The organism is Ramlibacter sp. G4-7, assembly GCF_057784995.1.
Genome location: NZ_JBYNTT010000002.1, coordinates 223,089 through 418,761 on the forward strand (window position 1 = coordinate 223,089; position 195,673 = coordinate 418,761).

Genomic DNA, 195,673 nt, shown 5'->3' on the forward strand with positions numbered 1-195,673 from the left:
AGCAGCGGCGGCGCAGCGGCCTCCGCGGCCCGCTGCTCGCCCTGGCCGCCGAGGACCGCCGTGTTGTTGCGATGGGATTCGCCGCAGCCCGCGACCGCCGCCGCCAGCAGCAGCACGGCCAGGCACGCCCCGGGCTTCATGGAATCCGTCGGGATCAGCCGCTCTTGCGCTTGGCGGCCGGTTTCGCCGTGGCCCTGGCGGTCCCCGTGCTCTTGCGCGCGGCGGCCTTCTTCAGCGGCACGGCGTCATCGTTGGCTGCGGCGTCGCGGCGCGGCGCTGCCTTCTTCGCCGCCGGTGCCGCAGCGGCCGCATTGCCCTTGAGGCTGCGGCGCAGCAACTCCGTGAGGTCGATGACTTCCGCGGTGGCGGGCGTGTCCTCGCCCGGCAGCGGCGTGGCCGCGCGCAGTTCGCCTTCCTTGGCCTTGCGCTCCACCAGGGCCATCAGCTTCTCGCGGAACTCGTCGTGGAACAGGTCCGGCTGCCAGTCGCCCGCCATCGCCTCCACCAGCTGTTCGGCCATCTTCAGTTCGGCCGCGCTGACCGTCGTGTCCTCGCCAGGCCATGCCAGGCCTGCCGTGTCGCGCACCTCGTCGGACCAGCGCAGCAGGTTCAGCACCAGCCCGTTGCCCTGGGGCACCAGCATGGCCAGGTGCTGCTTGGTGGAGATCACCACCTTGGCGATGCCCACCTTGCCGGTGCGCGTGAGCGTCTCGCGCAACAGCGCGAACGGCTTCTGCCCGCCCTTGGCCGCGGGGCTGACGTAGTAGGGCTTGTTGAAGAAGACGCTGGGGATCTGCTCGCGGTCGACGAAGGTCTCGATGTCGATGGTCTGCGTGGAACGCGGCATGGCCGCCTTGATCTCGTCGGGCGTGAGCACCACGAACTGGTCCTTCTCCACCTCGAAGCCCTTGACGATCTCCTCGCGCACCATGCCCTCGCCGGTGGCCTTGTTGACCTGCTTGTTGCCGACGCGGGTCATCGACGACTTGTCGAGGAGGTTGAACTTCATGCGGCTCTCGGCCGTCGCGGAGTGCAGCGTCACCGGGATGTGCACCAGGCCGAAGCTGATGGCGCCTTTCCAGAGCGTGCGGGAGCTGGTGGGTGCGGGCATGCGAAATCCTGTGTCTGCAGCCCATCCACGGTAGGGGAGGTGCCGCGCCGTCCCTGTAGGACGGCGCAGGCGAAGGGTGCAGGGCGCTTCGTGCCCCGCAGGCTGGGTCAGCCGCCCTTGTGCGGGCGCTTGCCCGGGTTCTTCTTGCTGCGCGTGGCGACGCCGCGCTCGAGGCTGACCTTCTGGCCCGTGCCCTGCTTCTTGACGCTCAGGCCCTCGGCGAGCTTGGGGGCGGGGGTGCGCTTGCGGTCGGCCTCGGTGACGATCTTGTTGCCCATGGGGCTGCTTCCTTCGGAAATAACGTGGTTGTCAGGGCTACGGACAATACACCATCCCGCCAAGCTGGCTGCAGAGGCCCCCGGGACCCATGAGGTTGGGGGGCACGTGGCGCAGGTGCGTGCCGTCGTTGGTCCAGCAACCGGTGCCGTCGCACATGGCGGGCAGGGGCAGGCGATCGACCGCCACGGGCGGCGGCGGCGCCGCGGGCATGGGCAGCGCCACGCCCGGCGCGGGCGCCACTTCGATCTGCGGCGGCGCGACGGCGATGGGGGCCTGCACGACGCGCCCGGGGCGGCTGGGTCCGCTGCCCATTCCCAGGCAGGTCGCCGCGGCGGCACTGCGCAGCGCCTCGACGCGCGCGGGCGCTTCGCCGGCGGCGCGCGCGGACTGCAGTCCCGCGACGGCGGCCCCGCAGGCGGGCGACTTCAGCGGATCGTCCTGCGCGCACAACGGCAGGGCCGCGGCGGACAGCAGCAAGGCACAGGCAGTGTTCAGGGCACGCATCGCGGGCTTGTCCGACAGCCGGGGCAGCCGGCCGGGACTTAAGTTTGCACCATGAAGTCCCGCGACACACGTACCCGCAACGCGCACCTGGGCGAGCGCCCGACCTCCTCCGTTCCCGCCACACCCGACCATGGCGAGAACTCGGCGAGCACGATCGTGGAAGCGCCGCAGCTGAAAAAGAAGAAGGGGCCGCTGGATCCGCACGACTTTCCCGATGGCGGCGGCAGCGGCGGCGCCGAGGCCTTCCGCCGCGATCGCGCCAAGCCCTAGCGCGAACGGGACCCTTCTCCCGGGCCGGGCGCTTCCTTGTCCTTGAGGAAACCGGCCTGGTTCTCGCCCTTGCCGGGCCGCGCCTCGTCCTGCAAAGCCTCGTCCAGCGGAAGATCGGAATCGTCGGCGACGGGGCCGCCTTCGCGGTTGCGGCGTGCGCGTTCCTCCCCGTCGGGCGCGTGCACGTCGCCGCTGGCCTTGGTCCTGCCGTCCGGATGGGGCATGTCGTTTCCTCCTGTGCGATGGAGCCAATCTAAGCCCGGCGAGCGCCGGCCTTCTGTAGGATCGTGCCGCCCATGAAAATCGCCACCTTCAACGTCAACGGCGTGAAGACACGCCTGCCGCATCTCCTGCGCTGGCTCGAGCGCGAGCAGCCGGACGTGGCCTGCCTGCAGGAGCTCAAGGCGCTCGACGAGGGCTTCCCCGTGCAGGAGATCCGCGCTGCGGGCTACCAGGCGCTGTGGAAGGGCCAGCGTTCCTGGAACGGCGTGGCGATCCTCGCGCGCGAAAGCGCACCCGTGGAAGTTCGCCGCGCCTTGCCGGGCGACGGGGAGGACGAGCAGAGCCGCTACCTCGAGGCGGCGGTGGACGGCGTCATCGTCGGCTGCCTCTACCTGCCCAACGGCAATCCGCAGCCCGGGCCCAAGTTCGACTACAAGCTCGCCTGGTTCGAGCGCCTGATCGCGCACGCGAAGTCGCTCGTGGACTCGGAGCATCCGGTGGTGCTGTGCGGCGACTTCAACGTGGTGCCGACGGACTTCGACATCTACAACCCGAAGTCCTGGCGCAAGGACGCGCTGCTGCAACCGGAAAGCCGTGCCTGCTGGGAACGCCTGCTGGCGCAAGGGTGGACGGATGCCATCCGCAGCCTGCACCCCGATGCCCCGATCTACACCTTCTGGGACTACTTCCGGCAGCACTGGCAACGCAACTCCGGCCTGCGCATCGACCACCTGCTGTTGAACCACCGGCTCGCACCGGCGCTGCGCGCCGCGGGCGTGGACACCTGGGTGCGCGGCGAGGAAAAGGCCAGCGACCATGCGCCGGCCTGGATCGAACTGGACCTCGATGCCGCGAAGAGCCCCGCCAGGGCGGCAAAACGCAAGCCTAGGCAAAAATCCTAGCAACCCGGCCGTTTTCCCCTACCAGGCCCGTGCGCACCGCATGGTTTCATCCCGTTACGTCGACGGGAATAATGATGCACCCAGTCCAGGAACGCGCCCTGCTGCTCGAGGCCCTCTCGGACAAGGTGCTGCACCAGTTGCCGCCGGCGATCTGGAAGGGCCTGTTCCTCGGGGAGGAACGCGGGAGCATCCGCTTCGAGCAGCGCCACCTCACGCTGGTGCACGCGGAGCTGGTGGGCGCCGACCCCGCGAGTGCCGTGCTGTTTCACCGGTCCGTGCAGGCCCTCAACAGTTGCCACAACGGCCGGCTGGACCCTTACCAGGACAACGCCGCGCTCGTCACCTTCGAGAACCCCGGTGCCGCGGTGCGCATGGCCATCGCGTTGCAGCGCTCGACCGCGCACGGTGGGCTGTGCATCGGCGTGGTGAGCGGCGTCTGCACGCTCGCCTACTTCCGCGTGCAGGGGCGGCTGTGGTGCACGCCGCTGGGCGACCAGCCGGAGCGCGCGGCGGCGGTCGCCGCCACGGCCAGCGGCGGTGGCATCGTCATCTCGCCGGAAACCTACGGACCCCACGAAGGCCGCCTGGGCCTGCATGCGGACGCGGACGCGCCGGACTTCGAGGATTCGGAACTCGACCTGTCGACGCTCGCCCTGGCGCCCGGGCGCGAAGCCGTCGACATTCCCTGCTAGCCGGAAAAGCCGCCCTCGGCGAGGAAGCGCTCTTCCTCCCCTGAGCTCGCGCGGCCCAGCAGCGCGTTGCGGTGCGGGAAGCGGCCGAAGCGCGCGACGATGTCGCGGTGGTGCCGCGCGAAGCGCAGGTGCTCGCCGCCGAGTTCCTGGTTCAGCGCGACGCAGCGCTCCAGGTCCCGCACGTCCTCCGAATGCATGAACGGGAGGTAGAAGAAAGGGCGCAACGCGGGATCCACCCGCAGGTCGTGGCCGGCGGCGATGGCGGCGTCGGCGGCCTTGCGCGCTTGCGCGTCGGTGGCATACACGCGCGGGCTGCCGCGAAAGGCATTGCGCGGAAACTGGTCCAGCAGCAGCACGAGCGCCAGCGCGCCTTGCGCCGTGGCGCCCCACTGCGACAAGCTGCCTGCGGCCGCTGCTTCATGCGCAGCAAGGAAGCGCTCGCGGAAGAGGGCATCGAAGCCGTCGTCGCGCTTGAACCAGCGGCCGGGACCGGCCTCGCGCCAGAAGCGCACCACGGCCTGCGGATCGTGCTCGTCGTTCATGGCGCGAGCTTAGGCGAAACGGCAAAAGCAAAGGCGGGGCCATGCCCCGCCTGCCGTGGGTGAGGTCCGCTCAACGCTGGCGCTGCTGGTCCTGCTTCTGCGGGTCCTGCTGGCCGCCGCTTTGCTGCCCGCCGCTTTGCTGGCCACCGCCTGGCTGGCGCTGCTGGTCCTGCTGCGAGCCCTGGCGATCCTGCTGCTGGTCCTGCTGCCGCTGGCCGCCACCGCTGCTGCCGCTGTCCATGCCGGAGCCACCGCTGCTGCCGCTGCCCATGCCCGAGCCACCCTGCTGCTGCCGCTGGTCCTGCTGCCGCTGCTGGTCCTGCTGGCGCTGCTGCTGCTGCTTGTCCTGGTCCTGCTGGTTTTGCTGGTTCTGCTGGTCCTGTTGGCGGTTCTGGTCTTGCCCTTGTGCCATCGTTGCTCTCCTTGGAAGTTGCAGGGCCGGCGGACGGCCGGTCCAGAACCAATGTAAGAACGGGCGCGCGCCGCGCACGTCGGACAGGGGCCTAGCCCGTGTAGGAGGGCGCCCGTCGCGTCACCGCTCAGCCTTGCTTGTCCCGCCGGAGTTGCTCGGCCAGGGCGCGCGCCTCGTCTCCCTCCGGGATGGGCCTGCCGCTGTCTCTCCACTGCACAGCCGCCTTGAAGCCTTCGGCCTGCGCATAGCGGCGGAACCACATGCCCTCGGGGTTGTGGCGCGTGATCCCGTCGAACACGGTGGCGAGGCTCTGCGCCTGCTCCAGCCCCATGGTGAGCAGCACCTGGTTGACGACGAGCTTGTGCATGGCGAGGTGGCTGCGGGGGACGCCGGCGATGCGCTGCGCCAGCGCGAGCGTGGCCGCGTCCAGCGCCGCGGCGGCCACGGCTTCGTTGGCCAGCCCCCATTCGGCGGCGGTGCGGCCGTCGATGGTGTCGCCGGTGAACATCATCTGCTTGGCGCGCGTGGGCCCCAGCCGGTAGGTCCACATGGCGGTCGTCGGGCAGCCCCACACCCGCGTGGGCATGTAGCCGATGCGCGCATCCTCGGCGATGACCAGCAGGTCGCAGCACAGTGCGATGTCGCTGCCGCCGGCCACCGCATGGCCGTGCACCTTGGCGATCGTGGGCTTGGGACTGCGCCACAGCGCCATGAAGTCCTCCGTGTTGCGCTTCATGTAGCCGTAGTCGACCATCGGGTCCCAGGGGTTGCGCTCCTGCTGGCAAGGGTGGTCCGCCTCGCCCTGGCCGAACACCGACAGGTCGTAGCCGCCGCAAAAGCCCTTGCCGGCTCCCTCGACGATGATGACGTGCACCTCGTCCTCGGCGTTCGCCCACTCGACCGCGGCGCGGATCTCGCGCGGCATCTCCTCGTTGATGGCATTGAGGCGACCGGGGCGGTCGAGAACCAGCCGCGCGATGCGGGGATGGTCCGGGTCCTGTTCGATGCGCAAGGTGCTGTAGCTGGGCATGCGTCCTCCACGGTGGGCTGCCAGTTTAGAAGCTGCGCCCGTGGCGTCCTACAGGGTGCTGGCCCCCCTCCTTGCAGCGCGCGGGCGCTGCCGCGCCTAGATTCACGGCATGAGCACGAACACGAGCATCGGCGCCGAGGGCGACCGCGGGGGCAACGAGGACCACGGCAACGCCGACGGTTGCGGCAACAAGACGCTGGGGCAGACATCCACGCAACAGCCGCCCGCGGGCGCCGAGGTGCTGGACGAAGCAGGCGCGCAGGTGCCGGCCGGTGTGCCCGGTGCGCGGCCGCGTCCCGGCGTCGCCAAGGGCGCGGAGTCCTATCCCGACGGCCCGAACGTCGAGTCCAGTCCCTGGGAACTGGACGCCGCGCGCGGCAAGCTGCCCCGGGAGCGCTGAGCGCTTCTGGACGCGGGGCGGGCCGGCGCATAGAGTGGCGCCCGCACCGCAACAGGAGCTAGCGTGGCCACTGCCCAGCCGCTTCCGGACCGCGTTCCGGTCCTCATCGCCGGCGGCGGGCCCGTCGGCCTGACGCTGGCCGCCTTGCTGGCGCGCCAGGGCGTGCGCAGCGTGGTGCTGGAAGCCGACGAAGGCTATTGCACCGGCAGCCGCGCCATCTGCATCTCGCGCCGCTCGCAGGAGATCCTCTGGTCGGCCGGCGCCGGCCAGGCGCTCGCGGCCAGGGCCTTGCCCTGGACCGGCGGGCGCAGCTACTGGCGCGACCGCGAGGTGCTGCACTTCGAGATGCCCAGCGAGCCCACGCAGCGCTTCGCGCCCATGGTCAACATCCAGCAGTACCACGTGGAAGCCTTCGTGCACCAGGCGCTGCAGACGGTGCCGCAGCTCGTGCAGGTCGCGTGGTCGACACGCCTGAGCGGCGTGCAGACGCAAGCCGAAGGGGTCGTGGTCGAAGCGCACGGGCCGTCCGGCCGGCAGCAGCTGCGCGCCGACTACCTGGTGGCCTGCGACGGCGGCCGCAGCACCGTGCGCGAGCAGCTCGGCCTGGCGTTCGAGGGCACGCAGTACGAGGGGCGCTACGTCATCGTCGACATCGTGCAGGAGACGCGTCGCCCGGTGGAGCGGCTGGCCTGGTTCGACCCGCCGTCCAATCCGGGCTCCACGCTGCTGATGCACCGCCAGCCCGACTCGGTCTGGCGCATCGACTACCAGCTGCGCGACGGCGAGGATGCGGCCGAGGCGCTCAAGCCCGGCAACATCCTGCCGCGGGTGCAGAGCCACCTTGCCATGATCGGCGAGGACGCGCCGTGGCAACTGCTCTGGGCCTCGATGTACAACGCCAAGTGCCTCACCTTGCCCTCGTACCGGCACGGGCGCGTGCTGCTGGCCGGCGACGCGGCGCACCTGGTGCCGATCTTCGGCGTGCGCGGCCTGAACTCCGGCCTGGACGATGCGGCCAACCTGGCGTGGAAGCTCGCGCTGGTGCTGGAAGGCGGCGCCCAGGACACGCTGCTGGACACCTATTCCTCCGAGCGCGTGCATGCGGCGCGCGAGAACATCGCCTACGGTTCCAAGAGCACCGAATTCATGGCCCCGCCGGACTTCGCCTTCCGCCTCCTGCGCGAGGCGACGCTGCGCCTGGCGCTGGACGAACCCGCGGTGCGTTCGCTGATCAACCCGCGGCAGGTGGCGCCTGTCGCCTACGCCGATTCGCCGCTGAACGCGCCGGAGCAGGGTGCGTGGGCCTCCGCGCAGGCTGCGCCGGGCCAGCCCGCGCCGGAGGCGCTCGTGCGCGGCCCGGGGGGCGAGATCCACCTGACGCAGTGCTTCGGCACGGACTTCACCTGCCTGGTGTTCAGCGACGGGGCCGCCCCGCACGCGCTCGCGGACCTCGCGGCCAGGGGGGTCGCCGTCCTGGAGATCGCAACCGGGGCCGATGGGCACGGCCAGGCGCGCAACCGTTACGGCCTGCCGGGCGGGAAGGCCACGGGACTGGTGCTCGTGCGGCCGGACGGCTACGTGATGGGCCGCTGGCGCGGACTGGACCCGGCTCCCGTGCTGGGCTGCCTGCGGGAAAAGGGGATCGAACCATGACCGAAGCCGAACTGGATCGCATCTACACCGCCTTGTGCCAGGCGCTGGGCGATGTCGGGCAGGAGCACGCCGAGCTCCTGCTCGCGATGGTGGCGCTGGGCCTGATGGCGAAGGCGCCGGACGCCCAGGAGGTGCTCGCCCTGGTGGCCCGCTCGCGCCAGCGCTGCCTGGAAGGCTGAGGCAGCAATACCCATGGAAGGGCACGGATGGGTGCGAGTCCCTAAAATGGCGGGTTGCCCGAAACACGCATGAACGCTCCCGTCGACGTCTCCTTCTTCGCGCGCGCCGCCAAGCCGATCACCAGCTACCGCAAGTACTGGGCGCATCGCTTCGGCCCCGCTCCCTTCCTGCCGATGAGCCGGAAGGAGATGGACGCGCTCGGCTGGGACAGCTGCGACGTGATCCTGGTGACCGGCGACGCGTACGTGGACCACCCGAGCTTCGGCATGGCGGTGATCGGCCGCACGCTGGAAGCGCAGGGCTTCCGCGTGGGCATCATCTCCCAGCCGGACTGGCACAGCGCCGAAGCCTTCAAGGCGCTGGGCAAGCCCAACCTGTTCTGGGGCGTGACCGCCGGCAACATGGACTCCATGATCAACCGCTACACGGCGGACCGGAAAGTGCGCAGCGACGATGCGTACACGCCCGGGGACGTGGCGGGCAAGCGACCGGACCGCGCCGCGATCGTGTACAGCCAGCGCTGCCGCGAGGCCTTCAAGGACGTGCCCGTCATCCTGGGCGGCATCGAAGGAAGCCTGCGCCGCATCGCGCACTACGACTACTGGTCGGAGAAGGTGCGGCACAGCATCGTGCTGGATGCCAAGTGCGACCTGCTGCTCTATGGCAACGCCGAGCGCGCGATCATCGAGGTCGCTCACCGGCTGGCGGCCCGCGAGCCGGTCGAGAACATCACGGACGTGCGCGGCACCGCCTTCGTGCGCCGCTCCACGCCGCCAGGCTGGATGGAGGTCGACTCCACCAGCGTCGACGCGCCCGGCCGCGTCGAGGACCACGTCAACCCCTACATGACCATCGCCGAGCAGGCGAAGGCCCAGGGCGGGACCTGCGCGAAGGAAGAGGGCGGCGCCGCGCCGGTGCAAGGCAGCGTGCAGGCCCTGCAGTTCATGCCCAACCCGCGCGTGAAGCTCAATCGCGACCGCACCGTCATCCGCCTGCCTTCCTACGAAGCGGTGAAGTCGGATGCCGTCCTGTACGCCCACGCCAGCCGCGTGCTGCACCTGGAGACCAACCCGGGCAACGCGCGCGCCCTGGTGCAGGCGCACGCCGAACGCGACGTGTGGCTCACGGCGCCGCCCATCCCGCTGACGACGGCGGAGATGGACCACGTATTCGGGCTGCCGTACGCGCGCGCGCCGCACCCCTCCTACGGCAAGGCGAAGATCCCGGCCTGGGAGATGATCCGCTTCAGCGTGAACATCATGCGCGGCTGCTTCGGCGGCTGCACCTTCTGCTCCATCACCGAGCACGAGGGCCGCATCATCCAGAGCCGCAGCGAGGACTCCATCATCCGCGAGGTGGAGGAGATCCGCGACAAGGTCGAGGGCTTCACCGGCGTCGTCTCCGACCTCGGCGGCCCGACGGCCAACATGTACCGCATCGGCTGCAAGACGCCCGAGATCGAGGCGGCCTGCCGCAAGCCCAGCTGCGTCTACCCGGGCATCTGCCAGAACCTGAACACCGACCACGGCCCGCTGATCCAGATCTACCGGCGCGCGCGCGCGCTCAAGGGCATCAAGAAGATCCTGATCGGCTCGGGCCTGCGCTACGACCTCGCGGTGCAGTCGCCCGAGTACGTCAAGGAGCTGGTGCAGCACCACGTGGGCGGCTACCTGAAGATCGCCCCCGAGCACACCGAGCAGGGGCCGCTGTCGAAGATGATGAAGCCGGGCGTGGGCAGCTACGACCGCTTCAAGCAGATGTTCGACAAGTTCTCGAAGGAAGCGGGCAAGGAGCAGTACCTCATCCCGTACTTCATCGCCGCGCACCCCGGCACGAGCGACGAGGACATGATGAACCTGGCGATCTGGCTCAAGCGCAACGGCTTCCGTGCCGACCAGGTGCAGGCCTTCTACCCGAGCCCGATGGCCACGGCCACGGCCATGTACCACTCCGGCAAGAACACGCTGCGCAAGGTGACGCGCGACAGCGAGACGGTGGACATCGTGCGCGGCGAGCGCCGCCGGCGCCTGCACAAGGGCTTCCTGCGCTACCACGACCCGAACAACTGGCCGATGCTGCGCGACGCGCTCAAGGCCATGGGGCGCGCGGACCTGATCGGCAACGGCAAGCACCACCTCGTGCCGACCTACCAGCCGATCACGGACGGCACCTACGCGAGCCCTCGGCGCAAGAATTCGACGGGTCCCGTCAAGGGCCGGCTGCTCACGCAGCACACGGGCCTGCCGCCGCGCAAGACGAAGTAAGCGGGATGTCATTGCGGGCCCGCCCCGCAATCCCTGATCCCTGGGGCGCCCGGACAGGCGCCTCATGGCTGCCGGATCACACGCGGCATGGCATGGCCGGGTGTCACGCCATCGTGTGCAGCGGCAGGTCCTTCTCGACCGCCAGCCGGTCCAGCGCCGCCCGCGTCTGCGAAGCGAAGAACGCCGCCACCGCATCGTGCGTCCGCGGCGCGAACATCGTCTTCACGTCGCTGCCTTCCACGCCGGCCGCAGCACACAGCGCCGCGGCGAAATGCGGCTCCAGGGCCGCCACGGCCACGCGTCCATCCTTGCACGGGTACACGCGGTAGCCGGCGTGGGCGCCGCCCACGGAGCCGCTGGCTTGCGTCAGCCCCCAGCGCCGCGGCAAGGCGAGATACCCCGCCGCGTCCGCCAGGGCCACCTCCAGGTACAAGCCTTCCGGATGCGGGTCGCCGCCGCCCGCGTAACGCTCGTGCTTGCGCAGCGCGGCCTGCAGCACCGCTTCGGAGGCCATCAGCGAGCCGCCCATGTCGGCGTAGAGCGTGGCCGGCAGCTCCAGCCCCGGCACCAGGCCGTTGTCGGCGAGGTAGGTCAGGTCGTGGCCAGGCTCCTCGGCCCGCGCACCGGGCGCCCCGACGATCGCGACCTGGCTCAAGGCCGGATAGCGCGCATGCAGCGGCTTCCATCCAAGCCCGAGCTTCTCGAGCGCGGACGGCCGGAACGATGTCAGCAGGATGTCCGTGCGTGCGAGTTCGCGGTGCACCGCCTCCTGTCCCTGCGCAGTCTTCAGGTCCGCCTGCAGCACCTTCACGCCTTCGTGCAGCTGCGCGTAGGCCGCAGGGTTGTAGTGCCCCATGGGATCGCCCGACGGCGGCTCGAGCTTGGTGCAGCTGGCACCCATGCGCCGGCAGCGCATCAAGGCGGCGGGGCCGGGCAGGTTCAGCGCGAGGCTCAGGATGCGGATGCCGTGCAGGGGAGCGTGGGAGCGCGTCATGGCGACAAGGCTAGCAGAGCTAGGGAGGCCGCCGCTGGGGTACTTACCGATGCTGCGCCGGGCGTGTCTGGCTACCCTCCCGCCCATGCCGCAGTCCGGCATCCCTACCCAGGAGATACAACGATGAAGTTCAAGCGCACCCTCGCAGCGCTGCTGGCCCTAGGCGCGGCAGCGGTCGCCCAGGCGCAGGGCAACTGGCCCACCAAGCCCATCACGCTCGTCGTGCCCTTCGCCGCCGGCGGTCCCACCGACGTCGTGGCCCGCACGCTGGGCGCGGCCATGACCAAGTCGCTCGGCCAGACCGTGGTCGTCGAGAACAAGCTCGGTGCCGGCGGCACGGTGGCCGCGGCCTATGTCGCGAAGGCGCAGCCGGACGGCTACACCTTCTTCATCCACCACAACGGCATGGCGACGGCGCCCGCGCTGTACCGCAAGCTCTCCTTCGACCCGCTCAAGGACTTCGAGTTCGTGAGCCAGGCCGTGGAGGTGCCGATGACGCTGCTGGCGCGCAAGGACTTCCCCGCCAGCACCTTTCCCGAGATGGTCAGCTACATCCGCGCCAACAAGGACAAGATCAACCTGGCCAACGCGGGCCTGGGCGCGGTGTCGCAGCTGTGCGGCATGATGTTCCAGCGCGCCATCGGCGTGCAGTTGACCGAAGTCCCCTTCCAGGGCACGGCCCCCGCCATGAACGCGCTGCTCGGTGGCCAGGTCGACGTGCTGTGCGACCAGACCACGCAGACCGTGCCGCAGATCAAGGCCGGCAGCGTCAAGCTCTATGGCGTCACGACCAGGAACCGCGTGAAGGTGCTGCCGAACGCGCCGACGCTGGCCGAGCAGGGCCTCAAGGACTTCGAGGTCGTCGTGTGGCACGGCATCTACGCGCCCAAGGGCACGCCCAAGGCCATCGTCGACCGCATGAACGCCGCCGTGCGCACCGCGCTCAAGGACCCGGACGTGGTCAAGCGCATGGACGACCTCGGCGCCGAGATCGTGCCGGACAACACCAACACCCCCGAGGCGCTGCACGGCTGGCTGAAGTCCGAGATCGACAAGTGGGGCCCGGTGATCAGGGCGGGCGGCAAGTTCGCGGATTGATGCACCGTTCCAGCCAAGGACGAAGGGCCGCGATGCGGCCCTTTTTTCATTCCCCTGGCCCGGGCTCCAGCGGCGGGGGACGAGGTTACAGCGGCAGCCCCACGTAGTTCTCCGCCAGGGCGGTCGACGCCGCCCGCGAGTTCACCAGGTAGTCCAGTTCCGCCTCCTGCACGCGCTGGCCGAAGCCCTCGGTGTCCGGGAAGCGGTGCATCAGGTTGGTCAGCCACCAGGAGAAGCGCTCCGCCTTCCAGATGCGGCGCAGGCAGCGCTGCGAGTAGGTGTCTATGCCCGCCGCGCTGCGTTCCCGGAAGTGCTCGATCAACGCACCCGCGAGGTACTTCACGTCGGTGGCGGCCAGGTTCAGGCCTTTCGCGCCCGTGGGCGGGACGATGTGCCCGGCGTCGCCGGCCAGGAATAGCCGCCCGAAGCGCAGCGGCTCGGCGACGAAGCTGCGCAGCGGCGCGATGCTCTTCTCGATGCTGGGCCCGGTGACGATCTTGCGCGCCAGCTCGGGGTCGAGCCGGCGGCGCAGCTCGTCCCAGAAACGCTGGTCGCTCCAGTCCTCCACCTTGTCGTCGAGCGGGCACTGCACGTAGTAGCGGCTGCGCGTCAGGCTGCGCATGGAGCACAGGGAAAAGCCGCGGTCGCTGTTGCCGTAGACGATGGCGTGCGGGGACACGGGCGGCGTGTCCGACAGCACGCCCAGCCAGCCGAAGGGGTACACCCGTTCGAACTCCCTGACCTGGTCCTTGACCGTGGCCCGGCTCACGCCGTGGTAGCCGTCGCAGCCCGCGATGAAGTCGCAGCGCAGCTCGTGCTCCTGGCCGTCCTTCTGGTAGCGGAGCAGGGGCGCATCGCCGTCGAGTCCGTGCAGGCTGACGTTGGCCGCCTGGTACACGGTCTGCAGCCCTTCGGCAGCGCGCGCCTCCATGAGGTCGCGCGTCAGCTCCGTCTGGCCATAGGCGGTCACCACCTTGCCGCCGGTGAGGCCGTGCACGTCGATCGGATGGCGGCTGCCGGCGAACACCAGTTCGATCGTGTGGTGCACGATGCCTTCGTGCTGCACCCGCTCGCCCACGCCGGCTTCCTTGAGCAGGTCGACGGTGACCTGCTCGAGGATGCCGGCCCGGATGCGGCCCAGCACGTACTCGCCGCTCTGCCGTTCCACGATCACGTTGGCGATGCCTGCCTTGTGCAGCAGCTGCCCGAGCAGCAGGCCGGCGGGGCCGGCGCCGATGATGGCGACCTGGGTACGGGTGCTCATGGTTGTCTCCTGATGGCCGCCAGCTTAGGCCCGGGCGCCGCCGGCGAACAGGGGAGGGTGCGCGGTCCTGTGCGATGATTGCGCAGCTTGCGCGATGATCGCGCAGCAAACCCTCCCATGACGATCGCGCACGCGGACTACATCGCCGGCATGGCCAAGGGCCTGGCCGTGCTGGAGAGCTTCGACACCCAGCGCCAGCGGCTCAACGCGACGCTGGCCGCCGAGCGCGCGGGCCTGACCCGCGCGGCCGCGCGCCGGCACCTGCTGACGCTGGCGCACCTGGGCTATGTCGAGACCGACGGCAGCTGGTTCTGGCTGGCGCCGAAGGTGCTGCGCTTCTCCGGCAGTTACCTGGCCAGCGCCCGGCTGCCGCGCGCCGTGCAGCCCACCTTGAACCGGCTGGCGGCCCTCACGGGGGAATCCTTTTCGGCCGTCGTGCTGGACGGCGAGCATGTGGTGATCGTCGCGCGCAGCGGCTCGGCGCTGCTGGCCTATGGCCTGCACCTGGGGGCGCGCCTGCCGGCCCACGCCACGTCGACGGGACGGGTGCTGCTGGCCGCCAAGGGCCGCGGCGAGTTCGCCGCATGGATGAAAGGCCGCGAACTGCCTCGCCTGACGGGCCACACCGTGGCCGACCCGCGTTCCTTTCGCGCCCTGATCGACGAGGTCAGGCGGCAGGACTTCTGCGTGGCCAGCGAAGAGCACGAGCTGGGCGTGCATGCGCTCGCCGTGCCGCTGCGGGACATGGATGGCCGCACGGTGGCGGCGCTCAACGTCGTGTCGACCCGGCAACGGCTGGAGCCTGGCGCGCTGCGCAAGGACTTGCTGCCCCTGCTGCAGGACGCCGCGGGCGAGCTGCGGCCGCTTCTTTAGAGTGATCCGGCCATAAACAAACAACGACATATTCGTTGTGCACCTAAGGCAGGGTCCCCACAATCCCCTGTTCCCATCAAGAAGGAGAAGGCCATGACCTTGCGACTCGGCGACATCGCCCCCGATTTCGTCCAGGATTCCACCGCCGGCACCATCAGGTTCCACGAGTGGGCCGGCGATTCCTGGGTGGTCCTGTTCTCCCATCCCGCGGACTTCACGCCGGTGTGCACCACCGAACTGGGCAAGACGGCCGCCCTGTCGGGCGAGTTCGGCAAGCGCGGCGTCAAGCCGATCGCCGTGAGCGTCGACCCCGTGGAGTCGCACCACAGCTGGGTGAAGGACATCAACGAGACCCAGAACACGACGGTCAACTTCCCCATCCTCGCCGATGCGGACCGCAAGGTCGCGACGCTCTACGACATGATCCACCCGAACGCGCTGGCCAACGCCACCGTGCGCAGCGTGTTCATCATCGACCCCAAGAAGGTGATCCGCACGACGCTGACCTACCCCGCGTCCACGGGCCGCAACTTCGACGAGATCCTGCGCGTCATCGATTCCCTGCAGCTGACCGACAGCCACAAGGTCGCGACGCCGGCCAACTGGAAGCAGGGCGACGACGTGGTGATCGTGCCCAGCATCACGGATCCCAAGGAGCTGGCCGAGCGCTTCCCCAAGGGTTTCCAGGCCGTTCGCCCCTACCTGCGCCTCACGCCGCAGCCAAACAAATAAAATCGCGGATTCACAGCAAGGACGGGGCCTTAGGCCCCGTTTGCATCTCATGACCACCTCCAAGATCAAGATCCTCCTCGCCTCGCTCGCGCTGGCGGCCAGCGGCGCGGCCTCCGCGCAGCAAACCCTGCTGAACGTCTCCTACGACGTGGCGCGCGAGTTCTACAAGGACATCAATGCGGCCTTCGTGCCCTGGTACAAGAAGACCGCGGGCAAGGACGTCAAGATCGAGCAGTCGCACGCCGGCTCCAGCGCGCAGGCGCGTGCCGTGGCCGACGGGCTGGACGCCGACGTGGTGACCATGAACACCACCACGGACGTCGAATTCCTCGCCGACAAGGGCATCGTGGCCAAGGACTGGGCCAAGCGCTTCCCGCACGACGCGGCGCCGACCACGTCCACCATGCTGTTCCTGGTGCGCAACGGCAACCCCAAGGGCATCAAGGACTGGGACGACCTGGTCAAGCCGGGCGTGCAGGTCGTGGTGGTGAACCCCAAGACCGGCGGCAACGGGCGCTACGCCTACCTGGCTGCCTGGGGCTACGTGAAGAAGAAGGGCGGCACCGACGCCCAGGCCGCGGACTTCGTCGGCAAGTTGTACAAGAACGTGCCGGTGCTGGCCCGCGGTGGCCGCGACGCCACCAGCGCCTTCCTGCAGCGCAACACCGGCGACGTGCTCATTACCTTCGAATCGGAGGTCGAGTCGGTCAACCAGGAGTTCGGCGCCAACAAGGTGGACGTGGTGTATCCCTCCATGAGCATCATCGCGCAGAACCCGGTGGCCGTCGTGGAGCGCACGGTCGCCAAGAAGGGCACGGCTGACCTCGCCAAGGCCTACCTGAACTTCCTGTACTCGGAAGAAGGCCAGGAGATCGCGGCCAAGCACTACATCCGGCCCACCAACGAGGCCGTCCTGAAGAAGTACCCCAAGTTCAAGCAGATCAAGCTGTTCTCGGTGCAGGAGCTGTACGGCTCCCTGGCCGAGGCGCAGAAGGTGCACTTCAACGACGGCGGCCAGTTCGACAAGATCTACACCGTCAAGTAAGGACGACATGAGTGGCGCACTCGCGGCGCCGCTGCCGGGCACGGCGGCGGCGCCTTCTTCTTCGCGCGGCGGCGGCAGGAAGGTCCTTCCGGGGTTCCACCTGACCCTGGGCTACACGGTCCTGTACCTGTCCCTGATCGTGCTGATCCCGCTGGCGGCGCTGGTCTTCAAGACCTTCACGCTGTCCTGGGACCAGTTCTGGGCCGCCGTCGCATCGCCCCGCGTCCTCGCCTCCTACCGCCTCACCTTCGGCGCGTCCTTCATCGCCGCCTGCGTGAACGTGGTGTTCGGGCTGCTGGTCGCCTGGGTGCTGGTGCGCTACTCCTTTCCGGGCAAGCGCATCGTCGATGCGCTGGTGGACCTGCCGTTCGCGCTGCCGACGGCGGTGGCCGGCATCTCGCTGACCGCGCTGCTGGCCGGCAACGGCTGGATCGGCCAGTACCTGGAGCCGCTGGGCATCAAGCTGGCGTTCAACCCCAACGGCGTCGTGATCGCGCTGATCTTCATCGGGCTGCCTTTCGTGGTGCGCACGGTGCAGCCGGTGCTGGAGGAAAACGAGAAGGAGCTGGAAGAGGCCGCGATGTGCCTGGGCGCCACGCGCTGGCAGACCTTCCGCAAGGTGATCTTCCCGGCGATCGCGCCGGCCCTGGTCACCGGCTTTGCCATGGCTTTCGCGCGTGCCGTGGGCGAGTACGGCTCGGTGATCTTCATCGCCGGCAACATGCCTATGGTCTCGGAGATCACCCCGCTGATCATCATCGGCAAGCTGGAGCAGTACGACTACGCCGGCGCCACGGCCGTCGCCACGGTCATGCTGGTCATCTCCTTCCTGCTGCTGCTGGTGATCAACGCGCTGCAGACCTGGCAGCGCCGCCGCTCGGGAGGCCAGTGACGATGCACACGAAGTCATTTCTCACCGTCTCCCGCTCGCGGCAGAGGGCCGGGGTGAGGGCCTGATGGCGACCGACCTCACGCGCAAGCGCGTCACCACCACCGAACCGGCCTGGGTGCGCAACACCCTGATCGGACTGGCCCTCGTGTTCCTGCTGCTGTTCCTGGTGATGCCGCTCGCGGCGGTCTTCACCGAGGCCTTGCGCAAGGGCCTGGGCGCCTATCTCGAGGCGCTGAAGGAGCCCGACGCCTGGTCGGCGATCCGCCTGACGCTGATCACCGCCGCCATCGCGGTGCCGCTGAACCTCGTGTTCGGCGTCTGCGCGGCCTGGGCCATCGCCAAGTTCGACTTCCGCGGCAAGTCCTTCCTGACCACGCTGGTGGACCTGCCGTTCTCGGTGTCGCCGGTGGTGTCCGGCCTGATCTACGTGCTGGTCTTCGGCGCGCAGGGCTGGTTCGGGCCCTGGCTCGCCGAGCACAACGTGAAGATCATCTTCGCCGTGCCCGGCATCGTGCTGGCGACCATCTTCGTCACCTTCCCCTTCATCGCGCGCGAGCTGATCCCGCTGATGCAGGCGCAAGGCACCGACGAGGAGCAGGCCGCGATCGTGCTCGGCGCGACGGGCTGGCAGACCTTCTGGCGCGTGACCCTGCCCAACATCAAGTGGGGCCTGATCTACGGCGTGATCCTGTGCAACGCGCGCGCCATGGGCGAGTTCGGCGCCGTGTCGGTGGTGTCCGGCCACATCCGGGGGCAGACCAACACGATGCCGCTGCACGTGGAGATCCTCTACAACGAATACCAGTCGGTCGCGGCGTTCGCCGTGGCGTCGCTGCTGGCCTTGCTGGCCCTGGTCACCCTGGTGATCAAGTCCGCGGCCGAATGGCAGCAGGAACGTGAGATGAAGGCGGCGTCCGAGCTGCCGCCGGAGCGCCCCCTGGGCCTCCAAGGAAAGGCAAGCGCATGAGCATAGAGATCCGCGACGTCAGCAAGAACTTCGGCAGTTTCCGCGCGCTGAACGACGTCTCCCTGAACATCGATTCCGGCGAGCTGGTCGCCCTGCTGGGCCCGTCCGGCTGCGGCAAGACCACGCTGCTGCGCATCATCGCGGGGCTGGAAACCGCCGACGCCGGCAGCATCCTGTTCGCCGGCGAGGACACCACGGACGTGCACGTGCGCGAGCGCCAGGTGGGTTTCGTGTTCCAGCACTACGCGCTGTTCCGGCACATGACGGTGTTCGAGAACGTGGCCTTCGGCCTGCGCGTGAAGCCGCGCTCGCAGCGGCCGACCGAAGCGCAGATCAAGCAGAAGGTGCACGAGCTCCTGGGGCTGGTGCAGCTGGACTGGCTGGCCGACCGCTTCCCCTCGCAGCTCTCGGGCGGCCAGCGCCAGCGCATCGCGCTGGCCCGCGCGCTGGCGGTCGAACCCAAGGTGCTGCTGCTGGACGAGCCCTTCGGCGCGCTGGACGCGAAGGTGCGCAAGGAGCTGCGCCGCTGGCTGCGCCGCCTGCACGACGACCTGCACGTGACCTCCATCTTCGTCACGCACGACCAGGAGGAAGCGCTGGAAGTCGCGGACCGCGTCGTCCTGATGAACGCCGGCAACATCGAGCAGGTGGGCTCGCCGCAGGACGTCTGGGACCACCCGGCCAGCCCCTTCGTCTACGGCTTCCTGGGCGATGTGAACCTGTTCCACGGCCGCGCCCATGAAGGCGAGGTGCACTTCGAAGGCATGCAGATCGATTCGCCCGAGCTCGCGGGGGCGCAGAACGCCCGCGCCTCGGCCTACGTGCGGCCGCACGACCTGGAGGTGCGGCGCTGGGCGCCCGGCGCCACCGGCATCGTCGTCAAGCTCTCGCGCGCCATCGTCGTGGGTCCCGTGGCCCGGCTGGAACTTCAGCCGGTCGACGGCACCAAACAGGCGGACAATCGGGTGGGAACGGACTCGCTGATCGAGGCGCAGATCCCCGCCCAGCAGTTCCGGGAGATGGGCGTGCGCGAGGGCGACACGCTGGTGGCGACACCGCGGCAGGCCCGCGTGTTTCTGGAGAGCGGTGCCGGCATCTGAGGGCGCCGGCAGGGGCGAAAGGACGGAGAGGGAATGAGGAATCTGGACTGGTTCGATGCGGCGCCCCGGCGCGTGCTGGCCCTGGTGGCGCTGGCCTGCGTGGCCATGCTCGCCTTCGGGCTCTACCTGCAGCACGTCGTGGGGCTGGAGCCTTGCCCCATGTGCATCGTGCAGCGCTATGCACTGGTGCTGGTGGCCGTCGTCGCGGGCCTCACGGCGGCCTTCAAGTCGCGCGGTGCGCTGCTGGCGGGGGCAGGGCTGATGACGCTCTTCGCCGGCTTCGGCGCCTTCGTCGCGGCCCGCCAGAGCTGGCTGCAGTGGTACCCGCCGGAGACCGCGTCCTGCGGCCGGGACTTCTACGGGATGATCGAGACCTTCCCGCTCAAGCGCGCGATCCCCCTGATCTTCCGCGGCAGCGGCGACTGCACCAAGATCGACTGGACCTTCCTGGGTGGCTCGATCGCCAACTGGTCCTTCCTGTGCTTCGTCGCGCTGGCGCTGGTGGGCGCCGTGCTGTTCGCGCGCCAGCTGCGCCCGCGCGCCAGCGGCGGCGTCAGCGCGCCGATGGCGGCTTAGGCGCTGTCACCCCGGATGTCGTCCCGGGCTCGACCCGGGACCCATGCGGCGCCCGATCCCGCGCCCGAGGGATTGCGGCTCAGGCCGCCCGTGACGTTTTCACAGCCCCGTCGGATACGTCTCCGCCGTTTCCCCGGCGTGCCACGCCGGTTCCGGGACCAGCGGTTGCAGCGCCCGCGTCTGGTCGATGTGGATCATCGCGTCGAACTGCGCGGGCAGGCGCGTGTGGAAGTAGTGGCTGGCACGTTCCGACTGCGGCAGGTAGATCACGCCGATCGCGCGCTGCAGCAGCTTGTCCTTCAGCAGTTCGCCCAGCGCCGCGTTGCCCTTCAGCGGCAGCCAGAAGCGTTCCTCTCCGGCCTCGTGGAAGAGGGCTTCGCAGCTTCCCGGCAGGCCGGGGCGCACCTGCATGCGCTCGCCCGCCCCATCCCATTCCGAGGCGGCCGTGACGGTCCCCGCATGCGTGCTGAAGCCCACCAGCATCGCCTGCTCGCCCCAGCGCTCGCGCGCGAGCTGGCCCACGTTCCACTCGCCCATGTCGCCCATCTCGGTGGCGCTGGCGTCGCCCAGGTGCGAGTTGTGCGCCCACACCGCCATGCGCGCCTGGCCCGCGAGGCCGTCGATGCGCTTTTCCAGCGCCTGCAGCGTCTCCACCATGTGGCTGTCGCGCAGGTTCCAGGACGACACCCGCCGGTGGAACATGGTGCGGTAGTACTCCTCCGCGTTGCGGACCAGCCTGGCGTTCTGCTGTGCGTGGAACAGGTCCGCGCGCTCCTCGGTCGAGGCCGCGATCAGTTCCGCGGTGCGCCGGTTCATTTCGCGCAGCTGCTGGATCACCTCGTCCTCGCAGCTCGATTGCATGCCGAAGCTCGCCGCGTAGCCATAGGCCTGGCTGTCCCCGCCGAAGTGGTCGAAGCAGGCGTAGCGGCTGCGCGCGCGCTGCGCCGCCTCGGGATCGTGGCGGTCCAGGTAGTCCAGGACGGCCCGCATGGAGCCGTAGAGGCTGTACAGGTCCATGCCGTAGAAGCCCGCCTGCCGCGAAGGCGCGCGGTCGCGGTTGTGCTCGCGCAGCCATTCGACGAAATCGCGCACCACCGTGTTGCGCCACATCCAGGTGGGAAAGCGCTCGAAACCGGAGAGCGCCTCTTCGGCGCTGCGGTCGTCCGAGCGCCAGCGCACGTAGCGGTTGACGCGCCAGGCGTCCGGCCAGTCGGCCTCGACCACCACCGCGTTGAAGCCGTGGTCGCGGATCAGGCCTTGCGTGAGCAAGGCGCGCTCGGCGTAGAACTCGTGGCTGCCGTGGGTGGCTTCGCCCAGCAGCGCCAGCCTGGCGCCGGCGAGCCGGGACATGAGCAGCGCGTCGCCGGCCGCGGCGGCCGGCAGGGCGCGCAGGTGCGGGCGCAGCTGCTCCAGCAAGCGTCCCGCCCGGGTGGAAAACGCATTGGCCATGCTCGAAGGTAGAGCGCCGGCGCAGGACGCAGTGTCGGCGTGCGGCGCCGCCGGTGTAGGACCGGTGGCTCAGCGGGCCGCGAAGCAGCAGCTCAGGCGAGCTTCTTGACGAAGACCAGGCTCTTGCGGTCCCAGTTGTACTTGCGCTTGCGCGCCTCCGGCAGCCAGTCGGGGTCGACCTGGACGAAGCCGCGCTTGAGGAACCAGTGCATGGTGCGCGTGGTGAGCACGAAGATGCTCTCCAGGCCCATCGCGCGGGCGCGCTGCTCCACGCGCCGCAGGATCTTCTCGCCGTCGCCCTGGCCCTGGCTTTGCGGCGAGACCGTCAGCGCCGCCATCTCGCCGGTGCGCGCCTCGGGATAAGGGTAGAGCGCGGCGCAGGCGAAGATCACGCCGTCGTGTTCGACGATGGTGTAGTTGGCGATGTCGCGCTCGATCTCGGTGCGGTCGCGCTTGACCAGCGTGCCGTCCTTCTCGAAGGGTTCGATCAGCTGCAGGATGCCGCCCACGTCGTCGGCCGTCGCCTCGCGCAGTTCCTCCAGCTTCTCGTCCACCACCATGGTGCCGATGCCGTCGTGGACGTAGACCTCCAGCAGCAGCGAGCCGTCCACCGCGAAGGGGATGATGTGGCTGCGCTCCACGCCGGCCTTGCAGGCCTTCACGCAGTGCTGCAGGTAGAAGCCCGTATCCGTGGGGTTGCTCGCCGGCGGCAGGCTGGCGAGCAGTTGTTCGGCCGCCGCCAGCGGCAGCTCGGTGTCGATCGGGTTGTCCTCGCCCTCGGCTTCCAGCGGCTTGGTGCGCACGCCGGGGATCTCGGTCAGGAAGATCAGCTTGTCCGCCTGCAGCGCGATCGCGACGCTGGTGGTGACCTCTTCCATCGTCAGGTTGAAGGCCTCGCCGGTGGGCGAGAAACCGAAGGGCGACAGCAGCACCATGGCGCCCAGGTCGATCGTGCGGCGGATGCCGGCCGCGTCCACCTTGCGCACCAGCCCGGAGTGCTGGAAGTCGACGCCATCCACGACGCCGACCGGCCGGGCCGTGATGAAGTTGCCGGAGATCACGCGCACGGTGGAGCCGGCCATGGGCGTGTTCGGCAGGCCCTGGCTGAAGGCGGCTTCGATCTCGTAGCGCAGCTGGCCGGCGGCTTCCTGGGCGCTGTCCAGCGCCACTTCGTCGGTGATGCGCATGCCGTGCGAGTAGCGGGCGGCATGGCCCTTGGCCTTGAGCTGCTCGTTGACCTGCGGCCGGAAGCCGTGCACCAGGACCACCTTGACGCCCATGCTTTGGATCAGCGCGATGTCCTGGGCGATGTGCGGCAGCTTGCCCGCGGCGATCGCCTCGCCCGCCATGCCCACCACGAAGGTCTTGCCCCGGTGCATGTGGATGTAGGGCGCCACCGAGCGGAACCAGGGCACGAAGGTGAAGTTGAAGATGGCGGACATCGGCGGTGAGGACTCGGCGCGACAGTGTAAGGGAACCCCTTGGGGAGGCCCTTGCCGTTTGCGCTATCGTGCACGCCATGGATCCGATCGCCGCCGGCTTCTGGGGGGCCTTCTTCGGCACGGCGACCCTCATGCTCGGCATCTCCCTGGCTGCCTTCCTGCGCCTGCAGCGCCGCGTCGCGCTGACGGCGGGCCTGTCCGCGCTCGTCTCCGCCCTGTTCGTCGCGGCCTACCTGGGCTGCCTGCCGCTGCAGCCCGCGGTCGAAGCGCGCGTGCTCGCGCACCTGGCGCTGCTGGTGGCGAGCGTGCTGTCGCTGATGCTGCTGGCCCTGCTCGGACTGCTGCGCCAGCCGGGCGTCGCGCGCCGCGCCGGCATCGGCCTGGCCGTGCTGGACGCGGCGGCGCTCGGAACCGGCTGGGCCTTGCCGGCGCAGCAGGCGCTGGTCCTCAGTTCGGTGCTCGCTTTCGCGCTGGGCTGCTTCATGCTGGGCGTCGCCATGCGCAGCGCGCGGCGCGGCGACCGCCTGGCATGGGCGACGGTGGGCGGCATCTCGGTCATGCTGGTGTCGCTGGCGGGCCTGAGCTGGATCGCCGTGGACCGCGAGGTCGCCTGGCCGGTCCATGCGCTCAGCGCCCTGGCCGGCATGGGGTACCTGGCCGTCATGGCGGCCGCGCTCTGGATGCGCTATTCCTACTTGCTGGAGCTGTCGGAGGTGATGGCGCACGGCCCCAGCTACGACCCGGTCACGCGCATGCGCTCGCACAGCGAGACCGGCCAGCTGGTGGGCGACGTGTTCTTCCACCGCGAGGCCGAGGCGCGTCCGGTCGGCGTGCTGGCGGTGTGCATCGCCAACCTGTATGCGCTGGAAAACCTGCATGGCCGCGCGGCCTTCAACCACGCGCTGTTCATCTGCGCCGGCCGCCTGCGCCGCTGCGTGCCGCAGACGGTGGAGATGGGGCGCCTGGGCGAGGACGGCTTCCTGCTGCTCACGCGCAGCATGGAAGACATGCGCGCCCTGGACCAGCTCGCGCGCGAGCTGCGCGAGCGCCTGGCGCGGCCGGTGTCCCTGAGCATCAGCCGCGAGCCCGGGCGCATCGACGGGCGCGGCACGGGCTGGGCGGCGGACGTCGGCATCGGCGTGCTTTCCACCAGCACGCAGGTGCGGCCGGCGCAGGCGGTGGCCACGGTGCGCGCGATGGCGCGCACGGCCTGGAGCTACGGCAGCCGCATCGCCTTCTTCGACCCGCAGCAAGGGCAGATCGCGGAACTGCTGCCGACGCAGCCCTCGGCGCTGTCGATCTCCTAGCGCCCAAAGCAACACCCGTGTGGCGCCCGCTGGCGCCCTTTGCTATCGTCCCCCGCATGGACAACGTCGCGGCGGCGTTCTGGGGCGCCTTCTTCTGCACGGCGACGCTGATGCTGGTGATCTCGCTGGCCGCCTTCCTGCGTTCGCAGCGGCGCGTTGCGCTCATGGCGGCCCTGACCTCCCTGTTCTCTGCGGCCTTCGTGGTGGCCTACCTCGGGTGGCTGCCGCTGCAAGAGCCGGTGGAGGCGAGGGTGCTCGCGCACGTGGCCGTGCTCACCGCGGTGACGCTCGCCCTCATGCTGATGTCCACGCTGGGCATGCTGCGGCAGGCGGCGCTCGGTCGCCGCGCCGTGGCGGCGCTGCTGGGTGCGGGAGCACTGGTGCTGCTGGCGGGCTGGCTGCTGGAGCCGGCGCAGGCGCTGGCGCTCAGTTCCGTGGCCACCTTTGCCGTCGGCGCCGCGATGCTGGTGGTCGCCGCCCGCGGGGCCATCCGGGGCGACCGCGCCGGCTGGATGGCGGTGGCCGGCCTCGTCTTCATGCTGGTCGCCATCGCGGGCCTGGGGTGGATCGCACTGACCCGCACCACCGCCTGGCCGGTGCATGCGCTGAGCGCCAGCGCCGGCGTGGCCTACCTGTGCGTGATCGCGGCAGTGCTGTGGGCCCGCTATTCCTACCTGCTGGAGCTGTCGGAAGTGCTGGCCCACGGGCCCAGCTACGACCCGGTCACGCGCATGCGCTCGCACACCGAAACCGGCCAGATGGTCGGCGACGTGTTCTTCCAGCGCAATGCGGAGGCCCGGCCCATCGGGGTGCTGGCGGTCTGCGTGGCCAACCTGTATGCCCTGGAGAACCTGCACGGGCGCGCCGCCTTCAACCACGCCCTGTTCGTGTGCGCCGGGCGGCTGCGCCGCGTGGTGCCGCAGAACGTGGAAATGGGCCGTCTGGGCGAGGACGGTTTCCTGCTGCTGGTGCCCCATGCGCCCGACGTGCAGCGGCTGGCTCAGCTGGCCGTGCAGATCCGCGACCGGCTGGCCCGGCCGCTGGCCCTGAGCACCACGCGCGAGCCGGCCGGCCTGGAGCAGGCCGCGACGACCTGGGGCGCCGACGTCGGCATCGGCGTGCTGTGCACGAACACCCAGGTGCGCCCCTCGCAGGCGGTGGCGACCGCCCGCGCCATGGCGCGCACCGCCTGGAGCTACGGCAGCCGGCTGGCGTTCTTCGACCCGCAGGCAGGCCAGATCGCCGAGCTCGATACCCGGTCGCCGGGCTGGGTCGCCCACGCCTCGGCCGCAGCCTGAGCGCGAGGGGCGGATAATCACGGGCTTTTTCCCGTGCCGTCTTGCCTGCCCCGCTGAACATCACCTTTCCCGAGAACCTTCCGGTCTCCGCCCGGCGCGAGGAGATCATGGCCGCGATGGCCGCGCACCAGGTGGTGATCGTCTGCGGCGAAACCGGTTCCGGGAAGACCACGCAACTGCCCAAGATCGCCCTGGCCATGGGGCGGGGCAGGCGCAATGCCGCGGACGGCAAGGGCCGCCTGATCGGGCACACGCAGCCGCGCCGCATCGCGGCGTCCAGCGTGGCCAAGCGCATCGCGCAGGAACTGGACACGCCCCTGGGCGAGGTGGTGGGCTTCAAGGTCCGCTTCCAGGACCGGCTGCAGCGCGACGCCTCGGTCAAGCTGATGACCGACGGCATCCTGCTGGCCGAAACGCAGTCCGACCCGCTGCTCAACGCCTACGACACGATCATCATCGACGAGGCCCACGAGCGCAGCCTCAACATCGACTTCCTGCTGGGCTACCTGCGCCAGCTGCTGCCGCGCCGGCCCGACCTGAAGATCGTGGTGACCTCGGCGACCATCGACGCCGAGCGCTTCGCGCAGCACTTCGCATCGGCGAAAGGGCCGGCGCCGGTCCTGTACGTGTCGGGGCGCATGTTCCCGGTGGAACAGCGCTGGCACCCGTTCGAGGAATCGCGCGAGTTCGACCTGAACGACGCCATCGCGGAGGCGGTCGACGAGCTCTGGCGCGGCAACGCGCCGGGCGACATCCTGGTGTTCCTGCCCGGCGAGCGCGAGATCCGCGAGGCCGCCGACCACCTGCGCAAGCACCTGGCGCACGACGTGCTCACGCGCAGCGCCGAAGTGATCCCGCTGTTCGCGCGCCTGTCGCAGGCGGAGCAGGACCGGGTGTTCGACAGCCACGCCGGGCGGCGCATCGTGCTTGCCACCAACGTGGCCGAGACCTCGCTCACGGTGCCGGGCATCCGCTACGTGATCGACACGGGCACCGCGCGGGTCAAGCGCTACAGTTTCCGCAGCAAGGTGGAGCAGCTGCTGGTGGAGCCGGTGAGCCAGGCGGCGGCCAACCAGCGCGCGGGCCGCTGCGGCCGGGTGGCCAACGGCATCTGCATCCGCCTGTACGACGAGAAGGACTTCGCGGGCCGGCCGCGCTTCACGGACCCCGAGATCCTGCGCTCGTCGCTGGCCGGCGTGATCCTGCGCATGAAGTCCCTGCGCCTGGGCGTGGTGGAGGACTTCCCCTTCATCGACCCGCCTTCGCGCCGTGCGATCTCGGACGGCTACCAGCTGCTGAACGAACTGGGCGCGGTGGACGACGCCAACGAGCTCACGCCCATGGGCGCCGAACTGGCCCGCCTGCCGCTGGACCCGCGCGTGGGCCGCATCATCCTGGAGGCGCGCCAGCGCGGGGCGCTGCAGGAAGTGCTGGTCATCGCCTCGGCCCTGTCGCTGCAGGACGTGCGCGACCGGCCGATGGAGCTGCAGGCGCAGGCCGACCAGCAGCACGCCAAGTTCGACGACGAGAAAAGCGAGTTCTCCGGCTACCTGCGCCTGTGGCAGTGGCTGGAAGAGTCGCGCGGCGGCCATGGCACGGACCATCGGCTGTCCAACCGGCAGTACGAGCAGCTGCTGCGGCAGAACTTCATCAACGTGCGCCGGGTGCGGGAGTGGCGCGACGTGCACAGCCAGCTGCTCACGGTGGTCACCGAGCACAAGTGGCGGCTGAACGACCAACCCGCCAGCTACGAGCAACTGCACAAGGCGATGCTCTCCGGCCTGCTGGGCAACATCGGCTTCAAGCCGGAGGACGCCGGTGCCAGCACGGGGCAGGGTGGCGACGCCTATCTCGGCGCCCGCGGGATCAAGTTCTACCGCCATCCCGGCGCGCACCTGAAAAAGCGCCCGGGCCGCTGGGTGGTGTGCGCCGAACTGGTCGAGACGACGCGCCTGTTCGGCCGCGGCATCGCCAACATCGAGCCGCAGTGGGTGGAGGAGGTCGCCGGGCATCTGCTCAAGAAGCAGCTGCTGGACCCGCACTGGGAGAAGAAGGCGGCCGAAGTCGTGGCCCTGGAGCGGGCGACCCTGTACGGGCTGGTGATCTACAGCGGCCGCCGCGTGCCCTTCGCCCGCGCCGACCTGCAGGGCGCGCGCGAGATCTTCCTGCGCGAAGGCATGGTCGCCGGCGAGTGGGAGACGCGCCTGCCCTTCCTGGCGGCCAACCAGAAGCTGGTGCGGCAAGTCGAGGAGCTGGAACACAAGTCGCGCCGGCAGGACGTGCTGGTCGACGAGGAGCTGATCTACGCCTTCTACGACCAGCAGGTGCCGCGCGACGTGTACAGCGGGGCGAGCTTCGAGCGCTGGTACGCCGAGGCCAGCCGCGCCCGGCCGAACCTGCTCAAGCTCACGCGCGAGGAGCTGATGCGGCACGAGGCGGCGGGCATCACCAGCAATGCCTTCCCCAAGACCGTGAAGCTCGGCGGCGTGGACTGCAGCGCGACCTACCTGCACGAACCGGGCGACCCGCGCGACGGGCTGACCGTGAGCGTGCCGCTGTTCGTGCTCAACCAGGTGAGCGAGGACCGGACGGAGTGGCTGGTGCCGGGCATGCTGAAGGACAAGGTGCAGGCCTTGCTCAAAAGCCTGCCGCAGCGGCCGCGTTCGCGCTTCGTGCCCTTGCCGGAATCGGCCGCGCGCATCGCGGAGCTCTTCTCCCAGCCGGAGCGCTACGCCAACGGCGCCCTCACGGACGCCCTGCTGAAGCTGGTGCGCGAGGAGACCAGCCTGGACGTGAAGCGGACCGACTTCAAGCTGGACATGGTGCCCGCGCACCTGTTCATGAACATCCGCGTCGTGGACGAACACGGGCGGCAGCTCGGGATGGGGCGCAACCTGGGGGCGCTGAAGGCGGAACTGGGGGCGAAGGCGCGGGGTGCGTTCCAGGCGCTGGCCGGAATGAAGGTGCCCGCTTCTCTTACCCCCGTCGAGGGCGGGCAGGGTGGGGGCGCTGCGGCGCTGGCCAGAGACGGGGCGCGCCCCCGTCCCAGCCTGGCCCCGGAGGCGGGCGCAGCGCAAGCCGAACAGAAATACACCGCGTGGACCTTCGGCGAACTGCCGGAGCTGATGGAAATCCGCAAGGGGGGCACCAGCCTGGTCGGCTTCCCGGCGCTGATCGACAAGGGCGATGCGGTGACCATCGAGGTCTTCGACGAGCCGGACGTGGCCGCGGCCAGGCACCGCGGCGGCCTGCGCCGCCTGTTCGCGCTGCAGCTGCGCGAGGCGCTCAAGTACCTCGAGAAGAACCTGCCCGAGCTGCAGAAGATGGCGGTGGCCTTCATGCCGCTGGGCACGCTGGAGGAGCTGCGCGAGCAGATCCTCGAAGTGGCGCTGGACCGCGCTTTCCTGCTCGATCCGCTGCCGGCCAACGCCGCCGACTTCCAGCGCCGCCTCGACGAGGGCCGGGGCCGCCTCACGCTCATTGCCAACGAGGTGGCGCGGCTGGCGGCCACCATCCTGGCCGACCACGCCACTGCGGCCCGCAAGATCAAGGACACGAAGAACCAGCCGGAGGCCACGGCGGACGCCTTGCAGCAGCTGCAGCGGCTGGTTCCCAAGCGCTTTCTCGCCGCCACCCCCTGGCCGCGGCTGCAGCACCTGCCCCGCTACCTGAAGGGCATCGTGCTGCGGCTGGACAAGCTGCGCGCGGACCCCGCGCGCGACGCCGCCCGCGTGGCCGAACTGCGGCCGCAGGAACAGCGCTACTGGCGCCTCGTTGCCGAGCGCAAGGGCCAGGTCGACGAGCGGATGGAGGACTTCCGCTGGCTGCTGGAGGAGCTGCGGATCAGTTTCTTCGCGCAGGAGCTGCGCACGCCGCAGCCGGTCAGCGTGAAGCGGCTGGACAAGGTGTGGTCCCAGCTCAACGCCTGACGGCTGGGGCCTTTCGGCCGACACCCGCGTTGCAGTTCCACGGCCGGGGACCTGGGTTCACGGTACAAACCCCCGATAGGCAGCCGGCTCGGCAGCGGCTACCGTGATGCAGCAAACGGAGGTTCGCATGGATCGAAGGAATTTCCTGGAGTCGTGCACCGCCGGCGCCGCCTGCGTCTCCGCCGCGGCCGGTTTTCCCGCCTGGGCGGCCGACGCCAAGCCCAAGGCGTACGCACGGACCCTGCTGGTGGACGAGCGAGGCGACCCCTTGCGTGCGTCCTCGCTCAAGCCCGAGACCAACTACGTCTTCCTGTACCCCTTCGAAGCCACGCCGGTGTTCCTGCTGGACCTGGGCAAGGCGGTAGCGGGGACGACCGTGAGCACGCAGGACCGCAACTCCTACAGCTGGCCGGGCGGGGTGGGCCCCAGGCGCAGCATCGTCGCGTTTTCGGCGATCTGCGCCCACCAGCTGGTCTATCCGACGCGGGAAGTGAGCTTCATCAGCTTTCGCAAGAAGCGCGCGCAGCGCGGCGTGCAGGACGGGCTGATCCACTGCTGCGCGGAGCACAGCCAGTACGACCCGGCGCGCGGCGCCGAGGTCCTCTCCGGGCCGGCCAGGCAGCCGCTGTGCGCCGTGCTGCTGCAGCACGACCCGGCGGCCGACACCCTGACCGCCTATGCCACCCTGGGGGTGGAACTGTTCGACGAGTTCTTCCGCAAGTACGAGCTGAAACTGAGCCTCGACGTGGGCCCGAAAGCGCGCAACCCCGTCATGGCGCAGGCCGTGGTGCGGGAACTGGACAAGTACTGCAAGAACCCGGTCCAGTGCTGAAGCCATCGCCCTGAAAAGTCGCAAGCGACTTTTCAGAGGGAGCGCAGCGCCCCCGGTTCAGAGTTTCGCCAGCCGCTCCAGCGCGGTGCGCAGCGTCTCGTCCTTCTTGGCGAAGCAGAAGCGCACCACCCGCTGGTCGAAACCGTCCCCGTAGAACGCCGACAAGGGGATGGCGGCGACGCCGATCTCGCTGGTGAGCCACTTGCAGAATTCGGCTTCCTGCAGGTCGCTGACCTGCGAGATGTCCACGCACTGGAAGTAGGTGCCTTCGCTGGGCAGCAGCTTGAAGCGCGTCCGCGCCAGGCCGGCGCGGAACAGGTCCCGCTTGTGGGCATAGAACGCAGGCAGCTGCAGGTAAGGCTGCGGCGAAGCCATGTAGCTCGTGAGGCCGTACTGCATCGGCGTGTTCACGGTGAACACGTTGAACTGGTGCACCTTGCGGAATTCCGCGCTCAGGGCGGCCGGCGCGGCCACGTAGCCCACCTTCCAGCCGGTCACGTGGTAGGTCTTGCCGAAGCTGGAGACAATGAGCGAGCGTGCCGCCAGCCCCGGAAAGCGCGCCGCGCTCTGGTGCAGCTGCCCGTCGTACACCATGTGCTCGTAGACCTCGTCGCTGATGACGAACACGTCCGTGGGCGCCAGCAGCTCCTGCAGCTGCAGCATCTCTGCGCGCGTCCAGACCGTGCCGCTGGGGTTGTGCGGCGAGTTGACCAGGATGGCGCGGGTGCGCGGCGACAGTGCGGCGGCGATCTTCGGGAAGTCCGGCCGGAACGTCCCCGGCACCAGCGGCACGCGCACGACCTTGCCGCCGGCCAGCTCGATGTTGGGCACGTAGCTGTCGTAGCAGGGCTCCAGCACGATCACCTCGTCGCCCGGCTTCACCAGCGCGAGCACCGCGGTGATGATGGCTTGCGTGGCCCCGGCGGTCACGGTGATCTCGGACGCCGGGTCGTACTTGCGGCCGTAGATCGCTTCCACCTTGGCCGCGATGGCTTCGCGCAGCGGCGCGATGCCGGTCATGGGCGGGTACTGGTTCAGGCCCTTGCGCATGGCCTCGGTCACCGCGTCCAGCAGCGCGGGGTCGCAGTCGAAATCGGGGAAGCCCTGTCCGAGGTTCACCGCACCCTTTTCCGAGGCCAGTGCGGACATCACCGTGAAGATGGTGGTGCCCATGGTGGGGAATTTGGTGACGATCGGGGGTGTGCGTTCGTTGCTCATGGACATCACATTTCGTAATCGTTGCCGTGGCCGCTCATGGCCTTCGCGATGAGGTTGCGATCCAGTCGGTCGGACAGGAGTTCGGCGAAGCGGTAGACGAAGGTGCGCAGATACGCGCCGCGCTTGAACGCCACGCGCGCCAGGTTCTGCCCCAGCAGGTGGCCGAGGGGCCGCACGGCCAGGTCGCTGTTGCCGTTGAGGGGGTCTTCGCGCACGGCCATCTCCGCCACGATGCCGATGCCCAGCCCGAGGCGCACGTAGGTCTTGATCACGTCGGAGTCGATCGCCTCCAGCGCGATGCGCGGCTGCAGCTTCTTCTGGGCGAAGGCCGTGTCGATGCGGGTGCGGCCGGTGAAGGACGGGTGGTAGGTGACCAGCGGCTCGGACGCGAGGTCCTCCAGCGTGATGCGCTCCTTCTTGGCCAGCGGATGCGCCAGCGGCAGCACCAGCACGTGCTGCCACTCGTAGCAGGGCAGGGTCACCAGGTCCGGGTAGTCGGACAGCGATTCGGTCGCCATGCCGATCTCGGCGACCTCGTCCAGCACCATGCGCGCCACCTGGTCGGGCGAGCCCTGGTGCAGGCTGACGGACACCTTGGGATAGGCCTCGCGCAGCTTGGCCACCGGCACCGGCAGCACGTAGCGCGCCTGCGTGTGGGTCGTGGCGATCGACAGCGTGCCGCTGTCCTGCGCACTGAACTGCTCGCCGATGCGCTTGAGGTTGCCCACCTCGCGCATGATGAGTTCTATGCTCTTGAGGACGTGCTGGCCGGGTTCGGTGACACGCTTGAGGCGCTTGCCGTGGCGCGCGAAGATCTCCACGCCAAGCTCGTCTTCGAGTTCGATGATGGCCTTGGACACGCCGGGCTGGGACGTATGCAGGGCCTTGGCCGCTTCCGTGAGGTTGAGATTGCGCCGCACCGCTTCCTGCACGAAGCGAAACTGATGCAGGTTCATGCTGAATTTCTTCTAAGAGAGAAATTCATTATGCCCGCTCGCCTTATTCCAATGCAATCTGTGCGAGCAGGTCCAGCACCCGGACGTCTTCCCCGACGGGCTTCTGCAACCTGAACACCACGTACGGGTGCGCGCTGCGCAGGCCGTCCACCAGCGCCGGCAGGTCCTCGCGCGCATGGCGGCCGGTGCCCAGGAACATCGGCACGACCGTGATCTCCTGGGCACCGGCGGTGACCAGCTCCGCGGCAGCGGCGGGCAGGCTGGGTGCGTCGAGTTCCAGGTACGCACAGCGCACCGGCGTCTCCGGCTTCAGCGTGCGCAGGCGCGTCGCCACGGTTTCCATCGGCAGGCGCCACAGCGGGTCGCGCGAACCGTGGCCGAACAGGATGATGGCGCGGTCCATGGCTAGCGCCTCAACACGAGCCAGCCGAAGGCGCCCAGCGACATCAGGGTGTAGAGGAAGCCGGGCGCCCCGGCCGCCACCCAGGGTTGCCAGTTCTGCAGGTTGCCGATGTAGCCGAACACGTTGTTCAGGAGGAAGAAGCTGATGCCGATCAGCACGCCGCCGAACACGTAGCTGGTGATCCCTCCCGAGCGGAAGTGCAGGTAGGCGAAGGGCAGGGCGAGCACCACCATCACCAGGCAGGACAGGGGATAGAACACCTTGCGCCAGAACTCGATCTCGTAACGCTGCGAGGTCTGCGAATTGGCGGCGAGGTGCCGGATGTACTGGAACAGGTCGATGGTGCTCATGCGGTCCGGCTTGAGCAGCGCCACGGACACCATCTCCTGCGTGATCTCGGTCGGCCAGCGCAGGGTCGGCAGCTTCAGGCGCTCCACCCTGGTGGCCCCGCCCTCGGTCGCGAACTCGGTGCGGTCGACGTCGCGCAGCACCCAGGCACCATCGGCAAAGCTGGCCGTCGGCGCTTGCGTGAGGGAGACCAGGAAGCCGCGCGAATCCGCCTCGAAGATGCGTACCCGCTCCATGCCGCCTTGCGGCGTGAGGCGAAAGACGTTGACATTGTACGAGAGATAGCGTTGCCGCTCCTTGAGCCAGGCCCCGGTCGTGCCGACCGACAGGCCGCCGCTCATGCGCGCCTTGAGCAGCTGCGCGGTGCGGTCGGACAGGGGCGCCAGGTAGTCGCCCGTGGCGAAGGTCAGGATTGTGAAGCCCAGTCCGAGCAGGAGCAGCATGCGCATGGCTCGCCAGGGGCCGAGGCCGCTGGTGCGCAGGATCGTGTACTCCGAGCTCTGGGCGAAGCGCGCCATCACGAAGATGGTGCCGATCAGCACCGCGATCGGCAGCAGCTCGTACAGATGGCTGGGCATGCTCAGTGCCACGAAGACCAGCGCCTGCGTCAGGCGATAGGCCTGCACGCCGCGGCCGACGTTGCCCAGCTCGTCGACGAAATCGAAGAAGAAGAACAGCGCGAGGAAGCCGATGCTCACGAAGGCGACGGCGGAGAGGACCTCGGCGTAGATGAGGCGGCGGATGGTTTTCACGCCGGTTCCCGCCGGAAACGTTGCAGCAGCGGGCGCACGGCCCAGTTGTTGTGCTGCTTGGCGAGCCAGAGCGACGCCAGCAGGAAGGTGCCGCCGTGCACGAGGAGCAGGAAGCCCAGGAAGGGCACGCGTTCGGCGGCGATCCAGCCCTGGCCCAGGTTCAGCAGGTTGTAGTACACGATGAAGGCGAACAGCGCGAACACGAGGTTGCCGCTGCGCCCGACACGCGGGTTGACGCTGGAGACGGTGATGGCCAGCAGCACGAAGTTCAGGCCCGCCAGCGCCAGGCCGACGCGCCAGGCGAGCTCCGCGAGGTTGTTGGGTGTGGGGTTGCGCAGCAGGAAGAGGCTGGAGCGGGTCTTCGCCGGGCTGTCCTCGCCCGGCACCAGCGCGTTGTCGCGCACCCGGGTGCCATGCTCCTCGAACTCGATGATGCGCAGGCCCTCGCCCTTGAGCGAATTCTCCAGCCGCTGCCCGTTGGACAGCAGCACGTACTGGTCGTCATCGATGAATTCGACGCGGCCGCTGCGCGCCGAAGTGACCGTCTCCTTGTCCTTCTCCGTGGTCGAAATGAAGATGTTCTTGCCGGACTTGTTGTCCGGCGTGTCCTTGTCCAGGAAGAACACGCGGCGGCCGCTGGCCGATTCCTGGAACTGGCCGGGAGCCACGCGCTCGAGGTCGCCCCGGCGGCCGTAGCGGTCCTTGAGCTCCTGCGCCTGCTGGTTCGCCCAGGGCCACACCGCCAGCGCCATCAGGGCGGTGACCAGCAGCACCGGCCAGGCGAAAGCGAACAGGGGACGCACCAGCGAGGACAGGCCGCGCCCGGCGCTGAACCAGATCACCATCTCGCTGTCGCGGTACATGCGCGAGAGCGTGCCGACGATGGCGATGAACAGCGACAGCGTGAAGATGGTGGGCAGGTAACCCAGCACGACATAGCCCATCACCATCATCACTTCCTCGGGGTTCACGCTGCCGCGGCTGGCGAGGCTGAGCGTGCGGATCAGCGTCATCGTCATGACGATGGTGACCAGGACCACGAGGGAGGCCCCGAAACTGCGGGCCAGCTCCTTGCGTACTGTTGAATGGAATAACATCTGCGGCTTGGCGCGCGCCCCGGGGCGCGCTGGAGAACAACAAGGATTATGGACTTCGAACTCAAGACCCTCGACCTCGCGGGTGCGGCCAACGAGAAGGCCGACGTGCTGCTGGTCCTGGTGACGGAATCCTTTCAGGCCGGCAAGGACCCGCTGTCGCGGCTGGCCGCGGCCGCCCTGCAGGCGCGCGACCTGGAGCCCAAGCCGGGCAAGCTGCTGCACGCCTACCGGGCCGAAGGCGTCGCTGCCGCCCGCGTGATCTTCGCCGGGGCCGGTGACGGATCCGGCAAGCGGGTGCAGGCCGCGGTGCAGGCCGTCGCCGGCGTGCTGCGGTCGTCGGCCGCCAGGAAGCTCGCCATCCTGCTGCCCGCCGGCAGCGGTGACGACGCCGTGCGGGCCGCCGTGTGCGGCACCGCGGAGAGCAGCTATGTCTACGTCGCCACCAAGTCCAAGCCGGAAGGCCGCGAACTGAAGAAGGTCGTGGTCGGCGTGGCCGATGCGGCTGCCAGCAGGCAGGCCTTCCAGCGCGCCCGCGCGGCGGCGGTCGGCATCGAGTTCGCCCGGGAGCTGGGCAACCTGCCGCCCAACTACGCCACGCCCACGCGGCTGGGCGAAGAGGCGGGCAAGCTGGCCAGGACGCACGGCCTGCAGGTCGAGGTGCTCGGTCCCAAGGAGATCGCGCGCATCGGCATGGGCTCCTTCCTGAGCGTGGCCAAGGGCTCGGCCGAGCCGGCGCGCTTCATCACGCTGCGCTACGAAGGCGCCGGCAAGGGCCAGGCGCCCATCGTTCTGGTGGGCAAGGGCATCACCTTCGACACGGGCGGAATCTCGATCAAGCCGTCGGCCGAGATGGACGAGATGAAGTTCGACATGGGCGGCGCGGCGAGCGTGCTGGGCACCTTCCGCGCCCTGGCGGAGCTCAAGCCGAAGCTGAACGTGATCGGCCTGATCCCCAGCTGCGAGAACATGCCGGACGGCAGCGCCTACAAGCCGGGCGACATCCTCACCAGCCTCTCCGGCCAGACGATCGAAGTGCTGAACACGGACGCCGAAGGCCGGCTGATCCTGTGCGATGCGCTGACCTACGCCGAGCGCTTCAAGCCGCGCGCGGTGATCGACATCGCCACGCTCACGGGCGCCTGCGTGGTCGCACTGGGCAACGTCCGCAGCGGCCTGTTCGCCACCGATGACGACCTCGCGCAACAGCTGCTCGCTGCCGGCGACGCAGCGCTAGACCCTTGCTGGCGCCTGCCGCTGGACGACGAGTACGCCGAGGGCCTGAAGACCAATTTCGCCGACGTCGCGAACGTCGCCGGCCGCGCCGGCGGTGCCGTCGTGGCGGCCAAGTTCCTGCAGCGCTTCGCCCAGAACTATCCCTGGGCGCACCTGGACATCGCCGGCACCGCCTGGAAGGGCGGGGCGGCCAAGGGCTCCACCGGCCGCCCCGTCGGCCTGTTGCTCGAATACCTGTTGGCCGAGGAAGGCACGGCCGTGCCGCGCGCGGCCGAAGGCCGGTCCGCCGTGACGGCCAGGGGCAAGGGCAAGGGCAAGCCCAAGGGCGGGCGCAGCCGCGCGGCGGCCTGAGCCCGGCGCGCATGACCGAGGTCACGTTCCACTTCAACGTGCAGGACAAGCTGGCCTACGCGTGCCGGCTGCTGCGCAAGGCGACCGGCGCGGGGTTCCGCGTGGTGGTCACCGGCCAGCCCGAGCAGCTGCGCGGCCTCGATGTGGAGCTGTGGACCTTCTCGCCGCTGGAGTTCATCCCGCACTGCCATGCGGCATCGGCCGAGCCGCAGGTGCTCGCCGCCTCGCCCGTGGTGCTGGCCGATTCCCCGCGCGGCACGCCGCACGAGCAGGTGCTGGTGAACCTGGGAGGCCGCGTGCCGGAAGGCTTCGAGCGCTTCGAGCGCCTGAACGAGCTGGTGTCCACCGACGAGGAAGACCGCCTGCAGGCGCGCAGCCGCTGGAAGCACTATGCGGACCGCGGCTACGCCATCAAGCGCCACGACGTCGCGACGAAGGAGGGCAGCTGATGGCCAGCAACCGCCCGCCGCCGCGTTTCGTGCCGACGCTGACCGAAGTGGTGCAATCCGGTCCCGCGCCGCTGGGCCCCTCGGTGGTGCCGCCGCTGGACCAGCTCGCCGAGCGCGTGCTGCGCCGCGTGGACCTCGTGCTCGAACGGCGCTTGCGCGAGGAGATCGCCTCCGTCGTGCTCGAACAGACCGCCGCACTCGCGCCGCTGTTGCGCGAGCGGGTGGAGGACCTCGTGCGCGAAGTGGTGTCGCAAGCTGTCGCCGAGGAGATGCAGTCGCGTCAACGCAGCGGCGGCAGCAACGTTTGAGGTCTGCGCGCACGGCACTGCATCGAACGCGTCGTTCGTTGACGTCCTAACCCTAAAGCTTTCCCTATGGTTCGGGCCCGGAAATTGCGATAACGTGCCGCCCGTTGAGTTAATAAAACGGACCTCAACCCATCACCCTAATCGGAGGTTTCCCTATGCAATTCAAGCTGAAATTGACGGCTGCCATGGCCATCGCGGCGGTGTGCGGCCTCGCCGCTGCCCAGGACCAGGTCGTCAAGATCGGTCACGTCGCCCCGCTGTCCGGCCCGCAGGCCCACTACGGCAAGGACAACGAGAACGGCGTCCGCATGGCCATCGAGGACCTGAACGCCCAGGGCGTCACCATCGGCGGCAAGAAGGTGAAGTTCGAGATCCAGGCGGAAGACGATGCCGCCGACCCGAAGCAGGGCACCGCCGCGGCGCAGAAGCTGTGCGACGCCAAGGTCGCCGGCGTGGTCGGCCACCTGAACTCCGGCACCACCATCCCCGCGTCCAAGGTCTACCATGACTGCGGCATCGCGCACGTCACCGGTGCCGCGACGAACCCGGCGCTGACCAAGCCCGGCTACGACACCACCTACCGCATCATCGCGAACGACAACGCCCTGGGCTCCGCCCTGGCGCTGTACGCCGCCGACAAGCTGAAGCTGAAGAAGGTTGCGATCATCGACGACCGCACCGCCTACGGCCAGGGCGTCGCCGAAGTGTTCAAGAAGACCGCCGTGTCCAAGGGCATGCAGGTCGTCGACGAGCAGTTCACCAACGACAAGGCCACCGACTTCATGGCCATTCTGACCGCCATCAAGGCCAAGAACCCCGATGCGGTGTTCTACGGCGGCATGGACCCGCAAGCCGGCCCGATGCTGCGCCAGATGGAGCAGCTGGGCATGACCAAGGTCAAGTACTTCGGCGGCGACGGCATCTGCACCTCCGAGATCGCCAAGCTGTCCGCGGGCGCCAAGACGCTGGGCAACGTGATCTGCGCGGAAGGCGGCGCTTCGATCGCCAAGATGCCCGGTGGCACGGCGTGGAAGGACAAGTACGACAAGAAGTACCCGGGCCAGTTCCAGGTCTACAGCCCGTACACCTACGACGCCACCTTCGTGCTGGTCGACGCCATGAAGCGCGCCAACTCGATCGACCCGAAGAAGTACATCCCGATGCTGAAGAAGGCGAACTACAAGGGCGTCACCGCCAACATCGCCTTCGAGCCGAACGGCGAGCTGAAGAACGCCGCGACCACGCTGTACAACTACGTGGACGGCAAGAAGACGCCGCTGTGAGCTGCTGATCCGCGGTAACTCCGTGTATCCGAAAGAGCCGCCTCCGGGCGGCTTTTTCGTGCGCTATGCATTGGTCCAAAAGCGTTGCGGGCGCGCTTCGGCCATGTAGGTACTGCGGAGCTTTTCCTGTGGGACCCTTCCTACAGGCCACGCCGGCATTGGGTTTGCGGGGCACGGAGGGTTCCTGTCGTGTTGAAGGCTTGTTGCGAAGACAGTACCCTCCCAAGCTCTGTTTGACATGTCAACAGATGCTTACGAATGGGGAATCACATGGACGTTCTGGCGAAGCCGCCTGCTGCCGAGCATCGCGACGGGGATTTGAAGCTGGTGCTGAAGGCCTTGTCGGCCTTCCGACGCGGCGAGCAAGGGGTGACGCTGCCCACCGAATGGGATGGGCTGTACGGCAAGATCGCGGCCGAATTCAACGAGCTGTCCTCGCAGACGGCGCGGACCCATACCCGGCTCAAGTCGGTGGCGGCAGCGCCGCACAGCGGCTCCAAGGCGGGCCGCCGGGTGGCGGACGACAAGCTCACCGGCTTCTGGCAGGAGAACGTCGCCGCCGTCAACGGCGTGCTGGACGAAGTGGAACTGGTCAACGAGCGGACCAAGACGCTGCTGGCCAGCATCACCGAAGTGAAGAAGGGCAATGCGCGCGCGGAGCTGCCGCACGACTGGACCGGCCTGTTCGGCAAGGTCGCGGACGCCTTCAACGACGTGGTGGCGCAGAACGTGCGCATGTCGCAGGAGCTCGCGCGGCTGTCGCGGGTCGTCGGCAAGGAAGGCAAGCTCAAGGAGCGCGCCTCCATGCCGAGCAGCGACGGTTTCTGGCGCGACTCGGCCGAATCCATCAACTCGCTCATCTCCGACCTCGTGCACCCCACGTCGGAAGTGGCACGGGTGATCGGTGCCGTGGCGCAGGGCGACCTGTCCAAGTCCATGGCCCTGGAGGCCGACGGCCGCGCGCTGGAAGGCGAATTCCTGCGCACCGCCATGACCATCAACAAGATGGTGCAGCAGCTCGGGACCTTCTCCGCCGAAGTGACGCGCGTGGCGCGCGAGGTGGGTACGGAAGGCAAGCTGGGCGGCCAGGCGGAAGTGCAGGGCGTGGCCGGGACCTGGAAGGACCTGACGGACTCGGTGAACTCCATGGCCGGCAACCTGACGGCGCAGGTGCGCAACATCGCGGAGGTGACCAAGGCGGTGGCCGCCGGTGACCTGTCCAAGAAGATCACCGTGGACGTGAAGGGTGAGATCCTGGAGCTGAAGAACACCATCAACACGATGGTGGATCAGCTCCGATCGTTCGCCTCGGAAGTGACCCGCGTGGCGCGGGAAGTGGGCACCGAAGGCAAGCTGGGTGGTCAGGCGGACGTGCAAGGCGTGGCCGGGACCTGGAAAGACCTGACCGAGTCGGTGAACTTCATGGCCGGCAACCTGACCTCGCAGGTGCGCAACATCGCCGACGTGACCAAGGCGGTGGCCGCCGGTGACCTGTCCAAGAAGATCACCGTGGACGTGAAGGGTGAGATTCTCGAACTGAAGAACACCATCAACACGATGGTGGACCAGCTGCGAAGCTTCGCCTCGGAAGTGACGCGGGTGGCCCGTGAAGTGGGCACCGAAGGCAAGCTGGGGGGCCAGGCGGACGTGCAGGGCGTGGCCGGCACCTGGAAGGACCTGACGGACTCGGTGAACTCCATGGCCGGCAACCTGACGGCACAGGTGCGCAACATCGCGGACGTGACCAAGGCCGTGGCCGCCGGTGACCTGTCCAAGAAGATCACCGTGGACGTGAAGGGTGAGATCCTGGAGCTGAAGAACACCATCAACACGATGGTGGACCAGCTCCGATCCTTCGCTTCGGAAGTGACGCGGGTGGCGCGGGAAGTGGGTACCGAAGGCAAGCTGGGGGGCCAGGCCGACGTGCAGGGCGTGGCCGGCACCTGGAAGGACCTGACCGACTCGGTGAACTCCATGGCGGGCAACCTGACGGCGCAGGTGCGCAACATCGCCGAGGTGACGACCGCCGTGGCGGCGGGCGACCTGTCCAAGAAGATCACCGTGGAGGTGAAGGGCGAAATCCTCGAGCTGAAGAACACCATCAACATCATGGTGGACCAGCTCTCCTCCTTCGCCTCGGAAGTGACCCGCGTGGCGCGGGAAGTGGGCACCGAAGGCAAGCTGGGTGGCCAGGCCGACGTGCAGGGCGTGGCCGGCACCTGGAAGGACCTGACCGAGTCCGTGAACTTCATGGCCGGCAACCTGACCTCGCAGGTGCGCAACATCGCCGACGTGACCAAGGCGGTGGCCGCCGGTGACCTGTCCAAGAAGATCACCGTGGACGTCAAGGGTGAGATCCTGGAGCTGAAGAACACCATCAACACGATGGTGGACCAGCTCTCCTCCTTCGCCTCCGAAGTGACGCGGGTGGCCCGCGAAGTGGGCACCGAAGGCAAGCTGGGTGGCCAGGCGGACGTGCAAGGCGTGGCCGGCACCTGGAAGGACCTGACGGACTCGGTGAACTCCATGGCCGGCAACCTGACGGCACAGGTGCGCAACATCGCCGACGTGACCAAGGCCGTGGCCGCGGGTGACCTGTCCAAGAAGATCACCGTGGACGTGAAGGGTGAGATCCTGGAACTGAAGAACACCATCAACACGATGGTGGATCAGCTGCGAAGCTTCGCTTCGGAAGTGACGCGGGTGGCGCGGGAGGTGGGGACCGAGGGCAAGCTGGGCGGCCAGGCGGAAGTGCAGGGCGTCGCGGGCACCTGGAAGGACCTCACGGACAACGTGAACTCGATGGCCGGCAACCTGACGGCGCAGGTGCGCAACATCGCCGACGTGACCAAGGCGGTGGCGGCCGGCGACCTCTCCAAGAAGATCACCGTGGACGTGAAGGGTGAGATTCTCGAACTGAAGAACACCATCAACACCATGGTGGACCAGCTGCGAAGCTTCGCTTCGGAAGTGACGCGGGTGGCGCGGGAAGTGGGCACCGAAGGCAAGCTGGGGGGCCAGGCCGACGTGCAGGGCGTGGCCGGCACCTGGAAGGACCTGACGGACTCGGTGAACTCGATGGCCGGCAACCTGACGGCGCAGGTGCGCAACATCGCGGAAGTGACGACCGCCGTGGCCGCGGGCGACCTGTCCAAGAAGATCACTGTGGACGTGAAGGGTGAGATCCTGGAGCTGAAGAACACCATCAACACGATGGTGGACCAGCTGCGAAGCTTCGCCTCGGAAGTGACGCGGGTGGCGCGCGAAGTGGGCACCGAAGGCAAGCTGGGCGGCCAGGCCTACGTGCAGGGCGTGGCCGGCACCTGGAAGGACCTCACGGACAACGTGAACTTCATGGCCGGCAACCTGACCTCGCAGGTGCGCAACATCGCCGACGTGACCAAGGCGGTGGCCGCCGGCGACCTGTCCAAGAAGATCACCGTGGACGTGAAGGGCGAGATCTCGGAACTGAAGATCACCATCAACACGATGGTGGACCAGCTCTCCTCCTTCGCCTCCGAAGTGACGCGGGTGGCGCGCGAAGTGGGCACCGAAGGCAAGCTGGGCGGCCAGGCCTACGTGCAAGGCGTGGCCGGCACCTGGAAGGACCTCACGGACAACGTGAACTTCATGGCCGGCAACCTGACCTCGCAGGTGCGCGGTATCGCCAAGGTGGTGACCGCGGTGGCCAACGGCGACCTCGAACAGAAGCTGACCGTGGAAGCCAAGGGCGAGATCGCCTCGCTGGCCGACACGATCAACTCCATGACCGACACGCTCGCGACCTTCGCCGACCAGGTGACGACCGTCGCCCGTGAAGTGGGCGTGGAAGGCAAGCTGGGCGGCCAGGCCAAGGTGCCGGGCGCCGCGGGCACCTGGAAGGGCCTGACGGAGAACGTGAACCAGCTCGCCGCCAACCTGACCACCCAGGTGCGCGCGATCGCCGAAGTGGCGACCGCCGTGACCCAGGGTGACCTGACGCGCTCCATCACCGTGGAAGCCCAGGGCGAGGTGGCCGCGCTGAAGGACACGATCAACGAGATGATCCGCAACCTGCGCGACACCACGCAGGTGAACACGGAGCAGGACTGGCTCAAGACCAACCTGGCCAAGTTCTCGCGCATGCTGCAGGGCCAGCGCGACCTGGTCGCGGTGGGCCACCTGATCCTGTCCGAGCTGGCGCCCGTGGTGGGCGCGCAGCAGGCCGAGTTCTACGTGCTGCGCTACAACCAGGAGCAGCCCAAGCTGCGCCTGATGGCGTCGTACGCCTCGGACGGCCACGGCGCCTACGGCAAGGAAGTCGACCTGGGGCAGGGCCTCGTCGGCCAGTCGGCCTTCGACAAGAAGAAGATCATGCTGACCTCCAGCTTCCCGGACACGCTCAGGATCGTGTCCGGCCTGACGGAGTCGACGCCGCTGAACGTGCTGGTGCTGCCGATCATCTTCGAAGGCCAGGTGCGCGGCGTCATCGAGCTGGCCTCGGTGGAGCGCTTCAACCCGACCCACCAGGCCTTCCTGGACCAGCTGACGGAATCGATCGGCATCGTGATCAACACGATCGAGGCCAACATGCGGACGGAGGACCTGCTGGCGCAGTCCCAGTCGCTCGCCCAGGAGCTCCAGTCGCGCCAGGAAGAACTGCAGCAGACCAACGAGGAACTGCAGGAGAAGGCCCGCCTGCTGGCCCACCAGAACCAGGAGGTGGAGCGCAAGAACGCGGAAGTGGAACAGGCCCGGCAGGAGCTGGAGAACAAGGCCAAGCAGCTGGCCCTGACCTCCAAGTACAAGTCCGAGTTCCTGGCCAACATGTCGCACGAGCTGCGCACGCCGCTGAACTCGCTGCTGATCCTGTCCGACCAGCTGTGCAAGAACCCGGAAGGCAACCTCACGCCCAAGCAGGTGGAGTTCGCCAAGACGATCCACTCCTCCGGCAACGACCTGCTGATGCTGATCAACGACATCCTGGACCTGTCCAAGATCGAGTCCGGCACGGTGGTCGTGGACGTCAACGACCTGCGGCTGTCGGACCTGCAGCTGTACGTGGAGCGGACCTTCCGCCACGTCGCCGAGGCCAAGAACGTGGACTTCAGCGTCCGCAGCGGCCTCAACCTGCCGCCCTCCATGGTCACGGACGCCAAGCGCCTGCAGCAGATCCTGAAGAACCTGCTGTCCAACGCCTTCAAGTTCACCCACCAGGGCCACGTGGCGCTGACCATCGAGGAGGTCTTCGGCGGCTGGGCGACGGACAACGAGGACCTCAACCGCGCCCAGCAGGTGATCGCCTTCTCCGTGTCGGACACCGGCATCGGCATCTCGCCGGACAAGCAGCAGATCATCTTCGAGGCCTTCCAGCAGGCCGACGGCTCCACCAGCCGCAAGTACGGCGGCACGGGGCTGGGCCTGGCGATCTCGCGCGAGCTGTCCAAACTGCTGGGCGGCGAGATCCGCCTGACCTCGGCGCCGGGGCAGGGCTCCACCTTCACGCTGTACCTGCCGCTGGTCTACATGGCCACGCGCACCGCGCGCCGCGTGAGCACGGATTACCGCTCCGAGCCCACGCTCGCGCCGCAGGCCAGGCGCCTGCCGTCGCCGCCGCAGACCGGCGCCGCCGTGGCCGAACAGGTCACGGATATCGCCATCGAGGCGCCGGCGGAGAGCGAGGAGGCGCTGGCCGCGGACAACGTGGCCAACGACGACCGCGACAGCATCCACTCGGGCGACCAGGTGCTGCTGATCGTGGAGAACGACCTGGCCTTCGCCCGTTTCCTGCTCGATGCCGCGCGGGCCAAGGGCTTCAAGGGCTTGGTGAGCCCGACCGGGGCGGGGGCCTTGACGCTGGCCAACCAGCACAAGCCTTCGGCCGTGACGCTCGACATGCACCTGCCGGACATGGCCGGCTGGCGCGTGCTGGACCGGGTCAAGCACGACCTGGCCCTGCGCCACGTGCCGGTGTGCGTGATCTCCACCGACGACAGCAAGGACCGGGCCTTCAAGTCCGGCGCGCTGGCCTTCCTGGAAAAGCCGATCCGGTCCAAGGAGGTGCTGGACGGCATGCTGGACAAGCTGCACGCCTACGTCTCGCGGCAGGAGCGCAGCCTGCTGCTGGCCGTGGACGACCAGGTCGCCCGCAACGAGCTGCTCGCGCAGCTCGAAGGCGAGCAGGTCGACGTGACGGTGGTCGCTTCGGGGGCCCAGCTGCAACAGGCGCTGGAAGACGGCAAGTTCGACGCCGTGGTGCTGGAAGACGGCTTCGGCGGGCTGGACCCGCGCGACTATCGCCGGCAGATCGCGGGGCAGGCCGACATCGGCCCGGTGCCGCTGGTGCTCTACCGCGGCGAGGGCGGGGCACGCCACGCCTGGCACTCGGACGAGGGGATCACCGTGCAGGAAGTGCACGGCGGCGCCCGCCTGTTCGACGCCGCGCTGATCGCGCTGCACCGCAGCCTGGCGCGCCTGCCGGAGGAAAAGCGCAACGTCATCGACATGGTCTACGACACCGCCAAGCCGCTGGCCGGCAAGCGGGTGCTGATCGTGGACGACGACATGCGCAACATCTTCGCCCTGGCCACGGTGCTGGAAGAGCACGGCATGGACATCGTCTGGGCCGACAATGGCCGCGAGGCGATCAACCGGGTGGCCAACGACCCGGGAATCCAGGTCGTTCTGATGGACATCATGATGCCGGAGATGGACGGCATGGCGACGATGAAGGAGATCCGCAAGCTCCCGCAGGGCCGGAATCTGCCTATGATCGCCGTCACGGCCAAGGCCATGAAGGGGGACCGCGAGAAGTGCATCGAGGCAGGCGCCTGGGACTACCTGGCCAAGCCGGTGAACACGCCGGACCTGCTTGCGGTGCTGCGCGCATGGCTGCAGCAGTAAGGAGAGTTCATTGACGACCAGCACTGCGAGAACGCAGGAGGCTGCCGAGAAGGTCAACATCCTCGTGGTGGATGACCTGCCGGAAAAGCACGTCGTCTTCCGGACGATCCTGGACGAGCTGGACCAGAACATCGTCAGCGCCCGGTCCGGGCAGGAGGCGCTGAAGAACATCCTCGAGATGGAGTTCGCGGTCATCCTGCTGGACGTCAACATGCCGGACATCGACGGCCTGGAGACGGCGAGCCTGATCCGGCAGTACAAGAAGTCCGCGCAGACGCCCATCGTCTTCATCACGGCCTACGTCGACGAGCTCCAGGCCCGGCGCGGCTACGCCCTCGGTGCCGTGGACTACATCCCCTCGCCGGTGGTGCCGGAGGTGCTGCGCTCCAAGGTGCGGGTGTTCGTCGAGCTGTTCCGCATGAACCGCCAGCTGCAGAAGCAGGCCGTCCAGCGCGAGGAACTGGCGCGCTCGGAAGCCGCGCGGGCGGCAGCGGAAGACGCGATCCATCGGGCGGACTTCCTGGCCGAGGCCAGCCGCACGCTGTCCCGTTCGCTGAACCTGGACGACACGATCGCCGCGGTGCTTCAGCTGTGCGTGCCCATGCTGGCGGAACGGGCCGTCCTCGGCATCCCGGACGAGGAGGGCGGGGTGCGCCGGCTGGAGATGCACCCGGCGCCCCGCGCCGACGACGACGAGGTGTTCACGCCCGAATTGCGCGAGGCGGCCGACCAGGTGATCCGCACGCGCCAGTTCAACCTGTGGCAGAAGGACGGCCGGGTGGCCGCCATCTGCCCGCTGCTGGCCGGCGACGAGATCCGCGGCGCCCTGGCGCTGCTGGGGCCGTCCAGCCAGTTCGACTCGACGCGTATCGCGCTCCTGCGCGAATTCACCAGCCGCGCCTCCATCGCCATGGAGAACGCCCGCCTGTATTCCGCGGTGCAGGAGGCGGACCGGCGCAAGAACGAGTTCCTGGCCATGCTGGCCCACGAGCTGCGCAACCCGCTGGCGCCGATCCGCAACGCGGTCCACATCCTGGGCGGCGCGGCGGAACTGCCACCCAAGCTGGCCTGGGCGCGCGACGTCATCGGCCGCCAGGCCGACCACATGGCGCGGCTGATCGACGACCTGCTGGATGTCTCGCGCATCGTGCAGGGCAAGGTGACGGTCAAGCCCGAGAAGCTGCAGCTGTCCACGCTGATCGAGCGCTCGGTGGAGGCGAGCGCGCCCCGGCTGGGCGCGCGGGAGCAGGTGCTGGACGTGGTGCTGCCCAAGGAAGGCATCGAGCTGGAAGGCGACTCGGTGCGCCTGTCGCAGGTGCTGTCCAACCTGATCAACAACGCCAGCAAGTTCTCGCCGACGCGCAGCCGCATCCGGCTGGAGGCGGACTACCGGGACGGGGAACTGCACATCGCGGTCAAGGACCAGGGCGCGGGCATCGCGCCGGAGTTCCTGCCGCACATGTTCGAGCTGTTCGCGCAGGCGGACCAGTCGCTGGACCGCTCGCAGGGCGGCCTGGGCATCGGCCTGACCCTGGTCAAGCACCTCGTGGAACTGCACGGCGGCCGGGTCTGGGCGGCCAGCGAAGGCCTGGGCAAAGGGGCAGAGGTGAACCTGACGCTGCCCGCGCAGGTGGGGTCCGAAGTGGCGGAGCCGCTGCCGGCCGTTGCCGCGCGCAGCGGCACGGCGCCGGCCGGCGCAGCGCGCATCCTCGTGGTCGACGACCTGCAGGCCTCGGCCGAGACCCTGCTGACGCTGCTGGAGATGGAAGGCTTCGAGGTGCGCATGGCGCACGACGGGCAGGAGGCCCTGTCCGTCGCCCGCGAGTTCAAGCCGAACGTGGTGCTGCTCGATATCGGCCTGCCCGGCATGAACGGCTTCGAAGTGGCGCACGGGCTGCGCAGCCAGGAAGAATCGCGCGATGCCCTGCTGATCGCGCTGACCGGCTATGGCGAAGCCGAAAGCCGCATGCGCTCGGCCCAGGCCGGTTTCGACTTCCACATGGTCAAGCCGGCCGACGTGAACCTGCTGCTGTCGATGCTGGCCAATCCCCAGGAAGCGCGCAAAGCCGTCGCCACCGCGTGAGCTACAATCGCACGCTTGCTGGAGAGGTGGATGAGCGGTTTAAGTCGCACGCCTGGAAAGCGTGTGAGGGTTAATAGCCCTCCGCGGGTTCGAATCCCGCCCTCTCCGCCAGCATGAAAAAGACAAAACCCGCTTCGGCGGGTTTTCGTTTTTCTGGCGCGGTGAGGACGCGAAGAGGACCCGCGGGTTCGCTCATCCCGAGCCGGGCTGCCAGTTCAGGCGGTAGTTGAAGCTGATGCTGACGCGCGGCGTGTCACCGAGGTTCGGCTCGACGCCGTGGTACAGCCAGCTCGGAAACACGAGCATGCCGCCGGCGTGCGGCCGGTAGCTGACCTGCCGGATGGTCCAGGGCTGGAACTCCGTCACCGGGCAGGCCACCGTGTTCGCGCCCGGCCGGGGATCCTGGAAGAAGATGTTGCCGCTGTTGTCGCCCGCGCTCACGTAGTAGGCGCCGCTGAGGAAGGAGTTCGGGTGGCAGTGCAGGGCGCCCGAGGCCAGTTTCCCGTTCACCATGGCCCAGCAGGTGGCCAGTTCCACCGTCGCCTGCCGGGTGTCGAGCTTGTACGTGCGGGTCACCTCCCCCACGTTGCGCTCCAGGACCTCGACGAACTCCTTCATCTCGGGCCGCAGGTGCAGCTTGTCGCCGCTGTGCCATCCCAATACGGAGGAGCGGCCGATGCCGCCCGGGTCGCGGCTGCGCTCGGCCAGGATGAAGTGCAGCAGTTGCTCGTTCAGGGCCTCGCTGCCGGCGACGTTGAAGCGCCAGATCGAGGTGGGAAACCAGTCGATGCGCTCGCCCGCCGCGGCCGCCCCGCCCGGCGCGGGCTGTCTGGAGCCGTCACGCGTGTCCATCGGGACATGGTATCGGCCCGCAACCGATACAGCTCCTTGTCGAATGTTTGGCAGGGATGCCCCTGCGGATGCCTTCCGGCCACTCGGGCGCCACGGTTGTGCATGGAACACAACAGTGACCAACTGTCCAGAATGACTGTCCACTGACTTGGACAGTTGCTTAGACAGATATCTAGACAGATCAACTCATTGCATTAGGCAGTCTACCTATGGAAAACCTCAGCCACGGCCGTGCTCTAGACAGTTCAACACGTGTAAATTCAACAACTTGCATGGCACTTAGGGTTTGTCTGTGTATCTAACCTAAGACAGATGTAAGGCCATATGTTTGACGGTCCAGTTGAGTAACTGTACAGTCCGTCTGAACAGTCTACAGACGAGGCACTCGTTGCTCACCAGCAAAGAGATCATCGAGAGGACCGGCATCTCACGTGCCACTCTCAACAACTACATCGCCAGCGGCCTCGTGCCGCGGCCCCAGGTCCTGCCGCCGGGACCGGAGCACGGCGCTGCGCCTCGCATCGGCTTCTTCCCAGACGACACGATCGCCCGTGTCCAGGAGATCCAGCGCCTGAAGTCGCAGGGCTGGAGCATCGCCCGCATCGGCGAGCACCTGTCGGCCCATCCGCCCGCTGCCGCTCCGGCATCGGCCACCGGCGCGGCCCCCATGCCCGTCACGCCCGTGGCCGCGGCCATTGCCGCCTCCGCACGGGGGGAATCCGGTGCGGCGCTGGCCCTGAGCCTGCCGGCCGGCCCGCTCGGCCACCCCGCCTACCTGGTGAACGACGCCTTTCGCATCACCTGGGCGAACGAAGAGACCCGCTCCGATGCCCGTTCGCCGCTGGCGCAGCGCGCCGGCGTGCAAGGGACCAGCATCTTCAGCCAGCTGCTGTCGGTGGACGCCGCCAGGGGAGGCGACGCGATGCTGCGCTTTCACCTGCAGGTGGCGCGCGCCCGCGGGGCCACCGCCGGCGCCTTGTTCCAGGACCTGGCGCCGGACGAAGCAGCCCGCCTGCAGCGCCTGTACGACGAGCCGCGCCGGGGCGACACGGGCTTGCTGATGCAGGCCGGCATCCCGGCCGGCAACGGCCTGCCGGCGCGCACCGTCTACGCCGTGCAGTTCCGCGAAGGCGTGCTGTTCGCCTATGCAGCGCAGGACGACTACGGCTCCGTGGCCGTGCCGGTGCCGGCCCAGAAGCCCGCCGCCGCGCCCCTGGTCACGCCCGTGACGGTGCTCGTGAGCACCCTGGACGACGCGAGCGGCCTGTGGGTCCGGCTCACCGCCCAGGAGTACTTCGAGCTCCTCAACGAGATCTGGGCCGAGCTCGATCGCGTCTTCCGCAAGCACAAGGGCCGCGCCGGCCCGCAGGGCGGCGAGGTGCTGGTCTGCTATTTCCTCCCGCAGGAAGGCGGCAGCCACCTGTGGAATGCGCTCGCCGCCGCGCAGCAGGCCCGCGAGGCCATGCGCCAGGTGTCCGGGCGCTGGCAGGCGCGCAAGGGCTGGGAGCTCGAGCTGGCGATGAACGTCGGCATCGACGAAGGACAGGAATGGATGGGCGTCGTGGGAGCGACAGGGGAGGGAGCACTCCGCGTGGTCGGCGATACGGCCGACCACGCGGAGCAGCTTTCCCGGGTCAGCCGCGCCGGCGCGATCCTCGTGACGCGCAGCCTGCTGGGCAAGCTGCCCACCGAACAACGCCAGCGCCTGAAGTTCGGCGTGCCCCGGCTCGAGGGCACCCGCACGGAGGCGCCGCTTCTCTTCACGTTTGCGCGACTCGCCGACATCGCCGCCCCCCAGGCGGTGCCGGCCCGCGTGGCCGACCTTGCGGCGGCCGAATTGCTCGACTTGCACCCCCTCAACGGCAACACCCGCCCCCAAGAAGGCTGATCGGAAAGGATTTCCCCATGCGCTGGTTCAAGACCAAAGACCTCAGGAGCAGCATCTACGCGATGTTGAGCGTCAGCACGCGTGCGTCGCACGCCGAAGACGTGGCGACCATGGACCAGATCCGCGAGGCCATGCTGGCTCTCGCATCCGAGGATGCGACCGAGCGGGCCGCCGGACTGGTGCGCCGCATCCGCTACGCGACCGACCTGCAGGCGCTGTGGTTCATGCGCGGGGAAGTGATGCAGTTGCTGGCGCGCGAGCAGGGCGAAGCCATCGCGCGGGAGAAGGTCGACGAGCTCAGCTCGCTGTTCTCCGACCTGCTGCCCAGCGGACTGCGCTCGCGCCCGAGCCCGCTGAACGCCAGCTACCGCAACTCGCGCCCGCCGGAGGACTACCGGGCGTCGCGCCCCCACTCGGACGAGAGCTGAGAGGAGGGGGTGGGGGCAGGGGCCACCGTGCTGCCGGCCGGCGCGCGCGTCCCCTTGATCATTTGCATCGCCGAGGCGATGAGGCCGGAAACCTCGCTCATGTTCGCCGGGATGACGAGGGTCGTCGTCGAATCCTCGGCCACCTTGCCGAAGGCGTCCACCGCGCGCTCGGCCACCTTCAGTTGCACTGCCTGCTCGCCGCCCGGCTGGCGGATGGCGTCGGCAACCTTGCGGATCGCGTCCGCGTTGGCCTCTGCCACGGCGATGATCGCCGCCGCCTCGCCTTGGGCCTTGTTGATCTCGGCCTGCTTCTCGCCTTCGGAACGCGCAATGAACGCCTCGCGCTCGCCGGTGGCGATGTTGATCTGCTCCTGGCGCCGGCCTTCGGAGGCGGCGATCAGGGCGCGCTTTTCCCGTTCGGCCGTGATCTGCCGCTGCATGGCGTGCAGGATCTCCTTGGGCGGCGTCAGGTCCTTGATCTCGTAGCGCAGCACCTTCACGCCCCAGTTCAGGGCGGCCTCGTCGATGGCCTGCACCACCTGCGCGTTGATGATGTCGCGCTCCTCGAAGGTCTTGTCCAGCTCCAGCTTGCCGATCACGCTGCGCAGGGATGTCTGAGCAAGCTGGGTGACGGCAACGATGTAATTAGAACTTCCGTAGCTGGCTCTCGTCGGATCAGTAACCTGAAAGTACAAGATTCCATCCACTTGAAGTTGCGTATTGTCGCGGGTGATGCAGACTTGGCTGGGCACGTCCAGCGGGATCTCCTTCAGGCTGTGCTTGTAGGCGACGCGGTCGATGAAGGGGATGATGATGTTCAGGCCGGGCGTGAGCGTCCCGTGGTACTTGCCCAGGCGCTCCACCACCCAGGCGTTCTGCTGCGGGACGACCTTCACCCCCTGGATGACGAAGATCACGACGATCACCGCGAGGACGGCTGCGAATTCCATTGTTCTTTTCTCCTTCTCAGATCTTTTCGAGCACGAGGCGGCTGCCGTCGACATTGCGCACCCGGTGCAGCCCCGGGCCTTGCGCCGTGCCGCCCGCCGGCACCGCGGTCCAGACGCTGCCGCGGTAGCGCACGGATGCGGTCTGGTCGGCGGTCCAGGCATCCACGTGCACGTGCTCGCCGGCGTCGAAGTCCAGGTTGGTGCCGGGCATGCCGTCGGCCAAGCGGCGGCGCCGCACGAAGTGCCACCCGGCCATGGCCGCGACACCGACGATGGCGGCGAAGACCAGCTGGGTGGGGCGGGCCATGCCGGCATGGGCGGCGAGCGCGCCGGCGACCATGCCGATGCCCAGCATCAGCAGGTAGAAGGTCCCCGTCAGCAGTTCCACGGCCACGGCCGCGCCGGCCAGCAGCCACCACAGTGTCCAGTCAGCCATAAGTCCCCTTTGGCCGGATTGTGGGCGAAATCGGCGCCGGCGCACTTGCGCGCGCTGCGGATTTCATACACTTCGCCCCTGTTTGCCTTTTTCGCGCCTGGACCGTCCCCCAATGAAGTTCCGCTTCCCCATCGTCATCATCGACGAAGACTACCGCTCGGAGAACACCTCCGGTCTCGGCATCCGCGCCCTGGCGCAGGCGATCGAGGCCGAGGGCTTCGAGGTGCTGGGCGTCACCAGCTACGGCGACCTGTCGCAGTTCGCGCAGCAGCAAAGCCGTGCCAGCGCCTTCATCCTGTCGATCGACGACGAGGAGTTCACGGCCGGCCCCGACCTCGACCCGGCGGTGCTGAACCTGCGCAACTTCATCGTCGAAGTCCGCCGCCGCAACGCGGAGGTGCCTCTCTATATCTATGGGGAGACCAAGACCTCCCAGCACCTGCCCAACGACATCCTGCGGGAACTCCACGGCTTCATCCACGCCTACGAGGACACGCCGGAGTTCATGGCGCGCCACATCATCCGGGAAGCGCGCAGCTACCTGGAAGGCATCCAGCCCCCCTTCTTCAAGGCGCTGCTCGATTACGCCGAGGACGGCTCCTATTCCTGGCACTGCCCCGGCCACTCCGGCGGCGTCGCCTTCCTCAAGAGCCCGGTGGGGCAGATGTTCCACCAGTTCTTCGGCGAGAACATGCTGCGCGCGGACGTGTGCAACGCGGTGGACGAACTCGGCCAGCTCCTGGACCACACCGGGCCGGTCGCGGCCAGCGAGCGCAACGCCGCCCGCATCTTCAACGCCGACCACTGCTTCTTCGTCACCAACGGCACCAGCACGTCCAACAAGATGGTCTGGCACCACCAGGTGGCCCCCGGCGACGTGGTGGTGGTGGACCGCAACTGCCACAAGTCGATCCTGCACTCGATCATCATGACCGGGGCCATCCCCGTGTTCCTGAAGCCGACCCGCAACCACTTCGGCATCATCGGCCCGATCCCGCAAAGCGAGTTCTCGCCGGAGGCGATCAAGGCCAAGATCAAGGCCAACCCGCTCCTGAAGGGCGTGGACCCGGAGAAGGTCAAGCCGCGCATCCTGACGCTGACGCAGTCCACCTACGACGGTGTCCTGTACAACACCGAGACCATCAAGAACCTCCTGGACGGCTACGTCGACGCGCTGCACTTCGACGAGGCCTGGCTGCCGCACGCGGCCTTCCACCCGTTCTACGGCAGCTTCCACGCGATGGGGCGCAAGCGGGAGCGGACGACCAAGTCGGTGGTCTACGCGACCCAGTCCATCCACAAGCTGCTGGCCGGCATCAGCCAGGCCAGCCACGTGCTGGTGCAGGACGCCAAGGAACGCAAGCTGGACCGCCACCTGTTCAACGAGGCGTTCCTGATGCACACCTCGACCAGCCCGCAGTACGCGATCATCGCCAGCTGCGACGTGGCGGCCGCCATGATGGAGCCTCCCGGCGGCACGGCGCTGGTGGAAGAGTCGATCGCCGAAGCCCTGGACTTCCGCCGCGCCATGCGCAAGGTGGACCAGGAGTACGGCAAGGACTGGTGGTTCAAGGTCTGGGGGCCGGACAAGCTGGTGGAGCACGGCATAGGCCGGGCCGACGACTGGATCATCAAGGGCGAGGCGCGCACGGCCAAGTGGCACGGCTTCGGCAACCTGGCCGAAGGCTTCAACATGCTGGACCCGATCAAGTCCACCATCGTGACGCCCGGGCTGGACCTGAACGGCAAGTTCGCCAAGACCGGCATCCCGGCGGCCATCGTCACCAAGTTCCTGGCCGAACACGGCGTGATCGTGGAGAAGACCGGCCTGTACAGCTTCTTCATCATGTTCACCATCGGCATCACCAAGGGCCGCTGGAACACCATGCTGACGGCGCTGCAGCAGTTCAAGGACGACTACGCCAAGAACCAGCCGATGTGGCGCATCCTGCCGGAGTTCTGCCAGCAGTACCCGCGCTACGAGCGCATGGGCCTGGCGGACCTGTGCCAGTACGTGCACGAGCTGTATGCCAAGTACGACATCGCCAAGCTCTCGACGGACATCTACCTGAGCGAGCTGCAGCCGGCCATGAAACCGAGCGACGCCTTCGCCCACATCGCGCACCGCAAGACCGAGCGCGTGGAGATCGACCAGCTCGAAGGCCGCGTGACCACGGCGCTGATCACGCCGTACCCGCCGGGGATCCCGCTGCTCATCCCGGGCGAGGTCTTCAACAAGCGGATCGTGGAGTACCTGAAGTTCGCCCGCGCCTTCAACCAGGAGTGCCCCGGCTTCGAAACCGACATCCACGGCCTGGTCGCGGAGGAAGGCCCGGACGGCAAGCTGCGCTACTACGCCGACTGCGTGCAGGAGAACGGCGGCAGCGGGAAATAGGGGGCGGAAACCATGTCATCCCGGGCTTGCCCGGGATCCATGAGCCGCTCGATCAGCCGTCCATCGATTGCGGGTCAAGCCCCGCAAGGACATCGGCTGGCCGCTCAGTCCGCCGCCAGCGCCGTGTGGCTGAAGCCGCCGTCCACGTAGGTGATCTCCGCGGTCACCCCGCCGGCGAGGTCGCTGAGCAGGAAGGCGGCGACGTTGCCCACGTCGTCGACCGTCACGTTGCGGCGGATCGGGGCGATCTCTTCGACCACCTTCAGCAGCTTGCCGAAGTCCTTGATGCCGCTGGCCGCCAAGGTCTTGATGGGGCCCGCGCTGATGCCGTTGACCCGGATGCCCTTGGGCCCCAGCGAGCCGGCGAGGTAGCGCACGGACGCTTCCAGCGAGGCCTTGGCCAGGCCCATCGTGTTGTAGTTCGGGACGATGCGCAGGGCGCCCAGGTAGGTCAGCGTCAGCAGCGCGGACTTGTCGTTCAGGTAAGGCAGGGCGGCCTTGGCCATCGCGGGAAAGCTGAAGGCGCTGATGTCGTGCGCCACCTTGAAGGCCTCGCGCGACAGGCCTTCCAGGAAGTCGCCGGCGATCGCCTCGCGCGGGGCGAAGCCTATGCTGTGCACGAAGCCGTCGAACTTCGGCCAGGTGGCCGCCAGGTCCTGGAACAGCCTGGCGATCTGCGCGTCGTCGCCCACGTCGCAGTCGAACACCAGCTTCGAGTTGAACTCGGCCGCGAATTCGGTGATCCGATCCTTGAAGCGCTCGCCCACGTAGCTGAAGGCGAGTTCCGCGCCCTGCGCGTGGCACGCCCGGGCGATGCCGTAGGCGATGGACCGGTTCGACAGCACGCCGGTGATCAACAATTTCTTGCCCTGTAGGAATCCCATGGCCTTCTCGTCTGGAAAATGTCGGCAGAATTGTCGCATGCGAGGTTTGCCTCTACTGCTGGCCACCGCCTTCCTGAGCCCGGCCGCCTGGGCCGCTCACGGCTATGCGCTGTGGGGCGACCTGAAGTACCCCGCGGGCTTTGCCAATTTCAGCTACGTGAACCCGCAGGCGCCCAAGGGCGGCGAGCTGCGGCTGGTGAGCAACCTGCGGGTGTCCACCTTCGACAAGTACAACCCGTTCACGATCAAGGGCAACGCGCCGGCTTACCTGTCGGCGCTCATGTTCGACAGCCTGCTGGCCGGCGCCCAGGACGAGGTGGGCTCGGGCTACGGCCTGCTCGCCGAGGACGTGGAGGTGGCGGCGGACGGCCTGGCTGCGACCTTCCGCCTGCGCCCGCAGGCGCGCTTCCACAACGGCGAGCCGGTGCTCGCCGCGGACGTCAAGCACACCTTCGACACCTTGCTGGGGCCCTACACCTCGCCCGCCTACAAGACGGCGCTGGAGGACCTGGCGGGGCTGGACGTGGTGGACGAACGCACGGTGCGCTTCCGCTTCAAGCGGCCCAACCGCGAGCTGCCGCTGACCGTGGGCGGCTTTCCCATCTTCAGCCGCAAGTGGGGCATGGAAAACGGCAAGGCCAAGCGCTTCGACGAGGTGGTCATGGACGTGCCGATCGGCAGCGGCCCCTACAAGGTGGGGCCGGTGCGCTTCGGCAAGGACATCACCTACGTGCGCGACCCGAACTACTGGGCGCGCGAGCTGAACGTGCGCCGCGGCACGGCGAACTTCGACCGCATCACGGTCAAGATCTACAAGGACAACACCGCACGGCTGGAGGCGCTCAAGGCCGGCGAGTTCGACCTGATGCGCTTCTTCTCCGCCGGCGACTGGGCGCGGCGGGTGGACGGCAAGAAGTTCAAGACCGGCGAGCTGGTCAAGGGGGAGTTCAGGCACCGGCTGCCGGCGGGCTTTCAGAGCTACGTTCTGAACACCCGCAATCCCAAGCTCCAGGACCCGCGCGTGCGCCAGGCCCTGGGCCTGGCCGTCGACTACGAGTGGATGAACCGGCAGATGTTCTACAACTCGTACCAGCGGGTGAAGGGCCTGTTCATGAACACGGACTGCGCCGCCAGCGGCACGCCGTCCGCCGAGGAACTTGCCATCCTGGCGCCCTGGCGCGGCAAGATTCCGGAGGCGGCGTTCGGCCCGATGTACGAACCCCCGCGGACCGACCAGGGACGCACGCTGCGCGACAACCTGCGCCAGGCGCGCGAGTTGCTGAAGCAGGCGGGCTGGGAGGTCAAGGACGGCGCCTTGCGCAACGCGAAGGGCGAGGCGATGGTGCTCGAGTACCTCGATAGCAACGAGGGCGGCGCCCGCACGGTGTCGCCCTGGGCCCGCAACCTGGAGAAGCTGGGCATCACCCTGAACTTCCGGCCGGTGGACTTCGCGCTGTACCAGCAGCGCCTGCAGAAGTTCCAGTTCGAGATCACCACCATCGCCTACCAGGGCACCCACACGCCCGGCCAGGAGTACGTGGACATCTTCGGCAGCAAGGCCGCCGACACCGAGGACTCCGGCAACCTCACCGGCACCAAGAACCCGGCGGTCGACGACATACTGCAGAAGATGACCGGCGCGCGGACCAAGGCGGAACTGCTGCCGGCCTGCCGCTCGCTCGAGCGGGTGATCGCCCATTCGCACGTCCTCATCCCGCAGTGGACCGCGGGCACGCACCGCATCGCCTACAACGCCTGGCGCCTGCAGCCCACCGCCACCATGCCGATCTACACCCAGGGCGAGGGCTGGGCGATCGACACCTGGTGGGCCAGGCAGGGAGGGCCCCTCTAGGCATGGCTGCGTACATCCTCAAGCGCCTGCTGCTCATGCTGCCCACGCTGCTGGGCGTGCTGCTGGTGACCTTCGTCGTGACCCAGTTCGTGCCGGGCGGCCCGGTGGAGCAGTACCTGGCCGAGGCGCGCGCGGGCACGGGCGGCGAGGGCGGGGCCTTCGCCTACCGCGGCAACCAGGGCGTCGACCCCAAGCGCATCGCCCAGATCAAGGCCCTGTACGGTTTCGACAAGCCGCCGCACGAGCGCTTCGTGCAGATGCTGGGGCAGTACGCCCGCTTCGACCTCGGGCGCAGCTTCTTCCAGAACAAGGACGTGTGGTCGCTGATCGTGGAGAAGCTGCCGGTGTCCGTCAGCCTGGGCCTGTGGACCTTCTTCATCAGTTACCTGATCGCCGTGCCGCTCGGCGTGGCCAAGGCGGTGCGGGCCGGATCGCGCTTCGACCTGGCGACCACGCTGCTGGTGCTGGTGGGCTATGCGATCCCCGGCTTCGTGCTCGGGGTGGCCATGCTGGTGATCTTCGGCGGCCAGCTGCAATGGTTTCCCTTGCGCGGCCTGACCTCGGGCAACTGGGAGGAGCTGTCGGTGGGCGGCAAGGTGGTCGACTACCTCTGGCACATCACCTTGCCGGTCACCGCCATGGTGGTGGGCAGTTTCGCGGTCACCACCATGCTGACCAAGAACTCCTTCCTGGAGGAGATCCGCAAGCAATACGTGCTCACCGCGCGCGCCAAGGGCCTGGACGAGCGCCGGGTGCTGTGGAAGCACGTGTTCCGCAATGCGCTGATGCCCATCATCGCCGGCTTCCCGGCCGCCTTCCTGGGCGCCTTCTTCACCGGCTCGCTGCTGATCGAGACCCTGTTCTCGCTCGACGGCCTGGGCCTCCTGAGCTACGAGAGCGTGATCCGGCGCGACTACCCGGTGGTGCTGGGCACGCTGTACCTCTTTACCTTGATCGGCCTGCTGACCAAGTTGATCAGCGACCTCATGTACGTCTGGGTGGACCCGCGTGTCAAGTTCGACTAGCCGCGACCTGATGGCCGAGCCGACGGCGGTCGGCCAGACCGAAGCCGGGTCCGCGGCGGCGGCGCCCGCGGCGATCGCCCTCCCGGTGCACGTCACGCCGCGCGTGCGGGCCTGGCGCCGGTTCCGGCGCAACAAGCTGGGCCTGTGGAGCCTGGTGCTCTTCACCACGCTGGTCGTCCTGAGCCTGTTCGCCGAAGTGCTCTCCAACGACCGGCCGCTGGTGGTGCGCTACGAGGGCCAGTTCTACTTCCCGATGGTGAACTCCTATCCGGAGACGACTTTCGGCGGCGACTTCCAGACCGAGACGGACTACCTCGACCCCTTCATCCGGCAGCAATTGACCAAGGGCGGCAACTGGGCGCTGTACGCACCGAACCCCTACGGCGCCAAGACGCTGAACTACTTCGCCAAGGAGCCCAATCCGTCCCGGCCCACGCGCGACAACCTGCTGGGCACCGACGACCGCGGCCGCGACATGCTGGCGCAACTCATTTACGGCTTCCGCCTCTCGGTGCTGTTCGCGCTGGCGCTGACCGTGCTCGGCGTGGTGATCGGCGTCGTCACCGGCGCGATCCAGGGCTTCTTCGCCGGCCGCACCGACCTCGCGTTCCAGCGCTTCATCGAGATCTGGGACTCCATGCCGGAGCTGTACCTGCTGATCATCTTCAGCGCCATCTTCGCGCCCAGCGTGGCGCTGCTGCTGATCCTGCTGTCGCTCTTCGGCTGGATGGGGCTGTCGCAGTACGTGCGGGCGGAGTTCCTGCGCAACCGGCAGATGGACTACGTGCGCGCCGCCAAGGCGCTGGGCGTGGGCAACGGCCGGATCATGTGGAAGCACATCCTGCCCAACAGCATGACCCCGGTGATCACCTTCCTGCCGTTCCGCATGAGCGCCTCCATCCTGGCCCTGACCTCGCTCGACTTCCTGGGCCTGGGGGTGCCGCCGGGCACCCCGTCGCTCGGAGAACTGCTCTCGCAGGGCAAGAACAACATCGACGCCTGGTGGATCTCGCTGTCCACCTTCGCGGTGCTGGTGATCACGCTGCTGCTGCTGACGTTCATGGGCGACGCGTTGCGCGACGCGCTGGATCCGCGGAAGGCGGATTCATGAGCCATGCGCAGCACCGTTCTCACCCTCTCCCCCTGGGAGAGGGCCGGGGTGAGGGCACGCGATGAACCAGCAGCAAACCCCCGTGCCGCCGCTGCTGGAAGTCAAGGACCTGCACGTCGCCTTCGGCGGCAAGGAAGTCGTGCGCGGCGTGGATTTCTCCATCGCCCCGGGCGAGAAGCTGGCGCTGGTCGGCGAGTCGGGCTCGGGCAAGACGGTGACGGCCCTGAGCCTGGTGCGCCTGGTGCACAACGCGCGCATCACCGGCTCGGCGCGCCTGGCGCCGGCGAAACCCGGCGAGCAGCCCGTCGAACTCCTGCAGGCCTCCGAGCGCCAGCTCCTGGGCATCCGCGGCGACGACATCGCGATGATCTTCCAGGAGCCGATGACGGCCTTGAACCCGGTGTACACCGTGGGCGACCAGATCGCGGAGGTGCTCCAGCTCAAGCAGGGCCTGAGCGCCAGGCAGGCCTGGGACGCGGCCGTCGAGGCGCTGGCGGCGACCGGCATTCCCGAGCCGGCGCGGCGCGCGGCGACCTACCCGCACCAGCTCTCGGGCGGCCAGCGCCAGCGCGCCATGATCGCCATGGCGCTCGCCTGCCGGCCGCGGCTGCTGCTGGCCGACGAGCCGACCACGGCGCTGGATGTCACTCTGCGCCAGCAGATCCTGGAACTGCTCGCCGACCTGCAGCGCCAGACCGGGATGGCGGTGCTGCTGATCACGCACGACCTGAACCTGGTGCGGCGCTTCGCCGACCGCGTGGCGGTCATGGAAGGCGGCCACCTGGTGGAGCAGGGCACGGTCGGCGGCGTGTTCGCGCAGCCGCAGCATCCTTACACCCGCAAGCTGATCGAAAGCCGGCCCACGCGCGACGTGCAGGACCCGCAGCCCGGCGCCGCGCCGCTGATGCGGGCCGATGCGCTGCGCGTGAGCTACCCCGTCCCCATCCCCGGCGTCAAGGGCTGGTTCCGCAAGGGCGCCTTCGTGGCGGTGCAGGGCGCGAAGTTCGCAGTCCCCACCGGCGGCACGCTGGGCATCGTGGGCGAATCGGGCTCGGGCAAGTCGACGATGGCACTGGCCGCGCTGGGCCTGATCCCGCACGAGGGCGCGCTGGAGGTGGTCGGCCAGCACTGGGGGCCGGACAGTGCCCGCAACCGCGGCATCCGCCGGCTGGTGCAGGTGGTGTTCCAGGACCCGTTCTCCTCGCTCTCGCCGCGCATGACGGTGGAAGAGATCGTCGGCGAAGGCCTGCTGGTGCACGAACCGGCGCTGCCGGAGCAGCAGCGGCGCGAGCGCGTCTACCGCGTGCTGGAGGAGGTGGGCCTGACGGAGGCCCAGTTCCCCGGCCTGCTGGGACGCTACCCGCATGAGTTTTCCGGCGGCCAGCGCCAGCGCCTGGCGATCGCCCGGGCGCTGATCGTGGAGCCGCAGTTGCTGGTGCTGGACGAACCCACCAGCGCGCTGGACGTGACGATCCAGAAGCAGGTCCTGAAGCTGCTGCAGCGGCTGCAGCGCGAACGCGGCCTGTCCTACCTGCTGATCACGCACGACGTGGACGTGATCTGGGCCATGGCCCACGAGGTGCTGGTGATGAAGGACGGCCAGGTGCTGGAGGCCGGGACGGTGCAGGAGGTCCTGCGCAACCCGCGCAATCCGTACACGCAGACCCTGGTGGCCGCGGCCGCTTAAAGCGCCATCCAGATGCCGGCGGCGCCGGCGAGGATCAGGCTCGCCGCCCAGGCCAGGTCCAGGTTGAACCAGGCGCGGCGCAGGAACTGCAGCCCGAGGTAGCGGTACACGGCCCAGGCCATCGCCAGGCCCGCCAGCCCCATCGCGAGCGTGTGCACCGCGGCGATCAGCAAGGCGGTGGCCAGGTCCGAGCGCGCCAGGGCCTGTTCGACGCGCGCATGCGCATCCGCCTGCGACGGCCCGCACAGTCCCAGCATGAAGGGCACCAGCATCAGCCCCGCGCCGTGCGCGGTCGCCATCAGGAAGGACCACCAGGCGAGCCGGCTGGGCGGGATGCGGGCGAGCGAGCGCGGATGGCGCCGCCACAGCAGGCGGGCGAGGCCGAACAGCAGCACGAGGGTGGCCGCGGCCACGCGGATGACGGTGCTCCACTGCACCAGCCAGCCGAGCAGGGCGACGGGCACCAGCACCACCGCCATGGCGGCGAAATGGCCGCCGCCCAGGGGCAGCAGCGTGCGGAAGACGGCGGCGGAGCGCCGCTCCGTCAGGCCGTTGGCCACCGCCAGCGGCCAGCCCATCGCCGGACTCAGCCCGTGGTACAGGCCGAGTCCGACGACCGTGAGCCAGAGCGCCGCCGCGCCGCTCAAGCCGAGGGGTAGCAGAAGGAGTCGGTGGAGCAGTCGCCGCCCTGCAGCCGCACCTGGTGCGCGCCGTAGTCCGGCCCGAAGTCCACGAAGAACTCCTTGTCCAGCGTGAAGCTCCCGTTGGCATTGCACATGGCCTGCACGCCCGCGATGCCGTCCGGATAGAACTGCGTGTCCCAGCTGCTGTACAGGGAGTTGGTGAAGTACACCCGCTTGGCGTCGCGGCTGATCTCGATCATCTGCGGTCCGCCGGCGAAGGGCTTGCCGTTGGCGTGCGGCGCATGCTGCACGATCCCGCCCACGCGCACGCTGCCGGTCTGCCTGGGCTCCATCGGGTCGCTCACGTCGTAGCGGCGCAGCTCGCCGGTGCCCCAGCAGGCGACGTACAGGTGCTTGTCGTCCAGCGACAGGTCGATGTCGCTCACCAGCGGCGGCACGGCGCCGAAGCCCTTGAGCAGCGGCGGCAGGGCGTCGGCCTTGGCCGGCTCGGGCGGGATGGTGATGGTCTTGCGCGCCTGGAATTTCCCGTTTTCGCGGTACCAGGTCCAGATCGACGCTTCCAGGTTGGTCGTGTCGACGACCACGCCGAGGAAGCCGTATTCACGCGAGGGGTCGTGGGCCGGACGCAGTTCCAGCGCCATCTGGTGGTTGGCGCCCAGGTCGATCGTCTGCACGTGCTTGCGGTCCCGCAGGTCCCAGAAGTGCAGCGCATGGCCGTACTTGTTGCCCAGCAGGTCCTCGGGAACGATGCCGTTCTCGAACTGCGGCGGCAGCGCCCATTCGCTGGACACCATGTAGTCGCGCGGCAGGTTCCACCAGAAATCGTAGTGCAGCTTCTGCAGGCCGCGGTCGATCTCCCAGCGCCCCAGCACCTCGAAGGTCTGGCAGTCCATGATGAAGATGCCGGGCGGGCCTTGCGTGCCGTCGGGGCCGGCGCCGCCGAGCGTGCTCACGTAGATGCCTTCGGGCCCGCAGTGCACGGTGTGGGGCCGCGAGTAGCCCGTCTTGCGCAGGATCTCCTCCGGCTCGATCGTCTTGATGAGCTTGGGCTGCGCCGGGTCCGGCTGCGTGTCGAAGATGTACATGCGCGAGGACCGCATGCCCGGCACCACCAGGTAGCGCCGCTGCAGGAAGGCATGGCCGGTCAGGGGCGAGAGCGCCGAGCTGCAGGCGTTCCAGCCGAAGTGGTGCAGCTCGTCGCCCTTGTTCGGCAGCGCCACCTTCGTGAGCACCTGGCCGTATTTCTTGGAGGCGGGGTCGAGGTCGACCACGGCGATCGCATCCGGCCGCGAGCGATCCGGCGAGAGCAGGGCGGTGTAGCACAGGTGTTCAGGCTCGGCCTCCATCGCCAGCCGGGGCGAGGGATGGAAGGTCGGGTCCGGGCGCAGGGTTTCCATCATGGCGGCTCCTCGGACAGTGGGACTCGGATACTGGACGCTTCGCGCCCGGAGTCAAGCCCGCCGCGTGGCGCAAGGAGGGGGCCGCAGGGCTTGAAAAAGTCGCGCCCACTGCCAGTTGCAGGTGCTGCCCCGGACCCTGATCCAGTGCGCGCGAAGTGTGCGTAGCCTTGCAGCACCAGGCTTTCCTCGTTACAATACTGGTCTCACGACCAAACGGGCGGGTACTTACCGCCCGTTTTTTTTGGCTGATCGACTTTACGCACTTGGCTCTGCAGGACATCGTCGCGCAAACCGTGGCCGGACTCGGCTACGAACTGGTGGAACTGGAGCGTTCCGCCGGGGGGACTTTGCGCGTGACCATCGACTTTCCCTGGGAACCGGGGGAGGAGAAGGCGGTGAACGTGGAGGACTGCGAGCGCGTGACGCGTCAGCTGCAGTACACGCTGGAAGTCGAGGAAGTCGACTACAAGCGCCTCGAGGTGTCGTCGCCGGGCATCGATCGTCCGTTGCGCAACGAGAAGGACTTCGAGCGCTACGTGGGCGAGGTGGTCGACGTCACGCTGAAGGCGCCCATGGGTGCCGCCGCGGCCGGCCAGGTCGCCGCCAACCGACGCAAGTTCCGGGGCACCCTGGAGCAGGCGCCTGACGGAGCAGGCTGGCAGCTGGCGTGGAGCGACGAGCCGCCGCCGGTTCCCGGCAAGAAGGTCTCGAAGAAGAAGAAGGAACCCGTCGCCCTGCAGGTGCTGGGTTTCACGCTGGACGAGCTGAAGGAGGCGCGTCTGGCACCGATTGTTGATTTCAAGGGGCGCAAGCGCGCCGGGGTTCAGGAGCAAGGGAAATGAATCGCGAACTGTTGATGCTGGTGGACGCCATCTCGCGCGAGAAGAACGTCGAGCGCGACGTGGTCTTCGGCGCCGTCGAAGCCGCCCTTGCCCAGGCCACCAAGAAGCTGTACCAGGGCGAGGTCGACATCCGTGTCGCCGTCGACCGTGACACGGGCAACTACGAGACCTTCCGCCGCTGGCTGGTCGTGCCCGACGAACAGGGCCTGCAGAACCCGGACGCCGAGGAACTGCTGATGGACGCCAGGGAGCGCGTGGGCGACGTGGAGACCGGCGAGCACATCGAGGAAGGCATCGAATCGCTGCCGATCGGCCGCATCGGCGCCATGGCCGCCAAGCAGGTGATCCTGCAGAAGATCCGCGACGCCGAGCGCGAGATGCTGCTCAACGACTTCATGTCGCGCGGCGACAAGATCTTCGTGGGCACCGTCAAGCGCATGGACAAGGGCGACATCATCGTCGAGAGCGGCCGCGTGGAAGGGCGCCTCCGACGGGGCGAGATGATCCCCAAGGAAAACCTGCGCAACGGCGACCGCGTGCGCGCCATGATCATGGAGGTGGACCTGACGCTGCGCGGCGCGCCCATCATCCTGTCGCGCGCGGCACCCGAATTCATGATCGAGCTGTTCCGCCAGGAAGTGCCCGAGATCGAGCAGGGCCTGCTGGAGATCAAGAGCTGCGCGCGCGACGCCGGTTCGCGCGCCAAGATCGCCGTGGTCTCGCACGACAAGCGCGTCGACCCCATCGGCACCTGCGTCGGCGTGCGCGGTTCGCGCGTCAACGCCGTGACCAATGAACTGGCCGGCGAGCGCGTGGACATCGTGCTGTGGTCCGAAGACCCGGCGCAGTTCGTGATCGGCGCGCTGGCGCCCGCCAACGTCAGCTCCATCGTGGTGGACGAGGAGAAGCACGCCATGGACGTGGTGGTCGACGAGGAGAACCTCGCCATCGCCATCGGCCGCGGCGGCCAGAACGTGCGCCTGGCTTCCGAGCTCACGGGCTGGAAGATCAACATCATGGACGCCAACGAGTCGGCGCAGAAGCAGGCCGAGGAGCAGAGCGGCATCCGCCAGCTGTTCATGGAAAAACTGGACGTCGACGAGGAAATCGCCGACATCCTGATCGTCGAGGGCTTCACCAGCCTGGAGGAAGTGGCGTACGTGCCGATCTCCGAGATGCTGGAGATCGAATCCTTCGACGAGGACACGGTCAACGAATTGCGCGCCCGCGCCAAGGATGCGCTGCTGACCATGGAAATCGCACGCGAGGAAAGCGTCGAGGAAGTCTCGCAGGACCTGCGCGACCTCGACGGGCTGAACCCGCAACTCATTGCCAAGCTCGCCGACCACGGCGTGCACACCCGGGACGACCTGGCCGACCTGGCCGTGGACGAGCTCACCGATATCACCGGCCAGTCCGCCGAAGAGGCCAGGACCCTGATCATGAAGGCGCGCGAGCACTGGTTCACCAACCAGCCTGCTGCGGCGGCCCATGAGTAAAGGGAGGGGGACGAACAGAACATGTCTAGTACCACCGTCGCCGAGTTCGCGAACGAACTCAAGAAATCGACCGATACGCTGCTGGAACAGCTCCGCAGCGCCGGCGTCTCCAAGTCGGCTCCCACCGACTCCCTGACCGACGCCGACAAGCAGAAGCTCCTGGGCTACCTCCAGGCGAGCCATGGCACCGCCACGCCCGAACGCAAGAAGATCACCCTGGTGAAGAAGTCCACCAGCGAGATCAAGCAGGCGGACTCCAGCGGCAAGGCACGCACCATCCAGGTGGAAGTGCGCAAGAAGCGCACCTTCATCAAGCGGGACGAGGGCAGCGACACCGCCGTCGTCGAGGCGCCGGAAACGGCGCACTCGCCCGCTGCCGGCGGCGCCGACGAAACCGAACTGGCCCGCCGCGAGGAAGAAGCGCGCCGCCAGGCCGAACTGATCCGCCGCCAGGAAGAAGAACTGGCCGCCAAGCGCCGCGAGCGCGAGGAGCAGGAAGCCCGCCAGCGCGCCGCCGAGGAAGCCAATGCCGCGGCCGAACGCGAGCGGGAGCGCGAGCGCGAAGCCGAGGTGCGCGCCGAGGCCTATTCGAACGCCCGGGCTGGCGCCACCGCCGCCCGCGCCGCCGAAGCGGAGGCCGCGCAGGCCGTCGCCAAGGCGCAAACCGAGGCGCGCGAGCGCGCCGCTGCCGAAGCGCGCGAGAAGGCCGCTGCCGAATCGAAGGCCCGCGCCGACGAGGAAGCGCTGCGTGCGCGCGACCTGCAGGACCGCCGCCGCAAGGCCGAGGCCGAGGCCGCCGCGATCCGCTCGATGATGAGCGCGCCCAAGAAGGTGATGGTCGCCAAGGCGCCGGAGAAGCCGGTGGCCAAGGCGCCGGAACCCGCCAAGCCGGGCGTCAAGGGCACGCTGCACAAGCCGCCGGCGCAGCCTGGCCGTCCGGCCGCCCCCGGAGCCGCACCCGCGCCCGCGGGCCCGGGCGCCGGCAAGGAAGTGAAGTCCGCCAAGCTGTCGTCCAGTTGGGCGAACGATCCGGCCAAGAAGAAGGAAATCAAGACCCGCGGCGACTCGTCCGGCGGCGTCGGCCGCAATTCGTGGCGCGGCGGCCCCCGTGGCGGCCGCAGGGACCACCGCGACCGCGACGATCGCCAGACCGCCTCCGCACCGACGGAGCAGCGCATCCTCGAGGTGCACGTGCCCGAGACCATCACGGTCTCCGAGCTCGCGCACAAGATGGCCATCAAGGCCTCCGAGGTGATCAAGGCCCTGATGAAGATGGGCCAGCTGGTGACCATCAACCAGTCGCTGGACCAGGACACGGCCATGATCGTGGTCGAGGAAATGGGCCACAAGGCGCTCACCGCCGCCCTGGACGACCCGGAAGCCTTCACCGAGGAAGACACCGCGGCGCAGACGGCGGAATCGCTGCCGCGCGCGCCGGTCGTGACCGTCATGGGCCACGTCGACCACGGCAAGACCTCTCTGCTGGACTACATCCGCCGCGCCAAGGTGGCAGCGGGCGAAGCCGGCGGCATCACGCAGCACATCGGCGCCTACCACGTCGAAACGCCGCGCGGCGTCATCTCCTTCCTGGACACCCCGGGCCACGAGGCGTTCACCGCCATGCGTGCCCGCGGCGCCCAGGCGACCGACATCGTGATCCTGGTGGTGGCCGCGGACGACGGCGTCATGCCGCAGACCCGCGAAGCCATCAAGCACGCGAAGGCGGCGGGCGTGCCCATCGTCGTGGCGATCAACAAGATCGACAAGCCCGACTCCAACACCGACCGCGTGCGGCAGGAACTGGTGGTCGAGGAAGTGGTGCCGGAAGAATACGGCGGCGAATCGCCGTTCGTGCCGGTGTCCGCCAAGACCGGCCAGGGCGTGGACGAGCTGCTGGAGCAGGTGCTGCTGCAGGCCGAGGTGCTGGAACTGAAGGCGCCGGTGGATGCGATGGCCAAGGGCCTGGTGATCGAAGCGCAGTTGGACAAGGGCCGCGGCCCCGTGGCCACGGTGCTGGTGCAGTCCGGCACGCTGAAGGTCGGCGACGTCGTGCTGGCCGGCCAGACCTTCGGCCGGGTGCGCGCCATGCTGGACGAGAACGGCAAGAGCATCAAGTCCGCGGGTCCCTCCATTCCGGTGGAGATCCAGGGCCTGACCGAGGTGCCGCAGGCCGGCGACGAGTTCATGGTGATGACCGACGAGCGCCGTGCGCGCGAGATCGCGACCTACCGCGCGGGCAAGTTCCGCAACACCAAGCTGGCCAAGCAGCAGGCGGCGAAGCTCGAGAACATGTTCGCGGACATCGGTGCGGGCGAGGTCAAGACCGTGCCCATCATCGTCAAGGCGGACGTGCAGGGCTCGCAGGAAGCGCTGGCGCAGTCGCTGCAGAAGCTGTCCAACGATGAGGTCAAGGTGCAGATGGTGTATGCCGCCGTGGGCGGCATCAGCGAGTCGGACGTCAACCTGGCGATCGCCTCCAAGGCCATCATCATCGGCTTCAACGTGCGCGCCGACGCGGGTGCGCGCAAGCTGGCCGAAGGCAACGGGGTCGAGCTGCGCTACTACAACATCATCTACGACGCGGTCGACGAGCTGAAGGCGGCGATGTCCGGGATGCTGGCGCCGGAGAAGCGGGAAGAAGTCATCGGCTCGGCCGAGATCCGCACGGTGTTCGTGGCGTCCAAGATCGGCACGGTCGCGGGCTGCTACGTCACCTCGGGCACGGTCACCCGCAGCGCGCACTTCCGCCTGCTGCGCGACAACGTGGTGATCTACACCGGCGAACTCGAGTCGCTCAAGCGGATGAAGGACGACGTGCGCGAGGTCAAGGAAGGCTTCGAGTGCGGCATCAAGCTGAAGAACTACAACGACATCAAGGAAGGCGACCAGCTCGAATTCTTCGAAGTCAAGGAGATCGCTCGTACCCTGTAAGAGCGAACACCTTCACCGCAGGGGCGCGCAGTACGCAGGGCAAGAGGAGGTCATTCGATGATCGCTCTGCCTTGCTTTGCGAACCCTGCGCCGCTGTGGTGAACTGAATCCCTATGCCCAAGAAATCGACCAAGCCGAATCGCTCCTTCCAGATCGCGGACCAGATCCAGCGCGACCTGACGGAGCTGATCGCCCGCGAGTTGAAGGACCCGCGGGTGGGCATGGTCACGGTCAGTGCGGTGGAGGTCACGGCCGACTACGCGCATGCCAAGGTGTTCTTCAGCATCCTCGTCGGGGACCCGCAGGAAACCGAGGACGCGCTGAACCAGGCGGCCGGCTTCCTGCGCAACCACCTGTTCAAGCGGCTGCACATCCACACGGTGCCCACGCTGCACTTCCATTTCGACCGCACCACCGAGCGCGCGGCCGACATGAACGCCTTGATCGCCAAGGCGGTTTCTTCCCGGTCGAAGGACGACTAGCCCGTGAACGCGCCACGCACCAGGGTGCAGCGGCGCCCTGTGCATGGGGTGTTGCTGCTCGACAAACCGCTGGGACTCTCCAGCAACGACGCACTGCAGAAGGCCAAGTGGCTGCTGCGGGCGGAAAAGGCCGGCCATACCGGCACGCTGGACCCCATGGCCACCGGCGTGCTGCCGCTGTGCTTCGGCGCCGCGACCAAGTTCAGCCAGTTGCACCTGGAGGCCGACAAGGCCTACGAGGCGCTGGCGCAGCTGGGTGTGCGCACCGCCTCCGGCGACAGCGAGGGCGAGGTCACCGAGCGGCGCGAGGTGCCGGCAATCACGCCCGAACGGCTCGCCCAAGTGCAGGCGCAGTTCATCGGCGGCATCGTGCAGGTGCCGCCCATGCACAGCGCCCTGAAGAAGGACGGCAAGCCGCTGTACGAGTACGCCCGGGCCGGCGTCGAGGTGGAGCGCGAGGCGCGCCAGCTGCGCGTCCTCGAGTTGCGCCTGGAACTGCTGGAGCCCGCGCTGCTGAAGATCGTGGCCAAGGTCAGCAAGGGGACTTACATCCGCACCCTGGGCGAGGACATCGGCGCCGCCCTCGGCTGCGGCGCCCACCTGCGCTCCCTGCGAAGAATTGCCACCGGGCCCTTCGATCTTTCGCAATGCCTGACGCTCGCGGAACTCGAGGCGCTGCCGGAGTCTGACCGTGTTGGCCGGCTGCTGCCGGTGCAGGCCCTGCTGCCCGGCCACGTGCCGGTCACGCTGGGCGCGGAAGACGCGGCGCGCTTTCTCAGCGGGCTGCGCAGGCGCGGCGGCTGGCGCGACGCCGAACAGATCGCAGTCTTCGGGGAGGCTCCGCGCGCGCTCCTCGGCACCGCTCACGCAAAGGCGGGGGAACTGATTCCCTCCCGCCTGTTGAGCCCCATCGAAATCCAGCAAATCCTCGGCGTGGCCGAGCCAGAGAACGTATGACGCAAATCCGAAACATCGCCATCATCGCCCACGTCGACCATGGCAAGACGACCATGGTGGACCAGCTGCTGCGCCAGTCCGGCACCTTCGCCGAGCACGAGAAGGTGCAGGACACCGTGATGGACAACAACGCCATCGAACGCGAGCGGGGCATCACCATCCTGGCCAAGAACTGCGCCGTGAGCTGGAAGGGCACGCACATCAACATCGTCGACACCCCCGGACACGCGGACTTCGGCGGCGAAGTCGAACGCGCGCTGTCCATGGTCGACGGCGTGGTGCTGCTGATCGATGCCCAGGAAGGGCCGATGCCCCAGACCCGCTTCGTGACCAAGAAGGCGCTCGCGCTGGGCTTGCGTCCGATCCTGGTCGTGAACAAGGTCGACAAGCCGGGTGCCAATCCGGACAAGGTGGTCAACGCGGCCTTCGACCTGTTCGACAAGCTCGGCGCGACCAACGAACAACTGGACTTCCCCGTGGTCTACGCCTCCGGCATCAACGGCTGGTCGTCCATGACCGAGGGTGCGCCGGGCGAGCAGTGGGGCCCGGACATGTCGGCCCTGTTCGACACCATCCTGGCGCACGTGCCCCAGCACGAAGGCGACCCGGAAGCGCCGTTGCAGCTGCAAATTTCCGCGCTGGACTATTCCAGCTTCGTCGGCCGCATCGGCGTCGGCCGGGTCAACACCGGCACCATCCGTCCCATGATGGAAGTGATGGTGATGGAAGGGCCGGACGGCAAGGCGGTGCGGGGCAAGGTCAACCAGGTGCTCACCTTCGAAGGCCTCACGCGTGTGCAGGTCAAGGAGGCCGGCCCCGGCGACATCGTGCTGATCAACGGCATCGAGGACCTCGGGATCGGCGTGACGGTGACCGACCCGGTGAACCCGGCGCCGCTGCCGATGCTGAAGATCGACGAGCCCACGCTGACGATGAACTTCTGCGTCAACACCAGCCCGCTGGCCGGCCGCGAAGGCAAGTACGTCACCAGCCGCCAGATCTGGGACCGCCTGCAGAAGGAACTGCAGTCCAACGTCGCCCTGCGCGTTGCCGAGACCGACGAGGAAGGCGTGTTCGAGGTCATGGGCCGCGGCGAACTGCACCTGACCATCCTGGTGGAGAACATGCGCCGGGAAGGCTACGAGCTGGCCGTGTCCAAGCCGCGCGTAGTCTTCAAGAACGTCGGCGGCGAGCGCCACGAGCCGATCGAGCTGGTGACGGCCGACATCGAGGAACAGCACCAGGGCGGCGTGATGCAGGCCCTGGGCGAGCGCAAGGGCGAGCTGGTCAACATGGAGCCGGACGGCCGCGGCCGCGTGCGCCTGGAGTACCGCATCCCGGCCCGCGGCCTGATCGGCTTCTCCAACGAGTTCATGAACCTGACCCGCGGCTCGGGCCTGATCTCGAACATCTTCGACGGCTACGAGCCGCACAAGGGCGAGATCGGCGGCCGCAAGAACGGCGTGCTGATCTCCATGGACGACGGCGAGATCTTCACCTACGCGCTGGGCAAGCTGGACGACCGCGGCCGCATGTTCGTCAAGGCGAACGACCCGGTGTACGAGGGCATGATCGTCGGCGTGCACAACCGCGACAACGACCTGGTGGTGAACGCCACCCGCACCAAGCAGCTGACCAACTTCCGCGTCTCCGGCAAGGAAGACGCGATCAAGGTCACGCCGCCGATCGACCTCACGCTGGAATACGGCGTGGAGTTCATCGAGGACGACGAACTGGTGGAGATCACCCCCAAGTCCATCCGCCTGCGCAAGCGCCACCTCAAGGAGCACGAGCGCAAGCGTGCGCTGCGGGAAGCGGCTTAAGATCCGAAGCGGGCGCCAGGCCCGCTTTTTTTCGCCCACAAGAACAATGAGACCGACCCACACCCAGGCCGTCTTCCTCATGGTGGCGGTGACCCTCATGTGGTCCATCGCCGGCGTGATCACGCGCCAGCTCGAACACGCGCGCAGCTTCGAGGTGACCTTCTGGCGCAGCTTCTTCACGGTGCTGTCGCTGCTGGTGATCCTGCCGTTCTTCCAGGGCAGGGTGGTGTTCGCCAAGATCCGCCGCGGCGGCGCTGCCCTGTGGCTCTCGGGCCTGTGCTGGGCCGTCATGTTCACCGCCTTCATGGTGGCGCTGACGCTCACCAGCGTGGCCAACGTGCTAGTCACGATGGCGATCGGCCCCTTCCTCACCGCACTGCTGGCGCGCGTCTTCATCGGGCATCGCATCCCGGTTCGCACCTGGCTGGCCATCCTGGTGGCCGGCGCGGGGATTGCCTGGATGTACGGCGCGCAGCTCGAAGGCGGGCAGCTCACCGGCACGCTGGTGGCGCTGCTGGTGCCGCTCGCCAGCGGCGTGAACTGGACGATCTCGCAGCGCGCCCACGCCCACGGCGAGGAGGTCGACCTGGTCCCGGCCGTGCTGGTGGGCGCGGCCGTTTCCGCGCTGGTGACGCTGCCGCTGGCCATGCCCTTGCGCGCCTCGATGCACGACGTCGGCCTGCTGGCGTTGCTGGGCCTGGTGCAGCTGGCGATCCCGTGCGCGCTGGCCGTGGTCTGTGCGCGCGTGCTCAAGGCGCCCGAGATCGCGCTGCTGGCGCTGCTGGAGGTGATCTTCGGCATCGTGCTGGCCTGGGTCGGCGCCGACGAAGTGCCGGGCGAAGCCGTGCTCGCCGGCGGTGCCCTGGTCATCGGGGCGCTGCTCGCGAACACACTGGTGGGCTGGCGGCAACGGGCTTGAGCGCCGCCCGGCCCACGAAGGTCGCGCAAGCGCTGCATGCCGCCACGCGGGGAAGCCGCTGCGCGCACCGCTGGGGTCCACTTCGACGGCCCCAACCTACGGGTGAGGGGCGTGAGGTGTAGGCTGGCGGTGCGAAGCAACCCCAGCGATGCGCGCAGCGTTTCCTACAGCTGCTTGTAGACCGCGTCGGCCAGCGCCAGCAGCCCCTGGCGCGGAAGCTTGCCGGACAGGGCGTAGCCGAAGCCCTGGTCCACCCAGTAGAAGGTCGACACGCTGCCCTCGGTGGCATAGCGGAACGCGGTTTCCTCCATGCCGCGCTGCTTGGCGCCGTCGACGGAGCCGATATAGAGCGTGATGCGTTCGCCGGCGGCGTTCTGGAACATGAACTGCGCGCGCGCGCCGCCGGTGTCGCCGGGCAACAGCCGCCCGCCCACGAGCTCGTAGCCGTTGGCCGACAGGTTGGGCACCTTCAGCGGCCGGTTCAGCCGCTTGGACAGCCACTGCACCAGGTGCTGCTGCTGCGCCGCCTCCACTTCCACGGGGTGCCGGACCTCGGGCATGTACACCACGTGCGCGACGGCGGCCTGGTGCGCGAAAGTCATCGTGGGCCGCAGGTTGCCGGCGCCGTAGCCGTTGGTCTGCCACTGCACGTGCCCGGCCCAGCCGAGCGCGAAGGCGAGCAGCACCGAAGCGGCCATGCCGCCCCAGCGCTGCCACTGCGAGAAGCGCGTGCTGCGTTGCTGCAGCCTCTCGGCCACGTGCAGCAGGTGCTCGGGGACCGGTTCGTCCCGGACCTGGGTGTGGAGCGCGCGCAGGGCCTCGCGCTGGATGCGCCAGGCGCGCACGCGCTCCGCCGCCTCGGCATCGGCGGCCAGGCGGCTCTTGACCGCGGCACGCCCGGCAGAGTCGAGGCGGCCGTCGACGTAGGCGTGCAGTTCGGCCTCGCCGGGCAGCAGTTGGGTGTCTTCCTTCATGTTCATCACTTCAATCGGCGCAGGGCCGGCGCGGACGGCGTGGCGGGCATGGGTTTGCCTTCCATCAGGTCGCGCAACCGGGCTCTCGCCCGCGACAGGCGCGACATCACGGTGCCTATGGGCACCCCCGTGATGCGCGCGGCTTCCTCGTATCCCAGGTCCTGCAACGTCACCAGCAGCAGCACCTCGCGTTGTTCCACCGGCAGGCGCAGCAGGCAGCGCTGCAGGTCCAGCGCCTGGTCCGGCACGCCGGCCGGTGCCTGGAGTTCATTCGCCACGTCGTCCACGTCCACACGGTGGGCGGCCTGCTGGCGCACGGCGCGCCGCGCCCCGTCCACGAACAGGTTGTGCATCAGCGTGAACAGCCACGCCCGCAGGTCGCTGCCCGCGGCCCACAACTGCCAGCGCTGGCAGGCGCGCTCCAGCGTGTCCTGCACCAGGTCGTCCGCCGCCCACGCGTCGCCGGTGAGCGAACGTGCATAGCGGCGCAGGTCCGGGATGTGCCCGACGAGGCTGGTGGTGGCGGAGGACGGCATGCCGCAAGCCTACCCGAGCTCCGTGAAACGCGATACAGGGGCGTCGGGCCAGCCCTGGCGAATCAGCAGGTCGAGTTCCGCCAGGGATTCCCGTGCCCCGGACTCGCCGCGGGTCGTGGCCAGGGCCTGCATCAGGGGCGAGCGCAGGAACCACAGCGCCTGCAGGTCGTCCGCCCGTTCGATCGCGCCCATCAGGCGGGCGGTGGTGGCGCCGGGCACTTCCTGCACCCGTTCGCGCATCGCCTGCCGCACATCCTCCAGCGGCGAGGCCGTCAGCAACGGAGCCGACTCCAGGAAGCGCGGACGCGCCCAGCGCGCGAACGACCATGCCAGCTTCATCGGTCAGGGGCGGGCGAGGCGCCATGCGTTGTTGACGCCGTCGCCGGTGCGGTCGCCGGGCTTGCTGTCGCGGGCCCAGTAGTAGACGGGCTTGCCACGGTAGGCCCACTGGCGGCTGCCGTCGTCGCGCACCACGATTGCCCAGTCGCCGCTGGACGTGTCGCTGGCGCTGGCCATCAGCGGCGGCCACGCGGTCGCGCACTGGCCATTGCACACCGATTTGCCGGCGCCCATGGTGTCGCGGTCGAAGGTGTAGAGCGTCATGCCGTTCGGGCCGACGAACACGCCGTCGGCCACCGTGGCCGGCGCGCGCGACCAGGGCATGGAGGAGCACGCCACCAGCAGGGCGGCGCCTGCGAGGGAGGCGAGGCGGATGGACGAGGGCATGGCGTTCTCCGTTGGAATGGCTTTGACGGATGAACGTGCCCCGGGCCCGGTTTATTCCGGCCGGGCTGGCCGGCGGGGGATCAGCGGTGCCGTTCCTTCATGGCGCGCTCCACCTCGCGCTTGCCTTCGCGGTCCTTGATGGTGTGCCGCTTGTCGTGCGTGGCCTTGCCCTTGGCCAGCGCGATTTCGACCTTGACCTTGCCCGCCTTCCAGTAAAGCTGGATCGGGACCAGGGTGTGGCCCTTCTGTTCCACCTTGCCGATGAGGCGCCGGATCTCGTCCTTGTGCATCAGCAGCTTGCGGGTGCGGGCGGCCTCCGGGTTCACGTGGGTGGAGGCCGTCTTCAGCGGGTCGATGTGGCAACCGATGAGGAACAGCTCGCCGTCGCGGATCACCACGTAGCCCTCGGTGATCCGCGCCTTGCCCTCGCGGGCGGCCTTGACTTCCCAGCCTTGCAGGACCAGGCCGGCCTCGTGCCGCTCCTCGAAGAAGTAGTCGAAGGCGGCTTTCTTGTTGTCCGCGATGCGGGAGGGAGTTTCTTTCTTTTGCGCCATGGAAGGGTCTGGCCCAGAAAAGAGGCGGCAGCGACCTTTTCGGAGATCGCTGACAGATGGGGCCGGCAACGGCTCTCTACAATGCCCGCGCGGGTCCGCATTCTCCTATGAAAACCGTCCACAAAAGCGTCCTCATCTGGTACAGCGCCGAGGAGATGTACGCGCTCGTCACCGACGTGGCGAAGTACTGCGAGTTCCTGCCCTGGTGCGACCGCTCCAAGGTCATCGCACTGGAGCCGGACGGCATGAAGGCGGAGGTGGGGATCAGCTTCTCGGGCATCCACCAGACTTTCACCACGCGCAATACGCACGTGCCCGGGCGCGAGGTGCGCATGAAGCTGGTCGACGGCCCGTTCTCCAACCTCGATGGCTGCTGGAAATTCCAGGCGCTGGGCCAGGACCAGCGCGCCTGCAAGGTCTCGCTGGAGCTGCAGTACGCCTTCAAGAACGCCGCGCTGGCGGCGCTCGTGGGCCCCGTGTTCGACCGCATCGCCGGCAACCTGGTCGACGCCTTCGTCAAGCGCGCCGAGCAGGTCTACGGCTGAAGCCATGCCCTGCGTGACCGTGCTCTATTCGCCGGCGCCGCGCCAGGTGCTGGAGTGGACCGTGCAACTGCCCGAAGGGGCCACCGTGCGCGACGCGGTGCTGGCGAGCGGCTGGCGCGCGGCCGCCCCGGCAGGGGAAGTGCCGGAGGTCGGCATCTGGGGCCGTCGCTGCGCGGCGCAGCAGCCCGTGCGGGAAGGGGACCGGGTGGAGGTGTACCGGGCCCTGAAGGTGGACCCGAAAGTGGCGCGGCGCGAGCGCTTCCGCAAGCAGGGCGCGCGCGCCGCCGGCCTGTTCGCGCAGCGGCGGCCGGGAGCGAAACCGGGTTACTGACGCGGCGGGCAGTCGCGGGCGATCACGGCTTCGAGCATCCGCGTCTCCTTGGCGCGCGCCTCGTCGTCCAGGATTTCACGCTCGCCCTTGTCGTTCACGCGCGCGAGGCGGATGCCGGAGTCGTAGTTCGCCTTGGAGGACTTCGCCTTGCTGCAGTTCTCGCTGCGCGCCTGGGCGAGCTTTTGCTCCTCGGCCTTCTTCTTCTCGGCCTCGGCGGCCTCGACCTGCTTCTTGCGCTCTTCCAGCGCCTTGTCCTTGCCGGCCACCTTGGGCAGCGCGGGCGCGTTGTCGCCGACCGGCGCGGCCACCGGCGCCGCGGCCTGCGTGGCAGCGGACTCGGTGGCAGCCGCGGGCATCATGCCCCTGGGACCCTTGAGGATCTTCTCCGCGGGCACTTCGGCCGGCGGCGCCTGGTCGCTGAAGACCTTGTGTCCGCTCTTGTCCACCCACTGCCATTGCGCGGCGGCGGCCAGGGGCAGGGTGCAGGCGAGGGCGAGCAGGGCGAGTCGGGCAGCTTTCATGGTTTCAGTTTAGCTCGGCGGCCTGCGGCGGACCTGGTGCGAATCCCTGTCCGTGGCGCCGTTGCCCCAGCCGTCCTGTGCGAAATTGCACGCGGGTACAATCCTTTTTTTGGAGCCTCAAGAATGCGTTTGCTCGGAAAAGCGCTCACCTTCGACGACGTGTTGCTGGTGCCGGCGTTCTCCCAGGTCCTGCCCAAGGACACCTCCCTCGCAACCCAGCTCTCGCGCAACATCCAGCTGAACCTCCCGCTCGTGTCCGCCGCCATGGACACGGTGACCGAGGCGCGCCTGGCGATCGCCATCGCGCAGGAAGGCGGGATGGGCATCGTGCACAAGAACCTCACGCCGCAGCAGCAGGCCGCCGAAGTCGCGCGCGTCAAGCGCTACGAGTCCGGCGTGCTGCGCGATCCCGTGGTGATCACCCCGCAGCACACGGTGCGCCAGGTCATCGCCATGCAGGAGCAGCTGGGCATCTCGGGCTTCCCGGTGCTCGATGGCGGCAAGGTCGTCGGCATCGTCACCGGCCGCGACCTGCGCTTCGAGACCCGCTACGAAGTGCCGGTCAGCCAGATCATGACGCCGCGCGACAAGCTGATCACGGTGAAGGAGGGCACCAGCCCCGCCGAGGCCAAGGCGCTGTTGAACAAGCACCGGCTGGAGCGCCTGCTGGTGCTCAACGACGCTTCGGAGCTCAAGGGCCTGATCACCGTCAAGGACATCACCAAGCAGACCAGTTTCCCCAATGCCGCGCGCGACGCGTCCGGCCGCCTGCGCGTCGGCGCCGCGGTGGGCGTGGGCGAGGGCACCGAGGAACGCGTGGAGGCGCTGGTCAAGGCCGGCGTCGACGCCATCGTGGTCGACACGGCGCACGGGCACAGCAAGGGCGTGATCGACCGCGTGCGCTGGGTCAAGCAGAACTATCCGCAGGTCGAAGTGATCGGCGGCAACATCGCCACCGGCGCGGCCGCGAAGGCCCTGGTCGAGGCAGGCGCGGACGCGGTCAAGGTCGGCATCGGCCCGGGCTCCATCTGCACCACGCGCATCGTGGCCGGCGTGGGCGTGCCGCAGATCACGGCGATCGACAACGTCGCCACCGCCCTGGCCGGCAGCGGCGTGCCGCTGATCGCGGACGGCGGCATCCGCTACTCGGGCGACATCGCCAAGGCCATCGCCGCCGGCGCGAGCACCGTGATGATGGGCGGCATGTTCGCCGGCACCGAGGAAGCACCGGGCGAGATCGTGCTGTACCAGGGCCGCAGCTACAAGAGCTACCGCGGCATGGGCTCCATCGGCGCGATGCAGCAGGGCAGCGCCGACCGCTACTTCCAGGAGTCCACCACCGGCAACCCCAACGCCGACAAGCTGGTGCCCGAAGGCATCGAGGGCCGCGTGCCGTACAAGGGTTCGCTCATCTCCATCGTCTTCCAGATGGCGGGCGGGGTGCGGGCCGCCATGGGCTACTGCGGGTGCGCCAGCATCGAGGAAATGCGCTCGAAGGCCGAATTCGTCCAGATCACCGCCGCCGGCATGCGCGAGAGCCACGTGCACGACGTGCAGATCACCAAGGAAGCGCCGAACTACCGCGCCGACTGACCCCCGCTCACCCCCTTAAAAGGGCCAGAATTTTCTGGCCCTTTTTTCTTCTCCGGGCTAAAATATGGCCAGTTCATATTCCAGTCGGGCCATAAATTGCAGACTGTTCCCATCCACCAAGCCAAGAGCCAGCTCTCCGAACTCATCCGTGCCGTGGAGCAGGGCGAGGAGGTCGTGCTCACGCGCCACGGCAAGCGCGTCATCCGCCTCATCAAGGAGCCGGAAAGCGAGCAGCCCAGCATCGAAGGCCGGCGCCAGGCGATCCTGGCGGAACTCGAAGCCTTGCGTGCGAAGGTGGGGCGAGGCGAGCCGGCCTTCCAGGAACTCTGGGAAGAGCACAAGCGCGAGCGCGATGCGCGCGGTGACGCCTGGACCGACGAACCCAAGGTGCCCCGTGCTGGTCGTTGACGCATCCGCCTTTGCCAGCTGGGCGTTTCCCGACGAGGCCGGCGACAAGGTGTCGCAGGCGCTGATCCGGGTGATGACCGAGGAGGAGAGCGCCACCAGCGCCGCCATCTTCCCGCTGGAGGCCCTGCATGCTGCGGGCCGTGCACTCGCGCGCGGGCGCTTCACCCCCAGCGCGCACCAGCACGTGCTGCGCCTGTTGAGCCGGCTGCCGGTGGCGCTCGCGCCGCTGCGCGTGTCGCCGCTGGAGTTCTGGAACTGGTCGCAGTCGCTGGAACTCACCCCTTACGACGCGGCCTACCTGAAGGTCGCGGTGGACCTGAAGGCGCCGCTGGTCACCATGGACCGCGCGCTGCAACGCGCCTGCCTCCAGCTCGAACATCCCCTGATCACCGACCTGGCCTGATCCTCATGCAACACGACAAGATCCTCATCCTCGACTTCGGCTCGCAGGTCACGCAACTGATCGCCCGCCGCGTGCGCGAGGCGCACGTGCTTTCCGAAGTCCACCCTTGCGACGTGTCGGACGAGTGGGTGCGCCAGTACGCGGCCGACGGCAGCCTCAAGGGCGTGATCCTCTCCGGCAGCCATGCCAGCGTCTACGAGGAGTCCACGGACAAGGCACCGCAGGCCGTGTTCGAACTGGGCGTGCCGGTGCTGGGCATCTGCTACGGCATGCAGACCATGGCGCAGCAGCTCGGTGGCAAGGTGGAGCCCGGGCACAAGCGCGAGTTCGGTTTCGCCGCCGTGCGCGCGCGCGGCCACACCGAGCTGCTGCGCGACATCGCCGACTTCACCACGGCCGAAGGCCACGGCATGTTGAACGTCTGGATGTCGCACGGCGACAAGGTCGTCGAGATGCCCCCCGGCTTCAAGCTGATGGCCTCCACCGAGAGCTGCCCGATCGCCGGCATGGCGGACGAGGCGCGGCGCTTCTATGCCGTGCAGTTCCACCCCGAGGTCACCCACACCGTGCAGGGCCGCGCGCTGCTGGAGCGCTTCGTGCTGGGCATCTGCCGGGCGCGTCCGGACTGGGTGATGCGCGACCACGTCGCCGAAGCCGTGGAAGCGATCCGCAGGCAGGTCGGCGACGAGGAAGTGATCCTGGGCCTGTCCGGCGGCGTCGACTCCTCGGTGGCCGCGGCGCTGATCCACCGCGCCATCGGCGACCAGCTCACCTGCGTCTTCGTCGACCACGGCCTGCTGCGGCTGGACGAAGGCGACATGGTGATGGACATGTTCGCCGGCAAGCTGCACGCGAAGGTGGTGCGCGTCGACGCCAGCGAGCTCTTCCTGGGAAAGCTCGCGGGCGTGAGCGAACCGGAACAGAAGCGCAAGATCATCGGCGGGCTGTTCGTCGACGTCTTCAAGGCCGAAGCGGCGAAGATCAAGCAGACGCACCAGCGCCACGTGGCCTGGCTGGCCCAGGGCACCATCTATCCCGACGTGATCGAGTCCGGCGGCGCCAAGAGCAAGAAGGCCGTGACCATCAAGAGCCACCACAACGTCGGCGGGCTGCCGGAGCAACTGGGCCTGAAGCTGCTGGAGCCGCTGCGCGACCTGTTCAAGGACGAAGTGCGCGAGCTCGGCGTGGCCCTGGGCCTGCCGCCGGAGATGGTCTACCGCCATCCTTTCCCCGGGCCGGGCCTGGGCGTGCGCATCCTGGGCGAGGTGAAGAAGGAGTATGCGGACCTGCTGCGGCGGGCCGACGCCATCTTCATCCAGGAGCTGCGCAACTTCCGCGACGAGCCCACCGGCAAGACCTGGTACGAGCTCACCAGCCAGGCCTTCACCGTGTTCCTGCCGGTCAAGAGCGTGGGCGTGATGGGCGACGGCCGCACGTACGACTACGTGGTGGCGCTGCGTGCGGTGCAGACCAGCGACTTCATGACCGCCGACTGGGCGGAGCTGCCTTACGCGCTGCTCAAGAAGGTCTCCAGCCGCATCATCAACGAGGTGCGCGGCATCAACCGCGTGACCTACGACGTGAGCAGCAAGCCGCCCGCCACGATCGAGTGGGAGTGAAGACGGGATGCGCACCAACCTGAGCGTGCCGTACGCGGAAAAGGACGAAGCCAAGGCGCTGGGCGCCCGCTGGGATCCGGCGCGCAAGTGCTGGTACGTCCAGGACGCGCGCGACCTGGCGCCCTTCGCACGCTGGCTGGCGCCAGAGGGGGGCACCGCGCCGACAGGCGCTGCCGCGAAAGTTCCGCGCACCGGGCCTGCGCAGCCGCCGGCCCATTGCGGATGCGACGTGCGGCCCTGGGAGCCCTGCGTCCACACGCCATCGGGGCGCTGAAGCGCCGCCTGCGGGGTACGCGGCACAATGCGCCCATGTACCAGCCGCCCCAGTTCCGCTCGCAGGACCCCGCCATCGCGGCGCAGCTGATGCGCGCGTATCCCTTCGCCAGCCTGGTCTCCACGGACGACGGCGGGTTTCCCTTCGTCTCCCACCTGCCGCTGCACCTGGAGGAGGCCGACGGCCGCTTCATGCTCTGGGGCCATTGTGCGAAGCCCAACCCGCACTGGCGCTACCTGCAGGCGCGGCCCGAGGCGCTGGTCACCTTCCTCGGCCCCCACGCGTACCTCTCGCCGCAGGTCTATCCGGACCGCTCCCGCGTCCCGAGCTGGAACTACCTGGCCGTGCACTGCAAGGTCCGCGCGCAGCTGGTGGAGGACGGCGAGGGCAAGGATGGCCTCCTGAAGAAGCTCATTGGCGACCACGAGCCCTCATACGTGCAACAGTGGCGTGACCTCGGCGCCGAGTACCAGCAGAAGATGCTGGCCGGCATCGTCGGCTTCCGGCTCGACGTGGTGGAATGGGCGTGCAAGCTCAAGCTCAACCAGCACCGGCCGGAGGCGCACGCGAAGATGCGCTCGGAATACGCGGCCGGCGGCGAGCAGGAGCGCGCACTCGGCGCCTGGATGGCGCGGCTGGGGATGGAGGGCAAGCAATGAGGGCTGTGTTCAGTATCGTGGGGTTGCTGGTCGTGCTGGCGATCGTCGGCGTGCTGGTGAAGAAGCAGGTGAGCGCGGGCGTGGCGCCCACGGCCAGCGGCGCACCGGCCGCGGCGACGCCGCAGCAGCAGGTGCAGCAGTTCCAGAAGGCTGCGGAAAGCGCCATGCAGCAGGCGCGTCCCATGCCCGAAGAGCCCAAGTGACCGGGGCCGCCGAGCGCGACGCGCACTTCATGCGCGAGGCGCTCGCGCAGGCGCAGCGCGCGCTGGCGGCCGGCGAGGTGCCGGTCGGCGCCGTGATCGTGCACGGGGACCGCGTCGTGGGCCGCGGCCACAACGCGCCCGTGGGCAGCCACGATCCCACGGCGCACGCCGAGATCCGCGCGCTGCGCGAGGCGGCCCAGGCCCTGGGCAACTACCGCCTCGACGGCTGTGAGCTGTTCGTGACCCTGGAGCCCTGCGCCATGTGCAGCGGCGCCATGCTCCACGCCCGGCTCGCCCGCGTCGTGTACGGGGCGGCCGACCCCAAGACCGGCGCCGCGGGCTCTACCCTGGACCTGTTCGCGCAGGGGCGCCTGAACCACCAGACCGCGATCGCAGGCGGCGTTCTCGGCGCCGAATGCGGTGCGCTGCTCACCGAGTTCTTCCGCCGCCGCCGGCAGGAGACGCGGGCGAAGGCCCAACCCCTGCGCGACGACGCGCTCCGTACGCCGGAGGAGCGCTTCCGTGGCCTGCCGGACTACCCGTGGGCGCCGCACTACGTGAACGACCTGCCGTCGCTGGCCGGCTTGCGCATGCACTACCTGGACGAGGGTCCGCGCGAGGCACCGGTGACCTGGCTGTGCCTGCATGGCAACCCGGCCTGGAGCTATCTGTACCGCCGCATGGTGCCCGTCTTCCTCGCGGACCGCGGCCGCGTGGTCGCCCCCGACCTGGTCGGCTTCGGCAAGAGCGACAAGCCCAAGCGCGAAAGCGCGCACGGCTTCGAATGGCACCGGCAGGTGCTGCTCGAGTTCGTGGAGCGCCTGGACCTGCGCGGCATCGTCCTGGTGGTGCAGGACTGGGGCGGGCTGCTCGGGCTCACGCTGCCGATGGAAGACCCGGCGCGCTACCGCGGCCTGCTGGTGATGAACACGGCGCTCGGAACCGGCGACGCGCCGCTGCCCCCTGGTTTCCTTGCCTGGCGCGAGATGTGCGCGAAGAACCCGGACTTCGGTGTCGGGCGGCTGTTCGCGCGCGGCAACCCGCACCTGCGGCCGCAGGAGTGTGCCGCATACGACGCACCGTTCCCGGACGCCGGCCACCGCGCGGCGCTGCGCGCCTTTCCTGCCATGGTGCCCGACCATCCCGAAGCCGACGGCGCCGCCGTCTCGCGGCAGGCGCGCAACTTCCTCGCCACGCGCTGGGAAGGCCGCACGATGATGGCGATCGGCGCGCAGGACCCGGTGCTCGGCGTGCCCGTGATGCAGGCGCTGCGCGCGCAGATCCGCAACTGTCCTGAGCCCTTGCTGCTGCCGCACGCCGGCCACTTCGTGCAGGAGCACGGCGAGCAGATCGCCCGCTCGGCGGTGGGATACTTCCGGGCGTGACGCAACGCATCTACATCTTTTCCCCCTCGAGCGCCGTGCGCAACAAGGCCGCCGTGCGGCGCGGCATCGCGCGCCTGAAGGCACTCGGACACGAGGTCGAACTCGACCCGTCCGTGTTCTCCACGCACATGCGCTTCGCCGGGGACGACGCCACGCGCCTGGGCGCCATCGAGCGTGCCACCGCCAGCGGCGCCGACATCGCCATCATCACCCGCGGAGGCTACGGCCTGACGCGCCTGCTGCCCGCCATCCCGTACAAGAAGGTCGCCAAGGCGATCGACCGGGGCATGAAATTCGTCGGCCTGAGCGATTTCACCGCCTTCCAGAACGCGGTGCTGGTCGAAACGGGCCGCGTGACCTGGTCGGGGCCGGCCGTGGGCGAGGACTTCGGCGTCGAGGCCGAACCCGACGAGATCATGCAGGCCTGCTTCGAGGACCTCGCGAGCGGGCAGGGCGAGGGAGCGGGCTGGCAGTTGCCGGCCGCCGAGGGCTTCGCGCGTCCGATGCAGGCCAAGGGGGTGCTGTGGGGCGGCAACCTGGCGATCGTCTCCGCGCTCGCCGGCACGCCCTGGCTTCCCCAGGTCAAGGGCGGCATCCTGTTCCTGGAGGATGTGCACGAGCATCCCTACCGCGTCGAGCGCATGCTGACGCAGCTCCTGTACACCGGCGTGCTGCAGAAGCAGAAGGCGATCGTGCTCGGACACTTCACCAACTGGGTGCCGGTGCCGCACGACAAGGGCTTCAAGCTCAAGACGGTGATCGACTGGCTGCGCACGCAGGTCAAGGCTCCCGTCCTGACCGGGCTGCCCTTCGGCCACGTGCCGACCAAGGTGTGCCTGCCGGTCGGTGCCGAGGTGACGCTCGCCGCGGAAGGGCGCGACGCCCTGCTGTTCTGGGGCCACGCGCACGCGCACTGAGGCATGAAAAAAGCGCGGCGATGCCGCGCTGGTCGTCGGGCGCCGGAGGCCCTCAGTTCATCAGGGGGCTGGGGCGCGAGGTCAGGCTGCCGGGAAGCAGGCCCTGGAACATGCGCGTCACGCGCTGCACCTGCTGGCGGGCCCCCATCTCACCGTGCACGGTCGCCAGGGTGGCGAGCAGGTCGCCGCGCAGGTACCAGAGCGCCTGGACGTCGCTGGCATAGCGCACCCGGCGCGTCACGTTGGCGAATTGCCGGCCGCCGGCTTGCGTGAGCAGCGCCAGCATCGCTTCGCGGATGTCCTCGGTGCCCGAATCGAGCACGGACTCGCTCGGATCCAGGGGGTTGCCCAGGAGGCCATAGATGCTTTGCCGCAGAGTGCCTTTGAACCAGCGCATGTTGTTCCCACCGACTTGTATTGGCCTGTGACCGGTCCTGCCAAAGGTATGCCGGGCGGCCGGGGCTGACAAGCCTGGCAAGGTGACGGACTTCACGGAAGGCCGCCGGGCAAGGCGACCTATTCGTAACCGAAGGTCAACAATACGACCTAAGCGTGCGTTTGCCTGGCGGGTGTCGGCTCAGGCCGGCGGCGGGTCGCTGCGGACGGCCAGGACGGGCACCGGCGCCATGCGCAGAACCTGCTCCGCCCCGCTTCCCAGCAGGACCCGGCTCACACCGCGGCGACCGTGGGTGCCGACGACCACCAGGTCGGCCTCCCAGGACCGCGCCTCCGCCGCGATGTCTTCGCCGATGCGCGCCCCCGGGGCGTCCAGCAACTTCGTGTCCGCGGGCACGCCGGCGGCCCGGGCGATCTCCAGGGCGTCGGCCAGCACCTTGGCGGCCCCCTTCTTGCCGACATCCAGCAAGTCCACCACCGGCCCGTAGCCGGTGCTGATGAAAGCCATCGGATCGAGCACGTGCACCAGCCGCACGCGGCCGCCGCCCTCGCGCGCCAGCTGCAAGCCGGCGACCAGGGCCTTGTTCGAGGTGTCGCTGCCGTCCACCGGCACGAGGATGCGCTTGTACATGGCTTGCCTTCCGTTCGCATTGAGATCCCCCATGGTGGGACGACGCAGCGCGCGACCGCTTGATGCGGATCAAGCCAGGCGGCTAGGACGATTCCTAGGGACCCTAGTCCCGCGCGCCGCGGCGATTCGGACTCCTCCGAGCCAGCGATTCAGCCGGCTCCGATGTCGCGAATCCGGCCGGATGCCCATAGTGCAGGCATGACCCCGAACGGCTGCATCAAGGTGTTCCTCGCCGACGATTCGCTGCAGATCCGCGAGCGCGTCAACGCGCTGCTCGGGGCGGCCGACATCGCCATCGTGGGCGAGGCCGCCACGCCGGAGAGCTGCATCGCCGGCATCCTGCGTTGCCACCCCGACGTCGTCGTGCTGGACGTGCAGCTGGAAGGCGGCAGCGGATTGCAGGTGCTCAAGGCCGTGCGCCTGGCGGACCCGCAGGTCGCCTTCGTCGTCTTCAGCAACAACTCCGCCCCGGCCTACCGCAAGCGCTACCTGGGCGAGGGCGCCGTGAGCTTCCTGGACAAGAGCACCGAATTCGACCAGCTGGCCCGTGCCGTGGAAACGGCAGGGCGGCACGCGGTCCATTGAACAAGCCAGAAGGAGGGAACATGACCACCGCCACCGCTTCCGTCGCCACCATCCACTTCATCGACCGGGCGCACGCCGGCGACGCCGCCTGCACGCCGGCGCCGCTGGTGACGCAGTGCTCCAGCTGCCACCTGAAGGACCTGTGCCTGCCCTGCGGCCTGACGGGCAGCGACGTCGAGCGGCTGGACGGCCTGAGGTTCGCGCGCCGCCGGATCAAGGAGGGCCAGGCGCTGTACCACGAGGGCGACCGTTTCCAGTGCATGTACGCGGTGCGCAGCGGCACCTTCAAGTCCACCCTGAACCTGAAGGACGGGCGCGAGCAGGTCACCGGCTTCCAGATGGCCGGCGAGCTGCTCGGGTTCGATGGCCTGGCCTCGGGCAAGCACGCCAGCAGCGCCGTGGCGCTGGAGGATGCCGAGATCTGCGCGATCCCCTACGCCCACCTGAGCGAACTGGCCGCCACCAGCGTCGACCTGCAGCACGTGATCTCCCGTCTCATGAGCCGCGAGATCGTGCGCGAGCACAGCCTGATGATGCTGCTCGGGTCGATGAACGCCGAAGAGCGCCTGGCCGCCTTCCTCCTCAACATCTCGCAACGGATGAAGGCCCGCGGCTACTCCGCGAGCGAATTCCACCTGCGCATGTCGCGGGCGGAGATCGGCAGCTACCTGGGCATGAAACTGGAGACCGTCAGCCGCACTTTCTCCGCCTTCGCCCAGCAGCGCCTGCTGGAAGTGGACAAGAAGCACGTGCGGATCACGGACCTGGCGGGCCTGCAGCGCGCGTTCGACCTGCGTGTCCAGTGATCGGGGCGGCCCCCTGGATGGCGCGGCACGGCGTAAGCTGTGCCGGTGCGCGCGCGGCCTTGCGCGCCACTCCTGCGAAGGAGGCCTGCCATGGCCACTGAAATTCCCGACCTGACCTGGCTCGACCCGCTGCGCCGCATCGGCCAGGATGAACTCGCGCTGATCTGCAGCATGAGCACGGCGCAGCTGGACGAACTGGTGGAATACGGCTCGCTGGTGCCGGCGATGGGGGGGCCCGGCAGCCGGGAGTACAGTGCTGCCTGCGTGCCCCCGCTGCTCGAGGCGGCGCGCCTGCACTCCCATTACGACCTGGACCTGTTCACCGTCAGCCTGCTCCTGGGCTATCTGCAGCGCATCGCGCAGCTGGAGCATCAATTGCGCGCGCTCAACGTGCACGTCCCGCACCCGCACACCCTGCCGCGTGAGGGGCCTACGCCCTGGCGCGAGCCGCACGCCTGACGCGCGCGTTTCAGGCGGACAGCTGCCCGCGGAGGGCTTCGGCCAGCAGCGGGGCCACCGCGATGGCATTGGTCGCGTGCGGCACCGTGTCGCAGCTGGCAATGCGCGCGATGCCGGCGCGGTGCAGCATGTCGACCCCCGGGGGATCGAGCAAGGCATGCACGCCCACGCACCAGGGCCGGGCCCAGCCCGCCTCCCGCAGCACCTTCGCCGCGGTCGCCATGGTGTGGCCGCTGGAGATGATGTCGTCCACCAGCACCGGGGTGCGACCGTCGTGCGCGGCGCCTTCGGGCAGCGTCACCTGCACGTCCCGGTCGCCGCGGCGGACCTTGCTCATGACGACGTGCGGCGCGCCCAGCCGGCGCGCCACGTCCGCGACCCACTGCTCGCTCTCGCTGTCGGGGCCGACCAGGATCGGCCGCTCCACTTCGCGCCGCACCCAGGCGGCGATCGCCGGCGCCGCGGCGACCACGCGGGTGGGAATCGTGTAGATCGCGTCCAGGCTGGGCAGGCGGTGCAGGTGCGGGTCGATGGTGAGCAGGAAATCGACCGTCGAGGACAGCAGTCGCGCGTAGCTGCGCGAGGTGATCGCCTCGCCCGCCCGGAAACGCTCGTCCTGCCGCATGTAGGGTAGGTAGGGCGCCACCAGGCCCAGCTCGCGCGCGCCCAGCTCCCGTGCGGCGTCGGCGGCGAACAGCAGCGGCAGCGTCTTGTCATCGGGCCGATCGAGGTGCGCCACCAGCAGCACGCGGCGGCCGTCGACGCCGGTGCGCAGCCGCACGACACCTTCGCCGTCGGGGAAGCGGTGCAGCTCGAGCGTGCTGGCGCCGCAATGCAGTTGCTGCGCGAGTGTTTCGGCCAGCCTTTCCGCGCCGGGCAGGGCCAGGATGATGGTGTCCATGCGTCGTCTCCGCGCGCCACCCTGGGTGGGCGGCGCCGCAGGCGCAAGGTTACGCCAGTTCGCGGAAGCGACCGGGGGCGCGGCCGAAGTCTGCAAGCACAAGCCGGGAAGCCTGCCTCGGCAGGCGGGGAATTGCGTTTTCACACGTCGCCTTCGCGCGCAGCGCCTATCGTTGCGTGATGAACAAGAAACCCTGGATGGCGCTGCTCGCGCTCGCCCTGTCGCTTCCCTTGCTTGCGCACTCCGCGGGCGCGCTCGGACCCGCCGCGCTGCAGGGCCGCCATGCCGCGCTGGCCCCGGAACTGGCGAGCAACGCCTTCGGCGGCCCGCTGGTGCTCAAGTCGGAGCAGGCCTCGCGCCGCGTCGACGGCGAGGTGTATGCGATCCTCGATCACCCGTTCCCCAAGGTCGCGGCCGCGCTGTCGGACCCGGGCCAGTGGTGCGAGATCCTGATCCTGCACCTGAACACCAAGTACTGCCGGCGCGTGCAGGAGCAGGCCGGCACGACCCTGGACGTGCGCATCGGCAAGAAGGACCCGCAGTCCCTCGAGTCCGCCTCGCGCCTGGCCTTCAGCTGGCGCCCCCCGGTCGTGAAGCCGGACTATGTCGCCGCGACGCTGGAGTCCGGCGACGGACCCTACGACACGCGGGACTACCGGCTGCTGGCCGAGGCGGTGCCGCTGGACTCCAATCGCACCTTCCTGCACATGGGCTATGCGCTCAGCCATGGCCTGGCCAGCGAGCTCGCCATCAAGGTGTATCTGGGCACCACGGGGCGGGACAAGGTGGGCTTCACGCGCCTGGATGCGTCGCGGTCGGATGACGACGCCTTCGTCGGCGGCATGCGGGGCGTCGTGGAGCGCAACACCATGCGCTACTACCTCGCCATCGATGCCTACCTGGATTCGCTGGCGGCGCCGCCGCAGCAGCAGCTCGAGCGGCGGCTGCAGGCCTGGTTCGAGGCGACCGAAAAGTACCCGCGCCAGCTGCACGAAGTCGAACGCGACGCCTACCTGCGCATGAAGCGCGGCGAGGTGGAGCGGCAGGCCGCGGCGCGCTGAGCGTCAGCGCCTGGGCGCGGGCCGCTCGTGCGCGGCCTGGCAGCCGGTGCAGAAGGCGGTGGCCGGCAGCGCCCGCAGGCGGCGCTCGTCGATGCGGTCGCCGCAATCCGCGCATTCCCCGTAGGTGCCGGCGTCCACCCGCCGCAGGGCGGCCGCGATCTGTTCGAGTTCGTCGGCCGCGTGGGCGCGCGTCACCTCGTCGACCACGGCCCGCGTGTCCTGCGCTGCCATGTCCTTGAAGTCGGTCACCTCGCCGGGGGCGTCCAGCGTGATGCCGGCGACGGCGGCCGCTTGCAGCAGCCCCTGCAGCTCGCTTGCCCGCTCGCGCAGACGCGCCGCGAATTGCTGGACCAGCAGGGGAGAGGAGGCGCTCGGGTTCATGGCGGGGCCCGGAGGACGATGCCGTTCATTTTGGTCCGTCGACGGGCGGCCGCCTTGATCTGGAGCAAACGGCTGCGTCTGCAAGCCGCCGTCCATCGTCGTGCCAGCGACGTTACACGGACCAGCACGGCGCCTTATCGCTGAGTGCCCGATGCAGCAACTTTCGTGTGCCCGCAAGCTCGGCGCGGTAAGAGGCCGTAAAGGCGCCGGCAGGGGCTGGGAAGCCACGCGTCGATCCCAAAAATGGGAGGCACGGACGGCGAGATGGTCTTGCCGCCGCGACCCGATCCAGTACACACGGAGGTGAATCATGAAAGTGAAATCCATGGCGGCCGTTCTCGGCCTCGGCGCAGTCCTTGCGACCGGCGCGTTCGCGCAGCAGTCCGGCCTCGTCAACGTCGATGTTCACAATGTCGCGAACAACATCGCCAAGAACATCAACGTGGACGTGAGCCAGATCCCGGTCACGGTGCAGGTCCCGATCGGCATCGCTGCCACCGTCTGCGGCGTGGGCGCGAACGTCCTCGGGCAGCAACGTAACAGCGGCACCGCGGCCTGCACGGCGAGCAGCACCTCGAGCGCCCTCGACCAACTGGTGCAACGACAGCTCAAGGGAGGCACGCAAGGCTGACCGCAGCCTCGCGCTTATCGACAAGGCCGCTCCACGAGCGGCCTTCGTGCGCGTCGGGGGAAGTTCAGCTGCGATCCGTCTCCCGCACGTCGCCGTCCTTGGCCATGGCGCGCTCGCCCATGCGCGGCATGCGGCCCGCCGCCGTGCTGCGGTTGGAGCTCCTGCGATCGGCGCGCCAGGGATCGTTCGTCGCCGCCGCCGACGCCTCTTCTTGCGTGTGGACGGCGACGCCTTTGAGGTACACCATCTTCCCGCCCAACCAACCGGACACCAGCAGCAGGGCGATCCCGACCAGCGACAGGCCCAGCGCCATGCCGGGCGAGGCGGAATCGCTCGCGCGCGTCCACGCATTCACCACGTAGAGCGTCACCACGACCAGGTTGATCGCCATGTGCGTCAGGACTGGATAGAGGTCCAGTCTGCGCCGGCCGTGGACCCGGCCGGGTAGGACGGAAGCCGACGAAGACTGGCTTGCCGACGGATGGGAAGCGGCCGGGAACGCCGGCCGGAGTCGCGGCGTCCATACCCTCGCAACCCACAAAGGAGTTCCCCATGCGCGCGCGCATCCTCGCAGCCGGGCTGATCGCCGGCTTCACCGCCTTCGGCCTGCATGCCCAGACCGGCCCCAGCGATCCGCAGATCGCCCACATCGTGGTCACGGCCAACCAGGTCGACATCGACGCCGGCAAGCTGGCCGAGAAGAAAGCTTCGTCCAGGGACGTGCGCGCGTTCGGCAAGCAGATGGTCACCGACCACACCGCGGTCAACAAGTCGGCCACCGCCCTGGTGAAGAAGCTGAAGGTCAAGCCCGAGGGCAACGACACGAGCGCGAGCCTGAAGAAGGGCGGCGATGCGAATGTCGCGAAGCTGAAGAAGCTCAAGGGCAAGGAATTCGACAAGGCCTACGTCGACCAGGAGGTCACCTACCACCAGGCCGTGATCGACGCGGTGGACAAGACGCTGCTGCCGTCGGCGAAGAACGACGAGCTCAAGGCGCTGATCGAGAAGGTGCGGCCGGCCCTGGTGCAGCACCTCGAGCACGCCAAGCAGCTGCAGGCGCAACTGAAATGAGAAGAGCCGTCGTTGGCATCGCCGCCGCCGCCTGCCTCCTGCCGGGGCTGGCGGCGGCCGGCACCCGCGTGGTGACCATCGAGGGGATGGCCTTCCAGCCCGCCGAACTCACGGTCCAGCCGGGCGACAAGGTGGTCTGGCAGAACAAGGACGTGGTGCCGCACACGGCGACCGCCAAGGGCGCCTTCGACTCCGGCGCCATTGCTCCGGGCAAGAGCTGGACCTGGACGGCCCGCGGCAAGGGCTCGCACGGCTATGTCTGCATCTACCATCCGGGCATGAAGGCAACGGTGAAGCTGCCATGAACGTCGCCCCGAAGATCGCCACGGCACCGGCGGACGAGGAACTGCTGCCGCGCCTGCGCGCGGGCGACCCCGCCGCCTTCGAGCTGCTGATGCGCCGCCACAACCGGCGCCTGTACCGCATGGCCCGCTCGCTGCTGGGCGACGCCGGCGACGCGGAGGATGCGGTGCAGGAGGCCTACATCGCGGGCTTCCGCTCGCTTGCGGACTTCCGCGGCGAGGCGTCGCTGGCCACCTGGCTGTCACGCATCGTCGTCAACGAGTGCATGACGCGGCTGCGCAGGCAGGCCCGGCGCGACAACATCGTTCCCATCGTGGCGGTGGATGCCTTGCCGCTGGAGGAGGGCGAAGCGATGCAGAACCAGGAAGACAACTCCGCCCGGCCGGAGCCGCCGGACCGGCTGCTGTGGCGGGCCGAAATGCGGGCGCTGCTGGAACGCCGCATCGACCAGCTGCCTGGCCCGTTCCGGGTCGTCTTCGTGATGCGCGCCGTGGAGGAACTGAGCGTGGAGGAAACGGCCCAGGCGCTGCGCATCCCCGAGGCGACGGTGCGCAGCCGCCTGTTCCGCGCGCGCAGCCTGCTGCGCGAGGCGATCGCGCAGGACCTGGACCTGGCCCAGGGCGACGTCTTCGATTTCGACGGCGAGCGCTGCGACCGCATCGTGGCGCAGACGCTGCGCGCGATCACCTGAGATCAGGCCCGCTGCAGCGTCAGCGGGATGGTCGCGGCGGCGCGCGCGCGCAGCTGCCCGCAGCCGCCGTCCACGTCCTGCCCGGCGGAGTGCCGCAGCTTGGTGAGGATGCCGCGGCGGTGCAAGGTGCGCGCGATCTCGGCGGCCCGCTCCCAGGACGGACGGCGGAAGTCCAGGCCTTCCACCTTGTTGAACGGGATCATGTTCAGCACGCCGTACTTGCCCGAGAGCAGCTGCACGATGCCTTCGATCTCGTCCTCGCCGTCGTTGACGCCCTCCAGCAAGGTCCACTGGTACTGGATCGGATAGCCGGTCGCACGCGCATAGCGCTCGCCCGCGTCGACCAGTTCCGCGGGCGTCATGCGCGGAGCCCGCGGAAGCAATTGATCGCGCAGCTCCTTCTTCGTCGTGTGCAGCGAGAGGGCCAGCGCGGGCTTGACGGGGCAGGCGGGCAGGCGCTCGAACACGCGCGGGTCGCCCACGGTGGAGAACACCAGGTTCTTGTGGCCGATGTTGCCCGCGGTTCCCAGCAGCTCGATCGCTTCGAGCACGTTGTCGAGGTTGTGCGCCGGCTCGCCCATGCCCATGAAGACGACCTTCTTCACGGCGCGGCGCTTGCGCGCCAGTGCCACCTGCGCGACCATCTCCGCGCTTCCCAGCTGCCGGATCAGGCCGTCGCGTCCCGTCATGCAGAACACGCACTTGACTGCGCAGCCCACCTGCGAGGAGATGCACAGGCCGTCGCGGGGCAGCAGCACGCTTTCGACCGTCTGGCCGTCGCCGAGCTGCACGAGCAGGCGTTCGGAGCCGTCCTGCGCGGGATGGGCGGAGTGCAGGCGCGCGAGACCGGCGAGGTCCTGCTCGATGGAGGGCAGGGCGGCCAGCAGGGAAGAGGGCAGGAAGTGCTCCGGCCGGCGCTTGCCCCCGGACTGCGGCAGGGCGTTGGCCCACAGGCGCAGCACGCGGTAGGCATGGCTGGGCCCGGCGCCCGCGGCGCGCAGCCGTTCGCGCAGCTGCGAAACCTGCATCAGGACGGGTTGAGTTCGCGCGCCAGCTTCACGAAGAAGTCCAGGCTCGCGGGATTGGCCATCGCGTCCGGACTCGCGACCTTTTGCGGCGCGGCGCCGAGCAGGAGCTTGCGCACGGGCACTTCCATCTTCTTGCCCGTGAGCGTGCGCGGCACCTCGGCGACGGCATACGCCTCGTTGGGCACGTGGCGGGCCGACGCCTTGGTCCGGATCTGGTCGAAGATCTTCTTCTTCAGCGCCTCGTCCAGCACGTGGCCGGGCTGCAGCACGACGAAGAGCGCGAGGAAGGAGGGCCGCCCGAGGTATTCGAGGTCCACCACCAGGCTGTCGCGCACCTCGGGCAGTTCCTCGACGACACGGTAGATCTCCGCCGTGCCCATGCGGATGCCGAAGCGGTTGATCGTGCTGTCGGAACGGCCGTAGATGACCGCGGTGCCGCGCTGCGTGAAGCGGATCCAGTCGCCATGCCGCCAGACACCCGGGAAGGTCTCGAAGTAACTCTCGCGGTAGCGCTGTCCTTGCGGGTCGTTCCAGAAGAACAGGGGCATGGACGGCATGGGCTGGGTGACCACCAGTTCACCGACCTCCTCGACGACCGGCTTGCCGGCCTCGTCGAAGGCATAGGCCGCGACACCGAGTTCGCGGCACTGGATCTCTCCCGCCGTGACCGGCAGCGAGGGTGCGCAGGCCACGAAGCCCGAGGCGATGTCGGTGCCGCCGCTGATGGAGGCAAGCCACAGGTCCGGCTTCACCGCGTCGTACACCCAGAGGTAAGCGTCGATGGGCAGCGGCGACCCGGTGGAGTTGATCGCCCGCAGCTGGTCGAAGCGCGCGAACTCGCGCGGCCGCACGCCCTCCTTCATGCAGTTGACCAGTAAGGCCGCGCCGCAGCCGAGGAGGGTGACGCCCTGCTGGTCGACAAAGCGCCACAGCGCCTGCGCGTCGGGCCAGGCGGGGTTGCCGTCGTACAGGACCACCGATGCGCCCATGAGCAGCGCGCCCACCTGCAGGTTCCAGACGATCCAGCCGGTGCTGCCCAGGAACATCATGCGGTCGCCGGGCCGCACGTCGTGCTGCAGCGCCATGGTCTTCAGGTGCGTGAGCACGATGCCGCCGTGCCCGTGGACCATGGCCTTGGGCAGCCCGGTGGTCCCCGAGGAATAGACGATCCACAAGGGGTGATCGAACGGCAGGCGCTCGAAGCGCAGTTCGGCCGGCGTGCCGATCGCGTCCTGCCAGTCGATGCGATCACGCCAGGTGGCCGGACGCTGGGTCGCCAGCGGACCGGGCACGTGGATCACGTGCTGGACACCCGGCAACTCGCGCAGGAGCTGCGTCACCACTGCTTCGCGGTCGTGCGTCTTGCCGTTGTAGCGGTAGCTGTCGGAGGCCAGCAGCAGCCGGGGTTCGATCTGCTTGAGGCGATCCAGCACCACGGACGGGCCCATGTCCGTCGCGCAACTGGACCAGACCGCGCCCAGGCTGGCGCAGGCCAGGAAGGCAACGACGGTTTCCGGCTGGTTCGGCAAGTAGGCCGCGACGCGGTCGCCGGCCCGGATGCCCAGGGACCGCAATTTCGCGGCGAGCGCGCCGACCTGGTCCTGCAGCGCCTGCCAGGAGACTTCGCGCACGCCGGCTTCGTCGCGCGCCACGATCGCCGGCCTGGACTGCGTGGCATTGCGAAAGACGTGTTCGGCGTAGTTCAGCCGCGCGTTCGGGAACCACTGCGCACCGGGCATCGCGCGTGCGGCGAGCACGGGCTCGGGCGAGCCATCCGCCTGCACGGCAAAGAAGTCCCAGACCGTGCGCCAGAAGGTGTCGAGTTCGGCGACCGACCATTGCCACAGCGATTCGTAGCCATCGAAGCGCAGGCCACGTTGCTGCGCGAGCCAGCGCTGGTAGTCGGCCAGGCGGGAAGCAGCGACGCGGTCGGCGGAGGGCGTCCACAGGACTTCGCCTTCCTGGACGGCCGTACGCTCGGTCTCTTGTTGATTTGACATAATACGCATCGTATCAGTGTGGCGGGTGGTTACGGCGAGCCCCCAAGCACTGCAATTCCTTGTAAAAACCCGGTCGCTGGTCTCGTATGGTCATCCGACCGCCACAAGGGAGATTCCCATGCTGCTGCCCACCCGACTTTCCATCGTCGTCCTCTTCGCGGTCCTCGCAGGCTGTGCTTCGCAGTCGACCGCCCCGGCCGGTCCGCCCGGCAAGCATCTGGTCTACCGCGACAGCAGCGGCAACGCCATCCGCGAGTTCGAGTATCCGGACGACGCGTTCTGCCGCCGCGTCGAGGCGCTGGCCGGCCGCGCCGCGCGCTGCCAGGCCGAACCGGCCGCAGGCCTGCAGGCTCGCGCCACGCTGCGCTACAACCCGCCCGGCGTCCTGGTCCAGGGCCGCTATGCCGACATGGCGCGCTGCCGCGCCGACACCAGCACCATGTCCGCGGGGGTCGAGCTGATCAACGCCTGCAGCGGCCAATGAGCCTCCCGCGCGGCCCGCGAGCCGCATGAAGTTCCCAGGGCAAGTGCCTGTCACCACTTGCCTTTTGGCTGCCGATCGCGGATCGCCGCGGCGATAAGCTGGGCCGCGTCCGGCCGGTTGGCGCGCTGGGCGAAGTCCACGGCGGACATGCCCAGCTCGTTGCGCATCATCGGGTCCGCCCCGGCTTCCAGCAGCAGCCGCACGGCCGGGGTCGAGCCGTACATGGCCGCCATCATCAGCGGCGTCGACTTGTTGGGCGACTGCGCGTCGATGAAGGCGTGCTCTTCCAGCAGCATCAGCATGATCTCCAGGTGGCCGCCCGTGGCCGCGTAGTGCAGCGGCGCCCAACCCGGCTTGTTGACGTCCGCGTCGCGGGCGATCAGCTTGCGCACCAGCTCCTTGTGGCCCTTCAGGGCCGCCAGCATCAGCGGGCTTTCGTCCTTGGCGTTGCGCCACTCCACCTTGGTCTTGGGCCAGTCGACCAGGGCGTCCGCGGCTTTCAGCGCGCCTTCCTGCAGGGCGATGAACAGGCCGGGACGGCCCGACGGATCGATCGTGTTGGGATCGAAACCGCGCCGCAGCAGCTCGTTGATCTGCCTGGCGTCGTCGCGCTTGACGGCCTGGAAGAAGTCCTCGTACGAGCCTGCATGTGCGATGGAAAGTGCAAGCGCCAGAAGGTGATAGAAGGCGAACTTCAGGTGCTTTCTCATGATTTGACCCCACTGAACAGCGTCTCGAAATTGCGGCTGGTGAGCGCGCCGACGGCCTCCGCGCTCAGGCCGCGCAACTCGCCGATCTGGCGCGCGACATGGGGCACGTACGACGGGTTGTTCACCTTGCCGCGGTAGGGCACCGGCGCGAGGTAAGGGCTGTCGGTCTCGATCAGCATCCGGTCCAGGGGCACGAACCTGGCCACCTCGCGCAGGTCGGCCGCGCTCTTGAACGTGAGGATGCCGGAAAAGGAGATGTGGAAGCCCAGGTCCAGCGCCGCCCGCGCGACCTCCATGGTCTCGGTGAAGCAGTGGAAGACGCCGCCGGCCGCGCCCGCGGAGCCGTCCTCGCCCTCCTCCTTCAGGATCGCCACCGTGTCCTCCGAGGCCGAGCGCGTGTGGATGATCAGCGGCTTGCGGCAGGCCTGGGCCGCGCGGATGTGCACGCGAAAGCGTTCGCGCTGCCACTCCATGTCGGCCACCGTGCGGCCGCCCTTGCGGCCTTCCATGTCGTAGTAGTCCAGGCCGGTCTCGCCGATGCCCACCACCTTGGGGCGTGCCGCCAGTTGCAGCAAGGTCTCCACCGAGGGCTCGGCCAGGTTCTCGGTGTCCGGGTGCACGCCCGCCGAAGCCCAGAAATTGTCGTAGCCCATCGCCAGCGCATGGACGTCCTCGAACTCCTCCAGCGTCGTGCAGATGCACAGGGCCCGGTCGACCTGCGCCTCGGCCATGGCCTGGCGGATTTGCGGCAGCTGGGACTGGAGCTCGGGGAAGCTGAGGTGGCAGTGGGAGTCGACGAACATGGCGGCAAAAGCAGGCGCGCCGCGCGGCGGAGCCGGGCGGCGCTGCTGGAAACCCCGATTCTAGGGAATCAGATGGTCTGCGTCGGGCGCTCGGAAGCGAGGTGGCCGCCGAGGATCTCCTCGATCTTCACCTTCAGCAGCTTGGACTTGTCGTCCGAAGGGAACCGCACGCCCACGCCCTGGGTGCGGTTGGCCGCGGCGCGCGCCGGCGTGACCCAGGCGACCTTGCCGGCCACGGGGTAGCGCTGCGGGTCGTCCGGCAGCGACAGCAGCACGTACACGTCGTCGCCGAGCTTGTAGTCGCGCGTCGTCGGGATGAACACGCCGCCGTCCGCGAACAGCGGGATGTACGCGGCATAGAGCGCCGCCTTTTCCTTGATCGCGAGCTGGATGACGCTCGGACGCGGGGTGGCGCCGGCGAGGACGGGAGCGGGTGTGGTGGCCATGGTCAGGCTTTCGAGTGTAGAGCTGCCCTCGCCTGCGCCACAAGGTCTTCCAGCATCAGTCCGGCGTTGAAAGGATGGTCGACCGTGCGGGATGTCGCGGCCAGGCTGCGCCACCACGCCGTCAGGGCCGGCAGCGAAGCGGCCGCAGGCAGGTCGTTCGCCTCGAAAAAGCGTGGTTGCGCCCCGGAACGCAGCGCCAGCAGGTCGTGGCACAGTTTCTGGAAGGCCTCCACCACCTGCGGCGGACCCCAGTTCGCCAGCGGCCCGATGTCGCCCCGAACCAACGCCTTGGGCCATTGCGACCAGGTGCGGGCATCCAGTCCGGCCGCGTGCAGGCGCAAGGCGTCTTCCGGCCGGCCGCCGGAGGCCTTCAGCAAGCCGGGTGCGGCGGCGGGGGCGACGCCCTGCTGCTGCAGCCAGGCCACCGCTTCGTCCGCCTCCGGCCATGCAAGCGTGTGGCCCAGGCAGCGGCTGCGGATGGTGGGCAGCAGCTGGTGCGCCGCCTCGGTCGCCAGCACGAAGCGCACGTCGCCCGGCGGCTCCTCCAGGGTCTTGAGCAGCGCGTTGGCCGTCACCTGGTTCATGCGTTCGGCCGGATAGACCATCACCACCTTGCCGCGGCCGCGGCCGCTGGTGCGCTGCGCGAATTCGAGCGCGTCGCGCATGGCGTCCACGCGGATCTCGCGGCTTGGCTTGCGCTTCTTGTCGTCGATGTCGGCCTGGGCCTTCTCGCCCAGCGGCCAGCCCAGCTCCAGCATCACGGTCTCGGGCATGAGCACCGCGAGGTCGGTGTGCGAGCGCACCTCCACCTGGTGGCAGCTGTCGCAGTGGCCGCAGGCGCCATCGGCCGTGGGCCGGTCGCACAGCCAGGCCTGGGCGAGCGCGAGGGCCAGCTTGTACTGTCCAAGTCCGGACGGCCCGTGCAGCAGCCACGCATGACCGCGCTGTGCCAGCAGCTGGCGCAGCTGCGCCTGGATCCAGGGCGCGTTCACAGCACCCCCCTCTTCCGCAATCCCTCTTCCACGTCCTTCCAGACGGACTCGCGCGGCTGGTCGGCCGCCACGCGCAGGAAGCGCCCGGGATCGGCCTGCGCGCGCGCGGCGTAGCCCGCGGCGACCCGCTCGAAGAAGGCCTGCGGCTGTGCCTCGAACTTGTCCGGCACCCGGGCGCCGGCCAGGCGCTGGGCCGCCACGGCGGCGGGCAGGTCGAACCAGACGGTCACATCGGGCTGGCGGATGCGCGGCGCTGCCAGCAGCGGCACCGACTGCACCCAGCGCTCCAGCGTGCCGAGCACCTCCAGGTCGAAGCCGCGGCCCGCGCCCTGGTAGGCGAAGGTGGCGTCGGTGAAGCGGTCGCACAGCACGGCATCGCCGCGGGCGAGCGCCGGCTCGATCACCTGCTGCAGGTGGTCGCGGCGGGCGGCGAACATCACCAGGGCTTCGGTGAGCGGGTCCATCGGCTCCTTGAGGGCCAGCGCGCGCAGCTTCTCCGCCAGCGGCGTGCCACCGGGTTCGCGCGTGAGCACCACCGTGCGTCCCTTCGCGCGCAGCGCCTGCGCCAGCGCCTCGATGTGCGTCGACTTGCCCGCGCCGTCGATGCCTTCGAAGCTGATGAACAGCCCGCTCATTGCCCGCGCTGGTACTTGTTGACCGCCCGGTTGTGCTCGTCGAGCGAGGCGCTGAAATGGCTGCTGCCGTCGCCCCGGGCCACGAAATAGAGGAAGTTGCCGGCGGCCGGCTGCACCGCCGCCAGCAGCGAAGCCTTGCCCGGCATGGCGATCGGCGTGGGCGGCAGGCCCGGGCGCAGGTAGGTGTTGTAGGGCGAGTCGGTCTGCAGGTCCACCTTGCGCAGGTTGCCGTCGAAGCGCTCGCCCAGGCCGTAGATGACGGTCGGGTCGGTCTGCAGCGGCATGCCCACGCGCAGCCGGTTCTGGAACACGGCGGCGATCAGCGTGCGGTCGGCGGCCTTGCCCGTTTCCTTCTCCACGATGCTGGCGAGGACCAGCGCCTCCTCCGGCGTCTTCAGGATCGATCGCTGGCTGCGATGCGTCCAGGCGTCGGCCAGGCGCTTGTCCATGGCACGCAGCGCGCGCTGCAGCACCTTCACGTCGCTGGAGCCCCTGGAATAGGTGTACGTGTCCGGGAAGAAGCGGCCTTCGGGCGCCACGCCGGGACGGCCCAGAGTCTTCATCAGGTCGGCGTCGCTCAGCTGCGCGGTGTCCGGGCGCAGCTGGTCGGCCTTGGCAAGCGCGGCGCGCACCTGCCGCCAGTTCCAGCCTTCCACCAGCGTGACGGCGCGCAGCGACTCCTCGCCGCGCGCGAGCTTGTCCAGCAGCCGCTGCGGGGTGATGCCGCGCTCCAGCTCGTAGCTGCCGGCCTTGATCTTGTGGGCCTGGCCCGAGAGGCGGAACCAGGCGAACAGCAGCCGCGGGTCGACGGCCACGCCGGCGTCGCGCACCGCCTGCGCCACGCCGCGGGGCAGCGTGCCCGGCTCGATCGACAGGTCGACCGAAGGGCTGTTCGCGGGCAGCGGCAGTGGATGCTGCAGCCACCACCAGCCGGCCGCGCCGGCGCCGAGGGCGGCGAGCAGGGCCAGCAGAAAGACGGTTCTGAAAAAGCGGCGCACGTCCCTGCTTCGTCCTTGGTATGTCCGGGCCATGATAATTCAGGCCATGTCGCATCCCTTCCACGGTGTCGCTTCCCTGCCCCACCTCGGCGTCATCCGCGCCCAGGGCGAGGAGGCGGCCAAGTTCCTGCACGGCCAGCTGACCCAGGATTTCGCCCTGCTCGGGCCGGGCGAGGCCCGGCTGGCCGCCTTCTGCAACGCCAAGGGCCGCATGCTGGCCAGCTTCGTGGCCTTCAAGCGCGCCGACGACGAGATCCTGCTGGTATGCAGCCGCGACGTGCTGCCGGCCACGCTCAAGCGCCTGTCCATGTTCGTGCTGCGGGCCAAGGCGAAGCTCAGCGACGCCAGTACGGAGTTCGCCCTGCACGGCATCGCGGGAGAACCGGCCGGCAGCGCGCCCTGGTCGCTCACGCGCGAAGGCGAGGCCGTGCGCGTCCAGCTCTATCCGGCCGATGGCCGGTCGCGCGCCTTGTGGGTCGCGCCGGCAGGCACGCCCGCACCGTCCGGTCCCGCGCTGGATCCGGCCTCGTGGCTGTGGGGCGAGGTGCGCAGCGGCATCGCGCGCATCACTGCGCCCGTGGTCGAAGCCTTCGTGCCGCAGATGCTCAATTACGAATCGGTGGGCGGCGTGAACTTCAAGAAGGGCTGCTATCCCGGCCAGGAAGTGGTGGCGCGCAGCCAGTTCCGCGGCACGCTCAAGCGCCGCGCCTTCATCGTGCATGCGGATGCGGAGCTCGCGGCCGGCCAGGAAGTGTTCCAGGCGGCCGATGCGGAGCAACCCGTGGGCCTGGTCGCGCTGGCGGCACCGGCGCCGAATGGCGGCTGGGATGCGATCGTCTCGCTGCAGGTGTCGGCGGCCGAAGCCGGCGACCTGCATGCGCAGCGCGCCGAGGGCCCCGCGCTCACCCTGCTGCCCCTGCCCTACCTGCTGCTCGCGGACGTCTGAAGGCGTTCGCGATAGCTCGCGGGCACCAGTTGCAGCAGTTGCGGCCGCTCGGCGGGCGAAGCCGTCGTGATGCCGAGGCGAAAGGCCGCCAGCGCCTTGTCCGCATCGCCGGAGGCCTGCAGGTGCAGCAGGCCCAGTTCGACCAATCCGCGCGCGCGGCTCTCCGGCCAGTCGCGCATGCGCCGCTGCAGCATCGCCTGCGCCAGCGCAAGGTCGCCCGCGCGCAAGGCCAGCACGTAGCACGTGTTCACCAGGTCGTAGTCGAAGACGCCCTCGGCCAGCGTCGCCTGCGCGCGTTGCAGCGCCAGCGGCTCCTGTCCTGAGCGCGCCAGCAGGAGCACTTCGAGGGAACGCACCGACGCGGCGCGCGGCTGCACCGCCCGTGCGCGCTCCAGGGCCGCCATGGCCTCGTCGTGCCGGCCCAGCATGTCGTACCCGCGCGCCACGTTCGTGAGCAGCGCCACCACCTGCGGGCGCGAAGCCAGCACGCTTTGCCACACCCAGATCGCATCGGCCCAGTCGCCCCAGCGCGCCATTTCGTCACCGACGATGGGCGTGACCTTGCGGTAGTGCGGATGGAGGGCGACGCCTTCCTGCACGAGGCGCAGCACCTGCGCCCTGGCGGGCGCCAGGCGCGGGTCCTGCGGATGGCCGGACGCCGTGATGCCCATCGCCAGCCGTGCCGCGCCCACCAGCTTGCTTTCCGCGCGGACGGCCTGCACGGTGACATGGCTCGCAAGCACGAGGCCTGCCGCGCAGGCGAATGCGGCCCCGGACGCGATCGCCGGCGACCAGCGCAGCGGGCGGGCGAGCCAGCGCGAAACCGGCGCGAGCCGCGCCTGCGACGCCGCAAGCCCGCCGACGCAGACCGCGAACAGCAGGCCTGTCGCGGCCAGCCGCCAGGGAAAGCCGATGGTGCTGACCACCATCAAGGCCAGCAGGCTCGCCAGGAAAACGACGCGTGCCGGCCGTTCCGCTTCGGCCTCGTCGCCCTGATCGCGCCAGGTCCGCCACGCCGCGTGCAGCAGCCACCCGGCCAGGAGGAGCAGGAAGATCCAGCCGGCAAGGCCGTACTCGGCCACCAGCTGCAGGAACTCGTTGTGCACGTAGTAGTCGGTCTCGACCTGCGCGCCTTCGGACTGGTAAGGCGGCACCGCGCTTTCCCACGCACCCGCGCCCACGCCCGCCAGCGGCCGGGCCTGGATCATGCGCAGCGTGTCGCGCCACATCACCATGCGGATGTTCAGCGAGTGGTCCGAGGGCCCGATGGACTGCGCGCGGTGCAGGCCACGCGAGATCGCGGTCACCCCATGGCCCTCTTCCACGATCGCGCTGTTGCCGCTGGGGATGCTCCCGAGCAGGAGCACGGTTCCCAGCAGAACGCCAAGCGCCGCGGCCCGCCATCGCAGCGGCCACCGTGCGCACTGCAGCTGGCCGCGGCAGCGCCAGCCCGCAAGCGGCAGGACGAGCACCACAAGCAGCCACATGGCGATCAGCGCCCCGCGGGCGCCGGTCATGAGCAGGGCGCTCAGGACGAAGCCGGTGCTGGCCGCCAGCACCACGGCCGCGCGCAAGCTGCGCGCCTGTGCGAGCAGCAGCGCCGCGAACGGCAGGGTGCAGACGGCGAACTCCGCGAAGAAGTTGCGGTTGACGAAGGTGGAGGCCGGCTGCGGCCCTTGCGGGAAGAGCGACAAGGCGCCCCAGAACTGCCAGGCGGTCCAGACCGACGCCAGCACGGCGCCCCCGTGCACGCACCAGGCGAGCACCACGAGCCGGTCGCGGGTGAAGGTGTTCAGCGCGAGCCACGCCGCCAGCGCGAACAGGAACCAGCGCACGGCCTCCACGCCGGCCAGGTAGGTGTGCGACCAGGCCATGCTTGCCAGCGCGTAGGCGCACAGCAGCAAGGGCAGCCACAGCACGGCGTGCCAGCGAAGCGCTGCCTGCCGCGTACGCTGCTGCCAGGCGAAAGCCAGCGCGGCGGACAGCACGGCGAAGGCGACGATCGCCGACTTCAGCGTGTCCTGCAGCAGCTCCTCGCTCGTCGCGCCGAGCGCGGGCGCGAGCAGCAACGCCAGCGAGAGGAGCCAGGCCGGCGCGCGCATCGCCCCTCAGTGCCCCAGCGGCAAGGGGCTGGTCATCGTGATGTGCGGAATGCCGGCTTCCTCGTAGGGCTCGCCCTGGTCCGCGAAGCCCAGGCGCGCGTAGAAGTCGCGCGCGGTGCGCTGCGCATGCAGCTCGATGCCGCGGTCGCCGCGGCGCTGCGCCTCGCCAGCCAGCGCCCGCAGCACCTGCTCGCCATGGCCGCAGCCGCGCAGTACCCGGTGCACCGCCATGCGCCCGATCTTCGCCATGCCCTGCGTTGCCGGCAGCAGGCGCCCCGTGGCGACCGGCTGGCCGAGGCGGTTGTAGGCGACGGCATGCACGGCGCCCGCATCCTCCTCGTCCCACTCCAGCTCCGCCGGGATGCGCTGTTCGCGCACGAACACCTCGGTGCGGATGGCGCTCGCATCCTTGCCCAGCTCGGCCCAGCTGCCGGTCTTCACCTGCAGCGCGGGCTCCCCCGCCTCGAAGCCCAGGAGCAGGTCGCGCAGCGCCCGCGGTACCGGGCGCGAGGTCTGCGTCGCAGGATCGGCGAACACATAGACCAGCTCGCAGGTGATCAGCAGCTCCTCGCCGCGGAAGATCGCGCCCAGGAACTGCATGGAGGAATTGCCGATGCGCGCGCACTTGAGGCCGACGTCCAGCCGGTCGTCCATGCGGGCGGAGGCGTGGAACTCCACGGTCGCCTTCTTCACGTAGAGGTCGCCCTGCAGCAGGTGCATGGCTTCCTCGTAAGGCAGGGCCAGAACGCGCCAGTAGTCCGCCACCGCCGTGTCGAAGTACATCAGGTAGTGGGCATTGAAGACGATCTTCTGCATGTCCACTTCGGCCCAGCGGACGCGCAGCTTGTGGAAGAACCGGAATTCGTTTCTGTTCATGCCTGCCATGCGTGTTGCAGGGCCGCCGCGGCATCCGCGTGGGCTTGCCGGGCTTCCGGCAGCGCGCGGCCCATCTTGATGAATTCGTGCGTGACGCCGCGGTAGATCTCCAGGTCCACCACGACCCCGGCTGCGCGCAGTTTATCCGCGTAGTGCAGGCCGTCGTCGCACAGGGGGTCGCATTCGGCCAGGCCGAACCAGGCCGGCGCGACGCCTTCCACGTCCGGCGCGTTCAGGGGGGCGAAGCGCCAGTCCTCGCGATCCTCGTCGGCGATGTACTGGGCGAAAAAGTATTCGATGTGCGCCTGCTCCAGCACCAGACCTTCGTGGTAGCGGCGGTGCGAGGGCGCCTCCTGGCGGGCGGCGCATCCGGGGTAGAACAGCAGTTGCAGGGACACCGGCAGGTCGGCGTCGCGCGCCAGCATGGCGCAGACCGTCGCGAGCGTGCCGCCGGCGCTGTCGCCGCCAAGGGCGAAGCGGGAGCCGTCCAGGCCGAGGGCCGCCGCTTCCCGCGCGACCCACTGCGTGGCGTCCCATGCATCGTCCACCGCGACCGGAAAGCGGTGTTCGGGCGCGAGCCGGTAGCCCACCGACACGACGGCGCAGCCGCCGTCGCGCGCCAGCACGCGGCACAAGGTGTCGTGGCTGGCGATGCTGCCGATGGTGAAGCCGCCGCCATGGAAGTAGACGAGCACGGGCAGCCTGGCGTCCGACGGGGCGTAAAGCCGCGCCGGGATGCCCTGGCCGTCGCGCGTGGGGATCCGCAGGTCCTGCACGCGGGCGAGCTGCGGGCGGGAAACCTCGAGCACCCCCGCACCGGCCTCGTACGCCGCGCGGGCCTGGACGGGCGGCAGCCGGTACAGCGGCGTGTGGCCGGCCCGCGCCATGCGCTCCAGCACCGAACGCATGGCCGGTGTCAGTTCGGGAAACTGCGGAAGGTATTGCACTCTGGAAAGCGCGCGGCGCGCGGCCGGCGGATTAAAGTCGGGCTCCGCATCGTAAGGGACGAACCCATGGCCTTCATCTACTACGTCACCCAGATCCAGTTCGACTTCGGCGCCATCCGGCTGCTCAGGCAGGAGTGCGAGCGCGTCGGCATCACCAGGCCCTTGGTGGTGACCGACGCCGGCGTGCGCGCCGCCGGCGTGCTGCAGAAGGCGCTGGATGCGCTGGAAGGCCTGCCGCACGCCGTCTTCGACCAGACGCCGTCCAACCCGACGGAAGCCGCCGTGCGCGCCGCCGCGGCCCTCTACCGGGCGGAAAACTGCGACGGCCTGATCGCGGTGGGCGGCGGCTCGGCCATCGACTGCGCCAAGGGCGTGGCCATTGCCGCGACCCACGAGGGTCCCCTCACCCGCTACGCGACCATCGAGGGCGGCTCGCCGCGCATCACGGACCAGGTCGCTCCGCTGATCGCCGTGCCGACCACCAGCGGGACCGGCAGCGAAGTGGCCCGCGGCGCGATCATCATCGTGGACGACCACCGCAAGCTGGGCTTCCATTCCTGGCACCTGGTGCCGAAGACGGCGATCTGCGATCCCGAGCTCACCATGGGCCTGCCGCCGAAGCTCACGGCCGCCACCGGCATGGACGCCATCGCGCACTGCATGGAGACCTTCATGTCCGCGGCCTTCAATCCGCCGGCGGACGGCATCGCGCTGGACGGCCTGGAGCGCGGCTGGGCGCACATCGAGCGCGCCACGCGCGACGGCAGCGACCGCGAGGCGCGCCTGAACCTGATGAGCGCGTCCATGCAGGGCGCCATGGCGTTCCAGAAGGGGCTGGGCTGCGTCCACTCCCTCAGCCACAGCCTGGGGGGCGTCGATCCCCGCCTGCACCACGGGACGCTCAATGCGATGTTCCTGCCGGCCGTCGTGCGCTTCAACGCGCAGGCCCCGTCCGTGCAGAAGGACCGCCGCCTCGACCGCATGGCGCGCGCCATGGGCCTGAAGTCGGGCAACGACATTCCCGAGGCCATCCGCGACATGAACGTGCGCCTGGGCCTGCCGTCCGGCCTGGCGGCGATGGGCGTGGAGCGCTTCCAGTTCGACGAGATCATCAAGGGCGCGTTCGCCGACCACTGCCACAAGACCAACCCGCGCGAGGCGAGCCGGGAGGACTACGTGCAGATGCTGGAGGCGTCGCTGTAGCGTTGCCAACGCCGGAGGTGGCTTTTGCCCACCGCTACAGCGCCTCCACGCGCCCCGCCTCCGGCTTCTCCAGCCACGCCGCAAATTCATCCGCCAGCTGCCGGCTCGCGCTGGCGGCCGCCGTCCAGTCCCGGATGCGCGCCTGCAGGTCCTGCCCATAGCGCGTGAAGTCCGTGCGGTCGGGCAGTTTCGCGTTGGGCAAGGTCCGCACCCATTCGGGGTCCGGCGCCAGCACGATCATGCGGTCCAGGAAAGCCGTGGCACGGTGGCGCCACTTCAAGGCCTTGTCCAGCCATCCCGGCACGACGGCCTTCTGGAAATGCGGGTACAGCACCAGGCCTGCTCCCGGGCCGCAGTCGTACTTCAGGTGCAGGTGGTAGTCGGTGATGCCGCCGTCCCAATAGGCGCCGCGCGGCGCCCCGGGGATGTCGTGCACCGCCTGCAGCACGAACGGAATGGAGCAGCTGGCCTGCAGCGCCGGCTGGAAGTTCGCCTGCGTCAGGAGCACCTGCCGCGTCGGGAAATCGCCCGTGCCGAACGGCAGCGGGCACGGCGCGCCCTGCTGCGGCGCGGAGAACACCACGCGCTCCAGCCACGCCCCCATGGCCTTGCGGTGCAGGGTGTTGCTGACGAAGGCCCCCAGGTAGCCGAGCGGCGTGGCGATGCGGTGCTCGCGCCGCAGCACATGGCGGCCGCGCGCGGTGACGATGTGCAGGCGGAAGCGCGGATGCGTGAGCACCTCCTCGATGCGCCCGCCGTAAAAGGCTTCCAGGCCCTCGCTGAAGCGCTGCGACACGTGCGCCGCCGTCGGCGTGCGGCGCCCCGGCGGCAGCGCGTAGTCCTGCGCGATGTAGTCGCGCTCCAGGCGCTCGAAGGCCGGCAGCGCGTCGCGCAGGCAGGCCGTCGCCATGCGCCAGGCACCGATCGATGCGCCGACAAGGTGGATGGGGTGGTCCGTGCCGGGCAGCCACTGGCCGAAGAGGAAGCGGTCCAGCGGGCCGAGCACCAGGCCCTTCGGTCCGCCCGCGGCGGCGGGCACCACGCCGACGTCGGTGGCACGCAGCCCGTTGTGCTCGATGTGATCGCGCGCGGCGGGACCGGCGTAGATGCGCAAGGCTCGCATCGCCGCGATTCTACGGAGCGGACGGGACGGGCTCAGCCCAGCGCGATGGCGATCGCGCCCATGCCCGCGAGCAGGTAGGCCGCCGCCCAGGCCAGCCAGCCCACGCGCAGCCGGGGCTGCTTGTGCGGCAGCGGTTCGTGCTCATTGCGCAGCAGCCGCTGCAGCCCCTGGCCGGAATCGAACAGCGGCGACACGGCCAGCCCTTCCGGGGGCCGGTCGATCAGCTGCGTGCTGTCGGAGGCCAGCGTCGACGCATACGGATCCGACGAGGACTGCCAGGAGGACCCGGCGGCGGCGCGGCCGCGGCCGGCGACCGCACGGCACTGCGCGAGGTCGCGGGCCATTTCGTTCGCGTCCTGGTAGCGCTCGTTCGGGTTCTTCTGCATCGCCCGCGCGATCACCATCTCCACGGACGGGGGCACGTCGGGGCGCAACTCGGCCAGGGGCGGCGGCGCCGAGCGCATGATGGCGTTCAGCAGCGCGCCCAGGTTCTCGGCGCCGAAGGCAGGCTGGCCCGCCAGCATCTCGTACAGCAGCACGCCCAGCGAGAACACGTCGCTGCGGTGGTCCACCGGATGGCCGCCCACCTGCTCGGGCGACATGTACTTGGGCGAGCCCATCATCGTGCCGCTCTGCGTGCGCAGGTCCGAGGACTTCATGCGGGCGATGCCGAAGTCCATGATCTTCGCGTGCAGTTCCGGCAGCAGCATGATGTTGCCCGGCTTCACGTCGCGGTGGACCACGCCGCGCGCATGCGCCGCCGCCAGCGCCGATGCGACCTGCGCCGCGATGTCCAGCGCCTCGTCCAGCGGCATGGGGCCCGCCTGCATGCGGTCCTTGAGTTCGGTGCCTTCCAGCACCTCCATGGCGATGTACAGCCAGTCGCCCTCGCGGCCGAGGTCGTGGATGGTGATGATGCCCGGGTGGTTCAGGCCGCCCGCGGCCTTGGCCTCCTGGATGAAGCGGGCCTCGAGGTTGCGGCGCTCGGCGGAGTTGCCCTCCTCGGGCAGCAGGAGGGTCTTGACGGCGACCTGGCGCTGCAGCGACTCGTCTTCGGCCAGGTAGACCACGCCCATCGCGCCGCGTCCGAGCTCGCGCACGACGCGGTAGCGGCCGAGGTGGGTGAAGGGGGGCGGGCTCACGGGCAAGGCGTCACCACCACTTGTACTTGTCGATCATGCGGTCCAGCTTCTCGCCTGGGCTGGGCTGGCGCTGCGGCGGCACCGCCCTGGCCTTGCGCGGCGGCGGCGGCGGCGGCGGGGGGAACACGTGCTTCAGCTCCATGAGCTCGCCGGGCTTGAGCTGCACCTCCGCCTTCATCGGAGCCGACTTGCCGTTGCGCACCTCGATCACGTGCGCCCCCGGCTCCAGGGAGATGCGCACCAGGGGCGGCGCGTTGCCGCGTGCTTCGCCGTCGACGAACACTTCGCCGGCGGGCTTGATGTCCAGGACCAGCAGCGCGGGGCGGTGCTGCTCCTCGTAGTACTCGCGCACCTGCCGACCCGCCAGACCCGCCGTCAACAGCAAGGCGACGCCCAGGCTGCCGACGATGCTGCGGCGCACCGCGCGCCGCCGTGCCGGCAGCGGGTCGAACACGAACAGCGCGTGCGCGCGCAGGCGCTCGTCGACGAAGTCGCCGGCGGCGCGCAGCATCTGCGCCTCGCGTGGCGCGTGTTGCGCCAGGGCGTCGCGGAAGGACTGGGAGGCCACCACCGGGTGCTCGCCGACGAAGCCGGCCAAGGCCGCGGCCGTGTCGACGCCGTCGCCCTGCACGCGGGCTTCGCCCAGCGACTCGCCGGTGGCGCGCACCGGGCCGTGGTGGAGGCCGATGCCGAGAGCTTCGTCCTTGGTGTGCTGCGCGGCCAGGCGGGCCGCGCGCAAGGCAAGCGCGGGATCGCCCTCGCCGACCACGGCCAGGCCGTCGGGGGCCTCCAGCACCACCCGCCGGTCCTCGGCCCAGACCGCCAGGGCCGCACGCACGGTGGCGGCCAGGTCGGTGCGACGGCGCGACTGCGCGCTCGGAAGCTCGTCTCCCCAACCCCGCATGCGCAGGAACAGCACGCTGGCCGGCACCGGAATCGGTGCGGACTCGGTCGTCATCCGCCCAGGCAGCTGTGGAACATGTGGACTATTGTGGCCCGGCAAGGCCGGGCTGCCTACAGGCTATTTCCGCAAGCCCTGGAGTTTGGCGAAAGCACCCTGCATCGCGGTGCCCACGGGGGGGTTGTTTGTTGCGCGTTGGCCTCGTTGGGCGCCTTCGAAGCGGTTTTCCCGCAGTCCGTCGCGGCGCGCCACCGGGGCGCCCAGCTTCATCGTGAGGCTGATGCGCTTGCGCACGGGGTCCACTTCCAGGACTTTCACCTTCACGATGTCGCCTGTTTTCACCACCTCGCGGGCATCGTTCACGAATTTGTGGGACAGCTGGCTCACGTGCACCAGGCCGTCCTGGTGCACGCCCAGGTCCACGAAGGCGCCGAAGGCCGCGACGTTGCTCACCGTGCCTTCCAGCTCCATGCCGGGCTGCAGATCCTTGATGTCGTCCACGCCCTCGTTGAAGCGGGCCACCTTGAAGTCCGGACGCGGGTCGCGCCCGGGCTTTTCCAGCTCGCCCAGGATGTCCCTGACCGTGATGACGCCGAATTTCTCGTTGGCGAACAGCTCCGGCTTCAGCGTCTTGAGCATCTCGGCACGGCCCATGATCTCCTGCACCGGCTTTTTCGCCGCTTCCAGGATCTTCTCGACCACCGGATAGGTCTCCGGGTGCACCCCGGTCATGTCCAGCGGGTTGTCGCCGCCGCGGATGCGCAGGAAGCCCGCGCTCTGCTCGAAGGTCTTGGGGCCCAGGCCGCTGACCTGCAGCAACTGCTGGCGGCTGCGGAAGGCGCCGTTCGCCTCGCGCCAGCTCACGACGGCCTTGGCCACCGAAGGCGAGAGACCCGAGACGCGCGACAGCAGCGGCGCGCTGGCCGTGTTGAGGTCCACGCCCACGGCGTTGACGCAGTCCTCCACCACCGCACCCAGCGTGCGGGCCAGCTCGCTCTGGTTCACGTCGTGCTGGTACTGGCCCACGCCGATGGACTTGGGCTCGATCTTCACCAGTTCGGCCAGCGGGTCCTGCAGGCGGCGCGCGATGGAGGCCGCGCCGCGCAGGCTGACGTCCACGTCGGGCATCTCCTGGGAGGCGTATTCGCTGGCGGAGTAGACCGAGGCGCCCGCCTCGCTCACCACCACGCGCTGGATCTCCTCGCCCAGCCCCTTGACCAGGTCGGCGGCGAGCTTGTCCGTCTCGCGGCTGGCCGTGCCGTTGCCGATGGCGATCAGGTTCACGCCGTGCTTCTTGCACAGCAGCGCCAGGGTATGCAGGGCGCCGGCCCAGTCACGCCGCGGCTCGTGCGGATACACGGTGGACGTGTCGACCAGCTTGCCGGTGGCGTCCACCACGGCCACCTTCACGCCCGTGCGGATGCCCGGGTCCAGGCCCATCACGACGCGCGGACCGGCCGGTGCGGCCAGCAGCAGGTCGCGCAGGTTCTCGGCGAACACCTTGATGGCCACCTTCTCGGCGTCCTCGCGCAGGCGCGAGAACAGGTCGCGCTCGGTCGACAGCGACAGCTTCACGCGCCAGGTCCAGGCCACGCACTTGCGCAGCAGGTCGTCGGCGGCGCGCTTCTGGTGGCTCCATCCCAGGTGCAGGGCGATCCTGCCTTCGGCCAGCGAGGGCTGGCCCGGCTCGGGCTCCACCGGCAGCACCAGCTTGACCTCCAGGATGTCCTGCGCCCGGCCGCGGAACACGGCCAGCGCGCGGTGCGAAGGCACGCGGCCGATGGGCTCGTCGTAGTCGAAGTAGTCGCGGAACTTGGCGACGTCCGGGTTGTTCTCGTCCTTGCCCGCGGCCAGCTTGGATTTCAGCAGCCCTTCCGTCCACAGCCACTCGCGCAGGGCCTGCACCAGCACGGCGTCCTCGGCCCAGCGCTCGGACAGCAGGTCGCGCACGCCGTCCAGCACCGCCGGCACGGTCGTGAAGTCCTCGCCGCCCTCGCCCTTTTCCTTCTTCACGAAAACCAGCGCTTCGGCGGCGGGGTCGCGCTTGGGGTCGGCCCACAGCAGCTCGGCCAGCGGCTCGAGCCCGGCCTCCCGCGCGATCTGGCCCTTGGTGCGGCGCCTGGGCTTGTAAGGCAGGTACAGGTCTTCCAGTTCCTGCTTGGTCGGCGCCGCATCGATGGCGGCGCGCAGCGCCGGCGTCAGCTTGCCCTGCTCGTCGATGCTCTTGAGCACGGCCTCGCGCCGCTCCTCCAGCTCGCGCAGGTAGGCCAGGCGCGCTTCCAGCTCGCGCAGGTGGTTGTCGTCCAGGCCGCCGGTGGCTTCCTTGCGGTAACGGGCGATGAAGGGGACGGTGGCGCCACCGTCGAGGAGTTCGACGGCCGTCCGGACCTGGTCCTCCCGGACGCGGAGTTCGGCAGCGATCTGCCGCAGGATTTTTTGCACGATGTAACTGCCGGGATTCACTCTCGAAGCGCGTCAGTTTGCCACACGCATCGCACAGCCTTTCAAGGCCTCGGCTGACAGTTGCGCCCTGTCCACGGAAGAGAATCGTCTGCACCACTCCAAGGAGAAATTCCCATGCGCACACGCACCACGCTGCTGGTCGTGGCGATCCTGCTGGTCGCCGGCTTCGCCGCCCTGAACTGGTCGGAGATCGTCCGTCCCACGCCCTTGTCCTTCGGCCTGATGGTGATGGACGCCCCGCTCGGGCTGATCCTGCTGGCCATGCTGGGCCTCACGCTCGTCCTGTTCCTGGCCGCTTCCGCCGCCATGCGCACGCAGTCGCTGTTGGACTACCGCACGCACCAGAAGACGCTGGAAGCCCAGCGCGACCTGGCCGACAAGGCGGAAGCTTCGCGCTTCACCGACCTGCGCCAGCACCTGGACACGCACCTGAAGGAAATGCGCGAGCGCGATGCGATCGCCACCAGCGAGTTCGACAAGGCCATGCTGCAGAGCCGCCGCGAGGTGCAGACGCAGATGGAGCAGATGAACCGCATGCTCTCGGCGCGCCTGAACGAGATGGAGCAGCGCCTGGCCGGCCGCGCGGCCATGCCCATGCCGCCCGTGCGCAACGACGTGGTGCCGCCGGTGCGCAGCGACGTCGTGCCGCCCGTGCAGGATCCCGCCATCGCCGCGCGCGACGCGCAGCTGCGCGAGCAGCGCCTGCGCGACGAGGAACGCCTGCGTGACCAGCAGATTCGCGAAGAGCGCGACCTGCGCCAGGAAGAGCGGGTTGCCGCGGCGGACAAGCGCGCGGAGTCCGGCTGGCGCAAATGGTTCTGAGCGCCTAAGGTGGCTCCTGGGACGGTCCTTGTGCCGTCCAGGAAGCCGCCATGCCGCCCCGCGCCGCCCTCCTCCTCGTCGCCGCCTGCCAGGCCCAGGCGGGCTTTGCGTCGGGCTGCCGCGTGCAGTCTCCCGCCAGTCGCACGCCTGTCGTCGAGCTGTACACCTCCGAAGGCTGCAGTTCCTGCCCGCCGGCGGACCGCTGGCTGTCGGGCCTCAAGGAGGCGGCGGCAGCCGGCCGTGTCGTCGTGCAGGGCTTCCACGTGAGCTATTGGGATTCCCTGGGCTGGATCGATCGCCTCGCGTCCCCTGCGCACAACGACCGGCAGCGCGAGCTCGCCGCGCGCGAGGGGATGCGCAACGTGTACACGCCGCAGCTGGTGCGCGACGGCCGCGACGCCCGCGACTACGGCGTCGTGCCGGCCGGCAGCGAGCCTGCCGGCGCGGTGATCCGCCTGGAGCGCCAGGAAGGCCAAGCCGTGGCGGAAGTCACGCCGCGGCTGCCAGGCGCGCGCTGGGCAGCTTATTGGACGGTCACGGAGCACGGCCATGCGAGCAGGGTTCGCTCGGGCGAGAACGCCGGTGAATTCCTGCAGCACGACTTCGTGGTCCGCCAGTTCGAGCCGGCCGGCACGCACCAAGGAACGCACCGCCTCACGCTGCGGCCCTTGCCGGCGCAGCCGGGGCACCCGCAGCAGGTCAACCTGGTCGTGTACGACCCGGCCACGGGCATGCCGCTGCAGGGTGTGAGCGTGCAGTGCGCGGGCGCCTAGTCGAACAGGCCCGGTTCGCCGCCCAGGCGCGCCCGCTCGATCTCCAGCAGCCGCAGCTTGGTGAGCGCCCCGCCCTCGGCGGAGAAGCCGCCCGGGCGGCCGCCCGCGGCGAGCACGCGGTGGCAGGGCACCACCGGCGCGAAGGGGTTGTGGCCCAGGGCCTGGCCCACCGCGCGCGCGGCGCCGGGCTCGCCCACGCGCCGCGCCACTTCACCGTAGGTGAGGATTTCCCCGGGCGCAATGGCGCGGGCGACGGCGTACACGCGCTGGTGAAAAGGCGGCACCGCTTCCATGTCCAGCGGCAGATCGGCCAGGTCGTCCGGTGCGCCTTGCAACGCCGCCCCGATCCGCGCGATGGCCGCGCGCACGAATGCCGGCGGCTGCCCTTCGGCGATCTCCCCGGTGGCGCGCAGCAGGCGCCGCTTCGTGCCTTCGGCGGTGGCTTCCGGCAATTGCACCGCCGCCAGCGCACGGTCCGTCCATGCGATGCCGCACGGGCCGATCGCCGTGTCGAACAGGCAGAAGCCCAGCGCGCGGGCCATGGCGGCCTCAGGTGGCGGCCAGCGCGCGCAGCACGTAGCCCACGCGCGGGAAATGCACGTGCACGACGCCGGCGCGCGCGTCTTCGCGCCGCAGGCTGTAGTGCGTGCGCGTGGCGGCGATCAGTTCGCCCTCGGTGGCCTCGGTGCCGAAGGACTCCGGCGTGATGCTCACGCGGCTGCCCAGCGCGATGCCGTGGTCGTCCTGGAAGGCGCTGTCGATCAGCAGGTTGGCGCCGGCCGCCGCCGGTTCCGCCGCCTGCGCGATGGCGATCGCATCGGCCGGGGTGAGCCTGGTCATCGCGCCATGGCCGATCGCTTCCATGCGGTTGGCCCACTCGCCCACCGAAGGGGTGGCATTGAGGACGTCGGCCAGCACCGGGACCTGGTTGCGGGTGTACCAGATGCCGTGGTACGCGGCGAAATCCGCCACGCAGGGCTCGACGCCGAACAGGAAGTCGTGCTCGTCGACCATGTTGGCGATGCGGCGCAGGTAGGAGCGGTAGGCGGAAGTCGCGTCCCCGGGCCGCAGGCGCACGAGGTTGGCCGACATCGCCTTGCGGTCTTCGGAAAAGGCCTTGGCGGTCTCCGGCGGCGCCTTGGCGAACACGTGCGCGGCGCCGCGCGGCTGCAGGTTGTAGCCCATGGCCGCCCAGAACAGGCTGGAGTCGGCCCACTGCGCGAAGACGCGGCACACGCCCTTGAGGTGCGGCGGATACAGCGAGGGCTCGGGGCGCACGTGCTCCAGCACGTCGCAGATCAGGGCCGTGTCGCAATAGATGTCGGCGCCGACCTGCAGCACCGGGGTGCGGCGGTAGCCGCCCGTGAGCGCCACCACGTCCGGCTTGGGCAGGATGGGCGGCACGAGCACCGACTTCCACGGCAGCTTCTTGTAGCCCAGGATCAGGCGCATCTTCTCCGAGAACGGCGAGCTGGCGTAGTGGTGCAGGATCAGGTCGTTCATGTCGTTCGTGCTCAGTGCGGCATGGCGCGCTGCAGGATGGTGTCGAAATCGGTGCGGGACGACAGGGTGCCGAAGGCCTGGCCCCAGTCGCCGCCCAGGCGCGAGGCGCAGAAGGCCGCGAACACCGAAGGGGGCGCCGACTGGTGCAGCAGCGCGGCCTGGACGGCGAGCGCCACGTCCTGCGCCAGCCGGCGGGCTTCCACTTCCGTGGCCATTTCCTCCACGCGCGCGGGCAGGCCGGCCGCCAGCCGGTCCAGCGCGGCATGCGCGCCCCGGGCCGGCGCCAGCTCCTGCGCCAGCGCGGCGGCCGCGTCGGCCTTGCGCAACGCGCGCAGCAGGTCCAGCGCCATGATGTTGCCGGCGCCTTCCCAGATCGAGTTGAGCGGCATCTCGCGGTAGATGCGGGCCATGATGCCCTGCCCGCCCTCCTCCACGTAGCCGTTGCCGCCCAGGCACTCCATCGCCTCCTGGGCGAAGTGGCTGCCGCGCTTGCAGATCCAGAACTTGGCCACGGGCGTGAGCAGGCGCGCCATCGCGGCCTCGTGGGCGTCGCCGCGGCGGTCGAAGGCGCGCGCCAGGCGCAGCGCCAGGGCGGTGGCCGCTTCGCTTTCCAGCGCGAGGTCCGCCAGCACGTTGCGCATCAGCGGCTGCTCGAGGAGGCGCTTGCCGAAGGCCATGCGCTGTCCGGTGTGGTTCAGCGCCAGCGAGAGCGCGTGGCGCATCAGGCCGCTGGTGCCCAACGCGCAGTCCAGCCGCGTCATCGTGCCCATTTCGAGGATCTGCGGCACGCCGCGCCCCTCCTCGCCCACCAGCCAGGCGGTGGCCTCGTGGAACTCCACCTCGGAGCTCGCATTGGCCTTGTTGCCCAGCTTGTCCTTCAGGCGCTGGATGCGGATCGCGTTGCGGCTGCCGTCCGGCAGCACGCGCGGCAGGAACAGGCAGCTCAGGCCCGAGCCCGTCTGCGCCAGGACCAGGAAGGCGTCGCACATGGGCGCCGAGAAGAACCACTTGTGGCCGGTCACGGCGTAGCGCGCACCCCAGTCGTCGTTGCCGCGCGGCTCCGCGCGCGTCGTGTTGGCGCGCACGTCCGAGCCGCCCTGCTTCTCGGTCATGCCCATGCCCATGGTCACGCCCGCCTTCTGGCTGACGGGCAGCAGCCGCGGGTCGTACCTGCGGCTGGTGAGCTTCGGCGCCCAGTCGCGGAACACGCCGGCGTTGCCGCGCAGCGCGGGCGTCACCGCGTACGTCATGGAGATGGGGCACAGGATGGAGGGCTCCAGCTCGGTGAAGAGCATGAAGCCGGCGGCGCGCAGGACATGGGGTGACGCACCCCCTGCGCCTCCGCCCGGGCCGTGCCCCGAAGAGGCCGGGAGGGAAGAAAGCCAGGGCGTGCCGTGCAGGCCGGCTGCCACCGCGGCCGACATCAGCGCGTGGTAGCTGGGATGGAATTCGACCTCGTCGATGCGGCGGCCGAAGCGGTCGTGCGTGCGCAGCTCCGGCGTGTGCGTGTTCGCAAGGCGCGCATGCTGCTGCATGGCGGCGCTGCCCACGAGGGCGCCCAGCTCCTGCAAGGGGGCGGTGTCCAGGTCGGGCGCATGCAAGCGCAGCGCGTCGCGCAGCGGCCGGTTCGTGGCGAACAGGTTGGTGTCGACCAGCGGCTCGGGCTGGTTGAAGACTTCGTGCGTGAGCTCGGGCATGGCACCTCCCAGCGGGGTGCGCCTAGTATGGCGCACCTCGGGCGCAGGCCAGGCCTGCTCAGACCAGCTTGACCAGCTGCTTGCCGAAGTTCCTGCCTTTGAGCATGCCCAGGAAGGCATCGGGCGCGGCAGCCAGACCTTGGGCCACCGACTCGCGCGGGCGCAGATTGCCGGAGGCCACCAGCGATCCCAGTTCCTGCAGGGCCTGCGGCCAGACCTCCATGTGCTCGCTGACGATGAAGCCCTGCACCAGCAGGCGGTTGGTCAGGAGCAGCTGCGGATAGGCCATCGGAATGGGCTTGCCGTCGTAGCCGGCGATCATCCCGCACAGGGCGATGCGGCCGAAGGCGTTCATGCGCAGCATCACGGCGTCCATCACCATGCCGCCGACGTTCTCGAAGTAGCCGTCGACGCCCGCCGGGCACGCTTCCTTGACGGCCTTCGACAGCGAGTGCGCGTCCTGGTGCGGCCGGTAGTCGACGCAGGCGTCGAAGCCCAGCTCCTCGGTGACGTAGCGGCACTTGTCGGGACCGCCGGCAATGCCGACGGCGCGGCAGCCCCGGGCCTTGGCGAGCGCGCCGAACGCGCTGCCCACGGCGCCGCTGGCGGCGCTCACCACCAGCGTCTGGCCGGCCTTGGGCTGGAGGATGCCGTTGAGGCCATACCACGCCGTCACGCCCGGCATGCCCACGGCGCCCAGGTAATAGGACAGCGGCACGTGCGTGGTGTCCACCTTGCGCAGCGCACCCGGCTGGTCGGCGGCGACCACGGCGTACTCCTGCCAGCCGCCCATGCCCACCACCTTGTCGCCGACGGCGTACTTCGGGCTGCGGCTCTCGACCACCTCGCCCACGGTGCCGCCCTGCATCACCTGGCCCAGCGGCTGCGGCGCCGCATAGCTCTTGGCGTCGTTCATGCGTCCGCGCATGTAGGGATCGAGGCTGAGGAAATGGTTGCGCACCAGCACCTCGCCGTCCTTGAGCGCCGGCGTGTCCGCCTCGACCAGCTTGAAGTTGCTGGCCGCGGCTTCGCCTTGCGGGCGGTTGTCCAGCAGGATCTGCTTGTTCTTCGGCATGGTGGCCTCCTGTCTCAGTCGGTGGAGATGGTATTGGCCGGCGCGCCCGGCGCCGGCTGCTTGACGTACTTGAAGGTGCCGGTGGCGTGCGCGCACGCGTTGCCGGCCTCGTCGAAGACGGTGCCTTCGGTGAAGGCCATGGATTTCGTGCGGTGCATCAGCCGGCCCTTGCCGGTCAGCAGCCCCTCGCACGGCCGCATGAAGGTGGTCTTCATCTCGATGGTGACGACGCCGACCTGCGGGTCCACGCTGCGCGCCGCGGTCGCCATGGTCACGTCCAGCAGCGTCATGATCGCGCCGCCGTGGGTGACCAGGAACGAGTTCAGGTGCTCGCGCTTCGGCAGGTACTTCAGTTCCGAACGTCCGCCTTCCATGACCACCAGATCGAAGCCGAGGTGGTCGACGAAGGGGATCTCGACGCCGAAAAGCTTGGGAGTCGCCACGCGTTCAGCCTCCGGTGATCATGGACACGCCGCCATCCACGGCGAGCCACTGGCCGGTGATGTGCTTGCCGGCGTCGGAGGCGAACAGCAGCGCCGTGCCCTTGAGGTCCTCGTCGTCGCCCAGCCGGCGCAGCGGCGCGTGGGCAGCGAGCTTGTCCTCGCCCAGGCGCTCCAGCAGGCCCTTGGTCATCTTGCTCGGGAAGAAGCCAGGGCAGATCGCATTGACGTTGATGCCGTACTTGCCCCATTCGCCGGCCAGGGCCTGCGTGAAGGTGATCACCGCGCCCTTGGAGGTGTTGTAGGCCAGCGTGCTCATCTCCGCCGGGTTGCCGCCCAGGCCCGCGATGGAAGCGATGTTGATGATGCGGCCGGACTGGCGCGGGATCATGCTGCGCTTGCCCACCTGCTGCGCCAGCAGGAAGTAGCCGCGGATGTTGAGGTTCATCACCTTGTCCCAGGCCTCGACCGGGTGGTCCTCCGCCGGCGCGCCCCAGGCCGCCCCCGCGTTGTTGACCAGGATGTCGATCGCGCCCATGCGTTCCAGCGTCTGGTCGACCAGCTTGCGGATGTCGTCCTCGCGCGCGCAGTCCGCGGCGATCCAGCGCGCGTCGATGCCGGCCGCCTGCAGGTCGCCGGTCGCCTCTTCCAGGTCTTCGGCCTTGCGCGAGCTGAGCATGATGCGCGCGCCGGCCTCGCCGAGCGCGTGCGCGAGCTGCAGGCCGAGGCCGCGCGAGCCGCCGGTGACGAGGGCGGTCTTGCCCTTGAGGTCGAACAGTTGCTGGATGGTTCGGGTCATGCGGTCTCCGGGTTCAGAAAGCCTCTTCGGGCATGGTGGCGCAGGTGGGGTCGCGCGTTTCCACCACGCGCAGCCAGGCGGCAATCCTGGGCAGCTCGTAGCGGAAGAAGTAGCGGGCCGCGCGCAGGCGGCCCTCTGCAGCCGCATCCGCGGGGTGCACGGGAAGCGAAGCCACCACGTCCAGCCAGGTCCAGGCGATCACCAGGTGTCCGAAAGCCTGCATGTAGGGTACCGCGTTCGCGAGGGCGTCGGCCGGGTTGCCCGTGGCCCAGGCGGCCTTGGTGGCGGCGCCGACCTTCTGCAGCGCCTGGCCGAGCGCGTTGGCCTCGTCGGCCAGGTGCGGCTGCTGGATCGCCCGCTCGATGGTGGCGTTGATGCGGCCGGCCAGCAGCATCAGGCCTTTGCCGCCTTCCATGACCACCTTGCGTCCCAGCAGGTCGGCCGCCTGGATGCCGTGGGTGCCTTCGTGGATCATGTTCAGGCGGTTGTCGCGCCAGTACTGCTCCACCGGGAAGTCGCGCGTGTAGCCATAGCCGCCGTGCACCTGGATCGCCAGCGAGTTGGCCTCCAGGCAGAACTCGCTGGGCCAGCTCTTGGCCACCGGCGTCAGCACCTCCAGCAGCAGCCGTGCTTCCTCGGCGGCCTCGGGCGTGCCGGTGTGCTGCTCGTCGACCAGGCGCGCGCACTGCAGCAGCAGCGCCAGCGCGCCTTCGCAGTACGACTTCTGCGCCAGCAGCATGCGCTTGATGTCGGCGTGCTCGATGATGCGCACCTGCGGCTGCGCGGCGTCCTTGCCCGCGGGTCCGACCGGGCGCCCCTGGGGGCGGTTCTTCGCGTAGTCGAGCGATGCGTAGAAGCCCGCGAGTCCAAGCGCCGTGGCCGCCAGGCCGATGCCGATGCGCGCCTCGTTCATCATGTGGAACATGCAGCGCAGGCCTTCGCCCGGCTTGCCCACGAGATAGCCGACGGCGCCGGCAGCGCCCCGCACCGGGTACTTGCCTTCGCCGAAATTGAGCAGCGTGTTGGTCGTGCCGCGCCAGCCCAGCTTGTGGTTCAGGCCCGCCAGTGCCACGTCATTGCGCTCGCCGGTGAGCCGGCCCTCGGTGTCCACCATCTTCTTGGGCACGATGAACAGCGAGATGCCGCGCGTGCCCGGCACCAGCTTGCCGTCCGGACCGGGGATCTTCGCCAGCACCAGGTGCACGATGTTCTCCGCCAGCTCGTGTTCGCCGGCGGAAATCCACATCTTGTTGCCCTTGAGGCGGTAGCGCGGGCCCAGGGGGTCGCTCTCGAAATCGGGGCCGTCGGGCGTGGCGCGCGTGGCGACGTCCGACAAGGAGGAACCTGCTTGCGGCTCCGACAGTGCCATGGTGCCGGAGAAGCGGCCGCTGAACTCGTTGCGCGCGAACACGGCCTTCTGCAGCTCGGTGCCGTGCACCAGCAGCAGGTTGGCGTTGCCCTTGGTGAGCAGGCCGCCGCCTATGCTGACCGAGGCCATCGCGAAGAAGGTCCCCGCCGCGGCCTCGACGGTGTACGGCAGCTGCATGCCGCCCTCTTCGTAATCCTGCGCGGCGCTGAGCATGCCGGAGCCCACGTAAGCATCGTGGGCGTCGTGCGTGGCCTGGGGCAGGATCACCTTCTCCCCGTCGAAGCGCGGCTCCTCGGTGTCCACCAGCCGGTTGAAGGGCGCGTACTTCTCGCGCGCGATGCGCTCGCAGGTGTCCAGCACCGCATCGAAGGTTTCCCGCGAGTGCTCGGCAAACCTGTCGCGCTCGTTCAGACGATCGGCATGCAGCCAGTCGTACAACAGGAAATCGAGGGTGGGTCGGAGGGCGGACATGCGAATACCTTCACGCAGCGGCGCGGAGGACGCGAAGACTCGCAGAGAAACTTCCTGTGGCGTCCTCTGTGGCCGTCTGCGCCTTTGCGCCGCTGCGGTGTCAATGCCTTTCAGAGAACCTCGAACACCCCCGCCGCGCCCATGCCGCCGCCGATGCACATGGTCACCACGACCTTCTTGGCGCCACGGCGCTTGCCTTCGATGAGGGCGTGGCCGGTCAGGCGCTGGCCGGAGACGCCATAGGGGTGGCCGACGGCGATGGCGCCGCCGTTGACGTTCAGCTGGTCGGCGGGGATACCCAGCTTGTCGCGGCAGTACAGGACCTGCACCGCGAAGGCCTCGTTGAGTTCCCACAGGTCGATGTCGTTCACCGTCAGGCCCAGGCGCTTGAGCACCTTGGGCACGGCGAACACCGGGCCGATGCCCATCTCGTCGGGCTCGCAGCCCGCCACCGCGAAACCGAGGAAGCGGCCCAGGGGCTTGAGGTTGTTGCGGCTGGCGTACTCCTCGCTCACCACGACGCAGGCGCCGGCGCCGTCGGAGAACTGGCTGGCGTTGCCGGCGGTGATCACGCCGCCGGGCAGCGCCGGCCGGATGCCGGAGATGTTTTCCTTGGTGGTGCCGGGGCGCAGGCCCTCGTCCTGGGAGACGGTGACTTCCTTGGTGATCAGTCCCATCACCGCGTCGGCCACGCCGGCCTTGACCGTGATCGGGGCGATCTCGTCCTTGAACTTGCCCGCCTGCTGCGCCGCGACCGCCTTCTGCTGGCTGGCCGCGCCGTATTCGTCCATGCGGTCGCGCGAGATCTCGTAGCGCTTGGCGACCTGTTCCGCCGTCTGCAGCATCGACCAGTAGATCTCCGGCTTCTTGCGGTCCAGCGACGGGTCGCGCAGCATGTGCTGGTTCATTTCCTGCTGCACGCAGGAGATGCTCTCGACGCCGCCGGCGACGTAGACGTCGCCTTCGCCCGCCACGATGCGTTGCGACGCCAGGGCGATGGTCTGCAGGCCCGAGGAGCAGAAGCGGTTGACGGTGAGGCCCGAGACCGTGACAGGGCAGTCGGCCATCAGCGCGATCTGGCGCGCGATGTTGGCGCCGGTGGCGCCTTCGGGGTTGGCGCAGCCCATGATGACGTCCTCCACCGCGTCTGGGGACACACCGGCGCGCTGCAGCGCGTGCTTGACGGCGTGGCCGCCCAGCGTGGCGCCGTGCGTCATGTTGAACGCGCCCTTCCAGCTCTTGGCGAGGGGCGTGCGGGCGGTGGAGACGATGACGGCCTTGGTCATGGTGGATTGCCTTTCAGGAAGGGGGTCGTGTCAGGGGGCCGGCGCGTTCAGGTTGCGCAGCAGCTGGTGGTAGAAGCGCACGAGCTCGCCGAGGTTGGCCACGGCCAGGCGCTCGTTGGTGCCGTGCAGCGCGCGCAGGTCCTCGGGCTTCACGCGCACGGGGGAAAAGCGGTAGATGTTGCCGGTCAGGCCGGTGAAATGGTGCGAGTCGGAACCGGCCACGTACAGCGCGGGCGTCACCACCGTGTCGGGGAACAGCGAGCGCAGCGTGCGGTTGAGCACCTGGTAGGACGGCGCGCTGGTCGGCGAGACGCCGGTGGGGTCGACGGCGCCGGGCAGCTCGCCGATCTCGAAGTCGGGGCCGACCTTGGCGCGCACGTGCTGCAGCACGGTCTGCCGCGTTTCGCCCGGCATGATGCGGAAATTGACGGTGGCCTCGGCCTGGCCGGGGATCACGTTGTCCTTGTTGCCCGCCTGCACGATGGTCAGCGCCGTGGTGGTGCGCAGCATCGCGTTGGTGCTGCCGGCCTTTTCCAGCTGCGGCTGCACCAGCGGCCCGAACAGCCACAGGTTGGACAGGGCCACCCGCTGGAAGCCCGACATCTCCGGCGCCAGGGTCTCGAACATCTCGCGTGCCACGCCTTGCAGGCGCGCGGGCAGTTGCTCCTCGTCGAGCCGGCGCAGCGCCGCGCTCATCTTCGAGATCGCCGTCTGCCCGGGAGGCGGCGGCGCCGAGGCGTGGCCGGGCGTCCCCCTGGCCTTGAGCACGACCGAGATGTAGCCCTTCTCCGCGATGCCGACCAGGGCGGTGGGCTGCGTGACGCCGGGCATCATGCCTTCGGCGATGAACAGGCCCTCGTCGATGACGAAGTCCAGCTTGATGCCGCGGGACTCGAGCAGTTTCGCGATGGCCAGCGCCCCGCGCAGGCCGCTGACCTCCTCGTCGGCGCCGGCGACCAGGTACACGGTCTGGCGCGGCTGGAAGCCCGCCTCCAGCAGGGTCTCCACCGCCTGCATCTGGGCGACCAGGTTGCCCTTGTCGTCCCAGGCACCGCGGCCCCAGACGTAGCCGTCCCTGATCACGCCGCCGAAGGGCGGCGACTGCCACTTCGTCTCGGTGCCCGGCTCGATCGGCACCACGTCCTGGTGCGCCATGAGGGCGATCGGCTTGGCCGCCGGTTCGCTGCCCTTCCAGGTGTAGAGCAGGCTCAGGCCGCCGACGGTTTCGCGTTGCAGGCTGGCGTGCAGCCTGGGGAAGCGCTGCTCCAGGTAGGCGTGCAGCTTGCGGAACTCCGCCGCGTTCAGTTCGGGATCCGTCAGGCTGGAGACGGTCTGGAAGCGCAGGGCCCCCGCGAGCTTCTCCGCCACGACCATGTCGTCGACGGCGAGAACCGCGGCGGGCGGCACCTGCAGCTGGCGCGAGCCCTGCCGCCAGGTGTTCACGGCCACGGCGCCGGCCAGCAGCAGCACCGCGAGGACCACGAGCAGCAGGACGCGCTTGATCATCGGCGCCCTCAACCGTTGAAGCCCTTGCCTTCCTGCGCCAGCTTCAGCAGCAGGGGAGCGGGTTCCCAGAACCTGGCGTCGTCACGCGGGTTCTGCTGGAAGCGCTTCATCGCCTGCGCCACGTTGAACAGGCCGACCTGGTCCGCGTACAGCATGGGGCCGCCGCGGTGGATGGGGAAGCCGTAGCCCGTGATGTAGACCATGTCCACGTCGCTGGCGCGGGCGGCGATGCCCTCTTCCACGATGCGGGCGCCCTCGTTGACCAGCGCGTACACCAGGCGCTGCACGATCTCGTCGTCGGAGATCCTGCGCGGCTCGATGCCGAGTGACTTGCGGTGCTCCGCGACCATGTCCTCGACCAGCTTGGACGGGATCGCGTCGCGCTTGCCCTGCTGGTAGTCGTACCAGCCGGCGCCCGTCTTCTGGCCGAAGCGGCCCAACTCGCACAGCTTGTCGGCGGTGCGGCTGTAAAGCATGTTGGGACGCTCCTGCGCGCGGCGCTTGCGGATCGCCCAGCCGATGTCGTTGCCCGCCAGGTCGCCCATGCGGAAGGGCCCCATGGCGAAGCCGAAGCGCTCGATGGCCTTGTCCACCTGCTGCGGCGTGGCGCCTTCGTCCAGCAGGAAGCCGGCCTGGCGGCTGTACTGCTCGATCATGCGGTTGCCGATGAAGCCGTCGGTGACGCCGGAGACCACCGCGGTCTTCTTGATCTTCTTGGCCAGCGCCATGACGGTGGCGAGCACGTCCTTGCCCGTCTTCTCGCCGCGCACCACCTCCAGCAGCTTCATCACGTTCGCGGGGCTGAAGAAGTGCAGGCCGACCACGTCCTGGGGCCGCTTGGTGAAGGCGGCGATCTTGTTCAGGTCCAGCGTGGAGGTGTTGGAGGCGAGGATCGCGCCCTTCTTCATCACCTCGTCGAGCTTCGTGAAGACCTGCTGCTTGACGCCCATGTCCTCGAACACGGCCTCGATCACCAGGTCGGCGTCCTTGATCTCGTCGTAGGAGAGCGAGGTCTTGAGCAGGGACATGCGCTGCTCCAGCTTGTCCTGCTTGAGCTTGCCCTTGGCGACCTGCACCTCGTAGTTCTTGCGCATGACCCCCGTGCCGCGGTCCAGCATCTCCTGCTTCATCTCCAGCATGGTCACCGGGATGCCCGCGTTGAGGAAGTTCATGGCGATGCCGCCGCCCATGGTGCCGGCGCCGATCACGGCCACCTTCTCGATCTTGCGCTGCGGCGTGTCGTCCGGAACGTCGGCGATCTTGGAGGCCGCACGCTCGGCCATGAACAGGTGGCGCAGCGCGCGCGATTCCGGCGTGAACATCAGCGCCGTGAAGATCTCGCGCTCGTAGGCCATGCCCTCGTCGAAGCGCTTCTTGGTCGAAGCCTCGACGGCGTCGACGCACTTGGCGGGCGCCGGGAAGTTCTTGGCCATGCCCTTGACCATGTTGCGGGCGAACTGGAAGTAGGCGTCGCCCATCGGGTGCTTCGAAGGGAGGTTGCGCACCAGCGGCAGCGGCCGCGTCGCCGCGACCGAGCGGGCGAAGGCGATCGCCTCCTCCTGCAGCGACTCGGGCGATGCCGCCATCTTGTCGAACAGTTTCTGGCCGGGGATCTGCGCCAGCATCTCGCTCTTGACCGGCTCGCCGCTGACGATCATGTTCAGGGCCACTTCGACCCCCAGCACGCGCGGCAGGCGCATGGTGCCGCCGGCGCCCGGGATCAGGCCCAGCTTCACCTCGGGCAGGGCGATGTTGGCGCCGGGCGCGGCGATGCGGTAGTGGCAGCCCAGGGACAGCTCCAGCCCGCCGCCCATGGCCACCGAATGGATCGCCGCGACGATGGGCTTGGCCGAGTTCTCGCAGGCGAGGATGACCGACAGCAGGTTCGGGTCCTGCGTGGCCTTCATGCTGCCGAATTCCTTGATGTCCGCGCCGCCCGAGAAAGCCCGGCCGGCGCCGGTCAGCACGATGGCCTTGACGGCGGGGTCCGCGTTCGCCTTCTCGAGGCCCTGCGTGATCGCGACACGGGTGGCGTAACCCAGGCCGTTGACGGGCGGGTTGTTCATCGTGATCACGGCGACGTCGCCATGCACCTTGTATTCAGCCGTCATGCGGAAATCTCCAGTGGGTGGTGTAGGTGGAGCGGACAAGAAAAGAACGGTCGTTCGCTTTTGCGCGATTCTAGGGTGGGAAGCGCCTCGCGGCCGCGACCGATGTCACGACCGGGACAAAACGGCCAAGGTCTATCACAAGCGGCCGCGCAACTCCAGCGCGACCGCAGGCCTTTCAGACCTCCAGCCACTCCTTGCGGATGTAAGCGTCGGCGCGCAGCGTGTCCGGCGTGCCGTGGAAGACGATGCTCCCATGCCCCATGACCAGCGCGCGGTCCGAGATGGCCATGGCGATCGTGAGTTTCTGCTCGATCAGCAGCACCGACACGCCGCGGGTCTTGAGGGTCTTGAGGTATTCGCCCACCAGTTCCACGATCTTGGGAGCCAGGCCTTCGGTGGGCTCGTCGATGATGATCAGGTCGGGGTCGCCCATGAGCGTGCGGCACAGGGTCAGCATCTGCTGCTCGCCGCCCGAGAGGACGCCGGCTTCGGTGTGCTGGCGCTCCTTGAGCCGCGGGAACATGCCGTACATGTCGTCGAAGCTCCAGCGCCCCTTCTGCTTGGCGCTCTTCTGCCCGAGCATCAGGTTCTGGTGCACCGTGAGCTTGGGAAAGATGTCCCGGTTTTCCGGCACGTAGCCCAGCCCCAGGTGGGCGATCTCGTAGGGCTTGCGGCCCTGGATCTCGCCGCCCTTCCAGCGCACGCTGCCGGTGCTTTCGACCATGCCCATGATGGCCTTGGCGGTCGTCGAGCGGCCGGAGCCGTTGCGCCCCAGCAGCGCCACGATCTCGCCCTCGCCCACATCGAACTGCACCCCGTGCAGCACGTGGCTCTTGCCGTAGTAGGCGTGCAGGTTGTCGATCTTCAGCATGTTCAGTGGCCTCCCGCCTGCTGGTCGGCGACGACCGAGCCGAGGTAGGCCTCCTGCACGCGGCGGTTGGCGCGCACGCGCTCCGGCGTGTCGTAGGCGATGATCTCCCCGTACACGACCACCGCGATCTTGTCGGCCAGGCCGAACACCACGCCCATGTCGTGCTCCACGGTCAGCAGCGTCTTGCCCACGGTCACTTCCTTGATCAGCGCGATGAAGCGGCGGGTCTCCTCGCGGCTCATGCCCGCCGTGGGCTCGTCCAGCAGGATCACGCTGGCGCCGCCGGCGATGGTGATGCCCACCTCCAGCGCGCGCTGCTCGGCGTACGTCAGGTTCACGGCGAGGACGTCGCGCTTCTTGTGCAGCCGGATGCGCTCCATGAGCTCCTCGGCGCGCTCGTTCGCGTCCGTGAGGTCGGCCAGGAACTTCAGGAAGGTGTACTTGTAGCCCAGGCTCCACAGCACGCCGCAGCGCAGGTTCTCGAACACCGACAGCTTGGGGAAGATGTTGGTGATCTGGAAGCTGCGCGACAGCCCAAGCCGGTTGATCTCGAAAGGCTTCTTGCCGTCGATGCGCTGGCCATGCAGCAGCACCTGGCCGCTGGTGGGCGCGAAGCGGCCGCTGACCAGGTTGAACAGCGTCGACTTGCCGGCGCCGTTGGGGCCGATCACCGCGACGCGTTCGCCCGGCGCGATCTGCAGGCTGCAGCCGCGGATGATCTCCGTGCGGCCGAAACTCTTGCGCACGTCCTTGAGTTCCAGCGCGGGGGTGGTGCCGGTCACAGCGCTTCCCTCCGCTTGACTTCCTTCTCGATGAACTCCTGGATCTCGCCCCACTGGCGCAGGAACTCGCGCCGGGCCAGTTCGAACATGCCCAGGCCCGTGGCCATGACGAAGGCGGCGCCGAACCAGCTGTTGACGCCGTGGGCGTCCAGCGGGATGCCCAGGAAGTGCAGCCTGGGCCCGAGCGCGGCATTGAGCTTCAGGTGGTACACCATCTCGATCATCGCCCCCGCCCCGATCAGCGCGACCAGCGCCGTCACGGCCAGGGCCAGGTAACTGACCCAGATCTCCTTCAGGCGGCCGAAGGAGGCGACCCGCAGGTTCATCATGATCAGGCTGGCGATGCCGCCGGGGGCGTACATCACCATGAACAGGAACACCAGCCCGAGGTACAGCAGCCAGGCCTTGGTGAACTCCGACAGCAGCACGAAGGCCAGCACCATGAGCACGCCGCCGATGATCGGGCCGAAGAAGAAGGTGGCGCCGCCCAGGAACGTGAACAGCAGGTAGGCGCCCGAACGCGAGCCGCTCACGACCTCGGAGGTCACGATCTCGAAGTTCAGCGCCGCCAGCCCGCCGGAGATGCCCGCGAAGAAGGCCGCGATGATGAACACGAGGTAGCGCACCATCTGCGTGTCGTAGCCGACGAATTCCACGCGCTCGGGGTTGTCGCGCACCGCGTTGATGATCCGTCCCAGCGGCGTGCGCGTGAAGGCGAACATCGCCGCCGTGCAGACGAAGGTGTAGACCGCGATCAGGTAGTACAGCTGGATCTGCGGGCCGAAGGTGATGCCCAGCGGCTTGGGCCCGGTCACGCGGTTGCCGGAGATGCCGCCCTCGCCGCCGAAGAACTCGGGGAACATCAGCGAAGAGGCCCACACCAGCTCGCCGATGCCCAGCGTGATCATGGCGAAGGGCGTGGCCGCCTTCTTGGTGGTCACGTAGCCGAAGACGACGGCGAACAGCGCGGAGGCGAGTCCGCCGGCCATGGGGACGAGGCTCACCGGGATCGGCCACGCACCCTTGGCCACCAGGTTGAGCGTGTGGATCGCGAGGAAGGCGCCCATGCCCGAATACACCGCATGGCCGAAGCTGAGCATGCCGCCCTGCCCGAGCAGCATGTTGTACGAGAGGCAGACGATGATCGCGATGCCCATCTGGCTGAGCATGGTGTGCGCCAGGCTGGTCGTGAACACCATGGGCGCCACCAGCAGCAGCAGCGCGAAGGCGCTCCAGACCACCCAGCGGCCCACGTTGTACGGCTTGAACTGGTAGTAGTCCTTGCCGCTGCGCCGCGCCGGCACCCGCGCGGGCGCCGTCGCCGGCAGGTCCATGGGCACGCCGGTGCGGCGGTTCTCGCGTTCGGCCTCGGAGCCCGCTTCGATGTCGGACAAGGTGCTCATGTCAGCCCTCCCGGGTGCCAAGGAGGCCCTTGGGGCGGAAGATCAGGATCAGCACCAGGAACACGTAGGGCAGGATCGGCGCGATCTGGCTGATCTTGAGCTTCCACAGCGTGTAGCCCGGGCTCGCAGGCGTGATCGCCATCCCCAGGGTCTGGAAGGCGCCCATGAGGGATGCGTCCACGCCCACGGCAAAGGTCTGGATGACGCCGATCAGCAGCGAAGCCACGAAGGCGCCCGCCAGCGAGCCCATGCCGCCCACGACCACCACGACGAAGATCACCGAGCCGACCGTCGCCGCCATGCCGGGTTCGGTGACGAAGGCGTTGCCGCCGATCACGCCCGCCAGCGCGGCCAGCGCGCAGCCGCCGCCGAACACCAGCATGAACACGCGCGGCACGTTGTGGCCCAGCGCCTCCACCGTGTCCGGATGCGTGAGCGCGGCCTGGATCACCAGCCCGATGCGCGTGCGCGTGAGCAGCAGCCAGATCGCCACCAGCATCAGCAGCGCGATCAGCATCATGAAGGCGCGGTACATGGGGAACTGCGTGCCGTAGATGGTGAACAGCGGCCCGTCCAGGATCGCCGGGACCCGGTAGTCCACGGAGCTGGTGCCCCAGACCAGCTGCACCATCTCCAGGATGATGAAGGACAGGCCGAACGTGATCAGCAGTTCCGGCACGTGGCCGAACTTGTGCACGCGCCGCAGCGCGTACTTCTCGAAGGCCGCGCCGATCAGCGCCACGAGCAGCGGCGAGAGCAGCAGGGCGGGGAAGAAGCCGACCAGCTGGCTGACCATGTACCCGAAGTACGCGCCCAGCATGTAGAAGCTCGCATGGGCGAAATTGAGCACGCCCATCATGCTGAAGATCAGCGTGAGGCCCGAGCTGAGCATGAACAGCAGCAGCCCGTAGCTGATGCCGTTCAGCAGCGAGATGGTGAAGAACTCCATTCGCGTCGTTTCCGTTCTGGTGGTCGCCGTGCCGCATTCTGCCGGCAGCGGCACGCAAAAAAAAGCCGGGACGCTGGCGGCCCCGGCTGCTGGCGTCGCCTGCGCGTCAACCCGCCGGACGCTTCATCTGGCAGCTGGTCGGCGTGCTGGACACGTACGGGTCCATCTGCTTGATCGGCACGAAGGTGTAGCCGGTCTTCTCCACGCTGTACTCGCCCTTCTTGGCCTTCTGCCACTTGGTGATGTACATGGTCTGCTGCAGCTGGTGGTCCGAGGCGCGCATGGTCACGTCGCCGGCGAAGCTCTTGACCGTCAGGCCTTCCAGCGCGCGGGCGACGGACAAGGGGTTGGTGCTCTTGGCCTTGGCCATCGCGCCGGCCAGCAGGTTGATGCCGTTGTAGGTGGCGTAGGTGTAGTAGTCGTCGTCGAACTTCTTGTTGAAGTCGGTCGCGATCTGGCCCAGCTCGCCGGTGTGGTTGGCATGGCCGTAGGCCACCACGTAGACCTCGCTGTCGCCGCCGGCGGCCAGCGCCGTCGGCGTGCCCGTGACACCGGCATAGTAGGTGTACATCGGGATCTTCAGGCCGGCGTCGTTCATGGCCTTGACCAGCAGCGTGAGGTCCTGGCCCCAGTTGCCGGTGAGCACGCTGTCGGCGCCGGACTGCTTGATCTTGGCGACGTAGGGCGCGAAGTCCTTGACCTGGCCGATGGGGTGCAGGTCCTCGCCGGCGATCTGCACGTCGGGGCGCTTGCGGGCGATGGCTTCCTTGAAGTACTTGGCGACCTGCTGGCCGTGCGAGTAGTTCTGGCCGATGACGTAGACCTTCTTGACCTTGGGCTGCTCCTTCATGAAGGAGGTCAGCGCCTCCATCTTCATGGAGGTGTCGGCGTCCAGGCGGAAATGCCAGAAGTCGCATTTCTCGTTGGTCATCGACGGGTCGACCGCGGCATAGTTGAGGTACACGACCTCCTTGCCGGGGTTGCGTTCGTTGTACTTGGAGACCGCGTCCTCCAGCGCCAGGCCCGCGCCCGAGCCGTTGCCCTGGGTGATGTAGCGGAAGCCCTGGTCGATGGCGGCCTTGAGCGTGTTCAGGCTTTCCTGCGGCGAGCCCTTGTTGTCGAAGCCGACCACCTCGAACTTCACGCCGGCGGGGTTGCGCGTGGACAGCTTCTCGGCGGCGAACTGCCAGCTCTTCAACTGGTTCTGGCCGACGTTCGCGAAGGGCCCCGACAGCGGGTCCATGAACGCGATCTTCACCGTCTCGCCCTTCTGCGCGAAGGCACCGCCGGACGCGGCGAGCACCGCGGCGGCGGCGACGATCCTGAACGTGAACTTCATTGCTGTCTCCTGTGGTGTGCAACGACAGCGCGCAGGGTACAAGTATTGGTGCAGCGCAACGCTCAGGGATTGCCCCTAAGCGCCCCTGCAGGTATCACGCAGGCGACAGCCCCCCGCCGGGAGGGGCTGTCACGCCGAGGGCAGCCGATAGTCCTTGAGCTGCTCGCGCAGCCGCGTCTTGAGCATCTTGCCCGTCGCGCCCAGCGGGATGCTGTCGACGAACACGACGTCGTCCGGCACCTGCCACTTGGCGATCTTGCCGTCGAAGAACGCCAGCAGCTCCTCGCGGCCCACGTCCATGCCGGGCTTCTTCACCACGGCGACGATCGGCCGCTCGTCCCACTTGGGGTGCTTCATGCCCACGCAGGCGGCCATCTGCACCGCCGGGTGCGCCATGGCGATGTTCTCGATGTCGATGGAGCTGATCCACTCGCCGCCGGACTTGATCACGTCCTTGCTGCGGTCGGTGATCTGCATGTAGCCGTCGGCATCGATGGTCGCGACATCCCCGGTCGGGAACCAGCCGTCGACCAGGGGGTCGCCGCCCTCGCCCTTGAAGTACTCGCGCACGATCCAGGGGCCTTTGACGAGCAGGTCGCCGTAGGTCTTGCCGTCCCAGGGCTGCTCGCCGCCGTCCTCGCCGACGATCTTCATGTCCACCCCGAAGATGGCGCGGCCCTGCTTGAGGCGGATCTTCATCTGGTCCGCCGCGGGCAGCGCGAGGTGCTTGTTCTTCAGCGTGCACAGCGTGCCCAGCGGGCTCATCTCCGTCATGCCCCAGGCGTGCAGCACGTCGACGCCGTGCTCCTCGCGGAAGGCGTCGATCATGGCGGGCGGGCAGGCGGAGCCGCCGATCACGGTGCGCTTGAGCGCGGAGAAGCGCAGGCCGTTCTGCTTCATGTGGCCCAGGAGCATCTGCCACACCGTCGGCACGCCGGCCGCGAAGGTCACCTTCTCCTGTTCCACCAGTTCGTAGACCGACTTGCCGTCGAGCGCGGCGCCGGGGAACACCAGCTTGCAGCCGGTGAGCGCGGCGGAGTACGGGATGCCCCAGGCGTTGACGTGGAACATCGGCACCACCGGCAGCACGGCGTCGCGCGCCGACAGCGCCATCACGTCCGGCAGCGCCGCGGCGTAGGCGTGCAGGATGGTGGAGCGGTGGCTGTACAGGGCCGCCTTGGGGTTGCCCGTCGTGCCGCTCGTGTAGCACATGCTCGAGGCGGAGTTCTCGTCGAAGGAGGGCCAGCGGTAGCCGGTGGGCCGCGCGCCTATCCAGGCTTCATAGCTCACGAGGCCGGGGATGCCGCTGTCCTTGGGCAGCTTGTCCGCGTCGCACAGCGCGACGTACTGCCGGATCGTGGGGCACTTCGCATGCACCGCCTGCACCAGCGGCAGGAAGCTCAGGTCGAAGCACAGGACCTGGTCCTCCGCGTGGTTGGCGATCCAGGCGATCTGCTCCGGGTGCAGGCGCGGGTTGATCGTGTGCAGCACGCGGCCCGAGCCGCTCACGCCGAAGTACAGCTCCAGGTGGCGGTAGCCGTTCCAGGCGAGCGTGGCCACCCGGTCGGAAAACAGCAGCTGCATCGCATCGAGCGCCTGCGCCACCTGGCACGCGCGGCGCGCGACGTCGCTCCAGCGGTAGCGGTGGATGTCGCCCTCGACCCGGCGCGAGACGATCTCGCCGTCGCCGTGGTGGCGGTCCGCGTGCTCGATCAGGGAAGAAATCAGCAGCGGTTGGTTCTGCATCAGGCCCAGCATCGTTGTTCTCCTCGGAATGGGTCAGGAATCCGAGGGCGATGCTAAACCGGGACGGGCGCGATTCAGCTCGGGGACGACCCCATCGGCTGGAAGTACAGGGTGGCCATGGTGCCCTCGCCCTGGGCGGAGTGCACCTCGATCGCACCGCTGATGGCCTGCATGACGCGCTGGCAGAACATCAGGCCCATGCCGCTGCCGCCCGAGGCCGCGCGGGTGGTCACCGGCTCCTTGGTCAGCTTGGCCAGCACCTCGGGCGGAATGCCGGGACCGTTGTCGCGCACGCGGATCCAGGCGCGGCGGCCCTGCGGCTGGTCCGCCGCCGAATCCACCTCCAGCCACAGGCGCGGCTCGGGCCGGCCACGCAGGGCGATCAGGGCGTTCTTGGTCAGCGTGCACAGCACCAGGTACAGCAGGTCGCGCCGCCCCGGCAGGCGGAAGTCGTGCCGCACGTCCAGCGCGACGCAGCCGCGCTCCCGGTCCTCGAAGGGGAATTCGTCCAGCAGCGCCTCCACCAGGCTGCTGGCCGTGATCGACTGCGGCACGGCATCGGGATAGGCGTCGCGCGCGGACTGCACGAAGGTGGACACCAGGGACTGGCAGTACAAGGCCCGGCGCTCGGCGCGCTCCAGCGCCGTCACGAGTTCGCCCGGATACTCCTCGCTGAACTGCGCCACGCCCGCGGGCGCGTCGGCGCCGGGCGGCAGGTAGCGGCCGGCCACCGAGCCCACGTAGCCGCGCACGGTCGCCAGCGGCGTGTTGAGTTCGTGCGCGAGGAACCCGAGCGCCTCGCGCAGGGCGGCCACGCGGCCTTCGTTCACCACCCGTTCCACCGCCTGGGCGCGGTACACGGAAAGCGCTTCGCGCAGCGCCTCGCGCGTCGTTTCGCCGTCCAGGGGCTTTTCCAGGATGCGCAGGACCTTGCCCTGGTTGACGGCGGCGATCGCGACGTCCTTCTCGGCGTAGGCGGTCGCCAGCAGCCGGATCACGTGGCGGAAGTCGCGCTGCACGGCGCGCAGCAGCTTCATGCCGTCCTGCTGGGGCATGCGGTAGTCGGTCACCAGCACGCCGAACTCGCCGCTGCGGTCGCCCAGGATCTGCAGCGCCTCGTCGGCGCTGCCGGCGGTCACCACGGTGAATTCATCCCCGAACTCCAGCGCGAACCATTTGCGCGACTTCGGTTCGTCGTCGACGAAGAGGATGGACGGGTGGTCTCCGGAAAGCTCGTACTGCATGGTCCTCAGGAAGGCGTGCCGGAACGCGTTTGCTGGGCACAGTATGCGCGCAGGGCCTCCTCCGTCCGCCGCGCCAGCGTGCGCAGCTGCGGCAGCCATTCCTGTCCCTTGGGCCACTGGCCCTCTTCCAGCAGCGGCACGTAGAGCTTGCGCACGTGCTGGTACAGCGCCTGCGCACCCGCCTCGCCGCTCATGCCCAGCAGCGAGTGCAGCGCGTCGATGCTGCCCTGCACGTCGGCGCCGTCCACGTTCTCCTGGAGCGTGACGACCAGGCGCTCCATCTCGGGCAGGTAGTCGTTGAGCAGCTCGTCCAGCATGCCCAGGCGCCGGTAGCTCTCCAGGCGCTGCAGGTTCAGCAGGTTTTCGCTGCCGGCCACCGGCTGCGGGTCGGCCATCGGCTTGGCGGGCTCGGCCGGCCCGATGCCACCGATGATCAGGCGCGCCAGCGTGTCGTAGAGCACCGCGGCATCGACGGGCTTGACCAGGAAGCCGTTCATGCCGGCCGCCGTCGCCGCCGTCACGGCGGGTTCGTCGGAGCGCGCGGTCATCGCCACGATGGGGATGCCGGCCCAGGGCTCGTTGGAACTGCGGATCGCGCGCGCCGTCTCCAGGCCGTCCATGCCCGGCATGTGCAGGTCGACGATGACGGCATGGATGCCGTCCTGCGCGTGCAGCTGCTCCATCACCGCACCGCCGTGCTCGACCTCGATGACGATGGCAGCCGCGTTGCGCAGGTAGGCGGCGATGGCCTTGCGGTTGAAGGCGCTGTCGTCCGCCACCAGGATGCGGCGGCCCGCCAGCCGGCCGGCCGCGGCGCCCGGATCCTGGGCCGCCCGCTGCTGCACCACCTGCTGCAATGCGGCCAGCAGCGGCAGCTGCGCGCAGGGCTTGCTCACGAAGTGGTCCATGCCGCACTTGAGGGCCTTGGCGCGCGCGAGATTGGCGGGCTCGCTGGTGTAGGCGACGATGCGCACGTCGTGGTTCGGGCCGGCGTCCTGGCGGATCTTCTCCGCCACCGCGTAGCCGTCCAGGCCGGGCATGTGCAGGTCCAGCAGCACCACGTCGAACTTGCGCTCGCGCAGCATCTTCAGCGCCATCTGGCCGTCGGCGGCCTCCTCCAGCTCGGTGGTGAGCGCCAGCGGGCCCAGCTTCTGCCGCGTGGCAACGCGCTGCACGGCGTCGTCCTCGACGATGAGCAGCCGCTTGCCGGCCAGCGCCGTGCGCGCCTGCGCCACCGCGTCCAGCCGGTGCCGCTCCTGCTCCTCGGCGCTGATCGCCGGAAAGACCATGGTGAATTCGGTGTACTGGCCCACCACGGAGTTGCAGGTGATGCGGCCGCCGAAGGCGCGCATGACGCGCTGGCAGTAGGACAGGCCCAGGCCGGTGCCGCCGGACTTGGCCACCGAGCGGAAGGGCTCGAACAGGCCGGCGAGCACCTCCGGCGGGATGCCGGGACCGCTGTCGCGCACCTTCACCTGCTGCTCGCCCACGGTGATGGTGATGCGCGTGTGCGGATAGGCCGCCACGTAATACAGCGCGTTCTTGATCAGGTTGAACAGCACGAACAGGTACGCCGTCTCGTCGCCGCGGAAGGTGAAGTCCTCCTTGACCACCACGCTCACGCGTTCGCGCCCCTCGTCGGTGTCGTAGCTGTACTCCTCCACCGCGTGCTGCACGACCTCGGCCGCCGACAGGTAGCGGAAGGAGGTCGTGTCCAGCGGACGGGCGCTGACTTCGTCGAGCGTCATGGAGATGACCTGCAGGCCGCGCTGCACGGCCTGCTCGCCCCGCGCGAGGTGCCGGTACAGGGCCTGCACCTGTTGCCCGTCCAGCTGGGCCTGGCGCGACGAGCCAGGCGCCGGCAGCACGCCCTGCATGCTTTCCAGCGAATGCTTCAGCTGCGCCAGCGGATGGCGCATCTCGTGCGCGATCGAGCCCGCCAGCGCCTGCGTCGCACGCAGCTTGCGCTCCGTGTCGATCTTGTCGGTGTTGGACTTGAACAGGTTGCCGCCGATCACCACCAGCGCGAACGCGGGCAGCTGCGCGACCAGGTCCATGGGCACCTTCGGGTTGTCCGCGGTCGCCCAGTACCACAGGGCCGCGCCGGCCGTGCCGGTGGCCAGCATCACCAGCGTGTTGCGCCAGTCGGTGAGCAGCACCAGGAAGCACAGGATGATGAAGGCGTTGGACAGCGCCACCACGCCGCCGCCGCGCTCCAGCGCCAGCAGCACCGTGAACCCGGGCAGGCAGTACAGGAGCACCCAGTACGTGTAGCGGATGTAGTAGGTCTTCAGCCGCTCGGGCCAATAGTCGCCCAGGCCCATGCCGAGGAACAGCAGCACGGCCACGGCCCGCGAGGCCAGGTCGTCCCAGATGTCCGCGTTGGGGCGCGTGAAGCGCAGGAAGTAGAAGGCCACGTAGGTCATGGCCCCGAGGTAGCCCATCGTCTTCAGCCGCGACGGGCCGTAGGCGTGGTAGTCCTCGTAGCGCTGGAACAGGCGGCGCAGGATCTTCATCATGCGAATACTCCCGCGGCCGCGCGCAGGGCCAGGATGTCTTCGGCCAGCTCGCGCTCCTGCGCATTGCCGGCGAGGGCCCGCAGCACGTCGGGGACGGTGCCGTGGATCAGGTGGTAGGTGCCCTGCGCGTCGCAGCTGGCGTCCTTCACCACCACGTCGAAGCCGAAGCGGCGGTACAGCCTGCTCAGCAAGGGCGTGCACGAGGCGAACAGGTTTTCCACGTCGGTGTGGTCGATCAGGTGCAGGAGGGTGAGGAAGAGGCAGCGCTTGAGGGAGTCGGGGCCGCTGCGGAAGCGGGGAGCGAGGACCAGCCGGCCGACTTCCCAGCTCTGGTCGCGGAGTTCGGGGGGGACCGCGTGGCGCTGGAGGAGTTTCTCGCAGGGCGCCAGGCCTTGGTCCATCGGGATCAGGCGGATGGTGCCGATCGTCTCGCCGAATCGGTGGAAAGCGCCGACCAGGCCAATTTCATCTCTTTTTTTTCGCGGGTCCGGAAGCTGGCATCCGCCAGCACCGCGGCGGGCAGCTCGATTTCCTTGCGCAGGTGCAGGACGCTGGCGATCTCGTGGGCACCGCGCAGGCGGCGGAAGCTGACCTCGTGCGGCTGCACGTCGGTCGTCGGCGGGGCGTACGCGGACAACTCGTCCAGCTGCGAAATGCCGGACAAGGCCGGCAAGGCGAACGATTGCTCCAGTCCCGAAAAGTCGCTCATTGTTCCTCCCTATGCTGCGGCGCTTGGTGAAAGCTTGTGGCCGGTGAAGATCTTGGCAGAAGCGCGCGAAGCAGAACAGTAAGCCAAATCCCTAAGAAACCTGCGGCCCCGCGGCGAGCGGACAATGGCCCGCATGCCATCAGCCATCGCCGAAGCCGACGCCGCCCTCGACCTGGGGCCTGCGTGGCGTCACGGCTTCGCCAACCTAGGCCCTTCGTTCTACACGGAGCTGCGCCCGACCCCCTTGCCCGACCCGCACCTGGTGTCGCTGAACCGCTCGCTGGCGACCGAGCTCGGGCTGGACGCCGCACGGCTGGCGACGCCCGAGGCGGTCGCCGCGTTCACGGGCAACCTGGCGCTGGCCGGCAGCCGGCCGCTGGCGAGCGTCTACAGCGGCCACCAGTTCGGGGTGTGGGCGGGGCAGCTGGGCGACGGGCGCGCCATCCTCCTCGGCGGCATCGAGACGCCGCAAGGCGTGCAGGAGTTGCAGCTCAAGGGCGCGGGTCGCACGCCCTACTCGCGCATGGGCGACGGCCGCGCGGTGCTGCGGTCCAGCGTGCGCGAATACCTCTGCTCCGAGGCGATGCACGGGCTGGGTATCCCGACCACGCGCGCCCTCGTCGTCACCGGCTCGCCGCAACCGGTGCGGCGCGAGGAGATCGAGACCGCGGCGGTGGTGACGCGCGTTGCGCCCAGCTTCGTTCGCTTCGGGCATTTCGAGCACTTCGCGGCGCGCGGCCAGGAGGAGGAACTGCGCCGGCTGGCCGACTACGTGATCGACGCCTGGTACCCGGACCTTCGCGACAGCGAGCAACTGGCGGGCAATCCGTACGCCAACCTGTTGCAGCGGGTCGGCGCGCGGACCGCGGCGATGGTGGCGCAGTGGCAGGCCGTGGGTTTCTGTCACGGGGTGATGAACACCGACAACATGAGCATCCTGGGCCTCACGATCGACTACGGGCCCTTCCAGTTCCTGGACGCCTTCGTCCCCAACCACGTGTGCAACCACAGCGACGACACGGGCCGCTACGCCTACAACCGCCAGCCGAACGTGGCGTACTGGAACCTGTTCTGCCTGGGCCAGGCGCTGCTGCCCCTGATCGGCAACCAGGAACTGGCCATGGCCGCCCTGGAACCGTACAAGGCGGACTTCCCGCGCGAGCTGGAGTCGCGCATGCGCGCCAAGCTGGGACTGGCGCAGGAGCGCGAAGGCGACCGCCAGCTGGTCGAGCAGGTCCTGACCCTGCTGGCGGCGGACCGGGTGGACTATCCGGTCTTCTGGCGCCGGCTCTCGCACTGGGTCGCCGGCGGCGAACTCGCTCCCGTGCGCGACCTGTTCCTGGACCGCGCCGGCTTCGACGGCTGGGTCTCACAATACGAGGCGCGGCTGCCTGACGGGCGCACCGCGGCCGGCGAGCGCATGCTGCGCACCAACCCCAAGTACGTGCTGCGCAACCATTTGTGCGAATTGGCCATCCGGCAGGCGAAACTCGGCGACTTTTCCGAAGTCGAAGCCCTGCTGAGCCTGGTCCAGGCCCCGTTCGACGAACATCCGGGCCACGAGGACAAGGCCGGCTTTCCGCCCGACTGGGCTGCCCACATCGAGATCAGCTGCTCTTCATGAACGACGACTATCCCATCCGGAAATCCGAGGCCGAGTGGAAGGCCCTGCTCGCCGACAAGGGCGCCGAGCCCGGCGCCTTCCAGGTCACCCGCCACGCCGCCACGGAGCGTCCCTTCAGCGGCAAGTACGAGCGCGTGTGGGCCGACGGCAGCTACCACTGCGTCTGCTGCGGCTCCAAGCTGTTCGACTCCGACACCAAGTTCGACGCCGGTTGCGGCTGGCCGAGCTTCTCCCTGGCGGTTCCCGGCGCGATCAAGGAGATCCGCGACACGAGCCACGGCATGGTCCGCACCGAAACCGTCTGCGCGCAGTGCGGTGCGCACCTCGGGCACGTCTTTCCGGACGGCCCGGAGCCGACAGGCCTGCGTTACTGCATGAACTCGGCCTCCCTGGACTTCCATCCCGAAGGCAAGGCCTGAACGAATGAAACTGCTGCTCGACTTCTTTCCCATCGCCCTGTTCTTCGCGGCTTTCAAGCTGTGGGGCATCTATGTCGCCACCGGCGTGGCCATCGTTGCCACGATCGCGCAGATCGCCTGGCTGCGCTACGCCACCGGCAAGGTCGAACCCATGCAGTGGCTGAGCCTGGGCATCATCGTGCTGTTCGGCGGCGCGACCATCCTGGCCCACGACGAGACCTTCATCAAGTGGAAGCCGACCGTGCTGTACTGGCTGATGGGAGGGGCGCTGGCCGTGGGCCTGCTCGTGTTCCGCAAGAACCTGCTCAAGTCCCTCATGGGCACGCAGCTGGAACTGCCGGACACGGCGTGGCGCGCCATGAGCTGGAGCTGGACCGCCTTCTTCGCGGTGATGGGCGTCGTGAACCTGTGGGTCGCCTTCCACTTCGACACCAACACCTGGGTCAACTTCAAGCTGTTCGGCGGCCTGGGCCTGATGGCGGTCTTCATCGTGGGGCAGGCGCTGTACCTGGGCCGCTACATGAAGGACGGCAAGCAAGCCGGGGCACGCGACTCGTGAACGCCACCACCGGCACCGGCATCACGGCCGACGCAGTGCGCGCACGGCTGCAGGAGCGGCTCGCGCCCACGCGGCTGGAGGTCCTGGACGAAAGCGCGGCCCATCTGGGGCATGCGGGCCAGGACGGCACCGGTGCGGGTACGCATTTCCGCGTACGCGTCGCCTCGCCGCTGTTCGCCGGGCGGCCCCGGGTGGCCTGCCATCGCCTTGTGTATGATGCCCTGCGCGACTATATCGATCGGGGCATCCACGCCCTCGCGATCGAGAGTTCCGAAACCTGATCCAGCTTCCGTTCCCGAGGGAAACCCCATGAAGAAAGTCCTCCTGACCGCGGTCCTCGCGGCCTTTGTCGGCATCGCCATGCCCGCCGCGGCGCAGAACGTCGCCATCGTCAACGGAAAGCCGGTGCCCAAGGCCCGCCTGGACATGCTGTCGACGCAGCTGGCGAAGGCCGGCCGGCCGGTCACCCCCGAGATGCAGGGCCAGCTGAAGGACGAGGTCATCGCCCGCGAGATCTTCCTGCAGGAAGCGCAGAAACGCGGCCTCGACGCAACCGAGGACTACAAGGCGCAGATGGAACTGGCCCGCCAGACCATCCTGATCCGCGAGCTGTTCGCCGACTGGCAGAAGAACAACCCGGTGACCGACGCCGAGATCAAGGCCGAATACGACAAGTTCGTTGCGGCCAACGGCGGCAAGGAATTCAAGGCCCGCCACATCCTGGTCGAGTCCGAGGACCAGGCCAAGAAGATCATCGCCGACCTGAAGAAGGGCCAGAAGTTCGAGGACATCGCCAAGAAGCAGTCCAAGGATCCGGGCTCCGGCGCCAACGGAGGCGACCTGGACTGGGCGACCGCGGCCAGCTACGTTCCCGAGTTCGCCGAGGCGATGCTCAAGCTGAAGAAGGGCGAGACCACCGCGGCGCCGGTGAAGTCGCAGTTCGGCTGGCACGTGATCCGCGTGGACGACATCCGCGAGGCGCAGCTGCCCAAGATGGAAGACGTGCGCCCGCAGATCGCGCAGCAGCTGCAGCAGCAGAAGCTGGCGCAGTTCCAGGAAGGCCTGCGCAAGAACGCGAAGATCGAATGAACGGGCGCGCCGTGCGCGCGAACCGGTCCGATCCCGGCGCAGGCCGGGCTCCATAAAGCGGCCCCACGGGGCCGCTTTTCATTTCAGGCGGCTTGCCGCCCCATGAGCTCCTCCTGGCGCTCCTTCAGCTGGGCGGCCAGCCCCTGCAGGTCCAGGCCGCTCGCGCGCGCCTTGGGGAACAGGTCATCCCGCTCCTCCTTGACGTGGTGCTCGATCGCCCGCGCGAGCTGGCTGACCAGGTCGTCCATCGTGCGGTCCGCCGCCTTCAGGCCCTGGATGCGCGCGATCAGCTGCTTGGCCTGCTGGTGCTCGGCCAGCGCTTCGTCCAGCAGATCGTTGGCGCCCGTGGCCTGGCGCAGGGCGGGATAGAAGATCTCCTCCTCGATCTGCGCGTGCACGGTGAGCTCCTGGCAGATGCGCCGCGCGAGCATCGGGCGGTCCCCGGGCTGCGTCGGCGCCGCCATCGCCTGGCGCGCGTATTCGACGAAGAGGTGCTTCACGGCGATGTGGTCCGCGTCGAGCAGCTCGCAGGCGTCCTTCATGGCAAGTTCGGTCATGCTTGTTTCTCCCTGGGTGTTCACACGAGCGGCGGATCCATCTCGCGGCCGAAGTGGCGGTGCTTCGCGAGGCCCTGCACGAAGGCTTCCAGGCCGGAGGCCGCGGCGTTCGCATCCACGACGATCAGCCCGGTGCCGCCCTGGGCCTGGCTCTTGTCCATGGACAGGGGCACGCCGGCCAGCGTCAGCAGCTTGCGCGACGCGCCTATGGCCAGGATGGTCTTGCAGTGGCGGAACTGGTCCTTGATGAATTCGGCCGTGTGGCCGTCCTGCGCGAGGGCGGCCACGCCCTCCTCGCCGTCCGGCAGCACCAGCGCGTCGAACAGGAAACCGGGCTCGTTCTCGAGCGAGGCGTCGGCCTGGACGATGTCGCCATTGGCTGTCTCCATCGGCCCGATGCGGGGCCCGACCAGCCGGCCGACCACGCCCTGCGCCAGCAGCGCCTGCTGCAGCTGCAGCAGCGGTGCCGCGTCGACGCCGGGCGCGACGATCAGGGCCACCTTGCGGCCCTTCAGCGGGGACTTTCCCGGCCGCGACAGCAGCGACAGCGGCGGCGACTTGGTCACCTCCGGCGTCGCCGGGGCCGGCATGGCGAGCGGCAGCGGCGCCGGCAGCGGGTTCATCCCGAGCCCGTCGGCGACCTTCTGCGCCAGTTCCTCCGACGCGTTGCGCAGCATGGCCACCGTGCGCTCGCGGATCGCGGGCACGGTCACCTTGCTCAGCTCGAAGCGGAAGGCGTTGGCGATGTGGCACTGCTCCACCGGCGTCTGGCTTTCGTAGAACAGGCGCGCCTGCGTGTAGTGGTCGGCGAACTTCTCCGGCTTGGCCCGCACCTTGCCCTGCTCCTCGTCGGCGCGGATGCGCGCCGGCACCGACACGAAGCCCTGGGCCGCGCCGGCTTGGAACGGACAGCCGCCGGCCAGCGAGTTGGGCTCGTACGCGACGCGGCCGCGCGGGATCGCCTGGCGATGGAAGCCGTCGCGCTGGTTGTTGTGCACCTGCACCACCGGCGCGTTGATCGGGATCTCGTGGAAGTTCGGCCCCCCCAGCCGGGTGATCTGCGTGTCCACGTAGGAATGGATGCGGCCGGCCAGCAGCGGATCGTTCGAGAAGTCGATGCCCGGCACCACGTGCGCAGTGCAGAAGGCCACCTGCTCGGTCTCGGAGAAGAAGTTGTCCGGATTGCGGTTCAGCACCATGCGGCCGACGGGCGTGATCGGCACCAGTTCCTCCGGCACGATCTTGGTCGCGTCGAGAATGTCGAAGCTGAACTGCTCGGCCTGTTCCTCGGTGAAGATCTGGAAGCCGAGCTCGTATTCGGGGTAGTTGCCCGACTCGATGCGCTCCCAGAGGTCGCGCCGGTGGTAGTCGGGGTCGGCGCCGGAGATCTTCACGGCCTCGTCCCAGACCAGCGAATGGGTGCCGGCGATCGGCGTCCAGTGGAACTTGACGAAGACCGACTCGCCCTCCTCGTTCACCAGCCGGAAGGTGTGCACCCCGAAGCCCTGCATGGTGGCGAAGCTGCGCGGGATGGCGCGGTCGCTCATCACCCACATCAGCATGTGCGTGGACTCGGGCATGAGCGACACGAAGTCCCAGAACGTGTCGTGCGCGCTGGCTGCCTGCGGCATCTGGTGGTGCGGCTCGGGCTTGACCGCGTGCACCAGGTCCGGGAACTTCATCGCGTCCTGGATGAAGAACACCGGGATGTTGTTGCCCACGAGGTCCCAGTTGCCTTCGTCGGTGTAGAACTTGACGGCGAAGCCGCGCACGTCGCGCGCGGTGTCCTTGGAGCCGCGCTCACCCTGCACGGTGGAAAAGCGCACGAACACCGGCGTGCGCTTGCCCTTCTCGCGGAACGGCGCCGCCCTGGTGAACTGCGTCATCGGTGCGTAGCACTCGAAGAATCCGTGCGCGCCCGAGCCGCGCGCGTGCACGATGCGCTCCGGGATGCGCTCGTGGTCGAAGTGGGTGATCTTCTCGCGCAGGATGAAGTCTTCCAGCAGCGCCGGGCCGCGCACGCCGTACTTCAGCGAGTTCTGGTTGTCGGCGACCGCCACGCCCTGGTTGGTGGTCAGCATGCGCCCGGTGGAGTCCACGCGCACGCGGTCCAGCGTGTCGATCGTGTGGTTCAGGCCGTCGAGCGCTTCGGTGCCCACCTTGTCGGAGCTGTTCGCCTCGGACAGCGTGCTGCCTCCCGGCAGCCGCGACGGCGGCTCGACGACGGCGCCGTGCAGCGGCTGCACGCCGTTGTCGAAGCCGTGCTCGGCGGCCTTGTTCTCGTGGTTCTGCATCGCCGCGGCCATCTGCTGGACCTCGGCCATCTTGCGGGCGGCAGGGTCCCCGGAAGCGTCGCCTGGCAGCTTGGCGGGGCCACTGTCGGTGTTGCGCGCAGCAGCCTGGGCGGCGGCCTTCTTCGCGGGCGGGGGCGCCTTGGGTGTCTTGGGCATGGGTGGGAACGATCGGGGAGCGGCGACATTGCCGTCCGCCACCGTAACGGCCGCGCCGCCTCACCCTTGTAGGCCGCTGGCTACAGTGCGTCCTACGAGAACTATCGAAGCCATAGCCTCCGGCCGATGAGCTTGGCGCTCAGGTGCGCAGCATCTGCACGAGCATGAGCGCGCCGATGAGGACAGGCTGGTGCAGCATGTACCAGCTCAGGCTCCAGCGGCCCATCCACGCGAGCGGCGCGAAAGGGGACGGGAGACCGCCCTGCAGCACGCCCGGCGCGCGGCGCAGCAGTGCCTGCCCCGCGGCCACGCCCCACCACATCACGCCCAGCCACGGCAGCAGCGGCACATAGTCCTGCGTGACCGGCTTCATCGACACGAAGCCGATCCAGTTGAGCCACGGCTCGTTGAGCAGGCGCAGGTTGCCGAAATGCACGTGCACCGGGAGGGCGAAGCGCGGCAGCACGATGGCCACCGCGCCCGCCAGCCACAGCCAGCGGCCCCAGTGCGCCGTGAGCCGCACCAGCACGAGCATCACCGCAATGCCGTGCAGCACGCCGAAGTAGATGAAGCTGCCCGGGAACATGAGGGCGGAGCCCGCGGTGACCAGCAGGGCGCAGGCCGCGACCTGCGTCCAGCGCTTCCAGAACCGGGGCCAGCCCTGCCCTTGCGCGTGGGCGACGGCCTGGCCCAGCCCGGCGCAGAACAGGAACAGGCTGACGATCGCGGTGCGCTGCGTCGTCCAGAACGGGTCGTACAGGAAGTTCTGGCGGATCCAGCCGAAATGGTCCAGGTCGAAGCAGAAGTGGTAGGCCGTCATCCAGACGATGGCGGCGCCGCGCAGGGCATCGATGCGGTCGTAGCGGGGGGTTCGGGGCACGCGCGGGAGTTTAGGGCCGCCACGCTTGACGCACCGGGCGGGCTTCGTTCCAATCGCGCGACGGTTGGCATGCCAACGACAAGGAGACACGATGACGGCCACGCGACGCGGCTTTTGCGCACTCGGGATGACGGGCCTGCTGGCCGGTTGCGGCACGCTGCCAGGCCCAGCGGCGGGCGCGGCGCGCGCGGAACTCGGCTCCACCGGCAAGCTGCGCGCGGCGATCAACTACGGCAACCCGATCCTCGCCACCCGCGGCCCGGACGGCCAGCCGCATGGCGTGTCGGTCGATCTCGCGCGGGAGGCGGCCCGGCGGCTGGAGCTGCCGGTCGAGCTCGTGCCCTTCAACTCCGCCGGCAACACCGTGGAGGCCATCAAGGCGCGCCAGGTGGACCTGGCCTTCGTGGCCATCGATCCGGTGCGCGCCGCCGACATGGAGTACACGGCGCCCTACGTGATCATCGAAGGGGCCTACGCGGTGCGGCAGGACTCGGCGCTGCGCCGCAACGAGGACGTGGACCGCGCCGGCACCCGCATCGCCGTGGGCCGGGGCAGCGCCTACGACCTGTTCCTCACGCGCGAGATCAAGGCAGCCACGCTCGTGCGCGTGCCGACCTCGCCCGAGGTCGTGGACCGCTTCCTGGAACAGAAGCTGGAGGTCGCGGCCGGCGTGAAGCAGCAGCTCGAGATGGATGCGGGCCGGGTGGGCGGCGTGCGCCTGTTGCCGGGGCGCTTCATGGTCATCGAACAGGCCATGGGCGTGCCCAAGGGACGCACCGCGGCCCAGGCCTGGCTGAGCGCCTACATCGAGGAGATGAAGGCCTCCGGCTTCGTCGCCCAGGCCCTGCAGCGGCACGGCATCCAGGGCGCCGCGGTGGCGCCGGCGCGCGCCTGAAGGCTCGGTCCGCGCACCTGCGGCCGCGGTGGCGCGCACCAAGGGCCGCCGGTAAAATCCCGCGCTCCCATGTCCCTCCTGTACCACCAGCTCGAGCTGCTCGCGCCCGCGCGCGATGCCGACATCGGCATCGAGGCGATCAACCACGGCGCCGATGCCGTCTACATCGGCGGGCCGGACTTCGGCGCGCGCGTGTCGGCCAGCAACCCGGTGCGCGACATCGAGCGCCTGGCCAGGCACGCGCACCGGTTCGGCAGCCGCATCTTCGTCACGCACAACACCATCGTGCGCGACGACGAGCTGGAAGCCGCGCGCAAGATGGCCTGGGACGTCTACCACGCCGGCGCCGATGTCCTCATCATCCAGGACATGGGGCTGCTGGAGCTGGACCTGCCGCCGATCCAGCTGCACGCGAGCACGCAAACGGACATCCGCACGGTGGCGAAGGCGAAATTTCTCCAGGACGTGGGCTTCTCGCAGATGGTGCTGGCACGCGAGCTGACGCTGGAGCAGATCCGCGCCATCCATGACGCGCTGGACCCGCAGCGCTGCAAGGTGGAGTTCTTCATCCACGGCGCCCTCTGCGTGGCCTACTCGGGCCAGTGCTACATCAGCCACGCGCACACCGGCCGCAGCGCCAACCGCGGCGACTGCTCGCAGGCGTGCCGCCTGCCCTACCACGTGGTGGACGGCCAGGGACGCTTCGTCGCCCACGACAAGCACGTGCTGTCCATGAAGGACAACAACCAGAGCGCCAACCTGGCCGCGCTGGTCGACGCGGGCGTGCGCAGCTTCAAGATCGAGGGCCGCTACAAGGACATGGGCTACGTGAAGAACATCACGGCCCACTACCGCACGCTGTTCGACGCGCTGATCGAGGCGCGCGAGGGCTCCGGCTTTCCGCTGGCACGCGCCTCCAGCGGCCGCACCACCTTCAGCTTCACGCCCGACCCGGACCAGAACTTCAACCGCGAGTTCACCGACTACTTCGTCAACGGCCGCAAGGACGACATCGCCGCGCTGGACTCGCCCAAGAACCCGGGCCAGGCCATCGGCTGGGTGACGAAGGTGGGCGCCGATTCGATCGACCTGGAGCTCGACGACGCCGCCCGGCTGCTGCACAACGGCGACGGCCTTTGCTACTTCGACCTGCAAAAGGAACTGGTGGGCGTGGCGATCAACCGGGCGGAGCCGCTGGCCCGACTCGGCGCCTGGCGCGTGTGGCCCAAGGACCCGATCGCGGGCATGAAGGACATGCGCAAGGGCACGCGCCTGAACCGCAACCGCGACATGGACTGGGTGCGCACCCTGGAGAAGAAGTCCAGCGACCGGCGCATCGGCGTGTGGGCGACGCTCGGCGAGAGCGCGGACGGCTTCGTGCTGCGCCTGACGGACGAGGACGGCTACGTGGGCGAGGCACAGGCTGCCTTCGCCAAGGAGCCCGCGCGCGACGGCGACAAGGCGCTCGCCGCATTGCGCGAGCACCTGGGACGCTTCGGCAACACGATCTTCACCGCGCTGGACCTGCACCTGGAGCTCTCGCAGCCCTGGTTCGTGCCGCCCTCCCTGGTGAACTCGCTGCGCCGCGAGGCGGTCGAGGCGCTGGAGGCCGCGCGGGCGGCCGGCTACCAGCGCCCGCTGCGTGGCACCCCGGTCGACCCGCCGGTCCCCTACCCGGAGGACACCCTCTCCTACCTCGCCAACGTCTTCAACCAGAAGGCGCACGACTTCTACGCCAGGCACGGCGTCAAGGTGATAGGCGCGGCCTACGAAAGCCACGAGGAGGAAGGCGAGGTCAGCCTCATGATCACCAAGCACTGCGTGCGCTGGACCATGAGCCTGTGCCCCAAGCAGGCCAAGGGCGTCGTCGGCGTGAAAGGCACGATCAAGGCGGAGCCGCTGCAACTGGTCAACGGCAGCGAGAAGCTCACGCTGCGCTTCGACTGCAAGCCCTGCGAGATGCACGTGGTGGGCCGGATCAAGAAATCCGTGCTGAACGAGCAGAAGCGCGAGGCGCAGGCGGTGCCGCTGACGTTCTACCGCACGCGCCCGCACAAGGCCCTGCCGCAGGCCTGAACCTGCGGCGCGGCGCCGCGACCAGGATCAGTCGATCGTCGCGCCCGAGCGCTTGATCACCGGGCCCCACTTGGCCAGTTCCGCCTTCATGAAGGCCGTGAACTGCGCCGGCGTGCCGGGCTCGGCGTCCATGTACTGCGCCTTGAGTTTCTCGTTGGTGGCGGGATCACGCATGGCGGCCACGAACTCGTGGTTCAGGCGTTCGATGATGGGCGCCGGCATTCCGGCGGGAGCCACGAGGCCGATCCAGGCGCTGCCGTCCATGGGCAGGCCGGCTTCGCGGAAGGTCGGCACCCCCGGGATCTGCGGCACGCGCCTGGCCGTCGACACGCCCAGGGCCTTGAGCTTGCCCGCCTGCACCTGCGGCATCACCGCCAGCGGCGCCAGGCTGACCATGTGCGTGTCGCCCTGCAGCACGCTGGTGACGGCCGCCGGCGACGATGCGTAAGGCACGTGCACGACGAAGCTGCTGGTCAGCGTCTTGAGCATCTCCATCGACAGGTGCGACAGGCTGCCGACGCCGATGGAGGCGTAGTTGTACTTGCCCGGATTGCGCCGCAGCAGGTCCATCAGCTCCTTGAGCGTGTTCACGCCCAGGGACGGACTCACCGCCAGCACGTTGGCCTGGTGCACGCCGAAGGTGATGGGCGCCAGGTCCTTGAACGGGTCGTACGGCATCTTCTTGTACAGCACGACGTTGTTCACCAGCGGGCCCGTGATGGACGCACCTATGGTGTAGCCGTCCGGGGCCGCCTTCGCCACCAGGTCGGTGCCGAGGTTGCCGCCGGCGCCCGGCTTGTTGTCGATCACGACCGGTTGCTTGAGCCCTTGCGAGGCCCGGTCGCCGACGATGCGCGCGAACACGTCGGGGGTGGAGCCCGCGGCGAAGGGCACGACGAGGCGGATCGGCTTGGACGGGTAGTCGCCTTGCGCGAGGGCGGCGGTCCACGGCGCGCCCAGCAGGGCGGCGGGCGCGGCGGCAAGGGTCTTCAGGAGGCTTCGGCGTTGCGTCATTCTCGGGGGTCCTGGGGAGAAGCGATGGCTTCGGTCTGGCCGAAGTACGTTTGCTCGCATGCAATATACCCGGCCACGAGAGACCGGTACGCCGACTCCACCACGTCGGGCAGGCCCTCGAAGCCGCCGTTGAAGGACGGGTTGTGGCGCTCGGCGAGCGCCCGCACGCGCGCGAACACCTGCGCCTGCCGCGCGGGGGCGCTGACCTGGAAGGCATCGCGCTTGAAGCGGGCGGCGTCCTTGACCAACATCGCACGCGCCGCCAGCAGCTGCACGACGGCGTCGTCGATGCGGTCGATCTCGCAGCGGATGCCGGCGAGGTTCGCCGCCAGCGGCCGATAGGCCGGGTCCCGGAAGCGGCGCACGGGCGCGCCCTGCGCGTCGGGCTCGCGCAGTGGGTCTTGTTCGTTCATGGTGTGCTCAACCCACCCATCGGCGGGCGTTGTGCCAGAGTTGCATCCACGGGCTGTGGGCCGAGAGGTCGCCCGACGTCCAGGACATCTGGATGTTGCGGAAGACGCGCTCGGGATGCGGCATCAGGGCGGTGAAACGGCCATCCGCCGTCGTCACCGCGGTCAGCCCGCCGGCGCCCCCGTTCGGGTTGAACGGGTAGCGCTCCGTCGGCTGGCCGTGGTTGTCGACGAAGCGCATGGCGCGGATCACCCGTGCCTCGTCGCCGCGCTGCGCGAAGTTCGGGTAGCCCTCGCCGTGCGCCACTGCGATCGGCAGGCGCGCGCCGGCCATGCCGCGGAAGAACAGGCTGGGCGACTCGAGCACTTCGACCATCGCCAGCCGCGCCTCGAAGCGCTCGCTGCGGTTGGTGGTGAAGCGCGGCCAGGCATCGGCACCCGGGATGATGTCGGCCAGCTCGGCGAACATCTGGCAGCCGTTGCACACGCCCAGGCCGAAGGTGTCGCCGCGGGCGAAGAAGTCGCGGAACTGCGCGGCGAGCACCGCGTGGAAGGTGATGCTGCGTGCCCAGCCGATGCCGGCGCCCAGCGTGTCGCCGTAGCTGAAGCCGCCGCAGGCGACCACGCCGCGGAAGTCCTTCAGGTCGTGGCGGCCGGCCTGCAGGTCGGTCATGTGCACGTCCACCGCGTCGAAGCCGGCCTGGGTGAAGGCGTAGGCCATCTCGACGTGCGAATTGACGCCCTGCTCGCGCAGGATGGCGACGCGGGGGCGGGAGAGCTGGAGGGCGGGAGCGCCCCCGGCGAGGGCCTGCGGCAGGAAGACATGCAAGCCGGGGTCCGCCGGATCGCCCGCAGCGGCGTGTTCGCTGTCCGCGCAGGCCGGGTTGTCGCGCTGCTGGCAGATCCTCCAGCTGACGCTGTCCCATACCTGGTGCAGGTCCGCCAGGTCCGCGGCGAACACCGTCCTGGTGTCGCGCCAGACCTGCACCGCGCCCTTGCCCACGGCTATGGTGGAGGCTGCCGGCCGGGTCGTGCCGACGAAGTGGCTGTGGCGCGAGAGGCCGTGCGCGCGCAGCACCTGCATCACCTCGTTGCGCTCGGCGCTTCGCACCTGCAGCACGACGCCCAGTTCCTCGTTGAACAGCGCCTTGAGCGTCAGCTCCTCGCGCCGCGGGCCGACCTGCGCCGCCCAGTTCTTCGCGTCGCCGTATTCGGCCCGGCTGTCGCTGATGCCGTCGCCTTCGGTGACCAGCAGGTCCACGTTCAGGGCCACGCCGACCTGGCCGGCGAAGGCCATCTCGCAGGCGGCGGCGAACAGGCCGCCGTCGCTGCGGTCGTGGTAGGCCAGGATGCGGCCTTCGCGGCGCAGCGCGTTCACCGCATCGACCAGCCGCACCAGGTCCTGCGGGTCGTCGAGGTCCGGCACCTCGCCGCCGGGCTGCTCCAGCACCTGCGCGAGGATGCTGCCGCCCATGCGGTTGCGGCCCTTGCCCAGGTCGACCAGCACGAGCGTCGTGTCCTGGTCGCGTTGCAGCTGCGGCGTGAGGGTGCCGCGCACGTCCGGCACGCTCGCGAAGGCGCTCACGATCAGGCTCACCGGCGAGGTCACCTTCTTGACGGCGCCGCCTTCGCTCCATTGCGTACGCATGGACAGGCTGTCCTTGCCCACCGGGATGGAGACGCCCAGCTGCGGGCACAGTTCCAGGCCCACGGCCCGCACCGTGTCATACAGGGCCGCGTCCTCGCCCGGCTCGCCGCAGGCGGCCATCCAGTTGGCGGAAAGCTTCACGCGCGGCAGCGTGATCGGCGCGGCCAGCAGGTTGGTGATGGCCTCGGCCACCGCCATGCGTCCCGACGCCGGAGCGTCCACGGCGGCGAGCGGCGTGCGCTCGCCCATGCTCATGGCTTCGCCCGCGAAGCCTTGGTAGTCGGCCAGCGTCACGGCGCAGTCGGCCACGGGCACCTGCCACGGTCCGACCATCTGGTCGCGGTGGGTCATGCCGCCCACGGTGCGGTCGCCGATGGTGACGAGGAAGCGCTTGGAAGCGACCGTGGGATGGCTCAGGACGCGAATGGCCGCATCCTGCAGCGCGATGCCGGTGAGGTCCAGGGCAGGCACTTCGCGCGCCACGCGCCGGACGTCGCGGTGCACCCGCGGCGGCTTGCCGAGGAGGACTTCCAGGGGCATGTCCACTGGAGTGTCCGCGCCTTCGTCGGCCACCACCAGTTGCCGTTCCTGCGTTGCCACGCCGACCACCGCGAAGGGACAGCGCTCGCGCTCGCAGAAGCCGCGGAACTGCGCCAGCGACTCGGGCGCGATCGCCAGGACGTAGCGCTCCTGGCTCTCGTTGCACCAGATCTCCTTGGGCGCGAGGCCGCTTTCCTCCAGCGGCACCTTGCGCAGGTCGAAGCGCGCGCCGCGGCCGGCGTCGTTGGTGAGCTCGGGGAAGGCGTTGGACAGGCCGCCGGCGCCCACGTCGTGGATCGCCAGCACCGGATTCTTCTCCCCCAGCGCCCAACAGGCGTTGATCACTTCCTGCGCGCGGCGCTCGATCTCGGGGTTGCCGCGCTGCACCGAGTCGAAGTCGAGGTCGGCGGTATTGGTGCCCGTGGCCATCGAGGAAGCGGCGCCGCCGCCCATGCCGATGCGCATGCCCGGACCGCCCAGTTGCACCAGCAAGGTGCCTGCCGGGAACGGGATCTTGTGCGTGAGGCCCGCGTCGATGAAACCGATGCCGCCCGCGATCATGATGGGCTTGTGGTAGCCGCGGTCCACGCCGGCGACCTGCTGCTCGTACTCGCGGAAATAGCCCAAAAGGTTGGGCCGGCCGAACTCGTTGTTGAAGGCCGCGCCGCCCAGGGGGCCCTCGGTCATGATCTCCAGCGGGCTGGCGATGTGCTCGGGCTTGCCGAACTTCGCGTCCCACAGCCTGGACACGGTGAAGCCGGTCAGGCCCGCCTTGGGCCGCGCGCCGCGGCCGGTGGCGCCCTCGTCGCGGATCTCGCCGCCGGCGCCGGTGGACGCGCCCGGGAAAGGCGAGATCGCCGTCGGGTGGTTGTGGGTCTCCACCTTCATCAGCACGTGGTGCGTCGCCTGCGTGCCCGCGTAGAGCCCGCCGTCGCCCGGCACGAAGCGCTCCACCACGTGGCCTTCCATCACCGAAGCATTGTCGGCATAGGCGACCACCGTGTGCTGCGGGTGCGTGCGGTGGGTGTGCCGGATCATGCCGAACATGCTGTGTTCCTGCGGCACGCCGTCGATCGCGAAACTGGCGTTGAAGATCTTGTGCCGGCAGTGCTCGCTGTTCGCCTGCGCGAACATCATGAGCTCCACGTCGGTCGGGTTGCGCTCCAGCGCGGTGAAGGCCTGCACCAGGTAATCGATCTCGTCCTCGGCGAGCGCCAGCCCGAAGCGGCGGTTGGCCTCCTCCAGCGCCGCGCGGCCGCCGCCCAGCACGTCCACGTGCTCCATGGGCTGCGGCTGCAGTTCGGTGAAGAGGTGGTGCGCCTGCTGCAGGCCCGCGACGACGCTTTCGGTCATGCGGTCGTGCAGCAGCGCCGCGACGGCCTCCAGCTGTGCGGGCTCCAGCGACGCCTTGCCCCCCAGCCAGCCGGACGCCATCTGCAGCCGGTATTCGACGGCGCGCTCGATGCGGCGCACGGCCAGGCCGCAGTTGTGGGCGATGTCGGTGGCCTTGGAGGCCCAGGGAGAGACGGTGCCCAGCCGCGGCGTGACGACCAGCAGCGGACCCTGCTCCGGGCCGGCGTAGGGCTCGCCATAGGTCAGCAGCGCTGCCAGCCGCTCGCGTTCGGGGCCGGCCAGGGCGTGGTCGCTGGCCACCAGGTGCACGTACCGGGCGGCGATGCCGGCAATCCGGGGCTGGACCGCCTGCAGGCGCGGCAGAAGTTGCTGGATCCGGAAGCCGCCGAGGGCCTGTCCGCCCTCGAACTCGGTGATGTGCAGGGACACGGTCTCAAGCCTGTCTGGGAGTGGAGCCTGACCGCCGCTGACTGGGGCGGGAGGAACCCGGCATTCTACCTGCGGGGAATTGCACGCTTTGGGATAATGGCTCCATGGGCATCACCTACAAAGACGAACAAGGCATCCAGGGGATGCGCACGGCGTGCCGCCTGGCCGCCGAGGTCCTGGACCACCTCACGCCCTTCATCAAGCCCGGCATCACCACCCGCGAGATCGACCGCCTGGCGGCCGAGCACATGAAGAAGCAGGGGTCCGTTTCCGCCACGCTGGGCTACCAGCCCTCGGGCTACCCGCCCTACCCCGCCTCGCTGTGCACCTCCGTCAACCACGTGGTGTGCCACGGCATCCCCAACGACAAGCCGCTGAAGAAGGGCGACATCGTCAACGTGGACGTCACGGTGATCAAGGATGGCTGGTACGGCGACACCAGCCGCATGTTCATCGTCGGCGAGGCGTCGATCGCCGCCAGGCGCCTGGTGCAGATCACGTACGACGCCATGTGGCACGGCATCACGCAGGTCAAGCCCGGCGTGCATCTGGGCGACATCGGCTGGGCCATCCAGAAATTCGCCGAAAGCAACGGCTTTTCCGTCGTGCGCGAGTTCTGCGGCCACGGCATCGGCCGCAACTTCCACGAGGAGCCGCAGGTGCTGCATTACGGCAAGCCCGGCACGCTGGAGGAACTCGTCCCGGGCATGACCTTTACCATCGAACCGATGATCAACGCCGGCCGGCGCGAGGTGAAGGAGTTCGGCAACGACGGCTGGACCATCGTCACCAAGGACCATTCGCTGTCGGCGCAGTGGGAGCACACGGTGCTGGTGACCGAGACGGGCTACGAGGTGCTGACCCTGTCCGAGGGCAGCCCGAAGCCGCCGGCATTCGTCCACGGCTGATGAGCGCCGCCGCCGTCCTGCAGCCTGAAGCCGCGGGCAACGGCACGGCGGCCAGCCGCGACGCCTACAAGGCACGCAAGGCGCAGCTGCTCGCGGCGCTGCAATCCGACGGCGGGTCCACCCGCAGCATCAAGGGCCTGCTGCAGGCCCTGGCCGACGCCGCCGGCGACACGCTGCGCGCCCTGTGGCAGGCCGCGGGGCTGCCCGCCGGCATCGCCCTGGTGGGCGTCGGCGGCTTCGGCCGCGGCGAACTCTTTCCCCATTCCGACGTGGACGTGCTGCTGCTGATGCCCGACGGCATCTCCTGCGAGCACGATGCCAGGCTCAAGCAGCGGGTCGAGACCTTCATCGGCAGCTGCTGGGACGCCGGCCTGGAGATCGGCTCCAGCGTCCGCACCGTGGACGAGTGCCTGGCCCAGGCTGCCGGCGACGTCACGGTGCAGACCTCGCTGCTGGAGTCCCGCCTGGTCACCGGCTCGCGCAAGCTGTTCACCGCCTTCCAGGAGCGCTTCCGGGCCCAGGTGGATCCGCGCGCCTTCTTCACCGCCAAGACGCTGGAGATGCGGCAGCGGCACACCAAGTTCGAGAACACGCCTTATGCGCTGGAGCCGAACTGCAAGGAGTCGCCGGGCGGCCTGCGCGACCTGCAGGTGGTGCTCTGGGTCGCCAACGCCGCGGGCTTCGGCAAGAGCTGGGACGAGCTCGCGCGCCGCGGCCTCGCCACCGCCTTCGAGGCCCGGCAGATCAAGCGCAACGAGGCGCTGCTGTCCACCATCCGCGCGCGGCTGCACGTGGTGGCGGGACGGCGCGAGGACCGGCTGGTGTTCGACCTGCAGAACGCGGTAGCCGAGTCCTTCGGCTACAAGGCGGTGATGCGCACGGACGGCCGCATGGTGGCGCGCGCCAGCGAGCGCCTGATGAAGCGCTACTACTGGGCGGCCAAGGCGGTCACGCAGCTGAACCAGGTGCTGCTGCTCAACATCGAGGAGCGCCTGAACCCCGCGGCGGCCGAAGCGCGGACCATCAACGAGCGCTTCTCGGAGAAGGCCGGGATGATCGAGGTGACGCGCGACGACCTGTACCTGACGAACCCGCGCGCCATCCTCGAGACCTTCCTGCTGTACCAGACGACGCCGGCCATCAAGGGCCTGTCGGCCCGCACGCTGCGCGCGCTGTACAACGCCCGCAAGGTGATGGACGCCGGCTTCCGCAACGACCCGGAGAACCACGCCACCTTCCGCGCCATGCTGATGCAGCCGCGCGGCATCACGCACGCGCTGCGGCTGATGAACCAGACCTCGGTGCTGGGGCGCTACCTGTGGGTGTTCCGCCGCATCGTCGGCCAGATGCAGCACGACCTGTTCCACGTCTACACCGTGGACCAGCACATCCTGATGGTGCTGCGCAACGTGCGCCGCTTCTTCATGGCGGAGCACGCCCACGAGTACCCGTTCTGTTCGCAGCTGGCGGCCGGCTGGGACAAGCCCTACATCCTGTACACCGCGGCCCTCTTCCACGACATCGCCAAGGGGCGCGGCGGCGACCACTCGGACCTGGGCGCGCGCGAGGTGCGGCGCTTCTGCCGCCAGCACGCGATCGCGGCCGAGGACTGCAAGCTGATCGAGTTCCTGGTCAAGGAACACCTGCTCATGAGCCGGGTGGCGCAGAAGCAGGACCTGGGCGACCCGGCCGTGATCGCCGCCTTCGCGCAGCGCGTGGGCAACGAGCGCTACCTCACCGCCCTGTACCTGCTGACCGTGGCCGACATCCGCGGCACCAGCCCGAAGGTGTGGAACGCGTGGAAGGGCAAGCTGCTGGAGGACCTCTACCGCTACGGCCTGCGGGCGCTCGGCGGCGGGGCGCCCGACCCGAAGGCGGACATCGAGACGCGCAAGCGCGAAGCGCTGGTGCAGCTGCAGCTGTTCGCCCTGCCCTTCGAGGCGCACAAGAAATTGTGGGACACGCTGGACGTGGGCTACTTCATGCGCCACGAGGCGGGCGACATCGTCTGGCACACGCGCCATGTCTCGCGCCACGTGGGCACGGCCAAGGTCCTGGTGCGCGCGCGCATCTCGCCCGTGGGCGAAGGCCTGCAGGTGCTGGTCTACACCAAGGACCAGCCGGACCTGTTCGCGCGCATCTGCGGCTACTTCGACCAGGCGGGCTTCAGCATCCTGGACGCGAAGATCCACACCGCCACCAACGACTATGCGCTCGACACCTTCCAGGTGGTCACGGCGATGATGCCGGAGCACTACCGCGAGCTGTGCAGCATGGTGGAGTCGGAGCTCGCCAACACCATCGCGGCGGCCGGCCCGCTGCCGCCGCCCAGCCGCGGCCGTGTGTCGCGCCGCGTCAAGAGCTTTCCGATCCCGCCGCGCGTGGACCTGCGCCCGGACGAGCGCGCGCAGCACTGGCTGCTGTCGATCTCCGCCAGCGATCGCGTCGGCCTGCTGTATTCGATCGCGCGCGTGCTGGCGCGCCACAAGCTGAACCTGCAGCTGGCCAAGGTGAGCACGCTGGGCGAGCGCGTCGAGGACACGTTCCTCATCGACGGCGCGGAGCTGCAGCAGAACCGGCGGCAGCTCGAGATCGAGACCGAGCTGCTGGAGGCCGCTGCCGGCTGAGGCGGTTTACGCCAAATTCCTAGCGGCGTTAGAACTTTCCGATCGGACCGTCCAGTAGCATCGCGAGCGCCCCGCTACGAGGGCATGACGACGTTGGAGAGGAACCCCGCATGTTGAAGTCCGCCGCGCGCCGCAGCTTCGTGCTGCTGGCCGTCGCCGCCGCGAGCACCGCGTTCGCACAGAAGCCCGCCGCCCCCGCTGCCAGAACCACGGCCGCGCCCGCGGCCCTGAACTGGCCCACGAAGCCGGTGCACATCATCGTCGGCTTCCCGCCCGGTTCGACCCCGGACCTGGTGGCGCGCACGATCGCCGAGCCGCTGTCCAGGGCGCTGGGCCAGCCCGTGATCGTCGACAACAAGGTCGGCGCCGGCGGCAACATCGCCGCCGACATGGTGGCCAAGGCGAACGACAACCACACGATCGGCTTCATGATCAACGGGAACATGACGATCGCCAGGATGCTGAATCCGGCCGTGCCCTTCGACCCGCTGAAGGACCTGCAGCCGCTGAGCCTCGTCGGCACTGCGCCGCTGATGCTCACCGCGCCGGCGAACGCGCCCGGCCTCGACGCGCAGGAGTTCTTCCTGGCCGCGCGCAACGGCGGCGACAAGTGGAGCTACGGCACGCCCGGCGTGGGCACCGTGGGCCACATCGGCATGGAGCTGCTCAAGACCAAGACGAACATGAACCCGGTGCACGTGCCCTACCCGGGCAACCCGCAGGTGATCAACGCGATGATCGGCAACCAGATCCAGCTCGCGCTGCTGCCGCCCGGTCTCGCCCAGGCCCAGGTCAAGGCCGGCAAGCTCAAGGCCATCGGCGTCACCTCGCTGGGCCGCAGCCCGCTCGCGCCGGACTTCCCCAGCCTCAACGAGCTGGGCATCCGCGGCTTCCAGCTCGAGATCTGGGTCGCCGCTGCCGCGCCCAGGTCCTTGCCGAAACCCGTTGCCGACAAGGTGGCCACGCTGATCTCCGAGATCACGCGCACCCCGGACGTGCGCGCCAAGCTGTTCCAGCAAGGCTGGCAGGCCGCGGGCACCACGGCCGAAGGCCTCGCCAACCGCGTCAAGTCGGACACCGCGGTCCTCGGTGGCGTGATCCTCATGCGCGGCATCAAGGCCGAGTGATGTCACCGGCCGTCCCGGGCCCCGCCCGGGATCCATGGGGCGTCTGATCCGGCGCCCCGTGGATCGCGGGACCCGCCCGCACCGACATCGCCCGTTCAGTCGTCCTCGCCCGCGTCCAGGCCGGGGAACAGGACCTCGGTGAACCCGAACTTGCTGAAGTCGCGCACCCGCATCGGGTACAGCTTGCCGATCAGGTGGTCGCACTCGTGCTGCACCACGCGGGCGTGGAAGCCGGCGGCCTCGCGCTCGATGCGCTGGCCGAGCGGGTCGAAGCCGCTGTAGCGGATCCGCTTCCAGCGCGGCACCGCGGCACGCAGGCCGGGGACGGACAGGCAACCCTCCCAGTCCTCCTCCTCTTCGTCGCCCACGGGCGTGATCACCGGATTGAGCAGCACGGTGCGCGGCACCGGCGGCGCATCCGGGTAACGCGGATTGGGCGTGTCGGTGCCGAAGATCACCAGCTGCAGGTCCACGCCGATCTGCGGCGCGGCCAGGCCGGCGCCGTTCGCGGCCTGCATGGTGTCCTGCATGTCCACGATCAAGGCGCGCAGCTCCGGGGTGTCGAAGGCACGTACCGGCTGCGCGACGCGCAGCAGGCGGGGGTCTCCCATCTTCAGGATTTCGCGCACGGTCATGCGGCGAGCATAACAACGCGCTGGGATGCGCTTCGCCGCATCCCCGGTGTGGCTGGAATGCGCACCGGCGACAAAACCGTGCGAATTGGGGAGGAAGTAGGAAATTCGACAGCCGTGCTGGCGCCGCTTAGGCAATCCGCCGAACACCCCCTCGGCGGCATCCCGCCCGTCACGGCAAACAGGCACGTTCAGTCCCGCAGGGTGTAACGCGGTGTTGGCCCTCCACACCGCTTGCAACACATTGCGCGTCCGCAGCGGGCCTGAAGTGCCTGCTGACCTGTCAGTCCTGACAGGGGACCTCCTTCCGCGTTCGTGCCGGCTGAGTCACATTCGGCGCAATGGCTCAGCCAGGGAGAAGAGAACGATGAGAACGGGAAGGGCAGCGCTGCGGCGTCGCGAGGTGCTGTTGGGCGGCCTGGCGGCAGCGGTCGCGGGTTTCGAAGTGCATGCACAGGGGACAGCCGCTCGCCGGCCGGCGACGCCCGAGCGCAGCTGGCGGCTGCTGATCAACGAAGCGTTCACGGGCGAATCGAACCTGTTCGTGCTCACCGCGCGCTACCGGCCGTTCGCGGACTACGTGAGCAGCCAGGTGCGCGAGCGCCCCAGCATCGCCGTCGAGCCCGTGGTGAACGTGACGCGCTTCCTCACCCTGGCGCAGGCCGACACCAAGCCGGAACTGGTGTTCGGCAAGTCCGTGAACCAGCTCGCCAAGCTCGTGCGCGACAACGGTTACCAGCCGGTCGTGCGTCGCGCGGATCCCTACAAGGCAGCTTTCATCGTGCCCAAGGATTCGCCGATCAGGACGCTTGCCGACGCGTCCCGCCTGAAGGCCAAGGTGATCATGCCGGACGAGATGGCGGCCACGACCGCGGTGGCGCGGGCCGAACTGCGCCGGCAGAGCGCGGACCAGGTCCAGGTCGTGCACACGCGCTACCAGGAGGCCGTGGCGCAGCAGATCGCCAACGGCTTCGCGCAGGTGGGCGTGGTCAATCCCACCATCGCGCGCAAGTGGGCCGAGGACGGCGGCCGCGTGCTCGCCGAGACGCAGCCGGTGGTGAACTGGTCGGTGCTGGCCTCGCCGCGCATGCCCGCTGGCGAAGTCGCGGAGCTGCGCGCCTCCCTGCTCGCGATGAATGCACAGCCGGAGCTCATGGGCGGCCTGGGCATCAAGCAGTGGGCCGCCGCGGAGCGCCAGGAGTACCTCGCATTGCTGGATTACACGAAGGAGTGAGCATGACCTTGTCCCCCCAGCGCTTCCTGGCCGGCATCGCGGCGACCCTTGCCCTCGCGGGCGGGGCGCGCGCGCAGCCGCAGGACGTGCCGGTGCCGCCGGCCATCCAGGCCATGGCGCGCACCGTGGCGGCTGAACTCGCGGCGCGCTGCCCGCTGGCGGACCCGGCCGACGTCGCGGCCTTCGCCGCGTGCCGCGCTGCCCTGTACGGCAGCAGCGCGCTGCGTGCGCAGTTGCCCGCGGTGCTGCTGTGGGGCCGGCAGAACCCGAACCCGAAGGTCACGCTGCGCCAGACCAACCTGACGCAGTTCTCGCCCGACACGTGGACGCACCTGTACGCGCCGCTGTTCATGTTCAACGGCAACCACAAGGTGGAGTGGGTCGCCGACGAGCGCAAGTTCGTCATCCGCCTGGAAGCGGCCTTCCGCAACCGCCTGCCGCCCGGCCAGTTCCCCTATCCGTTCTGGCACGAAGAGGCCAAGTGGTCCACCTACGAGAACGCCAACGGCGTGCTGCTGTGGGTGGACGGGGCCACGAGCCGCATCCAGGCCGCGCAGTTCACGCGCCGGGCCGACAACCCGCCGCTGCAGGCCGTGCAGCACGTGCAGCACGAATTCGGCGGCAGCTGGATGTGGACCGATGCCAAGGGGCAGGCGCAGCCCGCGGTGACCCTGTTCGACGGGCTCTATCGTCCCGAGAACCCTTACCTGCGCGCGCTGGACCGCCAGTACCGCGACCTGGCGCTGCAGCTGCGCGAGTCGCAGTGCGCCTCCTGCCACGTGCCGAACAACCCGGACAAGATGAGCCGCCTCGTGCTGCTGTCCACGCCGGCCCATGCCGCCGGCGAGATCGACCGCCTGATCAAGTCGGTGCGCGAGGACCGCATGCCGATGGACGAGAACCGCATCAGCTATGCGCTCTCGCCCGAGAACAAGCAATGGCTGCTGGAAAGCGCGGAGGCCTTCCGGGCCACCGTGCACTCCGCCCGCCAATGGGAGACCGATGCCGCGCGTGCCGCGGCGCCGGTCGCGTGGCAGCCCGCGGTCGCGGGAACGTCGAGGGAGGGGAGCAAATGAAGAAGATCGATGCCATGGGCGGCCTCAGCCGCCGCACGCTGTTGCAGGTCGGCGGAGCCGCCGCCCTGTGCTCCGTTCCCGTGGGCTGGGCGCAATCCCCGGCCCCGGGCCGGCTCCTGATCAACGAAGCCGTGACGGCGGACCTGAGCATCTCCATGCTCGCACTGCGCTACCGCGCGTGGGCGGAGTACCTCGCGCCGCAGCTGAAGATGCGGCAGATGCTGGTGGACCCCATCATCGACATCCGCCGCTTCGTGCAGCAGGCGCTGGGCGACGACAAGCCCATGATCGTCTTCGGCAAGTCGGTGAACCAGCTGTCCAAGCTCGTTCGCGACCACGGCTACCAGCCGCTGGTGGCGCGCTCGGACCCGTACCGCGCCGCCTTCATCGTGGCGCGCGACTCCAACGTGCGCGACCTGACGCAACTCGGCGGCCGCAAGCTCCTGATGCCCGACGAGAGCTCGGCGACCACCGCGGTGGCCAAGGCTGAACTGCGCGTGCGCGGCGTGCGCGAGCCCTACATCTCGCACACGCGCTTCCAGGAGAGCGTGGCCGCCGCCGTCAGCGCGGGCATGGCGGAAGCCGGCGTGGTCAATCCCACCATCGCCCGCAAGTGGAAGGAAGCCGGCGGCACCGTCGTGGGCGAGACCCAGCCGGTCGTCAACTGGTCGGTGCTGGCCTCGCCCAAGGCGCCGCCGGAGCTGGCGCAAAAGCTCACCGAGACGCTGCTCGCCATGAACGGGCAGCCGCAGATGCTGGCCGAGATCGGCGTCAAGCAGTGGCAGAAGGCGGACCGCAAGGAGTACCTCGCCCTGCTGGAGTACACGGGGGAATGAACACCATGCGCCGCCTGCTCCTGGCCGCCCTCGCCGCCGGCCTTGCGCTGCCCGCGGCCGCGCAGTTCGCGCGGCCCGAGGAAGCCGTCAAGTACCGGCAGGCCACCTGGCTGGTGCTGAACCAGCACTTCACCCGCATCGGCCTGGTGACCCGCGGCCGCCTGCCTTTCGACGGACGCGCCGTGCTCCGCGACGCCGAGGTGGTCGAGACGCTGGCGCGCCTGCCCGCCGCGGCCTTCGGGCCTGGCACCGACCTCGCGAGCGACCATGCCCGTCCCGAGATCTGGACCGAGTCGCAGCGCTTCCGGGAACTGGGCGACCACCTGGTCGCCGCGGCCGGGAAATTGACCGCCGCGGCCCGCACGCAGGACCTCGACCAGATCAAGGCCGCCTACGGCGCCGCCGCGAACACCTGCAAGGAGTGCCACGATGCCTACCGTAGCCACTGACGACACCTCCTCCCTGCGCAGGAGCCGGGCAATTCCGGCCGCCGTCCCGATCGCGATTCCGGGCCCGATCGGGGTCCCGGTTCCCATCCCGGACACAAGACCGGTCGCCCTGCCAGAGGGCCTGGTGCGCGTGCGGGTGTGGGACCTGCCCACCCGGGTGTTCCACTGGTCCCTCGCCTCGGCAATTGCCGGTCTGGTGGTGACCGGCTACGCGGGCGGCGCGTGGATCGACTGGCATGCCCGCATCGGCTCGCTGGTGCTGGCGCTGCTGATGTTCCGCGTGCTGTGGGGCTTCGTCGGCGGCAGCTGGTCGCGCTTCGCCGTCTTCGTGCCCACGCCGGCGAAGCTGAAGCGCTACCTGCGCGGCGAGGCCGGGCCCGATGCCGAAACCGGCCACAGCCCCCTGGGGGCGCTGTCGGTGCTGGCGATGCTGGCGGCGGTGCTGCTCCAGGCCGCGAGCGGGATGATCAGCGACGACGGCGCGGGCTTCACCGGCCCGCTGAACGCCTTCGTCTCCGGCGCCACCGGCCTGTTGGCCACCGCCTTGCACAAGGACGTCGGCCAGTGGGTGCTGCTGGCCCTGGTGCTGCTGCACGTGCTGGCCATCGCCTGGTACCGCATCGTCAAGCGCAAGCGCCTGGTGCAGGCCATGGTCAGCGGCGACAAGCTGCTGCCCGAGGCCGCCGCGACGCGCTCGGTACGCGACAACGCCGGCACCCGCGCGCTGGCGCTGACGCTGTTCGTCGGATGCATGCTGGTGGTCAGCAACTTCTGAAGGAACTTCAGGCGCCGGCGAGCAGCCGGCGCAGGCCTTCTTCGTCGAGCACGGCGACGCCCAGTTCGCGCGCCTTCTCCAGCTTGCTGCCCGCCTCGGCGCCGGCGACGACATAGTCGGTCTTCCTGCTCACCGAGCCGGCCACCTTCGCGCCCGCGGTTTCCAGCAGTTCCTTGGCCTCGTCGCGCGAGAGCGTGGGCAGGGTGCCGGTGAGCACCACGGTCTTGCCGGCAAGCGGCTGGGGCGCCCGGGCGACCGGTTCGCTCTCCTCCCAGTGCACGCCGCAGGCGCGCAGCTGCTCGATCACCTCGCGGTTGTGCGGCTGCTGGAAGAAGGCGTGGATGCTCTCGGCGACCACGGGGCCGACGTCGGGCACCTGCAGCAGCTGTTCGACGCCGGCATCCATGATGGCGTCGAGCTTGCCGAAGTGGCGTGCGAGGTCGCGCGCCGTGGACTCGCCGACGTGGCGGATGCCCAGCCCGTACAGGAAGCGCGGCAAGGTGGTGGACTTGGAGTGCTCCAGCGCGGCCAGCACGTTCTGCGCCGATTTCTCGCCCATGCGCTCCAGCGCGACCAGGCCCTGCAGGCCCAGCCGGTACAGGTCGGGCAGCGTGCGGATCACGTTGGCCTCGACCATCTGGTCGACCAGCTTCTCGCCCAGGCCTTCGATGTCCAGCGCGCGGCGCTGGGCGAAGTGCAGGATGGCGTGCTTGCGCTGGGCGCTGCAGAACAGGCCGCCCGTGCAGCGGTAGTCTGCCTCGCCCTCCTCGCGCACGGCGGCGGAGCCGCAGACCGGGCAGGTGCGCGGCATCGTGAACACGCTGGCACCTGCCTGGCGCCGGTCCGGCACCACGGCGACCACTTCCGGGATCACGTCCCCTGCCCGCCGCACGATGACCGTGTCGCCGACGCGCACGTCCTTGCGCCTGGCCTCGTCCTCGTTGTGCAGCGTGGCGTTGGTGACCGTCACGCCGCCGACGAACACGGGCTGCAGGCGCGCCACCGGCGTGAGCTTGCCGGTGCGGCCCACGTACACGTCGATCGCCTCCACCGTCGTCATCTGCTCCTGCGCCGGGAACTTGTGGGCCACGGCCCAGCGCGGCTCGCGCGTCACGAAGCCCAGCTGCTTTTGCAGCGCCAGCGAGTTCACCTTGTAGACCACGCCGTCGATGTCGAAGGGCAGCTGGTCGCGGTCGCGGCCCACGCCCTGGTGGTAGGCGATCAGGTCGTCGGCGCCGTGGGCGAGCACCACGCGGTCGGACACCGGCAGGCCCCAGCCCCGGAAGGCCTGCAGCACCTCGTGGTGCGTCTCGAAGGCCGGACCGCCCTCGATCTCGCCCCAGCCGTAGGCGTAGAAGCTCAGGGGCCGCTGGCGCGCGATGGCCGGGTCGAGCTGGCGCACGGCGCCGGCGGCGGCGTTGCGCGGGTTGACGAAGGTCTTCTCGTTCCTGGCGCCGCGGGCGATCTTCTCGCGCTGCTGCTCGTTCAGGCGTTCGAAGTCGTCGCGGCGCATGTAGACCTCGCCGCGCACTTCCAGCACCGGCGGCGGCGCGCCAGCCTTGCCCCCGGACGGGAGCGGGTGCAACCTGAGCGGGACCTGGCCCACCGTGCGGATGTTCTGGGTCACGTCCTCGCCCACCTCGCCGTCGCCGCGCGTCGCGGCCTGCACCAGCACGCCGTGCTCGTAGCGCAGGTTGATGGCCAGGCCGTCGAACTTGAGTTCGGCGACGTAGTCCACGGGCGGATCGCCTTCCTTCAGGCCCAGCTCGCGCCGCACGCGCGCGTCGAAGTTGCGCGCGCCGCTGGCCTCGATGTCGGTCTCGGTGCGGATGGACAGCATCGGCACCCGGTGGCGCACCTTGGTGAAGCCCTCCAGCACCTTGCCGCCCACGCGCTGCGTCGGCGAGTCGGGGGTGAGCAGCTCGGGGTGCTGCGTCTCCAGCGCCTGCAGCTCGCGGAACAGCCGGTCGTACTCCGCGTCGGGGACCTCGGGTGCGTCCAGGACGTAGTACTGGTGGTTGTGGTGGTGCAGCAGCTCGCGCAAGGCGTCCGCGCGTTCCCGGACCTGGGCGGGGACACTCATGGCGGTCAGGAGAAAAGGCGGCGCGCCTGGTCGCTGCCGGCCGACAGGTCGCGCGCGTCCAGGGTGTCGTACAGCTGTTCCAGGCTGGCGCCGATGGCGTCCAGCGCCTCCGGCGGGATGACGCGGCCGTCGTCGTCGGTGATGAGGCCGTCCATGGCCGCGGCCAGCGCGATGGCCGCATCGCGCATGCGCACGAAGGGCTGCTCGGCGCGCGGCACGTGGGTCACGTCCAGGCTCAGGGTGAGGTCGCGGATCGCCGAGTGCGAAGGATCGTCGGCCAGCGCCGCCTGCGTGGAGAAGGACAGGCCCAGCACCGGCGGCACGCCCGCGGCGGAAGCTGGCAGCACCAGGCGGCCGGGAATCGCACCGGCGACGAAGCCGATGCGCGAGGCGTTCTGTTGCACGTAGCCGGGGCTCCAGGCCGCATTGCGCGCGCGCAGGGTGAAGCTCAGTTGCGCGTCGTGGCTGCCGGCGAACTGGTCCAGCTCGCGCGCCCGCCCGACCTCGTCGCGCATTTCCGGGAATTCGGCCGAGCCGTTGATCGCGTCGGCGAACGCCTGCGTCTTCACCACGAACTCGGAGAACTCGATGTCGTTGAGCGCGCCGCTGCGGTTGGCCAGCTGCACGCCGGACTGGAAGGCGGTGTAGCGCTGGCCCGGCCGGGGCGTCTCCCACTCACCGCCGGCTTCGTTGCGGCCTTCGATGGCGAAAGGCTTGCTGCCGGCGCGGCGGGTCGGCGGCAGCGCGGCCAGCGCGGCCTCGCCGGACACCACGCTGTCCACCGTGATCTGCGCCAGCGCGTCGATCAGGCCGTCGAGGCCGGGCCTGCGCTCGGGCAGCGGCAAGGGCGCGAGCGGTGCGTCCGCCGCCTCCTCGTCGAAGACCGGCTCGGTGCGTTCCTGCCGGGCGTCCGCCGGCGCCTGCGCGGCGGCCACCGCCACTTCCGGCTGGCGCGGCGTGTTGCGCCGGGTCGTCCATGCATTCCAGGCCACCAGCGCGGCGAGGAGCAGGCCGCCCAGGATCGCGAGGCCGAGGGTGAAACTGCTCATGCGCCCTCACCCCGCCCTGGTGCGAAGCGCCGCGCGATCATGCGGTTTCGGCCATCGAAACCGCGGACTCCATGTCCACCGCCACGATGCGCGAGACGCCCTGCTCCTGCATGGTCACGCCGATCAGCTGCTCCGCCATTTCCATGGCGATCTTGTTGTGGCTGATGAAGAGGAACTGGGTTTCCTTGCTCATCGCGCTCACCAGCTTGGCATAGCGCTCGGTGTTGGCGTCGTCCAGCGGCGCGTCCACCTCGTCGAGCAGGCAGAACGGCGCGGGGTTGAGCTGGAAGATGGCGAACACCAGCGCGATCGCCGTGAGCGCCTTCTCGCCGCCCGAGAGCAGGTGGATGGTCTGGTTCTTCTTGCCCGGGGGCTGCGCCAGCACCTGCACGCCGGAGTCGAGGATTTCCTCGCCGGTCATCACCAGCCTGGCGTTGCCGCCGCCGAACAGCTCCGGGAACATGCGGCCGAAGTGCTCGTTGACGGTCTGGAAGGTGCTGCCCAGCAGCTCGCGGGTTTCGCCGTCGATCTTGCGGATCGCGTCTTCCAGCGTGACCATGGCTTCGTTCAGGTCCTTGGACTGCGCGTCCAGGAACTGCTTGCGTTCGCGGGCGGTGCTCAGTTCGTCCAGCGCCGCCAGGTTCACCGCACCGAGCGCGTTGACCTCGCGGTGCAGGCGGTCGATCTCGGACTGCAAGCCCGCCAGCCGCACGTTGCCCGCGTCGATCGACTTGGCCACGGCCTCCAGGTCCGCCTGCGCATCGGCAAGCAGCTGCGCGTACTGCTCCAGGCCCAGGCGCGCGGCCTGTTCCTTCAGCTGCAGGTCGGTGATGCGCTGGCGCAGCGGGTCGAGCTCGCGCTCGAACTGCAGGCGGCGCTCGTCGCTGGCGCGCAGCTTGGCGGTGAGGTCGTCGTACTCGCTGCGCTTGGCGCCCAGCACCTGCTCGCGCTCGGATTTCAGCTGCAGCGCGGTCTGCAGGCCGGCCTGCGCGGCGGCGTCCGTGAGGCGTGACAGTTCGGCCTGCGCGCGCTCCTGTTCGGCGGCGATGCTCGTGGCCTGCTGCGATGCGGTTTCGATGGCGCGCTGCAGCTCGCCCTTGCGCGCTTCCAGGGCGCGCTGCGAGAACTGCGCTTCCTGCGCCTGGCGCTCCAGGCTGCGGTGCTGCTCGCGCGCTTCGGCCACCTTGCGCTCGGCCTCGATCACGCGTTCGTCGAGCTGGGCATGGCGCTCCTGGCTGTCGGCCAGCTGCATGTCCAGTTTCTCGAAGCGGCCTTCGGCGGACACGCGCCGCTCCTGCAGTTCCTCCAGCAGCGCGTCGAGTTCCGCCATGTCGCCGGCGATCTGCTCGCTGCGGGCGCGGGTCTGTTCGGCCAGCTGCGTCAGGCGCAGGCTCTCCACCTGCAGTTCGTGGGCGCGGCCCTGGGTCTCCGCCGCTTCCCGCCGCGCCACCGTCAGGCGCTGCGAGGCGTCGCTGTACGCGGCTTCCGCCCGCACCAGCGCCGAGCGCGCTTCCTCGGCGATCAGCACCTGCGCCCGCAGCTGCTTTTCCAGGTTCTCGATCTCCTGCTGGCGCGCGAGCAGGCCGGCCTGCTCCGTGTCCTGCGCGTAGAAGCTCACGCTGTGCGCCGTCACGGCATGGCCGGACTTGACGTAGATGGCCTCGCCGGCCTGCAGCTTCTCGCGCGCGGCGAGCGCCTCTTCCAGGGTGGGCGCCGTGTAGCAACCGTGCAGCCAGTCGGCCAGGAGCGCCTTCTGGCCGGCGTCGTTCAACCGCAGCAGATCCGCCAGGCGCGGCAGCGCGGCCGCCGCTTCCGGCGTGGCCGCGGAGGGCGCATGGTAGAAGGCCAGCTTGGCCGGCGGCGCGTCGCTGGCGAAGGCGCGCACCATGTCCAGGCGCGAGACCTCCAGCGAAGTCATGCGCTCGCGCAAGGCCGCTTCCAGCGCGCTCTCCCATCCCTGCTCGATGTGGATCTTGGTCCACAGGCCCTGCAGGCCGCCCAGGCCGTGCTTGGCCAGCCAGGGCTGCAGCTTGCCGTCCGTGCGGACCTTTTCCTGCAGCGCCTTGAGCGCTTCCATCCGGGCCGACAGGTCGGCCTGGCGCGCGCCCTGCCCGTTCACGTCCTGCTGCCTGGCGCGGCGGTCTTCGTCCAGCTGCGGCACCTGCTCCTGCAGTTCGTGCAGGCGGGCATCGGCCGTTTCCGCGGCTTCCTGGGCCGCCTGCAGCTGCTGCTGCAGGTTCACCAGGCGCTGTTCGTCGGGCGCGGCGAGCGCATTGCGGTCGGTGACGAGGCGCTCGCGCCGCTGGTTCAGCTGGCGCGACTGCTCCTCGATGTTGCGCTGGTCGGCGGCCAGCACCTGGATCTGCTGCTGCACCTGGGCGACGGCGCCGCGCTGTTCGGACGAGCGCTGCTGCGCCTGGCGCAGGGCCTCTTCCAGGTCCGGCAGCTGCAGGCCCTGCTCCTCCACCTGGGCCGCGAGCAGCACGGACTTTTCCTCCGCCTCCATGCCCAGGGCCGCGAGGTTTTCGGTCTCGGCCTCGGCTTCTTCCTTGCGCGCGGCCCATTGCGCGCTCTGTTCCTTCAACTGCACCAGGCGCTGCTCCACCCGCTGGCGGCCTTCCACCACGAAGCGGATCTCGGCTTCCAGCCGGCCGACTTCGGCGCTGGCTTCGTAGAGCTGGCCCTGCGCCTGGTTCACCTGGTCGCCCGCGGCGTAGTGCGCCTGGCGTATGGTTTCCAGCTCGCTTTCCACCCGGCGCAGGTCGGCGACGCGCGCCTCGAGGTCGTTGACCGCCTTGTCGGCATCGGCCTTGACGCGGCCCTGGTCCACCTCGGCTTCGGTGCGCTTGAGGAACCAGAGCTGGTGCTGCTTGAGCGTCACGTCCGCCTGCAGCCGGTTGTACTTTGCAGCCACCTCGGCCTGCTTCTCCAGCTTCTCGAGGTTGGTGTTGAGCTCGCGCAGGATGTCTTCCACGCGCGTGAGGTTCTCGCGCGTGTCGTGCAGCCGGGTCTCGGTCTCGCGCCGGCGCTCCTTGTACTTGGACACGCCCGCGGCTTCCTCGAGGAACAGGCGCAGCTCCTCGGGCTTGGATTCGATGATCCGGCTGATCGTGCCCTGGCCGATGATGGCGTAGGCGCGCGGGCCCAGGCCCGTGCCCAGGAAGACGTCCTGCACGTCGCGCCGGCGCACCGGCTGGTTGTTGAGGTAGTAGCTGGACGTGCCGTCCCGCGTCAGCACGCGCTTGACGGCGATCTCGGCGAACTGGCTCCACTGGCCGCCGGCGCGGTGGTCGGCGTTGTCGAACACCAGCTCGACGGAGGAGCGCGACGCGGGCTTGCGGGTGTTGGTGCCGTTGAAGATCACGTCCTGCATGGACTCGCCGCGCAGTTCGCTGGCCTTGGACTCGCCCAGCACCCAGCGCACCGCGTCCATGATGTTGGACTTGCCGCAGCCGTTGGGGCCGACGACGCCCACCAGCTGGCCGGGAAGCATGAAATTGGTGGGTTCGGCGAAGGACTTGAACCCGGAAAGCTTGATCGATGTGAGCCGCACGGCCTCTGGTCCCCACTCACTGCTGATTTGAGGCGGGATGATACCTTGGGCCCCGGTAACGACTTCCTACGGCCGGCCCCGCCGGGCCAGGTGGCGCCTCAGACCTCCCGGCGCAGCCCGCCATGCAGTCGTTCCCCCTTGCCGCTGCGGGCTTGGCTGACACGCAGGGTCGGCCTGGCTGCCATCCCGGCTGCGCGCTGGCGTGGCAGAACCGGTGCATGGCGGGCAAGGTCTTCATCGGTGTTTCGGGCTGGCGCTACACCCCCTGGCGCGGCTATTTCTACCCCAAGGGGCTGGCGCAGGCGCGGGAGCTGCATTACGCCTCGCGCGTGTTCCCCTCGCTGGAGCTCAACGGCTCGTTCTACTCGCTGCAGTACCCCACCAGCTACGCCACCTGGGCCCGGGACACACCGCCCGGCTTCGTGTTCGCCATCAAGGGCAGCCGCTACATCACCCACATGCTGAAGCTGCGCAACATCGATGCGGCGCTGGCCAACTTCTTCGCCTCGGGCCTGTTCGCGCTGCGCGAGAAGCTGGGGCCCATCCTGTGGCAGTTCCCGGCGATGGTGCGCTACCACCCGGAGGTGTTCGAGGCCTTCTTCCAGCTGCTGCCGAACAGCACGCACGACGCGGCGCGCATCGCCTGCCGCCACGACGCGCGCCTGGAAGGACGCGCCTGCCTGGAGCCGGGGCGCAACCGCCGCATCCGCCACGCCGTGGAAGTGCGGCACGAGAGCTTCGTCAACCCGGACTTCATCAAGCTGCTGCGCGAGTACGGCATCGCCTGGGTCGTCGCCGACACGCCGAACCCCTGGCCGCTGTACGAGGACGTGACCGCCGATTTCGTCTACATGCGGCTGCACGGCTCGACCGAGCTGTACAACAGCCGCTACAGCGACGAGGAGCTGGAGCGCTGGGCCCGCTTCATCGACAGCTGGCGCAACGGCGAGGAGCCGGAGGACGGCCGCCTGATCTGCCCCACCCGGGCGCGCCCGCGCAGCAGCCGCGACGTCTTCTGCTACTTCGACAACACGGACAAGCGCCACGCGCCGGAGAACGCGCGCGAGCTGATGCGCCTGCTGGAAGAAGCCTGGACGCCGCAGCCGGCCTAACCCTCTTCAGCCTGCTCGTGCAGGCACAGGTAGTTGCCTTCCGGGTCGCGGAACCAGGCCGCCTTCTCGGAGCCCAGCACGCACACGTGCTCCACCGTCTTCAGGCCGGGCATGTCGTAGTCCTCGAACACCACGCCGGCGCGCTGCAGCTCGCGGATGCGGGCGGCGATGTCGCGCACCTCGAAACTCAGGGCGGTGTGTTCGGCCTTGGTGCCGCCCTCCCTGGGAATCAGCGCGATGCGGGCACCGTCGCACTGGTACTCGTAGCGCCCGTCCACCCGGGCGCCGCCATCGGGGCGGAAGCCCAGCCTGCCCTCGTAGAAGGCCCGTGCCCGGTCCATGTCCTTCACGGGCAGCATGGTGGTGATCCTGGCTTGCGTCAGCATGGCGGCTCCTGTCGCGGCGGATCCCGCAAGCATAGCCATCGCCGGCCAGGGATCAAGCAGCGGCCCTGGCGGCCAGCCGCGGATGCATGAGCCGGAACCACAGCGGCGGCAGCGCCGCCAGCAGGATGCACCCGGCATATCCCGTGGGCAGCTGCGGCGCCGACGGCAGGTGCTCCAGCTCCGGAAAGGTCTTCCAGGCCCGCAGGTGGTGGTCGGAATGGCGCTGCAGGTTGGCCAGCAGGCTGTTGGACAGCAGGTGGTCGGCGTTCCACGCATGCTCCGCGGCGAAGGGCTCGGGCCGCCCGTCGGGGCCGCTGCGGCGCCGCAGGCCGTAGTGCTCGATGTAGTTGACCGTCTCCAGCAGCCACACGGCGAAGGCTGCCTGCAGCAGCCAGAAGGCCAGCGGCTTCCACAGCTGCGCCCCCGCCAGCAGGCCGGCGAAGGCGACGTTGGCTCCCGTCCACCACGCCAGCGGGCTGGTCCACCAGCGGCGGCGCAGGCGCGCGAGCCGTTGCGCCTCCAGCCGCCAGGCTCCCGCGAGGTTGCCGGCCAGCGTGCGCGGCAGGAAGCGCCAGAGGCTCTCGCCGAAACGGGCCGAGGCGGGGTCGTCCCCGGTGGCGGCGCGCACGTGGTGGCCGCGGTAGTGCTCCACCATGAACTGGGGGTAGGCGACGCTGCCCATCAGCATCCACGCCAGCGCCCGGTCGCCCTGGCTGCGGCCATGACCCAGCTCGTGGGCGAAGGTGATGCCGTAGGCGCCGGTGACGAAGCCCACGGCGAAGGCGACGCCGACCACCGTCGGCCAGGCGGAATGCCACGCGGCGTGCAGGCCGGCCGCCAGCAGCACCATCTGCAGGGGCACGTAGGCGCGCAGCAGCCAGGGCAGCGGCGAGCCCGGGCCGGCGGGCGCGGGGGAGCGCGCCAGAGCCGGCGATGTGGCTTCCAGCACCGCGATGGTCCACCAGGTCACCAGCGTGCCCAGCGCCGCCAGCTGCGGATGCCGCAGGACGGCGTGCAGCGTCAGGGCAGGCACCACCAGCACGAGCAGGAAGCGCGCATCGGAGGGCCGCAAGGCGGGCAGGACCATGCCGCGGATTGGACCCCGGGGCCGGCCGGCGCGTCAACGGATAATCCGGGGATGAATCCCCTGCTGTCCCGGCTGCAGCCCTACCCCTTCGAGCGGCTGCGCCAACTGTTCGCCGGCGTCACGCCCAATCCCGCGCTGCGGCCCATCAGCCTGGGCATCGGCGAACCCAAGCACCCCACGCCCGCGTTCATCAAGAAGGCGCTGGCCGATGCCATGGAGCGGCCCGGGCACGACCTCGCGGGCTATCCGCCCACGGCGGGCACCCCGCAACTGCGCGCCGCCTGCGCCGGCTGGCTGCAAAGCCGCTACGGCCTGGCCGTCGACCCCGCCACCCAGGTGCTGCCGGTCAACGGGTCGCGCGAGGCCCTGTTCGCCTTCGCGCAGACCGTCATCGACCCCACCCGCCCCGCTGTGGTGGTGTGCCCCAATCCGTTCTACCAGATCTACGAGGGCGCGGCCCTGCTGGCGGGCGCCGAGCCCTTCTACGCGCCCAGCGACCCGGAGCGCAACTTCGCCGTGGACTGGGACAGCGTGCCGGAAGCCACCTGGGCGAAGACGCAGCTGATCTTCGTCTGCTCCCCGGGCAATCCCACGGGCGCGGTGATGCCCTTGTCGGAGTGGCAAAAGCTGTTCGCGCTGCAGGACCGCCACGGCTTCATCATCGCCTCGGACGAGTGCTACAGCGAGATCTACTTCCGCGACGAGCCGCCCCTGGGCGGCCTGGAAGCGGCGGCGAAGCTCGGTCGCCCGGACTTCCGCAAGCTGGTGGCCTTCACCAGCCTGTCCAAGCGCAGCAACGTACCGGGCATGCGCAGCGGCTTCGTGGCCGGCGACGCGCAGCTGCTCAAGTCCTTCCTGCTGTATCGCACCTACCACGGCAGCGCCATGAGCCCCATCGTGCAGGAGGCCAGCGTCGCGGCCTGGAGCGACGAGGCGCACGTGGTGGACAACCGGGAGCAGTACCGCCGCAAATTCGCCCAGGTCACGCCCTTGCTCGAGAAGGTGCTGGACGTGCGCCTGCCCGACGCCAGCTTCTACCTGTGGGCGGGGGTGCGGGGAAGCGACACCGGATTCGCCCGCGACCTCCTCGCTCAATACAATGTGACGGTGCTGCCGGGCAGCTACCTGGCCCGCGAGTCGGGCGGGGCCAACCCCGGTGCCGGCCGCGTGCGCATGGCGCTCGTCGCCGACACCGCCGAGTGCCTCGAGGCCGCCCGGCGCATCGTGCAATTCGTCCAGAACAGAACACAGTGATTCCCATGACCCAGCAGCTCCAGCAGACCATCGACACGGCGTGGGAAAACCGCGCCAGCCTCTCCGCCACCTCCGCCTCGAAGGAAGTGCGCGACGCGGTGGACCACGTGCTCGCGGAACTCAACGCGGGCAAGCTGCGCGTGGCCACCCGGGAGGCGGTGGGCAAATGGACCGTCCACCAGTGGATCAAGAAGGCGGTGCTGCTGTCCTTCCGCCTGAAGGACAACGAGCTGATGCGCGCCGGCGAGCTGGCCTTCTTCGACAAGGTCGCGACCAAGTTCTCGCACCTGTCGCAGCAGGAAATGGCCGCCACGGGCGTTCGCGTGGTGCCGCCTGCGGTGGCCCGGCACGGCAGCTTCATCGGCAAGGGCGCGATCCTGATGCCCTCCTACGTGAACATCGGCGCCTACGTCGACGAAGGCACCATGGTCGACACCTGGGCCACCGTGGGCTCCTGCGCCCAGGTGGGCAAGAACGTGCACCTGTCCGGCGGCGTGGGCCTCGGCGGCGTGCTGGAGCCGCTGCAGGCCAACCCGACGATCATCGAGGACAACTGCTTCATCGGCGCGCGCTCCGAGGTCGTCGAAGGCGTCATCGTGGAGGAGAACTCGGTGATCTCCATGGGCGTGTACATCGGCCAGAGCACCAAGATCTACGACCGCGAGACGGGCGAGATCCACTACGGGCGCGTGCCGGCCGGTTCGGTCGTGGTGAGCGGCAACCTGCCCTCCAAGGACGGCAGCCATAGCCTGTATTGCGCCGTGATCGTGAAGAAGGTCACTGCCGCCACGCGTGCGAAGGTGAGCCTGAACGACCTGCTGCGCGATTAAGGGACAGAATGGCCGGGTCCCCGCACAGACGGGGGCCGGTCCGAACGGAGGAGTGTTGATGGGAACGATGGAGCGGATCCTGCGCTTGATGTCCGAGAAGAGGGCCTCGGACGTCTACCTGTCGGCGCAAGCGCCGGCGATGATCAAGATCAACGGCCAGACCCTGCCGATCAACAACCAGCTGCTGCCCGCCGACGCGCCGCGCGCGCTGCTGGCCGAGGTCCTGCCCGCCCACCGCATGGAGGAACTCGATGCGACCGGCGAGCTGAACATGGCCCACCCGGTGGAGGGCGCGGGCAACTTCCGCTTCTCCGCCATGCGCCAGCGCGGCAGCATCGCCGCGGTGATCCGCTACATCTCCACCGAGATCCCGCCGCTGTCCTCGCTGCAGGTGCCCATGATCCTGGGCGACCTGATCATGGAAAAGCGCGGCCTGCTGCTGATGGTGGGCTCCACCGGCGCCGGCAAGAGCACCACGCTCGCGGCGATGATGGACCACCGCAACGAGAGCAGCAGCGGCCACATCCTCACGATCGAGGACCCGGTCGAATTCATCTTCAAGAACAAGAAGTGCGTGGTGAACCAGCGCGAGGTGGGCAGCGACACGCAGTCGCTGCAGACCGCGCTGAAGAACGCGCTGCGCCAGGCGCCGGACGTGATCCTGATCGGCGAGATCCGCGACCGCGAGACCATGTCCGCCGCCATCGCCTATGCGCAGTCGGGCCACCTGTGCCTGGCCACCATGCACGCCAACAACAGCTACCAGGCGATGAACCGGATCCTGTCCTTCTATCCGGTGGAAGTGCGGCCGACGATGCTGGGCGACCTCGCCGCGGCGCTGAAGGCGGTGGTGTCGCAGCGCCTGCTGCGCACCGTGGGCGGCGGCCGCGTGCCCGCGGTGGAAGTCATGCTCAACACCAAGCTGGTGTCCGAGCTCATCGAGAAGGGCGACTTCTCCGGCGTGAAGGAGGCGATGGAGAAGTCCATGGCCGAGGGCTCGCAGACCTTCGAGCAGGACATCGCCCGCCTGATCCTGGACGGCACGGTGGACAAGAAGGAAGGCCTGGCCTACGCGGATTCGCCCACCAACCTGCAGTGGCGACTGCAGAACACCGCCGCCGACATGGTGGCCATGGCGGGCAACGACGGCGACACCGACATCGACCTGGACGACGAGCCGTCGTTCACCGAAATCACGCTGGACGTCAAGCACTGAACGGCGCCAGCGCGGCGGCGGCGGCGATCCCTTCGTTCGCCGCCACCCTACACTAGCGGGAATGTCGAAAACGCTCCACCTCGCCGAGCAGCTGATCGCGCAGCGCTCGGTCACGCCCGAAGACGGGCAGTGCCAGCCCATCCTCGAGGCCCGCCTGAAGCCGCTGGGCTTTTTCTGCGAGACGATCGAAAGCGGTCCGGCCGACTTCCGCGTGAAGAACCTGTGGGCCAAGCGCGCGGGCCGCAGCGGCCGCACGCTGGTCTTCGCCGGCCACACGGACGTGGTGCCCACCGGCCCGCTGGAGCAGTGGACCAGCGATCCCTTCGTGCCCAGCCATCGCGGCGGCAAGCTGTACGGCCGCGGCGCGGCGGACATGAAGACCTCGATCGCGGCATTCACGGTCGCCGTGGAGGAGTTCCTGGCGCGCCACCCGCAACCGGACATCGGCATCGCCCTGCTGCTCACGAGCGACGAGGAAGGCCCCAGCGTCGACGGCACCGTGGTGGTCTGCGAACGGCTGCAGCAGCGCGGCGAGCGCCTGGACTTCTGCATCGTCGGCGAACCGACCTCGGTGGAGAAGCTGGGGGACATGATCAAGAACGGCCGCCGCGGCAGCCTGACGGGCAAGCTCACGGTCAAGGGCATCCAGGCGCACATCGCCTATCCGCAGCTGGGCCTGAACCCGATCCACAAGGCGCTGCCGGCCCTGGACGAACTCGCGCGCACCGAGTGGGACAAGGGCAACGACTTCTTCCCGCCCACCAGCTTCCAGATCAGCAACATCCACGGCGGGACCGGCGCCGGCAACATCATCCCGAACCGGGTGGTGATCGACTTCAACTTCCGCTTCGCCAGCGTGAGCACCGCCGAGGCGCTGCAGCAGCGCGTGCACGCGATCCTGGACCGCCACGGCCTGGACTACGAGCTGCAGTGGACCGTCGGCGGCCAGCCCTTCCTGACAACGCCAGGCGAGCTGGTGGCTGCCGTGCAGGCGTCCATCCGCCAGGTCACCGGCCTGGAGACGGAGCTGTCCACCACGGGCGGCACGAGCGACGGGCGCTTCATCTCGCGCATCTGCCCGCAGGTGATCGAGTTCGGCCCCGTCAACGCCAGCATCCACAAGATCGACGAGCACGTGCGGGTCGCCGACCTCGAGCCGCTGAAGGACATCTACCGCGGCGTGCTGGAGCACCTGGACACGCCGTGAAGCTGATCGCCCTGGCCGAGGAACTCGCGGCGCAGCTGGAAGCCGCCGGCGTGAGCTTCGGCCACGGCACGACCAACGCCTTCGACGAAGCCGTGTGGCTGGTGCTGTGGCACCTGGGCCTGCCGCTGGACGAACTGGACCTGCACGCCGACCGCGAGCTGCGCCCGGAGGAACAGCTTGCGGCGCGCGAGCTGCTGCAGCGCCGGATCGCCACGCGCAAGCCCGCCGCCTACCTCACGCGCGAGGCCTGGCTGCAAGGCGTGCCCTTCTACGTCGACGAGCGCAGCATCGTGCCGCGCAGCTTCATCGCGGAGCTGCTGGCCGACGGCACCATCGACCCGTGGCTGAGCGAGCGGACGCGCCAGGTGCTGGACCTGTGCACCGGCAACGGCAGCCTCGCGGTGCTGGCGGCGATGGCCTACCCGGACATCGTGGTGGACGCCGCGGACATCTCGCCCGAGGCCCTGGAGGTCGCGCGCATCAACGTGGCCAAGCATGGCCTGGAGCAGCGCGTGCGGCTGCTGCAATCGGACGGCCTGGCCGCCCTGCCCGGCCCCTACGACCTCATGCTGTGCAACCCGCCTTACGTGAACGCGCAGAGCATGGCGCAGCTGCCGGCCGAATTCCGCGCCGAGCCGGCGCTGGCGCTGGCCGGCGGGCCGGACGGCATGGACTTCGTGCGCGCCCTGCTGCGCGACGCGCCCGCGCGCCTGAACGCCGGCGGCGTTGTGGTGCTGGAGATCGGCAACGAGCGGGAGAACTTCGAGGCGGCCTTCCCGCGCCTGGAAGCGGTGTGGCTGGAGACCAGCGCGGGCGCGGACCAGGTGCTGCTGCTGACGCGCGAAGCCATCGCGGCACGCGCGTAGCGCGGCGGCGGTGGGGTTCGCCGTCCCCTGCGAAAATGGCCCCCAATGATCCAGCTTCGCAACGTGACCCTGCGCCGCGGCGCCAAGGTGCTGCTCGATGGCGTGTCCGTCACGCTCAATCCCGGCGAGAAGGTCGGCCTGGTCGGCCGCAACGGCGCCGGCAAGTCCACCCTGTTCGCGCTCCTGAACGGCAGCCTGCACGAGGACGCCGGGGAGTTCTTCGTGCCCGCGCAATGGCGCCTGGCCCAGGTGGCCCAGGACATGCCGGAAAGCGACGAGCCCGCCACCGACTTCGTGCTGGCGGGCGACACGCGCCTGGTGGCGCTGCGCGAAGAGCTGGCGCGGGCCGAAGCGGCGGGCGACGGCATCGCCATCGCGCACGCGCACTCCGACCTGGCCGATGCCGGCGTGCACGACGCCGCGCCGCGCGCGCAGGCGCTGATCCTGGGGCTCGGCTTCCGGCCCGGCGAACTGGACCGCCCGGTCAACAGCTTCTCGGGCGGCTGGCGCATGCGGCTGCAGCTCGCACGGGCGCTCATGAGCCCCTCCGACCTGCTGCTGCTCGACGAGCCCACCAACCACCTGGACCTCGACGCCCTGGTGTGGCTGGAAGGCTGGCTGCAGCGCTACGCCGGCACGCTGGTGGTGATCAGCCACGACCGCGAATTCCTCGACGCGGTCACCGGCGTCACGCTGCACATCGAGAACCAGAAGCTCGCGCGCTACGGGGGCAACTACAGCGCCTTCGAGCTGCTGCGGGCGCAGCAACTGGAGCAGCAGCAGGCGGCCTACGGCAAGCAGCAGGACAAGATCGCGCACCTGCAGAAGTTCATCGACCGCTTCAAGGCCAAGGCCACCAAGGCCAAGCAGGCGCAAAGCCGCGTCAAGGCGCTCGAGCGCATGGAGAAGATCGCCCCGGTGCTGGCCAGCGCGGAGTTCACCTTCGAGTTCAAGGAACCGCAGAGCCTGCCCAACCCGATGCTGGCGATCCAGGACGGCGCCTTCGGTTACCTGCCCTCCCCCCAACCCTCTGCCCCCAGCGAGAACGGGAGCAATGCAGGACTCCCTTCCCCGCTCGGAGAGGGCGTGGGTGGAGGCGGTGAAGCGAAGCTGATCCTGCGTAACGTCAACCGCTCCGTGCTCGCCGGCCAGCGCATCGGCATCCTCGGCGCCAACGGCCAGGGCAAGTCGACGCTGGTCAAGACGATCGCGCGCACCATGGCGCCGCTGGCGGGCCGCATCACGGAAGGCAAGGGTCTCGCCATCGGCTACTTCGCGCAGCAGGAGCTGGACGTGCTGCGCCCGCAGGACACGCCGCTGGAGCACATGGTGCGGCTCGCGCGCGAACAGGCGGCGGCCACGGGCCAGTCCGACCGCGAGCAGGACCTGCGCAACTTCCTCGGCCAGTTCCTCTTCACCGGCGACATGGTGCAGCAGGCCGTGGGCTCCATGAGCGGCGGCGAGAAGGCACGGCTGGTGCTGGCGATGATCGTGTGGCAGCGCCCCAACCTGCTGCTGCTGGACGAGCCCACGAACCACCTGGACCTGAGCACCCGCGAGGCCTTGTCGATGGCGCTCAACGAGTTCGAGGGCACCGTCATGCTGGTGAGCCACGACCGGGCGCTGCTGCGCTCGGTGTGCGACGAGTTCTGGCTCGTCGGGCGCGGCGGGGTGGCGCCCTTCGACGGCGACCTGGACGACTACCAACGCTACCTGCTGGAAGAAGCGCGCCGCGTGCGCGAGCAGGTCGCCGTCGCCGCCGCGGTGGCCACGCCGGAAGCCCGCATCAACCCGCAGGAGCAGCGCAAGCTGCAGGCACAGCAACGCCAGCAGCTCGCCACGCGCCTGAAGCCGCTGAAGAAGGAGCGCGACCAGGCGGAGCAGCGCATCGCCGCCCTGGAAGGCGAGAAGGCGCAGCTCGAAGGCCGCCTGGCGACCGCGCTGGCGCCGCCGGAGATCGCCGAGGGCGGCCGCCGCCTGAAGGCCGTGGCCGAAGAGCTCGAACTGCTGGAGGAGCGCTGGCTGGCCTTGTCGGGCGAAATCGAAGCCGCCGAAGCCGCCATCGGCTGACCTGCACTCGGTGCGCAGGCGCAGGCGAGGCTGCGGGCCGCCTGCGCGTGTCGCCGCCCGCAGGTCAGTGTCCGGCTGACAAGCAGACGCAGGCGGCGCCTATCCGCCGGCCCGCCCGGCCGGGTTGCAATGCGTGCAACGCAGGACACCCCAACACCCATGCAAATCACCGACGTCCTCGGCTACGTCGCCGGCGCCCTCACCACCATCGCCCTCGTCCCGCAGGCCTTGCGCGCCTACCGCACGAAAGACGTGAGCGGCATCTCGCTGCGCATGTACTGCATCTTCACGCTCGGAATAGCGATCTGGCTCGTCTACGGCGTCGTCCTGGGCGAGACACCCATGATCCTGGCCAACAGCGTCAGCCTCGTGCTGGCCTTCGCCGTGCTGGTCGCCAAGCTCAAGTACGGCCGCGGCGGCGATGCGCAGGCCGGCAAGGACCGCATGGCGCGCGCCTGAACGTTCGGGCCGCCCGCCGTGGACCTTTGGTGCCATGGCGGCGTGTGGGAGCGTTCGTACACTGGCTGTCGCGCGGTGCCGCCAGACAGGCCGCGGTCCGCGCAGGACGCTGTCCCATGGATCCCCGCTGGCAACCCTATCTCGGCCCCGTCGAACCCGTGGCCTCGCCCGAAGCGTGCGCCCTGCTGGCCGCGGGCTGGCACGCCCAGGCCCAGGAGTGCTGGATCGGCGCACCCGGCCTGGCCGCCCGCCTCGTTTCGCTGGAAACCTGGCGCGCCCTGCGCGACCGCAGCGGTTTCGTCCGGCCGCGCCTGCAGCGGCAGTGACCGGAGCTCCCTTCACCGCCTGAGCGCCTGAGGCTCGGGCGGAAGCGCGCTGTCGCAGCCAGCCGCCGGGCACCAAAGTGCCCGGCTGACCAACCCAACCGGCCTGCACATCGCGCAGTTCCGACCTGTGGTCGCGTGGAGGCGGTCCGTACGATGCTTGCATGCAGACGCAATGGCCCCCGGACCCCGTCACTCGCGGCAGCGGGCGGGAGGCGCGCGCGGCGCCAGCGGGAGACTGGGCCGTTCGCGCGGTGCACTCCCTGCTTGCCGAGCGCGAGCCGCCGCACGCGAAGGCGCCCCGCCCTGCGGGCGCTTCCGAGCTGGTGCGCAGGGACTGGTTCGAGGTCGAGGCCGTGGTCATCCGCGTGCGTGAGGCCTGCCTGGCGCGCTATCCAGCGATGCGTGCCGGGTGCACGCCCGCCGACCTGCAGCGGCTGCTGACCGTGGTGGTCGCCGTGCCGGGCTACCAGCTCGCGCGGCGGGCAGCGCATGCGCCGGTCCCGCCGCATCCCATCCTGGCTTCGCTGCTGCGCATCGGCGAAGCCCTGAGGCATGCGGCCGCGCAACTGCGGCTGCGGCAGGAAAGCAGCGTCGCCCGCCGCGCGGACCCGCGGGTGCGGGCGAGCGATGTCCTCGCGTGGGTCGAACCGCAGCAGCCGCCGGAGGCGGCCATGACCCAGCTGTTCCTGCGCGCGGCGCTCGACGGGGTGACGGTGAGCCCGCAGCCGATCGTGCGCCTCGCGTCGCCGGTGCAGCAGGCCGTCGACGACCTGGACGCCGCTTTCGACTACGCCTTGCTGGGCCTGCAGGCCGGCGCCGTGGTGGCCTCGCTGGGTCCCCTGCTTGCGCGCACCCACGGGCGCGTCGCCTCGATGTTGCAGGCCGGCGGCCAGGGCGCGCGCCGCCCCCCGCTGGATCGCCTGCAGGCCTGGGTGCGTCGCGTCGACGCGCTCCTGCAGGATCATGGGCTGGATGCCGCGGTCGGGCGCGGCGGTGTCGACTCGATGCACGCCGAGGACTACGCGCAGTGCGCGGCGGGTCTCGGCGATCCGGTCCGGCAGTCCCTCGCCGCCCGCCTCACGGCACAGCCGGCGAACCTGCAGCAGGCGGCCGCAGACGAACTGCGCTGCGCGCTGCGTCGCCGCTGCGGCCGCGCGGCCGGTGCCGATGCCGCCGCCGTCGAATGGCTGCTCGACTGCCTGATGCACACCTTCGCCCGCATCCAGCAGGTCCTGGCCCTGGTCGAGGAAATCCAGGAGCGGATCGATGACCTGCTCGCCGCGCCGCACCCCCGGCCCGGGCGTGGCACGGCCGGCCTCCAGCACGCCCTCCTCGGGCAGGACAGCCTGGCGCGTCGCCTGCCCGCGCTGCTGGCCGAACTCGAACAGGTCCTCGGCTTCCACGCCACCATCACCGCCGGCGCGATTGAAATCGAGGCGTTCGAGGGCGTGGCGCACGCCTGAGCCGGGCGCGGCACCCGCCAAGGAAAAAGGCCTGCCACCCCGGGAAGGGTGGCAGGCCTTGCGATCCTTGGTAGGACGTACAAGATTCGAACTTGTGACCAACGGATTAAAAGTCCGCTGCTCTACCAACTGAGCTAACGTCCCGCCGCGGTGCCGCTTTGCAGCAGCACCTCGTCTTTTGCTGTCTGTTGCAGGCAGCAAAGCCCGCGATTATAGCGTCGTTTCCGCAGTGCTCTTGCGGGCGGCGATGCGATCGAGCAACCACCCCGCGGCGCACTGGCCGAAGGTGGCGGTGACGCTCACGACCGAACCATAGCCGTGGCAGTTCAGCGAGCCGTCGCCCTCGATGGCGCACGAAGGATCCGGCGGCGCCACGGGCTCGCGGCTGAACACGCAGGGGATGCCGATGCGCTTGCCCTCCTTCGGGGCGCCGTGGAACTTGCGCAGGCGGTAGCGCAACTGCGCCAGCAGGGGGTCGTGCGTGGTGCGGGCAAGGTCGTCCACATCCACCTGGTGCGCGAGCCGCTTGCCGCCGGCGGCGCCGCAGGCGATGAACAGCGTCTTCGTCTGGCGCGCCCAGGCCGCCATGGCCGTCTTGGCCTTCACCGCGTCGCAGGCGTCGATCACCGCGTCGACGCCGGCCGGCAGCAGGGCGGGCCAGTTGTCCGGCTCCACGAACTCCTCGACCGCATGCACGGTGCAGCCCGGGTGGATCTGCGCGACGCGGTCGCGCATGGCCAGCACCTTGGCCTGGCCCAGCGTGCTGGCCAGCGCGTGGACCTGGCGATTGATGTTGGACTCGGCGACGTGGTCCAGGTCGACGAGCGTCAAGGCGCCGACCCCGCTGCGGGCGAGCGCCTCGGCCGCCCACGACCCGACGCCGCCGATGCCGACGACCGCGATGTGCGCTCGACGGATCGCCGCGGCGCCTTGCAGCCCGTAGAGCCGCTCCAGGCCGCCGAAGCGCCGCTGCAGGTCGGCGGCTTCGTCCAGGTGCGTCATGCGGCGGCGCGCGGCGGACGCGTCAGCGCAGGCGCGCGAGCCGCTCCCGCGCGGCGCTCGCCGCCTCGGACTGCGGATAGGCCTTGACCAGGTCGTCCAGCGTGCGGCGGGCGCTCGCGTTGTCCTTCAGCTCGATCTGGCAGTTGGCGATGGACAGCACCGCCTCGGGCGCGCGCGGATGGTCCGGCGCCTGCTGCAGCAGGGCGCGGAAGTTGGCGATGGCGCCGCGGTAGTCCCGGTTGGCGTACTGCGCATTGCCCAGCCAGAACAGCGCCGTGGGGCGGTAGCCGCTGGAGGGGTACTTGCGCACGAAGTCGCCGAAGCCGCTCTGCGCCGCGACGAAGTCGCCGCGGCGGAAGGCGCCCAGCGCCGCTTCGAAGTCGCGCTGCTCCGCGGGGTCGGCGGCGAATTCCTTGCCGTCCACGGTGACCTGCACCGGTTCGAACTTGCGCAGGCGGTCGTCGACGCCCTGCTGGATGTCCCGTTGCCGCTTCTGCAGGTCGGCCAGGTCGCGCGCGAGCTGCTCGTCGCTGCCCCGCATGCGGGCGATCTCGGCGCGCAGCGTCTCGATCTGGTTCTGCAGTTCGAGCAGGCTGCGGCGCAGGCCGGCGTTCTCCTCGTTCGCGCGCCGCAGCTCCTCGCGCTGCTGCTGCACCTGCTGGCGCACGTCGAGGATGGCGCGGCGGGCCTCGTCGTCCTCGAACAGCGCCGCCTGCGCGGACGCGGTGAACAGGCAAGCGGCGGCCAGCGCGGCCGCGAGCGCGGGACGTTTCATGGGCATCATCGGTAGGCGATCTCGGCGCGGCGGTTCTGCGCGTAAGCGGCTTCGTCGTTGCCCATGGAGGCGGGCTTCTCCTTGCCGAAGCTCACGGCCTCGACCTGCGCGTCGCGCACGCCGAGAAGCTCGAGGGCGCGGCGCACGGCCTCGGAGCGCTTCTGGCCGAGCGCGAGGTTGTACTCGCGGCCGCCGCGCTCGTCGGTGTGACCTTCGATCACCACGTGCCGCGCGCCGTTCTGCTTGAGGAAGCCGGCATGCGCCGCGAGCGCGTTCTGGAACTCGGGCTTGATCACGTAGCTGTCGTAGTCGAAGTAGATGACCCGGGCGACGTTCTGCGGGCCGGCCTGGGTGGCCGCGGAGGTATCGGCCTGCACCGGACGCACCTGGCTCTGGGCGCCGCCGCCCGGAGCGGTGGCGGTACCGGCACCGCCGGCCCGGTCTTCGACCGGCACGTCATCGAGCTTCACGCCACTGGCGCAACCTGCGAGCGCTGCCGCGAGGGCAACGGCCAGCAAGAGGGACTGCTTCATTCCTGAGTTCTCCCGAAAAAATCAACGTTGGAAGGGACCCCAATCGGGTTCGCGGATGTCGCCGCCCTTGCCGGGCAGGCGCGCCTTGATCTTCCCGTCGAGGGTGGTGGTCATGAGCGCCTCGCTCCCGCCCTGGCGGGTGGCGTAGATGATCAGCCGCCCGTTGGGGGCGAAGCTGGGGCTCTCGTCAGCGGTGGTGTCGGTGAGGGACTGGACGTTCCCGTTGGCGAGTTCCATCACCTGCAGCTTGAAGGCGCCGCCGACGCGGGAAATGTAGGCCAGCCACCGACCGTCCGGGCTGAGGGCCGGCGAAATGTTGTAATTCCCTGTAAAGGTGACGCGCTGCGGGTCGCCGCCGGTGGCGGCCATGCGGTAGATCTGCGGCGCGCCGCCGCGGTCGCTGACGAAATAGATGCTGCGCCCGTCCGCGGAATACAGGGGCTCGGTGTCGATGCTGCCGGACTGCGTGAGGCGGCGCGGCTCGCCGCCGGTGGCGGCGATCGTGTAGAGCTGCGAGCCGCCGTCCCGCGTGAGCGTGACCGCGAGCGTGCGGCCGTCGGGCGACCAGGCCGGTGCGCTGTTGGAGCCGCGAAAGTTCGCGATCAGCCGCCGGCTGCCCGTGGCGATGTCGTGCACGTACACGACCGGCTTGCGCGACTCGAAGGACACATAGGCGAGCTGGCGGCCGCTGCTGGACCAGGCCGGCGAGATGATCGGCTCGGTGCTGGCCAGCGCGGACTGCGCGTTCTCGCCGTCCGCATCGGCGACCCACAGGTTGAAGCGGCTGCCGGCCTTGGTCACGTACGCGATGCGCGTGGAGAACACGCCTTTCTCGCCGGTGAGCTTCTCGTAGATCATGTCCGCGATGCGGTGGGCGGCCAGGCGCAGGTCCGCCGGCACCACCTGGAAGCCGCCGCCCGCGAGCTCCTGCCCGCGCACCACGTCCCAGAGGCGGAAGCGCACGTCGTAACGACCATCGGCCAGGCGCGAGGCGCTGCCGACGGCCAGCGCATCGGCGGTCTTCTGCCGCCAGGGGGTCAGGTCGGGCCGGCTCGTTTCGTCCAGGCCAGGCGCGCCGGCGGGATCGATCGCGCGGAACTGCCCGCTGCGCTCCAGGTCCGCCTGCACGATGGACGCGAGCTTCTGCGGCAGCTCGCCTTCGCCGCGAAACGGCACCACGGCGATCGGCAACTGCGTGAGGCCGACGCCTGTGACTTCGACCCGGAACTGGGCGAGGGCGGGGCCGGCCACGAGGCCGGCCAGCAGGCCCGCCGCGTCGCGGCGGCGCCAGAGTGCACGATCAAGCATTCTTCTGTATGTCTCCACAACAAATGCAGCCCCCGGGCCGACCCGGCGATGTTAAGGCCCTCGTTTGTCTGCCGTCCGTCCAAGGTGCCACAGCTTCACGTACTTGTAATAAGTTCCTTCGGCAATCGACACCGCGAGAACCAGCCCCATGCGGCCGTCGAGCCAGCCGGCGCGCAGCAGGTAGGTGCGCACGAAAGCCCAGGCAGCACGCACCATCGCACCCGCCAGCGAGCTGCGTTCGCCGCTGGCGAACATCGCGGCCGCCGACACGCTCGAGTATCGATTCAATTTCTCGAGCATGGTTTCGAAGTCGGGGTAAGTGCAATGCAGCAGGTCGCCTTTCAACTGGCCCGTGGGACCGTCGGTCAGGACGCGCTCATGGACGGCGTCGTCCGAAAAGCGCGCCCGGCCCCGGCGGAACAGCCGCACGACGCGGTCCGGGTACCAGCCCGAGTGCCGCATGAACTGGCCGCAGAAGCTGGAGAGCCGCGGCATCGCCCACGCATCCCGCGCGTCGGCCGAGGCGATGGTGCGCAGGATCTCCTCGCGCAGCTGCGGCGTCACGCGTTCGTCGGCGTCCAGCGAGAGCACCCAGGGCTGGGTGGCGAGCGCGAGCGCCCGGTTCTTCTGCGGCCCGAAGCCGGGCCAGTCGGCCGCGACCTCCACGCGCGCGCCCGCCTGCCGGGCCAGCGACACCGTCGCGTCGCGGCTGCCGCTGTCCACCACGATCAGTTCGCGCGCGAACGCCGCGGAGGCCAGGCACGCAGCGATGTTCGCTTCCTCGTCGCGGGTGATGACGACCACGCTGAGGGGCGCGAGCGCGGCCTGGGCCCCTGCGGAATCGCTGCATAATCCGAGCATGAGCTGGAATTATGCCCGGCCTGCCCCAGCGCCTGGAGCCGGCGCGGCCGCAGCGGCGGTCGAATGAACACCATGGCAGATCCGCTCGACGCCGCCCCGCGCTGGTGGCGCCTCACGCTTTCGGCCGCGCTCGCGGCCTACGCTTTCTTCTCCAGCTTCTCCCCGGCCGGCGTCTACATCGCACTCGCGGTGCTCGTCATGCTGGCGCTGGCGCGCCCGCGCGTCCTGTGGAGCGGGCGGCCCTGGCGCGAGCCGGTCATGGCCGTCGGCCTGGTGCTGCTCGCGTGGATCGCGCTGCACACCGGCGTCGCGTCCGGCGACGTCGGCGCCTGGCGGGGCACCGTGAACCGCTACCACGAGCTGCTGTTCGCGCCGCTGCTGCTGGTGCTGCTGCGCCAGGCGACGCAGCGCCAGCTGTTCATGCGTGCGCTGCTCGCAGGCACCGTGCTGGTGGCGATCGCGTACTGGGTGTTCGGGCCCATGCCGGCATTCCGGCAGCATTTCCTCGACCATCGCATCTCCGCCGGCTTCGCGCTCGCCACCGGGGCGTTCATCGCCCTCACGCTCTCGCGCACGGCCGCCGCGCCGTGGGGCTACCGCGTGCTTGCGGCCTTCCTGGCAGCCACCGTCGTCCTCGCGATCAATGGCCGCACGGGGCACCTCGTCATCCTCGTGCTGGCCGCCTATGCGGCCTGGCTGCAGGCGCCACGCCGCTGGCGCTGGGCGGCACTCGTTGCCGCGCCGGTGCTCGTGGCCGCGGTGGCCCTGCTTTCCAGCGGCTTCAAGGAACGCGCCGCGGAAACCTTCCAGGGCCAGGCCGTGGTCGCCCCGGGGGCCAACCCGACCTCGACGCAGGTGCGCAGGGAGCTCAACCTGCTGAACTTCGACCTCGCGCGCGAGTACTGGCGCAACGGTGCCGGATTCGCCCGGTTCCCGCAGGTGCAGGTTCAGGCCATCGAGGCCCGGTATCGGCACGACCCGCAACGCGCCCACTACGCCGACTGGCCCTGGTTGCGCGTCGCCAATCCGCACAGCGAGTTCGCCATGCAGGTCGTGGGCGGCGGCATCGTGTCGCTCGCGCTGTTCCTCGCCTGGCTGCTGATCGCGCTGCGCGCCGGCTTCGCCGATCGGGGACCGGCCGGCCCGATGCTGGTCGCCGCGACCGCGGCCTTCGGCATCGGCTGCGCCTTCAACTCCATGCTGATGGACTTCATGGAAGGCCATTTCTACATCGGCCTGCTCGCCTGCCTGCTGGCGGAACGCCGGTGGCCCGCTCCGGCCACAGGCACCGAGCCGATTCGGCGCATCCTGGTGGTGACGACCCGTCAGATCGGCGACGTGCTGCTCACGACCCCGCTCGTTCGGGCCGCGCGCCAGCGCTGGCCGCAAGCGGACCTGGACGTGATCGGCTTCGAGCGCACCCTGGGCATGCTGGCGGGCAATCCCGACATCCGCGAGCGCATCGAGGTGCCGTCCCGGCTCGGCTTCGCCGGCGGCCTGGCGCTGGCGTGGCGGCTCTGGCGCCGCTACGACCTGGCGCTGGTGGCCGACGCGGGCGACCGCGCGTTCGCCATCGGCTGGGTCGCCGCCTCGCGCCGCAGCGCGATCCTGCCGGACAAAGGCGGCAGCAACTGGTGGAAGCGGCCCTGGCTGGAACACGTGGTGACGGCGTCGGGCGATCGCGGCGAGGTGCATTCGATCGTGGAGAAACACGCCCTGCTCGCGCCCTGGCTGCCCGAGCGCAGCCCCGTGCCCCCCGTCGTGGCGCCACCGCCGGCGCCCCTGCCCGGCGACCTCGACGCCCTGCTCTCGCCCTCCTGCCTGGTCGTGCACGCACCGTCCATGTGGGAATACAAGCAGTGGCCGCTCGATTCCTACGAGGCGGTCGTGCGCTCGCTGCTCGCCGACGGCCACCAGGTCGTGCTGACCGGCAGCGCCGGCGCGCGCGACCAGGAATGCATCGCGCCGCTGCGCCGGCTCGGCACTGCGCCGCAACTGCTCGACACCTCGGGCACGCTCGACTTCAACCAGCTGGTCACCCTGTTGCGGCGCGCGGCCCTCTACATCGGTCCGGACACGTCCGTGTCCCACCTGGCGGCCGCCGCCGGCGTGCGCGTGGTCTGCGTGCTGGGGCCGACCAATCCGCTGCGCTGGGCGCCGTGGCCCGCGACGCAGGAGCCGGTGCGCCACGTGCGGCGCGCGCCGGTACAGCGCGCCGGCAACGTCACCTTGTTGCAGGCCTCGCACGAGTGCGTGCCCTGCGGCCGCGCGGGCTGCGATGACCACCGCGCCAGCCGCAGCGAGTGCCTGCGCGCGATCACGCCCGCCCGGGTGCTGGAAGAAGTCGCCCATGTCCTCGGCCCCCGCCAGCGGGGCAGCGGGGCCACGACCGGCGCAGCCGTGCATGCGTGAAGCGCACGAGTTCAGCCCGGGCGAGTGGGCGCTGCTGGTGCCCGTGCGCCAGTGGCTGCGCCAGGTGCGCAACGACGCCTTGCTCGCCCATTACCGGCGCCAGACCACCCCCGAGCTGGGCGCCTTCCTGCGCCGCAACGCCGATCTCGCGGGCAAGCGGGTGGCCATCGTGGTCGCCTTCGAGCAACCCTGGTCGCTGCGCTGGCAGCTGCGCATGGCGGCGCGCCACCTGCAGGGCGTGCAGCTCCTGGTGGTCGACAACTCGCGCGAACCGTCCATGCGCCGGCAGATCCGCGAGGTGTGCGAGCAGCATCGCACGCCCTATCTCGGGCTTCCGCCCTACCGCACCCGGCATGCGAACCGTTCGCATGGCATGGCGATGACCTGGGTCTGGCACAACATCGTGCGCCCGCTGGGGCCGAAATCCTTCGGCTTCCTGGACCACGACATGATCCCCGTCGCGCCCACCCGTCCCGCGGAGCATCTGCGGGAGCAGCCGATCTATGGCCTGCTGCGCCCGGGCAGGCTGCAGTACTGGTACCTGTGGGCCGGCTACTGCTTCTACGAGTTCGAGCACACCGCCTTGCAGCGCCTGAATTTCCTGTACGACTTCTCGCGCGAGCTGGACACCGGCGGCCGCAACTGGACGCCCTTGTACGGCGCGCTGCCTCGCCAGGGGCTGCGCTTCGCCATCCAGGAGTTCGTGCCGCTGCAGCCGCCGTCCTGGCCGCACGCGTCCAAGGTGGAGGTGCTGGACGACGCCTGGATCCATGTGGGCGGCGTCAGCTACAAGGTCAACTTCGAGTCCAGGCGCGTCTTCTTCGATGCGCTCTTCACGGCGCTCGATGCGGGCGCCACGCTCGGCCAGCTGCGCGGCGGCGAGGATAATCCGGCCATGAATCCCGCTTTCGCCGAGACCCGCCGCCGTGGCTGAGTCCACGACGGCCCCGGCCTCCGCAGCGTCGGCCGCTGCCATCGCGCTGCCGACGCAGCCGCTGGCCGAACGCGTTCGCCGCGTGTTCCCCTACATCGCGCACGTGCGCCGCTTCTGGTTCGTGGTGATCCTGGCGACCGTCGTCGGCGCCGCGACGGAACCGGCGATGCCCGCGCTGATGAAGCCTTTCCTGGACAAGGGCTTCCAGACGGACAGCTTCAACCTCTGGCTGGTGCCGGCGGCGCTGCTGCTGCTGTTCGCGGTGCGGGGCACCGCCGGCTTCATCGCCGACGTGGCGCTGGCCAAGATCGCCAACGAGGGAATGTTCGCGCTGCGGCAGGCGCTGTTCGCCCGGCTGCTCGATGCGCGCATGGACCTGTTCACGCGCGAGTCCGCGAGCTCGCTGGCCAACAGCATCGTGCACGAGGTGCAGAACGGCTTCAGCATGCTGGTGAACGCGCTGACGGCCCTGGTGAAGGACAGCCTGGCGATGGTCGCCCTGCTCGTGTACCTCATCTACCTGAACTGGCAGCTCACGCTCATCGTGGGCCTCATGGGGCCGGCCGTGGCCTGGCTGATGCGCACGGCTTCCAAGCGCCTGTACCGGCTCGCCAAGAGCAGCCAGGCGGCCACGATCGACCTGACCTACGTCGTCGAGGAGAACGTGCTGGCCAACCGCGTGGTGCGGCTGCACGCCGCCCAGCCGGTGCAGGCCGAGCGCTTCCACAGCCTGAGCCAGACGCTGCGCCGGCTCGCCATGAAATCGGCGGTCGCTTCGGCCCTCATCACGCCGATCATGCACATGCTGGCGGCCGCGGCCCTGTCCAGCGTCATCTGCATCGCGCTCTGGCAAAGCCGCGACGCGATGACGGTCGGCAGCTTTGCCGCCTTCGTGGCGGCGATGCTGATGCTGATCGCCCCGGTGAAACGGCTGTCGGAGGTGACCAGCCCGATCACCCGCGCCCTGGTGTCCCTGGAGCGCTCCTTCGACCTGGTGGAGCATTCCGAGCCGGAGTCCGGCGGCAGCTACGCCCCGGCCCGCGTGCGTGGCAGCATCGAGCTGCGCTCGGTCACCGTGCAGTACCGCAACGCCTCGCGCCCCGCCCTGCGCGACGTGTCCTTCACGGTGGCGCCGGGCGAAGTGATCGCGCTGGTGGGGCCTTCGGGATCCGGCAAGACGACGCTGGCCAACCTGCTGCCCCGCTTCGTGGACACCTCAGGCGGCCAGCTGCTGCTGGACGGGCACGAGGTGCGCGACTGGGACCTGCACGCGCTGCGGCGCCAGTTCGCCATGGTCAGCCAGGACGTGGTGATGTTCAACGACACCCTGGCGGCCAACGTCGCCCTGGGCCAGGAGATGGATCGCCACCGGGTGCAACATGCACTGGAGGCGGCCAACCTCGGCGGCCTCGTGGAGCAGTTGCCGCAAGGGCTGGACACCGTCGTGGGGCACAACGCGGCCGCCCTGTCCGGGGGCCAGCGGCAGCGCCTGGCGATCGCCCGGGCGGTCTACAAGGATGCGCCGGTGCTGATCCTGGACGAGGCCACCTCCGCGCTGGACAACGAGTCCGAGCGCATGGTGCAGGACGCGCTGCGGCACCTGATGGCGGGACGCACCACCATCATCATCGCGCACCGGCTGTCCACCATCGAGCATGCCGACCGCGTCGCCGTCCTGGACCACGGACGGCTGGCCGAACTGGGCACGCACGCGGAGCTGATCGCCCGCGGCGGCCTCTACGCGCGCCTGCACGCGCTGCACGTCAACGACGAACTGCCAGCCTGAAGCCTGGGGGGCCTACAGCAGCACGATGTCGTACTGCTCCTGCCCCATCGCGCTCTCGCTCTGCAGCGAGATCGGCTTGCCGATGAAGTCCGACAGGCCGGCCAGGTGCTGGCTCTCCTCGTCCAGGAAGATCTCGATCACCTTGGGCGCGGCGATCACGCGGTACTCGCGCGGGTTGAACTGGCGCGCCTCGCGCAGGATCTCGCGCAGGATGTCGTAGGCCACGGTGCGCGGCGTGCGCACGGTGCCCTTGCCCTGGCAGGACGGACAGGGCTCGCACAGCATGTGCGCCAGCGATTCGCGGGTGCGCTTGCGCGTCATCTCCACCAGCCCCAGCTGCGAGAAGCCGCCGGACATGGTCTTCACGCGGTCGCGGGCGAGCTGCTTGCGGAACTCGCCGAGCACGGCCTCGCGGTGGTCCTCGCGCTGCATGTCGATGAAGTCGACGATGATGATGCCGCCCAGGTTGCGCAGGCGCAGCTGCCGGGCGATGGCCTGCGCGGCCTCCAGGTTGGTCTTGAAGATGGTCTCGTCGAAGTTGCGCGAGCCGACGTAGCCGCCCGTGTTGACGTCGATGGTGGTCAGCGCCTCGGTCTGGTCCACCACCAGGTAGCCGCCGGACTTCAGGTCCACCCGGCGGCTGAGCGCCCGCTCGATCTCCTCGTCCACCGAGTACAGGTCGAAGATGGGCCGCTCGCCCTTGTACAGCTGCAGCTTGGCCGAGGCGGCCGGCATGAACTCGTTGCCGAACTCCGCCAGCAGCGTGTATTGCTCGCGCGAGTCGATGCGGATGGTCTGCGTTGTGTCCGTGACGAGGTCGCGCAGCACCCGCTGCAGAAGGTTCAGGTCCTGGTGCAGCAGCGAAGGCGGCGGCACCCGCGTGGCCGTCTCGCGGATGCGTGCCCAGGTCTTGCGCAGGTAGGCGATGTCCTCGGCCAGTTCCGCTTCGCTCGCGTCCTCGCCGTTGGTGCGCAGGATGAAGCCGCCGCCCTCGGCGCCCACCAGCTTGTTCAGGCGTCGCCGCAGCGCGTCGCGCTGGTCCGCCGGGATCTTCTGCGAGACGCCGACGTGGTCGTCCTGCGGCAGGAACACGAGCAGGCGGCCGGCGATGCTGACCTGCGTCGACAGGCGGGCGCCCTTGGTGCCGATCGGGTCCTTGATCACCTGCACCATCAGCGACTGGCCCTCGAACACCTGCTTTTCGATGGGCACCTGCACCTGCGCGTTGCGCGCCACCGCCGGCGGCTCGCCTTCGGGCTGGCGCTGCCAGACGTCGGCCACGTGCAGGAAGGCCGCGCGCTCCAGCCCCATGTCGATGAAGGCGGACTGCATGCCGGGCAGCACCCGGGCGACCTTGCCCAGGTAGATATTGCCCACCAGGCCGCGCTCCAGCGTGCGTTCCACGTGCAGTTCCTGCACGGCGCCGTTCTCGACGATCGCGACCCGCGTCTCCTGCGGGGACCAGTTCACCAGGATGTCCTGCTGCATCTTCTTGTGGGCGGCTCCTCGGCCACAGGATAACGCAGGAGCCGCTACACTGGGCCGCCCTTCAGATCCCCCTGCAGTGCCCTCCTCCACTCTCAAGTTCCTCGAAGGCGGCGGTGCCATGGGCGAGCGCATCCGCGCCTTCGACTGGTCCGGCCATCCGCTGGGCCATCCCGGTGGCTGGCCCGAGGCGCTGCGCCTGGCCGTGAGCCTGTGCCTGAACTCCAGCTTTCCCACGGCCATCTACTGGGGGCCGGACCTGGTCGTGCTTTACAACGACGCCTGGTCGGTGATCCCGGCGGAGAAGCACCCCTGGATCCTCGGGCGGCCGGCCGCCGAAGGCTGGGCGGACATCTGGGACATCGTCGGGCCGCAGTTCCGGCGCGTGTACGAGGCGGGCGAATCCTTCGCGCTGTACGAACAGATGCTGCCCATGGTGCGCGGCGGCCAGCCCCGCGAGACCTGGTGGAACTACAGCCTCACGCCCATCCGCAACGCGGACCAGGGGGTGGGCGGCATCTTCAACCAGGGCAACGAGATCACGCAGCTGGTGTTCGCCCGCCGCCAGCGCGAGGCGGAACTGGCGCGCTGGCGCGAGCTGTTCCGGCAGGCGCCAGTGCCCGTGGCCCTGCTGCGCGGGCCGGATCACGTGTTCGAGTTCGCCAACGACGCCTACGTGCGCCTCGTGGGCGGCCGGACGGTGGCGGGGCGCGCCCTGCGCGAGGCCCTGCCCGAAATCGTCGAGCAGGGTTTCGTCGAACTGCTCGATGGCGTGGTGCACACCGGCGAGCCCTACATCGGCGCCGGCGCGAAGGTGAAACTGCAGCGCGTGGCGGAAGGGCCGATGGAGGAGCGCGTGCTGGACTTCATCTACCAGCCGATGCGCGATGCCGCCGGCGAGGTCGACGGCGTGCTCGTGCTCGCCACCGACGTCACGGAGCGCGCGCGCGCCGAGTCGGCCCTGCGCCTGTCGAACTGGCAGCTCGGGGAGGAACGGGCGCGCCTGGCCTCGCTGATGGAGGCCGAACAGCGCGCACGACTCGCCTTGCGGCGCTTCAACGAAACGCTGGAAGCGCAGGTGAAGGCGCGCACCTCGGAACTCACGCGCGCGCTGGAGGCGCAGCAGGCCGCGGCCGACCGCCTGCGCGCAGCCTTTGCCACCGAGCTGATCTTCCAGGGTTTCATGGACGTGGACGGCACCTTGCGCGACGCCAATCCCGCCTCGCTGGCGGCCATCCGCTGCCGCCTGGAGGAAGTGGTGGGCCGGCCCTTCTGGGACACGCCGTGGTTCACCGCCACGCCAGACGTGGCCGAAACGATGCGCGCCGGCGTCCAGGAGGCGCGCCAGGGCCGGACGGTGCGCGGCAACGTGACCCTGGACCTGCCCGCGGGCAGGCGCAGCTTCCACTTCTCCATCCGCCCGGTGGCCAACGCGCGCGGCGAGATCGTCGGCCTCGTTCCCGAAGCCATGCCCACCTGAGCCCGCAGGGGCACGCCCTGCTGCCTCCGACCCGATACGACCAAGGTCCCATTGGCCGGGGTGGAGGCGAATCCTAGCCTCCGGGGCATGTTGCCGAACCCGTTGCGGCGCTGCGGCGAGCCGCTCCGTCCTGCCCTCCGAGCCATCGCGGCCGCAGCCGCTCTGGCAGCCTTCGCCCCCCTGCCCGCCGGCGCCCAGGCGCCCGCGGCGCCCGTGGCCGCGCCGGCGCCCGTCAACGCACAGGAGCTGGAGCAGCTCGTCGGGCGCATCGCGCTGTACCCCGACGACCTGGTCACGGTGATCCTGCCGGCGTCCACGAACCCGTTGCAGATCGTGCAGGCGGACCGGTTCCTGGACCAGCGCAAGGCCAACCCCAAGCTCGAACTCAATGCGCAGTGGGACGACGCAGTCAAGACCCTCTGCAACTATCCCGACATCGTCAAGATGATGAGCCAGGACCTGGACTGGACGACGCAGCTCGGGGAGGCGGTGGTGGCCGACACGGGCGAAGTCATGGAGGCCGTGCAGCAGTTCCGCCGGCGCGCGCAGGCGGCGGGCAACCTCAAGTCCGACGACAAGACCAAGGTGGTGGTCGAAAAGGAGGTCATCACCATCGCCCCGGCCAACCCGGAAGTGGTCTACGTGCCGACCTACAACCCGTCCACGGTGGTGGTCGCCGGCGGCTACCCGGCGTACACCTACTACCCGGCGCCCTACCCTTCGTACTGGTATCCGTATGCCCCGGGCGCGGCGTTCGCCACGGGCGTGATCTGGGGCGCTGCGCTCGGCGCCGCCTGGAGCGGCAACCACTACAACGGCAGCTGGGGCGGCGGCAACAACACGATCAACATCGACCGCGGCGACCGCAACACCACGATCAACCGCGGCGACCGGACCAACGTGAGCGGCGGTGACCGCACCAACGTCGGCAGCGGCAATCGCGGCAACACCGGCGGCAACCGCGGGCAGTCCACGCAGTGGTCGTCGGGCAAGAAGCCGGGCCAGGTGAGCAACTCGGTGGGCAGCGGCAACCGCGCGCGCGCGGGCGATTCGCGCCCCGGCGGCAGCGGCAGCTCGCTCGGCGCGGGTCCGTCCAGCAGCCTGGGCGGCGGGGGCGGCGGCGGC

At 69.3% G+C, this 195,673-nt stretch carries 180 protein-coding genes and 2 tRNA genes (1 of these 182 running past the window's edge); 94 read left to right on the top strand and 88 right to left on the bottom strand.

Going from position 1 to position 195,673, the window contains the following annotated elements; genetic code table 11:
- The 4 genes from AC3EGR_RS04015 to AC3EGR_RS04030 all read right to left on the bottom strand — a co-directional run.
- Window positions 1-140: the 5' end (the start) of a hypothetical protein gene (locus AC3EGR_RS04015; RefSeq protein ID WP_488545149.1), read on the bottom strand. The gene continues 550 nt to the left of window position 1, outside the view; 140 of the gene's 690 nt are visible here — the first part of the coding sequence; it begins with the start codon at window positions 138-140; its stop codon lies beyond the left edge, outside the window.
- A gap of 14 nt (window positions 141-154) precedes the next feature.
- Window positions 155-1,111 (bottom strand): non-homologous end joining protein Ku, encoded by a 957-nt coding sequence (ku, locus tag AC3EGR_RS04020; RefSeq protein WP_488545150.1) that lies wholly within the window; start codon window positions 1,109-1,111, stop codon window positions 155-157.
- Between the two features lie 107 nt (window positions 1,112-1,218).
- Complete coding sequence (locus tag AC3EGR_RS04025) at window positions 1,219-1,389, bottom strand: hypothetical protein (RefSeq protein ID WP_488545151.1); 171 nt, start codon at window positions 1,387-1,389, stop codon at window positions 1,219-1,221.
- A gap of 37 nt (window positions 1,390-1,426) precedes the next feature.
- Window positions 1,427-1,894: a hypothetical protein gene (locus AC3EGR_RS04030; protein WP_488545152.1), complete on the bottom strand. Its 468-nt coding sequence runs from the start codon at window positions 1,892-1,894 to the stop codon at window positions 1,427-1,429.
- A 51-nt stretch (window positions 1,895-1,945) separates the two neighbouring features.
- Between AC3EGR_RS04030 and AC3EGR_RS04035 the strand changes: the two genes are divergently transcribed.
- A complete protein-coding gene (locus tag AC3EGR_RS04035) occupies window positions 1,946-2,164 on the top strand; it encodes a hypothetical protein (protein ID WP_488545153.1) in 219 nt (72 codons plus the stop codon).
- Here the strand turns inward: AC3EGR_RS04035 and AC3EGR_RS04040 are convergent.
- A complete protein-coding gene (locus tag AC3EGR_RS04040; RefSeq protein ID WP_488545154.1) occupies window positions 2,161-2,388 on the bottom strand; it encodes a hypothetical protein in 228 nt (75 codons plus the stop codon). The genes AC3EGR_RS04035 and AC3EGR_RS04040 overlap by 4 nt on opposite strands.
- A gap of 72 nt (window positions 2,389-2,460) precedes the next feature.
- Between AC3EGR_RS04040 and xth the strand changes: the two genes are divergently transcribed.
- Both xth and AC3EGR_RS04050 read left to right on the top strand, forming a co-directional pair.
- Window positions 2,461-3,288 carry an exodeoxyribonuclease III gene (gene xth / locus AC3EGR_RS04045; RefSeq protein WP_488545155.1) on the top strand — a complete coding sequence of 276 codons (828 nt, stop codon included), beginning with the start codon at window positions 2,461-2,463 and terminating at the stop codon, window positions 3,286-3,288.
- A gap of 71 nt (window positions 3,289-3,359) precedes the next feature.
- Window positions 3,360-3,980, top strand: a complete 621-nt coding sequence (locus AC3EGR_RS04050; protein WP_488545156.1) for a hypothetical protein — start codon at window positions 3,360-3,362, stop codon at window positions 3,978-3,980.
- On the opposite strand, the gene AC3EGR_RS04055 is transcribed toward AC3EGR_RS04050, so the two are convergent.
- The 3 genes from AC3EGR_RS04055 to AC3EGR_RS04065 form a co-directional block, all read right to left on the bottom strand.
- Window positions 3,977-4,522 carry a DUF924 family protein gene (locus AC3EGR_RS04055; RefSeq protein WP_488545157.1) on the bottom strand — a complete coding sequence of 182 codons (546 nt, stop codon included), beginning with the start codon at window positions 4,520-4,522 and terminating at the stop codon, window positions 3,977-3,979. The genes AC3EGR_RS04050 and AC3EGR_RS04055 overlap by 4 nt on opposite strands.
- A 70-nt stretch (window positions 4,523-4,592) precedes the next feature.
- The gene (locus AC3EGR_RS04060) at window positions 4,593-4,934 is read right to left on the bottom strand and encodes a hypothetical protein (RefSeq protein WP_488545158.1); all 342 of its coding nucleotides are present in this window, start codon (window positions 4,932-4,934) and stop codon (window positions 4,593-4,595) included.
- Window positions 4,935-5,061: 127 nt separating this feature from the next.
- Window positions 5,062-5,964 (bottom strand): crotonase/enoyl-CoA hydratase family protein, encoded by a 903-nt coding sequence (locus AC3EGR_RS04065; RefSeq protein WP_488545159.1) that lies wholly within the window; start codon window positions 5,962-5,964, stop codon window positions 5,062-5,064.
- Window positions 5,965-6,073: 109 nt separating this feature from the next.
- Here AC3EGR_RS04065 and AC3EGR_RS04070 point away from each other — a divergent pair, with 109 nt between their 5' ends.
- The 4 genes from AC3EGR_RS04070 (at window position 6,074) to AC3EGR_RS04085 (ending at window position 10,461) form a co-directional block, all read left to right on the top strand.
- Window positions 6,074-6,364: a hypothetical protein gene (locus tag AC3EGR_RS04070; protein ID WP_488545160.1), complete on the top strand. Its 291-nt coding sequence runs from the start codon at window positions 6,074-6,076 to the stop codon at window positions 6,362-6,364.
- A gap of 63 nt (window positions 6,365-6,427) precedes the next feature.
- A complete protein-coding gene (locus AC3EGR_RS04075; RefSeq protein WP_488545161.1) occupies window positions 6,428-8,017 on the top strand; it encodes an FAD-dependent monooxygenase in 1,590 nt (529 codons plus the stop codon).
- Window positions 8,014-8,196 (top strand): hypothetical protein, encoded by a 183-nt coding sequence (locus AC3EGR_RS04080; RefSeq protein ID WP_488545162.1) that lies wholly within the window; start codon window positions 8,014-8,016, stop codon window positions 8,194-8,196. The genes AC3EGR_RS04075 and AC3EGR_RS04080 overlap by 4 nt, the downstream gene beginning before the upstream one ends.
- Before the next feature lie 69 nt (window positions 8,197-8,265).
- Window positions 8,266-10,461, top strand: a complete 2,196-nt coding sequence (locus AC3EGR_RS04085) for a YgiQ family radical SAM protein (RefSeq protein WP_488545163.1) — start codon at window positions 8,266-8,268, stop codon at window positions 10,459-10,461.
- Between the two features lie 103 nt (window positions 10,462-10,564).
- Here AC3EGR_RS04085 and AC3EGR_RS04090 read toward each other — a convergent pair whose 3' ends face one another.
- The gene (locus AC3EGR_RS04090; protein WP_488545164.1) at window positions 10,565-11,455 is read right to left on the bottom strand and encodes a CoA transferase; all 891 of its coding nucleotides are present in this window, start codon (window positions 11,453-11,455) and stop codon (window positions 10,565-10,567) included.
- A gap of 123 nt (window positions 11,456-11,578) precedes the next feature.
- Between AC3EGR_RS04090 and AC3EGR_RS04095 the strand changes: the two genes are divergently transcribed.
- Window positions 11,579-12,553 (top strand): tripartite tricarboxylate transporter substrate-binding protein, encoded by a 975-nt coding sequence (locus AC3EGR_RS04095; protein ID WP_488545165.1) that lies wholly within the window; start codon window positions 11,579-11,581, stop codon window positions 12,551-12,553.
- Between the two features lie 85 nt (window positions 12,554-12,638).
- Here AC3EGR_RS04095 and pobA read toward each other — a convergent pair whose 3' ends face one another.
- The gene (gene pobA / locus AC3EGR_RS04100; RefSeq protein WP_488545166.1) at window positions 12,639-13,817 is read right to left on the bottom strand and encodes a 4-hydroxybenzoate 3-monooxygenase; all 1,179 of its coding nucleotides are present in this window, start codon (window positions 13,815-13,817) and stop codon (window positions 12,639-12,641) included.
- 117 nt (window positions 13,818-13,934) lie between these two features.
- Between pobA and AC3EGR_RS04105 the strand changes: the two genes are divergently transcribed.
- From AC3EGR_RS04105 to AC3EGR_RS04135, 7 genes are all read left to right on the top strand, one after another.
- Entirely contained in the window at window positions 13,935-14,690 is a 756-nt protein-coding gene (locus tag AC3EGR_RS04105) for an IclR family transcriptional regulator domain-containing protein (RefSeq protein WP_488545167.1), read from the top strand.
- A gap of 93 nt (window positions 14,691-14,783) precedes the next feature.
- Window positions 14,784-15,422 (top strand): peroxiredoxin, encoded by a 639-nt coding sequence (locus AC3EGR_RS04110; protein WP_488545168.1) that lies wholly within the window; start codon window positions 14,784-14,786, stop codon window positions 15,420-15,422.
- A gap of 49 nt (window positions 15,423-15,471) precedes the next feature.
- The gene (locus tag AC3EGR_RS04115; protein ID WP_488545169.1) at window positions 15,472-16,467 is read left to right on the top strand and encodes a sulfate ABC transporter substrate-binding protein; all 996 of its coding nucleotides are present in this window, start codon (window positions 15,472-15,474) and stop codon (window positions 16,465-16,467) included.
- A 7-nt stretch (window positions 16,468-16,474) separates the two neighbouring features.
- A complete protein-coding gene (gene cysT, locus AC3EGR_RS04120; RefSeq protein WP_488545170.1) occupies window positions 16,475-17,359 on the top strand; it encodes a sulfate ABC transporter permease subunit CysT in 885 nt (294 codons plus the stop codon).
- Window positions 17,360-17,423: 64 nt separating this feature from the next.
- Complete coding sequence (gene cysW / locus AC3EGR_RS04125; RefSeq protein WP_488545171.1) at window positions 17,424-18,326, top strand: sulfate ABC transporter permease subunit CysW; 903 nt, start codon at window positions 17,424-17,426, stop codon at window positions 18,324-18,326.
- Window positions 18,323-19,426, top strand: coding sequence for a sulfate/molybdate ABC transporter ATP-binding protein (locus AC3EGR_RS04130; protein ID WP_488545172.1), 1,104 nt, complete (start codon window positions 18,323-18,325; stop codon window positions 19,424-19,426). Before cysW ends, AC3EGR_RS04130 begins: the two co-directional genes overlap by 4 nt.
- A 33-nt stretch (window positions 19,427-19,459) precedes the next feature.
- Window positions 19,460-20,002, top strand: coding sequence for a disulfide bond formation protein B (locus AC3EGR_RS04135; protein WP_488545173.1), 543 nt, complete (start codon window positions 19,460-19,462; stop codon window positions 20,000-20,002).
- A gap of 99 nt (window positions 20,003-20,101) precedes the next feature.
- Here the strand turns inward: AC3EGR_RS04135 and AC3EGR_RS04140 are convergent, their stop codons facing one another.
- Together AC3EGR_RS04140 and argA are read right to left on the bottom strand one after the other, a co-directional pair.
- A complete protein-coding gene (locus AC3EGR_RS04140) occupies window positions 20,102-21,451 on the bottom strand; it encodes an erythromycin esterase family protein (protein ID WP_488545174.1) in 1,350 nt (449 codons plus the stop codon).
- 92 nt (window positions 21,452-21,543) lie between these two features.
- A complete protein-coding gene (gene argA, locus AC3EGR_RS04145; protein WP_488545175.1) occupies window positions 21,544-22,893 on the bottom strand; it encodes an amino-acid N-acetyltransferase in 1,350 nt (449 codons plus the stop codon).
- A gap of 77 nt (window positions 22,894-22,970) precedes the next feature.
- Here argA and AC3EGR_RS04150 point away from each other — a divergent pair, with 77 nt between their 5' ends.
- From AC3EGR_RS04150 to AC3EGR_RS04165, 4 genes are all read left to right on the top strand, one after another.
- Complete coding sequence (locus AC3EGR_RS04150; protein WP_488545176.1) at window positions 22,971-24,200, top strand: diguanylate cyclase domain-containing protein; 1,230 nt, start codon at window positions 22,971-22,973, stop codon at window positions 24,198-24,200.
- A gap of 56 nt (window positions 24,201-24,256) precedes the next feature.
- Entirely contained in the window at window positions 24,257-25,498 is a 1,242-nt protein-coding gene (locus AC3EGR_RS04155) for a diguanylate cyclase domain-containing protein (protein ID WP_488545177.1), read from the top strand.
- Window positions 25,499-25,605: 107 nt separating this feature from the next.
- On the top strand, window positions 25,606-29,427 hold the full coding sequence (hrpA, locus tag AC3EGR_RS04160) for an ATP-dependent RNA helicase HrpA (RefSeq protein ID WP_488545329.1): 3,822 nt from the start codon (window positions 25,606-25,608) through the stop codon (window positions 29,425-29,427).
- A 127-nt stretch (window positions 29,428-29,554) separates the two neighbouring features.
- On the top strand, window positions 29,555-30,259 hold the full coding sequence (locus tag AC3EGR_RS04165) for a twin-arginine translocation signal domain-containing protein (RefSeq protein WP_488545178.1): 705 nt from the start codon (window positions 29,555-29,557) through the stop codon (window positions 30,257-30,259).
- 57 nt (window positions 30,260-30,316) lie between these two features.
- On the opposite strand, the gene AC3EGR_RS04170 is transcribed toward AC3EGR_RS04165, so the two are convergent.
- The 5 genes from AC3EGR_RS04170 to lptF are packed head-to-tail and all read right to left on the bottom strand — an operon-like array spanning window position 30,317 to window position 35,033.
- A complete protein-coding gene (locus tag AC3EGR_RS04170; RefSeq protein ID WP_488545179.1) occupies window positions 30,317-31,483 on the bottom strand; it encodes a pyridoxal phosphate-dependent aminotransferase in 1,167 nt (388 codons plus the stop codon).
- Window positions 31,483-32,433, bottom strand: coding sequence for a CysB family HTH-type transcriptional regulator (locus AC3EGR_RS04175; RefSeq protein ID WP_488545180.1), 951 nt, complete (start codon window positions 32,431-32,433; stop codon window positions 31,483-31,485). The genes AC3EGR_RS04170 and AC3EGR_RS04175 overlap by 1 nt, the downstream gene beginning before the upstream one ends.
- Window positions 32,434-32,476: 43 nt before the next feature.
- A complete protein-coding gene (locus AC3EGR_RS04180) occupies window positions 32,477-32,836 on the bottom strand; it encodes a sirohydrochlorin chelatase (RefSeq protein ID WP_488545181.1) in 360 nt (119 codons plus the stop codon).
- 2 nt (window positions 32,837-32,838) lie between these two features.
- Window positions 32,839-33,936, bottom strand: a complete 1,098-nt coding sequence (gene lptG / locus AC3EGR_RS04185) for an LPS export ABC transporter permease LptG (RefSeq protein ID WP_488545182.1) — start codon at window positions 33,934-33,936, stop codon at window positions 32,839-32,841.
- Window positions 33,933-35,033, bottom strand: coding sequence for an LPS export ABC transporter permease LptF (gene lptF, locus AC3EGR_RS04190; protein WP_488545183.1), 1,101 nt, complete (start codon window positions 35,031-35,033; stop codon window positions 33,933-33,935). The genes lptG and lptF overlap by 4 nt, the downstream gene beginning before the upstream one ends.
- Before the next feature lie 48 nt (window positions 35,034-35,081).
- Here lptF and AC3EGR_RS04195 point away from each other — a divergent pair, with 48 nt between their 5' ends.
- The 7 genes from AC3EGR_RS04195 to AC3EGR_RS04225 all read left to right on the top strand — a co-directional run bounded on the left by AC3EGR_RS04195 (window position 35,082) and on the right by AC3EGR_RS04225 (window position 47,733).
- Window positions 35,082-36,617, top strand: coding sequence for a leucyl aminopeptidase (locus AC3EGR_RS04195; protein ID WP_488545184.1), 1,536 nt, complete (start codon window positions 35,082-35,084; stop codon window positions 36,615-36,617).
- A gap of 11 nt (window positions 36,618-36,628) precedes the next feature.
- Complete coding sequence (locus AC3EGR_RS04200; RefSeq protein ID WP_488545185.1) at window positions 36,629-37,066, top strand: DNA polymerase III subunit chi; 438 nt, start codon at window positions 36,629-36,631, stop codon at window positions 37,064-37,066.
- Window positions 37,066-37,374, top strand: coding sequence for a hypothetical protein (locus AC3EGR_RS04205; RefSeq protein ID WP_488545186.1), 309 nt, complete (start codon window positions 37,066-37,068; stop codon window positions 37,372-37,374). The genes AC3EGR_RS04200 and AC3EGR_RS04205 overlap by 1 nt, the downstream gene beginning before the upstream one ends.
- Window positions 37,375-37,529: 155 nt before the next feature.
- Window positions 37,530-38,657: a branched-chain amino acid ABC transporter substrate-binding protein gene (locus AC3EGR_RS04210; protein WP_488545187.1), complete on the top strand. Its 1,128-nt coding sequence runs from the start codon at window positions 37,530-37,532 to the stop codon at window positions 38,655-38,657.
- Window positions 38,658-38,927: 270 nt separating this feature from the next.
- Window positions 38,928-45,539, top strand: a complete 6,612-nt coding sequence (locus tag AC3EGR_RS04215; protein WP_488545188.1) for a HAMP domain-containing protein — start codon at window positions 38,928-38,930, stop codon at window positions 45,537-45,539.
- Between the two features lie 10 nt (window positions 45,540-45,549).
- Window positions 45,550-47,622 (top strand): hybrid sensor histidine kinase/response regulator, encoded by a 2,073-nt coding sequence (locus AC3EGR_RS04220; protein ID WP_488545189.1) that lies wholly within the window; start codon window positions 45,550-45,552, stop codon window positions 47,620-47,622.
- Between the two features lie 20 nt (window positions 47,623-47,642).
- Window positions 47,643-47,733: transfer RNA gene (locus tag AC3EGR_RS04225), tRNA-Ser, on the top strand.
- Window positions 47,734-47,814: 81 nt separating this feature from the next.
- On the opposite strand, the gene AC3EGR_RS04230 is transcribed toward AC3EGR_RS04225, so the two are convergent.
- Window positions 47,815-48,474 (bottom strand): TIGR02466 family protein, encoded by a 660-nt coding sequence (locus tag AC3EGR_RS04230; RefSeq protein WP_488545190.1) that lies wholly within the window; start codon window positions 48,472-48,474, stop codon window positions 47,815-47,817.
- Window positions 48,475-48,862: 388 nt separating this feature from the next.
- Between AC3EGR_RS04230 and AC3EGR_RS04235 the strand changes: the two genes are divergently transcribed.
- A complete protein-coding gene (locus AC3EGR_RS04235) occupies window positions 48,863-50,362 on the top strand; it encodes an adenylate/guanylate cyclase domain-containing protein (protein ID WP_488545191.1) in 1,500 nt (499 codons plus the stop codon).
- Between the two features lie 17 nt (window positions 50,363-50,379).
- Complete coding sequence (locus AC3EGR_RS04240; protein WP_488545192.1) at window positions 50,380-50,790, top strand: hypothetical protein; 411 nt, start codon at window positions 50,380-50,382, stop codon at window positions 50,788-50,790.
- Here the strand turns inward: AC3EGR_RS04240 and AC3EGR_RS04245 are convergent.
- Both AC3EGR_RS04245 and AC3EGR_RS04250 read right to left on the bottom strand, forming a co-directional pair.
- Entirely contained in the window at window positions 50,754-51,740 is a 987-nt protein-coding gene (locus AC3EGR_RS04245) for an SPFH domain-containing protein (protein ID WP_488545193.1), read from the bottom strand. The two genes, AC3EGR_RS04240 and AC3EGR_RS04245, sit on opposite strands and share 37 nt — an antisense overlap.
- 16 nt (window positions 51,741-51,756) lie before the next feature.
- Window positions 51,757-52,176: an NfeD family protein gene (locus AC3EGR_RS04250; RefSeq protein ID WP_488545194.1), complete on the bottom strand. Its 420-nt coding sequence runs from the start codon at window positions 52,174-52,176 to the stop codon at window positions 51,757-51,759.
- Between the two features lie 112 nt (window positions 52,177-52,288).
- Between AC3EGR_RS04250 and AC3EGR_RS04255 the strand changes: the two genes are divergently transcribed.
- Window positions 52,289-54,571, top strand: coding sequence for an Orn/Lys/Arg family decarboxylase (locus AC3EGR_RS04255; protein ID WP_488545195.1), 2,283 nt, complete (start codon window positions 52,289-52,291; stop codon window positions 54,569-54,571).
- A 104-nt stretch (window positions 54,572-54,675) separates the two neighbouring features.
- Here the strand turns inward: AC3EGR_RS04255 and fabI are convergent, their stop codons facing one another.
- On the bottom strand, window positions 54,676-55,455 hold the full coding sequence (gene fabI, locus AC3EGR_RS04260; RefSeq protein WP_488545196.1) for an enoyl-ACP reductase FabI: 780 nt from the start codon (window positions 55,453-55,455) through the stop codon (window positions 54,676-54,678).
- Between the two features lie 37 nt (window positions 55,456-55,492).
- Here fabI and AC3EGR_RS04265 point away from each other — a divergent pair, with 37 nt between their 5' ends.
- The 4 genes from AC3EGR_RS04265 (at window position 55,493) to AC3EGR_RS04280 (ending at window position 61,130) form a co-directional block, all read left to right on the top strand.
- Window positions 55,493-57,307, top strand: coding sequence for an extracellular solute-binding protein (locus AC3EGR_RS04265; RefSeq protein WP_488545197.1), 1,815 nt, complete (start codon window positions 55,493-55,495; stop codon window positions 57,305-57,307).
- Between the two features lie 2 nt (window positions 57,308-57,309).
- Window positions 57,310-58,332 (top strand): microcin C ABC transporter permease YejB, encoded by a 1,023-nt coding sequence (locus AC3EGR_RS04270; protein WP_488545198.1) that lies wholly within the window; start codon window positions 57,310-57,312, stop codon window positions 58,330-58,332.
- 10 nt (window positions 58,333-58,342) lie between these two features.
- Complete coding sequence (locus AC3EGR_RS04275) at window positions 58,343-59,443, top strand: ABC transporter permease (protein WP_488545199.1); 1,101 nt, start codon at window positions 58,343-58,345, stop codon at window positions 59,441-59,443.
- Window positions 59,444-59,504: 61 nt separating this feature from the next.
- Complete coding sequence (locus tag AC3EGR_RS04280; protein ID WP_488545200.1) at window positions 59,505-61,130, top strand: ABC transporter ATP-binding protein; 1,626 nt, start codon at window positions 59,505-59,507, stop codon at window positions 61,128-61,130.
- On the opposite strand, the gene AC3EGR_RS04285 is transcribed toward AC3EGR_RS04280, so the two are convergent.
- Complete coding sequence (locus tag AC3EGR_RS04285) at window positions 61,127-61,777, bottom strand: hypothetical protein (RefSeq protein ID WP_488545201.1); 651 nt, start codon at window positions 61,775-61,777, stop codon at window positions 61,127-61,129. The two genes, AC3EGR_RS04280 and AC3EGR_RS04285, sit on opposite strands and share 4 nt — an antisense overlap.
- Window positions 61,774-63,171 carry a selenium-binding protein SBP56-related protein gene (locus AC3EGR_RS04290; protein ID WP_488545330.1) on the bottom strand — a complete coding sequence of 466 codons (1,398 nt, stop codon included), beginning with the start codon at window positions 63,169-63,171 and terminating at the stop codon, window positions 61,774-61,776. The genes AC3EGR_RS04285 and AC3EGR_RS04290 overlap by 4 nt, the downstream gene beginning before the upstream one ends.
- Before the next feature lie 266 nt (window positions 63,172-63,437).
- Between AC3EGR_RS04290 and rimP the strand changes: the two genes are divergently transcribed.
- From rimP to AC3EGR_RS04325, 7 genes are all read left to right on the top strand, one after another.
- Window positions 63,438-64,016: a ribosome maturation factor RimP gene (gene rimP / locus AC3EGR_RS04295; RefSeq protein WP_488545202.1), complete on the top strand. Its 579-nt coding sequence runs from the start codon at window positions 63,438-63,440 to the stop codon at window positions 64,014-64,016.
- Window positions 64,013-65,515: a transcription termination factor NusA gene (gene nusA / locus AC3EGR_RS04300; protein WP_488545203.1), complete on the top strand. Its 1,503-nt coding sequence runs from the start codon at window positions 64,013-64,015 to the stop codon at window positions 65,513-65,515. The genes rimP and nusA overlap by 4 nt, the downstream gene beginning before the upstream one ends.
- A gap of 21 nt (window positions 65,516-65,536) precedes the next feature.
- The gene (infB, locus tag AC3EGR_RS04305; protein WP_488545204.1) at window positions 65,537-68,446 is read left to right on the top strand and encodes a translation initiation factor IF-2; all 2,910 of its coding nucleotides are present in this window, start codon (window positions 65,537-65,539) and stop codon (window positions 68,444-68,446) included.
- A gap of 113 nt (window positions 68,447-68,559) precedes the next feature.
- Window positions 68,560-68,928 carry a 30S ribosome-binding factor RbfA gene (rbfA, locus tag AC3EGR_RS04310; protein ID WP_488545205.1) on the top strand — a complete coding sequence of 123 codons (369 nt, stop codon included), beginning with the start codon at window positions 68,560-68,562 and terminating at the stop codon, window positions 68,926-68,928.
- Between the two features lie 3 nt (window positions 68,929-68,931).
- Window positions 68,932-69,885, top strand: a complete 954-nt coding sequence (truB, locus tag AC3EGR_RS04315) for a tRNA pseudouridine(55) synthase TruB (RefSeq protein WP_488545206.1) — start codon at window positions 68,932-68,934, stop codon at window positions 69,883-69,885.
- Complete coding sequence (typA, locus tag AC3EGR_RS04320; RefSeq protein ID WP_488545207.1) at window positions 69,882-71,708, top strand: translational GTPase TypA; 1,827 nt, start codon at window positions 69,882-69,884, stop codon at window positions 71,706-71,708. The genes truB and typA overlap by 4 nt, the downstream gene beginning before the upstream one ends.
- Window positions 71,709-71,754: 46 nt before the next feature.
- Window positions 71,755-72,627: a DMT family transporter gene (locus AC3EGR_RS04325; RefSeq protein WP_488545208.1), complete on the top strand. Its 873-nt coding sequence runs from the start codon at window positions 71,755-71,757 to the stop codon at window positions 72,625-72,627.
- Between the two features lie 164 nt (window positions 72,628-72,791).
- On the opposite strand, the gene AC3EGR_RS04330 is transcribed toward AC3EGR_RS04325, so the two are convergent.
- The 5 genes from AC3EGR_RS04330 to smpB all read right to left on the bottom strand — a co-directional run bounded on the left by AC3EGR_RS04330 (window position 72,792) and on the right by smpB (window position 75,417).
- Window positions 72,792-73,601, bottom strand: a complete 810-nt coding sequence (locus AC3EGR_RS04330) for an anti-sigma factor family protein (protein WP_488545209.1) — start codon at window positions 73,599-73,601, stop codon at window positions 72,792-72,794.
- Between the two features lie 5 nt (window positions 73,602-73,606).
- On the bottom strand, window positions 73,607-74,137 hold the full coding sequence (locus tag AC3EGR_RS04335; protein WP_488545210.1) for a sigma-70 family RNA polymerase sigma factor: 531 nt from the start codon (window positions 74,135-74,137) through the stop codon (window positions 73,607-73,609).
- A gap of 9 nt (window positions 74,138-74,146) precedes the next feature.
- On the bottom strand, window positions 74,147-74,476 hold the full coding sequence (locus AC3EGR_RS04340) for a hypothetical protein (RefSeq protein ID WP_488545211.1): 330 nt from the start codon (window positions 74,474-74,476) through the stop codon (window positions 74,147-74,149).
- A 3-nt stretch (window positions 74,477-74,479) separates the two neighbouring features.
- The gene (locus AC3EGR_RS04345; RefSeq protein WP_488545212.1) at window positions 74,480-74,863 is read right to left on the bottom strand and encodes a COG4315 family predicted lipoprotein; all 384 of its coding nucleotides are present in this window, start codon (window positions 74,861-74,863) and stop codon (window positions 74,480-74,482) included.
- Window positions 74,864-74,943: 80 nt separating this feature from the next.
- Window positions 74,944-75,417: an SsrA-binding protein SmpB gene (gene smpB / locus AC3EGR_RS04350; RefSeq protein WP_488545213.1), complete on the bottom strand. Its 474-nt coding sequence runs from the start codon at window positions 75,415-75,417 to the stop codon at window positions 74,944-74,946.
- Between the two features lie 107 nt (window positions 75,418-75,524).
- On the opposite strand from smpB, the gene AC3EGR_RS04355 reads away from it, so the two are divergent.
- Entirely contained in the window at window positions 75,525-75,962 is a 438-nt protein-coding gene (locus AC3EGR_RS04355) for a type II toxin-antitoxin system RatA family toxin (RefSeq protein ID WP_488545214.1), read from the top strand.
- Between the two features lie 4 nt (window positions 75,963-75,966).
- Entirely contained in the window at window positions 75,967-76,293 is a 327-nt protein-coding gene (locus tag AC3EGR_RS04360) for an RnfH family protein (protein ID WP_488545215.1), read from the top strand.
- On the opposite strand, the gene AC3EGR_RS04365 is transcribed toward AC3EGR_RS04360, so the two are convergent.
- Window positions 76,287-76,814, bottom strand: a complete 528-nt coding sequence (locus AC3EGR_RS04365; protein ID WP_488545216.1) for a DUF4124 domain-containing protein — start codon at window positions 76,812-76,814, stop codon at window positions 76,287-76,289. The two genes, AC3EGR_RS04360 and AC3EGR_RS04365, sit on opposite strands and share 7 nt — an antisense overlap.
- Window positions 76,815-76,937: 123 nt before the next feature.
- On the opposite strand from AC3EGR_RS04365, the gene guaB reads away from it, so the two are divergent.
- From guaB to AC3EGR_RS04410, 9 genes are all read left to right on the top strand, one after another.
- Window positions 76,938-78,407 (top strand): IMP dehydrogenase, encoded by a 1,470-nt coding sequence (guaB, locus tag AC3EGR_RS04370; RefSeq protein WP_488545217.1) that lies wholly within the window; start codon window positions 76,938-76,940, stop codon window positions 78,405-78,407.
- A gap of 96 nt (window positions 78,408-78,503) precedes the next feature.
- Complete coding sequence (locus tag AC3EGR_RS04375; RefSeq protein ID WP_488545218.1) at window positions 78,504-78,815, top strand: type II toxin-antitoxin system Phd/YefM family antitoxin; 312 nt, start codon at window positions 78,504-78,506, stop codon at window positions 78,813-78,815.
- Window positions 78,802-79,218, top strand: a complete 417-nt coding sequence (locus tag AC3EGR_RS04380) for a type II toxin-antitoxin system VapC family toxin (RefSeq protein WP_488545219.1) — start codon at window positions 78,802-78,804, stop codon at window positions 79,216-79,218. The genes AC3EGR_RS04375 and AC3EGR_RS04380 overlap by 14 nt, the downstream gene beginning before the upstream one ends.
- A 5-nt stretch (window positions 79,219-79,223) precedes the next feature.
- Entirely contained in the window at window positions 79,224-80,837 is a 1,614-nt protein-coding gene (guaA, locus tag AC3EGR_RS04385; RefSeq protein ID WP_488545220.1) for a glutamine-hydrolyzing GMP synthase, read from the top strand.
- A gap of 7 nt (window positions 80,838-80,844) precedes the next feature.
- Window positions 80,845-81,111: a DUF5710 domain-containing protein gene (locus AC3EGR_RS04390; RefSeq protein ID WP_488545221.1), complete on the top strand. Its 267-nt coding sequence runs from the start codon at window positions 80,845-80,847 to the stop codon at window positions 81,109-81,111.
- Between the two features lie 35 nt (window positions 81,112-81,146).
- Window positions 81,147-81,770, top strand: a complete 624-nt coding sequence (locus AC3EGR_RS04395; protein WP_488545222.1) for an FMN-binding negative transcriptional regulator — start codon at window positions 81,147-81,149, stop codon at window positions 81,768-81,770.
- Window positions 81,767-81,973 carry a hypothetical protein gene (locus AC3EGR_RS04400; protein WP_488545223.1) on the top strand — a complete coding sequence of 69 codons (207 nt, stop codon included), beginning with the start codon at window positions 81,767-81,769 and terminating at the stop codon, window positions 81,971-81,973. The genes AC3EGR_RS04395 and AC3EGR_RS04400 overlap by 4 nt, the downstream gene beginning before the upstream one ends.
- Entirely contained in the window at window positions 81,970-83,358 is a 1,389-nt protein-coding gene (gene tadA, locus AC3EGR_RS04405) for a tRNA adenosine(34) deaminase TadA (protein ID WP_488545224.1), read from the top strand. The genes AC3EGR_RS04400 and tadA overlap by 4 nt, the downstream gene beginning before the upstream one ends.
- Entirely contained in the window at window positions 83,355-84,275 is a 921-nt protein-coding gene (locus AC3EGR_RS04410; protein ID WP_488545225.1) for an LD-carboxypeptidase, read from the top strand. Before tadA ends, AC3EGR_RS04410 begins: the two co-directional genes overlap by 4 nt.
- A 52-nt stretch (window positions 84,276-84,327) precedes the next feature.
- On the opposite strand, the gene AC3EGR_RS04415 is transcribed toward AC3EGR_RS04410, so the two are convergent.
- Together AC3EGR_RS04415 and AC3EGR_RS04420 are read right to left on the bottom strand one after the other, a co-directional pair.
- Window positions 84,328-84,672: a hypothetical protein gene (locus tag AC3EGR_RS04415; RefSeq protein ID WP_488545226.1), complete on the bottom strand. Its 345-nt coding sequence runs from the start codon at window positions 84,670-84,672 to the stop codon at window positions 84,328-84,330.
- 180 nt (window positions 84,673-84,852) lie between these two features.
- Window positions 84,853-85,302, bottom strand: coding sequence for a universal stress protein (locus AC3EGR_RS04420; protein WP_488545227.1), 450 nt, complete (start codon window positions 85,300-85,302; stop codon window positions 84,853-84,855).
- 198 nt (window positions 85,303-85,500) lie between these two features.
- Between AC3EGR_RS04420 and AC3EGR_RS04425 the strand changes: the two genes are divergently transcribed.
- From AC3EGR_RS04425 to AC3EGR_RS04435, 3 genes are all read left to right on the top strand, one after another.
- A complete protein-coding gene (locus tag AC3EGR_RS04425; protein WP_488545228.1) occupies window positions 85,501-85,887 on the top strand; it encodes a response regulator in 387 nt (128 codons plus the stop codon).
- 20 nt (window positions 85,888-85,907) lie between these two features.
- Window positions 85,908-86,693, top strand: coding sequence for a fumarate/nitrate reduction transcriptional regulator Fnr (gene fnr, locus AC3EGR_RS04430; RefSeq protein ID WP_488545229.1), 786 nt, complete (start codon window positions 85,908-85,910; stop codon window positions 86,691-86,693).
- A 90-nt stretch (window positions 86,694-86,783) separates the two neighbouring features.
- Window positions 86,784-87,152: a chaperone modulator CbpM gene (locus AC3EGR_RS04435; protein ID WP_488545230.1), complete on the top strand. Its 369-nt coding sequence runs from the start codon at window positions 86,784-86,786 to the stop codon at window positions 87,150-87,152.
- A 10-nt stretch (window positions 87,153-87,162) separates the two neighbouring features.
- Here AC3EGR_RS04435 and AC3EGR_RS04440 read toward each other — a convergent pair whose 3' ends face one another.
- Window positions 87,163-88,053 carry a ribose-phosphate pyrophosphokinase gene (locus AC3EGR_RS04440; RefSeq protein ID WP_488545231.1) on the bottom strand — a complete coding sequence of 297 codons (891 nt, stop codon included), beginning with the start codon at window positions 88,051-88,053 and terminating at the stop codon, window positions 87,163-87,165.
- A gap of 179 nt (window positions 88,054-88,232) precedes the next feature.
- Between AC3EGR_RS04440 and AC3EGR_RS04445 the strand changes: the two genes are divergently transcribed.
- Window positions 88,233-89,114, top strand: coding sequence for a hypothetical protein (locus AC3EGR_RS04445; RefSeq protein WP_488545232.1), 882 nt, complete (start codon window positions 88,233-88,235; stop codon window positions 89,112-89,114).
- A 3-nt stretch (window positions 89,115-89,117) separates the two neighbouring features.
- Here AC3EGR_RS04445 and AC3EGR_RS04450 read toward each other — a convergent pair whose 3' ends face one another.
- Window positions 89,118-89,495 (bottom strand): TraR/DksA family transcriptional regulator, encoded by a 378-nt coding sequence (locus AC3EGR_RS04450; protein WP_488545233.1) that lies wholly within the window; start codon window positions 89,493-89,495, stop codon window positions 89,118-89,120.
- A gap of 310 nt (window positions 89,496-89,805) precedes the next feature.
- Between AC3EGR_RS04450 and AC3EGR_RS04455 the strand changes: the two genes are divergently transcribed.
- On the top strand, window positions 89,806-90,126 hold the full coding sequence (locus AC3EGR_RS04455; RefSeq protein ID WP_488545234.1) for a hypothetical protein: 321 nt from the start codon (window positions 89,806-89,808) through the stop codon (window positions 90,124-90,126).
- Between the two features lie 64 nt (window positions 90,127-90,190).
- On the opposite strand, the gene AC3EGR_RS04460 is transcribed toward AC3EGR_RS04455, so the two are convergent.
- Window positions 90,191-90,517, bottom strand: coding sequence for a DUF2231 domain-containing protein (locus AC3EGR_RS04460; RefSeq protein ID WP_488545235.1), 327 nt, complete (start codon window positions 90,515-90,517; stop codon window positions 90,191-90,193).
- A gap of 161 nt (window positions 90,518-90,678) precedes the next feature.
- Here AC3EGR_RS04460 and AC3EGR_RS04465 point away from each other — a divergent pair, with 161 nt between their 5' ends.
- From AC3EGR_RS04465 to AC3EGR_RS04475, 3 genes are read left to right on the top strand one after another with little or no spacing between them, the layout of a single operon-like run.
- Window positions 90,679-91,197: a DUF4142 domain-containing protein gene (locus tag AC3EGR_RS04465; protein WP_488545236.1), complete on the top strand. Its 519-nt coding sequence runs from the start codon at window positions 90,679-90,681 to the stop codon at window positions 91,195-91,197.
- Window positions 91,194-91,502, top strand: a complete 309-nt coding sequence (locus tag AC3EGR_RS04470) for a cupredoxin domain-containing protein (RefSeq protein WP_488545237.1) — start codon at window positions 91,194-91,196, stop codon at window positions 91,500-91,502. The genes AC3EGR_RS04465 and AC3EGR_RS04470 overlap by 4 nt, the downstream gene beginning before the upstream one ends.
- Window positions 91,499-92,191, top strand: a complete 693-nt coding sequence (locus AC3EGR_RS04475) for an RNA polymerase sigma factor (protein WP_488545238.1) — start codon at window positions 91,499-91,501, stop codon at window positions 92,189-92,191. The genes AC3EGR_RS04470 and AC3EGR_RS04475 overlap by 4 nt, the downstream gene beginning before the upstream one ends.
- A gap of 2 nt (window positions 92,192-92,193) precedes the next feature.
- On the opposite strand, the gene AC3EGR_RS04480 is transcribed toward AC3EGR_RS04475, so the two are convergent.
- Together AC3EGR_RS04480 and AC3EGR_RS04485 are read right to left on the bottom strand one after the other, a co-directional pair.
- Window positions 92,194-93,219: an RNA methyltransferase gene (locus tag AC3EGR_RS04480; RefSeq protein WP_488545239.1), complete on the bottom strand. Its 1,026-nt coding sequence runs from the start codon at window positions 93,217-93,219 to the stop codon at window positions 92,194-92,196.
- Complete coding sequence (locus tag AC3EGR_RS04485) at window positions 93,219-95,219, bottom strand: acetoacetate--CoA ligase (protein ID WP_488545240.1); 2,001 nt, start codon at window positions 95,217-95,219, stop codon at window positions 93,219-93,221. Before AC3EGR_RS04485 ends, AC3EGR_RS04480 begins: the two co-directional genes overlap by 1 nt.
- A 118-nt stretch (window positions 95,220-95,337) precedes the next feature.
- Here AC3EGR_RS04485 and AC3EGR_RS04490 point away from each other — a divergent pair, with 118 nt between their 5' ends.
- Entirely contained in the window at window positions 95,338-95,703 is a 366-nt protein-coding gene (locus AC3EGR_RS04490; RefSeq protein WP_488545241.1) for a hypothetical protein, read from the top strand.
- A gap of 50 nt (window positions 95,704-95,753) precedes the next feature.
- Here AC3EGR_RS04490 and AC3EGR_RS04495 read toward each other — a convergent pair whose 3' ends face one another.
- From AC3EGR_RS04495 to mltG, 6 genes are all read right to left on the bottom strand, one after another.
- A complete protein-coding gene (locus AC3EGR_RS04495; protein WP_488545242.1) occupies window positions 95,754-96,413 on the bottom strand; it encodes an ankyrin repeat domain-containing protein in 660 nt (219 codons plus the stop codon).
- Window positions 96,410-97,216 carry a TatD family hydrolase gene (locus tag AC3EGR_RS04500; RefSeq protein WP_488545243.1) on the bottom strand — a complete coding sequence of 269 codons (807 nt, stop codon included), beginning with the start codon at window positions 97,214-97,216 and terminating at the stop codon, window positions 96,410-96,412. Before AC3EGR_RS04500 ends, AC3EGR_RS04495 begins: the two co-directional genes overlap by 4 nt.
- Before the next feature lie 68 nt (window positions 97,217-97,284).
- Window positions 97,285-97,662, bottom strand: a complete 378-nt coding sequence (locus AC3EGR_RS04505) for a PilZ domain-containing protein (RefSeq protein WP_488545244.1) — start codon at window positions 97,660-97,662, stop codon at window positions 97,285-97,287.
- 2 nt (window positions 97,663-97,664) lie between these two features.
- Window positions 97,665-98,654: a DNA polymerase III subunit delta' gene (gene holB, locus AC3EGR_RS04510; RefSeq protein ID WP_488545245.1), complete on the bottom strand. Its 990-nt coding sequence runs from the start codon at window positions 98,652-98,654 to the stop codon at window positions 97,665-97,667.
- Window positions 98,651-99,289: a dTMP kinase gene (gene tmk / locus AC3EGR_RS04515; protein WP_488545246.1), complete on the bottom strand. Its 639-nt coding sequence runs from the start codon at window positions 99,287-99,289 to the stop codon at window positions 98,651-98,653. Before tmk ends, holB begins: the two co-directional genes overlap by 4 nt.
- Window positions 99,286-100,287, bottom strand: a complete 1,002-nt coding sequence (mltG, locus tag AC3EGR_RS04520) for an endolytic transglycosylase MltG (RefSeq protein WP_488545247.1) — start codon at window positions 100,285-100,287, stop codon at window positions 99,286-99,288. The genes tmk and mltG overlap by 4 nt, the downstream gene beginning before the upstream one ends.
- 46 nt (window positions 100,288-100,333) lie before the next feature.
- On the opposite strand from mltG, the gene ygfZ reads away from it, so the two are divergent.
- Window positions 100,334-101,233: a CAF17-like 4Fe-4S cluster assembly/insertion protein YgfZ gene (gene ygfZ / locus AC3EGR_RS04525; RefSeq protein WP_488545248.1), complete on the top strand. Its 900-nt coding sequence runs from the start codon at window positions 100,334-100,336 to the stop codon at window positions 101,231-101,233.
- Here the strand turns inward: ygfZ and AC3EGR_RS04530 are convergent.
- Genes AC3EGR_RS04530 through AC3EGR_RS04540 form a run of 3 tightly spaced genes read right to left on the bottom strand, consistent with a single transcriptional unit; the run spans window position 101,209 to window position 105,119 of the window.
- Window positions 101,209-103,335 (bottom strand): O-antigen ligase family protein, encoded by a 2,127-nt coding sequence (locus AC3EGR_RS04530; RefSeq protein ID WP_488545249.1) that lies wholly within the window; start codon window positions 103,333-103,335, stop codon window positions 101,209-101,211. The genes ygfZ and AC3EGR_RS04530 overlap by 25 nt on opposite strands.
- A 6-nt stretch (window positions 103,336-103,341) precedes the next feature.
- Window positions 103,342-104,211 (bottom strand): YbgC/FadM family acyl-CoA thioesterase, encoded by an 870-nt coding sequence (locus AC3EGR_RS04535; RefSeq protein WP_488545250.1) that lies wholly within the window; start codon window positions 104,209-104,211, stop codon window positions 103,342-103,344.
- Complete coding sequence (locus AC3EGR_RS04540; protein ID WP_488545251.1) at window positions 104,208-105,119, bottom strand: alpha/beta hydrolase; 912 nt, start codon at window positions 105,117-105,119, stop codon at window positions 104,208-104,210. Before AC3EGR_RS04540 ends, AC3EGR_RS04535 begins: the two co-directional genes overlap by 4 nt.
- Before the next feature lie 105 nt (window positions 105,120-105,224).
- Here AC3EGR_RS04540 and AC3EGR_RS04545 point away from each other — a divergent pair, with 105 nt between their 5' ends.
- Window positions 105,225-106,361, top strand: coding sequence for an iron-containing alcohol dehydrogenase (locus AC3EGR_RS04545; protein WP_488545252.1), 1,137 nt, complete (start codon window positions 105,225-105,227; stop codon window positions 106,359-106,361).
- 34 nt (window positions 106,362-106,395) lie between these two features.
- Here the strand turns inward: AC3EGR_RS04545 and AC3EGR_RS04550 are convergent, their stop codons facing one another.
- From AC3EGR_RS04550 to AC3EGR_RS04565, 4 genes are all read right to left on the bottom strand, one after another.
- Window positions 106,396-107,484 (bottom strand): patatin-like phospholipase domain-containing protein, encoded by a 1,089-nt coding sequence (locus tag AC3EGR_RS04550; protein ID WP_488545253.1) that lies wholly within the window; start codon window positions 107,482-107,484, stop codon window positions 106,396-106,398.
- A 32-nt stretch (window positions 107,485-107,516) separates the two neighbouring features.
- The gene (locus AC3EGR_RS04555; RefSeq protein WP_488545254.1) at window positions 107,517-108,626 is read right to left on the bottom strand and encodes a serine/threonine-protein kinase; all 1,110 of its coding nucleotides are present in this window, start codon (window positions 108,624-108,626) and stop codon (window positions 107,517-107,519) included.
- 10 nt (window positions 108,627-108,636) lie between these two features.
- On the bottom strand, window positions 108,637-109,584 hold the full coding sequence (locus AC3EGR_RS04560; RefSeq protein WP_488545255.1) for a nucleotidyl cyclase domain-containing protein: 948 nt from the start codon (window positions 109,582-109,584) through the stop codon (window positions 108,637-108,639).
- A gap of 63 nt (window positions 109,585-109,647) precedes the next feature.
- The gene (locus AC3EGR_RS04565) at window positions 109,648-111,969 is read right to left on the bottom strand and encodes a Tex family protein (RefSeq protein ID WP_488545331.1); all 2,322 of its coding nucleotides are present in this window, start codon (window positions 111,967-111,969) and stop codon (window positions 109,648-109,650) included.
- Between the two features lie 135 nt (window positions 111,970-112,104).
- Here AC3EGR_RS04565 and AC3EGR_RS04570 point away from each other — a divergent pair, with 135 nt between their 5' ends.
- Both AC3EGR_RS04570 and AC3EGR_RS04575 read left to right on the top strand, forming a co-directional pair.
- A complete protein-coding gene (locus tag AC3EGR_RS04570) occupies window positions 112,105-112,812 on the top strand; it encodes a hypothetical protein (RefSeq protein ID WP_488545256.1) in 708 nt (235 codons plus the stop codon).
- Window positions 112,813-112,862: 50 nt separating this feature from the next.
- Window positions 112,863-113,585 (top strand): DUF1223 domain-containing protein, encoded by a 723-nt coding sequence (locus tag AC3EGR_RS04575; RefSeq protein ID WP_488545257.1) that lies wholly within the window; start codon window positions 112,863-112,865, stop codon window positions 113,583-113,585.
- Here the strand turns inward: AC3EGR_RS04575 and AC3EGR_RS04580 are convergent.
- The 20 genes from AC3EGR_RS04580 to AC3EGR_RS04675 form a co-directional block, all read right to left on the bottom strand.
- Window positions 113,582-114,127, bottom strand: coding sequence for a methylated-DNA--[protein]-cysteine S-methyltransferase (locus AC3EGR_RS04580; protein ID WP_488545258.1), 546 nt, complete (start codon window positions 114,125-114,127; stop codon window positions 113,582-113,584). The two genes, AC3EGR_RS04575 and AC3EGR_RS04580, sit on opposite strands and share 4 nt — an antisense overlap.
- A 7-nt stretch (window positions 114,128-114,134) precedes the next feature.
- A complete protein-coding gene (locus tag AC3EGR_RS04585; RefSeq protein ID WP_488545259.1) occupies window positions 114,135-115,088 on the bottom strand; it encodes a glutathione S-transferase family protein in 954 nt (317 codons plus the stop codon).
- 11 nt (window positions 115,089-115,099) lie between these two features.
- The gene (locus AC3EGR_RS04590; protein WP_488545260.1) at window positions 115,100-116,785 is read right to left on the bottom strand and encodes an isovaleryl-CoA dehydrogenase; all 1,686 of its coding nucleotides are present in this window, start codon (window positions 116,783-116,785) and stop codon (window positions 115,100-115,102) included.
- A 58-nt stretch (window positions 116,786-116,843) separates the two neighbouring features.
- Entirely contained in the window at window positions 116,844-117,860 is a 1,017-nt protein-coding gene (locus AC3EGR_RS04595) for an NADP-dependent oxidoreductase (protein ID WP_488545261.1), read from the bottom strand.
- Between the two features lie 14 nt (window positions 117,861-117,874).
- The gene (locus AC3EGR_RS04600; protein ID WP_488545262.1) at window positions 117,875-118,303 is read right to left on the bottom strand and encodes a PaaI family thioesterase; all 429 of its coding nucleotides are present in this window, start codon (window positions 118,301-118,303) and stop codon (window positions 117,875-117,877) included.
- Between the two features lie 4 nt (window positions 118,304-118,307).
- Window positions 118,308-119,099: an SDR family oxidoreductase gene (locus tag AC3EGR_RS04605; RefSeq protein ID WP_488545263.1), complete on the bottom strand. Its 792-nt coding sequence runs from the start codon at window positions 119,097-119,099 to the stop codon at window positions 118,308-118,310.
- 13 nt (window positions 119,100-119,112) lie between these two features.
- Window positions 119,113-120,939, bottom strand: a complete 1,827-nt coding sequence (locus tag AC3EGR_RS04610) for an acyl-CoA dehydrogenase (protein ID WP_488545264.1) — start codon at window positions 120,937-120,939, stop codon at window positions 119,113-119,115.
- A gap of 110 nt (window positions 120,940-121,049) precedes the next feature.
- Window positions 121,050-122,225, bottom strand: a complete 1,176-nt coding sequence (locus tag AC3EGR_RS04615; protein ID WP_488545265.1) for an acetyl-CoA C-acyltransferase — start codon at window positions 122,223-122,225, stop codon at window positions 121,050-121,052.
- Between the two features lie 30 nt (window positions 122,226-122,255).
- A complete protein-coding gene (locus tag AC3EGR_RS04620; RefSeq protein ID WP_488545266.1) occupies window positions 122,256-123,731 on the bottom strand; it encodes a M20 family peptidase in 1,476 nt (491 codons plus the stop codon).
- 8 nt (window positions 123,732-123,739) lie between these two features.
- Window positions 123,740-125,842: a 3-hydroxyacyl-CoA dehydrogenase NAD-binding domain-containing protein gene (locus tag AC3EGR_RS04625; protein ID WP_488545267.1), complete on the bottom strand. Its 2,103-nt coding sequence runs from the start codon at window positions 125,840-125,842 to the stop codon at window positions 123,740-123,742.
- Window positions 125,843-126,017: 175 nt separating this feature from the next.
- Entirely contained in the window at window positions 126,018-126,713 is a 696-nt protein-coding gene (locus AC3EGR_RS04630; RefSeq protein ID WP_488545268.1) for an ABC transporter ATP-binding protein, read from the bottom strand.
- A gap of 2 nt (window positions 126,714-126,715) precedes the next feature.
- Window positions 126,716-127,495 carry an ABC transporter ATP-binding protein gene (locus tag AC3EGR_RS04635; RefSeq protein WP_488545269.1) on the bottom strand — a complete coding sequence of 260 codons (780 nt, stop codon included), beginning with the start codon at window positions 127,493-127,495 and terminating at the stop codon, window positions 126,716-126,718.
- A complete protein-coding gene (locus AC3EGR_RS04640; protein WP_488545332.1) occupies window positions 127,492-128,829 on the bottom strand; it encodes a branched-chain amino acid ABC transporter permease in 1,338 nt (445 codons plus the stop codon). The genes AC3EGR_RS04635 and AC3EGR_RS04640 overlap by 4 nt, the downstream gene beginning before the upstream one ends.
- A 70-nt stretch (window positions 128,830-128,899) precedes the next feature.
- Window positions 128,900-129,847, bottom strand: coding sequence for a branched-chain amino acid ABC transporter permease (locus AC3EGR_RS04645; RefSeq protein ID WP_488545270.1), 948 nt, complete (start codon window positions 129,845-129,847; stop codon window positions 128,900-128,902).
- Between the two features lie 106 nt (window positions 129,848-129,953).
- The gene (locus AC3EGR_RS04650) at window positions 129,954-131,186 is read right to left on the bottom strand and encodes a branched-chain amino acid ABC transporter substrate-binding protein (RefSeq protein WP_488545271.1); all 1,233 of its coding nucleotides are present in this window, start codon (window positions 131,184-131,186) and stop codon (window positions 129,954-129,956) included.
- A 129-nt stretch (window positions 131,187-131,315) separates the two neighbouring features.
- Window positions 131,316-132,944 (bottom strand): 3-(methylthio)propionyl-CoA ligase, encoded by a 1,629-nt coding sequence (locus AC3EGR_RS04655; RefSeq protein ID WP_488545272.1) that lies wholly within the window; start codon window positions 132,942-132,944, stop codon window positions 131,316-131,318.
- A 62-nt stretch (window positions 132,945-133,006) separates the two neighbouring features.
- Window positions 133,007-134,176 (bottom strand): hybrid sensor histidine kinase/response regulator, encoded by a 1,170-nt coding sequence (locus AC3EGR_RS04660; protein WP_488545273.1) that lies wholly within the window; start codon window positions 134,174-134,176, stop codon window positions 133,007-133,009.
- Between the two features lie 5 nt (window positions 134,177-134,181).
- A complete protein-coding gene (locus AC3EGR_RS04665) occupies window positions 134,182-136,695 on the bottom strand; it encodes an ATP-binding response regulator (RefSeq protein ID WP_488545274.1) in 2,514 nt (837 codons plus the stop codon).
- Window positions 136,692-137,096 carry an N-acetyltransferase gene (locus AC3EGR_RS04670; RefSeq protein ID WP_488545275.1) on the bottom strand — a complete coding sequence of 135 codons (405 nt, stop codon included), beginning with the start codon at window positions 137,094-137,096 and terminating at the stop codon, window positions 136,692-136,694. Before AC3EGR_RS04670 ends, AC3EGR_RS04665 begins: the two co-directional genes overlap by 4 nt.
- Before the next feature lie 5 nt (window positions 137,097-137,101).
- Window positions 137,102-137,404 carry a hypothetical protein gene (locus AC3EGR_RS04675; protein ID WP_488545276.1) on the bottom strand — a complete coding sequence of 101 codons (303 nt, stop codon included), beginning with the start codon at window positions 137,402-137,404 and terminating at the stop codon, window positions 137,102-137,104.
- A 133-nt stretch (window positions 137,405-137,537) separates the two neighbouring features.
- On the opposite strand from AC3EGR_RS04675, the gene AC3EGR_RS04680 reads away from it, so the two are divergent.
- The 5 genes from AC3EGR_RS04680 to AC3EGR_RS04700 are packed head-to-tail and all read left to right on the top strand — an operon-like array spanning window position 137,538 to window position 141,095.
- The gene (locus AC3EGR_RS04680) at window positions 137,538-139,028 is read left to right on the top strand and encodes a protein adenylyltransferase SelO (RefSeq protein WP_488545277.1); all 1,491 of its coding nucleotides are present in this window, start codon (window positions 137,538-137,540) and stop codon (window positions 139,026-139,028) included.
- Complete coding sequence (msrB, locus tag AC3EGR_RS04685; protein WP_488545278.1) at window positions 139,025-139,447, top strand: peptide-methionine (R)-S-oxide reductase MsrB; 423 nt, start codon at window positions 139,025-139,027, stop codon at window positions 139,445-139,447. Before AC3EGR_RS04680 ends, msrB begins: the two co-directional genes overlap by 4 nt.
- Before the next feature lie 4 nt (window positions 139,448-139,451).
- The gene (locus tag AC3EGR_RS04690) at window positions 139,452-140,006 is read left to right on the top strand and encodes a septation protein A (RefSeq protein ID WP_488545279.1); all 555 of its coding nucleotides are present in this window, start codon (window positions 139,452-139,454) and stop codon (window positions 140,004-140,006) included.
- Window positions 140,003-140,287: a BolA family protein gene (locus tag AC3EGR_RS04695; protein ID WP_488545280.1), complete on the top strand. Its 285-nt coding sequence runs from the start codon at window positions 140,003-140,005 to the stop codon at window positions 140,285-140,287. The genes AC3EGR_RS04690 and AC3EGR_RS04695 overlap by 4 nt, the downstream gene beginning before the upstream one ends.
- A gap of 28 nt (window positions 140,288-140,315) precedes the next feature.
- Window positions 140,316-141,095: a peptidylprolyl isomerase gene (locus AC3EGR_RS04700; protein WP_488545281.1), complete on the top strand. Its 780-nt coding sequence runs from the start codon at window positions 140,316-140,318 to the stop codon at window positions 141,093-141,095.
- 83 nt (window positions 141,096-141,178) lie between these two features.
- Here the strand turns inward: AC3EGR_RS04700 and AC3EGR_RS04705 are convergent, their stop codons facing one another.
- From AC3EGR_RS04705 to AC3EGR_RS04715, 3 genes are all read right to left on the bottom strand, one after another.
- Window positions 141,179-141,652 (bottom strand): hemerythrin domain-containing protein, encoded by a 474-nt coding sequence (locus tag AC3EGR_RS04705; protein WP_488545282.1) that lies wholly within the window; start codon window positions 141,650-141,652, stop codon window positions 141,179-141,181.
- Between the two features lie 20 nt (window positions 141,653-141,672).
- Entirely contained in the window at window positions 141,673-144,102 is a 2,430-nt protein-coding gene (locus AC3EGR_RS04710; RefSeq protein ID WP_488545283.1) for a catalase, read from the bottom strand.
- A 139-nt stretch (window positions 144,103-144,241) separates the two neighbouring features.
- Window positions 144,242-144,922, bottom strand: a complete 681-nt coding sequence (locus AC3EGR_RS04715; RefSeq protein WP_488545333.1) for a heparan-alpha-glucosaminide N-acetyltransferase — start codon at window positions 144,920-144,922, stop codon at window positions 144,242-144,244.
- A gap of 151 nt (window positions 144,923-145,073) precedes the next feature.
- Between AC3EGR_RS04715 and AC3EGR_RS04720 the strand changes: the two genes are divergently transcribed.
- Window positions 145,074-145,877, top strand: coding sequence for an ABC transporter substrate-binding protein (locus AC3EGR_RS04720; RefSeq protein ID WP_488545284.1), 804 nt, complete (start codon window positions 145,074-145,076; stop codon window positions 145,875-145,877).
- Between the two features lie 69 nt (window positions 145,878-145,946).
- Window positions 145,947-147,953, top strand: coding sequence for a peptidase U32 family protein (locus AC3EGR_RS04725; RefSeq protein ID WP_488545285.1), 2,007 nt, complete (start codon window positions 145,947-145,949; stop codon window positions 147,951-147,953).
- A gap of 27 nt (window positions 147,954-147,980) precedes the next feature.
- On the opposite strand, the gene AC3EGR_RS04730 is transcribed toward AC3EGR_RS04725, so the two are convergent.
- Genes AC3EGR_RS04730 through purL form a run of 3 tightly spaced genes read right to left on the bottom strand, consistent with a single transcriptional unit; the run spans window position 147,981 to window position 153,347 of the window.
- On the bottom strand, window positions 147,981-148,967 hold the full coding sequence (locus AC3EGR_RS04730; RefSeq protein WP_488545286.1) for a Bug family tripartite tricarboxylate transporter substrate binding protein: 987 nt from the start codon (window positions 148,965-148,967) through the stop codon (window positions 147,981-147,983).
- A complete protein-coding gene (locus AC3EGR_RS04735) occupies window positions 148,964-149,380 on the bottom strand; it encodes a chorismate mutase (protein ID WP_488545287.1) in 417 nt (138 codons plus the stop codon). The genes AC3EGR_RS04730 and AC3EGR_RS04735 overlap by 4 nt, the downstream gene beginning before the upstream one ends.
- Before the next feature lie 7 nt (window positions 149,381-149,387).
- Entirely contained in the window at window positions 149,388-153,347 is a 3,960-nt protein-coding gene (gene purL / locus AC3EGR_RS04740; RefSeq protein WP_488545288.1) for a phosphoribosylformylglycinamidine synthase, read from the bottom strand.
- Window positions 153,348-153,451: 104 nt separating this feature from the next.
- Between purL and map the strand changes: the two genes are divergently transcribed.
- The 3 genes from map to AC3EGR_RS04755 all read left to right on the top strand — a co-directional run bounded on the left by map (window position 153,452) and on the right by AC3EGR_RS04755 (window position 158,009).
- The gene (gene map / locus AC3EGR_RS04745; RefSeq protein ID WP_488545289.1) at window positions 153,452-154,255 is read left to right on the top strand and encodes a type I methionyl aminopeptidase; all 804 of its coding nucleotides are present in this window, start codon (window positions 153,452-153,454) and stop codon (window positions 154,253-154,255) included.
- The gene (locus tag AC3EGR_RS04750) at window positions 154,255-156,882 is read left to right on the top strand and encodes a [protein-PII] uridylyltransferase (RefSeq protein ID WP_488545290.1); all 2,628 of its coding nucleotides are present in this window, start codon (window positions 154,255-154,257) and stop codon (window positions 156,880-156,882) included. The genes map and AC3EGR_RS04750 overlap by 1 nt, the downstream gene beginning before the upstream one ends.
- Window positions 156,883-156,992: 110 nt before the next feature.
- A complete protein-coding gene (locus AC3EGR_RS04755; RefSeq protein WP_488545291.1) occupies window positions 156,993-158,009 on the top strand; it encodes a Bug family tripartite tricarboxylate transporter substrate binding protein in 1,017 nt (338 codons plus the stop codon).
- Between the two features lie 95 nt (window positions 158,010-158,104).
- Here the strand turns inward: AC3EGR_RS04755 and def are convergent, their stop codons facing one another.
- A complete protein-coding gene (gene def / locus AC3EGR_RS04760; RefSeq protein ID WP_488545292.1) occupies window positions 158,105-158,644 on the bottom strand; it encodes a peptide deformylase in 540 nt (179 codons plus the stop codon).
- Between the two features lie 364 nt (window positions 158,645-159,008).
- Here def and AC3EGR_RS04765 point away from each other — a divergent pair, with 364 nt between their 5' ends.
- The 5 genes from AC3EGR_RS04765 to AC3EGR_RS04785 are packed head-to-tail and all read left to right on the top strand — an operon-like array spanning window position 159,009 to window position 163,011.
- Window positions 159,009-159,875: a phosphate/phosphite/phosphonate ABC transporter substrate-binding protein gene (locus AC3EGR_RS04765; RefSeq protein ID WP_488545293.1), complete on the top strand. Its 867-nt coding sequence runs from the start codon at window positions 159,009-159,011 to the stop codon at window positions 159,873-159,875.
- Between the two features lie 2 nt (window positions 159,876-159,877).
- A complete protein-coding gene (locus tag AC3EGR_RS04770; protein WP_488545294.1) occupies window positions 159,878-160,951 on the top strand; it encodes a hypothetical protein in 1,074 nt (357 codons plus the stop codon).
- Window positions 160,948-161,787, top strand: a complete 840-nt coding sequence (locus tag AC3EGR_RS04775) for a phosphate/phosphite/phosphonate ABC transporter substrate-binding protein (RefSeq protein ID WP_488545295.1) — start codon at window positions 160,948-160,950, stop codon at window positions 161,785-161,787. The genes AC3EGR_RS04770 and AC3EGR_RS04775 overlap by 4 nt, the downstream gene beginning before the upstream one ends.
- Window positions 161,788-161,792: 5 nt before the next feature.
- The gene (locus tag AC3EGR_RS04780) at window positions 161,793-162,236 is read left to right on the top strand and encodes a c-type cytochrome (protein ID WP_488545296.1); all 444 of its coding nucleotides are present in this window, start codon (window positions 161,793-161,795) and stop codon (window positions 162,234-162,236) included.
- The gene (locus AC3EGR_RS04785; protein WP_488545297.1) at window positions 162,217-163,011 is read left to right on the top strand and encodes a cytochrome b/b6 domain-containing protein; all 795 of its coding nucleotides are present in this window, start codon (window positions 162,217-162,219) and stop codon (window positions 163,009-163,011) included. The genes AC3EGR_RS04780 and AC3EGR_RS04785 overlap by 20 nt, the downstream gene beginning before the upstream one ends.
- 7 nt (window positions 163,012-163,018) lie before the next feature.
- On the opposite strand, the gene ligA is transcribed toward AC3EGR_RS04785, so the two are convergent.
- From ligA to smc, 3 genes are read right to left on the bottom strand one after another with little or no spacing between them, the layout of a single operon-like run.
- Window positions 163,019-165,094 carry an NAD-dependent DNA ligase LigA gene (ligA, locus tag AC3EGR_RS04790; protein WP_488545298.1) on the bottom strand — a complete coding sequence of 692 codons (2,076 nt, stop codon included), beginning with the start codon at window positions 165,092-165,094 and terminating at the stop codon, window positions 163,019-163,021.
- Between the two features lie 5 nt (window positions 165,095-165,099).
- On the bottom strand, window positions 165,100-166,143 hold the full coding sequence (locus AC3EGR_RS04795; RefSeq protein WP_488545299.1) for a cell division protein FtsZ: 1,044 nt from the start codon (window positions 166,141-166,143) through the stop codon (window positions 165,100-165,102).
- Window positions 166,144-166,180: 37 nt separating this feature from the next.
- Complete coding sequence (smc, locus tag AC3EGR_RS04800; protein ID WP_488545300.1) at window positions 166,181-169,696, bottom strand: chromosome segregation protein SMC; 3,516 nt, start codon at window positions 169,694-169,696, stop codon at window positions 166,181-166,183.
- Between the two features lie 218 nt (window positions 169,697-169,914).
- Here smc and AC3EGR_RS04805 point away from each other — a divergent pair, with 218 nt between their 5' ends.
- The gene (locus AC3EGR_RS04805) at window positions 169,915-170,808 is read left to right on the top strand and encodes a DUF72 domain-containing protein (protein WP_488545301.1); all 894 of its coding nucleotides are present in this window, start codon (window positions 169,915-169,917) and stop codon (window positions 170,806-170,808) included.
- On the opposite strand, the gene AC3EGR_RS04810 is transcribed toward AC3EGR_RS04805, so the two are convergent.
- Both AC3EGR_RS04810 and AC3EGR_RS04815 read right to left on the bottom strand, forming a co-directional pair.
- A complete protein-coding gene (locus tag AC3EGR_RS04810; protein WP_488545302.1) occupies window positions 170,805-171,194 on the bottom strand; it encodes a VOC family protein in 390 nt (129 codons plus the stop codon). The two genes, AC3EGR_RS04805 and AC3EGR_RS04810, sit on opposite strands and share 4 nt — an antisense overlap.
- Before the next feature lie 52 nt (window positions 171,195-171,246).
- On the bottom strand, window positions 171,247-172,281 hold the full coding sequence (locus tag AC3EGR_RS04815) for an alkane 1-monooxygenase (protein ID WP_488545303.1): 1,035 nt from the start codon (window positions 172,279-172,281) through the stop codon (window positions 171,247-171,249).
- Window positions 172,282-172,332: 51 nt separating this feature from the next.
- Here AC3EGR_RS04815 and dapC point away from each other — a divergent pair, with 51 nt between their 5' ends.
- The 9 genes from dapC (at window position 172,333) to AC3EGR_RS04860 (ending at window position 181,972) form a co-directional block, all read left to right on the top strand.
- Entirely contained in the window at window positions 172,333-173,535 is a 1,203-nt protein-coding gene (dapC, locus tag AC3EGR_RS04820) for a succinyldiaminopimelate transaminase (RefSeq protein WP_488545304.1), read from the top strand.
- A 5-nt stretch (window positions 173,536-173,540) separates the two neighbouring features.
- Entirely contained in the window at window positions 173,541-174,365 is an 825-nt protein-coding gene (dapD, locus tag AC3EGR_RS04825; protein ID WP_488545305.1) for a 2,3,4,5-tetrahydropyridine-2,6-dicarboxylate N-succinyltransferase, read from the top strand.
- Between the two features lie 58 nt (window positions 174,366-174,423).
- Window positions 174,424-175,581, top strand: coding sequence for a PilT/PilU family type 4a pilus ATPase (locus AC3EGR_RS04830; protein ID WP_488545306.1), 1,158 nt, complete (start codon window positions 174,424-174,426; stop codon window positions 175,579-175,581).
- Window positions 175,582-175,642: 61 nt separating this feature from the next.
- Entirely contained in the window at window positions 175,643-176,788 is a 1,146-nt protein-coding gene (gene dapE, locus AC3EGR_RS04835) for a succinyl-diaminopimelate desuccinylase (RefSeq protein ID WP_488545307.1), read from the top strand.
- Window positions 176,785-177,654, top strand: coding sequence for a 50S ribosomal protein L3 N(5)-glutamine methyltransferase (prmB, locus tag AC3EGR_RS04840; protein WP_488545308.1), 870 nt, complete (start codon window positions 176,785-176,787; stop codon window positions 177,652-177,654). The genes dapE and prmB overlap by 4 nt, the downstream gene beginning before the upstream one ends.
- A gap of 45 nt (window positions 177,655-177,699) precedes the next feature.
- Window positions 177,700-179,724 (top strand): ribosomal protection-like ABC-F family protein, encoded by a 2,025-nt coding sequence (gene abc-f, locus AC3EGR_RS04845; protein WP_488545309.1) that lies wholly within the window; start codon window positions 177,700-177,702, stop codon window positions 179,722-179,724.
- A gap of 159 nt (window positions 179,725-179,883) precedes the next feature.
- Window positions 179,884-180,183 (top strand): SemiSWEET transporter, encoded by a 300-nt coding sequence (locus AC3EGR_RS04850; RefSeq protein ID WP_488545310.1) that lies wholly within the window; start codon window positions 179,884-179,886, stop codon window positions 180,181-180,183.
- A gap of 116 nt (window positions 180,184-180,299) precedes the next feature.
- Window positions 180,300-180,509 carry a hypothetical protein gene (locus AC3EGR_RS04855; RefSeq protein ID WP_488545311.1) on the top strand — a complete coding sequence of 70 codons (210 nt, stop codon included), beginning with the start codon at window positions 180,300-180,302 and terminating at the stop codon, window positions 180,507-180,509.
- A gap of 251 nt (window positions 180,510-180,760) precedes the next feature.
- Window positions 180,761-181,972: a hypothetical protein gene (locus AC3EGR_RS04860; RefSeq protein ID WP_488545312.1), complete on the top strand. Its 1,212-nt coding sequence runs from the start codon at window positions 180,761-180,763 to the stop codon at window positions 181,970-181,972.
- 68 nt (window positions 181,973-182,040) lie between these two features.
- On the opposite strand, the gene AC3EGR_RS04865 is transcribed toward AC3EGR_RS04860, so the two are convergent.
- From AC3EGR_RS04865 to AC3EGR_RS04890, 6 genes are all read right to left on the bottom strand, one after another.
- A tRNA-Lys gene (locus AC3EGR_RS04865) sits at window positions 182,041-182,116 on the bottom strand.
- A gap of 66 nt (window positions 182,117-182,182) precedes the next feature.
- A complete protein-coding gene (locus AC3EGR_RS04870; RefSeq protein WP_488545313.1) occupies window positions 182,183-182,974 on the bottom strand; it encodes a tRNA threonylcarbamoyladenosine dehydratase in 792 nt (263 codons plus the stop codon).
- Window positions 182,975-182,996: 22 nt separating this feature from the next.
- Entirely contained in the window at window positions 182,997-183,755 is a 759-nt protein-coding gene (gene ybgF / locus AC3EGR_RS04875; RefSeq protein ID WP_488545334.1) for a tol-pal system protein YbgF, read from the bottom strand.
- Window positions 183,755-184,282, bottom strand: a complete 528-nt coding sequence (gene pal / locus AC3EGR_RS04880) for a peptidoglycan-associated lipoprotein Pal (RefSeq protein ID WP_488545314.1) — start codon at window positions 184,280-184,282, stop codon at window positions 183,755-183,757. The genes ybgF and pal overlap by 1 nt, the downstream gene beginning before the upstream one ends.
- A gap of 21 nt (window positions 184,283-184,303) precedes the next feature.
- A complete protein-coding gene (gene tolB, locus AC3EGR_RS04885) occupies window positions 184,304-185,590 on the bottom strand; it encodes a Tol-Pal system beta propeller repeat protein TolB (protein WP_488545315.1) in 1,287 nt (428 codons plus the stop codon).
- Between the two features lie 51 nt (window positions 185,591-185,641).
- Window positions 185,642-186,451, bottom strand: a complete 810-nt coding sequence (locus AC3EGR_RS04890) for a glycosyltransferase family 2 protein (protein WP_488545316.1) — start codon at window positions 186,449-186,451, stop codon at window positions 185,642-185,644.
- A gap of 72 nt (window positions 186,452-186,523) precedes the next feature.
- Here AC3EGR_RS04890 and AC3EGR_RS04895 point away from each other — a divergent pair, with 72 nt between their 5' ends.
- From AC3EGR_RS04895 to msbA, 3 genes are read left to right on the top strand one after another with little or no spacing between them, the layout of a single operon-like run.
- Window positions 186,524-188,863 carry a glycosyltransferase family 9 protein gene (locus tag AC3EGR_RS04895; protein ID WP_488545317.1) on the top strand — a complete coding sequence of 780 codons (2,340 nt, stop codon included), beginning with the start codon at window positions 186,524-186,526 and terminating at the stop codon, window positions 188,861-188,863.
- A complete protein-coding gene (locus tag AC3EGR_RS04900; protein ID WP_488545318.1) occupies window positions 188,856-189,797 on the top strand; it encodes a hypothetical protein in 942 nt (313 codons plus the stop codon). Before AC3EGR_RS04895 ends, AC3EGR_RS04900 begins: the two co-directional genes overlap by 8 nt.
- The gene (gene msbA, locus AC3EGR_RS04905) at window positions 189,790-191,583 is read left to right on the top strand and encodes a lipid A export permease/ATP-binding protein MsbA (protein ID WP_488545319.1); all 1,794 of its coding nucleotides are present in this window, start codon (window positions 189,790-189,792) and stop codon (window positions 191,581-191,583) included. Before AC3EGR_RS04900 ends, msbA begins: the two co-directional genes overlap by 8 nt.
- Before the next feature lie 12 nt (window positions 191,584-191,595).
- Here msbA and rng read toward each other — a convergent pair whose 3' ends face one another.
- Window positions 191,596-193,071: a ribonuclease G gene (rng, locus tag AC3EGR_RS04910; RefSeq protein WP_488545320.1), complete on the bottom strand. Its 1,476-nt coding sequence runs from the start codon at window positions 193,069-193,071 to the stop codon at window positions 191,596-191,598.
- A 76-nt stretch (window positions 193,072-193,147) separates the two neighbouring features.
- On the opposite strand from rng, the gene AC3EGR_RS04915 reads away from it, so the two are divergent.
- Both AC3EGR_RS04915 and AC3EGR_RS04920 read left to right on the top strand, forming a co-directional pair.
- A complete protein-coding gene (locus AC3EGR_RS04915; protein WP_488545321.1) occupies window positions 193,148-194,548 on the top strand; it encodes a PAS domain-containing protein in 1,401 nt (466 codons plus the stop codon).
- A gap of 87 nt (window positions 194,549-194,635) precedes the next feature.
- The coding region (locus AC3EGR_RS04920) for a DUF3300 domain-containing protein (RefSeq protein WP_488545322.1) at window positions 194,636-195,673 on the top strand (1,038 nt) is incomplete at its 3' end.

Bases quoted from the DNA above. Each gene is read 5' to 3' on its own strand.
- ku (WP_488545150.1), bottom strand. From the start codon at position 1,111: ATGCCCGCACCCACCAGCTCCCGCACGCTCTGGAAAGGCGCCATCAGC.
- AC3EGR_RS04025 (WP_488545151.1), bottom strand. From the start codon at position 1,389: ATGGGCAACAAGATCGTCACCGAGGCCGACCGCAAGCGCACCCCCGCC.
- AC3EGR_RS04030 (WP_488545152.1), bottom strand. From the start codon at position 1,894: ATGCGTGCCCTGAACACTGCCTGTGCCTTGCTGCTGTCCGCCGCGGCC.
- AC3EGR_RS04035 (WP_488545153.1), top strand. From the start codon at position 1,946: ATGAAGTCCCGCGACACACGTACCCGCAACGCGCACCTGGGCGAGCGC.
- AC3EGR_RS04040 (WP_488545154.1), bottom strand. From the start codon at position 2,388: ATGCCCCATCCGGACGGCAGGACCAAGGCCAGCGGCGACGTGCACGCG.
- xth (WP_488545155.1), top strand. From the start codon at position 2,461: ATGAAAATCGCCACCTTCAACGTCAACGGCGTGAAGACACGCCTGCCG.
- AC3EGR_RS04050 (WP_488545156.1), top strand. From the start codon at position 3,360: ATGATGCACCCAGTCCAGGAACGCGCCCTGCTGCTCGAGGCCCTCTCG.
- AC3EGR_RS04055 (WP_488545157.1), bottom strand. From the start codon at position 4,522: ATGAACGACGAGCACGATCCGCAGGCCGTGGTGCGCTTCTGGCGCGAG.
- AC3EGR_RS04060 (WP_488545158.1), bottom strand. From the start codon at position 4,934: ATGGCACAAGGGCAAGACCAGAACCGCCAACAGGACCAGCAGAACCAG.
- AC3EGR_RS04065 (WP_488545159.1), bottom strand. From the start codon at position 5,964: ATGCCCAGCTACAGCACCTTGCGCATCGAACAGGACCCGGACCATCCC.
- AC3EGR_RS04070 (WP_488545160.1), top strand. From the start codon at position 6,074: ATGAGCACGAACACGAGCATCGGCGCCGAGGGCGACCGCGGGGGCAAC.
- AC3EGR_RS04080 (WP_488545162.1), top strand. From the start codon at position 8,014: ATGACCGAAGCCGAACTGGATCGCATCTACACCGCCTTGTGCCAGGCG.
- AC3EGR_RS04085 (WP_488545163.1), top strand. From the start codon at position 8,266: ATGAACGCTCCCGTCGACGTCTCCTTCTTCGCGCGCGCCGCCAAGCCG.
- AC3EGR_RS04090 (WP_488545164.1), bottom strand. From the start codon at position 11,455: ATGACGCGCTCCCACGCTCCCCTGCACGGCATCCGCATCCTGAGCCTC.
- AC3EGR_RS04095 (WP_488545165.1), top strand. From the start codon at position 11,579: ATGAAGTTCAAGCGCACCCTCGCAGCGCTGCTGGCCCTAGGCGCGGCA.
- pobA (WP_488545166.1), bottom strand. From the start codon at position 13,817: ATGAGCACCCGTACCCAGGTCGCCATCATCGGCGCCGGCCCCGCCGGC.
- AC3EGR_RS04105 (WP_488545167.1), top strand. From the start codon at position 13,935: ATGACGATCGCGCACGCGGACTACATCGCCGGCATGGCCAAGGGCCTG.
- AC3EGR_RS04110 (WP_488545168.1), top strand. From the start codon at position 14,784: ATGACCTTGCGACTCGGCGACATCGCCCCCGATTTCGTCCAGGATTCC.
- AC3EGR_RS04115 (WP_488545169.1), top strand. From the start codon at position 15,472: ATGACCACCTCCAAGATCAAGATCCTCCTCGCCTCGCTCGCGCTGGCG.
- cysT (WP_488545170.1), top strand. From the start codon at position 16,475: ATGAGTGGCGCACTCGCGGCGCCGCTGCCGGGCACGGCGGCGGCGCCT.
- cysW (WP_488545171.1), top strand. From the start codon at position 17,424: ATGGCGACCGACCTCACGCGCAAGCGCGTCACCACCACCGAACCGGCC.
- AC3EGR_RS04130 (WP_488545172.1), top strand. From the start codon at position 18,323: ATGAGCATAGAGATCCGCGACGTCAGCAAGAACTTCGGCAGTTTCCGC.
- AC3EGR_RS04135 (WP_488545173.1), top strand. From the start codon at position 19,460: ATGAGGAATCTGGACTGGTTCGATGCGGCGCCCCGGCGCGTGCTGGCC.
- AC3EGR_RS04140 (WP_488545174.1), bottom strand. From the start codon at position 21,451: ATGGCCAATGCGTTTTCCACCCGGGCGGGACGCTTGCTGGAGCAGCTG.
- argA (WP_488545175.1), bottom strand. From the start codon at position 22,893: ATGTCCGCCATCTTCAACTTCACCTTCGTGCCCTGGTTCCGCTCGGTG.
- AC3EGR_RS04150 (WP_488545176.1), top strand. From the start codon at position 22,971: ATGGATCCGATCGCCGCCGGCTTCTGGGGGGCCTTCTTCGGCACGGCG.
- AC3EGR_RS04155 (WP_488545177.1), top strand. From the start codon at position 24,257: ATGGACAACGTCGCGGCGGCGTTCTGGGGCGCCTTCTTCTGCACGGCG.
- hrpA (WP_488545329.1), top strand. From the start codon at position 25,606: ATGGCCGCGATGGCCGCGCACCAGGTGGTGATCGTCTGCGGCGAAACC.
- AC3EGR_RS04165 (WP_488545178.1), top strand. From the start codon at position 29,555: ATGGATCGAAGGAATTTCCTGGAGTCGTGCACCGCCGGCGCCGCCTGC.
- AC3EGR_RS04170 (WP_488545179.1), bottom strand. From the start codon at position 31,483: ATGTCCATGAGCAACGAACGCACACCCCCGATCGTCACCAAATTCCCC.
- AC3EGR_RS04175 (WP_488545180.1), bottom strand. From the start codon at position 32,433: ATGAACCTGCATCAGTTTCGCTTCGTGCAGGAAGCGGTGCGGCGCAAT.
- AC3EGR_RS04180 (WP_488545181.1), bottom strand. From the start codon at position 32,836: ATGGACCGCGCCATCATCCTGTTCGGCCACGGTTCGCGCGACCCGCTG.
- lptF (WP_488545183.1), bottom strand. From the start codon at position 35,033: ATGTTATTCCATTCAACAGTACGCAAGGAGCTGGCCCGCAGTTTCGGG.
- AC3EGR_RS04195 (WP_488545184.1), top strand. From the start codon at position 35,082: ATGGACTTCGAACTCAAGACCCTCGACCTCGCGGGTGCGGCCAACGAG.
- AC3EGR_RS04200 (WP_488545185.1), top strand. From the start codon at position 36,629: ATGACCGAGGTCACGTTCCACTTCAACGTGCAGGACAAGCTGGCCTAC.
- AC3EGR_RS04205 (WP_488545186.1), top strand. From the start codon at position 37,066: ATGGCCAGCAACCGCCCGCCGCCGCGTTTCGTGCCGACGCTGACCGAA.
- AC3EGR_RS04210 (WP_488545187.1), top strand. From the start codon at position 37,530: ATGCAATTCAAGCTGAAATTGACGGCTGCCATGGCCATCGCGGCGGTG.
- AC3EGR_RS04215 (WP_488545188.1), top strand. From the start codon at position 38,928: ATGGACGTTCTGGCGAAGCCGCCTGCTGCCGAGCATCGCGACGGGGAT.
- AC3EGR_RS04230 (WP_488545190.1), bottom strand. From the start codon at position 48,474: ATGGACACGCGTGACGGCTCCAGACAGCCCGCGCCGGGCGGGGCGGCC.
- AC3EGR_RS04240 (WP_488545192.1), top strand. From the start codon at position 50,380: ATGCGCTGGTTCAAGACCAAAGACCTCAGGAGCAGCATCTACGCGATG.
- AC3EGR_RS04245 (WP_488545193.1), bottom strand. From the start codon at position 51,740: ATGGAATTCGCAGCCGTCCTCGCGGTGATCGTCGTGATCTTCGTCATC.
- AC3EGR_RS04250 (WP_488545194.1), bottom strand. From the start codon at position 52,176: ATGGCTGACTGGACACTGTGGTGGCTGCTGGCCGGCGCGGCCGTGGCC.
- AC3EGR_RS04255 (WP_488545195.1), top strand. From the start codon at position 52,289: ATGAAGTTCCGCTTCCCCATCGTCATCATCGACGAAGACTACCGCTCG.
- fabI (WP_488545196.1), bottom strand. From the start codon at position 55,455: ATGGGATTCCTACAGGGCAAGAAATTGTTGATCACCGGCGTGCTGTCG.
- AC3EGR_RS04265 (WP_488545197.1), top strand. From the start codon at position 55,493: ATGCGAGGTTTGCCTCTACTGCTGGCCACCGCCTTCCTGAGCCCGGCC.
- AC3EGR_RS04270 (WP_488545198.1), top strand. From the start codon at position 57,310: ATGGCTGCGTACATCCTCAAGCGCCTGCTGCTCATGCTGCCCACGCTG.
- AC3EGR_RS04275 (WP_488545199.1), top strand. From the start codon at position 58,343: ATGGCCGAGCCGACGGCGGTCGGCCAGACCGAAGCCGGGTCCGCGGCG.
- AC3EGR_RS04280 (WP_488545200.1), top strand. From the start codon at position 59,505: ATGAACCAGCAGCAAACCCCCGTGCCGCCGCTGCTGGAAGTCAAGGAC.
- AC3EGR_RS04290 (WP_488545330.1), bottom strand. From the start codon at position 63,171: ATGGAAACCCTGCGCCCGGACCCGACCTTCCATCCCTCGCCCCGGCTG.
- nusA (WP_488545203.1), top strand. From the start codon at position 64,013: ATGAATCGCGAACTGTTGATGCTGGTGGACGCCATCTCGCGCGAGAAG.
- infB (WP_488545204.1), top strand. From the start codon at position 65,537: ATGTCTAGTACCACCGTCGCCGAGTTCGCGAACGAACTCAAGAAATCG.
- rbfA (WP_488545205.1), top strand. From the start codon at position 68,560: ATGCCCAAGAAATCGACCAAGCCGAATCGCTCCTTCCAGATCGCGGAC.
- typA (WP_488545207.1), top strand. From the start codon at position 69,882: ATGACGCAAATCCGAAACATCGCCATCATCGCCCACGTCGACCATGGC.
- AC3EGR_RS04325 (WP_488545208.1), top strand. From the start codon at position 71,755: ATGAGACCGACCCACACCCAGGCCGTCTTCCTCATGGTGGCGGTGACC.
- AC3EGR_RS04330 (WP_488545209.1), bottom strand. From the start codon at position 73,601: ATGAAGGAAGACACCCAACTGCTGCCCGGCGAGGCCGAACTGCACGCC.
- AC3EGR_RS04335 (WP_488545210.1), bottom strand. From the start codon at position 74,137: ATGCCGTCCTCCGCCACCACCAGCCTCGTCGGGCACATCCCGGACCTG.
- AC3EGR_RS04340 (WP_488545211.1), bottom strand. From the start codon at position 74,476: ATGAAGCTGGCATGGTCGTTCGCGCGCTGGGCGCGTCCGCGCTTCCTG.
- AC3EGR_RS04345 (WP_488545212.1), bottom strand. From the start codon at position 74,863: ATGCCCTCGTCCATCCGCCTCGCCTCCCTCGCAGGCGCCGCCCTGCTG.
- smpB (WP_488545213.1), bottom strand. From the start codon at position 75,417: ATGGCGCAAAAGAAAGAAACTCCCTCCCGCATCGCGGACAACAAGAAA.
- AC3EGR_RS04355 (WP_488545214.1), top strand. From the start codon at position 75,525: ATGAAAACCGTCCACAAAAGCGTCCTCATCTGGTACAGCGCCGAGGAG.
- AC3EGR_RS04360 (WP_488545215.1), top strand. From the start codon at position 75,967: ATGCCCTGCGTGACCGTGCTCTATTCGCCGGCGCCGCGCCAGGTGCTG.
- AC3EGR_RS04365 (WP_488545216.1), bottom strand. From the start codon at position 76,814: ATGAAAGCTGCCCGACTCGCCCTGCTCGCCCTCGCCTGCACCCTGCCC.
- guaB (WP_488545217.1), top strand. From the start codon at position 76,938: ATGCGTTTGCTCGGAAAAGCGCTCACCTTCGACGACGTGTTGCTGGTG.
- guaA (WP_488545220.1), top strand. From the start codon at position 79,224: ATGCAACACGACAAGATCCTCATCCTCGACTTCGGCTCGCAGGTCACG.
- AC3EGR_RS04390 (WP_488545221.1), top strand. From the start codon at position 80,845: ATGCGCACCAACCTGAGCGTGCCGTACGCGGAAAAGGACGAAGCCAAG.
- AC3EGR_RS04395 (WP_488545222.1), top strand. From the start codon at position 81,147: ATGTACCAGCCGCCCCAGTTCCGCTCGCAGGACCCCGCCATCGCGGCG.
- AC3EGR_RS04400 (WP_488545223.1), top strand. From the start codon at position 81,767: ATGAGGGCTGTGTTCAGTATCGTGGGGTTGCTGGTCGTGCTGGCGATC.
- AC3EGR_RS04415 (WP_488545226.1), bottom strand. From the start codon at position 84,672: ATGCGCTGGTTCAAAGGCACTCTGCGGCAAAGCATCTATGGCCTCCTG.
- AC3EGR_RS04420 (WP_488545227.1), bottom strand. From the start codon at position 85,302: ATGTACAAGCGCATCCTCGTGCCGGTGGACGGCAGCGACACCTCGAAC.
- AC3EGR_RS04425 (WP_488545228.1), top strand. From the start codon at position 85,501: ATGACCCCGAACGGCTGCATCAAGGTGTTCCTCGCCGACGATTCGCTG.
- fnr (WP_488545229.1), top strand. From the start codon at position 85,908: ATGACCACCGCCACCGCTTCCGTCGCCACCATCCACTTCATCGACCGG.
- AC3EGR_RS04435 (WP_488545230.1), top strand. From the start codon at position 86,784: ATGGCCACTGAAATTCCCGACCTGACCTGGCTCGACCCGCTGCGCCGC.
- AC3EGR_RS04440 (WP_488545231.1), bottom strand. From the start codon at position 88,053: ATGGACACCATCATCCTGGCCCTGCCCGGCGCGGAAAGGCTGGCCGAA.
- AC3EGR_RS04445 (WP_488545232.1), top strand. From the start codon at position 88,233: ATGAACAAGAAACCCTGGATGGCGCTGCTCGCGCTCGCCCTGTCGCTT.
- AC3EGR_RS04450 (WP_488545233.1), bottom strand. From the start codon at position 89,495: ATGAACCCGAGCGCCTCCTCTCCCCTGCTGGTCCAGCAATTCGCGGCG.
- AC3EGR_RS04455 (WP_488545234.1), top strand. From the start codon at position 89,806: ATGAAAGTGAAATCCATGGCGGCCGTTCTCGGCCTCGGCGCAGTCCTT.
- AC3EGR_RS04460 (WP_488545235.1), bottom strand. From the start codon at position 90,517: ATGGCGATCAACCTGGTCGTGGTGACGCTCTACGTGGTGAATGCGTGG.
- AC3EGR_RS04465 (WP_488545236.1), top strand. From the start codon at position 90,679: ATGCGCGCGCGCATCCTCGCAGCCGGGCTGATCGCCGGCTTCACCGCC.
- AC3EGR_RS04470 (WP_488545237.1), top strand. From the start codon at position 91,194: ATGAGAAGAGCCGTCGTTGGCATCGCCGCCGCCGCCTGCCTCCTGCCG.
- AC3EGR_RS04475 (WP_488545238.1), top strand. From the start codon at position 91,499: ATGAACGTCGCCCCGAAGATCGCCACGGCACCGGCGGACGAGGAACTG.
- AC3EGR_RS04480 (WP_488545239.1), bottom strand. From the start codon at position 93,219: ATGCAGGTTTCGCAGCTGCGCGAACGGCTGCGCGCCGCGGGCGCCGGG.
- AC3EGR_RS04485 (WP_488545240.1), bottom strand. From the start codon at position 95,219: ATGTCAAATCAACAAGAGACCGAGCGTACGGCCGTCCAGGAAGGCGAA.
- AC3EGR_RS04490 (WP_488545241.1), top strand. From the start codon at position 95,338: ATGCTGCTGCCCACCCGACTTTCCATCGTCGTCCTCTTCGCGGTCCTC.
- AC3EGR_RS04495 (WP_488545242.1), bottom strand. From the start codon at position 96,413: ATGAGAAAGCACCTGAAGTTCGCCTTCTATCACCTTCTGGCGCTTGCA.
- AC3EGR_RS04500 (WP_488545243.1), bottom strand. From the start codon at position 97,216: ATGTTCGTCGACTCCCACTGCCACCTCAGCTTCCCCGAGCTCCAGTCC.
- AC3EGR_RS04505 (WP_488545244.1), bottom strand. From the start codon at position 97,662: ATGGCCACCACACCCGCTCCCGTCCTCGCCGGCGCCACCCCGCGTCCG.
- tmk (WP_488545246.1), bottom strand. From the start codon at position 99,289: ATGAGCGGGCTGTTCATCAGCTTCGAAGGCATCGACGGCGCGGGCAAG.
- ygfZ (WP_488545248.1), top strand. From the start codon at position 100,334: ATGTCGCATCCCTTCCACGGTGTCGCTTCCCTGCCCCACCTCGGCGTC.
- AC3EGR_RS04530 (WP_488545249.1), bottom strand. From the start codon at position 103,335: ATGCGCGCGCCGGCCTGGCTCCTCTCGCTGGCGTTGCTGCTCGCGCCC.
- AC3EGR_RS04535 (WP_488545250.1), bottom strand. From the start codon at position 104,211: ATGAACAGAAACGAATTCCGGTTCTTCCACAAGCTGCGCGTCCGCTGG.
- AC3EGR_RS04540 (WP_488545251.1), bottom strand. From the start codon at position 105,119: ATGCGTTCGGTGCTGGAGCGCATGGCGCGGGCCGGCCACACGCCGCTG.
- AC3EGR_RS04545 (WP_488545252.1), top strand. From the start codon at position 105,225: ATGGCCTTCATCTACTACGTCACCCAGATCCAGTTCGACTTCGGCGCC.
- AC3EGR_RS04550 (WP_488545253.1), bottom strand. From the start codon at position 107,484: ATGCGAGCCTTGCGCATCTACGCCGGTCCCGCCGCGCGCGATCACATC.
- AC3EGR_RS04560 (WP_488545255.1), bottom strand. From the start codon at position 109,584: ATGACGACCGAGTCCGCACCGATTCCGGTGCCGGCCAGCGTGCTGTTC.
- AC3EGR_RS04570 (WP_488545256.1), top strand. From the start codon at position 112,105: ATGCGCACACGCACCACGCTGCTGGTCGTGGCGATCCTGCTGGTCGCC.
- AC3EGR_RS04575 (WP_488545257.1), top strand. From the start codon at position 112,863: ATGCCGCCCCGCGCCGCCCTCCTCCTCGTCGCCGCCTGCCAGGCCCAG.
- AC3EGR_RS04580 (WP_488545258.1), bottom strand. From the start codon at position 114,127: ATGGCCCGCGCGCTGGGCTTCTGCCTGTTCGACACGGCGATCGGCCCG.
- AC3EGR_RS04585 (WP_488545259.1), bottom strand. From the start codon at position 115,088: ATGAACGACCTGATCCTGCACCACTACGCCAGCTCGCCGTTCTCGGAG.
- AC3EGR_RS04590 (WP_488545260.1), bottom strand. From the start codon at position 116,785: ATGCCCGAGCTCACGCACGAAGTCTTCAACCAGCCCGAGCCGCTGGTC.
- AC3EGR_RS04595 (WP_488545261.1), bottom strand. From the start codon at position 117,860: ATGCCGAAGAACAAGCAGATCCTGCTGGACAACCGCCCGCAAGGCGAA.
- AC3EGR_RS04605 (WP_488545263.1), bottom strand. From the start codon at position 119,099: ATGACCCGAACCATCCAGCAACTGTTCGACCTCAAGGGCAAGACCGCC.
- AC3EGR_RS04610 (WP_488545264.1), bottom strand. From the start codon at position 120,939: ATGTCCGCCCTCCGACCCACCCTCGATTTCCTGTTGTACGACTGGCTG.
- AC3EGR_RS04615 (WP_488545265.1), bottom strand. From the start codon at position 122,225: ATGACCAAGGCCGTCATCGTCTCCACCGCCCGCACGCCCCTCGCCAAG.
- AC3EGR_RS04620 (WP_488545266.1), bottom strand. From the start codon at position 123,731: ATGATCAAGCGCGTCCTGCTGCTCGTGGTCCTCGCGGTGCTGCTGCTG.
- AC3EGR_RS04625 (WP_488545267.1), bottom strand. From the start codon at position 125,842: ATGACGGCTGAATACAAGGTGCATGGCGACGTCGCCGTGATCACGATG.
- AC3EGR_RS04630 (WP_488545268.1), bottom strand. From the start codon at position 126,713: ATGCTGAAGATCGACAACCTGCACGCCTACTACGGCAAGAGCCACGTG.
- AC3EGR_RS04640 (WP_488545332.1), bottom strand. From the start codon at position 128,829: ATGGACCTGCCGGCGACGGCGCCCGCGCGGGTGCCGGCGCGGCGCAGC.
- AC3EGR_RS04645 (WP_488545270.1), bottom strand. From the start codon at position 129,847: ATGGAGTTCTTCACCATCTCGCTGCTGAACGGCATCAGCTACGGGCTG.
- AC3EGR_RS04650 (WP_488545271.1), bottom strand. From the start codon at position 131,186: ATGAAGTTCACGTTCAGGATCGTCGCCGCCGCCGCGGTGCTCGCCGCG.
- AC3EGR_RS04655 (WP_488545272.1), bottom strand. From the start codon at position 132,944: ATGCTGGGCCTGATGCAGAACCAACCGCTGCTGATTTCTTCCCTGATC.
- AC3EGR_RS04660 (WP_488545273.1), bottom strand. From the start codon at position 134,176: ATGCAGTACGAGCTTTCCGGAGACCACCCGTCCATCCTCTTCGTCGAC.
- AC3EGR_RS04665 (WP_488545274.1), bottom strand. From the start codon at position 136,695: ATGATGAAGATCCTGCGCCGCCTGTTCCAGCGCTACGAGGACTACCAC.
- AC3EGR_RS04670 (WP_488545275.1), bottom strand. From the start codon at position 137,096: ATGGACCAAGGCCTGGCGCCCTGCGAGAAACTCCTCCAGCGCCACGCG.
- AC3EGR_RS04675 (WP_488545276.1), bottom strand. From the start codon at position 137,404: ATGAGCGACTTTTCGGGACTGGAGCAATCGTTCGCCTTGCCGGCCTTG.
- AC3EGR_RS04680 (WP_488545277.1), top strand. From the start codon at position 137,538: ATGCCATCAGCCATCGCCGAAGCCGACGCCGCCCTCGACCTGGGGCCT.
- msrB (WP_488545278.1), top strand. From the start codon at position 139,025: ATGAACGACGACTATCCCATCCGGAAATCCGAGGCCGAGTGGAAGGCC.
- AC3EGR_RS04690 (WP_488545279.1), top strand. From the start codon at position 139,452: ATGAAACTGCTGCTCGACTTCTTTCCCATCGCCCTGTTCTTCGCGGCT.
- AC3EGR_RS04700 (WP_488545281.1), top strand. From the start codon at position 140,316: ATGAAGAAAGTCCTCCTGACCGCGGTCCTCGCGGCCTTTGTCGGCATC.
- AC3EGR_RS04705 (WP_488545282.1), bottom strand. From the start codon at position 141,652: ATGACCGAACTTGCCATGAAGGACGCCTGCGAGCTGCTCGACGCGGAC.
- AC3EGR_RS04710 (WP_488545283.1), bottom strand. From the start codon at position 144,102: ATGCCCAAGACACCCAAGGCGCCCCCGCCCGCGAAGAAGGCCGCCGCC.
- AC3EGR_RS04715 (WP_488545333.1), bottom strand. From the start codon at position 144,922: ATGACGGCCTACCACTTCTGCTTCGACCTGGACCATTTCGGCTGGATC.
- AC3EGR_RS04720 (WP_488545284.1), top strand. From the start codon at position 145,074: ATGACGGCCACGCGACGCGGCTTTTGCGCACTCGGGATGACGGGCCTG.
- AC3EGR_RS04725 (WP_488545285.1), top strand. From the start codon at position 145,947: ATGTCCCTCCTGTACCACCAGCTCGAGCTGCTCGCGCCCGCGCGCGAT.
- AC3EGR_RS04730 (WP_488545286.1), bottom strand. From the start codon at position 148,967: ATGACGCAACGCCGAAGCCTCCTGAAGACCCTTGCCGCCGCGCCCGCC.
- AC3EGR_RS04735 (WP_488545287.1), bottom strand. From the start codon at position 149,380: ATGAACGAACAAGACCCACTGCGCGAGCCCGACGCGCAGGGCGCGCCC.
- map (WP_488545289.1), top strand. From the start codon at position 153,452: ATGGGCATCACCTACAAAGACGAACAAGGCATCCAGGGGATGCGCACG.
- AC3EGR_RS04750 (WP_488545290.1), top strand. From the start codon at position 154,255: ATGAGCGCCGCCGCCGTCCTGCAGCCTGAAGCCGCGGGCAACGGCACG.
- AC3EGR_RS04755 (WP_488545291.1), top strand. From the start codon at position 156,993: ATGTTGAAGTCCGCCGCGCGCCGCAGCTTCGTGCTGCTGGCCGTCGCC.
- def (WP_488545292.1), bottom strand. From the start codon at position 158,644: ATGACCGTGCGCGAAATCCTGAAGATGGGAGACCCCCGCCTGCTGCGC.
- AC3EGR_RS04765 (WP_488545293.1), top strand. From the start codon at position 159,009: ATGAGAACGGGAAGGGCAGCGCTGCGGCGTCGCGAGGTGCTGTTGGGC.
- AC3EGR_RS04770 (WP_488545294.1), top strand. From the start codon at position 159,878: ATGACCTTGTCCCCCCAGCGCTTCCTGGCCGGCATCGCGGCGACCCTT.
- AC3EGR_RS04775 (WP_488545295.1), top strand. From the start codon at position 160,948: ATGAAGAAGATCGATGCCATGGGCGGCCTCAGCCGCCGCACGCTGTTG.
- AC3EGR_RS04780 (WP_488545296.1), top strand. From the start codon at position 161,793: ATGCGCCGCCTGCTCCTGGCCGCCCTCGCCGCCGGCCTTGCGCTGCCC.
- AC3EGR_RS04785 (WP_488545297.1), top strand. From the start codon at position 162,217: ATGCCTACCGTAGCCACTGACGACACCTCCTCCCTGCGCAGGAGCCGG.
- ligA (WP_488545298.1), bottom strand. From the start codon at position 165,094: ATGAGTGTCCCCGCCCAGGTCCGGGAACGCGCGGACGCCTTGCGCGAG.
- AC3EGR_RS04795 (WP_488545299.1), bottom strand. From the start codon at position 166,143: ATGAGCAGTTTCACCCTCGGCCTCGCGATCCTGGGCGGCCTGCTCCTC.
- AC3EGR_RS04805 (WP_488545301.1), top strand. From the start codon at position 169,915: ATGGCGGGCAAGGTCTTCATCGGTGTTTCGGGCTGGCGCTACACCCCC.
- AC3EGR_RS04810 (WP_488545302.1), bottom strand. From the start codon at position 171,194: ATGCTGACGCAAGCCAGGATCACCACCATGCTGCCCGTGAAGGACATG.
- AC3EGR_RS04815 (WP_488545303.1), bottom strand. From the start codon at position 172,281: ATGGTCCTGCCCGCCTTGCGGCCCTCCGATGCGCGCTTCCTGCTCGTG.
- dapC (WP_488545304.1), top strand. From the start codon at position 172,333: ATGAATCCCCTGCTGTCCCGGCTGCAGCCCTACCCCTTCGAGCGGCTG.
- dapD (WP_488545305.1), top strand. From the start codon at position 173,541: ATGACCCAGCAGCTCCAGCAGACCATCGACACGGCGTGGGAAAACCGC.
- AC3EGR_RS04830 (WP_488545306.1), top strand. From the start codon at position 174,424: ATGGGAACGATGGAGCGGATCCTGCGCTTGATGTCCGAGAAGAGGGCC.
- dapE (WP_488545307.1), top strand. From the start codon at position 175,643: ATGTCGAAAACGCTCCACCTCGCCGAGCAGCTGATCGCGCAGCGCTCG.
- abc-f (WP_488545309.1), top strand. From the start codon at position 177,700: ATGATCCAGCTTCGCAACGTGACCCTGCGCCGCGGCGCCAAGGTGCTG.
- AC3EGR_RS04850 (WP_488545310.1), top strand. From the start codon at position 179,884: ATGCAAATCACCGACGTCCTCGGCTACGTCGCCGGCGCCCTCACCACC.
- AC3EGR_RS04855 (WP_488545311.1), top strand. From the start codon at position 180,300: ATGGATCCCCGCTGGCAACCCTATCTCGGCCCCGTCGAACCCGTGGCC.
- AC3EGR_RS04870 (WP_488545313.1), bottom strand. From the start codon at position 182,974: ATGACGCACCTGGACGAAGCCGCCGACCTGCAGCGGCGCTTCGGCGGC.
- ybgF (WP_488545334.1), bottom strand. From the start codon at position 183,755: ATGCCCATGAAACGTCCCGCGCTCGCGGCCGCGCTGGCCGCCGCTTGC.
- pal (WP_488545314.1), bottom strand. From the start codon at position 184,282: ATGAAGCAGTCCCTCTTGCTGGCCGTTGCCCTCGCGGCAGCGCTCGCA.
- tolB (WP_488545315.1), bottom strand. From the start codon at position 185,590: ATGCTTGATCGTGCACTCTGGCGCCGCCGCGACGCGGCGGGCCTGCTG.
- AC3EGR_RS04890 (WP_488545316.1), bottom strand. From the start codon at position 186,451: ATGCTCGGATTATGCAGCGATTCCGCAGGGGCCCAGGCCGCGCTCGCG.
- AC3EGR_RS04895 (WP_488545317.1), top strand. From the start codon at position 186,524: ATGGCAGATCCGCTCGACGCCGCCCCGCGCTGGTGGCGCCTCACGCTT.
- AC3EGR_RS04900 (WP_488545318.1), top strand. From the start codon at position 188,856: ATGCGTGAAGCGCACGAGTTCAGCCCGGGCGAGTGGGCGCTGCTGGTG.
- rng (WP_488545320.1), bottom strand. From the start codon at position 193,071: ATGCAGCAGGACATCCTGGTGAACTGGTCCCCGCAGGAGACGCGGGTC.